At 73.0% G+C, this 227,411-nt stretch carries 210 protein-coding genes, 1 pseudogene and 2 riboswitches (2 of these 213 only partly in view); of the genes and pseudogenes, 100 read left to right on the top strand and 111 right to left on the bottom strand.

All coding sequences use genetic code 11. The features are described 5' to 3' along the window. A protein-coding gene (locus ACFY1S_RS17595; protein ID WP_387118805.1) for a sugar phosphate isomerase/epimerase family protein crosses the window boundary here: on the top strand, positions 1–306 show its final stretch. It extends 660 nt beyond the left edge of the window; 306 of the gene's 966 nt are visible here — the last part of the coding sequence; the start codon falls outside the window, past its left edge; the stop codon is at positions 304–306. A gap of 23 nt (positions 307–329) precedes the next feature. Beyond that, positions 330–2,429 (top strand): PQQ-dependent sugar dehydrogenase, encoded by a 2,100-nt coding sequence (locus ACFY1S_RS17590; RefSeq protein WP_364364692.1) that lies wholly within the window; start codon positions 330–332, stop codon positions 2,427–2,429. Between the two features lie 58 nt (positions 2,430–2,487). Here the strand turns inward: ACFY1S_RS17590 and ACFY1S_RS17585 are convergent, their stop codons facing one another. From ACFY1S_RS17585 to pdhA, 4 genes are all read right to left on the bottom strand, one after another. After that, entirely contained in the window at positions 2,488–4,167 is a 1,680-nt protein-coding gene (locus ACFY1S_RS17585; protein WP_387118802.1) for a right-handed parallel beta-helix repeat-containing protein, read from the bottom strand. Between the two features lie 120 nt (positions 4,168–4,287). Continuing rightward, on the bottom strand, positions 4,288–5,709 hold the full coding sequence (locus ACFY1S_RS17580) for a dihydrolipoamide acetyltransferase family protein (protein ID WP_387119329.1): 1,422 nt from the start codon (positions 5,707–5,709) through the stop codon (positions 4,288–4,290). Beyond that, positions 5,694–6,698 (bottom strand): alpha-ketoacid dehydrogenase subunit beta, encoded by a 1,005-nt coding sequence (locus ACFY1S_RS17575; protein ID WP_387119326.1) that lies wholly within the window; start codon positions 6,696–6,698, stop codon positions 5,694–5,696. The genes ACFY1S_RS17580 and ACFY1S_RS17575 overlap by 16 nt, the downstream gene beginning before the upstream one ends. Then, positions 6,695–7,861 carry a pyruvate dehydrogenase (acetyl-transferring) E1 component subunit alpha gene (pdhA, locus tag ACFY1S_RS17570; protein ID WP_387118799.1) on the bottom strand — a complete coding sequence of 389 codons (1,167 nt, stop codon included), beginning with the start codon at positions 7,859–7,861 and terminating at the stop codon, positions 6,695–6,697. Before pdhA ends, ACFY1S_RS17575 begins: the two co-directional genes overlap by 4 nt. A gap of 129 nt (positions 7,862–7,990) precedes the next feature. Here pdhA and ACFY1S_RS17565 point away from each other — a divergent pair, with 129 nt between their 5' ends. Then, on the top strand, positions 7,991–8,473 hold the full coding sequence (locus ACFY1S_RS17565) for an Lrp/AsnC family transcriptional regulator (RefSeq protein WP_387119324.1): 483 nt from the start codon (positions 7,991–7,993) through the stop codon (positions 8,471–8,473). A 74-nt stretch (positions 8,474–8,547) separates the two neighbouring features. Beyond that, the gene (locus ACFY1S_RS17560) at positions 8,548–10,695 is read left to right on the top strand and encodes an SGNH hydrolase domain-containing protein (RefSeq protein WP_387118796.1); all 2,148 of its coding nucleotides are present in this window, start codon (positions 8,548–8,550) and stop codon (positions 10,693–10,695) included. A 15-nt stretch (positions 10,696–10,710) separates the two neighbouring features. Here the strand turns inward: ACFY1S_RS17560 and ACFY1S_RS17555 are convergent, their stop codons facing one another. Both ACFY1S_RS17555 and ACFY1S_RS17550 read right to left on the bottom strand, forming a co-directional pair. Next, complete coding sequence (locus tag ACFY1S_RS17555; RefSeq protein ID WP_364364683.1) at positions 10,711–11,682, bottom strand: DNA primase small subunit domain-containing protein; 972 nt, start codon at positions 11,680–11,682, stop codon at positions 10,711–10,713. 22 nt (positions 11,683–11,704) lie between these two features. Continuing rightward, complete coding sequence (locus ACFY1S_RS17550; protein ID WP_387118792.1) at positions 11,705–12,031, bottom strand: hypothetical protein; 327 nt, start codon at positions 12,029–12,031, stop codon at positions 11,705–11,707. Between the two features lie 137 nt (positions 12,032–12,168). Between ACFY1S_RS17550 and ACFY1S_RS17545 the strand changes: the two genes are divergently transcribed. The 3 genes from ACFY1S_RS17545 (at position 12,169) to ACFY1S_RS17535 (ending at position 14,335) form a co-directional block, all read left to right on the top strand. Continuing rightward, positions 12,169–12,900, top strand: coding sequence for a histidine phosphatase family protein (locus tag ACFY1S_RS17545; RefSeq protein ID WP_364364677.1), 732 nt, complete (start codon positions 12,169–12,171; stop codon positions 12,898–12,900). Beyond that, positions 12,884–13,753, top strand: a complete 870-nt coding sequence (locus ACFY1S_RS17540; RefSeq protein ID WP_387118788.1) for an NAD(P)H-hydrate dehydratase — start codon at positions 12,884–12,886, stop codon at positions 13,751–13,753. Before ACFY1S_RS17545 ends, ACFY1S_RS17540 begins: the two co-directional genes overlap by 17 nt. Before the next feature lie 81 nt (positions 13,754–13,834). Then, positions 13,835–14,335 carry a hemerythrin domain-containing protein gene (locus ACFY1S_RS17535; RefSeq protein WP_364364671.1) on the top strand — a complete coding sequence of 167 codons (501 nt, stop codon included), beginning with the start codon at positions 13,835–13,837 and terminating at the stop codon, positions 14,333–14,335. A gap of 79 nt (positions 14,336–14,414) precedes the next feature. On the opposite strand, the gene ACFY1S_RS17530 is transcribed toward ACFY1S_RS17535, so the two are convergent. Then, positions 14,415–15,221, bottom strand: a complete 807-nt coding sequence (locus tag ACFY1S_RS17530; RefSeq protein ID WP_387118785.1) for an SDR family NAD(P)-dependent oxidoreductase — start codon at positions 15,219–15,221, stop codon at positions 14,415–14,417. A 147-nt stretch (positions 15,222–15,368) separates the two neighbouring features. Continuing rightward, a riboswitch (ZMP/ZTP riboswitch) is annotated at positions 15,369–15,458 on the top strand. Between the two features lie 19 nt (positions 15,459–15,477). Between ACFY1S_RS17530 and ACFY1S_RS17525 the strand changes: the two genes are divergently transcribed. Beyond that, positions 15,478–16,914, top strand: a complete 1,437-nt coding sequence (locus tag ACFY1S_RS17525) for a glycine hydroxymethyltransferase (RefSeq protein ID WP_387118782.1) — start codon at positions 15,478–15,480, stop codon at positions 16,912–16,914. A gap of 61 nt (positions 16,915–16,975) precedes the next feature. Here the strand turns inward: ACFY1S_RS17525 and ACFY1S_RS17520 are convergent, their stop codons facing one another. The 10 genes from ACFY1S_RS17520 to ACFY1S_RS17475 form a co-directional block, all read right to left on the bottom strand. After that, positions 16,976–17,236 carry a hypothetical protein gene (locus ACFY1S_RS17520; RefSeq protein ID WP_364364662.1) on the bottom strand — a complete coding sequence of 87 codons (261 nt, stop codon included), beginning with the start codon at positions 17,234–17,236 and terminating at the stop codon, positions 16,976–16,978. Positions 17,237–17,369: 133 nt separating this feature from the next. Continuing rightward, on the bottom strand, positions 17,370–17,693 hold the full coding sequence (locus ACFY1S_RS17515) for an antibiotic biosynthesis monooxygenase family protein (protein WP_357991390.1): 324 nt from the start codon (positions 17,691–17,693) through the stop codon (positions 17,370–17,372). After that, complete coding sequence (locus ACFY1S_RS17510; protein WP_387118778.1) at positions 17,690–18,937, bottom strand: beta-ketoacyl synthase N-terminal-like domain-containing protein; 1,248 nt, start codon at positions 18,935–18,937, stop codon at positions 17,690–17,692. Before ACFY1S_RS17510 ends, ACFY1S_RS17515 begins: the two co-directional genes overlap by 4 nt. 22 nt (positions 18,938–18,959) lie before the next feature. Next, positions 18,960–20,234 carry a beta-ketoacyl-[acyl-carrier-protein] synthase family protein gene (locus ACFY1S_RS17505; protein WP_387118775.1) on the bottom strand — a complete coding sequence of 425 codons (1,275 nt, stop codon included), beginning with the start codon at positions 20,232–20,234 and terminating at the stop codon, positions 18,960–18,962. Continuing rightward, positions 20,231–20,626 (bottom strand): cupin domain-containing protein, encoded by a 396-nt coding sequence (locus ACFY1S_RS17500; protein WP_387118772.1) that lies wholly within the window; start codon positions 20,624–20,626, stop codon positions 20,231–20,233. Before ACFY1S_RS17500 ends, ACFY1S_RS17505 begins: the two co-directional genes overlap by 4 nt. Then, positions 20,619–21,374, bottom strand: coding sequence for an SRPBCC family protein (locus ACFY1S_RS17495; RefSeq protein ID WP_387118769.1), 756 nt, complete (start codon positions 21,372–21,374; stop codon positions 20,619–20,621). Before ACFY1S_RS17495 ends, ACFY1S_RS17500 begins: the two co-directional genes overlap by 8 nt. Then, a complete protein-coding gene (locus ACFY1S_RS17490) occupies positions 21,371–22,813 on the bottom strand; it encodes an acetyl/propionyl/methylcrotonyl-CoA carboxylase subunit alpha (protein WP_387118766.1) in 1,443 nt (480 codons plus the stop codon). The genes ACFY1S_RS17495 and ACFY1S_RS17490 overlap by 4 nt, the downstream gene beginning before the upstream one ends. A gap of 18 nt (positions 22,814–22,831) precedes the next feature. Then, positions 22,832–23,296, bottom strand: coding sequence for an acetyl-CoA carboxylase biotin carboxyl carrier protein (gene accB / locus ACFY1S_RS17485; RefSeq protein WP_387119321.1), 465 nt, complete (start codon positions 23,294–23,296; stop codon positions 22,832–22,834). A 101-nt stretch (positions 23,297–23,397) separates the two neighbouring features. After that, positions 23,398–25,110, bottom strand: coding sequence for an acetyl-CoA carboxylase carboxyltransferase subunit alpha (locus tag ACFY1S_RS17480; RefSeq protein WP_387118763.1), 1,713 nt, complete (start codon positions 25,108–25,110; stop codon positions 23,398–23,400). After that, positions 25,107–25,445 (bottom strand): TcmI family type II polyketide cyclase, encoded by a 339-nt coding sequence (locus ACFY1S_RS17475; protein WP_387118760.1) that lies wholly within the window; start codon positions 25,443–25,445, stop codon positions 25,107–25,109. Before ACFY1S_RS17475 ends, ACFY1S_RS17480 begins: the two co-directional genes overlap by 4 nt. A gap of 433 nt (positions 25,446–25,878) precedes the next feature. Here ACFY1S_RS17475 and ACFY1S_RS17470 point away from each other — a divergent pair, with 433 nt between their 5' ends. From ACFY1S_RS17470 to ACFY1S_RS17450, 5 genes are all read left to right on the top strand, one after another. Then, positions 25,879–26,682 carry a BTAD domain-containing putative transcriptional regulator gene (locus ACFY1S_RS17470; RefSeq protein WP_364364637.1) on the top strand — a complete coding sequence of 268 codons (804 nt, stop codon included), beginning with the start codon at positions 25,879–25,881 and terminating at the stop codon, positions 26,680–26,682. Between the two features lie 93 nt (positions 26,683–26,775). Continuing rightward, positions 26,776–27,123 carry a TcmI family type II polyketide cyclase gene (locus ACFY1S_RS17465; RefSeq protein ID WP_364364634.1) on the top strand — a complete coding sequence of 116 codons (348 nt, stop codon included), beginning with the start codon at positions 26,776–26,778 and terminating at the stop codon, positions 27,121–27,123. A gap of 1 nt (position 27,124) precedes the next feature. Continuing rightward, positions 27,125–28,471, top strand: coding sequence for an FAD-dependent oxidoreductase (locus tag ACFY1S_RS17460; RefSeq protein WP_387118755.1), 1,347 nt, complete (start codon positions 27,125–27,127; stop codon positions 28,469–28,471). A 240-nt stretch (positions 28,472–28,711) separates the two neighbouring features. After that, positions 28,712–29,851 (top strand): hypothetical protein, encoded by a 1,140-nt coding sequence (locus ACFY1S_RS17455; RefSeq protein ID WP_387118752.1) that lies wholly within the window; start codon positions 28,712–28,714, stop codon positions 29,849–29,851. A 245-nt stretch (positions 29,852–30,096) separates the two neighbouring features. Further along, positions 30,097–31,254 carry a low temperature requirement protein A gene (locus ACFY1S_RS17450; protein ID WP_387118749.1) on the top strand — a complete coding sequence of 386 codons (1,158 nt, stop codon included), beginning with the start codon at positions 30,097–30,099 and terminating at the stop codon, positions 31,252–31,254. A 31-nt stretch (positions 31,255–31,285) separates the two neighbouring features. On the opposite strand, the gene ACFY1S_RS17445 is transcribed toward ACFY1S_RS17450, so the two are convergent. Continuing rightward, the gene (locus tag ACFY1S_RS17445; RefSeq protein ID WP_387118747.1) at positions 31,286–32,113 is read right to left on the bottom strand and encodes a hypothetical protein; all 828 of its coding nucleotides are present in this window, start codon (positions 32,111–32,113) and stop codon (positions 31,286–31,288) included. A gap of 249 nt (positions 32,114–32,362) precedes the next feature. Between ACFY1S_RS17445 and ACFY1S_RS17440 the strand changes: the two genes are divergently transcribed. Together ACFY1S_RS17440 and ACFY1S_RS17435 are read left to right on the top strand one after the other, a co-directional pair. After that, positions 32,363–32,569, top strand: a complete 207-nt coding sequence (locus ACFY1S_RS17440; protein WP_007460667.1) for a hypothetical protein — start codon at positions 32,363–32,365, stop codon at positions 32,567–32,569. A gap of 207 nt (positions 32,570–32,776) precedes the next feature. Then, positions 32,777–33,736: a TIGR03557 family F420-dependent LLM class oxidoreductase gene (locus ACFY1S_RS17435; protein ID WP_387118744.1), complete on the top strand. Its 960-nt coding sequence runs from the start codon at positions 32,777–32,779 to the stop codon at positions 33,734–33,736. A 119-nt stretch (positions 33,737–33,855) separates the two neighbouring features. Here ACFY1S_RS17435 and ACFY1S_RS17430 read toward each other — a convergent pair whose 3' ends face one another. The 5 genes from ACFY1S_RS17430 to ACFY1S_RS17410 form a co-directional block, all read right to left on the bottom strand. Further along, positions 33,856–35,358 carry a hypothetical protein gene (locus tag ACFY1S_RS17430; protein ID WP_387118741.1) on the bottom strand — a complete coding sequence of 501 codons (1,503 nt, stop codon included), beginning with the start codon at positions 35,356–35,358 and terminating at the stop codon, positions 33,856–33,858. 170 nt (positions 35,359–35,528) lie between these two features. Then, entirely contained in the window at positions 35,529–37,625 is a 2,097-nt protein-coding gene (locus ACFY1S_RS17425; RefSeq protein WP_387118738.1) for an amino acid transporter, read from the bottom strand. Between the two features lie 87 nt (positions 37,626–37,712). After that, positions 37,713–38,114: a hypothetical protein gene (locus tag ACFY1S_RS17420; RefSeq protein WP_387118735.1), complete on the bottom strand. Its 402-nt coding sequence runs from the start codon at positions 38,112–38,114 to the stop codon at positions 37,713–37,715. Positions 38,115–38,474: 360 nt separating this feature from the next. Then, positions 38,475–39,245 (bottom strand): DUF5995 family protein, encoded by a 771-nt coding sequence (locus ACFY1S_RS17415; protein WP_364364610.1) that lies wholly within the window; start codon positions 39,243–39,245, stop codon positions 38,475–38,477. 137 nt (positions 39,246–39,382) lie between these two features. Further along, complete coding sequence (locus ACFY1S_RS17410; RefSeq protein ID WP_387118732.1) at positions 39,383–42,283, bottom strand: AAA family ATPase; 2,901 nt, start codon at positions 42,281–42,283, stop codon at positions 39,383–39,385. A gap of 192 nt (positions 42,284–42,475) precedes the next feature. Between ACFY1S_RS17410 and ACFY1S_RS17405 the strand changes: the two genes are divergently transcribed. Continuing rightward, positions 42,476–44,491, top strand: a complete 2,016-nt coding sequence (locus ACFY1S_RS17405) for an AAA family ATPase (protein WP_387118729.1) — start codon at positions 42,476–42,478, stop codon at positions 44,489–44,491. Between the two features lie 80 nt (positions 44,492–44,571). Here the strand turns inward: ACFY1S_RS17405 and ACFY1S_RS17400 are convergent, their stop codons facing one another. The 5 genes from ACFY1S_RS17400 to paaK all read right to left on the bottom strand — a co-directional run bounded on the left by ACFY1S_RS17400 (position 44,572) and on the right by paaK (position 49,166). Continuing rightward, the gene (locus ACFY1S_RS17400) at positions 44,572–45,117 is read right to left on the bottom strand and encodes a YciI family protein (RefSeq protein ID WP_387118726.1); all 546 of its coding nucleotides are present in this window, start codon (positions 45,115–45,117) and stop codon (positions 44,572–44,574) included. Positions 45,118–45,177: 60 nt separating this feature from the next. Then, positions 45,178–45,996: a class I SAM-dependent methyltransferase gene (locus ACFY1S_RS17395; RefSeq protein WP_387118723.1), complete on the bottom strand. Its 819-nt coding sequence runs from the start codon at positions 45,994–45,996 to the stop codon at positions 45,178–45,180. Positions 45,997–46,079: 83 nt separating this feature from the next. Continuing rightward, positions 46,080–46,646, bottom strand: coding sequence for a dienelactone hydrolase family protein (locus ACFY1S_RS17390; protein WP_387118720.1), 567 nt, complete (start codon positions 46,644–46,646; stop codon positions 46,080–46,082). A gap of 55 nt (positions 46,647–46,701) precedes the next feature. Then, positions 46,702–47,808, bottom strand: a complete 1,107-nt coding sequence (locus ACFY1S_RS17385; RefSeq protein WP_387118717.1) for a nucleotide disphospho-sugar-binding domain-containing protein — start codon at positions 47,806–47,808, stop codon at positions 46,702–46,704. Between the two features lie 50 nt (positions 47,809–47,858). After that, positions 47,859–49,166, bottom strand: coding sequence for a phenylacetate--CoA ligase PaaK (paaK, locus tag ACFY1S_RS17380; RefSeq protein ID WP_387118714.1), 1,308 nt, complete (start codon positions 49,164–49,166; stop codon positions 47,859–47,861). A 242-nt stretch (positions 49,167–49,408) separates the two neighbouring features. Here paaK and ACFY1S_RS17375 point away from each other — a divergent pair, with 242 nt between their 5' ends. The 6 genes from ACFY1S_RS17375 (at position 49,409) to ACFY1S_RS17350 (ending at position 54,457) form a co-directional block, all read left to right on the top strand. Then, positions 49,409–50,167 (top strand): class I SAM-dependent methyltransferase, encoded by a 759-nt coding sequence (locus tag ACFY1S_RS17375; RefSeq protein WP_387118711.1) that lies wholly within the window; start codon positions 49,409–49,411, stop codon positions 50,165–50,167. A 6-nt stretch (positions 50,168–50,173) separates the two neighbouring features. Continuing rightward, on the top strand, positions 50,174–50,650 hold the full coding sequence (locus ACFY1S_RS17370) for a fluoride efflux transporter FluC (RefSeq protein ID WP_387118708.1): 477 nt from the start codon (positions 50,174–50,176) through the stop codon (positions 50,648–50,650). Further along, on the top strand, positions 50,647–51,009 hold the full coding sequence (crcB, locus tag ACFY1S_RS17365) for a fluoride efflux transporter CrcB (RefSeq protein WP_387118705.1): 363 nt from the start codon (positions 50,647–50,649) through the stop codon (positions 51,007–51,009). Before ACFY1S_RS17370 ends, crcB begins: the two co-directional genes overlap by 4 nt. 93 nt (positions 51,010–51,102) lie before the next feature. Then, complete coding sequence (locus tag ACFY1S_RS17360; protein ID WP_387118702.1) at positions 51,103–51,627, top strand: PadR family transcriptional regulator; 525 nt, start codon at positions 51,103–51,105, stop codon at positions 51,625–51,627. Beyond that, positions 51,624–52,304, top strand: coding sequence for an ABC transporter ATP-binding protein (locus ACFY1S_RS17355; RefSeq protein WP_387118699.1), 681 nt, complete (start codon positions 51,624–51,626; stop codon positions 52,302–52,304). Before ACFY1S_RS17360 ends, ACFY1S_RS17355 begins: the two co-directional genes overlap by 4 nt. After that, positions 52,301–54,457, top strand: a complete 2,157-nt coding sequence (locus ACFY1S_RS17350) for an FtsX-like permease family protein (protein WP_387118696.1) — start codon at positions 52,301–52,303, stop codon at positions 54,455–54,457. The genes ACFY1S_RS17355 and ACFY1S_RS17350 overlap by 4 nt, the downstream gene beginning before the upstream one ends. Before the next feature lie 3 nt (positions 54,458–54,460). Here the strand turns inward: ACFY1S_RS17350 and cobA are convergent, their stop codons facing one another. From cobA to ACFY1S_RS17285, 13 genes are all read right to left on the bottom strand, one after another. Then, entirely contained in the window at positions 54,461–56,089 is a 1,629-nt protein-coding gene (gene cobA / locus ACFY1S_RS17345) for a uroporphyrinogen-III C-methyltransferase (RefSeq protein WP_387118693.1), read from the bottom strand. After that, on the bottom strand, positions 56,086–56,682 hold the full coding sequence (locus ACFY1S_RS17340; protein WP_387118690.1) for a precorrin-8X methylmutase: 597 nt from the start codon (positions 56,680–56,682) through the stop codon (positions 56,086–56,088). The genes cobA and ACFY1S_RS17340 overlap by 4 nt, the downstream gene beginning before the upstream one ends. After that, positions 56,679–56,876, bottom strand: coding sequence for a DUF362 domain-containing protein (locus ACFY1S_RS17335; RefSeq protein WP_387118687.1), 198 nt, complete (start codon positions 56,874–56,876; stop codon positions 56,679–56,681). Before ACFY1S_RS17335 ends, ACFY1S_RS17340 begins: the two co-directional genes overlap by 4 nt. After that, positions 56,864–58,591 carry a precorrin-3B C(17)-methyltransferase gene (gene cobJ / locus ACFY1S_RS17330; protein ID WP_387118685.1) on the bottom strand — a complete coding sequence of 576 codons (1,728 nt, stop codon included), beginning with the start codon at positions 58,589–58,591 and terminating at the stop codon, positions 56,864–56,866. Before cobJ ends, ACFY1S_RS17335 begins: the two co-directional genes overlap by 13 nt. Beyond that, positions 58,588–59,805: a precorrin-6y C5,15-methyltransferase (decarboxylating) subunit CbiE gene (cbiE, locus tag ACFY1S_RS17325; protein ID WP_387118682.1), complete on the bottom strand. Its 1,218-nt coding sequence runs from the start codon at positions 59,803–59,805 to the stop codon at positions 58,588–58,590. Before cbiE ends, cobJ begins: the two co-directional genes overlap by 4 nt. Continuing rightward, positions 59,802–60,953, bottom strand: a complete 1,152-nt coding sequence (locus ACFY1S_RS17320) for a cobalt-precorrin-5B (C(1))-methyltransferase (RefSeq protein WP_387118679.1) — start codon at positions 60,951–60,953, stop codon at positions 59,802–59,804. The genes cbiE and ACFY1S_RS17320 overlap by 4 nt, the downstream gene beginning before the upstream one ends. Further along, positions 60,950–61,783, bottom strand: a complete 834-nt coding sequence (gene cobM, locus ACFY1S_RS17315) for a precorrin-4 C(11)-methyltransferase (protein WP_387118676.1) — start codon at positions 61,781–61,783, stop codon at positions 60,950–60,952. The genes ACFY1S_RS17320 and cobM overlap by 4 nt, the downstream gene beginning before the upstream one ends. Continuing rightward, positions 61,780–62,514 (bottom strand): precorrin-2 C(20)-methyltransferase, encoded by a 735-nt coding sequence (gene cobI / locus ACFY1S_RS17310; RefSeq protein WP_387118673.1) that lies wholly within the window; start codon positions 62,512–62,514, stop codon positions 61,780–61,782. The genes cobM and cobI overlap by 4 nt, the downstream gene beginning before the upstream one ends. Next, positions 62,511–63,869, bottom strand: a complete 1,359-nt coding sequence (locus ACFY1S_RS17305) for a cobyrinate a,c-diamide synthase (RefSeq protein WP_387118670.1) — start codon at positions 63,867–63,869, stop codon at positions 62,511–62,513. Before ACFY1S_RS17305 ends, cobI begins: the two co-directional genes overlap by 4 nt. Beyond that, a complete protein-coding gene (cobO, locus tag ACFY1S_RS17300) occupies positions 63,863–64,474 on the bottom strand; it encodes a cob(I)yrinic acid a,c-diamide adenosyltransferase (RefSeq protein WP_387118667.1) in 612 nt (203 codons plus the stop codon). Before cobO ends, ACFY1S_RS17305 begins: the two co-directional genes overlap by 7 nt. Positions 64,475–64,565: 91 nt before the next feature. Next, positions 64,566–66,755, bottom strand: coding sequence for a VWA domain-containing protein (locus ACFY1S_RS17295; RefSeq protein ID WP_387118664.1), 2,190 nt, complete (start codon positions 66,753–66,755; stop codon positions 64,566–64,568). After that, complete coding sequence (cobN, locus tag ACFY1S_RS17290) at positions 66,752–70,420, bottom strand: cobaltochelatase subunit CobN (RefSeq protein WP_387118661.1); 3,669 nt, start codon at positions 70,418–70,420, stop codon at positions 66,752–66,754. Before cobN ends, ACFY1S_RS17295 begins: the two co-directional genes overlap by 4 nt. Before the next feature lie 282 nt (positions 70,421–70,702). Further along, a riboswitch (cobalamin riboswitch) is annotated at positions 70,703–70,832 on the bottom strand. Positions 70,833–71,116: 284 nt separating this feature from the next. Continuing rightward, entirely contained in the window at positions 71,117–71,452 is a 336-nt protein-coding gene (locus tag ACFY1S_RS17285) for a hypothetical protein (protein WP_364364542.1), read from the bottom strand. Positions 71,453–71,575: 123 nt separating this feature from the next. On the opposite strand from ACFY1S_RS17285, the gene ACFY1S_RS17280 reads away from it, so the two are divergent. The 5 genes from ACFY1S_RS17280 (at position 71,576) to ACFY1S_RS17260 (ending at position 76,391) form a co-directional block, all read left to right on the top strand. Next, positions 71,576–72,157 (top strand): RNA polymerase sigma factor, encoded by a 582-nt coding sequence (locus ACFY1S_RS17280; RefSeq protein WP_387118657.1) that lies wholly within the window; start codon positions 71,576–71,578, stop codon positions 72,155–72,157. After that, a complete protein-coding gene (locus ACFY1S_RS17275) occupies positions 72,150–72,857 on the top strand; it encodes a hypothetical protein (protein WP_387118654.1) in 708 nt (235 codons plus the stop codon). The genes ACFY1S_RS17280 and ACFY1S_RS17275 overlap by 8 nt, the downstream gene beginning before the upstream one ends. A 74-nt stretch (positions 72,858–72,931) precedes the next feature. Next, entirely contained in the window at positions 72,932–73,417 is a 486-nt protein-coding gene (locus tag ACFY1S_RS17270) for a hypothetical protein (protein WP_387118651.1), read from the top strand. 140 nt (positions 73,418–73,557) lie between these two features. Beyond that, positions 73,558–75,708 carry an RNA polymerase recycling motor ATPase HelR gene (helR, locus tag ACFY1S_RS17265; RefSeq protein WP_387118648.1) on the top strand — a complete coding sequence of 717 codons (2,151 nt, stop codon included), beginning with the start codon at positions 73,558–73,560 and terminating at the stop codon, positions 75,706–75,708. A gap of 17 nt (positions 75,709–75,725) precedes the next feature. After that, positions 75,726–76,391, top strand: a complete 666-nt coding sequence (locus ACFY1S_RS17260; protein ID WP_387118645.1) for a hypothetical protein — start codon at positions 75,726–75,728, stop codon at positions 76,389–76,391. Positions 76,392–76,402: 11 nt separating this feature from the next. On the opposite strand, the gene ACFY1S_RS17255 is transcribed toward ACFY1S_RS17260, so the two are convergent. Together ACFY1S_RS17255 and ACFY1S_RS17250 are read right to left on the bottom strand one after the other, a co-directional pair. Further along, on the bottom strand, positions 76,403–77,299 hold the full coding sequence (locus tag ACFY1S_RS17255; RefSeq protein ID WP_387118642.1) for an aldo/keto reductase: 897 nt from the start codon (positions 77,297–77,299) through the stop codon (positions 76,403–76,405). Positions 77,300–77,372: 73 nt separating this feature from the next. Next, positions 77,373–78,638 carry an MFS transporter gene (locus ACFY1S_RS17250; protein WP_387118639.1) on the bottom strand — a complete coding sequence of 422 codons (1,266 nt, stop codon included), beginning with the start codon at positions 78,636–78,638 and terminating at the stop codon, positions 77,373–77,375. Between the two features lie 162 nt (positions 78,639–78,800). On the opposite strand from ACFY1S_RS17250, the gene ACFY1S_RS17245 reads away from it, so the two are divergent. Continuing rightward, positions 78,801–79,790: a LacI family DNA-binding transcriptional regulator gene (locus ACFY1S_RS17245; RefSeq protein ID WP_364364523.1), complete on the top strand. Its 990-nt coding sequence runs from the start codon at positions 78,801–78,803 to the stop codon at positions 79,788–79,790. A 9-nt stretch (positions 79,791–79,799) separates the two neighbouring features. On the opposite strand, the gene ACFY1S_RS17240 is transcribed toward ACFY1S_RS17245, so the two are convergent. Continuing rightward, positions 79,800–80,924 (bottom strand): aromatic acid exporter family protein, encoded by a 1,125-nt coding sequence (locus ACFY1S_RS17240; RefSeq protein ID WP_387118635.1) that lies wholly within the window; start codon positions 80,922–80,924, stop codon positions 79,800–79,802. Between the two features lie 274 nt (positions 80,925–81,198). Here ACFY1S_RS17240 and ACFY1S_RS17235 point away from each other — a divergent pair, with 274 nt between their 5' ends. The 15 genes from ACFY1S_RS17235 (at position 81,199) to ACFY1S_RS17165 (ending at position 95,477) form a co-directional block, all read left to right on the top strand. Then, on the top strand, positions 81,199–81,972 hold the full coding sequence (locus tag ACFY1S_RS17235; RefSeq protein ID WP_387118632.1) for an LppM family (lipo)protein: 774 nt from the start codon (positions 81,199–81,201) through the stop codon (positions 81,970–81,972). Between the two features lie 143 nt (positions 81,973–82,115). Further along, on the top strand, positions 82,116–82,451 hold the full coding sequence (locus tag ACFY1S_RS17230) for a hypothetical protein (RefSeq protein ID WP_387118629.1): 336 nt from the start codon (positions 82,116–82,118) through the stop codon (positions 82,449–82,451). Positions 82,452–82,463: 12 nt separating this feature from the next. Then, entirely contained in the window at positions 82,464–83,072 is a 609-nt protein-coding gene (locus ACFY1S_RS17225; protein WP_387118626.1) for a glycine zipper family protein, read from the top strand. Continuing rightward, positions 83,069–83,764, top strand: a complete 696-nt coding sequence (locus ACFY1S_RS17220) for a carboxypeptidase regulatory-like domain-containing protein (RefSeq protein WP_387118623.1) — start codon at positions 83,069–83,071, stop codon at positions 83,762–83,764. The genes ACFY1S_RS17225 and ACFY1S_RS17220 overlap by 4 nt, the downstream gene beginning before the upstream one ends. 23 nt (positions 83,765–83,787) lie before the next feature. Beyond that, positions 83,788–85,020 (top strand): phage tail sheath family protein, encoded by a 1,233-nt coding sequence (locus ACFY1S_RS17215; protein ID WP_387118620.1) that lies wholly within the window; start codon positions 83,788–83,790, stop codon positions 85,018–85,020. A gap of 1 nt (position 85,021) precedes the next feature. Continuing rightward, positions 85,022–85,504 (top strand): phage tail protein, encoded by a 483-nt coding sequence (locus ACFY1S_RS17210; RefSeq protein ID WP_139583370.1) that lies wholly within the window; start codon positions 85,022–85,024, stop codon positions 85,502–85,504. A 1,425-nt stretch (positions 85,505–86,929) separates the two neighbouring features. Continuing rightward, positions 86,930–87,817, top strand: coding sequence for a hypothetical protein (locus ACFY1S_RS17205; RefSeq protein WP_387118617.1), 888 nt, complete (start codon positions 86,930–86,932; stop codon positions 87,815–87,817). Then, a complete protein-coding gene (locus ACFY1S_RS17200) occupies positions 87,814–89,406 on the top strand; it encodes a contractile injection system protein, VgrG/Pvc8 family (RefSeq protein ID WP_387118614.1) in 1,593 nt (530 codons plus the stop codon). Before ACFY1S_RS17205 ends, ACFY1S_RS17200 begins: the two co-directional genes overlap by 4 nt. Next, a complete protein-coding gene (locus tag ACFY1S_RS17195) occupies positions 89,406–89,744 on the top strand; it encodes a hypothetical protein (protein WP_387118611.1) in 339 nt (112 codons plus the stop codon). Before ACFY1S_RS17200 ends, ACFY1S_RS17195 begins: the two co-directional genes overlap by 1 nt. Beyond that, complete coding sequence (locus tag ACFY1S_RS17190) at positions 89,741–90,175, top strand: GPW/gp25 family protein (protein WP_139583374.1); 435 nt, start codon at positions 89,741–89,743, stop codon at positions 90,173–90,175. The genes ACFY1S_RS17195 and ACFY1S_RS17190 overlap by 4 nt, the downstream gene beginning before the upstream one ends. After that, complete coding sequence (locus ACFY1S_RS17185) at positions 90,172–92,820, top strand: putative baseplate assembly protein (protein WP_387118607.1); 2,649 nt, start codon at positions 90,172–90,174, stop codon at positions 92,818–92,820. Before ACFY1S_RS17190 ends, ACFY1S_RS17185 begins: the two co-directional genes overlap by 4 nt. Next, positions 92,801–93,316 carry a phage tail protein gene (locus ACFY1S_RS17180; RefSeq protein ID WP_387118605.1) on the top strand — a complete coding sequence of 172 codons (516 nt, stop codon included), beginning with the start codon at positions 92,801–92,803 and terminating at the stop codon, positions 93,314–93,316. Before ACFY1S_RS17185 ends, ACFY1S_RS17180 begins: the two co-directional genes overlap by 20 nt. Beyond that, positions 93,313–94,242: a hypothetical protein gene (locus tag ACFY1S_RS17175; protein ID WP_387118602.1), complete on the top strand. Its 930-nt coding sequence runs from the start codon at positions 93,313–93,315 to the stop codon at positions 94,240–94,242. The genes ACFY1S_RS17180 and ACFY1S_RS17175 overlap by 4 nt, the downstream gene beginning before the upstream one ends. Continuing rightward, a complete protein-coding gene (locus ACFY1S_RS17170) occupies positions 94,239–94,700 on the top strand; it encodes a hypothetical protein (RefSeq protein ID WP_387118599.1) in 462 nt (153 codons plus the stop codon). Before ACFY1S_RS17175 ends, ACFY1S_RS17170 begins: the two co-directional genes overlap by 4 nt. A 21-nt stretch (positions 94,701–94,721) precedes the next feature. Next, complete coding sequence (locus ACFY1S_RS17165) at positions 94,722–95,477, top strand: hypothetical protein (protein WP_387118596.1); 756 nt, start codon at positions 94,722–94,724, stop codon at positions 95,475–95,477. Here ACFY1S_RS17165 and ACFY1S_RS17160 read toward each other — a convergent pair. The 6 genes from ACFY1S_RS17160 to ACFY1S_RS17135 are packed head-to-tail and all read right to left on the bottom strand — an operon-like array spanning position 95,463 to position 101,333. Then, positions 95,463–96,347 carry a PmoA family protein gene (locus tag ACFY1S_RS17160; protein ID WP_387118593.1) on the bottom strand — a complete coding sequence of 295 codons (885 nt, stop codon included), beginning with the start codon at positions 96,345–96,347 and terminating at the stop codon, positions 95,463–95,465. The genes ACFY1S_RS17165 and ACFY1S_RS17160 overlap by 15 nt on opposite strands. Next, positions 96,344–96,967 (bottom strand): hypothetical protein, encoded by a 624-nt coding sequence (locus ACFY1S_RS17155; RefSeq protein ID WP_387118590.1) that lies wholly within the window; start codon positions 96,965–96,967, stop codon positions 96,344–96,346. Before ACFY1S_RS17155 ends, ACFY1S_RS17160 begins: the two co-directional genes overlap by 4 nt. Continuing rightward, complete coding sequence (locus tag ACFY1S_RS17150) at positions 96,951–97,826, bottom strand: carbohydrate ABC transporter permease (protein WP_387118587.1); 876 nt, start codon at positions 97,824–97,826, stop codon at positions 96,951–96,953. Before ACFY1S_RS17150 ends, ACFY1S_RS17155 begins: the two co-directional genes overlap by 17 nt. After that, positions 97,826–98,806, bottom strand: coding sequence for a carbohydrate ABC transporter permease (locus tag ACFY1S_RS17145; protein WP_387118584.1), 981 nt, complete (start codon positions 98,804–98,806; stop codon positions 97,826–97,828). Before ACFY1S_RS17145 ends, ACFY1S_RS17150 begins: the two co-directional genes overlap by 1 nt. 30 nt (positions 98,807–98,836) lie before the next feature. Beyond that, positions 98,837–100,183 (bottom strand): ABC transporter substrate-binding protein, encoded by a 1,347-nt coding sequence (locus tag ACFY1S_RS17140; RefSeq protein WP_387118581.1) that lies wholly within the window; start codon positions 100,181–100,183, stop codon positions 98,837–98,839. Between the two features lie 19 nt (positions 100,184–100,202). Beyond that, positions 100,203–101,333, bottom strand: a complete 1,131-nt coding sequence (locus ACFY1S_RS17135) for a LacI family DNA-binding transcriptional regulator (RefSeq protein WP_387118578.1) — start codon at positions 101,331–101,333, stop codon at positions 100,203–100,205. 237 nt (positions 101,334–101,570) lie between these two features. Here ACFY1S_RS17135 and ACFY1S_RS17130 point away from each other — a divergent pair, with 237 nt between their 5' ends. The 6 genes from ACFY1S_RS17130 (at position 101,571) to ACFY1S_RS17105 (ending at position 109,246) form a co-directional block, all read left to right on the top strand. Then, a complete protein-coding gene (locus tag ACFY1S_RS17130; protein ID WP_387118576.1) occupies positions 101,571–102,899 on the top strand; it encodes a Gfo/Idh/MocA family protein in 1,329 nt (442 codons plus the stop codon). 23 nt (positions 102,900–102,922) lie between these two features. After that, positions 102,923–104,356 (top strand): glucuronate isomerase, encoded by a 1,434-nt coding sequence (gene uxaC / locus ACFY1S_RS17125; RefSeq protein ID WP_387118573.1) that lies wholly within the window; start codon positions 102,923–102,925, stop codon positions 104,354–104,356. Next, entirely contained in the window at positions 104,353–105,657 is a 1,305-nt protein-coding gene (locus ACFY1S_RS17120) for an enolase C-terminal domain-like protein (RefSeq protein ID WP_387118570.1), read from the top strand. The genes uxaC and ACFY1S_RS17120 overlap by 4 nt, the downstream gene beginning before the upstream one ends. Then, entirely contained in the window at positions 105,648–107,141 is a 1,494-nt protein-coding gene (locus tag ACFY1S_RS17115; protein ID WP_387118567.1) for a mannitol dehydrogenase family protein, read from the top strand. Before ACFY1S_RS17120 ends, ACFY1S_RS17115 begins: the two co-directional genes overlap by 10 nt. Positions 107,142–107,169: 28 nt before the next feature. Beyond that, the gene (locus tag ACFY1S_RS17110) at positions 107,170–108,363 is read left to right on the top strand and encodes a Gfo/Idh/MocA family protein (protein ID WP_387118564.1); all 1,194 of its coding nucleotides are present in this window, start codon (positions 107,170–107,172) and stop codon (positions 108,361–108,363) included. A 157-nt stretch (positions 108,364–108,520) separates the two neighbouring features. After that, on the top strand, positions 108,521–109,246 hold the full coding sequence (locus tag ACFY1S_RS17105) for an HD domain-containing protein (RefSeq protein WP_387118561.1): 726 nt from the start codon (positions 108,521–108,523) through the stop codon (positions 109,244–109,246). 215 nt (positions 109,247–109,461) lie between these two features. On the opposite strand, the gene ACFY1S_RS17100 is transcribed toward ACFY1S_RS17105, so the two are convergent. The 3 genes from ACFY1S_RS17100 to ACFY1S_RS17090 are packed head-to-tail and all read right to left on the bottom strand — an operon-like array spanning position 109,462 to position 111,561. Then, complete coding sequence (locus ACFY1S_RS17100) at positions 109,462–109,791, bottom strand: barstar family protein (protein ID WP_387118557.1); 330 nt, start codon at positions 109,789–109,791, stop codon at positions 109,462–109,464. 31 nt (positions 109,792–109,822) lie between these two features. Next, positions 109,823–110,272 carry a ribonuclease domain-containing protein gene (locus tag ACFY1S_RS17095; RefSeq protein WP_387118554.1) on the bottom strand — a complete coding sequence of 150 codons (450 nt, stop codon included), beginning with the start codon at positions 110,270–110,272 and terminating at the stop codon, positions 109,823–109,825. A 59-nt stretch (positions 110,273–110,331) separates the two neighbouring features. Further along, entirely contained in the window at positions 110,332–111,561 is a 1,230-nt protein-coding gene (locus ACFY1S_RS17090; protein WP_387118551.1) for a glycosyltransferase 87 family protein, read from the bottom strand. A gap of 165 nt (positions 111,562–111,726) precedes the next feature. On the opposite strand from ACFY1S_RS17090, the gene ACFY1S_RS17085 reads away from it, so the two are divergent. The 5 genes from ACFY1S_RS17085 (at position 111,727) to ACFY1S_RS17065 (ending at position 116,529) form a co-directional block, all read left to right on the top strand. Next, the gene (locus tag ACFY1S_RS17085; RefSeq protein WP_387118548.1) at positions 111,727–112,533 is read left to right on the top strand and encodes a hypothetical protein; all 807 of its coding nucleotides are present in this window, start codon (positions 111,727–111,729) and stop codon (positions 112,531–112,533) included. A 230-nt stretch (positions 112,534–112,763) separates the two neighbouring features. Then, on the top strand, positions 112,764–113,327 hold the full coding sequence (locus ACFY1S_RS17080; protein WP_387118546.1) for a carboxymuconolactone decarboxylase family protein: 564 nt from the start codon (positions 112,764–112,766) through the stop codon (positions 113,325–113,327). A gap of 91 nt (positions 113,328–113,418) precedes the next feature. Beyond that, positions 113,419–114,582, top strand: a complete 1,164-nt coding sequence (locus ACFY1S_RS17075; RefSeq protein WP_387118543.1) for a M20 family metallopeptidase — start codon at positions 113,419–113,421, stop codon at positions 114,580–114,582. 47 nt (positions 114,583–114,629) lie between these two features. Next, positions 114,630–115,781, top strand: coding sequence for a glutamate--cysteine ligase (locus ACFY1S_RS17070; RefSeq protein ID WP_387118540.1), 1,152 nt, complete (start codon positions 114,630–114,632; stop codon positions 115,779–115,781). A 148-nt stretch (positions 115,782–115,929) separates the two neighbouring features. Further along, the gene (locus tag ACFY1S_RS17065) at positions 115,930–116,529 is read left to right on the top strand and encodes a nitroreductase family protein (RefSeq protein WP_387119318.1); all 600 of its coding nucleotides are present in this window, start codon (positions 115,930–115,932) and stop codon (positions 116,527–116,529) included. Here the strand turns inward: ACFY1S_RS17065 and ACFY1S_RS17060 are convergent. Then, positions 116,513–118,057, bottom strand: coding sequence for an NAD(P)-binding domain-containing protein (locus ACFY1S_RS17060; protein ID WP_387118537.1), 1,545 nt, complete (start codon positions 118,055–118,057; stop codon positions 116,513–116,515). The two genes, ACFY1S_RS17065 and ACFY1S_RS17060, sit on opposite strands and share 17 nt — an antisense overlap. A 142-nt stretch (positions 118,058–118,199) precedes the next feature. Beyond that, a complete protein-coding gene (locus ACFY1S_RS17055) occupies positions 118,200–118,439 on the bottom strand; it encodes a winged helix-turn-helix domain-containing protein (RefSeq protein WP_387118534.1) in 240 nt (79 codons plus the stop codon). A gap of 212 nt (positions 118,440–118,651) precedes the next feature. Between ACFY1S_RS17055 and ACFY1S_RS17050 the strand changes: the two genes are divergently transcribed. Continuing rightward, positions 118,652–118,924 (top strand): DivIVA domain-containing protein, encoded by a 273-nt coding sequence (locus ACFY1S_RS17050; RefSeq protein ID WP_387118531.1) that lies wholly within the window; start codon positions 118,652–118,654, stop codon positions 118,922–118,924. Further along, on the top strand, positions 118,921–119,196 hold the full coding sequence (locus tag ACFY1S_RS17045; RefSeq protein ID WP_387118528.1) for a hypothetical protein: 276 nt from the start codon (positions 118,921–118,923) through the stop codon (positions 119,194–119,196). Before ACFY1S_RS17050 ends, ACFY1S_RS17045 begins: the two co-directional genes overlap by 4 nt. Before the next feature lie 263 nt (positions 119,197–119,459). Here ACFY1S_RS17045 and ACFY1S_RS17040 read toward each other — a convergent pair whose 3' ends face one another. Together ACFY1S_RS17040 and ACFY1S_RS17035 are read right to left on the bottom strand one after the other, a co-directional pair. Continuing rightward, positions 119,460–120,011 carry a hypothetical protein gene (locus tag ACFY1S_RS17040; protein WP_387118524.1) on the bottom strand — a complete coding sequence of 184 codons (552 nt, stop codon included), beginning with the start codon at positions 120,009–120,011 and terminating at the stop codon, positions 119,460–119,462. A gap of 79 nt (positions 120,012–120,090) precedes the next feature. After that, on the bottom strand, positions 120,091–121,869 hold the full coding sequence (locus tag ACFY1S_RS17035; RefSeq protein WP_387118521.1) for an ABC transporter ATP-binding protein: 1,779 nt from the start codon (positions 121,867–121,869) through the stop codon (positions 120,091–120,093). A gap of 95 nt (positions 121,870–121,964) precedes the next feature. Here ACFY1S_RS17035 and ACFY1S_RS17030 point away from each other — a divergent pair, with 95 nt between their 5' ends. After that, positions 121,965–122,396 carry a MarR family winged helix-turn-helix transcriptional regulator gene (locus ACFY1S_RS17030; RefSeq protein ID WP_364364406.1) on the top strand — a complete coding sequence of 144 codons (432 nt, stop codon included), beginning with the start codon at positions 121,965–121,967 and terminating at the stop codon, positions 122,394–122,396. Between the two features lie 118 nt (positions 122,397–122,514). Then, positions 122,515–124,299 (top strand): N-acetylglutaminylglutamine amidotransferase, encoded by a 1,785-nt coding sequence (locus tag ACFY1S_RS17025; RefSeq protein WP_387118518.1) that lies wholly within the window; start codon positions 122,515–122,517, stop codon positions 124,297–124,299. A 12-nt stretch (positions 124,300–124,311) separates the two neighbouring features. On the opposite strand, the gene ACFY1S_RS17020 is transcribed toward ACFY1S_RS17025, so the two are convergent. The 5 genes from ACFY1S_RS17020 to ACFY1S_RS17000 all read right to left on the bottom strand — a co-directional run bounded on the left by ACFY1S_RS17020 (position 124,312) and on the right by ACFY1S_RS17000 (position 131,513). Continuing rightward, entirely contained in the window at positions 124,312–125,445 is a 1,134-nt protein-coding gene (locus ACFY1S_RS17020; RefSeq protein ID WP_387118515.1) for a glutamate--cysteine ligase, read from the bottom strand. A gap of 66 nt (positions 125,446–125,511) precedes the next feature. Next, complete coding sequence (locus ACFY1S_RS17015) at positions 125,512–126,720, bottom strand: RNA polymerase sigma factor (RefSeq protein WP_387118512.1); 1,209 nt, start codon at positions 126,718–126,720, stop codon at positions 125,512–125,514. Between the two features lie 2 nt (positions 126,721–126,722). Then, a complete protein-coding gene (locus tag ACFY1S_RS17010) occupies positions 126,723–127,079 on the bottom strand; it encodes a YciI family protein (protein WP_387118509.1) in 357 nt (118 codons plus the stop codon). A gap of 368 nt (positions 127,080–127,447) precedes the next feature. Further along, positions 127,448–130,084 carry a discoidin domain-containing protein gene (locus ACFY1S_RS17005; protein ID WP_387118506.1) on the bottom strand — a complete coding sequence of 879 codons (2,637 nt, stop codon included), beginning with the start codon at positions 130,082–130,084 and terminating at the stop codon, positions 127,448–127,450. A 229-nt stretch (positions 130,085–130,313) separates the two neighbouring features. Further along, positions 130,314–131,513, bottom strand: coding sequence for an ROK family protein (locus tag ACFY1S_RS17000; protein ID WP_387118503.1), 1,200 nt, complete (start codon positions 131,511–131,513; stop codon positions 130,314–130,316). Between the two features lie 235 nt (positions 131,514–131,748). Here ACFY1S_RS17000 and ACFY1S_RS16995 point away from each other — a divergent pair, with 235 nt between their 5' ends. The 5 genes from ACFY1S_RS16995 (at position 131,749) to ACFY1S_RS16975 (ending at position 137,122) form a co-directional block, all read left to right on the top strand. Then, positions 131,749–133,047, top strand: a complete 1,299-nt coding sequence (locus tag ACFY1S_RS16995) for an extracellular solute-binding protein (protein ID WP_387118499.1) — start codon at positions 131,749–131,751, stop codon at positions 133,045–133,047. Positions 133,048–133,117: 70 nt separating this feature from the next. Further along, positions 133,118–134,110: a carbohydrate ABC transporter permease gene (locus tag ACFY1S_RS16990; RefSeq protein ID WP_387118496.1), complete on the top strand. Its 993-nt coding sequence runs from the start codon at positions 133,118–133,120 to the stop codon at positions 134,108–134,110. Next, complete coding sequence (locus tag ACFY1S_RS16985) at positions 134,103–134,942, top strand: carbohydrate ABC transporter permease (RefSeq protein WP_387118493.1); 840 nt, start codon at positions 134,103–134,105, stop codon at positions 134,940–134,942. Before ACFY1S_RS16990 ends, ACFY1S_RS16985 begins: the two co-directional genes overlap by 8 nt. Positions 134,943–134,971: 29 nt before the next feature. Beyond that, a complete protein-coding gene (locus ACFY1S_RS16980; RefSeq protein WP_387118490.1) occupies positions 134,972–136,348 on the top strand; it encodes a GH1 family beta-glucosidase in 1,377 nt (458 codons plus the stop codon). 105 nt (positions 136,349–136,453) lie between these two features. Continuing rightward, entirely contained in the window at positions 136,454–137,122 is a 669-nt protein-coding gene (locus ACFY1S_RS16975; protein WP_387118487.1) for a TMEM175 family protein, read from the top strand. Here the strand turns inward: ACFY1S_RS16975 and ACFY1S_RS16970 are convergent. Next, positions 137,109–137,699: an NTP transferase domain-containing protein gene (locus ACFY1S_RS16970; RefSeq protein ID WP_387118484.1), complete on the bottom strand. Its 591-nt coding sequence runs from the start codon at positions 137,697–137,699 to the stop codon at positions 137,109–137,111. The genes ACFY1S_RS16975 and ACFY1S_RS16970 overlap by 14 nt on opposite strands. A gap of 117 nt (positions 137,700–137,816) precedes the next feature. Here ACFY1S_RS16970 and ACFY1S_RS16965 point away from each other — a divergent pair, with 117 nt between their 5' ends. The 6 genes from ACFY1S_RS16965 to ACFY1S_RS16940 are packed head-to-tail and all read left to right on the top strand — an operon-like array spanning position 137,817 to position 142,956. Beyond that, the gene (locus ACFY1S_RS16965; RefSeq protein WP_387119315.1) at positions 137,817–138,314 is read left to right on the top strand and encodes a 2Fe-2S iron-sulfur cluster-binding protein; all 498 of its coding nucleotides are present in this window, start codon (positions 137,817–137,819) and stop codon (positions 138,312–138,314) included. Further along, entirely contained in the window at positions 138,311–139,294 is a 984-nt protein-coding gene (locus ACFY1S_RS16960; RefSeq protein WP_387118482.1) for an FAD binding domain-containing protein, read from the top strand. Before ACFY1S_RS16965 ends, ACFY1S_RS16960 begins: the two co-directional genes overlap by 4 nt. Next, positions 139,291–141,381: a xanthine dehydrogenase family protein molybdopterin-binding subunit gene (locus ACFY1S_RS16955; protein ID WP_387118479.1), complete on the top strand. Its 2,091-nt coding sequence runs from the start codon at positions 139,291–139,293 to the stop codon at positions 141,379–141,381. Before ACFY1S_RS16960 ends, ACFY1S_RS16955 begins: the two co-directional genes overlap by 4 nt. A gap of 28 nt (positions 141,382–141,409) precedes the next feature. Then, positions 141,410–141,775, top strand: coding sequence for an ArsR/SmtB family transcription factor (locus ACFY1S_RS16950; protein ID WP_387118476.1), 366 nt, complete (start codon positions 141,410–141,412; stop codon positions 141,773–141,775). Beyond that, entirely contained in the window at positions 141,775–142,416 is a 642-nt protein-coding gene (locus ACFY1S_RS16945) for an SRPBCC family protein (RefSeq protein ID WP_387118473.1), read from the top strand. The genes ACFY1S_RS16950 and ACFY1S_RS16945 overlap by 1 nt, the downstream gene beginning before the upstream one ends. Positions 142,417–142,449: 33 nt before the next feature. Further along, positions 142,450–142,956, top strand: a complete 507-nt coding sequence (locus ACFY1S_RS16940) for an NUDIX domain-containing protein (protein WP_387118470.1) — start codon at positions 142,450–142,452, stop codon at positions 142,954–142,956. A 28-nt stretch (positions 142,957–142,984) separates the two neighbouring features. Here ACFY1S_RS16940 and ACFY1S_RS16935 read toward each other — a convergent pair whose 3' ends face one another. From ACFY1S_RS16935 to ACFY1S_RS16925, 3 genes are all read right to left on the bottom strand, one after another. Further along, positions 142,985–144,925, bottom strand: coding sequence for an ABC transporter ATP-binding protein (locus tag ACFY1S_RS16935; RefSeq protein WP_387119312.1), 1,941 nt, complete (start codon positions 144,923–144,925; stop codon positions 142,985–142,987). Between the two features lie 74 nt (positions 144,926–144,999). After that, positions 145,000–146,457, bottom strand: coding sequence for an ATP-binding protein (locus ACFY1S_RS16930; protein ID WP_387118467.1), 1,458 nt, complete (start codon positions 146,455–146,457; stop codon positions 145,000–145,002). Positions 146,458–146,630: 173 nt separating this feature from the next. Then, entirely contained in the window at positions 146,631–148,298 is a 1,668-nt protein-coding gene (locus ACFY1S_RS16925; RefSeq protein ID WP_387118464.1) for an FAD-dependent oxidoreductase, read from the bottom strand. Between the two features lie 134 nt (positions 148,299–148,432). On the opposite strand from ACFY1S_RS16925, the gene ACFY1S_RS16920 reads away from it, so the two are divergent. From ACFY1S_RS16920 to ACFY1S_RS16895, 6 genes are all read left to right on the top strand, one after another. Further along, the gene (locus ACFY1S_RS16920; protein WP_387118462.1) at positions 148,433–150,667 is read left to right on the top strand and encodes a hypothetical protein; all 2,235 of its coding nucleotides are present in this window, start codon (positions 148,433–148,435) and stop codon (positions 150,665–150,667) included. Positions 150,668–150,699: 32 nt separating this feature from the next. Then, positions 150,700–151,191 (top strand): SsrA-binding protein SmpB, encoded by a 492-nt coding sequence (smpB, locus tag ACFY1S_RS16915; RefSeq protein ID WP_355028660.1) that lies wholly within the window; start codon positions 150,700–150,702, stop codon positions 151,189–151,191. Between the two features lie 181 nt (positions 151,192–151,372). Next, entirely contained in the window at positions 151,373–151,789 is a 417-nt protein-coding gene (locus ACFY1S_RS16910) for a molybdopterin-binding protein (protein ID WP_387118458.1), read from the top strand. Beyond that, positions 151,786–152,583 (top strand): molybdate ABC transporter substrate-binding protein, encoded by a 798-nt coding sequence (gene modA, locus ACFY1S_RS16905; protein ID WP_387118455.1) that lies wholly within the window; start codon positions 151,786–151,788, stop codon positions 152,581–152,583. Before ACFY1S_RS16910 ends, modA begins: the two co-directional genes overlap by 4 nt. Then, the gene (locus ACFY1S_RS16900; protein ID WP_387118452.1) at positions 152,580–153,395 is read left to right on the top strand and encodes an ABC transporter permease; all 816 of its coding nucleotides are present in this window, start codon (positions 152,580–152,582) and stop codon (positions 153,393–153,395) included. The genes modA and ACFY1S_RS16900 overlap by 4 nt, the downstream gene beginning before the upstream one ends. Further along, a complete protein-coding gene (locus tag ACFY1S_RS16895) occupies positions 153,392–154,459 on the top strand; it encodes an ABC transporter ATP-binding protein (protein ID WP_387118449.1) in 1,068 nt (355 codons plus the stop codon). Before ACFY1S_RS16900 ends, ACFY1S_RS16895 begins: the two co-directional genes overlap by 4 nt. An 18-nt stretch (positions 154,460–154,477) precedes the next feature. Here the strand turns inward: ACFY1S_RS16895 and ACFY1S_RS16890 are convergent, their stop codons facing one another. The 4 genes from ACFY1S_RS16890 to ACFY1S_RS16875 all read right to left on the bottom strand — a co-directional run bounded on the left by ACFY1S_RS16890 (position 154,478) and on the right by ACFY1S_RS16875 (position 157,289). Next, positions 154,478–154,891, bottom strand: coding sequence for a type II toxin-antitoxin system Phd/YefM family antitoxin (locus ACFY1S_RS16890; RefSeq protein WP_364364334.1), 414 nt, complete (start codon positions 154,889–154,891; stop codon positions 154,478–154,480). Positions 154,892–154,933: 42 nt separating this feature from the next. After that, complete coding sequence (locus ACFY1S_RS16885; protein ID WP_387118446.1) at positions 154,934–155,506, bottom strand: GNAT family N-acetyltransferase; 573 nt, start codon at positions 155,504–155,506, stop codon at positions 154,934–154,936. Positions 155,507–155,588: 82 nt separating this feature from the next. After that, entirely contained in the window at positions 155,589–156,029 is a 441-nt protein-coding gene (locus ACFY1S_RS16880; RefSeq protein WP_387118443.1) for a hypothetical protein, read from the bottom strand. A gap of 33 nt (positions 156,030–156,062) precedes the next feature. Further along, on the bottom strand, positions 156,063–157,289 hold the full coding sequence (locus ACFY1S_RS16875; protein ID WP_387118440.1) for a hypothetical protein: 1,227 nt from the start codon (positions 157,287–157,289) through the stop codon (positions 156,063–156,065). Between the two features lie 168 nt (positions 157,290–157,457). Between ACFY1S_RS16875 and ACFY1S_RS16870 the strand changes: the two genes are divergently transcribed. Next, positions 157,458–159,017 carry an NAD(P)/FAD-dependent oxidoreductase gene (locus ACFY1S_RS16870; RefSeq protein WP_387118437.1) on the top strand — a complete coding sequence of 520 codons (1,560 nt, stop codon included), beginning with the start codon at positions 157,458–157,460 and terminating at the stop codon, positions 159,015–159,017. Positions 159,018–159,044: 27 nt separating this feature from the next. Here ACFY1S_RS16870 and ACFY1S_RS16865 read toward each other — a convergent pair whose 3' ends face one another. Then, entirely contained in the window at positions 159,045–159,986 is a 942-nt protein-coding gene (locus ACFY1S_RS16865) for an epimerase (protein ID WP_387118435.1), read from the bottom strand. Between the two features lie 154 nt (positions 159,987–160,140). On the opposite strand from ACFY1S_RS16865, the gene ACFY1S_RS16860 reads away from it, so the two are divergent. After that, positions 160,141–160,359, top strand: coding sequence for a hypothetical protein (locus ACFY1S_RS16860; protein WP_387118432.1), 219 nt, complete (start codon positions 160,141–160,143; stop codon positions 160,357–160,359). A 4-nt stretch (positions 160,360–160,363) separates the two neighbouring features. On the opposite strand, the gene ACFY1S_RS16855 is transcribed toward ACFY1S_RS16860, so the two are convergent. Together ACFY1S_RS16855 and ACFY1S_RS16850 are read right to left on the bottom strand one after the other, a co-directional pair. Further along, the gene (locus ACFY1S_RS16855) at positions 160,364–161,206 is read right to left on the bottom strand and encodes a hypothetical protein (RefSeq protein ID WP_387118430.1); all 843 of its coding nucleotides are present in this window, start codon (positions 161,204–161,206) and stop codon (positions 160,364–160,366) included. 166 nt (positions 161,207–161,372) lie between these two features. Further along, positions 161,373–162,620, bottom strand: a complete 1,248-nt coding sequence (locus tag ACFY1S_RS16850) for an MFS transporter (RefSeq protein ID WP_387118428.1) — start codon at positions 162,618–162,620, stop codon at positions 161,373–161,375. Between the two features lie 123 nt (positions 162,621–162,743). Here ACFY1S_RS16850 and ACFY1S_RS16845 point away from each other — a divergent pair, with 123 nt between their 5' ends. Beyond that, on the top strand, positions 162,744–163,715 hold the full coding sequence (locus tag ACFY1S_RS16845; RefSeq protein WP_387118425.1) for a LysR family transcriptional regulator: 972 nt from the start codon (positions 162,744–162,746) through the stop codon (positions 163,713–163,715). Here the strand turns inward: ACFY1S_RS16845 and ACFY1S_RS16840 are convergent. Continuing rightward, on the bottom strand, positions 163,702–164,418 hold the full coding sequence (locus ACFY1S_RS16840) for a TetR/AcrR family transcriptional regulator C-terminal domain-containing protein (protein WP_387118422.1): 717 nt from the start codon (positions 164,416–164,418) through the stop codon (positions 163,702–163,704). The two genes, ACFY1S_RS16845 and ACFY1S_RS16840, sit on opposite strands and share 14 nt — an antisense overlap. Between ACFY1S_RS16840 and ACFY1S_RS16835 the strand changes: the two are divergent. From ACFY1S_RS16835 to ACFY1S_RS16810, 6 genes and pseudogenes are all read left to right on the top strand, one after another. After that, positions 164,309–164,617: pseudogene (locus ACFY1S_RS16835) on the top strand (FAD-dependent monooxygenase); the annotation flags it as partial. The gene ACFY1S_RS16840 and the pseudogene ACFY1S_RS16835 overlap by 110 nt on opposite strands. Before the next feature lie 346 nt (positions 164,618–164,963). Next, positions 164,964–165,572, top strand: coding sequence for an FAD-dependent oxidoreductase (locus tag ACFY1S_RS16830; RefSeq protein WP_387118419.1), 609 nt, complete (start codon positions 164,964–164,966; stop codon positions 165,570–165,572). Between the two features lie 51 nt (positions 165,573–165,623). Further along, positions 165,624–166,289 carry a uridylate kinase gene (locus ACFY1S_RS16825; RefSeq protein WP_387118416.1) on the top strand — a complete coding sequence of 222 codons (666 nt, stop codon included), beginning with the start codon at positions 165,624–165,626 and terminating at the stop codon, positions 166,287–166,289. Positions 166,290–166,341: 52 nt separating this feature from the next. Further along, positions 166,342–166,902 (top strand): GNAT family N-acetyltransferase, encoded by a 561-nt coding sequence (locus tag ACFY1S_RS16820; RefSeq protein ID WP_387118413.1) that lies wholly within the window; start codon positions 166,342–166,344, stop codon positions 166,900–166,902. A 182-nt stretch (positions 166,903–167,084) separates the two neighbouring features. Continuing rightward, positions 167,085–170,549 carry a ThuA domain-containing protein gene (locus ACFY1S_RS16815; protein WP_387118410.1) on the top strand — a complete coding sequence of 1,155 codons (3,465 nt, stop codon included), beginning with the start codon at positions 167,085–167,087 and terminating at the stop codon, positions 170,547–170,549. Between the two features lie 101 nt (positions 170,550–170,650). Then, a complete protein-coding gene (locus ACFY1S_RS16810) occupies positions 170,651–171,427 on the top strand; it encodes a hypothetical protein (RefSeq protein ID WP_387118407.1) in 777 nt (258 codons plus the stop codon). Positions 171,428–171,475: 48 nt separating this feature from the next. Here the strand turns inward: ACFY1S_RS16810 and ACFY1S_RS16805 are convergent, their stop codons facing one another. The 10 genes from ACFY1S_RS16805 to ACFY1S_RS16760 form a co-directional block, all read right to left on the bottom strand. After that, entirely contained in the window at positions 171,476–174,553 is a 3,078-nt protein-coding gene (locus tag ACFY1S_RS16805) for a S8 family serine peptidase (protein WP_387118403.1), read from the bottom strand. Positions 174,554–174,765: 212 nt separating this feature from the next. Continuing rightward, positions 174,766–175,335 carry a hypothetical protein gene (locus tag ACFY1S_RS16800; RefSeq protein WP_387118400.1) on the bottom strand — a complete coding sequence of 190 codons (570 nt, stop codon included), beginning with the start codon at positions 175,333–175,335 and terminating at the stop codon, positions 174,766–174,768. Between the two features lie 158 nt (positions 175,336–175,493). Continuing rightward, complete coding sequence (locus ACFY1S_RS16795) at positions 175,494–177,287, bottom strand: PIG-L family deacetylase (protein ID WP_387118397.1); 1,794 nt, start codon at positions 177,285–177,287, stop codon at positions 175,494–175,496. A 639-nt stretch (positions 177,288–177,926) separates the two neighbouring features. Next, the gene (locus ACFY1S_RS16790; RefSeq protein WP_387118394.1) at positions 177,927–178,730 is read right to left on the bottom strand and encodes a sugar phosphate isomerase/epimerase family protein; all 804 of its coding nucleotides are present in this window, start codon (positions 178,728–178,730) and stop codon (positions 177,927–177,929) included. Continuing rightward, complete coding sequence (locus ACFY1S_RS16785; protein ID WP_387118391.1) at positions 178,727–179,881, bottom strand: dihydrodipicolinate synthase family protein; 1,155 nt, start codon at positions 179,879–179,881, stop codon at positions 178,727–178,729. Before ACFY1S_RS16785 ends, ACFY1S_RS16790 begins: the two co-directional genes overlap by 4 nt. Then, positions 179,878–181,029, bottom strand: coding sequence for a Gfo/Idh/MocA family protein (locus tag ACFY1S_RS16780; protein WP_387118388.1), 1,152 nt, complete (start codon positions 181,027–181,029; stop codon positions 179,878–179,880). Before ACFY1S_RS16780 ends, ACFY1S_RS16785 begins: the two co-directional genes overlap by 4 nt. A gap of 41 nt (positions 181,030–181,070) precedes the next feature. Next, positions 181,071–181,826, bottom strand: a complete 756-nt coding sequence (locus ACFY1S_RS16775; protein ID WP_387119309.1) for an ABC transporter ATP-binding protein — start codon at positions 181,824–181,826, stop codon at positions 181,071–181,073. A gap of 43 nt (positions 181,827–181,869) precedes the next feature. Then, positions 181,870–182,874: an ABC transporter substrate-binding protein gene (locus tag ACFY1S_RS16770; protein ID WP_387118385.1), complete on the bottom strand. Its 1,005-nt coding sequence runs from the start codon at positions 182,872–182,874 to the stop codon at positions 181,870–181,872. A gap of 23 nt (positions 182,875–182,897) precedes the next feature. Then, positions 182,898–183,818: an ABC transporter permease gene (locus ACFY1S_RS16765; RefSeq protein ID WP_387118383.1), complete on the bottom strand. Its 921-nt coding sequence runs from the start codon at positions 183,816–183,818 to the stop codon at positions 182,898–182,900. Positions 183,819–183,970: 152 nt separating this feature from the next. After that, positions 183,971–184,711 carry a cupin domain-containing protein gene (locus ACFY1S_RS16760; RefSeq protein ID WP_387118380.1) on the bottom strand — a complete coding sequence of 247 codons (741 nt, stop codon included), beginning with the start codon at positions 184,709–184,711 and terminating at the stop codon, positions 183,971–183,973. 92 nt (positions 184,712–184,803) lie between these two features. Between ACFY1S_RS16760 and ACFY1S_RS16755 the strand changes: the two genes are divergently transcribed. Beyond that, positions 184,804–185,868: a LacI family DNA-binding transcriptional regulator gene (locus ACFY1S_RS16755; RefSeq protein ID WP_387118377.1), complete on the top strand. Its 1,065-nt coding sequence runs from the start codon at positions 184,804–184,806 to the stop codon at positions 185,866–185,868. Further along, positions 185,865–186,878: a phosphotransferase gene (locus tag ACFY1S_RS16750; protein WP_387118374.1), complete on the top strand. Its 1,014-nt coding sequence runs from the start codon at positions 185,865–185,867 to the stop codon at positions 186,876–186,878. The genes ACFY1S_RS16755 and ACFY1S_RS16750 overlap by 4 nt, the downstream gene beginning before the upstream one ends. Positions 186,879–186,929: 51 nt before the next feature. Here the strand turns inward: ACFY1S_RS16750 and ACFY1S_RS16745 are convergent, their stop codons facing one another. Then, the gene (locus ACFY1S_RS16745) at positions 186,930–187,592 is read right to left on the bottom strand and encodes a fasciclin domain-containing protein (protein ID WP_354822072.1); all 663 of its coding nucleotides are present in this window, start codon (positions 187,590–187,592) and stop codon (positions 186,930–186,932) included. Between the two features lie 133 nt (positions 187,593–187,725). On the opposite strand from ACFY1S_RS16745, the gene ACFY1S_RS16740 reads away from it, so the two are divergent. Then, a complete protein-coding gene (locus ACFY1S_RS16740) occupies positions 187,726–188,211 on the top strand; it encodes a GNAT family N-acetyltransferase (RefSeq protein ID WP_387118371.1) in 486 nt (161 codons plus the stop codon). Positions 188,212–188,223: 12 nt separating this feature from the next. Here the strand turns inward: ACFY1S_RS16740 and ACFY1S_RS16735 are convergent, their stop codons facing one another. Then, positions 188,224–189,507 (bottom strand): MFS transporter, encoded by a 1,284-nt coding sequence (locus ACFY1S_RS16735; RefSeq protein WP_387118368.1) that lies wholly within the window; start codon positions 189,505–189,507, stop codon positions 188,224–188,226. A 98-nt stretch (positions 189,508–189,605) separates the two neighbouring features. Further along, a complete protein-coding gene (locus ACFY1S_RS16730; protein WP_387118365.1) occupies positions 189,606–190,166 on the bottom strand; it encodes an NADPH-dependent FMN reductase in 561 nt (186 codons plus the stop codon). Between the two features lie 138 nt (positions 190,167–190,304). On the opposite strand from ACFY1S_RS16730, the gene ACFY1S_RS16725 reads away from it, so the two are divergent. Further along, complete coding sequence (locus ACFY1S_RS16725; protein WP_387118362.1) at positions 190,305–190,769, top strand: MarR family winged helix-turn-helix transcriptional regulator; 465 nt, start codon at positions 190,305–190,307, stop codon at positions 190,767–190,769. Between the two features lie 22 nt (positions 190,770–190,791). Here the strand turns inward: ACFY1S_RS16725 and ACFY1S_RS16720 are convergent, their stop codons facing one another. From ACFY1S_RS16720 to ACFY1S_RS16690, 7 genes are all read right to left on the bottom strand, one after another. Then, on the bottom strand, positions 190,792–193,125 hold the full coding sequence (locus ACFY1S_RS16720) for a beta-L-arabinofuranosidase domain-containing protein (protein WP_387118359.1): 2,334 nt from the start codon (positions 193,123–193,125) through the stop codon (positions 190,792–190,794). Between the two features lie 158 nt (positions 193,126–193,283). Further along, a complete protein-coding gene (locus ACFY1S_RS16715) occupies positions 193,284–193,772 on the bottom strand; it encodes a DUF1772 domain-containing protein (RefSeq protein WP_387118356.1) in 489 nt (162 codons plus the stop codon). A gap of 31 nt (positions 193,773–193,803) precedes the next feature. Then, entirely contained in the window at positions 193,804–195,630 is a 1,827-nt protein-coding gene (locus tag ACFY1S_RS16710) for an IucA/IucC family protein (RefSeq protein WP_387118353.1), read from the bottom strand. After that, a complete protein-coding gene (locus ACFY1S_RS16705) occupies positions 195,627–196,205 on the bottom strand; it encodes a GNAT family N-acetyltransferase (RefSeq protein WP_387118350.1) in 579 nt (192 codons plus the stop codon). The genes ACFY1S_RS16710 and ACFY1S_RS16705 overlap by 4 nt, the downstream gene beginning before the upstream one ends. Next, complete coding sequence (locus tag ACFY1S_RS16700) at positions 196,202–197,479, bottom strand: lysine N(6)-hydroxylase/L-ornithine N(5)-oxygenase family protein (RefSeq protein WP_387118347.1); 1,278 nt, start codon at positions 197,477–197,479, stop codon at positions 196,202–196,204. The genes ACFY1S_RS16705 and ACFY1S_RS16700 overlap by 4 nt, the downstream gene beginning before the upstream one ends. 25 nt (positions 197,480–197,504) lie before the next feature. Further along, complete coding sequence (locus ACFY1S_RS16695) at positions 197,505–199,046, bottom strand: pyridoxal phosphate-dependent decarboxylase family protein (protein WP_387118344.1); 1,542 nt, start codon at positions 199,044–199,046, stop codon at positions 197,505–197,507. Positions 199,047–199,202: 156 nt separating this feature from the next. Continuing rightward, complete coding sequence (locus ACFY1S_RS16690; protein WP_387118341.1) at positions 199,203–200,234, bottom strand: ABC transporter substrate-binding protein; 1,032 nt, start codon at positions 200,232–200,234, stop codon at positions 199,203–199,205. A 73-nt stretch (positions 200,235–200,307) separates the two neighbouring features. Between ACFY1S_RS16690 and ACFY1S_RS16685 the strand changes: the two genes are divergently transcribed. From ACFY1S_RS16685 to ACFY1S_RS16665, 5 genes are read left to right on the top strand one after another with little or no spacing between them, the layout of a single operon-like run. Further along, positions 200,308–201,414 (top strand): FecCD family ABC transporter permease, encoded by a 1,107-nt coding sequence (locus tag ACFY1S_RS16685; protein ID WP_387118338.1) that lies wholly within the window; start codon positions 200,308–200,310, stop codon positions 201,412–201,414. Continuing rightward, positions 201,411–202,439: a FecCD family ABC transporter permease gene (locus ACFY1S_RS16680; protein ID WP_387118335.1), complete on the top strand. Its 1,029-nt coding sequence runs from the start codon at positions 201,411–201,413 to the stop codon at positions 202,437–202,439. Before ACFY1S_RS16685 ends, ACFY1S_RS16680 begins: the two co-directional genes overlap by 4 nt. A 29-nt stretch (positions 202,440–202,468) precedes the next feature. Beyond that, positions 202,469–203,281, top strand: coding sequence for an ABC transporter ATP-binding protein (locus ACFY1S_RS16675; protein WP_387118332.1), 813 nt, complete (start codon positions 202,469–202,471; stop codon positions 203,279–203,281). Next, positions 203,278–205,332, top strand: a complete 2,055-nt coding sequence (locus ACFY1S_RS16670) for a penicillin acylase family protein (protein WP_387118329.1) — start codon at positions 203,278–203,280, stop codon at positions 205,330–205,332. The genes ACFY1S_RS16675 and ACFY1S_RS16670 overlap by 4 nt, the downstream gene beginning before the upstream one ends. Further along, the gene (locus tag ACFY1S_RS16665; protein ID WP_387118326.1) at positions 205,322–205,879 is read left to right on the top strand and encodes a GNAT family N-acetyltransferase; all 558 of its coding nucleotides are present in this window, start codon (positions 205,322–205,324) and stop codon (positions 205,877–205,879) included. The genes ACFY1S_RS16670 and ACFY1S_RS16665 overlap by 11 nt, the downstream gene beginning before the upstream one ends. 43 nt (positions 205,880–205,922) lie before the next feature. On the opposite strand, the gene ACFY1S_RS16660 is transcribed toward ACFY1S_RS16665, so the two are convergent. From ACFY1S_RS16660 to ACFY1S_RS16650, 3 genes are all read right to left on the bottom strand, one after another. Beyond that, the gene (locus ACFY1S_RS16660) at positions 205,923–206,531 is read right to left on the bottom strand and encodes a bifunctional 4-hydroxy-2-oxoglutarate aldolase/2-dehydro-3-deoxy-phosphogluconate aldolase (protein ID WP_387118323.1); all 609 of its coding nucleotides are present in this window, start codon (positions 206,529–206,531) and stop codon (positions 205,923–205,925) included. Continuing rightward, positions 206,512–207,552 (bottom strand): sugar kinase, encoded by a 1,041-nt coding sequence (locus ACFY1S_RS16655; RefSeq protein ID WP_387118320.1) that lies wholly within the window; start codon positions 207,550–207,552, stop codon positions 206,512–206,514. Before ACFY1S_RS16655 ends, ACFY1S_RS16660 begins: the two co-directional genes overlap by 20 nt. A gap of 88 nt (positions 207,553–207,640) precedes the next feature. After that, a complete protein-coding gene (locus tag ACFY1S_RS16650; RefSeq protein ID WP_387118317.1) occupies positions 207,641–208,492 on the bottom strand; it encodes a S1 family peptidase in 852 nt (283 codons plus the stop codon). Between the two features lie 164 nt (positions 208,493–208,656). Between ACFY1S_RS16650 and ACFY1S_RS16645 the strand changes: the two genes are divergently transcribed. Next, complete coding sequence (locus ACFY1S_RS16645) at positions 208,657–209,841, top strand: low temperature requirement protein A (RefSeq protein ID WP_387118314.1); 1,185 nt, start codon at positions 208,657–208,659, stop codon at positions 209,839–209,841. 9 nt (positions 209,842–209,850) lie between these two features. On the opposite strand, the gene ACFY1S_RS16640 is transcribed toward ACFY1S_RS16645, so the two are convergent. Beyond that, a complete protein-coding gene (locus tag ACFY1S_RS16640; RefSeq protein ID WP_387118311.1) occupies positions 209,851–210,423 on the bottom strand; it encodes a nucleosidase in 573 nt (190 codons plus the stop codon). Positions 210,424–210,498: 75 nt separating this feature from the next. Here ACFY1S_RS16640 and ACFY1S_RS16635 point away from each other — a divergent pair, with 75 nt between their 5' ends. Continuing rightward, positions 210,499–210,999, top strand: a complete 501-nt coding sequence (locus ACFY1S_RS16635; RefSeq protein ID WP_387118308.1) for a Rieske (2Fe-2S) protein — start codon at positions 210,499–210,501, stop codon at positions 210,997–210,999. A gap of 10 nt (positions 211,000–211,009) precedes the next feature. Here ACFY1S_RS16635 and ACFY1S_RS16630 read toward each other — a convergent pair whose 3' ends face one another. Continuing rightward, positions 211,010–213,694 (bottom strand): Hsp70 family protein, encoded by a 2,685-nt coding sequence (locus tag ACFY1S_RS16630; protein WP_387118305.1) that lies wholly within the window; start codon positions 213,692–213,694, stop codon positions 211,010–211,012. 70 nt (positions 213,695–213,764) lie between these two features. Beyond that, positions 213,765–214,226, bottom strand: coding sequence for a GNAT family N-acetyltransferase (locus tag ACFY1S_RS16625; protein ID WP_364364196.1), 462 nt, complete (start codon positions 214,224–214,226; stop codon positions 213,765–213,767). 99 nt (positions 214,227–214,325) lie between these two features. Between ACFY1S_RS16625 and ACFY1S_RS16620 the strand changes: the two genes are divergently transcribed. Beyond that, positions 214,326–215,018: a response regulator transcription factor gene (locus ACFY1S_RS16620; protein ID WP_387118301.1), complete on the top strand. Its 693-nt coding sequence runs from the start codon at positions 214,326–214,328 to the stop codon at positions 215,016–215,018. Continuing rightward, on the top strand, positions 215,011–216,024 hold the full coding sequence (locus ACFY1S_RS16615) for a sensor histidine kinase (RefSeq protein ID WP_387118298.1): 1,014 nt from the start codon (positions 215,011–215,013) through the stop codon (positions 216,022–216,024). The genes ACFY1S_RS16620 and ACFY1S_RS16615 overlap by 8 nt, the downstream gene beginning before the upstream one ends. A 7-nt stretch (positions 216,025–216,031) precedes the next feature. Here ACFY1S_RS16615 and ACFY1S_RS16610 read toward each other — a convergent pair whose 3' ends face one another. Genes ACFY1S_RS16610 through ACFY1S_RS16600 form a run of 3 tightly spaced genes read right to left on the bottom strand, consistent with a single transcriptional unit; the run spans position 216,032 to position 218,075 of the window. Then, positions 216,032–216,727, bottom strand: coding sequence for a class I SAM-dependent methyltransferase (locus ACFY1S_RS16610; RefSeq protein WP_387118295.1), 696 nt, complete (start codon positions 216,725–216,727; stop codon positions 216,032–216,034). After that, complete coding sequence (locus ACFY1S_RS16605) at positions 216,724–217,404, bottom strand: DUF2064 domain-containing protein (RefSeq protein ID WP_387118292.1); 681 nt, start codon at positions 217,402–217,404, stop codon at positions 216,724–216,726. The genes ACFY1S_RS16610 and ACFY1S_RS16605 overlap by 4 nt, the downstream gene beginning before the upstream one ends. Continuing rightward, a complete protein-coding gene (locus tag ACFY1S_RS16600) occupies positions 217,401–218,075 on the bottom strand; it encodes a glycosyltransferase family 2 protein (protein WP_387118289.1) in 675 nt (224 codons plus the stop codon). Before ACFY1S_RS16600 ends, ACFY1S_RS16605 begins: the two co-directional genes overlap by 4 nt. A 145-nt stretch (positions 218,076–218,220) precedes the next feature. Here ACFY1S_RS16600 and ACFY1S_RS16595 point away from each other — a divergent pair, with 145 nt between their 5' ends. Next, the gene (locus ACFY1S_RS16595) at positions 218,221–219,615 is read left to right on the top strand and encodes a hypothetical protein (protein ID WP_387118286.1); all 1,395 of its coding nucleotides are present in this window, start codon (positions 218,221–218,223) and stop codon (positions 219,613–219,615) included. A gap of 37 nt (positions 219,616–219,652) precedes the next feature. Here ACFY1S_RS16595 and ACFY1S_RS16590 read toward each other — a convergent pair whose 3' ends face one another. Further along, a complete protein-coding gene (locus ACFY1S_RS16590; protein ID WP_387118283.1) occupies positions 219,653–220,720 on the bottom strand; it encodes an NAD-dependent epimerase/dehydratase family protein in 1,068 nt (355 codons plus the stop codon). A gap of 135 nt (positions 220,721–220,855) precedes the next feature. Here ACFY1S_RS16590 and ACFY1S_RS16585 point away from each other — a divergent pair, with 135 nt between their 5' ends. Next, on the top strand, positions 220,856–222,181 hold the full coding sequence (locus ACFY1S_RS16585) for a molybdopterin-dependent oxidoreductase (protein ID WP_387119306.1): 1,326 nt from the start codon (positions 220,856–220,858) through the stop codon (positions 222,179–222,181). Continuing rightward, positions 222,174–222,635 (top strand): hypothetical protein, encoded by a 462-nt coding sequence (locus tag ACFY1S_RS16580; protein ID WP_387118280.1) that lies wholly within the window; start codon positions 222,174–222,176, stop codon positions 222,633–222,635. The genes ACFY1S_RS16585 and ACFY1S_RS16580 overlap by 8 nt, the downstream gene beginning before the upstream one ends. On the opposite strand, the gene ACFY1S_RS16575 is transcribed toward ACFY1S_RS16580, so the two are convergent. From ACFY1S_RS16575 to ACFY1S_RS16545, 7 genes are all read right to left on the bottom strand, one after another. Next, positions 222,602–223,303, bottom strand: coding sequence for a dihydrofolate reductase family protein (locus ACFY1S_RS16575; protein ID WP_364364166.1), 702 nt, complete (start codon positions 223,301–223,303; stop codon positions 222,602–222,604). The genes ACFY1S_RS16580 and ACFY1S_RS16575 overlap by 34 nt on opposite strands. Then, complete coding sequence (ribA, locus tag ACFY1S_RS16570) at positions 223,300–223,983, bottom strand: GTP cyclohydrolase II (RefSeq protein WP_387118278.1); 684 nt, start codon at positions 223,981–223,983, stop codon at positions 223,300–223,302. The genes ACFY1S_RS16575 and ribA overlap by 4 nt, the downstream gene beginning before the upstream one ends. A 58-nt stretch (positions 223,984–224,041) precedes the next feature. Further along, positions 224,042–224,977: a lysylphosphatidylglycerol synthase transmembrane domain-containing protein gene (locus tag ACFY1S_RS16565; RefSeq protein WP_387118274.1), complete on the bottom strand. Its 936-nt coding sequence runs from the start codon at positions 224,975–224,977 to the stop codon at positions 224,042–224,044. Between the two features lie 65 nt (positions 224,978–225,042). Next, complete coding sequence (locus tag ACFY1S_RS16560; protein WP_387118271.1) at positions 225,043–225,861, bottom strand: class I SAM-dependent methyltransferase; 819 nt, start codon at positions 225,859–225,861, stop codon at positions 225,043–225,045. Next, complete coding sequence (locus ACFY1S_RS16555; RefSeq protein WP_387119303.1) at positions 225,858–226,937, bottom strand: glycosyltransferase family 4 protein; 1,080 nt, start codon at positions 226,935–226,937, stop codon at positions 225,858–225,860. Before ACFY1S_RS16555 ends, ACFY1S_RS16560 begins: the two co-directional genes overlap by 4 nt. Further along, entirely contained in the window at positions 226,937–227,335 is a 399-nt protein-coding gene (locus ACFY1S_RS16550; RefSeq protein ID WP_387118268.1) for a 6-pyruvoyl tetrahydropterin synthase family protein, read from the bottom strand. The genes ACFY1S_RS16555 and ACFY1S_RS16550 overlap by 1 nt, the downstream gene beginning before the upstream one ends. A 2-nt stretch (positions 227,336–227,337) precedes the next feature. Then, positions 227,338–227,411, bottom strand: partial view of a dehydrogenase gene (locus ACFY1S_RS16545; RefSeq protein WP_387118265.1) — the end only. The gene runs 910 nt beyond the window's last position; only the last 74 of its 984 coding nucleotides appear in the window; its start codon lies beyond the right edge, outside the window — the gene reads right to left on this strand; the stop codon is at positions 227,338–227,340.

Here is a 227,411-nt window from a genome sequence, read left to right as displayed (position 1 = left end):
CTCGTCCACTTCGAACTCGACCTCTACTGGACCTGGCGCGGCGCCCACGACCCGATCGACGTGATCCGGGCCAACCGTGGCCGGATCCGCCAGGTGCACGTCAAGGACCTCGACGTCGAGGGCGGCTTCGCCGACCTCGGTGACGGCGTCATCGACTTCGGTCGGATCTTCGCCCACGAACGCGAGGCGGGCATCGAGGAGTACATCGTGGAGCGCGACGACGCGGGCACCGCACCGCGCTCCCCCGCCGACGCCCTGGACACCGCCCGGGTCGGCTTCGACTACCTCGCCTCACTCCGGTACTGAAAACCACCTCGGGGGACGACCTGATGAACAGGACCGCATTCGCGTCCGCACTGCTGCTGGTGACGGCCGGCCTGGCCGTACCGCCGGCGGCCGCAGCCGCCGCGCCGGCCGCGCCGCCGGACAGCAGCTTCCAGAAAGTCACACTCAACGACTTCCCAGGCGAGCCGATGAGCCTCGCCGTCCTGCCCGATTTGCGGGTGCTGCACACCTCCCGGACCGGCGAGGTCCGCATTCACGACCCGCGCACCGGGCTGAACACCCTCGCCGCCGACATCCCGGTGTACGAGCACGACGAGGAGGGCCTGCAGGGGGTCGCCATCGACCCCAACTTCGCCCAGAACAAGTGGGTGTACCTCTACTACTCGCCGCCGCTGAACACCCCTGTGGACGACCCCGCCACGCCCGGCGTCAACGAGGGGGACGCGCCGGAAACCGGCACCGAGGCGGACTGGCAGCGGTTCAAGGGTGCGCTGCGGCTGTCCCGGTTCAAGCTCGACGGGATGAAGCTCAACCTGGCCAGCGAGCAGCAGATCATCGACGTCGCCACCGACCGGGGCATCTGCTGCCACGTCGGCGGGCAGATCGACTTCGACAGCAAGGGCAACCTGTACCTGTCGACAGGTGACGACACCAACCCGTTCGCCTCCGACGGCTACATCCCGATCGACGAGCGGGCCGACCGGAACCCGGCGTACGACGCCCAGCGCAGCTCGGCCAACACGAACGACCTGCGCGGCAAGCTGCTGCGCATCAAGCCGAAGGCCGGTGGTGGTTACACGGTGCCGGCCGGCAACCTGTTCAAGCCGGGGACGGCGAAGACCCGCCCGGAGATCTACGCGATGGGGCTGCGCAACGCGTTCCGCTTCGCGGTGGACCGGCGGACCGACAACGTGTACCTGGCCGACTACTCCCCCGACGCCTCCACGGCGAACCCGGAGCGCGGGCCGGCCGGACACGGCCGGTGGATGATGATCGACAAGCCGGCGAACTACGGCTGGCCGTACTGCGTGACGCCGACCATCGCGTACCGCGACTACGACTTCGCCACCGGCCAGTCCGGCAAGAAGTTCAACTGCGCGCGCCCGGTCAACGAGTCACCGCACAACACGGGCAAGCGGCAGCTGCCGCCGGTCGAGCAGCCGCAGGTCTGGTACCCGTCCGCGGCGTCCGGTGAGTTCCCGCAGCTGGGCACCGGCGGCATCGGCCCGATGGGTGGCCCGGCGTACGACTACGACGGGACCAGCACCTCGCGGACCCGCTGGCCGGCCTACTACGACGGGGTTCCGCTGTTCTACGAGTGGACCCGGGACTACATCAAGGAGTTCCGCCTCGACGAGGACGGCGACGTCGCGGACATCCGGCCGGTGGTCCCGTCGCTTGTGGTGGACAACCCGATGGACATGGAGTTCGGCCCGGACGGCGCGCTCTACGTGCTGGAGTACGGCGACGGCTACTTCGCCGAGAACCCGGACGCGCAGCTGTCCCGGATCGACTTCGTGCGGGGCAACCGGACGCCGATCCCGAAGATCAGCGGCACCCCGACCGTCGGGCAGGCGCCGTTGACCGTCGCGTTCTCCAGCGCCGGCACCACCGACCCGGACGGTGACAGGCTGAGCTACGCGTGGGACTTCAACGCGGACGGTTCGGTGGACAGCACCGCTCCGAACGCGACCTGGACGTTCGCGGAGAACGGCTCGTACACCCCGACGCTGAAGGTGACCGACCGCACCGGACGCTCCGCCTCGGCGACCCTGCCGCTGGTGGTCGGGCCGACCGCGCCGGTCGTCGAGTTCGTCGCCCCGGTGGCCGGACAGCCCTTCCAGTTCGGGCAGACGGTCGCGTACGAGGTGAAGGTCACCGACGACCTGCCGGTGGACTGTTCCCGGGTGAAGGTCACCTACGTGCTCGGGCACGACGAGCACGGGCACCCGCTCTCCACGTCGACGGGTTGCAGCGGGACCATCCCCACCTTCATCGACGGTGGGCACAGCGGGGCGGACAATCTGACGGCGGTCTTCGTCGCGGAGTACACCGACGCGCCGACCGAGCCGGGTGTGCCGCCGCAGTCGGCCTCGGCCACCGTGGTGCTGGACCCGACCCCGGTGGCCGGCCTGGCCGGCTGAGGAGTTTCACAGTGACAGCGGCGGCGGTCGGAGGATTCCGGCCGCCGCCGCCCGTCGCTCAGCTCCAGTCGCTGTCGACGTGGTTGTCGCGCCAGCGTCCGCCCACCGGCGGGGTGTCCAGCCGCATCCCGTCCTCGGCGTTGCCGGCGAGGTCGTTGTCCTCGACCCGGCAGTCCACGCAGCTGCCCCGCTCGGTGATCCACAGTCCGTGCGTCTGGGTGCGGGATTCGTCGCTGTCCCAGATCCGGTTGCCGCGGATGGTGGCCGAGTCGAACGGCGCGTTGATGGTGATGCCGGCCCGCCGCCCGGGAGCGGGGTCCAGCTCGTACGCGCAGCCCGGCGGCGGCACGTCCCCGCTCCACGCGCTGAACGCGTCCGGGCGTACCGGGGCCAGGGCGAGTTCGTCGCCGGTGTTGGCGGCCACCGTGGCCACGGACCGGCCGACCCGCAGGATCTTGCCCCGGTGCCCGTCGCGCGGCCAGTCGGCGGTGCGGTCCACCAGGCCCCGCTCGCTGTAGCGGACGGCCTCGCCCGCTCCGCCGGCGGCCCTGGCGTACTGCCGCCCGTTGTTGCGGATCCGGTTGTTGAGCAGCACCGCGTCGCTCATCTGGTGGTCGATGCGGACCGCGTCCAGACCGTTGCCCCAGAACTCGTTGCTCTCGATCACCACGTCCCGGACAGGTCCCTGGTAACCGCGACCGAGGTCGCGCGCGTGGTAGCCGTGCTGGCCGTTTCCGCTGATTCGGTTGCCCCGCACGACGTACGGCCCGGGGCTGTTGCCGATGCTGATCCCGTCGCGCAGATTGCCGTCGATGACGCAGTCGGTGACGAGTCCGCCCCGCCCGGCCACCGTCGAGGTGCCCTGCGACGACACGTCGAAGCCCGCCTCCAGGTTGCCGGTCATCGTGCAGGCAGACACGATCAGCCCGTCGGCGCCCCAGTCGGAGATGCCGAAGCGGTTGCCCTGGCTGTGGCAGCCGATGATGCGGTAGCCGCGGGGCGGCGGCCAGTATTCCTTCTGCAACTCCAGGAAGATCCCGTTGGTGCCGTTGGCCAGGGCTGTGCAGTTGGCGATGGTCAGCCGTTCCACCGGACCCCACCCGCCGACTCCGATGCCGATGCCGGCTCCGCCCATCTGCTCGCCGTTGTCCAGCCGGCCGCAGCCGACCACCACCACGCCGTCGATCAGGGAGTCCTGGAGGAAGTCGCAGCCCAGCCCGCTGGCCGCGGTGTGGTGGATGTAGAGGTTGCGGAACACGCCCCGCACCACGTACTGCAGGCCGAGGCCCTTGGCCAGGTAGTTGTACTCGGCCATCGCCACGCCCGAGCCGTCGATCTGGAAGTCGGCGAACGTGCAGTCGGCGATGTGCCGGTCCCGGTCGGCACCGTGCTGGAGGGTCGTCCAGAAGGCCAACGGTGTCGGGTCTGCCCGGTTGCCCTCGTTGCTCAGCATGAACCGGGTCGCCGCCGGGCCGGCCCCGACCAGCGACACCCCGCTGCGCCACACCGTGCCGGCGTCGCGGATCGAGTAGATGCCCGGCGGGCAGTAGATCACCCGGGCCCGCCCGTCGGAGGCGTACCCGGCGCCGAGCCGGTCCACGAGGGCGGCCAGCGCCGGTTGGTCGTTCGTCGCGCCGTCACCGGTCAGCCCGTACTCCAGGGCGTCGCAGTAGAGCGGCGCGCCGGCGGAGGCGGGCCGCCGTACCCGGACCGAGTTGAGTATCGCCTCGTACGCCACGGGCCGGCTCCCTTCGACGCGGGTGGTGCGCGCCGACTTCCCGGTGACGGGTGGGGGAAACCCCCGGACGCGGTCCGGCCCCGGCGCCGCGTGGGCAGCGCCGGGGCCGGGGTACGCGCCTCAGACGGCGGCGATGAGCAGCGCCGGGCGCTCCACGCAGTCGGCCACGTGCCGCAGGAAGCCACCGGCCACCCCACCGTCGCAGACCCGGTGGTCGAAGGTGAGGCTGAGCTGGGTCACCTTGCGGACGGCGAGTTGCCCGTCGACCACCCACGGCTTGTCCACGATCCGCCCGACGCCGAGCAGCGCGGCCTCCGGGTGGTTGATGATCGGCGTGGAGCCGTCGACGCCGAACACGCCGTAGTTGTTGAGCGTGAACGTGCCGCCGGTGAGCCGGGCCGGCGGCAGGCTGCCCGCCCGCGCCGCGGTGGTGGTCGCCGCCAGTTCGGCGGCCAGCTCGGCGGTGGTGAGCCGTTGGGCGTCGCGCAGCACCGGCACCAGCAGGCCCCTGTCGGTCTGCGCGGCGATGCCCAGGTGCACACCGGCGGACTGGACGATCCGCTGCGCCTCCGTGTCGACCCGGGAGTTGAGCTGGGGGTACCGGCGCAGGCCGCTGAGGCAGATCCGGGCCAGCAGGGCCAGGATGCTCACCGGGGCGTCGGGCGTCGCCGCGTTGATCGCCGCCCGGGTCTCCAGCAGCCCGGTGGCGTCCACGTCCACCCAGATGGTCACCTCGGGGATCTCCCGACGGCTGCGGGACAGCTTGTCGGCGATCACCTTGCGCACACCGGTGAGCGGGACGATCACGTCGCCGTCCCCGGTCGCCGCGAGGGCGACGTGCGGGGCCGGCACGGCGGCGAGCCGGGCGGCCGGCGCGGCCAGCGCCGCCTCCACGTCGGCGCGGCGGATCACCCCGCCCGGTCCGCTGCCGTGCAGCGTGGCGAGGTCGACGCCACGCTCACGGGCCAACCGCCGCACGATCGGTGAGATGACCAGGGCGGCCGCTGTCCGCTCCGGATCGGTGGGGGCGGCCCCCACGACGGTGTGCCCCGTCGACCCGGCGTCGGCGCCTGTGGAGTCGGCGCGGCGGATGTCGGGCCGGGCGACGTCCGTCGGGCCGGCGTCGACAGGTTCGGGGGCGAGGGCCAGCCGGGGGCGCCGCCGACGCCTGGTGGCGCCGCCGTGACCAGTGCCGTACCCGATGAGCACGTTGCCGGACCCGGCTCGCTCCTCCTCGCGGTAGGTGGCGTGCCCGGCGGGCTCGTCGCCGCCACCGTCCAGGGGCGCGATCGTGATCAGGGGTTGGCCGACCGGGCGTACCTCACCTGCCGCACCGTGCAGGGTGACGACCCGGCCGGCGTACGGGCAGGGCACGTCGACGACCGCCTTGGCGGTCTCCACCTCGACCACGCTCTGGTCGACAGTGACGATGTCGCCCACGGCGACCCGCCACTCGACGATCTCGGCCTCGCTCAACCCCTCGCCCAGGTCGGGCAGGAGGAAGACCTGGGTCCGCTCGACCGTGGTCATGCCGCCGCCCAACGCGCGTCCGGCTGGTCGTCCCACTGCAGGCGGGCCACCGCGTCCAGGACCCGGTCCACGCCGGGCAGGTGGGTGTGCTCCAGCATCGGCGCCGGGTACGGGATGTCCAGCCCGGCGACGCGCAGCACCGGGGCGTGCAGCGCGTGGAAGCAGCGCTCCTGCACCCGTGCGGCGATCTCCGCGCCGACACCCGCGAAGCCGGGCGCCTCCTGGATCACCACGCACCGGCCGGTACGCCGGACCGAGGCGGTGATGGTGGCGTCGTCGAACGGCACGATCGTGCGCACGTCCACCACCTCCAGGTCCCAGCCCTCCTCGCGGGCGGCCTCGGCGGCCTCCAGCGCGACAGGCACCGCCGGTCCGTACGCGACAAGGGTGGCGTCGCGGCCGGGCCGACGCACCACGGCTCGGCCGAACGGCTCGGTACGCGTCGGCAGCTCGGCTTCGGCACTGCCGAAGTAGAGCTTCTTGGGCTCCATGAAGACCACCGGGTCGGGGTCGTCGATCGCCTCACGCAGCAGCGAGTACGCGTCCTCGACTGTCGCAGGCGTGACCACCTTCAGGCCCGGGGTGTGCGCGTAGTACGCCTCGGACGAGTCGCAGTGGTGCTCCACCCCGCCGATGCCGCCGGCGTACGGCACGCGGATGACGATGGGCACGCTGAGCGCGCCCCGGGTGCGGTTGCGCAGCTTGGCCACGTGCGAGGCGATCTGCTCGAACGCCGGGTACGCGAACGCGTCGAACTGCATCTCGACGACCGGCCGGAGCCCGGACATGGCCAGGCCGACGGCGAAGCCGACGATGCCGGCCTCGGCGAGGGGCGTGTCGAAGCAGCGCTTCTCGCCGAAGCGGGCCTGGAGGCCGTCGGTGATCCGGAAGACGCCGCCGAGCTGGCCGACGTCCTCGCCGAAGACGACGACCCGGTCGTCGGCGGCGAGGGCGTCGGCGAGCGCGGTGTTGAGCGCCTTCGCCATGGTGGTGGCCATCAGGGGTTCCCGTCCTCGTCACTCGCGGCGGCCAGTTCGGCGCGGACCTGTTCACGTTGCTCGACGAGCTGCGGGGTGGGTTCGGCGTAGACGTGGTCGAAGAGGCTCAGCGGGTCGACGCTGGGCTGCTCGTTCATCCGGGCGCGCAGGTCCGCCGCGTACGCCTCGGCCTGCTCGGCGATCTCGGCGACCGCCGTGTCGTCGAGCACGCCCCGGGCCCGCAGGTAGGTCTCCAGGCGGGCGAGCGGGTCGCGGTCGCGCCAGGCGTCGACCTCGGCGCCGTCGCGGTAGCGGCTGGCGTCGTCGGCGTTGGTGTGCGGTTCCATCCGGTAGGTGTGCGCCTCGACGAGGAACGGTCCGTTTCCGGCACGGGCGTGCGCGACCGCGCGGGTGAGCACGGCGAGCACGGCGACCGGGTCGTTGCCGTCGACCTGCTCGCTGGGCACGCCGTAGCCGACGCCCTTGTACGCCAGCGACGGCGCGGCGGTCTGCCGGGACAGCGGGACGCTGATGGCGTACCTGTTGTTCTGCACGAAGTAGACGACAGGCGCCTTGAACACGGCGGCGAAGTTGATCCCCTCGTGGAAGTCGCCCTCGCTCGTCGCGCCGTCGCCGATGAAGGCGAGCGCCACGGTGTCGCGACCCTGGTACGCCTCGCCGTGCGCGAGGCCGGCGGCGTGCACGCACTGGGTGGCCAGGGGCGTGCACTGCGGCGCGGTGCGTACCTCGGTGGGGTTGTAGCCGCAGTGCCAGTCGCCGCGCAGCAGCGTGAGGACCTCGACCGGGTCGATGCCCCGGGCAACCAGAGCCATCGACTCGCGGTAGGTGGGGAACACCCAGTCGGTGTCGCGGACCGCGAGCACGGCGCCGACCTGGCACGCCTCCTGGCCCCGTGAGGACGGGTAGACGGCGAGGCGGCCCTGCTTGGTCAGCGCGGTCGCCTGGGTGTCGAAGCGGCGGCCGAGCACCATCCGGCGGTACAGCTCGCGCAGCACCTCGACGGGTGGCTCCGGATAGTCGGTGCGGGCGGGCAGCGGCGTGCCCGTCGGGTCGAGCAGGCGGACCGGCTCGGCGTCCGGGAGCAGTGGGCGCGCCGGGTCGGGCGGGGTGGCCGCCCGACGGGTACGCGGGGATGCCCTGCGGACCGCCTGGGGAGTGGTCGTCACGGCGGAACCTCCTGGGACGTGTGGTGAGCCTATGCTTCCGCTGACGGATGATTGACTCAAGATCCACCAGGAAGGTGGGACGATTGGCATGGCGAGGCAGCTTCGGTGAGCCAGGAGCCCACAGACGGGGTGAGCCGGGCGAGCGGATCGGGACGATCGGCCCAGCCCCTGGACGAGGTCGACCGGCGGATCCTCGACGAGCTGGTCCGCGACGGCCGGACCTCGGTGCGCACCCTGGCCGAACGGATCCACATCTCCCGCACCAACGCGTACGCCCGGGTGGAGCGGTTGCTGCGCGACGGCGTGATCACCGGCTTCCGCGCCCAGGTGGCGCCGGAGGCCGCCGGGCTGGGCACGTCGGCGTACATGGCGTTGACGATCGAGCAGAACACCTGGCGCGAGGTGTCCGCCGAACTGGCCCAGGTCCGCTACGTCGAGCACGTGGCGCTGCTCAGTGGTGAGCACGACGTGCTGGCCCTGGTCCGCGCCCCGGACAACGCCACCCTGCGGTACGTGGTGCTGGACCGGGTGCAGCGCATCGCCGGTGTGCTGTCGACACGGTCCTGGCTGGTGTTCGAGGAGTTCGACGGGACGCAGAGCCCCTGGCAGTAGGGCCTTGTAACACGAACCAGATGACAGAGCCGATACCACTCAGTCGGTAACAAATCCCCCGTACGATCCGCCGGATGGCTATCTCGGACCAGTTGTGGACGGCGGCCAGGGCCTCCGCCCCGCGACCGCCCGCGCCGGACAACCCGCGGTCCTTCCGGGGCGACATCGAAGGTCTGCGGGCCGTCGCCGTGCTGCTGGTGCTCCTCGGTCACGCCGGGGTCCCGTACCTGTCCGGCGGGTTCGTCGGCGTGGACGTGTTCTTCGTGATCTCGGGCTTCCTCATCACCGGCCTGCTGCTTGAGGAACTCGACAGACGGGGGCGCCTGTCGCTCGCCGGGTTCTACGCCCGACGGGCCAAGCGCCTCCTGCCCGCCGCCGCGACGGTGCTCGTCGCGAGCCTGGTGCTGACCTACCTCTTCCTCCCCCGCGGCCGCTGGTCCGCCACCGCCTGGGATGTCATCGCCAGCGCGTGTTACGCGATGAACTGGCGCATGGCGGACCAGTCCCTCGACTACGTCGCCGCCACCGACGCGCCGAGCATCGCCCAGCACTTCTGGTCCCTCGCCGTCGAGGAGCAGTTCTATCTCATCTGGCCACTGCTGCTGCTCGTCCTCGGGTGGTTCGCCAGGCGGCGCGGGCGCGGGCGACGCGGCCTGCACCTGCTCGGCCTTGCCCTCATCGCGGTCCCGTCGTTCGCCTGGGCCCTGTTCGTCTCGCCCACCGATCCGTCGGCGTACTACGTCACCACGACCCGGATGTGGGAGTTGGCCCTCGGCGGCGCCGTCGCCGTCACCGCGATCCGGCTGAACCGGTCGCCCCGCGTGCTGGCCGTACCCCTGGCGTGGGCCGGGCTCGTCGCGGTCGGCGCCTCTGCCGCGCTGATCCACACGGAAGCCGGCTTCCCGGGGTACGCCGCGCTCGGCCCGACCGTCGGTACGGCGGCGGTCATCGCGTTCGGCCCGGCGGCCGGCCGTGCCGGTCCCGGTCTCCTGCTCGGCCGGCAGCCGCTGCGCTACCTCGGCGGGATCTCGTACTCGCTGTACCTGTGGCACTGGCCCCTGCTGATCGCCGCGCAGGCCCACGTGGGTGATCTCGGCGTCGGCGCCGCGCTCGCCGTCGTCGCCGCCTCGACCATTCCCGCCGCGCTGACCTACCACCTCGTGGAGAACCCGGTCCGCCGGTCGCGGACCCTCACGGCCCGACCCTTCGCCGCACTGCGGGTCGGGGCGGCGTGCACAGGCGTCGCGGCACTGGCCGGCCTGGCGTTCCACCTGGTCGTCCCGTCGACGGCCGGCCCGGCTCCCGCATCGACGGTCGGGCTGGGCCAGGTGCCCGGAGCGAGCGCGCAGCCGGCGTCGACAGCGCCCGGCGCCGCCGTCCTGGGCGCCTCCCCCCGCTCCAGCCGCGCCGGAGCGCCAGTGGACCGGGTCGCGTCGATCGTCCCCGATCCGGTGGCGGCGGCCCGGGACACGCCCCAGTCGCAGAGATCCAGGAGCTGCCACGTGAGCCTGGAGTCGTCGACGCCGACGGCGTGCGTCTACGGGCGGAACGACGCGACGACCCGGGTCGCGCTCGTCGGCGACTCCCACGCGGACCACTGGGTCCCCGCCCTGCGGGGTGCGGCGGAGACGAACGGCTGGCGGCTCGCCACCTACACCAAGTCCGGCTGCCCGTTCCTCACCGCCGAGATCCTCCTGAACGACAGGCCCTACTCGTCCTGCACCGAATGGAACAGCCGGGTACGGGCCGAGCTGCTCGGCGCGGACCGCCCCGACATCCTTGTCGTCACCAACGCCGAATACCCGGTCCGGGGCGAGCCGCCGTCGCGGTGGCGTTCCGCGATGGCCCGTGAGCTGCGCCGAACGTGGAGCGCGATGACCGTGGAGCAGCTGCGGGTGGTGGTGCTGCGGGACACTCCCCTGCATCCGAAGGACATGGCCGAATGCGTGTCCGAGCATCCGACCCGCCTGACGGCGTGCGCCACGTCCCGGGCCGACGTCCTGCGCCTCGGCGGTGGTCCCGCCCAGGAGGCGGCGGCCGACGGTCTCGCCGGCGTACGCCTCATCGACCTGAACGACTGGATCTGCCCGGCGGACCGCTGCGCGCCGGTCATCGGAGGTGTCCTCGTCTGGCGCGACGCCCACCACCTGACCGCCACCTACTCGGCGACACTCGCACCGAGGGTGGCCGACGCACTCAGACCCGTGACCGCCGGGCGGTGACGGCCCGGGGCGGGCTCACCGCTCGGGCGGGGCCTCCAGGCCCTCCCGATCGGCCAACTCCAGCAGCGGCTCCAACGAGAACCTGTCGCCGTCCAGACCCGCGTGCGGGTCGCCGCGCTCGGCGAAGCGGGCCGGCACGGACAGCACGTCGAAGTCCTCCGGCCGGGCGTCGTCCAGCTCCGCCCAGTCCAGCGGCGCCGACACCAGCGCCCGGGGCGTGGGCCGGATGGAGTACGCCGAGGCCATCGTGTGGTCCCGCGACATCTGGTTGTAGTCGACGAAGACCGGCCGGTCCCGCTGCTCCCGCCACCAGGTGGTGGTGACCAGGTCCGGCAGACGGCGCTGCATCTCGCGGCCCAGCGCGAGGACCGCCCGACGGCACTCGCCGAAGCTCCACCGCGGCTCGATCGACAGGTACACGTGCAGGCCCCGCCCGCCTGTGGTCTTCGGGTAGCCGGTCAGGCCCAGCTCGGCGAGGAACGCGCGCACCTCCCGGGCCACCGGCACCACCTGCTCGAAGCCGACACCGGGCATCGGGTCCAGGTCGATGCGCAGCTGGTCCGGTCGTTCCACGTCGGCGGCACTCACCGGCCACGGGTGGAAGCGCAGGGTGCCCAGGTTGGCCGCCCAGATCACCACGGCCAGCTCACTGGGTGCCACCTCGTCCGCGGTACGGCCACTGGGGAAGGTGATATGCGCCGTGCGCACCCACTCGGGCGCGCCCGCCGGCAGCCGCTTCTGGTAGAAGGCGTCACCCCGGTTGGTCTGCCGGGTGGCGATCGTCGCGCCCTCGAAGACACCGCGCGGCCAGCGTTCCAGCATGGTGGGCCGGTCCCGCAGGGCGCGCAGGATGCCGTCGCCCACCGCGAGGAAATACCGCACCACGTCCAGCTTGGTCAGCCCGCGCTCCGGGAAGTACGGCTTGTCGGGGCTGGAGACGCGGACCAGCCGCTCCCCCACCTGGATTTCCTCCGCCGCCGTGGCCACGCCCCTGAGGGTACGGCGCCGGTCAGGTGGTCAGCAGCACACCGACCAGGATCAGCGGCAGCCCGACGAACAGAAAGATGCCGACCCCGGTGAGCACGCGCGCCCCGCCGGCCTCCTCGCGCTCCGGTGCGACACCGAAGGCCGAGCGGGCGTCCAGCATGCCGATCCGGCTCAGCGTCAGGTCACCTGTCACGCCGGACAGTGCCCCGACCACGATCAACGCGATGCCCAGCCGATTCGCGAAGTCACCGCCGGCGACCGCCACCCAGAGCGCCGCCGCGACCGCGACCACAAGCACGGCGATCACGAACAACACGAACGCTTCCCGCAGACCCCGCAGGACAGTCATCGTCCACCACCCCCGTAGGGGGACATTGTCGCCCGTCTACCCGTCCCGCCGCTGCCCCGAGGCCGACGGCGCCGCCCGGCCCGGCACGGCGTCGGGCCACGCGGTTACCGCCGACGGCGCCCGGGTAGGGGGTCGGCATGGCGGAACTGGCAACCCTCTGGATCGTCCGGCACGGCGAGAGCACCGCGAACGTCGCGGCGACACATGCCGAGGCGTCGGGCGCGGAGCTGATCGATCTCACCCACCGTGACGCCGACGTGCCGCTCTCCCCGACCGGCGAGGACCAGGCCAGGGCGACCGGCCGCTGGCTGGCGGAGCTGCCGGACGCGAAGCGCCCGGATGTGGCAGTGGTGTCGCCGTACCTGCGGGCGGTGCAGACGTCGCGGCTGGCGCTCGCCGGCACCGACATCCCCGTCCACCGCGACGAACGGCTGCGTGACCGGGAGCTGGGTATCCTCGACGGGCTGACCGGGCACGGGGTGCGGCGACGCTACCCGGACGAGGCCGAGCGTCGGACCCGGCTGGGCAAGTTCTACTACCGGCCGCCGGGCGGGGAGTCGTGGACAGACGTGGCGTTACGACTGCGGACGCTGCTGGGGGACCTGCGCCGTGACCACGAGGGTTGCCGGGTGCTGCTCTTCGGCCACGACGCGCTGGTATTTCTGCTTCGTTATCTGGTGGAGGGGTTGACCGAGGAGGAGCTGATGGCGCTCACGCGACAGCAGGTGATCGCCAACTGCTCGATCACCGAATGGTCGGCGGACGCCGACGACCGGCTGGTGCTCAGCACGTTCAACGATGTCGAGCACCTGCGTCAGCAGGGCGCCGAGCCGACCAGGGAGGACGAGATCCATGCCGAGCCGGTCTGACGTCAAGGTGATCACGCCGGGGCTGCTGCGGGACTGGGCGCTGCCGGTGCCGGCCGGCGGCAAGGAGAGCCGGGGCACCGTGCTTGTGGTCGGTGGTTCCCGCTTCACCCCCGGCGCGGTCCTGCTCGCCGGGGTGGCCGCGTTGCGCGCCGGCGCCGGGGTGCTCCAGCTCGCCGCCGCCGAGTCCAGCGCCGCCACACTCAGCATCGAGGTGCCCGAGGCACTCGTGGTCGGGCTGCCGGAGACACCCGACGGGGCGGTCGCCGCCGACCGGGACGGGCAGCTCGGCGAGCTGGTCGCACAGGCCGACGTGGTGGCCCTCGGCCCCGGCCTGAAGGCGATCGACGAGACGAACCGCCTGTTGAGCCTGGTCCTGGACGCCGCCCGGCCGCAGACCTCGCTGGTGCTCGACGCGTACGCCCTCGGCGCCCTCAGTCACGACCCGGGCCTGCTGGTCGGCTCGGGCCGGCCGGTGGTGCTCACCCCGAACGTCACCGAGGCGGGGCACCTGCTCGGTCGCGACCCGGGCGACGACCTGGACGCCGAGGCGGCCGAGTTGGCCGCCCGGTACGAGGCGGTGGTGTCGCTCTACGGGCACGTGGCCACGCCTGACGGGCGGGGGTGGCGGGAGGAGAGCGGCGACGCCGGGCTGGGCACCTCCGGCAGCGGTGACGTGCTCGCCGGGTTGCTGGCGGGGCTGCTGTCGCGGGGCGCGGACCCGGCGCAGGCGGCCTGCTGGGGGTCGTTCGCGCACGCGGTGAGCGGCCAGCGGCTGATCCCCCGGTACGGCCGGATCGGCTTCCTGGCCCGGGAACTGCTGGACGAGATCCCCCGCACCCTGGCCATGGTCTGATCAGCTGTTTGCTCCTGTTTGCGCAGTTCACCGCCGGGGTACCGCAAGCACACCAGACAAGATTTCAGGGAGGTCATGCCGGTGTCGAACGATGCCATCGTCCTGCTCAAGGACGACCACAAGGAGATGCGCCGCCTGTTCAAGGCCTTCCAGGACGCCGAGGAGGGGCCGGCGAGCCAGCGACAGAAGCTGGTGGACCAGATCCTGGAGGCCCTGACGGTGCACACCTACCTGGAGAACGAGGTGATGTACCCGGAGGTCCGCCGGCTGCTGCCCGACCTGGAGGACGACATCCTCGAGTCGTACGAGGAACACCACGTCGCCGACGTGCTCTGCGCCGAACTGGCGAGCATGAGTGCCGACGACGAGCGCTTCAACGCCAAGACGACGGTGCTCATCGAGAACGTGACGCACCACGTCGAGGAGGAAGAGGAGGAGTGGTTCCCCAAGGTGCGCGAGGCGCTGGGCCGCAAGCAGCTCCAGGAGATCGGCGAGAAGATGATCGCGCTGCGCGCCGACGCGCCGCGTACCCCCACCGCGCCGAAGGCGATCAAGAAGGCGATCGACGCGGTTACCGCCTGAACCACACGCGTACGACGAAGGGCCCGGCGTGCTGCCGGGCCCTTCGTCGTGTGCCACCGCGCCCGCGGCGTGACGGTGGTCAGTCGCCCGAGCCCGGCTCGGCCATCCGGCGGTGCTGCTCGGACTTGAGCTTGTCCGGGATGATCTTGCCGGCGGCGGTCTGCACCTTGTTCAACAGCGAACCCGCAGTGACCGTCTGGTCGCCCTTCATCATCGCGGCGAAGCCCTGGGCGGCGACCTCGGCCGGGTCGTCCTTCTTCCCGGAGCCCACCCGGGTGTCCTGCATGTCGGCCCGCTCGAAGAACGCGGTGTCGGTCGGCCCGGGCATCAGCGCGGTCACCGTGACGCCGGTGTCCTTCAGCTCGTTGCGCAGGGCCTCGGCGAAGGACTGCACGAACGACTTCGACGCGTTGTAGACCGCCTGGAACGGCCCCGGCATGGTGGCGGCGATCGACGAGGTGAAGAGCACCCGGCCCGTACCCCGCTCGACCATCGCGGGCAGCAGCAGCTTGGCCAGGTGCACCGTCGAGCGCACGTTCAGGTCGACGATCTCCAGCTCGTCGCGCAGATCGGTGCCCCCGACGAAGGCGCCACCGGCGCCCCGACCGGCGTTGAGCGCCAGCGCGTCCAGCGGACGCCCGGTCGCCGCGACGGCGGCAACCAGGTCCTCCACCCCCTGCTCACGGGCCAGGTCGACGCGGATCGGGCGGATCTGCGGGCCGCCGTCGCGGCGCAGCTTCTGTGCCGCCGCGTCGATCCCGTCGTCCGGCGCGGCGATGACCAGGTCGAAGCCGTGCTCGGCGAACTGCGCCGCCAACTCGTACCCGATCCCGCTCGATGCCCCAGTCACGACGGCGAGCGGCCGGTCGGAGGTGGGTGTGGTCATGGTGTCGACTCCCTCTCGTGCGGACGGCGACCGCACCGCCCGGTGCGGCAGTCACCTACCGAGTGCCCTGGGGCGGGCCGTCCAACCATGTCGGCGGGTCGCGTCCGGAGGTCGGACCGGGCACGCCGCGACCGGCCCGGTAGGATCGGCTCGGGCCGTTACTGGCGCGTGGGGATGGACAACCATCGGGGAGCGGCCCCGTCACGAGGACGTTTGCCGAGCGCCTGGGCCTTCCCGCACGTCTGTTGGAGGTCGCATGTCGCACAACGCCGAGTCCACCGCATTCCGGAGCGCCCTCGAGGTGATCCGCGCCGTCGAACCGCGGGTGGCCGACGCCATCGGCGCCGAGCTGACCGACCAGCGGGAGTCGCTCAAGCTCATCGCCAGCGAGAACTACGCCTCCCCGGCGACGCTGCTCGCGATGGGCAACTGGTTCAGTGACAAGTACGCCGAGGGCACCGTCGGGCGTCGCTTCTACGCCGGCTGCCAGAACGTCGACACCGTCGAGGCGCTCGCCGCCGAGCACGCCCGTGAGCTGTTCGGCGCCGCGCACGCGTACGTGCAGCCGCACTCGGGCATCGACGCCAACCTGGTGGCCTTCTGGGCGGTGCTCGCCGACCGGGTGGAGTCCCCCGCGCTGAAGAAGGCGCAGGTGCGCCAGGTCAACGACCTCAGCGAGGCGGACTGGTTCGCGCTGCGCCGCGAGCTGGGCAACCAGCGGATGCTCGGCATGTCGCTGGACGCCGGCGGTCACCTCACCCACGGCTTCCGCCCGAACATCTCCGGCAAGATGTTCGACCAGCGCAGCTACGGCACCGACCCGGCGACCGGGCTGATCGACTACGACCGGGTCGCCGAGGCGGCCCGCGAGTTCAAGCCGCTGATCCTCGTCGGCGGGTATTCCGCGTACCCCCGGAAGGTGAACTTCCGGATCCTGCGGGAGATCGCCGACTCGGTCGGCGCCACCTTCATGGTCGACATGGCGCACTTCGCCGGCCTGGTGGCCGGCAGGGTGTTCACCGGCGACTTCGACCCGGTGCCGCACGCACACATCGTCACCACCACCACCCACAAGTCGCTGCGCGGCCCGCGCGGCGGTATGGTGCTGTGCCAGCCGGAACTGGCCGACCAGGTGGACCGGGGCTGCCCGATGGTGCTCGGTGGTCCGCTGCCGCACGTGATGGCCGCGAAGGCCGTCGCCCTGGCCGAGGCCCGCCGCCCCGACTTCGCCGACTACGCCCAGCGGATCGTGGACAACGCGCAGGCCCTCGCCGACGGGCTGCTGCGCCGGGGCGCGACCCTCGTCACCGGCGGCACCGACAACCACCTGGTGCTCATCGACGTGTCCGGCTACGGGCTCACCGGCCGGCAGGCCGAGCAGGCGCTGCTCGACTCCGGCATCGTCACCAACCGCAACTCGGTCCCGCAGGACCCGAACGGCGCCTGGTACACCTCAGGCATCCGGATCGGCACCCCGGCGCTGACCACGCGGGGCCTGGGCACTGCCGAGATGGACCAGACCGCGGAGCTGATCCACACCGTGCTCACCCAGACGACCGCCGCCGCCAACAGCGACGGCACCCCGTCCAAGGCCAAGTACGCACTGGACCCGGCCCTGGCCGACAAGATCTCCCGCCAGGCCACCGACCTGCTGGCCCCCCACCCGCTCTACCCCGGCATCGACCTGTCCTGACCGCGCGGTCGTGGCCCGACCCGGTCGCCCGCCCGACGTGTCGGGCGGGCGACCGGGCGGGTCAGTTCAGCGGGCGCTTGAGGTGGTAGCGGTGGACCTCGGTGCTGCCCTGGACGTTGTTCACGTCCTCGGCGGCGGAGACCAGCTCCCAGCCCTCCCGGCCCGCGCGGTTGAGGTGCGCGATGGCGGTGTCGCCGTAGGCGGTGATGTCCTTGCGCGAGCCGTCTGGGCCGTACCAGACGAACGAGACGTGGAAATTGCGGCCCTGTCCCTGATAGCGACGGACGAGCAAGGCGTACTCCCAGGCAACCATGCGGCCCATTATGACCGTCCACCCAGGACGGCGGAACGCGGGCCGTCGCGCATTGCCATCCGGTGAACGCGGTGTGTCAACCCACGAGGTCGCCGGCCGCCGTGGTTGGAGACGACCGGCCGGTGGCAAATCGGTTGCCTGGTCAGCCGGGCGCGAGCGCCGGTGTCTGGGCGTGGATGTGAAAGCGCAGCGAGCGGGCGTCGGTGAAGCACTCCCGCATCGGGCGCACCAGGTCCCGGTGCTCCGGGCTGCGTTCCCAGCTCTCGAAGTCCGCGAGGCTCTCCCACTCACTGGTGATCAGCCACTGTTCCGGATCGGTCGACGAGCGGCACACCTGGTCGACCAGGTGCCCCGGCACACCGTCCGCGACCAGATGCCGCACCTGCTCGTACGCGGCGAGGAACTGCTCGGTGCGCGGCACCGGCACCCGTACCAGGAAGACCACCCGGGCCCGCTGTTCGGTCATGGCGTCTCTCTCCTCGTCGGCGCTGCCCCGCGCAGGACAAGCGCGCTGTTGAACCCGTCGAACCCCCGCGCGCAGACCAGCGCGAGCCGACTGCGGGGCCGCCGGTGCTCGCGCAGGAAGTCCAGCTCACATCCGTCGGCCACCTCGTCCGGGCCGGCGGACGCGGGAAGCGTGTCGTGCGCGAAGGCGAGCAGCGCCGTGGCCACGTCCAGCGCCGACCCGCCCTGGTGCGCCCGCCCGGTCAACGGCTTCTGGGTCGTCACCGGGGGCGGCCGGTCGGCGAAGACGGCACGCAGCGCCTCGGCCTCGCTGCGGTCGTAGCGGGGCACACCCAGTGCGTCGGGCAGCACCACGTCGATCCCCGCCGCCGCGACGTCGGCCCGGTCCAGGGCGAGGCGCATCGCCCGCGCGTACTGCCCCACGTCACCGGCGCTGTCCGCGGTGGTGTGCGCGGCGTCGTGGGTGGAGCCCCAGCCGCTCACCTCGCCGTAGATCCGGGCGCCCCGCGCCAACGCGTGCCCCAGCTCCTCCACCACGAACACCGCGCCGCCCTCGGCCGGCAGGTAGCCGCTGGCCGAGGCGCCGAACGGCCGGTACGCCCGCTGCGGATCGTCGACGTCGCTGAGCAACCCGGAGCGCAGCTGGCAGGCCAGGGCGTACGGGCTCAGCGGACACTCGGTGGCCCCGGCGATCACCACAGGCGTTCCCCGGCGTACCGCCCTGGCGGCGTGCGCCAGGCTGTCCAACCCGCCGGCGGTCTCCGCGACGAGCACCCCGCTCGGGCCCTTGAACTGGTGGTGGATGGAGAGCTGCCCGACGCTTGCGGCGTAGAACCAGGCGATCGACTGGTACGCCCCGACCGTGCGCGACGGGCCACCCCAGAGCCGTTGCAGCTCCCGCTGACCGAACAGGTTGCCCCCCGAGGAGCTGGCCAGGGTCACCGCGTAGCCGTACGGATCGGGCGCCCGTTCGGGCAGGCCGGCGTCGGCGAGTGCGAGTCGGGTGGCGGCGAAGCCCAGGTGCGTCCACCTGTCGGTCTGCACCAGCTGGCGGCTGTCGGCGTAGGAGCCGGCCGTGAAGTCGGGCACCTGCCCGCCGTACCGGGTCGGGTAGCCGGCCGGGTCGAACAGGGTGATCGGGCCGGTACGACGGGCGCCGGCCAGCACGGTGCGCCAGTGCGCGTCCGCGCCGACGCCGCTGGGGGCGACCACGCCGATGCCCGTCACCACCGCCCGGGCCGTCACCCGGCCACCGCCGGGCCGCCGCTCACGCCGCCACCGCCGGGGGCCGGCGGCGGAACACCATCGCCGACTGGAACCCGCCGAATCCGCTGCCCACCGACAGCGCCACGTCCACCGGGACCTCCCGCGCCTCGTTCGGTACGTAGTCCAGGTCGCACTCCGGGTCCCGGCTGCTCCAGTTCGCGGTCGGCGGCACCACCCCGAACTCGATGGCGAGGGCGCAGGCGGCCATCTCGATCGACCCGATCGCGCCGAGGGAGTGCCCCACCATGGACTTGATCGAACTGATCGGCACCCGGTACGCGGCCTGGCCCAGGGCCCGTTTGAACGCGGCGGTCTCGTGCCTGTCGTTCTGCCGGGTGCCCGAGCCGTGCGCGCTGATGTAGGAGACCTGCTCCGGTGCGATGCCGCCCTGCCGCAGCGCGTCGGTGACGGCGAGGCCCATCTCCAGCCCGTCCGGGCGCAGCCCGGTCATGTGGTAGCCGTTGCTGCGGCTGGCGTAACCGGCGACCTCGCAGTAGACGTGCGCCCCGCGCCGCCGGGCGCGCCCGGCCTCCTCCAGCACCAGCACTGCCGCGCCCTCGGCGAGCACGAAGCCGTGCCGGTCGGCGTCGAAGGGGCGCGAGGCGTGCGCCGGGTCGTCGTTGTCCGGGCTGGTCGCCTTGATCGCGTCGAACGAGGCGACGGTCACCGGTGAGATCGGCGAGTCGGCGGCGCCGGCCAACACCACGTCGGCCTCACCGTCCACGATCAGCTGGTGGGCGTAGCCGATGGCGTCGATGCCAGAGGTGCAGCCGGTGGAGACGACCTGCGCCGGGCCGTGCAGCCCGTGCCGGCAGGCCACGTCCGCGGCGAGGCTGCTGGGCACCAACGCCTGGTACAGGTACGGACCACCGCGTGCCGCGTCGACAAGCCACCGTCGACCGTTGTCGCTGACGGTGACGTACTCCTGTTCCAGGGCCATCGTGCCGCCCACGGCCGTGCCGAGCACCACCCCGGCCCGGTCCCGCTCGGCGTCGGTGAGCACCAGGCCGGCGTCGGCGACCGCCTCGGCCGAGCAGGCCAGGGCGAACTGCACGTACCTGTCGGCGCGGCGCCGCTCGGCGTCGGTCAGCCCGGCGGCGACCGGGTCGAAGTCGCACTCGGCGGCGATCTGGGAGCGGAACGGCGACGGGTCGAAGAAACTGATCCGCCGGGTGGCCGTACGCCCCTCGGTGATGGTCTTCCAGAAGCGGTCCCGGCTGGCGCCGCCGGGGGCGACCACCCCGACGCCGGTCACCACCGTGCGGCGCCCGGTCACGACGCCTCGACCAACTCGGTGTCGACGTGCCCCAGCTCGGGGCGGGGCGCCAAGGGGCCCAGGTGGAAGACCACCTCGGCCGGTTCGACGCCTGTGTTGCGCAGTCGGTGCCGCACGTTCACCGGCACGAACAGCGCCTCGCCGGCGGCCAGCAGCGTCGGCTGGTCGTCCAGGTCGACGGTGATCGCGCCACGGGCCACGTACAGGAACTCCTCGCTGTACGTGTGGTAGTGCTCGGCGATCCGCTCCCCCGGCGCGAGCGTGGCCACGCCGAGGAAGCCGGAGGTGCTGCCGACGGTGCGGGGGCCGAGCAGCACCCGCAGCTCACCGCCGCGCCGACGGTCGGCGGGTACGTCCGCCGCGGCGATCGGCCGCGTGCCGAGGTCACTCATCGCCGGCCTCCGTCGGCTCGCCGCCGGCAGCCGGGCGGTCCTGCTCGGCGCGCTGGCGGGCGATCCGCTCCACCCGGTCCTTGATCACCGCGAGCTGGATGACGCTGTTGGTGTTGATCCGCTCGGTCATGCCGGCGTTGTCGACGGGCGCGGTCGGCTTCATGGCGAAGTCCTGCGTCCAGGTCATCCGGGTGCCGCCGGCCTCCTCGGAGTACCGCCAGTGGATCCGCATGTACTCGAACGGCCCGGTCTCGACGCGGTGCGCGCGGACCTGGTGGCTCACCGGGTCGGCGGTGCGTTCACTGACCCAGCTCCACGACACCCCGTTCTCGTCGGGGTACATGGTGAGCCGGAACCGCACGGTGTGCCCGTCGCGGTGCAGGATCTCCACCACCGCGTACTCGGTGAACAGCTCGGTCCAGCTCGCCACGTCGTTGGTGACCTCCCAGACCACCGGCAGCGGCGCGTCGATGAGCACGTCGTTCTCGGTGTGTCCGGGCGGGTCGACGCGGCGGGCGACCAGGTCGGCGACCGCCGGGATGCTCAGCTGCCCGGCCTGCTCCCCGATGGTCACCCGCCACCGGTCGGCGACGACAGCGGACAGCTCCAGTAGGGCGAGGGAGTCCATGCCCAGTTCCTCCAGCGAGGCGGCTGGCGCCCGGGCGGCGGCCTCGGCGTCCAGGCCGCAGTGCGCCACCAGGATGTCGGTGATCTCGGCTGTCATCGGGCGACCATGGGTGACGGTCATCGGTTCCTCCGGTTGGATACGTCGGGCTCCGCGGCGGGCGCGGGGCGGGGTGCGGGTGTGCCTGTCGGCCGCCGCGCGGGCGCCGGTGCGGGCGCGGCGAGCAGGCGGTCGACCAGGCCTGTGGTGTAGCGGCCCTTGCGGAACGCGGCGTCGTCGAGCACCCGCCGTACGAACGGGATGGTGGTGCGTACGCCCGGCCCGGCGATGTCGAACTCCTCCAGGGCGCGTTCGAGCCGGTTGAGCGCCAACTCCCGGTCGGGCGCCCACACGACGACCTTGGCGAGCAGCGAGTCGTACCAGGGGCCGATCACGTAGCCCGCGCTGGCGTGGGTGTCGACCCGGGTGAAGGGGCCGCCGGGCGGGGTGAACCGCTCCAACCGGCCCGGGGTGGGCGCGAAGCCGTGCGCCGGGTCCTCGGTGTTGACGCGGCACTCCACGGCGACGCCGTGCAGGCGGATCTCCTCCTGCCGCCAGCGCAGCGGCACCCCGGCGGCGATGTGCAGCTGCTCGTGCACCAGGTCGATGCCGGTGACCATCTCGGTGACCGGATGCTCCACCTGGATCCGGCAGTTGATCTCCAGAAAGTGGAACCGCTCCTCGGCGTCGACAAGGAACTCAAGCGTGCCCGCGCCGACGAAGCCGACCTCGAGCGCGCCGCGCAGCGCGGTCTCCGCGATGGCGTCCAGGACGCCGGCGGGCAGCGCCGGGGCGGGCGCCTCCTCGATGAGCTTCTGGTGCCGGCGCTGCACCGAGCAGTCCCTGGTGCCCAGGTGCACGCCGTTGCCGTGCGAGTCACACAGCACCTGCACCTCGACGTGCCGCGCCTCGGTGAGGTACCGCTCGACGTACACCCGGTCGTCGCCGAACGCGGCCTGCGCGGCGGCGCGGGTGCGGGCGTACACCCGGGGTAGTTCGGCGGGGGTGCGCACCACAGCCATCCCCCGGCCGCCGCCACCCGCGGCGGCCTTCACGATCACCGGGTAGCCGACGGTGTCGGCCACCTCGGCCGCCGCCGCCACTGTCGGCACCGGCGCGACGCTTCCCGCCGGCAGTGGCAGGCCGGCGCGGCTCATCAGGGCCCGGGCCGAGGACTTGTCCGCCAACGCCGCCATCACCGCCGGTGGCGGGCCGATGAAGATCAGCCCGTTGTCGGCGCAGATCTCGGCGAAGTCGGCGTCCTCGGAGAGGAACCCGTAGCCGGGGTGTACGGCCTGCGCGCCCACCTGCCGGGCCGCCTCGACGATGGCGGCGGGGTTGAGGTAGCTGCGTCGGCTCGTCGGCGGTCCGATCCGGACGGCCTGGTCGGCGAGCCGGACGGCCGGCGAGTCGGCGTCGGCGGCGGAGTAGACCACCGCCGTGCGGACGCCGAGCTCCTTGCAGGCCCGCAGCACCCGCAGCGCGATCTCGCCCCGGTTCGCGATCAGCACGGTCTCGAACATGCTCACCCACCCGCGCCGTCAGGCCGGTTCCAGTTCGACCAGCGGCTGGTCGTACTCGACCGGCTGGCCGTCCTCGACGAGAATCGCTGTCACCCGGCCGGCGCGGTCGGCGGTGACCTCGTTCATCAGCTTCATGGCCTCGACGATGGCGATCGGTTGACCCGGCCGGACCAGGTCGCCGACCGCGACGAACGGCGCCGCGCCGGGCTCCGGGGACCGGTAGAAGGTGCCGACGATCGGTGCCCGCACGGCCGCGCGTCCGGGCACCGACGGCCGGATCAGCGCCGGCGGCGGGCCGGGCGCCGGCGGGACCGGCGGCACCGGGACCGGCGGCGGCTCCGGGTGTACGTCGGCGCGCGCCGCCTCGCCCGGGTGCCACTCCACCTCCAGCACCGTCGACCCGCTGCGCAACCGGATCCGGCGCACCGGCCCGGTCAGCTCGGCGACGAGGTGCCGTGCCTGCCGGCGCAGCCCGGCCAGCACCTCCTCGCCGCCGGCCGTCTCGTCGGGCCGGTGTCCGTCCGGCGCGTCGGGCGGCGGCCCGCCGTGCCCGTTGCTCGACACGGCCCGGTCGCTCGTGGCGGTCACCGGGCACCAACCCGGAAGGTGGCGCGCGCCGCGCCGAACCGGCGGAACCGTTGCCGGCGGCGGCGGACCAGCGTCGCGGTCGGCACGTCCAGCAGGGGCAGCAGGTTCGCCAGCAGGGCGGCGCGCAGCCGGCGCGCGGTCTCCGCCGGGTCGTCGTGCGCGGCCGGGGTCGGCTCGGGCACGACCTCGTCGATCACGCCGAGCCGGCACAGGTCGGGCGCGGTCAGTCGCAGCGCGCGGGCGGCCTGCGGCGCCGCGGACCGGTCCGGCCAGAGGATGGCCGCGCAGCCCTCCGGGCTGATCACCGAGTAGACGGCGTGTTCCAGCATCAGCACCCGGTCGGCGACCGCGAGGGCCAACGCGCCGCCACTGCCACCCTCACCGGTGACGACCGCGAGCACCGGGGTGGGCAGCACGGTGAGGGTGAGGATGTTCTCCGCGATGGCCGCCGCCTGGCCCTGTTCCTCGGCGCCCACCCCCGGGTCGGCGCCGGGGGTGTCGACGAGGGTGATCACCGGCAGGCCGAGCCGGGCGGCGAGGCGCATCAGCCGCAGCGCCTTGCGGTGCCCGGCCGGGCTGGCCATGCCGAAGTTGCGCGCGACGAGTTCGGCGGTGGTGTGCCCCTTCTGGTGGCCGATCACCATCACGTGCCGCCCGTCCAGCCGGGCCACTCCTCCGACGACGGCCGGGCAGTCCGCGCCGAGCCGGTCGCCGTGCAGTTCGACGAACCCGTCGAAGACGGAGTCGAGATAGTCCAGCGTGGTCGGTCGGCCGGGGTGGCGGGCGACCCGCACGGTGTCCCACGCGTCGCGGTCGGCCGGCACCGGCTCGGCGACCGGCGCGTCGGCGAGACGCTCGCGGCACGGCGCCGACTCCTGCCGGGGTACGGCCGAGCGGGGCGGACGGGCGGAGCCGGTCGCGGCGAGCAGCGCCATGAGTCGTCCCCGCAGGGACCGGCGCTGCACCACCATGTCGACCTGGCCGTGGCGCAGCAGGAAGTCGGCGGTCTGGAAGCCCTCCGGCAGCGCCCGGCCGGTGACCTGCCGGATCACTCGGGGGCCGGCGAAACCCATCCGGGCGCCGCTCTCGGCGAGCACCAGGTCGGTGTTGGTGGCGAACGACGCCGCCACCCCGCCGTAGGTCGGGTCGGTAAGCACGCTGACCGTGAGCAGACCCGCCTCGCGCAGGGCGGCGATGGCCTGGCTGACGGTGGCCATCTGCATCAACGACAGGACGCCCTCCTGCATCCGCGCCCCGCCGGAGGCGGTGACCAGGATGAGCGGGACGCCGTCGTCCAGGGCCCGTTCAGCGGCCTGGGTGATCAGCTCCCCGACGGCGCAGCCGAGGCTGCCGCCGAGGAAGCGGAAGTCCATCACCGCGAGCACGGCCGGGTGCCCGCCGATGGTGGCGGTGCCGCAGACCACCGCCTCGGACAGCCCGGTGCTGGTGCGCGCGGCGGTGAGCCGGTGCGGGTACGGAAGCACGTCGACGAAGTCGATCGGGTCGGCCTCGGGCAGCCGGTCGGGCAGCGGGCGCAGCGATCCCGGGTCGACGAGCTGGCGCAGGCGTTCCGGAGCGCCGAGCCGGGCGTGCGCGCCGCACTCGGGGCAGACGTCGAGGTTGCGCCGCAACCGCTTGCGGTAGAGCAGGCTGGCGCAGCCGGCGCAGCGCGACCAGAGCTGCTCCTCGCGCGGTGCGGTGGCGGTCACGACCGCCGCCCGGCGTCGGCGGCGTCGAACCGGTAGAAGCACTGCGCCATCGCGTCGCGCGGCGAGCGCCACGTCGGCAGGTACGGCGAGACGTACGGGCGCAGCCGGTCACTGACCCGGATGAACTCGGGGTGGTCGCGGGCGGCCTCCACGGCCCCCTGCGCCGGCTGGTCGGTTTCCAGCAGGTGCACGTAGAGGTCGTGCAGCCGGTACAGCGAGCGGTGCCGGACGCCGACCAGGCGTGGCAGCTCCGTCGCGTCCGACTCGGCGAAGATCTCGGCGACCCGCTCCTCGGCGGTCGGGACGACCTTCGCGACGATCAGCGATCGGTCCATGGTTGGGCCTCCCCCCACGGCGTCCGGGCCGGCGGCGGGTGGCCCCGGACGCGCTGGACGACTGCCGACACGATGCGGGAGTCCTCGTCACCACGGCGTCACCGCGCCGGGCCGGTTGGGGACGCTCGTCGGTGACGCTGCGTTGACGCAACCTGTGTATCAGCTATGCGCGCGCGGAGGAGATCGATAAGTGTTTGACCAGTTCAGAACCGATCTCATGGTTGCGAAGGTCGGTAGAAGGTCCACGAACCGTTGACTCACTGTGACCGCTATTGATAATCTTCACCGTGGTCAGCCCGGCGGCCCCGGCGGGCGGGGCCGCGTCCGCGCAGCAGTGGTCGCACCCCGTCGGTGCGGTCGACAGTGGTGTCACGGGCAGCCGATCCGGGACACAGCAGACAGTCGGGACGAGCGTTCCGCAGGGGGTGCCGCCGTGGCCGCTGATCCGTCCGTGCCGACCGCCGGAGATCCGCCCGAGGGCGGCGTCTCGCTGCACCTGCTCGGCGGTTTCCGGCTGCTGCGCGGCACCGTGCCCGTCGTGGTGCCACGCGGGCTGCAACGGGTGATCGCGCTTGTCGGGCTGCGCCCCGGCGCCACCCGCAGCCAACTCGCCGGCCTGCTGTGGCCCGACGTCTCCGAGGAGCGCGCCCTGTCGTCGCTGCGCACCGCCCTGTGGCGGCTGCGGCAGGACCCGTGCTGCCCGATGTCCGTGGCCGGCGACACCGTACGCCTCGGTCCGGCCGTCCGGCTCGACGTGGACGAGCTTGTCGGAACGGCCGCACGGGTCCGCGACGGCGACGATCCGTGCACCGCACGGGCCCTCGCCGCGGGCCGGCACGATCTGCTGCCCGGCTGGTACGACGACTGGGTGCTGCTGGACCGGGAGCGACTGCGCCAGCTACGCCTGCACATGCTGGAGCAGGTCGCCGGGCAGCACCTCGCCGCGGGCCGGCACGGCGAGGCCCTCGAGGCCGCGCTTGAGGCGATGGCCGCCGAGCCGCTGCGCGAGACCCCGCACCGGCTGGTCGTACGCATCCACCTCGCCGAGGGCAACGCCTTCGAGGCCGTGCACGCCTTCTACGTCTACCGCGACCTGCTGCGCCGGGAGCTGCGCCTGGAGCCCAGCCCGGCGATGAGCGCCCTGCTCGACGACACCCTCGCCCCGATCCGCCGAGCCACCCGGGAGCCCGCCGCCGAGCCCGCCGACCGTCCGTCACCGGCCGGCCGGCGCACGTGACGGCGATGTGACAGGCGCTGCGGCACGGTGGGCGCACAGAGCACGTGGTCGCCGGTCCCGTGGATCGGGTGAGCCACCGGCGAAAGGGGTCCCATGAGTCGTCTACTGATCGTCAGCCGGATCATCCCGGGCGCGGAGGGGCGGGTCGCGCAGATCTTCGCCGAATCCGACGCCACCGAGCTCCCCAGCCTGACCGGCGTCACGCACCGGTCCCTGTACTGCCTGCACGACCTGTACGTGCACCTGATGGAGACCTCCGACGTCGACCCGGACGCGCTCGCGTCCGCCCGCAACCACCCGCTCTTTCAGCAGGTGAACGAACGGCTCTCGGCGCACACCTCGCCGTACCTGCCGACCTGGCGCTCCCCCCGCGACGCGATCGCCGGCTGCTTCTACAGGTGGGACGCCGCCGACGCGCCCGCGGCGCACCCGGCGGGCTGACGTGTCCGGCGCGCCGCACGTCCTGATCATCGGCGCCGGCACCGGCGGCCTGTGCCTGGCGCACGGGCTGCAGCGTGCCGGGATCAGCGTCGCCGTCTACGAGCGACACCGCCACCGCGCGGAGGGGCTGCTCGGCTACCGGGTGGGCATCGGCCCGACCGGCAGCCGGGCGCTGCGCGAATGTCTCCCGCCGGAGTTGTTCGCCACCTTCCTGGCCACCTGCGCCCGGCCGCCGCGCTACTTCAACGTGGTCACGCAGGGATTGCGTCAGACCGCCTCGTTTGAGCTGCGACCGGACGCCGCCCCGGAGCACACCGAACACTCGGTGGCCCGGATGGTGCTGCGCCAGGTCCTGCTGACCGGCCTGACCGACGTGGTGCACTTCGACAAGACCTTCATCAGGTACGAGCAGCGTGACGACGGGACGGTCACCGCCCACTTCGCCGACGGCACCAGCGCCACCGGCGACCTGCTGGTGGCGGCGGACGGCACCCACTCCGCCGTACGCCACCAGTACCTGCCGCACGCCGTGACCCGCGACGCGGGCACCATCAACATCGCGACCCGGATCCCGCTGACCGCGCACACCCGCGCCCTCGTACCGGAGCGGGTCCGCCAGGGCATCTCGCTGATCTTCGGGGCCGGCGGGACGATGGGTGTGCTGCACGTGATGGAGTTCAGGTGGGACGCCGACCGGGCGATGAAGCCGGGGGTCAGCGACCCCGACGCCGCGCTGCTGCGGAACTGGCCCGGCCTGGCCCATGACACCACCACTGACAACATCAACCTGATCATCTGGAGTGCCGCCCGCCGGTTCCCCGCCGACGTCATGCGCCGGCGCGGCGAGGACCTCAAGCGCGTCGCCCTGGACCTCACCGGGAACTGGCATCCGCACCTGCGGGAGCTGTTGACGCTCAGCGATCCGGACAGCGCCCTGCCCATCAAGGTGAGCACCTCCGAGCCGGTGCCGCCCTGGAAGAGCAGCACCGTCACCCTGCTCGGCGACGCCATCCACACCATGACGCCGGGACGCGGGGTGGGCGCGAACACCGCGCTGCGCGACGCGCGGCTGCTCTGTCGGGAACTCGTCCAGGCCACCGCCGGCGACAAGACCCTGGTGCAGGCGGTCGCCGACTACGAGGCGGCAATGGTGCCGTACGGCTTCGCACGGGTCACCGAGTCACTGAACCGCAGCGGCACCAGCGGCGAGGATCGGATGTACCGGCCGGTGGTGGGTCGACTCGCGCTGCTCGGCGCACGCGGCTACTTCGGAGTGACAAGCCGGGTACCGCGGCTACGCCAGAGGTTCGTCGACGACTTCCACACCTACGAGGGCGACCAGGACTGACAGTCGTCACCGACCCGGGCCCGCATCCCTGTGGGCCCGGGTTTTCGCGTCTCCGGCGCGACGCTACGTCACCTGTCGGGCACCGCAGGCACCGACCGTCCCACCCGCGCCGGCACCGGCCGGTCCTCTCTGTCGTCGTTCTGACGCGTGTGCGAAGCTGCGGCGAGTTTTTCTCGTGACTTTTCCGACGACGTGAGAGGGAGGTTCGCCGTGGCGTGGTCTATCGGACACTCTCTGATAGTGGTATTGGCTGTATTGCTCGGCGTGGCGGGTGGGTGGCTGCTGCGCGGCCGGCGGGACGGCGGGCCAGGTCCGTCGATCGTGGACGGTGATCCGGTGGCGGGGCTGGCGGACATCGCCACGCCGACGCCTCCGGCCACCACCGACGTCGCCCGCCCGGCGGCGACCGTCGACCCGGCGCCGAGGGCGGTCGCCGACGAGCCCAGCCCTGTCGACACGATCAGCGCCCCGGCCGCGGTAACCGCGTCCGAGGACACCGCGCCGGTGCACACACCGGCGGCCGTCGACCCGGCCGACATGGCACTGACCGAGGCCCCGCCGCCCGTGCCCGCCGCCGACCGGTCCGACGCGGGTGAGCCGATCACGGAGCCCGCCCCCGAGCCGGTGTCGGCCCAGGAGCAGCCCGCGCCGGCGACAGTCGTCGCCCCGCGCCCGCCGGCGGACGACCTCGCGTCCACCGACACCACGTCCGCCGACTCCACCCCGGCCGACGCGACTCCGGCCGACGCTCCGCAGACCGGTGCGCCGGTGGCCGAGGTTCCGCAGGCCGACGCGCCCGTGGCCGAGGTTCCGCAGGCCGACGCGCCCGTGGCCGAGGTTCCGCAGGCCGACGCGCCCGTGGCCGAGGTTCCGCAGGTCGAGGTCCCGGCGGCTGAGGTTCCGGCTACCGAGCCGGATGCCGCGCCGCGCGAGGCCGACGCGGACGCGGACGAGACCGACCGTGCCACGGTCACGCCCGCCGACCCGACGCCCACCCCGGTGGCCGGCGAGACGACGGACGCCGACCCGGAGCCGGTGCGGGCCACGCCGCCGGTGCGGCCGGCCGCCACGGCCACGCCACCGGTACGCCCGCTCTCCGAGAGCGTGCCCAGCGCTGCGGAGACCGACCTGTCCGGCCCGGCCGACGACTTCCGCCGGATCCAGGGCATCGGACCGAAGATGGCGGCGGCGCTCCAGGCCGCCGGCGTGCGCACGTACCGCCAGCTCGGTGAGCTGGACGAGCAGGCGCTGCGCGACCTGATCCGGGCGGCCGGCCTGCGCGCCGCGCCCGGGCTGGCCAGCTGGCCGCAGCAGGCCCGCGTCCTGGCCGGCGCCGGGGACGAGATCGTCGCCGTGCTGTCGGACGGCAGCCAGGGCTGACCTTCCGCCGAGCCCCTGGTCGACGGTCACACACGACTGTCGGCCGGGGGCTCGCCCGTTCCGGCGGACCGTTCGACGCTCACCCCGGTCGGGGTGAATGCGCACGAACCGGGGGCGACGCCGAGGGCCGCTCGCTACGGTCGGTCGAGGGTGGGCCGGTCGGCCCGCCCGCGTCGACCGGTACCCAGGAGCGACACGTGCACCTCGCCGCGCCGGAGCCCGGGGCCCCGAGGTCCCGACCCCCGGTGCGCGATCCGGAGAACCCGCGGCGGGTCACGCTTCTCGAACTCTTCTTCGACCTGGTGTACGTGGTCGCCCTCGCGCTCATCTCCCGGGGCATGGTCGACCAGCTCGACTGGCACCGGGCCGCGCAGGCGCTGATCCTGCTGGCCGCCGTCTGGTGGACCTGGGCGATCACCACACTGGTCACCGACCTGTACAACCCGGAACGCAACGAGATCAAGCTGCTCATCACCGCAGTGATGTTCGGCGCGCTGCTGATGACCACGGCGATCCCGGAGGCGTTCGGTGCCCGGGGGATCGTCTTCGCCGCCACCTACGTGGCGATCCATCTCGGTCGTGGGCTGTTCCTGATGCCCATCGTGCGTCACGAACGGCAGACCCAGCGTCGGGCCGCCCGGATCTTCGTCTGGTTCGCCGTGTCGGCGGTCCCCTGGATCGTCGGCGCGTACGTCAGCGGGGACGCCCGGATCGTCTGCTGGAGCATCGCGCTCGCCGTCGACTACCTCGGTTTCCGGCTCGCGTACCCGGTGCCGGGGCTCGGGGTGGTGCCGGAGCAGCAGCGCAACGTCACCGCCGAGCACCTGTCCGAGCGCTACCAGCAGTTCTTCATCATCGCCCTCGGCGACGCCATCCTGACCATCGGCACGATGTTCAGCATGGAGCACAACGAGGCGGAGAACATCGGGGCGTTCGCGGTGGCGTTCCTGACCACGCTGCTGCTCTGGCGGATCTACGTGCACAAATCCGGCCAACTGCTACCGCAGGCCATCCAGGCGGCACAGTCACCCAGCAAGTTCCTGGTCACTGCCCCGTACACCCATCTGTTGATGATCGCCGGCGTGGTGGTCACGGCCTCCGGGTTCCATCTGGTGCTGCACGAGCCGACCGGTCGGACGCCGCCTGCCTGGCTGGCGGTCATCCTCGGCGGTCCGGCCCTGTTCCTGACCGGGCGGGCCTCCTTCGAGTACGAGGTGTTCAGCCGGGTGTCCCTGTCGCGGCCCGGCGGCGTGCTGGCCCTGCTGTGCGTCGCGCCCGCCGTGCTGTTCCTTGCGCCGTTGTACGCGGCGCTCGGCGCGATGCTGGTGCTCGCCGGTGTCGCCTACGCGGATTTCCGCCGCAGCAGGGGCAAGCCGCCGGAGATGCCCGCCCCGCCGCACTGACACCTGTGGCCGTGCGCGCGACCGTCTGGTGCTACACGAGTGCTCCCGCGTACCCCCGGACCCGCAACCGCTGGTCGGCGGCACCGCCCAGGCGCACCTGGAGGCCGAGTGGCGCGGCGGCGCGGCGGACGTCGTCCAGGTGCAGCGAGCCGTGCCGGTCCACGGTGAGCACGGGAGGCTCCTCCAGCTCACCGTCGGGCGCGTGGAAGGAGAGCAGCGTGACCGAGGTGGTGAGGTAGCCCGGGTAGGCGGCGCGGGCGGCGGCCTCGTCCCGGTGGGCGAGCACCACCAGGTCGTCGAGGTGCGCGAAGTCGGCGGCGAGGGCGCACGCCTTCCAGTGCGCCGGCTCCTCGGCCGCGCCGGTGATGCGCCGGGACCGGTTCGCGGAGGTGATGTAGAGGTGGTCGGTGCCCGTCTCGGCGAGCGCCCGCTCGAAGAACACATTGGACGGGCAGGTCACTCCGGGGGCGATCACCTGCGTGGTGCGCAGACCCCTGTCGACCTGGGTGAGGTGCTCCGGCAGCCGGTCCGCGGCCGGTCCCCGGAAGCCGAACGGTCCGGTGCCGTACAGCGCGTCCATCAGCGCCCGCACTCGACCGGCCGGCAGCCGGGGCGAGATGCGCGACCAGTCGAACATCCCCGGGATCCGACGGATCGTCGTGGTGATGCTGCCGACCTGCTGGATCGGCCGCCCCTTGGCGAGGTTGACCCGGGCCACGGTGGCCGCGTCCGGGCGGGTGACGATGGCGTAGAAGTTGGCGAACGCCGCCGCGACGACCGCGCCGCCGGCGAGCGCGCGGGCCGCGACCGCGACGTCCTCGGGGCGGTCGATGTACAGGTGCGGTGTCGGGGCGTCCATGAGTCCTCCTCGGCGGGGCCGTGAGGCAGTTCTACGTCCGGTGACCCGCGCGGCGGCCGGATGGGTCGTCGATCCGATAGCCGGCCCGCGCTACCCGGTGCGGGTGGCTGATACGCGGGCGGTACCGACGGCTGCCGGTGCCGCCCGGATGGCCGATGCACGCGCCGGTCGGCGACCGTTTGGCCGCTCGTACGGATTGGGTACAACGCCTGCACCTCAGTTCTCCACCACATTCCTCAGGAGGCAGCGATGCGCGGCACCTCGATACTCGGAGTCATCGTCGTTATCTGGCTGGTGATCGGCGCCATCGCCGGCGGCCAGCGCGGCTACTACAGCGGCGACGACACAAACTGCGCCGAGGCTGGCACCATCCTGGTCACCATCGTGGCCGGGCCGTTGAACTACATCGGCGCCAACCCCAAGGTCGACTGCAAGCTGCCGGAGCCGTCCAAGTAGGACACGCCTCGTCCCGACCCGCGTCCCGTCCGGGGCGCGGGTCGTCTGCTGTCCGCCCTCCCCCACCCGGGTGCGCGTGCTTCTGCGGCGGACCGCACCACCCGCACGGCATCCTAGGAGGCTGGGTTTCCGCTGGCGTCGGTGTTTGTCCCGGGCGCGGCCGGGAACCGACCCGGGTCAGCCGGCGGACGGAATCGGGGGCACGGCATGCAGATCGGCTACAAGCTCGCCTCGGAGGGCTTCGGCCCGCAGGAGATCATCCGACAGGCCGTCCTGGCCGAGCAGGCCGGTTTCGACTTCGTCGAGATGAGCGACCACTACCACCCCTGGCTGGACGCGCAGGGCCACTCCTCGTTCACCTGGAGCGTGCTCGGCGCGATCGCGGCCCGGACCAGCAACCTGCGCCTCGCCACCGGCGTCACCTGCCCGACCGTGCGCTACCACCCGGCGATCATCGCGCAGGCCGCGGCGACCATGGCGCTGATCTCCGACGGGCGGTTCACCCTCGGGGTGGGCGCCGGCGAGCGACTCAACGAGCACGTGGTCGGCCAGGGCTTCCCCAGCGTGCGGGGCCGCCACGAGAGGCTGCGCGAGGCCCTGGAGATCATCCGACTGCTCTGGCAGGGCGGCTACCAGTCGTACGAGGGCCGGCACCTGCACCTGGAGGACGCCCGCGTCTTCGACCTGCCGGACACCCCGCCGGTGATCGCCGTGGCGGCCAGCGGCGAGGAGTCGGCCCGGCTCGCCGCCCAACTGGGCGACGGGATCTTCGCCACCGAGCCGGAGTCGTCGATCGTCGACCACTACCACCGGGCCGGCGGATCGGGCCCGCGTTACGCCGAGGTGCCACTGGCCTGGGCCACCGACGAGCAGCAGGCGGTGCAGGCCGTCCTGGGTACCAGCCGGTGGATGGTAACCGGCTGGAAGGTGATGAGCGAGCTGCCCAACCCGGTCAACTTCGAGGCGGCCAGCGCGCACGTGGAGGAGAAGCACATCCGCGAGCTGTTCGCCGTCGGCCCGGATCCGGAGCCGCACCTGGCCAAGGTCCGGTCGTACGTCGAGGCCGGCTTCGACCACATCGTGCTGCAGAACGCCGGACCCGACCCGGACGGCTTCCTGGACTTCTTCGCGAACGACCTGTCCGGACGGCTGCGCGCGAACGGCTGACCGCCCCGATCGGGGCTGGCCGGTGGCCCGCACGACACCCGCCCGCCCGGACGGGTCGTCCGGGCGGGCGGGCGCGCGCTCAGGATGGATGCCCTCGGGAGGAGAGCGCGGGTCGACGCTCAGCGGAAGCAGTGCACGATCGGTACCGCGCTGCCCTCGCAGTTGGTCGGCTCGTTCTCGACGACCACACTCTCGTCGTCGATCTTGACCTGGGCGTGCTCGGCGAAGATGCCACCGGGCTTCACCGTGGCCGCGTTCCGGGCGACCTTGCTGGTGTACAGGGCCACCGAGCCCGCCGCGGCGTAGATGCCGCCGCCCCGGGACGTCGCGCCGACGGCCTCGTTGCCCGTCACGTCGCTGCCACGGACCAGCAGGTTCGCCTTCTCGGCGTAGATGCCGCCGCCGATGCCGTGGGTCGTGTTGCCCTCGACCACGCTGTCGTCGAGTGGCGTCAGGCCCTTCACCGTCGAGATGCCGCCGCCGTTGACGGTGGAGGTGTTGCCGCGGATGGTCATGGTGCGCATGACCAGCACGGCGTCGGAGTTCGCGGCGCCGCCGCCGACCTGGGCGGTGTTGTTCAGCAGTTCGGTGTCGGAGACCTTGGTACGCGCCGAGAAGCTGGCCAGCCCGCCACCCTGGGCGGCGCTGTTCTGCCGGAAGCTGGTGCTCTCCACGTCGGCCGCGCCCCGGTAGTTGCCGAGCCCACCGCCGTACGCGTTGGCGCTGTTGTGGTGGAACTCGGAACGCTTCAGCGTCAGCACGCCACCGTTGAGCAGGCCCCCGCCCTTGCCCGCGGCGCCGGAGGCGCTGTTACCGACGAACGTGGAGTCGGTGACCACCATGTTGCCGTCGTTGAAGATCCCCCCACCGCCGCCCTCCTGGGACAGCGACGTGCTCTGGGTGACGGTGACCCGCTCCACCACCGCTGTCGCGCCGTGCACCACGTGCACGCTGCCGCCCTCGATGGCCGACCGGCCGTTGTGCAGTTCCATGTCGCGCAGGGTCAGCTCACCGCCGTCGCGGACGGTGAAGAAGCGGAACGCGGCGGCCTGGGCGTCGCGGGCGATGGTGGCCCCCGCACCGTCGATGACGATGGGCTGGTAGATCACCGGCAGGCCGGCGGTGTCGTCGGCCGGGTCGTGCGGGGGCGCGTCGGCGTCACCGGGGGTCTCCGCGGCGTCGGCCGCCTCCCGCGCGTCCCGGATCCCACCGTCGTACTGGTCGGTCTCGTGGAACGCCTCGGTGAGGACGTACCGGCACTTGGGGGCGAGGCGCAGCTCGGCGCCGCCCTCGGCGTTCGCCGCGACAAGCGCCGCGATCAGCTTCGCCGAGTCGCAGGGCACCGACACCACGCCCCGTTTGCCGGTCCCCGGGGTGTCCGGGCGGGCGCGCTCGGCGTCGTCGCCGTCGCGCTGCGGCCCTCCTCGCCGGTCGTCGTCCCGGGCCGCGGCGCCGAGCCGGCCCAGCCCCGGGAGGGACAGGTCACGGTCGGCGGCGGCGGCGACGCCGGCCACGCCGGCCGCCCCCACGACCAGGCTCCCGGCCAGGAGGCCGCCGGCTAGGACCCATCGGGGCCGCCGTCTGGGTCGGGCCGCGGGGTCCCCTCTTCGGTACGTGGACATCAAAGGTGCCTGCCTTCCTGCGTGACGTGACCGCGCCGATCCGGGCGCGGGGGGCTCGACGTGCCGTCGACCACCAAAGGTCACGATAGGTCCGCATTCCGGACAGGAAGGTGTGAACGTGAATAGTGCTGTTATTCATCTTTAACCGCCCCAGACGGGACGTCCGCCGTTCACCCGCCGACGTGGATGCCGGGCCGGCGCAGCGGGTCCCGTTCGGTGCGACGCAGGATCTCCCGCACCACGGGCGGGGTGTCCCCCCGACCGAGGATGAGGTAGCGCAGCAGGTGGGCGATGGGACTCCCCTCGGACCACTCGAAGTGCGCGTGCGGCCGGACCCCTGTGGCGTCGCGCAGGGCCAGCAGGATCGCCGCTATCGCGTTGGGCGCCGCCGGGCTGCTCGCCCGCAGCACCCGGAAACCGCCCACCTCGACCCCGTGCACCCGCAGCACCTGGCTGAACTCCGACGGGTCGACGACGTCGATCTCCAGGAACAGCACGTCGGCGGCGCCGGGCACCGGGTTCATTCCCCGCTGCGCCCGCTCCTTGACCGTGTACTCCTTCACCGAGCCGCCCTGCCGCTTGTTCGCGATCAGGTGCAGCTGCCCGTCGTGTGCCAGCGACTCGGTGATGAACCGGCGGGCCGGCTCGTCGAACTCGATGCGCTCGGCGCGCAGCTCGGTGGTCCGGGTTACCCGGGACACCAGCGAGACCGCGATGATGCCGAGGATGAACAGCGCCGAGATCGTGATGCCGTCCGGTTGCTCGATGACGTTCTCCAGCAGCGCGTACAGCAGTACCAGCGTCAGCACGGTGAAGCCGATCGCGGCGACGCGCTGGCCGTGGCGGGCCGCGGCGATCGTCACCGCCACCGCGCCGGAGACCATCATGGCCAGGATTCCGGTCGCGTACGCCCCGGCCTGGGCGTTGACGTCGGCCCCGAAGGCGATCGTGATGGCGACGCTGACCAGGGTGTAGACGATCACCACCGGGCGCACGGCACGGGCCCACTCCGGCGCCATCCCGTACGACGGCAGGTAGCGCGGCACGATGTTGATCAGTCCGGCCATCGCCGAGGCGCCGGCGAACCAGAGGATGAGCACACTGCTCAGGTCGTACACCGTGCCGAACGCCTCGCCCAGGTAGGTGTGCGCCAGGAAGGCCAACGCCCGGCCGTTCGCCGCACCGCCCGGCTGGAACTCCTCGGCCGGGATGAGCGCCGTCGTCACGAACGTGGTCGAGATCAGGTACACCGACATGACCAGCGCGGCGGTGGTGAGCAGCCGGCGGGTGTTGCGGATCCGGGCCGCCAGCCGGGCCGCCCGGTCCGGCCCGTCGGCCGACACCAGCGGCATCATGCTGACACCTGTCTCGAACCCGGACAGCCCCAGCACCAGCAGCGGAAACGCCAGCACGGCGGTGAGCAGCACGTGGCCCGGCCCCGCGCCGCCGGTGGTCAGCGCGGCGGTCCAGTCCGACACGATCCGTGGGTCGGCAACGATCCGGGCCAGCGCGTCCACCACGATCACCGCGTTGAGCAGCAGGAAGACGGCGACAAGCGGGATGGCCACCACCACGGCCTCGCGGAAGCCGAGCAGGAACACCCCGCCCAGGACGAGCAGCAGCGCCACGGTGACCACGACCGGGACGGCGGGACCGTGCAGGGCGTCGGGCAGGTACGGGTTCTCCAGCAGGTGCACCGTGGCGTCGGCCGAGGAGAGGGTGATCGTGATGATCCAGGACGTGGCGACGAACCCCAGCAGGACGAGCACGAAGACCTTGCCCCGCCAGAACGGCAGCAGCCGCTCCAGCATCGCCACCGACCCCTGCCCGTGGGGGCTCTCCTGGGCCACCCGCCGGTACATCGGCAGCATGCCGAACAGGGTGAGCGCGACGATCAACAGGGTCGCCAGCGGGGACAGCGCCCCGGCCGCGACAGCCGCGATCCCCGGCAGGTACGACAGGGTGGAGAAGTAGTCCACGCCGGTCAGGCACATGACCTGCCACCAGGCGTGCCTGCGGTTCTGCCCCTCCTCCGCCTCCGGGCCGGGCGGCTGCACCCGGTGCTGGAAGAGCCAACGGCGCAGCGGGCTGGCCGGCGGCCCGGAACGGGCCGGGCTGGCCACCCGTTCGGGCACCACGACGCCCGGTCGACCACCCCGGTGCGGGCGGGCCGGGTCGCGTGCCGCCCGCAGCGCCGGGTCCGGTCCCGTCGGCGCGTGGCGGCGTCCGTTCCAGCGTCGTGGTCTCGCCCGGTGTTCGTCAGACATCGCCCGTCCCACCCTCGCAGGTTCTGATCCGACGGTAGGCGGTAGCCCCGGGCCCGACCGGCCGAACCGGGCAGGCGGACGACCAGCTCAGGACGGGTCCGGGCCGGCGAGCAGCCGGGCCAGGGCGGGCGGATCGGTGATCGTCACCGTGGCCGCCGGATGGCGGAGCCACCCGGCGGGCGCCAGCGCCGGCACCGGCACGCCGAAGCGCAGGCACGCCCCGCCGGCCGTGCTGCTGCCGAAGCTCACACCCCTGTCGACCATCGACACGTGCGGTCCGATCGCCCGCCACCAGCGGTAGGGCCCGCTCACCTCGACCCCCGTCACGTTGGCCCGGTCGGTGCGCAGCCGCCAGGGGCCGTACCTGATGAGCAGCTCCCGGTCGGTGACGACGACCCAGGCGGTCGACGGGCGGACGCCCAGCACCGCCAACAGCGGCCGGAAGACCGGGTCGAAGCGGAACGGGAACCGCGTCTCGGGGCCGCTCACGCCGCACCGGGGCGGGCGGCGGGTCGCGGCACCGGGCCACCCGGCCGCAGGGGGCCGGGCCGCGCGGGCCGGGGTCGGGCGGCGGGCCGCCGCCGGGCCAGGACGGTCATGGCGCGGGCGTACCCGTTACGGGCCGGCCGACACCCCCCATTCGGGCGGCCCGGCGGCGTACCCCCGTGTCGTCCCGGACCGCCGCCGGCCGGCTCCCCCCGGGCCGGCCGACGGCGGCAGACGGTCGACACCCCCCGGGCCGACCGGCTGTCCCCGCCGTCCACACGCGTGGGCGGACCGGCGGGGTGGGACGCGCTCCCGCGCTCCGCCGCCCCCCACGGGGCGGAGCGCGGGAGCCCCCCGTCCCGGCTACTGCAGGAACGCCCCGAGGGGCGAGAGCAGCAGCCGGCCGAGCGCCGCGGCGTTGTCGTCCAACCGCGTGCGCTCACACTCGCGGGCGTCCGGATCGTGCCGGCACCGCCAGATCTTCTGCGCGTTGCGCCAGGCGACATCGCGTGTGTACTCGACCAGTTCCCCCTGGTACCAGTCGTCGATGTCGCCGTTGAGCATGTCGATGAGCAGCTGCCACCGCTCCAGGTAGCCCCGGCGCAGGCCGGGGATCTTGTCGGCGAAGATGTTGTTGATCTCGAGGTAGTCGTGGTGCTGGTCGCTGCCGTCGACCGGTTCGGACTCCAGGTGGTCGAACGTGGTGACCAGTGCGAACGGCAGGTCGAAGTTGATGTGCGCGTTGACACCCGCCGCAGCGGACGGCAACGGCCGGGCGTCCGGTCCGCGCATCCGCTCGAACAGGCACGACCACGCCTTCGGCGTGCCGGGGCTGGAGTCGGTCCACATCCGCATCGCGTCGAAATACCGCGCCGCGAACTCGACGTCCAGCCGGGACAGGAAAGCCGGGTCGACGAAGCGGTCGTCGTACAGGCCGTCCAGCACGCTGCTGGTGATGGTCAGGTAGAGCTTGTTGAAGTCGGCGAGGGGGCAGCTCTCCTCCAGCGGAGGCAGCCGCACCAGCAGGTCCTGGAGTTTGGTGAGGTGATCGACCACGGCAGGCACGTCCGCGGGATGGTCGGCGAGCAGGTCGACGATGTCCCGGTGCACGGGCCCCCAGACCGGTTCGGTCATCTCTCCTCCATGGTGGTCCGCGACACCCCCGTGCCGCCGTCGACGGGGCTCAGCCTCTCAGCCGACACCGAGCACCGGATCAGTAGAACGACGTATCCCGGCGCGCACGCGGCCGGTGATCGCCCGACGGGGGCCGGTCAGCCGCGCCTGTTGCGCAGGTGGATCGCGCTGGCCTGCACGCGGGTGCGGACCTGCAACTTGTCGAAGATGTGCGACACGTGCACGCCGATGGTCCGCTCGCTGATGAACAGCCGCTGGCCGATCTCCCGGTTGGTGAGCCCCTCGGCGACCAGGGCGAGCACCTCGCGCTCGCGGGCGGTGAGCGTGGCCAGCTCGTCGTCGGCCGCCTCGCCCGCCCCGGCGCCCCGGGCGGTGTCGGTCTGCTCGCGCTCTTCCAGCGACACCCGCGCCCGCCCGGCCAGCTCCCGGATCTCCGAGGTCAACGGCACCGCGCCCAACCCCTGCGCGACCTGGTACGCGGCACGCAGCAGCTTGCCCGCGGTGGCCACCCGGCTGCGCCGGGCCAGCAGCGCCTCGGCCTGACGCAGCCGCGAGTACGCCGCCGGGTAGGGGTGGTTACGCCTGTCCCACTCGGCGACCGAGGCCGCCCACAACTCCGGATCGCTGCCGTCCAGGCGGCTCACCTCGGCGGCGCACAACGCCAGGAACCCGTCCACCACCGACCGCACGGGACCGGCTGCGGACGTGCTCTTGCGGGCCACCCGCTCGGCCACGTCCCGCAGTCGACGTACCGCCGTCGGGTCCACCGCCACGGTACGGCTGGCGTGCGCCTCGGCCTCGGCCCGCAGACCGTGCCACACCAGGGCGGACAGGATCGTCACGTCGTCCGAGCGGCTCTCGGTCAGGCCACGCTGCACCGCCTGCCGTGCCACGTCGTGCCGGCCCTCCCACATGGCCAGCCCGGAGCGCAGGGTGAGCAACGGGATGACGTGCCGCGCCCCGCCACCCGCGAGCAGCGTCGCCACCGCGTCGAGGTCCCGGCTGGCGGCGTCGATGTCGCCGTACCCCACCGAGAGCCGGCACCGGGCCAGCAGCAGCTCGACGGCGTCCGCACCGGACGGTCGGTGCCGCAGCGCGACGGCCACCACCTTCTCCGCCTCGGCCCACTGGCCCACCCGGAACAGGCCGTTGATGGCGATGGCGAGCAGCCGGGTCCCCCAGGTGCGGCCCAGTCCCAGCTCGGCCACCCGCTCGGCGCCGCGCCGGGCCACCACGACGCCCTCCTCGAGGACGTTCAGCGGCCCGGTCAACAGCTCCGCGAGGTGCAGGTACGCGCAGGCCACGTCCTCGGGCTGACCGGCGCGCTCGGCGGTGTCGAGGGCGTCGCGCATCACCGCCAGCCCGGCGTCCGGGTCCTCCAGGTAGGCGTCGCTGAAGCCCAGCGCGGAGCTGGCAAGCACCACCTCGGTGGCGGAGTCCTCGGCGTCGGCGGCCAGCGCCAACGCCTCCCGGGCCCGTCGACCGGCGTCGGCGTAGCGGCCCAGGTACAGCAGCAGCTCGGCCAGGCGGGCGGCGGCGGTGGCCCGGTCGCGGGGAGAGCAGTCCGCCGCCTCCAGCGCCCGCTGGTACTCCTCCTCGGCCAGCGCCGACCGCCCGGCGGCGGCCAGGTAGCGGGCCCGACGGATGTGCAACGCGCAGGTCGGCGCACCGCCCTGCACCTCGGCCAGCTCCTCCAGCAGGGTCAGCGCCCGGGCGTGCTCCCCACAGTGGTGGGCCGCCTCGGCGGCGTTGCCGAGCAGCTCGACCCGGTCCACGTCGAGCGAGCCGGAGTCGCCGGCCAGCTGCAACGCCACCGACCAGTGGCGGTGCGCCTCGGCGTAACCGTGCAGCCGCTCGGCCTCCTGCGCGGCGGCCACCGCAGCCGGCAGCGCCCGCGCCGGCTCACCGGCCAGCCGCCAGTGGTGCGCCAACCGGGCCTGGTGCAGCTCGCCCGGCGCGGCGGTCAACGCCTCGGCGTACCGGCGGTGCAGCCCGGAACGCTCGGCAGGCAGCAGCTCGTGCGCCAGCACCTCGGCGACGAGACGGTGCCGCAGCCGGTAGCCGTCGTCGGCGCCGACCAGCAACCGGTGCGCCACGGCCGCCCGGGCCGCATCGATCAGCTCCTCCTCCGGCAGCCGCAACACCTCGGCCAGCAGCCAGTGCTGCACCGGCTCGACCCCGGCGGCCACCGCGTGCACCACCGCGTGCGCGTGCTGGGGAAGAGCGTCGACCCGGTCGAGGAAGATCTCCCGCAGGGTCTCGGACAGCCCTACCCGACCGTCGCGCAGGTCACGGGCCAACTCCTCGATGACGAACGGGTTGCCGCCACTGCGCTGCCACACCTGCTCGGCGGCCTCCGCCGGCAGCGCCCGGCCGACCACCGCCGCGGCGAGTTCCTCGGTGCCGGCGCGGTCCAGCGGGGCCAGGTCGAGCACCCGCACCGTTCGCAGCCGACGCAGCTCGGTGAGGACCCGGCGCAGCGGATGCGCGCCCTGCAACGACTCGGCGCGTACCGCGGCCAGCACCGACAGCTGAAGGTCGCCGAGGCCGGCGAGCAGGTAGAGCAGCAGTTGGCGGGTGCTGCGGTCGACCCACTGGAGGTCGTCGAGGATCAGCACCAGCGGCCGGCCCTCGGCGATCAGGTGCAGCCCTCGGGAGACCCGCTCCAGCAGCGCGCCCGCGCCGTCCGGGCCGGCGGTCTCGTCGGCGAACATCTGCAGCAGGCCCCGCACCGCCGAGGAGGTGCGGGCCTGCGCGGCCGACAGGTCCGCGTCGAAGCGGCGCAACGCCTGCAGCAACGGGTGCAGCGGTGAGGCGTCGCCGATGTCCAGGCAACTGCCGGTCAGCACCAGGGCGCCCTGGTCACGCAGCCGGTCGCCGATCTCGCCGAGCAGCCGGGTCTTGCCCACACCACTCTCGCCGGTCAGGAAGACGGCGGCGGTCTGCCCGTGCGCGACGTCACCGAGCAGCGCGGACCGAACCGTCTGCACCAGCTCGGCCCGACCCACGAGCGGTGCGGTGTCCACATCGCTGGCCATGGCACGCAGCCTAATCACACGCCCCCGTACCGTTCTACGGCCATCTGCCGCTTGTGGTACTCCTCGCGTCGACATTGCGACTAAAGGTTGCGAGAGGCCGACATACGTCGTTCTGCCGATCCCCTGTCGGCCCAGGGGTGCCAATCTCCGATGGTCGTCAACCACCAGCGGGGAAAGGCCGGTGCGTAAACCATGACCAGCACCATCATCGACGCCCGGCGGGCCCCGGACACACACTGGCCGGTACCGCAGGAGAGACGGACGGTAACCGTCCTCTTCGCCGACATCGTCGGCTCCACCGCTCTGGTGGACCGACTGGACCCGGAGGACGTGCGGGAGCTGCAACGGGCCTACTTCGACACCGTCGCCGCCGTCCTGCACCGCTGGCACGGCGTCGTCGAGAAGTACGTAGGCGACGCGGTGATGGCACTGTTCGGCGCCCGGCACTCCGACGGCTTCGACGCGTACCGGGCGGTGCGGGCCGGACTGGAGATCCAGGCGGCGCTCGACCGCCGGCCGATGGTCGGGGACGTCCGGCTGCGCGTACGCGTCGGCGTGGCCACCGGCGAGGTCGTCGTCGACCTGGGTGGTGCCGTCAGCGGCGGCCACGGCGTGGCCAGCGGCGCGGTGATCACCACCGCGGCCCGCCTCCAGGAGTACGCCCCGCCCGGCGCCGTGGCGCTCTGTGCGGCCACCGCCCGGGCCACCGCCGGGCTGATCGCCCAGCGTCAACTGGCGCCGGTGCCTGTCGCCGGCCGGGTGCCGCCGATGCCGGTCTGGCACGCCGTCGGGCCGGTCCGTCCGGGCACCGACAGGCACGACGGCCCGCTGATCGGCCGCCGCCGTGAGCTGGCCGCCATCACCGACCGGGTGACCCGGGCGATCCGCGAACACCAGCCGCAGTGGGTCTCCCTGGTCGGCCCCACCGGCAGTGGCCGCAGCCGGCTGCTGCACGAGCTGACCCGCGCACTGCACACGGTGGACGGTCGCGCGGTGCGCTGGTGCGTGGTGAGTTGCCCGCCGTACCCCGATCAGGTCCTGGCGCCGGTGGCGGAGCTGCTGCGCGGCCTCGTCGGGATCCGCCACGGCGACGGCCCGGCGCTCGTGGGCGACCGGCTGGTCGCCGCGCTGACGCCGCTGCTCGGGCCGACCGGGGTCGCCGAGGTGGTTCCGGCGTTGCGGCGGTTGCTGGCCACCCCGGACGGATCGCCGGAGGCGCTCGCCGGCGCGGCGGTCTGCCGCGACGTCCTGCTGCGCCTGGCCGCCGTCCGACCGCTCGTCGTCGCCGTGGACGACGTGGACCGGGCCGCGCCAGAGGTGAGCCGATTCCTGCACGCGCTGTTCACCGCCGCCACGACGCGCAGGTTGCCGGTGGCCGTGCTCACCGTGCACCAGCCGCAGTGGGCCGACACCCGACCCGGGCACGCCCGGCGGATGTCGATCCGGCCCCTCGCGGCGGTGCAGTCCGGGCGGCTGCTGCGCCACCTGTTGGCCCGGGCCGGGCAGCCGGTGGCCCTTGTCGACCGGCTGCTGCCGCTGGTGGGCGGCCGACCCGGGCACGCCGCCGCGTACGTGGCGTCGGTCGTCGCGGGTGCCGACCCGGTGGCGCTGCCCGAGCCGGTACGCCGGGCCGTCGGCGCGGAGGTGGACCGCCTCGACGGCGAGCGGCGTGCGGCGCTGATGGCCGCCGCGACAGTGGGCGGCAGAGTCTCCGCGGCGACGCTGGACCGGGTGCTGGGCTGGGCGCCCGGCCGATCCGCGTCGGCGCTGCGCGCCCTGGCCGTCGCCGGGCTGCTGCTTCCCCACCGCACCGGCGGGTACGTGTTCGCCGCGCCCGCGCTGCGCCAGGTCGCCGCCGAGCGGTTGCCCCGTGCGCTGCGGGCCCTCTTCGCCGGCCGGGCTGTCGACGCCCCGCACCCGGAACCGGTCCGCCAGGGTTCCGTGCGGCGCGAGGATCCCACAGGCGCCGTTCGTGCCACCGCCGCCCAGGTGCAGGAGGGTGAACCCCTGTCGCTGCGCCAACGCATCGCGGCCCCGACGGTGCTCACCCGGGCAGCCACGCCGACTCCCGGGATCAGCCGTCCGCCGGCCGCCCGTCGTCTGCGAGCCGTCCCGACGGCCGGCGCCACGCCAGCCCACTCGTCCGGGCCGCCCGCCACCCTGCCCCGTCCGCCGTTGATTCGCCGACCAGACGGTCTGGCCGCCTGAGGACACGTGGGCGGTCGGGCGCGGCGCCGATACAGTACGCCGTTCAATGCACGAGGTGCGCGAGATCCTCCCGCAGCGGGTCAGGACGGCCGCCCGCCGAACTGCCAGTTGTGCACCTCGATGTCGGCGTACCGATCCCGGGTCAGGATGGCGCGCGCCGCACCCGCGTCCGACGCCCGGACCAGTGCGGCGGTGCCGAGCCACGTGGCCGCGTCGTCGGACACCAGCGGCCCGTACGCGATCAGGTCGTCCGAGTTGGGCGGCACGGCCAGGTCGGCGGGCTCCCCCCGGCCGAGGCCGAGCACCAGGTACCGGTCGCCGCCGGTCCGGCCTCCGGGGAAGTCCCACATCGCGCGACCGAGCGCGTTGTGCCACCGGCGCAGCAGCACATCCCGGTACACGCCGGCCTGGTAGTTCGGCTCGTCGAAGGCGAACGCCCGAGCGGTGGCCGGATCGGTCACGCCGACGATGTGCACGCTGCCGGTGGGCGTGTCGCCGACGAAGGTCGGGCCACGGGCGATCATCGTCTCCGCGTACCGGTCCATGTAGGACCAGTGCTCTTCGCACAGCTCGTCCCGCAGTGTCGCCGAGCCGGGCCGGTCACGGTGGTAGCACAGAAAGTCCATGGCCCGCATTCTCGACGCGGTGCCGCACGGCCAGGACGGCCGGGGCCCTGGCCGGTCGCCCTACGGCACGGACGCCGAGGCCAGCAGCGCGGCGGTGGGCAGCGCGAGCAGGCCGTCCGCGTCGCGGTAGGCGGCGGTCAGCTCGTCGTACGCGGCACGGATGCGGACGACCATCTCGGGCGGCTGGGTCTCCATCACCAGACCCGGCCTGCTGATGCCGTTGGCGGGGCCGCTCCACCACACCTCAGGGTGCGTGCGGTGCACCCAGCTGATCGTCTCGCACCGCACGTCGGTGAGCCCGGCGGCGTCGAGCAGGCCCGCCAACCCTTCGGCAGTACGCGGAAAGTCCCGGTCCGCGTCCACGCCGGGCGGCGCGGTCGGGCGCTCGACCCCGGCGGCGTCGAAGACGTCCAGCCACAGACCCTGCGCCCGGCGCGGAGGGTACGGCCAGATCGTCACCGCGATCCGGCCGGATGGACGAACGACACGGGCGAGCGCGTTGACCGTGGCCAGCGGATCACCCACGTGGTTGAGCACGAAGTTCGACACGGCCGCATCGAAGGACCCGGTGGAGAACGGGAGATGGGGCAGAGCCGCGACGCAGACCCCGTCGGCGGACGGGACCCGCAAACGGGCCAGCGCCACCATGCTGGGCTCGGCGTCGACGGCGACGACGCCGGCGCCCCGTGCACGGGCCAACCCGGCCACGGTCCCGGAGCCGGTGCCGGCGTCGAGCACCCGCACGCCCGCACCGACGGCGGCGGCATCAAGCAACGACGGCGCGGGATGGGCGCAGAGCGCGGCGAGGCTGGCGTCGTACGCCGCCGCGCGCCCGGCCCAGCGGGACCGCTCGTGGTCGTCGAAGGCCGTCGTCGTCATGGCCACACCCGTTCAGAGGATCTTGGTCGTGCGGCAACGATATCGGACCGGGGACGCCGCACACCCTCGCCGTTCCTGATCGGTCAGTGCGCGGCCAGAAAAGCCGACACACGCGGCCACAACGCGGCGGACGCGTCCGGGGCGTACTCGGCCAGGTCCGGGTCGGTGAACAGGTGCCCCGCGCCGGGATAGCGGAACACCGTCAGGTCGGCGCCGGCGCCGGTCATCGCCTGTTCCCACTCGTCGACCTCGTCCGGCGCGTCGTACGGGTCCGGGTCGGCGAGGTGCAGCTGCACCGGCAGTCCGGCACGTACCGCGTCCGGTGCGCCACCGGTACCGTGCAGCAGGAGCAGTCCGGCGCAGTCGGGACGCTCGGCCAGCAGCGCCCCGGCGACCCCGGCGCCCATCGAGAAGCCGGCGAGCACCGTCTCGGGTGGCAGGTCACGCAGCGCCGCCCGGGCGCGGTCGAGCACCACCTCCTGACCGACCTTGTCGAGCAGCGCGAAGCCCTCCTCGACGGTGTCGGCGGCCGCGACGCCGTACAGGTCGGGGGTGGTGACCCGGTGCCCGGCGGCGCGCAACCGGTCGGCGGCGGCGCGCACGGCGGGGCGCAGCCCGTACACGGAGTGGAACAGCACGACGTGTCGCATCCGGTCATCCTGCCGCAGCCGGGCGCCGGTCAGGTGTGGCCACGCGGGACGGATCTCAGACCAGCGCGGCCAGCCGCGGGACGAGGTCGGCGGGTGCCGGCATGGCGGCGATCTCCCGGCTGACCTGCCCGGCGGCGGCACGCAGGCCGTCGTCGGTGAGCAGCCGGGTCAGCACCTCCGCGGTGATGTCCCGGGAGCGCAGCGCCAGGCCGGCGCCCCGGCGGGCCACCAGTTCGGCGTTGTGCCGCCGGTCCCCCGGGCCCACGGTGGCCAGCTGGGGCAGACCGGCGGCGAGGGCGCCCAGGGCGCTGCCCGCGCCGCCGTGGTGGACCAGCGCCGCGCTTGCCGGCAACGCCTCGTCCAGGGGAATCCAGTCGACCACCCGTACGTTGTCGGGCAGCGAACGCGCCGAGCGCCCGTCCGGGCGGACCAGCACGAACTCGGCGTCCACCTGGGCGGCGGCGGCCACCACGGCGGGCATCGGACCCCTGTCGCCGGGGCCGGTCAGGGTGCTGCGGGTGACCAGGACGCGGTGCCGTTCACCCGGCTCGCGCAGCCAGGACGGCAGCTCGCCGCCGCCGACGTACGAGGCGTACCGCATCGGCCACCCGTCCTGCACGGCCACGCTGGGCGGGGCCACGGCGAGGGCGGCGGCGGGTGGCGGCAGTTCGGTCAGGCCGTGCCGGCGCAGCGTGGCACCGAGGCGGGCGCCTGTGGCGCGGACCAGTTCCCGGCCGTCGAAGAGGGAGTTCTCCTGGCGGACGGCCGGCACGTCGAGCCGCGCGGCGGCCACCGCGCCGGCGACCGCGAACGGCTCGTGCAGCACCAGATCCGGGCGCCACCTGTCGGCGAGCGCGACGACCGGATCGGTGAGCTGGTCGTTGAGCGCGCCGAACAGCAGGCCCGCGCCCCGGGTGCCGGCGGTGCCGGCCAGCTCGGCGCGCGCGACAAGCGGGTGGCGGGGAAGGACCCGCAGCGCGATCCGGCCGAAGTCGAAGCCCGGCGCGACGTCGTGCACCGGCAGACCGGCGTCGGCGGCGGCCAGCGCACCGCCGCCGGTGGCCAGCAGCACGTCGTGGCCGGCGTCGCGCAGCGCGACCGCGAGCGGCACCAGCGGGAAGGCATGGCCGACGAGTGGCGCGGAGACCACCAGCACGCGCATGAGGCGGATCCTATGTCGACGGCGGCGACGCCGGCTGCCCCTCGGCGCCTTCAGCCGGCCCGGCGCTGGTCGACGATGCGGCGCATCTTGCCCATCGACCGCTCCACCGCGTCCGGTGCGAGCACCTGCACCGCGACGCTCACGCCGACCGTGTTCTTCACCAGCTCGACGAGCGTCGCGCCGGCCCGCTCGGCGGCGTCCACGGCGACACCGGCCCGCCGCTCGACCCGTACGGTGAGGGTGTCCAGCCGGCCCTGCCGGTCCAGGACGCACTGAAAGTGCGGTGACAGCTGCGGGGTCCGCAGGATCAGCTCCTCGATCTGGGTGGGGAAGACGTTCACCCCGCGCACGATCATCATGTCGTCCGTCCGACCGGTGATCTTCTCGATCCGGCGCATCGGGCGGGCGGTGCCGGGCAGCAGCCGGGTCAGATCGCGGGTGCGGTAGCGCACGACTGGCATCGCCTCCTTGGTCAGGGACGTGATCACCAGCTCGCCCCGCTCACCGTCGGGCAGCACCGCCCCGGTGACCGGGTCGATGATCTCCGGATAGAAGTGGTCCTCCCAGACGTGCAGCCCGTCCTTGGTCTCGACGCACTCGGTGGCCACGCCCGGGCCCATCACCTCGGAGAGCCCGTAGATGTCGACGGCGTGGATGTCCAGGCGCTGTTCCATCTCGTGGCGCATGTCCTCGGTCCACGGCTCAGCTCCGAAGATGCCCACCCGCAGCGAGGTGGCGCGCGGGTCGACGCCCTGGCGCTGCATCTCGTCGACGATGGCGAGCATGTAACTGGGTGTGACCATGATGACCTCGGGTTCGAAGTCGCGGATCAGCATCACCTGGCGTTCGGTCATGCCGCCGGAGACCGGGATGACGGTGCAGCCCAGTTCCTCGGCGCCGTAGTGCGCGCCCAGGCCGCCGGTGAAGAGCCCGTAGCCGTACGCGACGTGCACCCGGTCGCCCGGTCGGCCGCCCGAGGCCCGGATGGACCGGGCCATCAGTCGGGCCCAGGTGCGCAGGTCGTCGCGGGTGTAGCCCACCACCGTCGGCCGGCCGGTGGTGCCGGAGGAGGCGTGCAGTCGGGCGATCCGCTCCCGGGGTACGGCGAACATGCCGAACGGGTAGTTGTCGCGCAGCTCGGCCTTGCCGGTGAACGGGAAGCGGGCCAGGTCGTCGAGGTCGTGGCAGTCGTCGGGGTGCACCCCGGCCGCGTCGAACGCCCGGCGGTAGTGCGGCACGTTGTCGTACGCGTGCCGCAGCGACCAGCGCAGCCGCTCCCGTTGCAGGGCACGCAGCTCGTCGATGCCAGCGCGCTCGACCGGCTCCAGCTCGTCGGGACGAGGGGTGCGGTCCTGCATCGCCTGTCTCCCTTGGCGCGACGGTCCCGTTGGGGCTGCGGGTACCGTACGCCGCCGTCGCGTGGGGCGGTCAGTGGACGCCGCGTCGACGGGCGGTGGGCGCGTGCGGGTGAGGGGCGCCGGACCGGGCGTGGTGCCCGATCCGGCGTCGCTCTGATCATCGCCCGGCCATCCTCTCGCAATTGCAAAAGATGTGCAACAAGGTCTGGACCCGAGGCGCTGGAGTAACTAGCCTCAGCACCATGACTCCTTACATCACGGATGCGTCGGCGTGGCAGGAGAGCTGGGACCGCCAGCAGGAGGCCTACCTACCGGACCGGGAACACCGCCTCGCCACGATGCTCGACGCCGTCGACGCCGTCCTCGACGGGCGGCCACCGCGCCTGCTCGACCTGGCCGGCGGCACCGGCAGCATCTCGCTGCGGACGCTTGCACGCTTCCCCGGCGCCGAGGTGACCCTCGTGGACCTCGACCCGGCGCTGCTCGCCATCGCCGGGGCCTCGCTGGGCGACCGCGCCACAATCGTCACCGCCGATCTCGGCACCCCCGAGTGGCGTGCCGCACTCCCCCATGACGGGTACGACGCCGTCCTCACCGCCACCGCCCTGCACTGGCTGCCCGCCGAGCGGCTCGGCACGCTCTACTCCGAACTGCGCGACGTGCTGCGACCGGGCGGGGTCTTCGTCAACGCCGACCACATGCCCGAGGACACCCTGCCGGAGCTGACCAAACGACTCATGGACCGGGCACGTGAGCGGCGCGACGCCCGGTACGCCGCCGGATCGGTGCTGTCCTGGTCGCAGTGGTGGGAGCGGGCCGGCGCCGACCCGGCGCTCGCCCCCCTGGTGGCCCGCCGGCACGCCATCTACCCGACCGGGCACAGCCCGGAGTGGAACCCGCCGGCCTCCTGGCACCTCGCCGCGCTCACCGACGCCGGATACCGCGAGGTGGGCACGCTGTGGCGCGGCGGCCCGGACGCCGCCGTGGCCGCACTACGCTGAGGACCCGTGTCAGAGCCGCCAGACCCGCGCACCGACCCCGACGTCGACCTTCGCGTCCCCGCCGACCGGAGAGAGCTGACCGTCCGCCCCGCGACGGTTCTCGGCACCATCGCGGCCGGCGGGGTGCTCGGCGCGCTGGCCCGGGCCGGCCTTCAGCACCTCGCACCGCACGCGCCTACCGGGTTCCCGTGGGCGACGTTCGGCGTCAACCTCTCCGGCTGCCTGCTGATCGGCGTACTGATGGCGACACTCGCGCACGTCGGCGGTGGACACCCCCTGGCCCGACCGTTCCTCGGGGTCGGGGTGCTGGGCGGCTTCACCACCTTCTCCACGTACGCGGTGGACGTCCAGCAGGCGCTTGTCGCGGGCGCCCCGGGCACCGCTGTGGCGTACCTGGCCGCGACGCTGCTCGGGGCGCTCGTCGCGGTCGGGTCGGGTGACGCCGGCACCGCCGCGCTGCTGCGACGGCGGGCCGCCCGGTGACGGTGCTGCTCATCGCCCTGGGCGCGGCCGTCGGCGCACCGCTGCGCTACCTCACCGACCGGGCCGTGCAGTCCCGGCACGGCTCGGCGTTCCCGTGGGGCACGTTCACCGTCAACGTGATCGGGTCACTGCTGCTCGGCGCGCTGGTCGGGTGGCCGGTCGGTCCGGCGGTGACGGCGGCGCTCGGCACCGGGTTCTGCGGCGCGTTGACCACCTACTCCACCTTCAGCTACGAGACGCTGCGGCTCGCCCGGGCCGGCGACCGGCCCCTCGCTGTCGCCTACGCGCTGGGCAGTGTCGCCGCCGGGCTCGTCGCGGCCACCGCCGGCTACGCCGTGGCCCGCGCCCTGACGGGCTGACCTCCGACTCACAGTGGTGCCCCTGACCAGGGATCCGACGAGAACACCCTGAAGGTATATACGCGAGGTATACCCTCAGTGTATTCTCCTGGCATGAGCGTGCCACTGACCCTGCTCGGCCTCCTCGAACGAGAGCCCAGCCACGGATACGACCTGAAACGCGACTACGACGCCTTCTTCGGGCGCGGCAAGCCCCTGCCGTTCGGCCAGGTCTACTCCACCCTCAGCCGCCTGGCCCGGGACGGCAAGGTCGTCATCAGCGACGTCGCGCCCGGTTCCGGCCCCGACCGCAAGCGCTACATCATCACCGACCTCGGCGCGACCGAGGTCGAGCAGTGGCTGACCCAGCCGGTCGAGCCGGAACCGCACCTGCAGACGGTTCTCTTCGCCAAGGTCGTGCTCGCGCTGATGCTCGACCGCCCCGCCGACGAGTACCTCGACATGCAGCGCAGCTCGCATCTGCAGCGGATGCGCGAGCTCACCGAGATCAAACGGGCCGGCAACCTGGTCGACGCGCTGCTCGCCGACCACGGCCTGTACCACCTGGAGGCGGACCTCCGGTGGATCGAGATGACCAGCGCCCGGCTGGACGCCCTACGCAAGGAGGTGCGGCGATGAGCGTCATCATCGAGGCCCGCGACGTGGAGTTCTCCTTCGGTCAGACCCCCGCCCTGCGCGGGGCCGGCATCGCCGTGGACACGGGTGAGATCCTCGCCATCATGGGCCCCAGCGGCTCGGGCAAGTCCACACTGCTGCACTGCCTGGCCGGCATCCTCGTGCCCCATTCCGGCGAGATCCTCTTCGAGGGCTCCCGGATCGACACCATGTCCGAGAGTGGACGCAGCGCTCTGCGGCGGGACCGCTTCGGCTTCGTGTTCCAGTTCGGTCAGCTCGTGCCCGAGCTGACCGCCGTGGAGAACGTCGCGCTGCCGCTGCTGCTCAGCGGCGTACCCCGCAAGCGGGCGCTGCCCAAGGCGTACGCCTGGTTCGAGCGCCTCGGCCTGGACGGGTTGGAACAGCGCCGCTCCGGTGAGCTGTCCGGCGGGCAGGCGCAACGCGTCGCCCTGGCCCGCGGCCTGGTCGCCGAGCCGCAGGTGCTCTTCGCCGACGAGCCGACCGGGGCACTGGACTCACTCACCGGCGAGCAGGTCATGGACCTGCTGGTCGGCGCCGCCCGCGAGCAGGGCACCACAGTCATCCTGGTCACCCACGAGGCCCGGATCGCCGCGTACGCCGACCGTGAGGTCATGGTCCGCGACGGGCGCGTCAACGCGCCGGAGCGGATCGCATCATGATCGGCTTCGGGCTCCGTCTCGCCGTAGCCGGTGGCCGCGAGGCGCTCACCCGCCTACTCGTCATCGCCGCCGCAGTCGCCGTCGGCAGTGGGCTGCTGCTGACCACCCTCGCCGGGGTCAACGCCGTCAACAGCCAGCTCACCCGCTACGCGTCCATATATCCCAGCGCCTCGACGGGCGGCGACACCGACCCGCTGTGGTGGTCGACGCGCGAGGACTACTTCCACGGCAAGCAGATCATTCGGATCGACGTCGCCGCGAGCGGGCCGAGGTCGGACACCCCGGCCGGCATCCCGACCAATCCGGGCCCCGGAGAGTTCTACGCCTCGCCCGCGCTACGGGAACTGTTCGCGGCGTACCCGGCCGACCACCTGGCCGACCGCTACCCGGGGCGCGACCTCGGCACCGTCGGACCGGCCGGTCTGACCTCACCGGACACTCTGCTCGCCGTCGTGGGCGGCACCCCGGACAGCGTCGGCAAGCTGCCCAACGCCCGGCGGGTCGCCAGCGTCGGGGACGTTCCGGCGCTTCCCGAGTCCACTGTGAACCTCATACTGGGCGTGATCGCCGGCGGGTTGCTCTTCCCGGTGCTGATCTTCATCGGCACCGCCACCCGGCTCAGCGCCGCCCGCCGGGAGCAGCGCTTCGCCGCGATGCGCCTGGTCGGTGCGACACCCCGGCAGATCTCGGTGGTCGCCGCCGTGGAGGCGACCGCAGCGGCCGTCACCGGCACCGCCGTCGGCTTCGCCCTGTTCTACGCCTTCCGGGGCCCGCTCGCGGGCATCCCGTTCACCGGCATGCCGTTCTTCCCCAGTGACATCTCCCTGGGTCTGCTGGACGTCCTGCTGGTGGCGCTCGGCGTCCCGGCCGGCGCGGCGCTGGCGGCCCAGGTCTCGCTGCGCCGGGTCCGGATCTCGCCGCTGGGCGTCACCCGACGGGTCACCCCCCGCGCGCCACGGGCCTACCGGCTGATCCCGATGGTGCTCGGCGTCGCAGTGCTGGTATTCGCGCTCGGCTACCGACCCGAGTCGTCCGACGGCCAGACTGCGATCTTCTTGCCCGGCCTGCTGCTCATCATGGCCGGACTGGTCTTCGCCGGCCCCTGGTTGACGATGGTCGGCGCCCGGATCATGGCCCGGTACGCCAGCCGCCCCGCCACACTCATCGCCGCGCGACGCCTCGCCGACAACCCGAAGGGCGGCTTCCGGGCGATCAGCGGCATCATGCTCGCGCTCTTCGTCACCAGCGTCGCCGTCGGGGTGATCACCACGATCGTCGACGAACGTGGTCCGGCTCCGGTCGGCTCGACGGACGCGGGCACTGTGACCACCGTCTTCGACGAGAAGGCGGCATCGGTGCCCGACGCGCTCTTCGCCGACCTGCGGGCGATCACCGGTGTGCGGTCCGCGACCGCCATCCGGGAGAACCCGAACCTCATGAACGGCGGCGAGACCGGAGTGATCGCGTGCGCCGACCTGCCGAGCGCGTACGGCAGGTGCGCCGAGGGGGCGAGCGTCATCGAGGTGCCGACGGGGCTCAGCCGCTGGCGGGAGTCGGCGTCGCCCACGACGATCTGGCCCGCCGCGTCGCTCACCCTCGAGGAACTCCAGCGGATTCCGGTGGTGTCGATCGTCGTCGGCACGGACGGCTCCGCTGCCGCCATCGAGCGCACCCGCACCGTGCTGGAGGTCGCCTTCCCGACCTTCTGGGTCGGGCCGAATGTTCCCGGTGACTTCGAGTCGGACTTCGCCAACACGCTGCGCGGCTGGGAGCAACTGGCCAACGTCATCATCATCGCCAGCCTCGCGCTCGGTGGGTGCAGCCTGGCGGTAAGCGTCATCGGCGGCCTGACCGAGCGCAGACGCCCGTTCAGCCTGCTGCGCCTCACCGGGGCTCCGGTGCGGGTCCTGCGCCGGGTGGTCGCGTTGGAGAGCGCCGTACCGATGCTCGCCGTCGCCGCCGTCGCCATCGGGATGGGCCTGCTCGCCGCGCACCTGTTCCTGCGGGCGCAGATGGGCTACACGCTCGTCGCGCCGGAGCCGCGCTTCTACGTGATCGTCGTCGTCGGCCTGGCCGCCTGCCTCGGCGTCATCGCCTCCACCCTGCCGCTGCTGGAACGCATCACCGGCCCGGAGACCGCCCGCAGCGAGTAGCCGTCAGCCCGTCGGCCCGGTGGTCGTGAGCGCGACCACCGGGCCGAGCACGAAGACGGCGGGCGGGCCGATGCCCTCCCGGGCGGCGACCGCGCCGATCTCGTCCAGCCGGGCGGGCACCGACCGCTGGCCGGGATGCCCCGCGTCCTGCACCGCGAGCACCGGGGTCTCCGGGGCGCGTCCGTGCTCGATCAGCACCGCCGCGATCTTGGCGATGGTGTCGACTGCCATCAGCAGGACGACGGTGCCCCGGGCCCTGGCCAGCGCCGCCCAGTCGACGAGCGAGTCGGGGTGCCCGGGCGGCAGATGCCCGGAGACAACTGTGACGTCGTGCGCCACGCCCCTGTGCGTCACCGGCACGCCGGCGAGGGCCGGCGCGGCGAGGGCGCTGCTGACCCCCGGGACCACAGTCACCGGTACGTCGGCTGCCCGGCAGGCCAGCACCTCCTCGTGGCCGCGTCCGAAGACGTACGGGTCGCCGCCCTTGAGCCGGACCACCCGGCGGCCGGCGCGGGCGTGTGCCACCAGGGCCGCGTTTATCGCGTCCTGGGACATTGACGGGCCCCGGGGCACCTTCGCGGCGTCGACCACGAGCACGTCGGGGCGCAGCCCGGCGAGCAGCCCCCGCGGGGCGAGGCGGTCGACGACGACCACGTCCGCCGCGTCGAGCAGGGCCTGTCCGCGTACCGTGATCAGGTCGTCGGGGCCCGGCCCGCCGCCGACCACGGCTACCGAACCGTGGTCGTGGTGTGCATGGTCGTGCCCGTGGTGGTGGCGGTGGCCGACCGGGTCGTCGGGGTGGTCGTGCGGTTGCTGCGGGCGGCCCACCTTGTCGGCGAAGCCGGGCATCAACACCCGGTACGCGCAGGTGTCGCAGTTCATCCGGATGTCCCCGCCGAGCGCCTCGGCGTGGCGCTCCCGCACCAGGTCGGCGAGGGCGTCGCAGTCGCCGATCACCTCGGCGACACGGACGTCGAGGTCGGGGTGGGCGGCGGCGAACTCCGCCGACTGGGCCACGATCCGGTCCGGCAGCACCCCGGCGAACAGGAAGTACGGGGCGACGGCGATCCGCCGCGCGCCGAGGCGGCGCAGCCGGTCCAGCACGGCCGGCACCGACGGCTGCGCCAGGGAGACGAATCCCGGTTCGACGCCCGCGTAGCCGCGTCCCTCCCAGAGCAGCCGGGCGACCTTGGCCACCTCGGCGTTGGCGTCCGGGTCGGTGGACCCCCGCCCGATCAACGCGACCCACGTGCCGGCCCGGTCGGTGCCCGCCAGTGCCGCGTCGATGCGCTGTTCGAGGGCGGTGTGCAGCAGCGGGTGCGGGCCGAGCGGACGACCGTAGCGGTAGGTCAGCCCGGGATGACGCTCCTGCTCACGGGCCATCGCGGCGGGAATGTCGCCCTTGCCGTGCCCGGCGGCGGTGAGCACCAGCGGCAACGCCACAAGCTTCCGGTGCCCGCGTGCGACGAGCGCGCCGACCGCGTCGGTAAGCGGCGGGCGGGACAGCTCGATGAAGCCGCCCTCGACATCGCCGACCTCGCCGCGGCGGCGGACCCGCTCGACGAGCGCGGCGAACTGGTCGACCCCGGCCACGCTGCGCGTACCGTGCCCGACGATCACCAATCCGGTCATGACTTCTCCTCGACGTAGAGCAGGGCGTTGAGGGCGGCGGCGGCGACCGCCGAACCACCCTTCTCGCCCACGTTGGACACGGCGGGCAGGCCGCTGGCCCGCAGCGCCGCCTTCGACTCGGCGGCACCCACGAAGCCGACAGGCAGGCCGACGACCAGCGCCGGCGCGGCGTCCACTGTGAGCAGTTCGACGAGCGCGGTGGGCGCGCAGCCGACCACCCAGACCGCGCCGGGGCCGACCCGGGTCAGGGCGATCCGTACGGCCGCCGCCGAGCGGGTGATGCCGGCGGAGCGGCCCAACTCGGCGGCGGCCGGCTCGGCGACCGGGCAGACCAGTTCCAGGCCGGCCCGGGTGATGCCGGCGGCGACCATCGCCACGTCCGTGACCACTGGTACGCCGGCGCGCAGCGCGGCCAGGCCCGACTCCAGGGCGGTCTCGTCGCAGACGAGGTCGTCGACGTACGCCAGGTCGGCGCTGGCGTGCACCACCCGTTCGGTCACGGCGCGGCTCAGCGGCGGCAGGTACGACAGGTCGACGCGCTCGCGCAGGATGCGGTACGACTCCACCTCGATCGGGTGCGCCACCCGGCTCATCGGCGTCCTCCACGTTCGTCGGGGTCGAGCACGCGTATCGCGTCGACCGGGCAGATCTCCAGGCACTCCAGGCAGCCGGTGCACCGGTCGGCGCGGACCGCCAGGCCGCCGGGGACCGGCCGGATCGCGTGCGTGGGGCAGGTGAGCAGGCAGGCGCCGCAGCCCTGGCACGCGCCGATCGTCACGAGCGCCACCGGTACCCCCGGGGCGTGACCATCCGGCCGGCGACCACTCTCGTGTCGCTGCTGCCGACCACCACGACGCTGTACATGTCGACGATCCCCACATCCAGGGTCGCCAGGGTGGCCAGATGTACCTGCTCGCCGGGGCGGCTGGCGTTGCGCACCACACCGACAGGGGTGTCCGGTGGCCGGTGCGCGGCGAGGACGCCGAGCGCCTTGCCGAGCTGCCAGTCGCGCGCCCGGCTGCGCGGGTTGTAGAACAGCGTCACGAAGTCACCCTCGGCAGCGGCCGTCACCCGCCGCTCGATGACCTCCCACGGGGTGTGCAGGTCGGACAGGCTCACGTAGGCGTGGTCGTGGCCGAGGGGGGCGCCGAGCAGCGCGCCGGCCGCGAGGGCTGCCGTCACCCCTGGCACGCCCACCACGTCGATCCGTTCGTCGGCGTACTCCAGGGCGGGGCTGGCCATCGCGTACACCCCGGCGTCGCCGGATCCGATCAGCGCGACCGCCCGGCCGGCGGCGGCCTCGGCGACGGCGGCGCGGGCCCGCTCCTCCTCCGCGCCCAGCCCGCTGGACAGCACCCGGGTGCCGGGGCGGAGCACGTCGCGGACCTGGTCGAGGTACTGGTCCAGGCCGACCACCACGGCGGCGCGTCGCAGCTCGACGACCGCGCGCGGGGTGCGCAGGTCGGCCGCTCCCGGCCCGAGCCCCACCACGGCGAGCCGGCCGCGCGGCGCGTGCCGCGCCACGGCCACGGTCGCCATCGTCGACGCGGTCTTGCCGACCAGCAGCGTGGCGTCGTCGGGCCGGCCGTGCGGGCCGAGCAGCGCGGCGGCCTCCGCCACGCTCGGCGTGCCGACCGCCGCGCGGACCACCTCGCTGGGGTGCGGCACGTCGACCGCCGCCAGCCGCGTCGCCGGCCAGGTCACCAGGGGTACGCCGAGCGCGTCGGCGGTGTCGCGGATGCCCGCCTCGTCGGCCTTGACGTCGGCGCTGGCCAGGCAGCGCAGGCTCGCCGGGTCGAGGCCGGCCTCGGCCAGCACCCGGTGCAGCAGCTCGGCCACCTCGGCGGCCGGTACGCCCCGACTCGCGCCCACCCCGGCGACAAGCGACGGGGGCCGCAGCACGGCGGTCCGCCCGTCGAGCGGCACCACCCGGTCGGTGACCAGCAGCCGATGTCCGCCGTCAGTCGTGTAGTCGTCGGTCACGCGCACGTTCGGGGGCAGGGCGGGCAGCGGCCAGTCGGCGTCGGCGACCAGCCGGACCGGCTCACCGTCCAGGATGGCCCGGGACACCACGGCGACGGCGCCCCGCACCGGCCAGCCGAGGGTGTCCAGTCCCGGCAGGCCGACCGCGTCGGTGGCCGTGGTGATCACCGGTCGGGCGTCCAGCAGGGCGCCGACGGCCTCGGCGAGAGCGTTGCCGCCGCCGGCGTGCCCGCCGAGCAGGGCCACCGCGTGCCGGGCCGCCTCGTCGACGACCACCACCGCCGGGTCGGTGCGCTTGTCGTCGAGAAGCGGCGCGAGGATCCGTACCACCGCGCCGGTGGCCAGGAACGCGATCACGGCGTCGCACTCCGCCCAGGCACCGCGCAGCGCGTCGGCGACGCTCTCCCCCTCGATGAGGCGGGCGTGCGGCCAGGCGGCGGTGACGGTGTCGGCGTGCCGCCGGCCGGCGGCGGTGGCCGCCACCAGGCCGATGCGGGCCGGCGGGTTCTGGTCGGTCACTGGCGCTCCCCGGTGAGGACGACCACCGGGTTGGTGGCCGCGAGGCGGATGGACCCGCCGGGCAGGTCGGCGAGGCGGGCGGCGGAGAGCTGGCAGCCGTCGACCGTGTAGCCGGCGGCGCGCAGCAGGCCCACGGCCGGCCCGACCCGGTCCAGGGCGGCCAGGGTGGCCACCACCCGGTCCGGTCGGCGGGATGCCACGGCGGCGAGGACGTCGGCCCCGCCACCGCCGACGAAGACCGCGTCCGGCTCGGGCAACCCGGCCAACGCCTCCGGCGCCCGCCCGATGACCAGTCGGACGTCGACGGCGTGCGCGGCGGCGTTGGCCCGGATCGTCGCGGCGGAGTCGGTGTCCCGTTCGACGGCGAGCACGGCCGCGCCGAGCGACGCGCACTCGATGCCCACCGAGCCGCTGCCCGCGCCGACGTCCCAGATCAGCCGGCCGAGGCGGGGCCGCAACCGGGCGACGACGAGGGCGCGCACCTCCGACTTGGTGATCATCGAGTCGCGGTGGGCGTACCTGGTCTCCGGCAGCGCCCACCCGTGGGCGGGGGCGGCGGCGGGCTGGTTGTCCGACCGCATCGCGCCGACGTCGGCCGCGTCGGCGATGCTGAGCAGCACGTGCGGGTCGGACCAGGTCTCGGCAGCCGCCTGCTCGGGCGTCACCTCGCGGACCCGTTCGGCGTCGGTGCCCAGGTGCTCGGCGACGAGCAGGCGGCGGCACCAGCCGAGCAGGCCGGCGCCCAGCTCGGCCGCACCGGCGCCGGGCGCGGTGAGCACGGCGACAAGCGGCAGCGCCCGGCAGGCGTTCACCGCGGCTCGGGGGTCACGCCCGTGCGCGGTGACCACGACGGCGCCGTCCCAGGGCAGGCCGGCGCGGGCGAACGCGGCGGCCACACTGGACACCGCGGGCACCACCCGCAGCGGCAGCCCGGCCGCGCGCAGCCGCCTGACGATGCCGAACAGGCCGGGATCCCCGCTGGCCAGCACGACGGCCGGCACCCCTGCGGCGACAGCCCCGGTCAACCGCCGCACGGCGGGGGCGAGCGGCCCGAGGGCGACGGTGTCCGCGCCGGCCGGTACGGGCACCGAGGCCAGATGCCGGGCGGCCCCGACGACCAGCCCGGCAGCGGCCAGCACCGGCGCGAGCGCGGGGTGTGGCGGGGCGCCCGCGGCGTCCAGACCTACCACCGTCACGCCTGCCGCCGGGGTCATCGGGGCCACCGGCCGGACGAGGCCACCACCTGCGAGCCCGCGAAGTCGACCATCGCCACGTCGACGGTGACCGTCGGCCCGGCGAAGCGCCGCAGCACCTGACGGACCCGGTGGCAGAGCAGATCCCCCGCCGGAGCGAGCAGCCCGGCGGCCTCCCACAGCTCGTACGCGTGCCGGCCGGTGTTCGCCTCGGTCACGGCCGCGACCAGCTCCGGATCACCGCCGGCCTCGGCGGTCACCGCACCGAGCAGGGAAAGGTCCACGGTGGAGCGCGTGTAGTGGGTCATCAGGATTCCCGCCGCGAGTTTGGCCAGTTTGCCGGCCATGCCGACGAAGACCACAGCGGTCATGTCGTCACCCACGGCGGCGGTCACCGCTGCTCCGGTGAAGTCGCCGACCTCGACGAAGCACACCTCGGGCAGCTCCGGCAGCAGCGCGCGGGCGGCCCGCTCGGTACGCCCGCCGGTGCACAGCACCACTGTCCGCTCGCCTTGGGCGGCCATCACGTGCACCGCCTGCACCACGCTGGCCCGCCAGGACGCGGTGGAGAAGGGCCGCACGATCCCCGTCGTGCCGAGGATCGAGATGCCGCCCAGGATGCCGAGCCGCCGGTTCGTCGTCTTGCGGGCCAGGATCTCGCCCCGCGGCACGCTGATCACCACGCGGACGCCGACCTCGCCCAGGTCGACCACCTCGGCGACCGCCTCGCCGATCATTCGGCGAGGGGTGTCGTTGATCGCCGGACCGCCGACGGTGAGCCCGAGACCGGGCTTCGTGACCGTGCCGACGCCGGCGCCGCCGGCCAGCCGCAGTCCGGGCACGTCGGTCCAGTCCACGGTGGCGGTCAGCTCGGCACCGTGGGTGACGTCCGGGTCGTCGCCGGCGTCCTTGACGACCACCGCCTCGGCGCGCACCGGTGGGGTGCCGGTCACCTCGCAGCGTTCGACAGGGAAGCGCACCCGCCGCCCGGCGGGCAGCCCTATCTCCACCTCCGGCTGCACCTCGCCGGTGACCAGCGCGGTGACCGCGGCCTTCGCCGCCGCCGTCGCGCAGGCGCCCGTGGTCCAGCCGGTACGCAGCGCGGTGGGCCGGACCTTCGCGGTACGCGGCAGGTCCGGCTCGCGCAGCGGCGGCTCGGCGTACGTCACTGTGTGCCTGTTCCTCCGGCGCGGGAGCCGGCCTGTCGGCGCAGCTCGGCGCGGGCGGCCGGCTCGGCCCGGCGGAAGGTGTGGAAGTGCCCGGGGTGGTACAGGTGCGAGCGGGTGCCCTCGGCGGCCAGGGCCGGCCCGACCAGGAAGAGTGTGTGCTTCCACAGCCTGTGCTGTTTCACCGTCGCCTCCAGGGTGCCGACAGTGCAGCGCACCACCAGCTCGTCCGGCCAGGTCGCCTGGTACGCCACCACGGCCGGGGTGTCCGCCGGGTAGCCGCCGGCCAGCAGCTCGGCCTGCACCTGACCGGACCGGGCGGCGGAGAGGAACAGCGCCATGGTGGTGCCGTGCCGGGCGAAGTCCCGGACCCGCTCGCCGGGCGGCATGGGGGTCCTGCCACCTTCGAGGCGGGTGAGGATCACCGACTGGGCGACCTCGGGGACTGTCAGCTCCCGACCGACGATCGCCGCGACAGCGGTGAACGACGACACCCCGGGCACGATCTCGACGGCCAGGCCGAGGGCCCGGCACAGGTCCAGTTGCTCCTGCACCGCGCCCCAGAGGGCCGGGTCGCCGGAGTGGATCCGGGCCACCGTCAGCCCCTGCTCGGCGGCCCGCTCGTAGAGCGGCAGCACTCCCTCGATGGGCAGCTGCGACGAGTCGACGACCTCCGCGTCGGGGCGGGCGTGGGCCAGGACGTCGGCGTGCACCAGGCTGGCCGCCCAGATGACGATGTCGGCCTCGGCGATCACCCGGGCGGCCCGCAGGGTCAGCAGGTCCGCCGCGCCGGGGCCGGCCCCGACGAACCACACAGTGCCGTCGCTGGTCACAGCTTTCCTCCTCGGTTGTCGCGGCGGGCGGGGACCAGCAGCGTCGACAGGTACGGCAGGTCGTGGTCGGTGTCGTCGACAGGTCCGACGTGTTCGCCGGGCAGGCCGACGCCGCGGCCGAGCACCGCGTCGTCGAGCCGGCCCTGCCGGCGCAGTTCGGCGAGCAGCTCGGGGTGCCGCCGCCAGCCCTTGTAGGTGACGACGGTGCCCGGCCCGGCGAGGGCGTCGGCGAACAGCGCCAGGCCGGCGGTGGCCGGCAGCAGGGTGAGCGGTTCGCGTCCCTCGCAGAGCGGGATGCCGCTGCGCGATGCCAGCTCCTGCATGGCGGTCACCCCCGGCACGGTCGCCACCCGCACGGCCGGGCGCAGAGCCCGCACGCTCTGGGCCAGGTAACCGAAGGTGGAGTAGACGTTGGGGTCGCCGATGGTGGCGAAGGCCACCGACCGCCCGCCGCCGTCGATCGTCTCGACCACAGCGCGGGCGGCGGCGTCCCAGGCGGCCGTCCGTCGGGCGGTCACCCCACCCCTGTCGTCCAGGGCGAACGGCAGCCGGCGCAGCCGGTCCGCCGCCACATACTCCCGCACTGTCGCCTCGGCCCGCCCGGTGTCCGGTCGGTCAGCCATCACGGGTACGAACACCGCGTCGGCCTCGCGCAGGATCCGCACCGCCCTGACGGTGAGCAGTTCGGGGTCTCCCGGCCCGACCCCGACCCCGGTCAGCGTGGCGGTCATCGGCACGCCTCGACGAGCCGTCGGGCCGCGTCGGGATGGCCGGCCCAGTGGGTGTGCAGGTAGGACGCGTGGACCCGGCCGGTGACGAAGCCGTGCCGCGCGTCGTCCCACCGCCACGCCGGCCGGTCCCCGTGCCCCGGGTCGGTGGTGGTGCGGTGGAACTCGTGGCCGCGTACCGGCTGACCGGCGCGGGCCACCGGGGAGTCGGCCACCGCAACGGCCTCGCGGTAGCCGAGGGTGAGGCGGCCTGTCATCCGGGCGGTGAGGTCCAACCTGCCGCACATCGGTACGCCGTCCAGGGACCGCCCGAGGTAGAGCAACCCGGCGCACTCGGCGACGATCGGTCCGTCGAAGTCGGCCAGCTCGGCGCGGAGCGTGGAGTTGCCGGCCAGCGCCTGGGCGTGCGCCTCGGGGAACCCACCGCCGATCACCACCGCGCGGGTGCCGGCGGGCAGCGCCGGGTCACGCAGCGGGTCGACGGTGACCACGTCCGCACCGGCGGCGGTGAGCAGTTCGGCGGTCTCCGCGTACGAGAAGGTGAAGGCCGGACCACCGGCGAGCGCGACCAGTGGGCGCTCGACGCCGGCCGGCCCGCCGACGGCGGCCACCGGATCCCAGGCCGGGGCGGTCAGCGGTGCGGCGCTGCGGGCCAGGTCGAGCACCGCGTCGAGGTCTACGGTGGCCTCGACCAGTTCGGCCAGGGCGGTGACGATCGCCAGGGACTCGGGCGCCCGCTCGGCGACCGGGACCAGCCCGAGGTGCCGGGCCGGGGCGGCGACCTCGGCGGCGCGGGTGACCGCCCCGAGCACCGGTACGCCCACCTCGGCGAGGGCGTCGCGCAGCAGCGTCTCATGCCGGGGCGAGCCGACCCGGTTGAGGATGACCCCGCCGATCCGCACCGCCGGGTCGAAGGCGGCCATGCCGAGGGTCAGCGCGGCGGCCGAGCGGCCCTGCGCGGTGGTGTCGAGGACCAGCAGCACCGGCGCGCCGATGAGCCGGGCGACGTGGGCGGTGGAGGCGAAGTCGCGGCGGCCGACCGCGCCGTCGTGCAGGCCCATGACGCCCTCGACGACTGCGACGTCGGCAGGTGTGGGGACGCTCGCGCCGTGCCGCAGCAGCGGCGCGATGCGCTGCGCGCCGACCAGGAACGGGTCGAGGTTGCGTCCGGGGCGGCCGGCGGCGAGGGCGTGGTAGCCCGGGTCGATGTAGTCCGGGCCGACCTTGTGCGGGCTGACCGTGAGGCCCCGGCGGCGCAGCGCGGCGAGCATCCCGGTGGCGACTGTCGTCTTGCCGTGCCCGCTGGCCGGCGCGGCGACCACCACCCGAGGCAGCGGCCACGGCTCGAGGCTCACCATTCGATGCCCTTCTGGCCCTTCTGGCCGGCGTCCATCGGGTGCTTGACCTTGGTCAGCTCGGCGACCAGGTCGGCGGCGGCGACCAGGCGCGGGTCGGCGTCCCGCCCGGTGATCACGACGTGTTGGAAGCCGGGCCGGTCGGTGAGGGTGGCGACCACCTCGTCGACGTCCACCCAGCCCCACGTCATCGGGTAGGTGAACTCGTCAAGCACGTACAGCCCGTAGCGCTCGGCGGCCAGGTCACGCTGGATCTGCCGCCACCCCTCCAGTGCGTCGGCGGCGTGGTCGGCGTCGCCGCCGCGCTGGATCCAGGACCAGCCCTCGCCCATCTTGTGCCAGGTGACCGGGGCACCCTCGCCGGTACGTTCGTGCACCTCGCCGAGCGCGCGGAAGGCGTTCTCCTCCCCCACCCGCCATTTGGCGCTCTTGACGAACTGGAACACCCCGACCGGCAGTCCTGCCGTCCACGCCCGCAGGGCCAACCCGAAGGCGGCCGTCGACTTGCCCTTCATCTGTCCGCTGTGGACGATCAGCAGTGGCCGGTGCCGTCGCTGCCGGGTGGTCAACCCGTCAGCGGGCACCTGACTCGGCTTTCCCTGCGGCATCAGCGTTCCCCCGTCGTAACCACGCCCACCAACACGCTCCCGCTCTCCGCGATCTTGCGGTTTCTGTCGGCCATCTGCGCACTGTGTCCTGTCATGTCGCCACCGGAATCGCACGATCGCGGGGGTGGGAATGGGTGAGGGAGGCCAGGGGGTGCAGGGGGGCGTCGAGCTGGGTGGCGAGGCGGGCGGCCAGGTTGAGCCGGACCGGGCCCGACTCGCAGTCGACGACCACGCAGGAGGCGCGCGTCGCCACCAGGACCTGTGCCGCCGCCGCCGCGCGGTCGAGGGGGCGGGTGCCGGCTGTGGCTCTGCCGTCGGTGACCACCAGGACCAGGGGGCGACGCTTCGGGTCGCGCAGGCGCTCCACCCGCAGCAGGTCCGCGGCGGCGAGCAGGCCCTCGGCCAGCGGCGTCCGCCCGCCCGTGGGCAGCTCGGCCAGCCGGGTCGACGCGGCCAGCACCGACGAGGTGGCCGGCAGCAGCGTCCGCGCGTCGGCGCCCCGGAAGGCGACCACCGCGACCTTGTCCCGCCGCTGGTAGGCGTCGGTGAGCAGGGCCAGCACCGCGTCCTTCACTGTCGCCATCCGTTGACGGGCGCCCATCGAACCGCTGGCGTCCACCACGAACAGCACCAGGTTGCCCTCGCGGCCCTCGCGCACCGCCTCGCGGACGTCGTCGCCGCGCAACCGCAGCGGCCCGGCGAGGCGCCCCCGGGCGGCCTGGTGCGGGGCGGCCGCCCGGACCGTCGCCGCGAGGTGCAGCGCCCCGACCCGACCCGCCGGCACCCGCGCGCCGGTGGCGCGGCCCCGCCCGGTCCGGGCCCGTGACCGCCGGCCGGGCACCCCGTCACCCACGCCGGGGGCGGTGAGCAGCCGCGCCCGCAACCCACCGCGGGGTACGGCCACTGGCTGACCGCCCGCCGGGGCGTACGCCCCGGCACGGCTCGGGTCGCTGTCGACCGGCCCGCCGGCCATGTCATCGCCTCCGGCGCCGCGCCGGCCCCCGTCCTGATCGGAGCCGCCCCCGTCGTCGCTGCCGCCCTGCGGCCACCCACCGTCCCGATCGGCTCGTCCCTGAGGGCCCGTGTCGCCGACTGCCGACTGCCCGGCCCTACCCGGCCCGGGATCGGTCCGGTCCCGGTCACCGCCCGGGCCGCTCCCGTCGGGGTCGTGTCCCTCGCTGTCACCGCCCGGGCCGCCGCCTCCTCGTGGACCGCCGCCGTCCGGGCCGCTGCCGGTGGGGCCGGCGTCGTCCGGATCGTCGTCGGGGTGGGCGTCCTGGGCCTGCCGCAACGCCTCGTCGAGGCGCTTCTCGTCAAGCCCCGGCGTGTCGAACGGGTCGCGGCGGCGGCGGTGCGGCAGCGCCAGCCGGGCGGCCACCCGTACGTCGTCGATGGTGACCCGGTCCCGCCCGAGCCAGGCGGCGTGCGCCAGGGCCGTGCGGGCCGTGACGATGTCGGCGCGCATCCCGTCCACGTCGAACGCCGCGCACACCTCGGCGATCTGCCGCAGCGCGGCGTCCGGCAGTCGTACCCCGGGGAGCCGGCGGCGGGCGTCGGCCACCTGCCGGGCGACGTCGGCGTCGGCGTCGGCCCAGCGGGCGGCGAACCCGGCCGGGTCGGCGTCGGCCGCGAGCCGGCGGCGGACCACCTCGACCCGGACCGCCGGGTCCCGGCTCGCCCCCACCTCGACGGTGAGCCCGAACCGGTCGAGCAACTGCGGGCGCAACTCCCCCTCCTCCGGGTTCATGGTGCCCACCAGCAGGAACCGGGCCGCGTGGCTGACCGAGACGCCCTCGCGTTCGACGTGGCTGCGGCCCATCGCCGCCGCGTCAAGCAGCAGGTCGACGAGATGGTCGTGCAGCAGGTTGACCTCGTCGACGTAGAGCACGCCCCGGTGGGCGGCGGCGAGCAGACCCGGCTCGAAGGCGCGTACCCCCTCGCCGATGGCCCGCTCCAGGTCCAGCGACCCGACCACCCGGTCCTCGGCGGCGCCGACCGGCAGCTCGACCAGGCGGGCCGGCCGGGTCTCGGCGGGCGCGTCGACCGGGTGCGGGCCGTCCGGGCAGGCCGGGTCGGGCTCGGCCGGGTCACAGCCGAACCGGCAGCCGGCGACCCGGCCGACCGGGGGCAGCAGCGCGGCGAGGGCGCGCACTGCCGTCGACTTGGCGGTGCCCTTCTCGCCGCGCACGAGGACCCCACCGATCGCCGGGGAGACCGCGTTGAGCAGCAGCGCCAACCGCATGTCGGCCATGCCGAGCACGGCACTGAACGGGTACGTCATGCCCGGTCCTCCAGGTCACCCTCGCTGGCCAGGTACGTGTCGCGGAGCCGGTCCAGGGTGGCCGGGTCGGGTTCGGCCCACAGGCCCCGGTCCGCGGCCTCCAGCAGCCGTTCGGTGATGCCGCGCAGCGCCCACGGGTTGGACCGCTCCAGGAACTCCCGGGTCGTCTCGTCGAACAGGTACGCGGCGGCCAGGTGCTCGTACATCCAGTCGTCCACGACGCCGGCTGTGGCGTCGTAGCCGAACAGGTAGTCCACTGTGGCGGCCAGTTCGAACGCCCCCTTGTAGCCGTGCCGGCGCATCGCGGCGATCCACCTCGGGTTGACCACCCGGGCCCGGAACACCCGCCGGGTCTCCTCTCCCAACGTGCGGGTCCGCACGTCGTGCGGCATCGCCGAGTCACCCACGTACGCCTGCGGTGACGTGCCGGTGAGGTGGCGGACCATCGCCACCATCCCGCCGTGGTACTGGAAGTAGTCGTCGGAGTCGACGATGTCGTGCTCGCGGGTGTCCTGGTTCTTCACGGCCACCGCGATCCGGGCGAACGAGCGTTCCATGTCGGCTCGTGCCTCCCGCCCGTCCAGGCCCCGGCCGTACGCGTAGCCGCCCCAGACCGCGTACACCTCGGCCAGGTCGGCGTCGTCACGCCAGGTCCGGGCGTCGATCAGGGGCAGCAGACCGGCGCCGTACGCGCCGGGTTGGGAGCCGAAGATCCGGGCGGTGGCCCGCCGCTCGTCGCCGTGCTCGGCGAGGTCGGCGTTGACGTGGGCGCGCAGGTAGTTGTCCGCGTCCGGCTCGTCGAGGGCGGCGACCCGTCGGACGGCGTCGTCGAGCAGGGCAACGACGTGCGGGAACGCGTCGCGGAAGAACCCGGAGATGCGCACTGCCACGTCGACGCGCGGTCGGCCCAGCTCGGCGGTCGGCACCACCTCGACGCCGGTGACCCGCCGGGACCGCTCGTCCCAGACCGGTCGGCAGCCCAGCAGCGCGAGCACCTCGGCGATGTCGTCGCCCTGGGTGCGCATCGCGCTGGTGCCCCACACGGTCAACCCCACCGAGCGGGGGTACGCCCCGGTGTCGGCGAGGTGCCGGGCGAGCAGCGAGTCGGCCAGGGCCACGCCGACGTCCCAGGCGTTGCGGCTGGGGATCGCCTTGGGGTCGACGGAGTAGAAGTTGCGACCGGTGGGAAGCACGTTGACCAGGCCCCGGGTGGGTGAGCCGGAGGGTCCGGGCGGCACGAACCGGCCGTCGAGCGCGCCGAGGGTGTTCGTCAGCTCGTCGGTGGTCCGCGCGAGTCGGGGCACCAGTTCGGTGGCGGCGAAGCGCAGCACCGCGACGGCGTCCGGGAACGGTTGGCCGGTCACCTCGACGACCACGGCGTCGGCGGCGTCCACGTCCCAGTGCAGGGTCTCCATGCCGACGACCAGCCGCCGGGCGAGGGCCTCGATCAGGTCGACGGCGTCGGCGGCGGTGCCGGCCGGCCCGTCCACCGCGTCGGTGAGCGCCGTGGGCAGGGCCAGTCGTTCTCCCGGTGCCGCGAGCAGTTCCTGCTCGTCGAGGCCGTACGCGGCGGCGAGTGCCTGCCGCAGACCGGGCAGGGCGTGGGCGCCGCCCCAGATCTGCGGGGCGCGCAGCACCGCGAGGACCAGGTTGACCCGGGGCTCACCGGTCGGCGCGGCGGCGAGGATGTGCAGTCCGTCGCGGATCTGCACGTCCTTGACCTCGCACAGGTACCCGTCGAGGTGCAGCACGAAGTCGTCGAAGTCGTCCGCGCCCGGCATCGCCTCGGCGTGCAGGTCGTGGTGCAGTTCGGCGGCGCGTACGAGGTCCCAGATCTGCGCCCGCACGGTGGGCACCTTGGCCGGGTCGAGTGCCTGCACCGTCGCGTACTCGTCGAGCAGTTGCTCCAGCTTGGCCAGCTCGCCGTACGTCTCGGCGCGGGCCATCGGCGGCACCAGGTGGTCGACGACCACTGCGTGCGCCCGGCGTTTGGCCTGGGTGCCCTCGCCGGGGTCGTTGACGATGAACGGGTACACCAGCGGCAGGTCGCCGAGGACCGCGTCGGGTGCGCAGTCGGCGGCCAGCCCGAGGCCCTTGCCGGGCAGCCATTCGAGGGTGCCGTGTTTGCCCAGGTGCACCACGGCGTCCGCGCCGAAGCCGCCGTCCGCGACCGGCGCGGCAAGCCAGCGGTACGCGGCCAGGTAGTGGTGACTCGGCGGCAGGTCCGGGTCGTGGTAGATGGCGATCGGGTTCTCCCCGAAGCCGCGCGGCGGCTGGATGAGCAGCACCACGTTTCCGAAGCGCAGCCCGGCGAGCACGATGTCGCCGCCGTCGGTGTACAGCTCGCCGGGCGGCTCCCCCCAGTGCTCCCGCATCCGATCGCGCAGCTCGGCCGGGATCTGGTCGAACCACCGCCGGTACGTCTGCGCGGGTATCCGGGCCTCGGCGGCGGCCAACTGTTCGGGGGTGAGCCACTCCACGTCGTGCCCGCCCGCGGCGATCAGCGCGTGGATCAGCGCGTCGCCGTCGTCGGGCACCGGCGCGTCGCCCAGGTGGTAGCCGGCCTCGGCGAGCGCGCCGAGCAGCCGGACCGCCGAGACGGGGGTGTCCAGTCCGACGGCGTTGCCGACCCGGGAGTGCTTGGTGGGGTACGAGCTGAGCACCACGGCGATCCGCTTGTCGCCGTTGGGCACGTACCGCAGGCGGGCGTGGCGCACCGCGATCCCGGCGACCCGGGCGGCCCGTTCGGGATCGGCGGCGTAGACGGAGAGGCCGTCGGCGTCGATCCGCTTGAACGAGAACGGCACGGTGACGATCCGGCCGTCGAACTCGGGGATGGCCACCTGCATCGCCGCGTCCAACGGGGACAGTCCGGCGTCGCTGGCGGCCCACTGGTCGCGGGTGCTGGTGAGGCAGAGCGCCTGGATGACCGGTACGTCCAGGGCGGCGAGGGCTCCCACGTCCCAGGCGTCCTCGGCCCCGCCGCCGGAGGCGTCGGCGGCGACCGCGCCACCTGCGGCGAGCACCGTGACCAGCAGCGCGTCACAGCGGGCGAACAGCCCGAGCGGTTCGGTGCCGGCGCTCAGCCCGCGCAGCGAGCCGCAGTAGATCGGCAGCGGATTGCCGCCGGCGTCGCGTACCGCGTCGGCGAGCACGTCGACGAATCCGGTGTTGCCGGCCAGGGCGTGTGCCCGGTAGAAGACGATCCCCACTGTCGGCAGGTACGGGTCGGCCAGGTGCGCGCCGTGCACGCCGTACGCAGGTGTGCGTGCCGGTGGGGCGAAGCCCTCGCCTGTGAACAGGACTGTGTCGCCGAGGAACCGGGCGAGCTGCGCCAGGTTGTCCGGTCCGCCCTCGACGAGATACGCCAGGGCCTGGGTGACCACTCCGGACGGCACCGTGGACAGGGCCATCAGCTCCGCGTCGGGCGCCGCCTCACCGCCGAGCACGACGGCGGGCAGTCCGCTGGTGAGCACCGCCGCGAGGCCGTCCGGCCACGCCTGGCGACCCCCGAGCAGGCGTACGACGGCGAGGTCGACCCCCTCGAGCAGGGCGGGCACCTCGTCGGCCACGACCCGTGCCGGGTTGGCGAGCCGGTAGTCGGCGTCACTGGCGCGGGCGGCCAGCAGGTCGGTGTCGGCGGTGGAGAGTAGCAGAACGCGCACGGCAGGCTCCGGACGGTAACGTCGGCACGCTCGCGAGAGCGGCCTGGCGACGTGGGATGGGCGCAGGGTTCAGCGAGGACCGCGATCCAGCCGGCTCAGCGGCCTGCGGCCGGGAGCGACGGGCGGCGCGGTCCGGAACTCAGCGGTGAACGGAGTCGATGCCGATCGCGACGACGGCACGGCCGCCGTGCGGAAGACGGCAGTAGCCGTCAATGATGGAGACGCCAAGCGTCATCGGGTCCTCCTCGGGTGTCCACGCCCTGGGGTACGTCCCGACGGCCGAAGTATCCTGGCTTCCGGATCGACGCTCTCCCCCGGCCTTCCAACCGCAGACACACGGCCGTGACTCACGAGGGGGGATCGCTCCCCGGTGACAGTGGCGGGACCGCGTCGGATTCGCACCGACTTCCTTCACTGCCGTCAGGCTGCGAATGCTGCCACACCCCTGCGCTGCGGGTCAACGCCGCTCCGGCCGGCCGAGCGGGTGTGCGTCACCGAGCTTCAGCTGTCGGCGCGACAGCGGATCATCCGGCCTCGATACCCCGGATCAATGCCCGGCTTCCTTTGCTCTGCTTACCCATACGCCACAGAAAGGGAGCGTTACTGCCGCTTATCGGTAAGCAGAGCAAAGGATGTCCGGCACTCTGGCCCCCGCCGCGCTGGCCCGGCGGTGCTTGGCTTCTTGGCGGAGGAGTCTCAGCGGGCGTGGCGCTCCGGGTGGGCCCGGCTCCACACCCGCATCCGCTCGGGGTAGCCGGTACGCCCCGCCTCGTACAGCGGCACCGCGTGCTTGCGGGCGATGGCGCCCGCAGCTCGTGGCGTGCCGGTGCGGCGGCGGATCCACTCCCCGTCGTGGGCGATCGCCACGACTGTCGTGTCGGTGGCGGTGGTCTCCGGCTCCAGGTAGAACTCCACCCCCCGTCGGCTGGTGACGAACGCCTCCAGCGCGGCGAGGTCGTCGCGGGTCGCCTCCCGGTCCAGCTTCGTCGGGGTCGCCTCGGCACCCCGTGCCCGCCTACTGAACCAGCCCATGCCCCCACCCCTCTCCTCGACGCTCCCCCCCAGTGCAGCACCGATTCCTGGCAAAGCCCTGCACGCCGGATGGGAGCAAGCTGACCCCGTACCGGATGGAACCCGCAGCCCGCGTGCGGTGTCATGAGGGTGATCGAACCGGAGGCTCCCCTGGACGACCACGTTCTCGTCACCCGCGCCCGAACAGGTGACCTCGAGGCGTACGACCTCCTGGTCGCCCGGCACACCGCGTCCGCGTACCGGACGGCGGTGCTGCTCGGTGCGGGATCGGACTCCGAGGACATCGTCCAGGAGGCGTTCGTGAAGGCGTACCGCAAACTCGCCCGCTACCGCGGTGAGTCGTCCTTCCGGTCCTGGCTCCTGGCGATCGTCGCCAACGAGACCCGCAACCTGCACCGTACGCGCAGCCGTCGGGAGGGGCTGTTCCTGCGCGCGGCGGCCGCCAGCCCGGCGTCGGAGGCCGCCGAGGACGGGGCGGTCGGCGCGGTCCTCGCCGGGGAACGGCGCGCGGCGCTCGTGCGGGCGCTGCGCCACCTTCCGGTACGCGACCGCGAGGTGATCGTCTGCCGGTTCTTCCTCGACCTCAGCGAGGAGGAGACCGTGCAGGCGCTGGGCTGGCCCCGGGGCACGGTGAAGTCGCGGACGTCACGGGCGTTGGCGAAACTCCGCGGCCTGCTGGACCGCGAGGAGGTCCGGCATGGATGACCTTGAGAAGGACCTCCGCGACCTCGCCGCCTGGCTGGAGACGCCCGACCCGCCGGACGTGACAGCACGCGTGCGCGCCCGGGTGGCCGCGCCCCGGCGACACCTGTGGCGCGCGTACGCCGCTGCGGCCCTCGCCGCCCTGCTGGTGGCGGTGCTGCCGCCGACACGGGCCGCCGTCGCCGACGCCGTTGGCGGTCTGCTGCGCTTCGCGGGAGTCAGCATCTCCCCGTCGTCGGGCCGGCCCGCCGGCACCCCGTCGCCGTTGCCGTCGCAGCGGACGTCGGGGCTGGACGAGGCACAGCGGGCGGTGCGCTTTCCGATCCGCGTACCGGCGAAGCTCGGCCCGCCCGAGCAGGTGCTTGTCGCCGACCCCGACGCCACCGGCGCCCACCGGGTCGCGACGCTGCTCTACCGAGGGGGCGCGCTACGCATCGACGCCTTCGACGGCCGCCTCAACCTGTCCTTCCACAAGGAGACAGTCCGACCGGACGCGGAGTGGGTCCAGGTCAACGGGGACTTCGCCGTCTGGGTCGCCAACCCACACGTCCTGTCCTACGTGGACCGTGCCGGGCAGGTGCGCCAGGAGACCGCCCGGCTGGCCGCCTCGACCCTGATCTGGCAGGCGGACGGCGTGAGTTACCGGCTCGAGGGGGACCTCACCAAGCTGGAGGCGATCGACGTCGCCCGGTCGATGACGTAGGAACCCGCCGGCCCCGAGCGGTGTCGAGAAGGTGCGACACACGACGTGGTTTCCTCGACGTACCGGAGGGCGACATGGCTGCCTGGGTCAGGTTCACGCTGGGGTCGGCGCTCCTGCTGGCGGGGTGTACGCCCGGCGACCGGCCGGCGACACCTGTCACGCCCGGAGCGGGCTCGACGGGCGCGGGTTGTCACTCGCGCGTCGAGACGGGAGCCCTGCCCGACTGGGCGGACACCGGGTTCCACGGTGACACCCGCACCCCGCACGTCTTCGGCGCGAAGGGCGACATCCTGGCCGTGCTGTTCACCCACCCCCTGGCACAGGTGAGGCGGGACGGGTCGACCAACAAGATCCTCTGGGTGGCCCGCACCACCGAGCCGTCCACCCTGGTGATCACCGCGACGCTGGACGGCACGGACACCCGGGTGACCCACGAGGTCGCCGGCGGTCCGGGCCCGTCGATCATCGACATGCCGCGGGCGGGGTGCTGGCACCTCGACCTGCGCTGGGCCGGGCACACCGACACGTTGGACCTGGTCTACGCGGAGCGGACACCCTGAACGGGCTGATCGGACAGGAGAGCGACCACCCCACTCCCCTCCATTGCCAACATATACCGCATAGGGGGACTTGCCGCAAGGCCGGGTACGTACCGCCGAATTGCGCCTCGGACCCATGACCTGCGGAAACGGGAGACGGCGTGAGCCACCAGATCGCCAGCGTGTTCGACCTTCCCGACCACCTCTCCCCCAAGGCGGACCCGGCGCTGATCGCCCGCGACGAGCAGCACTTCGCGGCCATCGCGGAGAGCCTCGACAGGTCGATCGCCGAGCTGTCCGACCGCCTCGACATCGAGCGTCGGACACCCGCCGGCAAGGGACGGCAGGCGGTGGCCCGGGACGAGGAGATCCGGCGACTGACCGCCCGCCTGCGGGCACTGCGCCGCTTCGGCCTGGACCTCTGCCTGGGACGGATCGTCCACGCCGACGACCCCGAGCCGGTGTACGTCGGACGGTTCGGCCTCACCGACGGCGCGGGGCGTCGGCTGCTGCTGGACTGGCGTTCCCCGGCGGCCGAGCCGTTCTTCGGCGCGACCCACGCGAACCCGATGGGTCTGGCGAGCCGTCGCCGCTACCGCTGGACGCGCGGCCGGATCAGCGACTACTGGGACGAGGTGTTCACCCCGGAAGGGTTGGAGGGGCACGCCGCCCTCGACGACCAGTCGGCCTTCATCGCCACCCTCGGCGGCAACAGGTCGGCCCGGATGCGCGACGTGCTCGGCACCATCCAGGCCGACCAGGACGCCATCATCCGGGCGGGCTCGCGGGGCGCCCTCGTCGTCGACGGCGGTCCGGGTACCGGCAAGACCGTCGTCGCCCTGCACCGGACCGCCTACCTGCTCTACTCCGACCCCCGCCTGGGCCAACGGCGCGGCGGCGTCCTGTTCGTCGGGCCGCACCAGCCCTACCTGGCGTACGTCTCCGACGTCCTGCCCAGCCTCGGCGAGGAGGACGTGCAGACCTGCACCCTGCGGGACCTCGTCCCGGAGGGCGCCATTGCGGTGGCCGAGGCGGAGCCGGAGGTGGCCCGGCTGAAGTCCTCCGCCCGCCTGGTGACGGCGATCGAGGAGGCCGTTCGGTTCTACGAGGAGCCGCCGGACCAGCCGCTGACGGTCACCGCCGGCGACGCCGACATCCGGCTGGACGCGGACGACTGGGCCGAGGCGTTCCGGGCGCCCGGACCGGGCACCCCGCACAACGAGGCGCGTGACGAGATCTGGGAGGAACTGCTCACGATCCTGCTGGAGAGGTACGACGGGGACGAGCCGGACGACGTGGTCCGCGCGTCGCTGCTCTCCAACAGCGAACTGCGGACGACAGTGAACCGCGCCTGGCCGCTGCTCGACGCGACCGATATCGTCGCCGACCTGTGGTCGGTGCCCGCGTACCTGCGCAGGTGTGCCCCCTGGCTCAGCCCCGACGACGTCGGCCGGCTCCGGCGTGCCGATGCCCGGGCCTGGACCCTGGCCGACCTGCCGCTGCTGGACGCGGCACGACAGCGGCTCGGGGACCCGGAGGCGTCGCGGCGCGACCGTCGCCACGAGGCGATGGTCGCCGCCGAACGCGCGCGCATGGCCTCGGTCGTCGACGAGCTCATCGAGGCCCACACCTACGACGACGGTGAGGGCGTCCTGGCCAGCCTGCGCCAACTGGACCTTCAGGACGCCCTTGTCGACGAGTCCGCGCTGCCCAGCGTGGATCCGGACCTGCTGGCCGGCCCGTTCGCGCACGTCGTCGTGGACGAGGCCCAGGAGCTGACCGACGCCGAGTGGCAGATGCTGCTGTCGCGCTGCCCGTCGCGGAGCTTCACCATCGTCGGCGACCGCGCCCAGGCCCGGCACGGATTCACCGAGTCGTGGCAGGAACGGCTGGAACGGATCGGGCTCGACCGGGTGACGCTGGCGTCGCTGAGCATCAACTACCGCACGCCGCGGGAGGTCATGCGGGAGGCGGAGCCGGTCATCCGGACCGTGCTGCCGGACGCCAACGTCCCCACCTCCGTCCGCAGCAGCGGTCTTCCCGTCGTACACCGGTCGGTGGCCGACCGGGACGCGGTCCTCGACGACTGGCTCGCCGCACACGCCGACGGGATCGCCTGCGTCGTGGGCGACCCCACGTTCACCGGGACGGCACGCGTGCGGTCGTTGACCCCGGAGCTGGCCAAGGGCCTGGAGTTCGACCTGGTCGTCCTCGTCGACCCGGACTCGTTGGGCGACGGGATCGAGGGGGCGGTCGATCGTTACGTCGCGATGACCCGTGCGACCCAGCAACTGGTGGTCCTCACGCCGTGAGTCCTAGGCTGCGGGGCGTGCCCCGGGACGTGCGGGAGGCGGCGGCCCGCGACAACGCCGACTGGTGCGCCGCCCTCTGCGCCAGCCACGGGTCGGCCGGCCGGATCGACGCCGACGCCTGGTCGGTCCCCCGCCGCTCCCCACAGTGGTATCCGGACGCGGTCACCCTGCGCCCCGGCGTCGACCCCGATGCCCTGCTGGACCGGATCGAGGGAGGTCCCGGCGCGTCGGTGAAGGACAGCTTCGCCGACCTCGATCTCTCCGGCCACGGCTTCGAGGTGCTCTTCGACGCCCAGTGGATCCACCGCCCACCCACCGACCGACCAGCCGGCACGCCACTCGCGCCTGTGGACACGGCGCAACGGCTGGCCGCCTGGGCGGCGGCGCACGGCGGTGGGCAGCTGTTCCGCCCGCGACTGCTGGCCAACCCCCGGGTACGGGTGCTGGCCCGCTACGACGAGCGGGACGCCGTCACCTGTGGTGCGGTGGTCAGCGGCGAGGGTGTCGTCGGGGTCTCCAACGTGTTCACCCGCACCGGAGATCCCGCCGACGTCTGGCGGGGAGTGCTCGCCACGCTGCCCGGCGTCGCCCTTGTCGGCTACGAATCCGGCACGGACCTGGCCCTCGCGATCGAGGCCGGCTTCGCCCCGCTGGGCCCTCTGCGGGTCTGGCTGCACCCCTGACCCGGCCGGGGTCAGCCCAGACGGGTCAGGTCCTCGGGGGTCAGGCGCAGGGACGCCGCGGCGATGTTCTGCGTGAGATGCGCGACGTCTCCGGTGCCGGGGATGGCCAGCACGTGGGGGCCCTGGTGCAGGGTCCAGGCCAGGCGTACCTGATGGGGGGTGACGCCGTGGGCCCGCGCGACCGCCTCGACGGCCTCGCCCTGGTCGGCGCTCGCGCCCTTCTCCCGACCGGTGCCGGCGACCGCGAAGAACGGCACGTAGGCGATGCCCCGCTCGCCGCAGGTGCGGACGAACGGGTCCTGCTCCCGGTACGCGTCGACCCCGTAGTTGTTCTGCACGCACACGACAGGCGCGATGCCCGCCACCTCGTCCAGCTGTTCGGGTCGGACGTTGGAGAGCCCGAGGTGGCGGATCAGCCCGGCGGCACGCAGCTCGGCGAGGGCGCCGAACCGGTCGACCAGCGGCACCGGGCCCGGCCCCCGGCCGAGGCGCAGGTTCACCACGTCCAGCTGGTCGAGGCCGAGCCGACGCAGGTTCTCCTCCACCTGCGCGCGCAACTGCGCGGGGGTGAACGCCTCGGTGAAACCGGCCTGCGGGTCGTACCCGAAACCGACCTTGGTGACGATCACCAGATCCCGCGGGTACGGGGCGAGCGCCGCGCGGATCAGCTCGGTGGCGTACCGGACCGGGCCGGTTCCGACGCGCAGGGTTCCACCCGGCGAAACGTAGAAGGCGGCGGTGTCGATGTGGTTGACGCCCAGTTCCACGGCGCGGCGCAGCAGCGCCACGGCCCGGTCGCGGTCGGGGTTCGCGGTGATCCGCATGGAGCCGAAGCCCATCCGGTGCACCGTGCGGTCGCCGAGGGTCCAGGTGCCCGCCGCGGCGGCGGTGATCTCGTCGGTTGGCATCGGGCGACCGTAGCGAGGCGGGGCGCGCGGCGCAGTCGGCCGCGCACCCGATACCGCTCGCCGGCGGTCTGGGTTAGTTTTGGTGGGCTGACGGAGCCGGGTCGCCGGCGTGCGGCGGGCGCAGCACCGGCACCAGCAGCAGGGTCGGCACCAGCAGCAGCGGCACCACCAGCAGGGCGCGCAGGATGCCGACGTGGTCGCCGAGCAGCCCCAGCAGGGGCGGCCCCGCCAGGAACGCGGTGTAGCCGATCACCGCGACGACGCTGACCCGCACCGGCGCGTGCGCCTCCTCGTCGGCGGCGGCGCTCATCCCCACCGGGAAGCCCAGCGACGCCCCGAGACCCCACAAAGCGACGCCGACGATCGCCAGCGGCCCCGAGCCCGCCAGCACCGCCAGGGCAGCGCCGAGCACGGCGAGCCCGATGGTGCCGCTGAGCACCGGCACCCGACCCCACCGGTCCAGCGCGACGGTGCCCGCCGTACGCCCGAGGGTCATGCCGACCACGAAGACGGCGAAGACCGCCGCGCCGGCCGCCTCGCTCAGGTCCCGACCGTCCACGAACGCGACAGCCAGCCAGTCGTTGGCGGCCCCCTCGGTGAACGCCGCCACCAGCACGAACAACCCGATCAACAGGGTGCGCGGCTCCCGCCAGGCGGCGAGCTGAGCGCGGCGACGGCCGGCCGGGGTCGCGTCCGCCGGGTCCCCGTCCGGGTCGTGGGCCGACGCCGGCAGGTACGTCCGCGCGGCGAGCGCGGTGCCGGTCACCACCACGAGCGCCACCGCGCAGAGGTGCGCGCCGACCGCCACGTCCAGCCGGGCCGCCGCGGCGCCGAGGCCCGCGCCGGCCACCGAGCCGAGGCTCCAGCCCGCGTGGAAGCGGGGCATGATGGTCCGTCCCAGCCGCCGTTCCACCGCCGCGGCCTCGATGTTCATGGCCACGTCGCAGGCGCCGGACCCGTAGCCGAGGGCCACCAGGCCGATCGCCACGACGACGAACGACCCGGTCAGTGTCGCGCCCAGGCCCGCCACGGTCAGGCCGATCGCGACCAGCACGGTGGCCAACGTCACGGTGCGGGCCGCCCCGAGACGCTGGGCGAGCAGGCCGGAGGTGGGCATGGCGAGAAGCGCGCCGACGCTCATCGCCAGCAGGAGCAACCCGAGCCGGCCGGCCGAGAGGTCCAACGCCTCACGGACCGCCGGCACCCGGGAGAACCAGCTGCCGACGGCGAAGCCATTGAGGGCGAAGGTTACGGCCACGCCATTGCGGGCGAGCCGCACCGCCCGCGACGGCGCCGGGGCGACGTCCAGGGTGACGGGGCGGCTGGTGGGGGCGCTCACTCGGCTTGTCCTCTTCCTCGACGGTGATCTCCTGGCACGATCCCACACCTGAGAGCGCTACCACCACAAGCGGCCACCGCCCCTTACCGGCTACGGTCCGACCGGGGGATGATGCGAACAGGCGTTCGTCCGCCCGGACGGACCGCAACGGGGAGGCGACGCATGACGACAGCGGCACACCGGGCGGCGACCCTGGACGACGTGGCGCGGCTCGCCGGGGTGTCCCGATCCACCGCGTCGCGGGTGATCGCCGGCACCGGGTTCGCCTCACCGGACGCCCGCGAACGGGTCGCGACGGCGGTCCACCGGCTCGGCTACGTGCCCAACCCGGCGGCCCGCGCGCTGGTCCGCGGCGCCGGCGTACGCCTGGTGGTGGCGGTCACCGGGAGCAGCGCCGACGTGCTGGACGACCCGTACGTGCACCGGGTGGTCGGCTCGGCGGCCCGGGTGTGCACGCCCGCCGGTGTCGGGGTGGCGTTGCACTGGCTGCCGCTCGACGATCCGACCGGCCTGGACCAGCTCGCCCGGGACCGCAGCGTGTGCGGCGTGGTGCTGGTCAACACCACCGAGGAGTTGCTGGACGCCGTACCCCGGTCGCTGCGTGGTCGGGTGGTCTCCATCGGCGTCGGCTCGCCGACAGTGCCGTCGTTCGACGTCGACAACGCCGCCGGGGCGGGCGAGGTGCTGCGCCACCTGTACGACACGGGTCGCCGCCGGATCGCCATGGTCACCGGCCCGCAGTGGCTGCCGTGCTCGCAGCGCCCGGTCGAGGCGTACCGGAAGCTGATGCGCCAGGCGGGTCTGCCGGAGCGGGTGCTGCCCGGGGACTTCTCGGCGGCGAGCGGGCGCGCGGCGGCCCGGGGCGTACTACGCCGCTGGCCGGACGTCGACGCCATCTACGCGATCAACGACGAGACCGCTCTCGGCGTGATCGCGACGCTGCGCGACGAGGGCGTACGCGTGCCCGGCGACGTCGCGGTGGCAGGCTTCGACGACATCCCGCTCGCGGCGATGACCGCCCCGTCGTTGACCACGGCCAGCCATCCGGTGGGACGGATCGCGACCGCCGCGGCCACCGCCCTGCTGGACGGGCGTCCGGCCGCGCCGGTGACGCTCTTCCCGTCCGCCCTGGTGGCCCGGGCCAGCGCCTGACGCCGACGCTCAGAGGGTGGGCAGGCCGAGGGCTTCGTCCACGCGGGTCAGGACGGCGACGTCGTCGTCCGGGTTGACCCCACGGAGCAGGTCGATGGCCGTGGCCCGGACCTGGCCGATGATCATGGCGAGAGGGAGCGCCTGCGTCGGGCCGAAGAGCTGTCCGGCCGTGTGCACGGCGGCGAGCGCCGCCTCGTCGGCCCGGCTGGCGTGCCGGTCGGCCACCTCGTCCCGGCCGTCCAGGTCGGCGGCGAGGGCGACACCGGCCTCGCGGACCGCCTCGGCGAGCGAGCGCAGCGCCACGCCCAGCTCCGGCGACACCTGTGTGTGCAGCCGGCTGAGCGTCACCCCGGCCCGGGCCAGCACCCGGACGTTGCGGACCGCGTAGTCGATCTGCCGGATGGACTCGTCCACCGACCGTAGTCGTCCGATGTGCCGACGCCTGCGGACGTTGAGCCGCAGCGCCTCACCGGCGGCGAGCACACCCTCGCGGAGTCCGTCGACCCGGACGTCCATCCCCCGGGCCTGCGCCAGCGCGGCCATCGCGGCCGACTCGTCACGGTGGTCCAGGGCGTCGGCGATCCCGCCCAGCAGACCGGCCAACTCGTCGAACGTCCGGCGCACCTCGGCGACAAGCGGGGCCAGCGGGCGCCGGGCGTCGACAAGCAGGCTGGCGGCGAGGGCGACCACGCCGCCGATCAGGGCGTCGACGAAACGGAACGGCACAAGCGACCCGTCCGGCGGCGCGACCACCACCAGGTACAGCGCGGACACGGCGGCCTGCACCAGCGTCACACCGGTGGCGCCGAAGGCGACCGCGAGCAGGACGGTGAGCAGGATGACTGTGAAGACGGTCCAGGTGCTGCCCGGCCCCAGCGCCTGCACCACCAGGTCCGCGACCAGCACCCCGGCGGCCACCCCGAGGACGACCTCGACGGCCCGACGGATGCGCTGACCCCGGGCCTGCCCGAGGACGATGAGCGCGGCGGCCGGCGCGAAGAACGGCTGCGGGTGCCCGAGCAGCCGGGTGGCGAGCAGCCAGGCCACGGTCGCGGCGACGGTGGCCTCCAGCACCGGCCGCCAGCCGTGCCGCAGCCTCCCGCCGGCCACCCGCAGGCCACTGAGCCGCAGCATCCACCCACCTCCCCCGCGCGCCGCAGCCGGCCGGACCGGCCCCCCGCCGGTCGGCGCACCGCACCCGAGGTGATCGTCTCTCACGGCGCGACGGGCCTGCCCACCGGGCCGCTTCGGCGGGCTGAGAAAGCCGATCTCGACCCAAAACTCCAGAGTAGTTCGGTGTGCGTGTCGACGGCCCGGGCGAAGACGACAGTTCGCCGGTACAATCGGCGACTGCCTTGTGACTGATCGCTGACTGCTGATGGTGAAAGCGATCACACACACTGATCCCATGAACGGGAGAGTCAACCGCGGTAGGGCACTCCGCGTCGCGGTGTGCCTCCTTCTTCTCGCCGCGCTCAGCGGCTGCATGCAACTCAACATGGGGCTCACCGTCAACGCCGACGACACGGTCGACGGGCAATTGCTGCTGACGGCCCAGAAGTCCCTGCTGAGCTCGCGGAACAAGAACATCCCGGCCGCCTTCGCCGAGCTGCGGCAGAACATTCCCGCGCTGCCGGCGGGAGAAGAGGTCGGGTACGAGGACGACAAACTCTTCGGCACCCAGCTCGTTTACCGCAAGGCGCCGCTCGCCGGTTTCGACACGGAGAGCGTGAAACTGGCCCGCGACGGCGATCTCTACCGTTTCTCGCTGCCACTGGATCCGAAGAAATACGGCGGAAAGGTCGCCGAGCAGAATCCACAGAACCAGCAGGCGTTCCTCAAGTTGATGTCGTTCGAGATCTCGGTGACATTTCCCGGCCGGGTGATCGACAGCAATGGCACTGTCAACGGCCGGTCGGTCAGCTGGAAGGTGGATTCCAACCAGGACAAGCCCGCCGAACTGCGCGCGGTCGCCGAGGCGCCACCCCGACCGTCGACCTCGCCGGCCGCCGCCGGCGACGACGGCGGGTTCCCGTGGCTGCTTGTCGTCGGCGGCGTCCTGGTCGTGGTGCTGCTCGCCGCGGTGGTCGTACTCCTTCTGCGTCGCCGCCGCCCGACGGCGCCGGCGGCGCCCGGTCCGACCTCGCCGGCTCCGCCCCCGGGCGCGGCGGGGCCCGGCTGATCCATCCGGTGGCCGGCTCCGGCCGACCACGCCCGGCCCCGGCCGCCCCGCGACGACGGCGACCGGCCCCGGCGCTCCCACGGGGCGCCGGACCTCACCACCACCACATCCCGGTCGCACCATCGCAGAAAAGGGGGATCGCCGTGAACGATCTCTTCACCTGGGCCGCCCTGGGCAGCCTCGCCGGCGCGAGCGCCGCAACCCTGCTGGCCACCAACGTCATCGGCGGGCTGATCGGGCCCAGCGGCGACAAGCTCCGCAAGTGGATCGCCATCGCCATCGCACTGCTGCTGTCCTACGTGACGGCGGCGTTCGCCGACGACGTCGGTGGCGAGAAGTGGATCATCGCGTTCTTCAACGCGCTCGTCATCTTCTCCGCCGCGCTCGGCGTCAACCAGTTCCCGCCCGGCAACCGGCAGGCGACGCCGACCCAGGTGGCGAGCGGTCGCGAGCCCCGAGTCTTCCGCTCCTGGGTCTGAGGGGGTGTCGTCATGCTCTTCGGAATTCTCAGTGCGGCGGTCCTGGTCGGAGTGAGCGCCGTCGTGGGCCTCCTGGCCGGCGGTTCGGTCGGCCTGCTCATCGGCGCCGTCGTGGGCCTGCTGGTCGGCGCGGTCTTCGGCTGGGCGGTGGCCTCCGCCGGGGTGTACGCCCCGGACGCGCGCGGCATCTTCCTCTTCGTCGTCGACCACACCTGGAGCCTGCTGAACACGGTGGTCGGGGCCATCTACCTGGCCATGCACATGATCTTCGGGCATTCGCTGGACCGGCCCACCTCACTGGGCAGCGGCCGGGTCAGCGTGGTGGAGGGCGTCTCACCGCGCTACGCCACCACCATCGGCACCGTCTGCGCCGGCTCCAACTCCGGCATCCAGCGGCACGAGGACGTGCACATCTTCCAGGCGCGCCTGCTCGGACCGCTCTACATCCCGCTGGTGCTGGCGAACTACGTGCTGTTCACCATCGCCCCGATCTGGCTGCTCTACCACGACCACACCAACGCGCCGATCAACAGGTTCACCCGCTACTTCGAGATCGGCGTCTACCCGCACGTGTGGAACGAGGCAATCGCGTACCGGATCCAGGGGACGCCGCCGCGATGACCGCCGACGGGCGCGGACCGATCGAGACGGCCACCGCCGCGCTGGCCACCTGGCTGACCAGCGCGGCGGGGGAACCCGTCCCGATCGGCCCGCCCCGCACCGGCGACGCCGACGGGCTCACCCTCTGGCCCCTCGAACTGCGCCCGGCCCGACAGACCCGCTCCAGCGGCGCGGTCCGCGAGCCGTACCGGTTCACGATCCGCTACCTGCTCTGCGTCACCGGGCCGGCCGGGCTGGACCGCCTCGACCGGGTGCTCACCGCCGCGACAGGCGACGGCAGCTACCCGGTGGTGCTGGAGGCCGGCGACGCCACCCTGTGGACGGCGTTCGGCGCGGCGCCCCGACCGGCGCTGCTCATCGACGTACCCGCGCAGGTGGACCATCCGACCCCGGCCGCGCCACCCGTGCTGCACCCCCTGCGGCTGCGCCAACTCGACGTACGCGCCCTCGCCGGCCGGGTGGTCGGCCCCGAGAACCAACCACTGGCGGCGATGCGCGTCGAACTGCCCGGCAGCCCGTCCGCCACCCACACCGACTCCGACGGCCGGTTCCTGATCGCCGGCGTCCCGCACGACCCGGACAACCCCGCACCGGTACGGCTGCGACTGGCCGGACGGGGCCTCGTGCTCACCGCCGACGTCGACGCGGACGACGACGACATCGTCATCGTCTGCGCGCCGCCGACCCACTGACGCCCAACGGCACAGGAGGACCGATGCCCAGCTACTTCTCCCCCGGCATCTACGTCGAGGAGGTCCCCAGCGGCGCCCGACCCATCGGACCGGCGAGCACAAGCATCGCCGCGTTCGTCGGCGTGGCCCCGAACCGCGGCGCCCACCTGGGCAAGGCGGTACCGGTCAACAACTGGACCGAGTTCCTCCGGCTCTTCGCCGACGGGGACCAAGTGGAGAGCACCCCGCTGGCCCGGGCGGTCTTCGGCTTCCTCGACAACGGCGGCGCCCGCTGCTGGGTGGTCAACGTCGGCGAGGGCGGCGCGATCAGCGGCACCGGCAAGCAACGCGGCGGCCTGCAACTGCTGGAGGCCATCGACGAGATCTCCATCATCGCCGCGCCCGGCTTCCACGACGTGGTGGCCCACGAGGCGTTGCTGAGCATGGCCGAACGCACCCGCACCATGGTCGCGATCTGCGACCCCGCCCCCGACATCGACGACATCTCCGCGTTGACGCGCGTCGCCACGCCGTCCTCCGGAAAGCCCCCGAAACCCGCCGAGGGCACGGGCGCCGCCGCCGGCCCGGGCGGCGGTGGGGAGGGACCGCCGGCCTACCGGCCCCGGCAGTCCGAGTACGGCGCCTTCTACTACCCGTGGCTCCAGGTCCGTGACCCGATCAGCGGCGACCTGGAACTCACCCCGCCGAGCGGGCACCTGGCCGGCATCTGGGCCCGCACCGACGCCCTGCGCGGCGTGCACAAGGCACCAGCCAACGAACCCGTGCGCGGCGCCGTCGACCTGGGGTACCTCGTCACCCGACCCGAACACGACGTGCTCAACCCCAAGGGCGTCAACGTGATCCGCTACTTCGCCGGCGAGGGCATCCGCGTCTGGGGCGCCCGTACGCTCGCCGCCGAGGCCAGCGAGTGGCGGTACCTCAACGTCAGGCGACTCAGCATCGCCATCGAACAGGCCATCGCCAACGGCACCAGGTGGATGGTCTTCGAACCCAACGACTTCACCCTCTGGCGCTCGATCCGCCGCGACATCGGGGCGTTCCTGACCCGGGTGTGGCGCGACGGCGCGCTGCTCGGACGCAGCCCCGAGGAGGCGTTCTTCGTCAAGTGCGACGAGGAGACCAACCCGCCGGACGTCCGCGACGCGGGCATCGTGATCGCCCACATCGGCATCGCCGTCGTCAAGCCCGCCGAATTCGTGGTGTTCAAGCTGAGCCAGTGGGCCGGCGGCACCGAGACCGAGACGATCGGAGGCTGACATGCCCACCACGGCCGCCCCGCAACCCGGCGCACCCGTCGACCCGTACCGGGCGTACAACTTCCGGCTGCTCATCAACGGCGTCACCAACGGCCACTTCACTGAGATGAGCGGGCTGGAGGTGAACATCCCCGGGCAGCCGTACCGGGAGCACGGCGTCGGCCGGATGCGGATGGTGCCGGGGCAGGCCGAGTACGAGCCGGTGACCCTGCACTTCGGCCTCACCACGTCCCGGGAACTGTGGGACTGGGTGAACGCCACCGCCCAGGGCACTGTCAACCGCCGCAACGTCTCGGTGGTGCTGCTCGACTCCGTGGGCACCGCCGAGGTGCTGCGGTGGAACCTGATCGACGCCTGGCCCACCCGGTGGCGCGGGGCGCACCTCAACACCCTCAGCCACGAGATCGCCATCGCCTCGTTGACCCTGCGCTACGAGGGCCTGGAGCTGGAGACCGGCGGTGCCACCGCGCCGACACCCGCGTAGCTGGCTGGCCGACCGGCTGCGCGCGGGGGCCGGGGCGGTGCACCGCCTCGCCGCCCGGGTCGAGTCGACCGGGGTCGAGCCGGCCGGGGTCGAGCCGGCCGGGGTCGAGCCGGCCGGGGTCGAGTCGCGCCCGCCGGAGGTGCCGCGTCGCTTCGGACAGCCGCCGCAGCACTGGCTGGACCTGGTCACCGCCCACGCGCCGGGCCTGCTGCACGACGTGGACCTCGACCGGTCGCCGGACCTGGGCGCTGGCCCACCGCCCGTCCCGGGCGTCGACGCGCGCGGTGACACCGGGCCGCACGACGACCGGTTCGCCAGGTTCGGAGCCGGTGCGGCGGCCTCGCCGCCGCACGGCGGGCCCGGTCTCCCGGCCGGCCCACCCGGTGCCGGGCCCTGGTCCTTCGTCGACGGCGGAGGTCCTCGGACAACCGGCACAACCGATGCGACAGGCCCGAGCGGCGCCACCGGCCCGAGCAGCGCCACCGGCCCGAGCAACGCCACCGGCCCGAGCGGCGCGAGCGGCGCGACCGGCACGAGCGGCACGAGCGGCACGAGCGGCGTCTCCGGCAGCCGTGCGCTCGGCGGGGGTGCGGCGTTCGACGCGAGCGGTGCGCCTGGCCCGGTATGTGGCGACAGGTGGCTGTCGGCCGTGGTCACACGGCCCAGCCGGCCCGGTGCGAGCGCCCGGCCAACCCCCGGTACGGCCAACGGATCAGCGAGAACCGGCGTGACCGGTGGGCAGGGGACGACGGGCGGCTCCACCGAGACCGGCGCCGCGAGCGAGCCGGGGACGGCGGGCGACCCGCCGACGGGCGCGTTCGGGACCGGCGGGGTCACAGAATCGGTGCGCTCCAGGGCAGCGGAGCGCACGCCACCAGCGGGGCGCTCCGGAGCCCTCGGCACGGACCACTGCGTCGAATCCTCGCCGTCGCTGAGTATCGACCGGGGGCTGTCGGCGAGCAGGCCGGAACGCAGGCCCGGCGCGGGTGCGCGCGCCAGCGGCCCGGAGGTCGGCAGCGCCGGCCCGACCGGCAGCCGTGACAGCTCCGGAACGTCCGATGCGCACGGGACCCTGTCGTCGCACACGGATCAGCAGGCGCCAGCCCGACCGACGTCGTTCCACCCCCGAAGCAGGCCTTTCGGGATCGCAAAAGATGTCGGCCCCTCCGAGGGCGGTTCCCTTGCGAGATCCCCCGTTGCGTCCGGCCCCGCCGCAGCGACGGGCGGCGGGAACGGACGGGGCTACGCGACCGGCCCCGAGCCTCGGGGCGGGACCTGGCCGGTCGGTCCGGAGTTCGCGCCAGGGGCGTCGGCCGTCGACCCGTGGCCGGCGCTTCCGGACGACGAACCGCTGTGGACGACTCCGGCTCCGTCCTCGGACGCGGCGCGGCTCGCCCGCCTGGACCGGGAACAGGCGGGCGACTGATGGAACGCGTGGCCTTTCTCATCGACTCCTCCGGCGAACGGGTCGACTGCCTGCTCAACCCGGAGACCGTGCAGGTGACGCGGCTCGCCGGCGTACGCCGTCGGGGTGCCGCCGACGGGCAGCTCACCGGGGCGGGGCTGGCCGACGACCCGCTGGTGTTCACCGGCGGCGGCCGCACCGAGCTGGTGCTCGACCTGCTGTTCGACGTCGACTTCGTCCAGGCGCAGGTCCGGCCCACCGATGTGCGGATGTTGACGCGTCCGCTGTGGATGCTCGCCGAGAACTCCACAGCCGAACACGGCTGGCTGCGGCCACCGCTGGTCCGGCTGGTCTGGGGCAAGACCTGGAACGTGCCAGGTGTGATCGTCGCGGTGGCGGAGCGGTTCGACGCGTTCACCGGCACCGGGTCGCCCCGGCGGTCGTGGCTGCGGCTCAAGCTCGTGCGGGCCGCCGAGACGGCCGACCAGGCGCAGGCCGGGTTCGCCGAGGAACTGGCCGCCGCGAGCACCCCGAGCGCCGCGCCGGGCAGCGCCGTGGTCGCCGCCGGTGACGGCGCGGCCGAGCCGGGCCGCTCCGGAGTTCGCTTCGACCTGCTGGCGAACGACGCGCTCGGCTCGCCGCTGCGCTGGCGACTGCTGGCCGAACACAACCGGATCACCGACCCGCTCGCCGTGCCGGCCGGTACCACCCTCGCCGTTCCGTCCGCGGCCGGCGGCCCACCCGCAGCGGCACCTACCGGATTCGCGCGGGCGGTCGCCGCAGGCACGTCGTTCGTGGGCGCGTCGATCGCCGCCGCGGTTGGCTGGGCCGGCTCGACGCCCGCCCCGGCCGGCGCCGCGCCGACCGGCACCGGTCCGACCGGCACAGCTCCGGGAGGTACGCCGTGACCAGCGTCGCGCCCCGGGCGCTCATCGTCCTGCTGGACAATGTCGAACTGGCCGCCGCGGCCCGTCATCGGCTGCGCTCGCTGCGGGTGGCGGCACGGCTGGACCAGCCCACCCAGGCCGAGCTGGTGCTCGCCGCCACCGCCGGGGTCGGTGCGTTCGACCCGGCGGTACGCCCCGGAACGACACTCGACGTACGCCTCACCGGCCACCCGGACGCGCTGTTCGTCGGGGAGGTCACCGCCGTCGAGGTCGAGTACGCGGCGGACGGCGTAGCGCTGTTGCGGCTGCGGGCGTACGACGCGCTGCATCGACTGCGCAAGCGTCAGGGCTTGCGGGTCTTCACGTCGGTGACCGCCGCCGACCTGGCCCGCGAGCTGTGCGGCGAGGTCGGGTTGGACGTGGCGGCGGAGGCCGACGGGCCCCGGTTGGAGCGGCTGCTCCAGCACCGGCACAGCGATCTGGAACTGCTGCGCGAGGTGACCGGCCGGGCCGGGCTGCACCTGGCCGTCGACGGCGACACGGTGCGGCTGGTGACCCTGGCCGGCTACGGCGAGCCTGTCGCGCTGGCCCTCGGCGCGGGCGTGCGCAGCCTGCGGCTGTCCACCAACGCCGACCAGGCCAGCGGCGCCAGCGCCGCGCTGGGCTGGCATCCGCAGCGGGCCGAGCCGATCAGCCAGCAGGCCGACGAGGCGCGGTGCGCCAGGCCTGCCGGCGACCGGCCGGATCCGGCCGACGTGGGCGCCGACGGGGTACGCACCGCAGTCGACCAGCCGGGGCGCAGTGACGACGAGCTGGCGGCGCTGGCCCAGGCGCGACTGGACACCCGGGCGGCGGCACTCGTCACCGCCGAAGGTGTGGCCGAGGGCGACCCGGCGCTGCGACCCGGCCGGCGGATCGACCTGAGCGGGGTGCCCGAGTCGGTCGCCGGGGCGTACGTGCTGACCGAGGTGGTGCACACGGTGGACGGCGACGGGCACCTCACCTGGTTCTCCACAGTGCCACCGACCGTCCCGCCGGCCGCGACGGCGGGCGCGGTGGTCACCCTCGGCACGGTCACCGACGTCGCCGACCCGGACGGGTTGGGTCGGGTCCGCCTGACCCTGCCGACGTACGGGGATCTGGACGCCGGGTGGCTGGGCGTGCTCTGCCCGGGGGCGGGTCGCGGCAAGGGCCTGGTGGCGCTCCCCGATCCGGACGACACGGTGCTCGTGGTGCTGCCCGGCGGCGAGCCGGCCTCGGGCATCGTGCTGGGCTCGCTGTTCGGCGCCGTCGAGCCGTACGACGCGGGCATCGACGACGGCAGGGCCCGCCGCTGGACACTGCGGACCGCCGGCGGCCAGTCGATAGTCGTCGACGACGTACGGCGCAGCCTGCGCCTGGGCACCGAGGACGGCAGCTTCCTGGAGCTGACGCCCGATCTGGCCACCCTGCACGCCGCGTCCGACCTGGTGATCTCCGCGCCCGGGCGGGCCCTTGTGGTACGCGCCCGGGGCGTGGACTTCCTGCGCGCCGAGTCGACCGAGGACCCGACCACCGCGGCGCGGCAGGCCCGTTCGCTCGCCCGCGCCCACCACGAAGGAGGCGGCTGATGCGCTGGATCCACCGCGACTCGGTGATCACCTGCGACCACGACGGCCGGGTCGAGAACCGTCCGTCGCAGCAGTGGGTGACTGTCTCCGCAGTGCCGGTGCTGGTGGACGACGACCCGGAGGGACGGAAGATCATCGCCTGTCCGAACTACGGCCCGACCATCAAGCCGTGCACGAAGACGGAGTCCCTGCGCGTCGGCTACAGCGACTGGCTGCGGGTCGACGGGCAGCGGGTGGTGCTGGACAACCTGGAGGGGTTCACCAACGGGACGCCGCCCAACGCGGTCCATCACACGGTGCGCGACGCGGCACAGGGATTCCTGGGGGCGGACCGGTGAGGGCCTTCCGGTTCGTCGGCGCCGGGTTCGACGCCGGCCGTACGGGTGGGTTGGCACTCACCGCGGCCGGCGGCCTGGCGATGACCGACGGCGACGAGAGCGTACGCCAGGCGTTGTTCCTGCTGTTGTCGACGACACCTGGTGAGCGGCTGATGCGGCCCGGGTACGGCTCGCGGCTGCACCGGCTGGTGTTCGCGCCCAACGACGACACGACAGCCGGGTTGGCCATCCACTACGTCCGGCAGGCCATCGCACGGTGGGAGCCCCGGGTCGAGGTCATCGACGTCGACGCGGGGCCGGATCCGGACGACGCGTGGCGGCTGGTGATCCGGTTGGACTACCGCGTGCGGGCCAGCCTCACCCCCGGGCAGCTGGTCTTCTCCGTGGATCTGTTGCCGGCCGACGAACCCGAGCAGGGAGGATCGTCATGACGTTGCCCGTGCCGCACCTGGACGACCGTGGGTTCCTCGACCTCGTCACCGAGGCCCGGGAACGGATCCGGCAGTCCTGCCCGGCGTGGACCGACCTGTCCGCGCACGACCCGGGGATGGCCCTGGTGGAGGCGTTCGCGCATCTGACCGAGGTGATGATCTACCGGCTGAACCAGTTGCCGGAGAAGGCGTACGTCTCGTTTCTGAACCTGCTCGGGGCCACCCGCCACGCGCCCACCGCGGCCTGGGCGGACGTCCTGTTCACGCGCGGCGGGACCGACCGCGCGGCGGTGCGGATCCCGGCCGGGCTGCGGGTCGCGGCGGCCCGAGGCGCCGACCCGCGGCCTGTCGTGTTCGTCACCACCGAACCGGCGGTGCTGCCCGCCGGTGAGGCGTCCGTGCTGGTTCGGATGCACCACTGCGAGCCGGTCGACGCGGAGCTGCTCGGCGTCGGCACCGGCCAGCCGGGGCAGGTGCTACGGGCGGCCCGCGCTCCCCTGGCGCATACCGCCGAGCCGCTGGACCTGCTGCTCGGCGTCGAGGTGCCGGCCGGCACTGTGGAACTAGGCGCGGCGGCCCGGGAACACGACGGCCGCACGTTCGAGATCTGGCGGCCGGTGGACAACTTCGCCGGGCTCGGCCCCCAGGCCAAGGCGTACCTGGTGGACCGCTGTTCGGGCACCGTCACCTTCGCCCCGGCCCTCGACCTGCGCTCCCCCGCCCCGGCGGGCGAGGGCGCGGCGGCGGCGCCGGTGACCGTGGCGGCGGTGCCGCCGGCCGGGCGTCAGGTGCGGCTCTGGTACCGGGCCGGGGGCGGGCCGACCGGCAACGTGGCGGCGGGCACCCTGACCAGCCTGCGCGATCCGCTGCCCGGGGTGCGGGTGGACAACCCGGCGCCGGCCGCCGGCGGGCGGGACGTGGAGGCACTGGAGTCGGTGCTGCTGCGCGGCCCGTACGAGTTCTTCGCCCAGCAACGGGCGGTCACCGCCCGCGACTTCGAGGTGCTGGCCACCGGTTCCGGCGCGGTGGCGCGGGCCCGGGCGTTCACCCGCGCGGCGGTGTACAGCTTCGCCCGCCCGGGCGAGGTCGAGGTGGTGCTGGTGCCGTACGTGCCGGAGACCGCCCGGCCGGGTGGCCGGCTGCCGGTGGCGGTGCTGCGCGAGCACGAGGTGCCCGAGGCGCGGCACCGGGTGGAGACGGACCTGGAGCAGCGCCGGATGGTCGGCATCCGGTCCCGGGCCACCTGGGCCCGGTTCAAGGCGGTGTCGGTCCGCGCCCGGGTGGTGGTGCGGCGGGAGGAGGACGTCGACGCGGTCCGTCGGCGGATCCACGACCGGCTGCACCAGACGTTGAGTCCGCTGCCCACCGCGCTCAACCCGACCGGTTGGCCGTTCGGTGAGCCGCTGCGCGCGTCGAACGTGTACCGGATGCTGGAGCACGCCGAGCCGGGCGTGCGGTACGTCGAGTCGGTCCGGTTCGTGGTGGACGAGGCCCCGGACGCCGACGTCCGTGCCCTCGCCGTCGACCAGTACCAGCCCCGCACCTGGTACGCCGGTCGCGGCGCCGTGCTGTTCCGCTCCAGCAACGCCGGGGCGGGCTGGGAGCCGACCGGCCGGTTCGACACCGAGACGGTGCTGCGGGTGGCGCCCGCGCCGGCGCCCGTGCGGCCGGGCATCGTGCCCCGGGCCGGTGCGGTGGCCGTGGTGACGCTGCGCGCGTCCGGCGGCTCCCGGGTGCACCTGAGCACCGACCTGGGTGAGACGTGGTCGCTGCTCGCCGACCTGGACTCGCGGATCTCCGACGTGGCCTGGCTGGACCGCGACGGCGCGGGCGCGTTGCTGGTGGCCACCGACACCGGCCTGTACGAGGTGTCGCTGCTGCCCGGGGCGGTGCCGTTGCAGATCCTGGTGGACCCGTCCGACGCGGACCGGGGGTTCTACGCGGTGCGCGCGTTCGTCTCCGAGCGGGGCGCGCCAGGTGTGGCGGTGGCCGCGCAGGCCGGCTTCGGGGTGTACCTGTCGACAGCCGGCGGCCGGCCGGGCAGCTTCACACACGTCGGTCTGGCCAACGTGGACAACCGCGTCCTCGCCGTGCAGTACGACGGGCCGGCCACGCTGCTGTGGAGCGGCGCGGGCGAGCCGGACCCGAAGAAGCCCGGTCAGGGCTGCCACCGCGCCCGGCTGTTCGAGTCGGACGTGAAGTGGCAGTCCATGCAGGCCGGCTGGATCGGCGGCACCTGCCGGGAGTTGGCGTTCGCCGGGCAGCAGGCGGTGGCGGCCACGCAGAGCGGCGGTGTGGTGCGGCTGGACACCCTGGCCGCCCAACCGCAGTGGCTGCCGGTGTCGGTCAACTGCGGCCTGCCGCTGCGCGACCGCACCCGGTTCGTGCCGGTGGACGCCATCGCCGTGGCCGGTCCGGCAACGGCGACCGGCGGCACAAGCGGCGGAGCGGGCGGCGGTACGGCGGAGCGGCTGATCCTGGCCGGGGGCGAGCGCGGTGTGCACCGCAGCGTCGACGCCGTCGAGTGGACGCCCAGCGCCAACCAGGCCACCGCCGACGTGGTGACCGTCCCGGACACGTGGCTGCTCTGCTCAGGCGAGCACGACATCGAGGTGGTGCGCCAGGATGCGACGCTCGGCGATTGAACGGCTGCTGCCCGCCGCCTACCAGCGGGCCTGCGTGCCGGGCAGCGTGATCTCGGCGCTGCTGGACGTGATGGAGCACCTGCACGCCCCGGACGAGGCGATCCTCGCCGAGGTGGACGCCCTGTTCGACCCGTACCGCGCGCCGGAGCACCTGGTCGTGCGGTTGACCCGCTGGGTGGCGATGGACCACGTGGTGGCGTCACCCCGACCGGACGCCCCGCTGCCGTTGCCGGTGGGGCGGCTGCGTGACCTGGTGGCCAACGGCGCGCTGCTGGCCCGGTGGCGGGGCACCCCGTACGGGATGCGCCGCGCCCTGGAACTCGCCACCGGGGCGGCGGGGTTCGTCATCGACGAGCCCGCCGAGCGGCCCTTCCACATCGTGGTACGGGTGCCGGCGTCCGCCGCCGACCAACTCGCCGTGATCACCCGCATCGTCGAGGCGGAGAAGCCCGCCTCGACCACCGTCGACATCGTCGTGGAAGAGGAGTCGTCATGACCACCGAGTGGGCGGTAGTCGCCGCCGCCGAGCAGTTCACCCTCGACCCGCGCAACAGCGGGGAGCTGACGTTCACCGTCTCCAATCCGGGCAACGCGCCGGACACCGTGGTGTTCGACGTGGCGCCCGGCGAGGGTTCGCAGCGGGCGTGGTTCACTGTGGCCGAGCCCCAGCGGGTGGTGCCCGGGCAGGGCTCGGTGTCGTTCCTGGTCAAGGTTGCCGTGCCGGCGGGCACCCCGCCCCGGCGCTACGACATGACCGGGTTCGCGTACTCGGCGAACACCGCTCCGGAGGAGAGTTCCCGGTCCAGCGGTCGGGTCACCTACGAGGTGAAGGCGGTCGCGCCGCCCCGGCGTACCCCCTGGTTGTGGATCGCCGCCGCGGCGGCGATGGTGCTGGTGGTGGCGGCCGTCGGGGTGGTGCTGCTGACCCGCGGCGGCGGCCCGGCCCCCGGCGAGCCGCGGGTGGTCACCGTCGAGGCGGAGAGCCTGGTGGAGGGCGCGGTGATCACGTCGCCGCAGAAGAGCAAGGCGGCCGTGGGTGCGCAGCCCAACTGCTGCGGGGTGACCTGGTCCGGGGACAAGCAGCTCTTCTTCACGGGCCTGGCGATCGGCGACCAGGTCACCGTGACGGTGCAGATCCCGGCGGACGGCACCTGGCGGTTCGCCACCGTGCGGACCACGGCCCCCGACTACGCCAACACCGTCTTCACCATCGACGGCAGCCAGGTCGGCGGGACGTTCCTCGGCTTCACGCCGAAGGTGCAGAAGACGGACTTCCTGGACGTCGGAACGGTCCGGCTGGCCAAGGGACCGCATCAGGTCACGCTGCTGGTGGTCGGCAAGACACAGGGCACGAACTCCTACTTCGCCGGGGTGGACACGATCCGGTTCACCGAGCTGGTCGCGCAGGCCGTCGCGCGATGAGCGGCCGACAGAAGGTGCTGCTGGGGCTGCTCGCCGTGGCGCTCGTGGCGCTGTTCGTGGTTGCGGCCGGCGTGGGCGGCGACGACCGGGGCGATCCGGGGGCGCGGCACGGGCTGGTCGACCGGCTGGGCGCGCTGGGCGGCGAGCGCTTCGCGGTGGACCCGGCGACGGTGAGCGCCGACTGCGCCGACGACGCGGGCAGGCTCGTCTTCTCCGGCGGTTGCGTGGTGCGGGTCCCCGACCCGGGCGGGCTGCGCACCCTCGTGCTGCGCAGCCCGGGGCGGTTCACGGTCGTCGCGCCAGCTCCCGGGGACGCCGACCTGACCGTCCGCGACGAGGTGGAGCCGGCACCGGACGGTACGTCCGCGGTGGCGAAGGTCGCCGTCGACCGGGCCACCGAGGTGGGCCTGCGCTGCCCCGGCCCGGGCAGTTGCGTCGTCGTCGTGGTCACGTCGTGAACACCGGGAGGGGGTGCCGCCGTGGGTGACCTGCGCAAACCGTTCCTGCTGCTGGCGATGCTCGCCATCGTGCTGGCGATCGGCGTCGAGCTGGGCGCCGGGCTGCTGCTCGGCGGCGCCGACGCCAGCTCGGCGCTGGCCGACAGTGCCGGCGCGCTCGACGTGGAGATCGACGACGTGTCAGGGGTCAGCGAACCGTCCGGTCGCGGCACCGGCTATCTGGCGCTTGTCGACGCGGTGGCGGTCTGGAGCACCGGGCTGTTCTGCCTGGGCCTGCTCCTGCCCGAACGCGTCCAGGGCCGGGTGCAGGGCGTCGCCAGCCTGATCTTCTCGATCATCCTGATCATTGTCGGGCTGGTCGCGCTGCTCGTCGCGTTCGTGGAGCTGTCCATCATGGTGTCGCTGTTCCTGGCCGTCCCGTTCGGCACCCTGGCGTACCTGGCCCTGTGGGGGTTCTTCCCGGTCGGTGAGGCGTCGGTGGTGCTGGGCCTCCTGCTGCTGCTCAAGCTGCTCTGGGCGGGGCTGCTGGTGCTGGCCCAGCCGCGCTTTCTGCAGAACAAGGGCCTCGTCCTGCTGATCCTCACCACGCTGTTGTGCACGGTCGTGCTGGAGTTCCTGCACAACCTCGTGCCGGTGATCCTGGTCAGCATCGTGGACGACGTGGCGGCGCTGGTCTTCGCGGTGGTCGCCATCGTCTGGGGTCTGGTGCTGTTGATCGGTTCGATCCCGGCGATCGTCAAGGCCGCCCGGGTGACCGCCGGCCTACCCACCCGCTGACCCGGGGTCGGTCTGTGAGGGCGTTGCCGCGACCAGGGCCGTGGCCCGGTCCCTGTCGATCGTTCCGTCGAGCACCCACACCCGGTAGCGGCCGTGCCGGGTCGCGCCGGCCGGCACCACCGCCGGCCTGTCGAACGCGAACGCCACGCACACACCCGGGTACATCGCGGTCCGCGCGAACCACCTGTCGCCGGGCCCGAGCCCCGTGAAGACCAGGGTGTACGCCCCGCCGCCCAACCCGGTGCCGGTCAGCGCGAGCCACGGCGCGGCGCTGCCGTTGACCGCCTCCTCCCCTGTGGCGTCGGCGGTGAACACCGCCGCTTCGCCGTCGGCGGCGGCCCGCCAGAAGAACCCGCCGTACCCGGCCCCGCCGGGGCGACCATTGGTGGCCGGGCTGCCCAGGCGCACCTCCCGGTCGGCCGGAGCGGTGAGCGCGGAGGCCAGGTCGAGTCGCCACACGTCCGGCGCGAGGGCCGACGCGGCGAGCCGACGCCGCTCGGTGAGCAGCGTTCGTCCGTGCGGGTCGCGCCACTGCAACTCGTGCGCCACCTGCTCGTCGGCCCGCTCCGACCAGCAGGTGTGGGCGATGACCCCGTGGTCGTCGCGCCACGTGTAGCCGACGTCGCGTACGTAGGTGCGTCCGCCCCAGAGGTTGGTGCCGTTGACGTCCTGCACGGCCAGGGAGGCGCCGAGGTGCCACACGTGGTCGGCGGGCAGCGCGTCGGTGACCACAGTGCCGCCTAGGGTGCGCACCGGGTGCAGGTACGGCCGGGATCCGTGCCGCGCGTCAAGCGCCGGGTCGAGCACGTACCGGGCCACCTCCGTCGCCCCGAGCAGCAGCCGCGCCGGCTCCTCCCGCTCGCCGTTCACGGCAGGCCCGCGCGGGCGGGGGCGGCCAGCCGGCGGGCGACGGCGTGCAGGGCGGCCACTGTGTAGCCGGCGAGGATCGGCACCGCCACCGGCGTGACGAGGACGGCGAGCACTCCGGCCAGCACCGCCACCCCGCTCAGCGCCGCCCAGCGGGTGGGCGCGTCCAGGCAGGCCCGGGCGGCCGTGCGCGCCGCGCCGCGCCAGCGCGCGCCGCCGCCCACCTCGACGACGACCAGCCCGGCGTACCCGAGCAGACCGGCCGTGACGAGCGCGGTCACCAGCAACGCAGGCGGGCCGCCGGGCACCCGGCCGGTCGCCAGCGCGGCCAGGTCGGCGGCGAGCAGGCCGGCCACGGCCAGGGCGACGAGGCTCACCGGTACGCCGGGCAGCACCGCGCCGCCGAACCGGCGCAGGGTGGCGCGCGCCGATGGCCAACTGCCGGTACGCGTCCAGGTGTGCACGGCCGCGCTGGCCGCGCTGACCGCCGCGGCGGCGGTGAGCAGCGGCACCGCGGCGACTGTCAGCAGGATGCCGAGCAGCGCCAGGTCGGCGGCGTCGCGGACGACGTCGCGCCAGTCCCGCCTCCCGCCGGCGTCGGCCGGTTCAGCCCTTGATGCCACTGGTGTTGATCCCCTCGACGAGCATCCGCTGGAACGCGACGAAGAACAGGAAGACCGGCAGCAGCGACAGCACCGACATGGCGAACATCGGCCCGACCGCGCTCTGGCTCGTCGAGTCGATGAACAGGGTCAGCGCGACAGGCACCGTGTAGTCCTCCAGTTGGGACAGGAAGACCAGCTGGCGGAAGAAGTCGTTCCACGTCCAGATGAAGGAGAAGATCGCTGTGGTGACCAGGGCGGGGCGGCTCAGCGGCAGGATGATGTGCCGGAAGATGCCGAACGGGCCGGCGCCGTCGATCCGGGCCGCCTCGTCCAGCTCCCGTGGGACGCCCCGCATGAACTGCACCATCAGGAAGACGAAGAACGCCTCGGTGGCCAGGAACTGCGGGATGAGCAGCGGCAGGTACGGCCACTCGCCGCCGACCAGCCCGAGCGTGCGGAACAGGATGTACTGCGGCACGATCAACACGTGCTGGGGCAGCAGCAGCGTGCCGATCATGACGGCGAACCACACGCCCCGCAGCCGGAACCGCAGCCGGGCGAAGGCGTACGCGGCGAGCAGGCAGGAGAGCCCGTTGCCGACGACGGTGAGCAGGCTGACCATCGCGCTGTTGAGGAAGAACCGGCCGAAGCTGACGTCGAAGTTGGACCACCCGGCGGTGTAGTTGCCAGGGGTGAACCGCTCCGGCAGCAGCCCGATGTTGTTGACGATCTCCTCCTGGGACTTCACCGAGGTGCCGACCATCCAGATCAGCGGGTAGAGCACCACGGCGACGATCGCCACCAGGATCAGCAGTCGCAGCAGCGACCGCCCGGTCGGGCGTCGCCGGGCGGCCGGCACCTGGGTCACCGCCACCATCAACGGTCCTCCCCGTCGGAGTAGTGCACCCAGAACCGCCCGGTGCTGAAGAAGATCGCGGTGATCACCGCGATGGCGAGCAGGAACACCCAGGCCATGGCCGACGCGTAGCCCATCTCGAGGTCGGTGAAGCCGGTGATGTAGAGGTTCAGTGTGTACATGAGTGTGGAGTCGACCGGGCCGCCGGTGCCGTTGCTGAGCACGAACGCGGCGGTGAAGCCCTGGAATCCGTTGATCGTCTCCAGGACCAGGTTGAAGAAGATGACAGGGGAGAGCATCGGCAGGGTGACGTTGCGGAACTGCCGGAACCTGCCGGCCCCGTCGACCGAGGCGGCTTCGTACAGCTCGGTGGGCACCTGCTTGAGGCCGGCCAGGAAGATCACCATGGGTGCGCCGAACTGCCAGACGGCCAGCACCATCAGCGTCTGAAGGGCCCAGTCCGGGTCGTTCACCCAGGGCTTGCCCTGGATGCCGAAGAGGCTCAGGAACGAGTTGAACGCGCCGTCGCGGTTGAACATGTTGACCCAGACGATGGCCAGCGCGACGCTGCCGCCGAGCAGCGACGGTAGGTAGAACAGGCCGCGGAACAGCCCGACACCGCGCCAGGCGCGGTTGAGCAGCAGCGCCACGCCGAGCGCCGCGGCGAGCTTGAGCGGTACGGCGACCAGCGCGAAGGTCAGTGTGACCCGCACGGCGTGCCAGTACGACGGGTCGGAGGTGAACATCCGCTCGTAGTTGGCCAACCCCACCCACCGCACCTCGGAGAACGGGGTGAGGATGTCGTAGTTGGTGAAGCTCAGGTAGAGCGACAGCAGCATGGGGACCGCCGTGACACCCATCAGGCCGATGAGCCACGGCGACAGGAAGACGTACCCCGCCAGACCTTCGCTGTGCCGGAGGCCGGGCCCACGCCTGCCGGCGTGGGCCCGGTTCGTTCCGGGGCCGCGTCGGGTCGGGTCGGGTGCCGTGGTCGACGCCACGAGCAGCTCCTCTCCTCGCCTGGTGGGCGGTCAGGCGATGGCGGCCTTGCACGCCTCGACGAACTGGGCGGCGGCCGCGGCGGGGGTCGCCCGGCCGTACTGGGCGTTCTCGGCGGCCTTGATCAGTTCGGACTTGACCTTGCTGTGACCCTTGATCGGCACCTGCGGGGACTTGCCGAACTTCTGGGTCAGCTCCGCCTCGACGGCGATGGACTGCTTCATGGCCGGGTCGGTGGTGTCGTCGCTGACCACCCGACGCAGGTCGAGGTTGGACGGCAGGCCGCGATCGGTGCCGAGCAGCGTGACCGCCTCCCGGTCGTTGTTCAGGAAGTTGATCACGTCGACGGCGACGTCCCTGTGCTTGCTGCCCTTGAACACCGACCAGTACATCGACGCCCGGGCCCACTGCGCGCTCGGGTCACCGGGGTAGGCGACCACGCCCAGCTCGTCCTTGGTGTTCTTCTTCAGGTCCGGCATCTGGTTGGCCCAGACCCAGGAGGTGGCCGACTTGCCGGTGACCACCAACTGCTTCGTGACGTCGCTGGAGTTGCCCTCGTGGATGACGTCGGCGCTCGGGGTGGCCCCGCGGTCCCGGGCGCCCTTCCACAGGTCGAACCACCTGGTCACGTCCTCGACGGTGAAGCCCAGCTCCTTGCCCTGGTAGAGGTCCTTGCCCTGCTGGCGCAGCCAGACCCAGAACGCCTTGTAGTCGGCGCTCGGGTCCTGCGTGCCCGGCACCTTGGTCTTCGCGGTGACCTGCTCGGCCCAGGCGATGTGCTGCTCCCACGACATCCCGGTGGTGGGCTCGGGCAGGTTGTGCCTGGTCAGCAGCGTCTTGTTGTAGACCAGGCCCTGGGTGTTCTCCCCGGCGGCCAGGCCGGCGAGCTTGCCGTCGACCACCCCGTACTGCCAGAGACTCTCGGGGAACTTCGAGGTGTCCAGCTTGCCGGACTTCTGGTAGGAGGTCAGGTCGAGCGTGGTGCTGCGGGCCGCGTACTCGGCCAGGTAGTTGTCGTCGATCTGGAACAGGTCCGGCGGGTTGCCGCCGGCGGTGAGCGTCGCCAGCTTGTCGAAGTAGCCCTGGTTGGCCTGCCAGGTCGTCTCGAATGTCACGTTCGGGTGCTTCTTGGTGTAGAGAGCCAGGGCGTCCTCGGTCAGCTTGGCCCGCGCGTCGCCGCCCCACCAGAAGATGGAGAGCTTGACCGGGGCGTTCGGGTCGGCGGCGGAGCGGTCGTCCCCGCAGGCGGCGGCACCGAACATCAGCGGCGCGGCGACCGCCGCGGCGAGCAGGCCGCGCAGCAACCGCCGCCTGGGCAGCGGGGTACGGTGATGACGCCCGACGGGCGTGTCAGTGGTGGGGGGCGTTGCGGCGTGCATGAGCGCTCACTCCTCGGCATTAGGAGGCGACGGCGTCACCGGTGGCCGTGGTCGGGGTGCCCGGGCCCGCAGGGCAATGCGGGTCCGGGCCACGCGAAGCGGCCGGGGGACGTGCCGGTCGGGCCCGTGGGCCCGGGCCGGTCGAGTCGCGGATGACCAGGTCGGTCTGGAGCATTACCTGTGCGGTGGTACGACGGACGCCGAGCGCCGTGCCGGCGCCGAGCCCTCGCGCGCCGCGCGGTGACTCGATGTCCTGTTGCAGCAGCATGTCGACGGCCGTCCGGCCGGCGGCCGCGGTGGGTGTGGCCACCGTCGTCAGTTTGGGTCGGGTGAGCCGGCTCAGGGCGATGTCGTCGACCCCGACGACACTCACCTCCTGCGGCACCCGGACCCCGAGCGCGTCGAGCCCCTCGATGAGGCCGATCGCCATCAGGTCGTTGTAGGCGAGCACGGCCGACACGCCGCTGCGCCGGACCTGCTCGGCGACGGCCGAGCCGCCGGTCTCGGTGGGCGCGTTCGGGCCCAGCATGGTCAGTTCGGCGCCGCCGGCGCGGGCGGCCGTGGCGGCGGCGCGGCGCATCTCCCGGTTGGTCCACGAGCTGCGCGGCCCGCCGAGCAACGCGATGCGGTGGTGGCCGAGGCCGATCAGGTGCTCGATCGCCGAGCGGGCGCCCTGCCCGACGTCCATCAGGACGCAGGGCAGGCCGGTGACCTGGCGGTTCACCACCACCAGCGGCACCTCGCGGCTGAGCTGCTCGATGAGGCCGTTGCTCATCCGCGGGCTGCACAGCAGCACCCCGTCCACCTGTTTGGCAAGCGCGTGGACCAGCTCCTCCTCGGCTGTCGGGTCCTCGTTGGTGTCGGCCACGAAGACGTGGTAGTCGCGGTGCCGGGCCTGGCTCTCCGCCGCTTTGATCAGCGGCGGGAAGAACGGGTTCGCGATGTCGGCGATGATCAGCCCGATGTTGTGGGTACGGCCGGTGATCAGGGCGCGGGCGGCCCGGTTCGGCCGGTAGCCCAGGTCCTCCGCGCAGGCCAGCACGCGTACCCGCGTCTCCGGGTTGACCAGGTGCGGCGCGGAGAAGGTACGGGACACGGTGGAGATGTGCACACCGGACGCCCGGGCGACGTCCCGGATGGTGACTGGCACGGCGGCCCTTTCGTCCGATGTGGCGGCGGTCACGGGGGTGCCGCCAATTAATGCAAACGGTTGCTCCAGTGTCAACGGTGAATGGTTGCGGTTCTGTTGCGCCGAGGCTCCCAGTGGTGATCTGCAGGCCCACAAATAGGAACATTTACCGCCGATTACGCCGTCGGCGTTGACGTCAACGGATCGACCGTGATTACTTCACTGCAAACCTTTGCAGGATCATCGGGAGGCCACCGAATGTCATCCAGAGCCGGCGGGCGGGTCCGGTACGCAGTCGTGGGCACCGGCGCGCGGGCCGAGATGTTCGTGCGCGCCCTGGTGCTCGACCATCCCGACACCACCGAGCTGGTCGCCTTCGCCGACACCAACAAGGCCCGGATGGACGCGCACAACCGCTGGCTGGCCGAGCTGGGCCACCGTCGCGTGCCCGCGTACCAGGCCGGGGACTTCGCGGCCATGCTGGACTCCGAACGCGTCGACGTCGTCCTGGTCACCAGCGTGGACGTCACCCACGACGAGTACGTGGTGGCCGCGCTGCGGGCCGGCCGGGACGTGGTCACCGAGAAGCCGATGACAGTGGACGCTCCCCGCTGCCGGCGCATCCTCGACGCGGTGGCCGAGACCGGCGGCCGGGTGACAGTGGCCTTCAACTACCGCTACAACCCGTTGCACGAACAGGTCCGGCGGCTGCTCGCCGACGGCGCGATCGGTGAGATCGGCTCGGTGCACTTCGAGTGGCTGCTCGACGTACGCCACGGCGCCGACTACTTCCGCCGCTGGCACCGCGACAAGGCCACCTCCGGCGGGCTCATGGTGCACAAGGCCAGCCACCACTTCGACCTGGTCAACTGGTGGCTGGCCGCCACCCCGGTCGAGGTGTACGCCGCCGGTCGGCTCTTCTTCTACGGCGACGGTGGCCGCCGGCACGGCTACGCCCGCGACTACGAACGCGCACACGGCTCCCCCGCCGCCGTCGACGACCCGTTCGCGTTGCGACTCGACGCGCACCCCCGGCTGCGCGAGTTGTACCTCGACGCCGAGGCCGAGGACGGCTACCAGCGCGACCGCAACGTCTTCGCCCCGGGCGTGAGCATCGAGGACGACATGGCGGTGCTCGCCCGCTACTCCACAGGCGCCACGATGACCTACCACCTCACCGCGTACGCGCCCTGGGAGGGCTACCGGGTGATGGTCAACGGCAGTCGGGGCCGCCTCGAACTGGAGGTCACCGAGAACGACTTCGTCGACCGGGGCACCGCCGGAGCGGTCAAGGGCGTAGCCCTGCACGGCGCCGAGGCACCGGCCGAGGGCGGTGGCGCGACACTCACGCTGCGCCCGTTCTGGGAGCCACCACGGCAGATCCCCGTCGAGGGCCGTACCCGGCACGGCCACGGCGGCGCGGACGCCCGGATGACAGACGTGCTCCTGGGCGGCCGACCCGACCCGTTGGACCGCGCCGCGACCGCCGACGACGGCGCGTTGGCCCTGCTCACCGGCCTGGCCGCCAACCGGTCCTTCGAGACCGGCCAACCGGTCCGGGTCGCCGACCTGCTCACCCTCCCCTGACCACTGACGAGGAGCCCCGCCCCGTGCCGACGTCCGACCACACCGACCTGCTCCTGCCGTCCGAGCCCGGCCACCGCGCGCTGGCCCGGGAGCTGTACGCCCTCGCGGCGGAGCAACCGATCATCTCGCCGCACGGGCACGTCGACCCGGCCCTGCTGGCCGAGGACCAGCCCTTTCCCGATCCGGCGCGGCTGCTCATCGTGCCTGACCACTACCTGACCAGGATGCTGCTCAGCCAGGGCGTACCCCCGGCCGACCTGGGTGTGCCCACCCGCGACGGCAGCCCGACCGAGACCGACGGCCTGGTGATCTGGCGACGGTTCGCCGCGCACTGGCACCTGTTCCGGGGCACCCCGTCGCGGCTGTGGCTGGACAGGACGTTCCGCACCGTGTTCGGCGTACGAACCCCCTTCGGCCCGGCCACCGCCGACGACGTCTACGACGAGATCGCGGCCCGGCTCGCCGAGCCGGACTTCCGGCCCCGGGCACTGTTCGAACGGTTCAACATCGAGGTCCTCGCGACCACCGAGTCACCACTGGACGACCTCGGGCAGCACGCCAAACTCGCCGCCGACGGCTGGGGCGGACCGGGTGGCCGCGTCGTCACCACCTTCCGCCCGGACGACGTGGTGGACATGGAGTTCGAGGGCTGGACGACGAACGTGCGGCGCCTCGGCGAGCTGGCCGGCGAGGACACCGGCACGTACACCGGCTACCTGGCCGCGCTGCGCGCCCGCCGGGCCGCGTTCATCGCCGCCGGGGCGACCTCGTCGGACCACGGGCATCCCACCGCGCGCACCCTCGACCTGACCCCGGCCGAGGCCGCACGCCTGTACGAGCGGGGCCTGCGCGGCGAGGCCGACGCGGCCGGCGCCGAGGCGTTCCGGGCGCACATGCTCATGGAGTTCGCCCGCATGTCGCTCGACGACGGCCTCGTCATGCAACTGCACCCCGGTGCGGTGCGCAACCACAACCGCCTGCTGCACGCGCGGCACGGCCGCGACGTGGGCGGCGACGTCCCGCAGGCCACCGAGTACGTGCACGCGCTCGCACCCCTGCTCGCCCGCCACGGCAACGATCCCCGGCTGCGGCTGGTGCTGTACACCCTCGACGAGGACACCTTCTCCCGTGAACTGGCCCCCCTGGCGGGCGGTTACGCGGCGGTGCTGCTCGGGGCGCCCTGGTGGTTCCTGGACTCCCCCGAGGTGCTGCGCCGGTTCCGGGAGACGGTCACCGAGACCGCGGGCTTCTACAACACGACCGGGTTCGTCGACGACACCCGGGCGTTCTGCTCCATCCCGGTCCGCCACGACGTGGCCCGCCGGGTGGACGCCGGCTTCCTGGCCCGGCTCGTCGCCGAGCACCGGCTGCCGATGGACGAGGCCGCCGAGACCATCGTCGACCTGGCGTACCGGCTGCCCAAGCGGGTCTTCAACTTCGGAGGCGACAACAAGTGACCACGACCATCACGTCCGTCGACGTGCACGACGTGCGGTTCCCGACCGCCGCCCGGGGTGACGGCTCCGACGCCATCAACCGGGGTGACTACTCGGCGACGTACGTCGAGCTGGGCACCGACGCCGGGCCGGTCGGCGCCGGGTTCACCTTCACCAACGGCCGGGGCAACGAGATCACCTGCGCGGCGGTGCGCGCGCTGGCCCACCACGTACGGGGACGCACGATCGAGGAGATCGCGGCCGAACCTGTGGCGTTCTGGCGGTCGCTCAGCGCCGACGTGCAGTTGCGCTGGCTGGGCCCGGAGAAGGGCGTCATCCACATGGCGACCGGCGCTCTGGTCAACGCGGTGTGGGACCTGCGGGCCACAGTGGCCGGCAAGCCGATGTGGCGGTTCCTCGCCGAGCTGCCCACCGACGAGCTCGTCGCCAGCGTCGACTTCCACCACATCACCGACGCGCTCACAGCCGACGAGGCGGCGGGCATCCTCGACAAGGGACGCGACGGGCTGACCGACCGGCTGGCCACGCTGGAGCGCGACGGCTTCCCGTCGTACACCACCTCGGTCGGCTGGCTCGGCTACCCGGACGACAAGGTGCGGGCGCTGACCCGGCAGGCGTACGACGACGGCTGGCGGGCGATGAAGATGAAGGTCGGCGGCCCGCTCGCCGACGACAGGCGCCGGGCTCGGATCATCAGGTCCGAGATCGGCCCGGACGCGCTGCTGATGATGGACGCCAACCAGGTCTGGGACGTCGACGAGGCGATCACCGCGATGACTGCCCTCGCGGAGGTCGACCCGTACTGGATCGAGGAGCCGACGCACGCCGACGACATCCTGGGCCACGCCCGGATCGCCCGCGCGGTCACCGAGCTGACCGGCGGCCGGTGCCGGGTGGCCACCGGCGAGGTCGCCGCCAACCGGGTGATCTTCAAGCAGTTGCTCCAGGCCGAGGCGATCGGCGTGATGCAGGTCGACGCGTGCCGGGTCGGCGGCGTCGACGAGGTACTCGCCGAGCTGCTGCTCGCGGCCAAGTTCGGGGTGCCGGTCTGCCCGCACGCCGGCGGGGTCGGGCTCTGCGAGTACGTCCAGCACCTGGCCATCTTCGACTACCTGCGGGTGGGCGCCAGCCTGGACGGACGGATGATCGAGTACGTCGACCACCTGCACGAGCACTTCGTCGACCCGGTGCGTACCCGCGGTGGCAGGTACCTGCTGCCGGAGCGGCCCGGCTACAGCGCCACCATGAAGCAGGCGTCGGTCGCCGAGTTCCGCTTCCCGGACGGTCCGGCGTGGCGGTGACCGTCGGCGCCTCCCGGCTCGGCCTGGGTGTGCTGCGCCAACTGCCCGTCGAGGCCCGTCCGCTGATCCGGCCGGGCACCGTGCCGTCCGGCGTCGTCCACCTGGGGTTGGGCGCGTTCCACCGCGCGCACCAGGCCGTCTACACCGAGGCGGCGATGGGTGCGGTCGGCGGCGACTGGGGCATCGTGGCGGTCGCCCCGCGCAGCACCGCGCTGGTGGAGGCTCTTGCCGGGCAGGACAACCTGTTCAGCGTCAGCACCCTCTCGGCGGCCGGCAGCACGACGCGGGTGGTCGGCGCGCTGAGCGGCGTACGCCACGCGGCCAGCGACCCGGACGCGGTGGTGGCGCTGCTCGCCGACCCGGCGGTGCGGGTGGTGACGCTCACCGTCACCGAGAAGGCGTACCAGCTCGACCCGGTAACCGGCCATCTGTCCCCGGATCCGGCGCTCGCCGCGGACCTGGCTGGTGGCCGCCCGCCGACCACCGTGCCGGGGCTGCTGCTGCGTGGGCTGGCCGCCAGGGCCGCCGCGGACGCCGGACCGCTGGCCCTGGTGAGCTGCGACAACCTGCCCGCCAACGGTCGCCGGCTGCGGGGTCTGGTGGACCAGGCGGTCGGCCGCGCGGCAGGTGTGCCCGCCGGGCTGCTCGACTGGGTCGCCGGCAACGTCACCTGCCCGGGGACCATGGTGGACCGCATCGTGCCGGCCAGCACCCCCGGCACCATCGACGCGGCCCGCCGGGCGCTGGGTGTGACCGACCTGGCGGCGGTGGCCGCCGAGCCGTACGCGCAGTGGGTCATCGAGGACGACTTCCCGGGCGGACGGCCGGGTTGGGAGCACGCCGGAGCGGTCCTCACCGACGACGCCGGCCCGTGGGAGCGGTTGAAGCTGCGCGGCCTCAACGGGGTGCACTCGGCCGTGGCGTACCTGGGGGCCCTGGCCGGCCGGGAGACCATCGCCGACGCCCTGGAGATCCCGCACCTGACCGACGTGCTGCGCCGCCTGATCGCCGAGGACGTCGCGCCCAGTTTCACGCCGCCCGACGGGGTGCGGGTGGTCGACTACGGCGAGCAGGCCCTCGCCCGGTTCGGCAACCCGGCGATCCACCACCGCACCCTTCAGGTCGCGATGGACGGCTCGCAGAAGTTGCCGCAGCGGGTCCTGCACACCATCGCCGACCTGCGCGCGGCCGGCCGGTCCGCGCGCTGGGGCGCGCTTGTCGTGGCTGCCTGGTTGCGCTTCGCGCTGGGGTACGCCGACGACGGCCGGCCGCTGCCCTTCCAGGACCCTCTCGCCGGGCCGATCCGGGCCGCACTGGACGCCGGCGCGCAGAGCCCGGCCGGCGCGGTGGACGCGGTGTTCGCGCTGCGCGAGGTCATCCCGGCCGAGGTGGCCGGCGACGACGAGGTACGCGCCGAGGTGACCGCCTGGCTGACCGCCCTGGCACGCCACGGCGTCGAGGCCACCCTGGCCGGTGTCAGGTGAACGGGCAGCTCCCGCCGGTCGGTGCCCGGTGAGCGGGGCGCCGACGCGGGTGGCGGTGATCGGGGCGAACGGGCACGGCCGGTGGCACCGACGCGTGATCGCGCCGTTGCACGCCGGCGGCCTGTTGCGTCTGGTCGCGCTCGTCGACGTCGAGCCGGTGCAGGACGACCCGGAGGCGCCACTGCCGCCCGGGGTCCAGGTGTTCACCGACCATCGGGCGATGCTCGCCGCCACCCGGCCGCAGGTGGCGGTCATCTGCACCCCGCCGCACACGCACCTGCCGATCGCCCGCGACGCCCTCGCCGCCGGCGCGGACCTGCTGCTGGAGAAACCGCCGGTGCTGTCCCTGGCCGAGCACGACGAGCTGACCTGGGCGTTGACCACCGCCGGTCGGGTGGCCCAGGTCGGTTTCCAGGCGCTGGGTTCGGCGGCGCTGACCGCGTTGACCGACGCGCTTGCCGCCGGCCGTCTCGGCACGGTCACCGGGATCGCCACAGTCGCCGCCTGGCAGCGCCCGGACGCCTACTACGCCCGTTCCGCCTGGGCCGGCCGGCGCACCCTGAACGGGCGGCCGGTGCTGGACGGCGCACTGGCCAACCCGTTGGCGCACGCGGTGATGCAGTGCCTCGCCGTCGCCGAGTCGCTCGGTGGGGCGCCGCCCTGGCCGGTCGCGATCGAGGTGGAGCGCTACCGGGTCCGACCCATCGAGGTGGAGGACACCGCGGTGCTGCGGGTCCGGTTCCGCGCCGGCCCTGCGGTGCTCGCCGCGGTCACCCTTGCCGCCGAGGAGTTCGTGGCAGGTGAGGTGGTGGTGACCGGCACCGGGGGGCGGGCGGTGCTGGAGTACCCGACCGATCGGCTGCGGCTGCCCGGGGACGTGGTGACCCGCCGGGTCCCCGGCCGGCAGGGCCTGCTGGAGAACCTGCTCGCGCACCGGGCCGATCCGCTCGGGGTGCCGCTCATCGCGCCGCTGGCCCGTACCGCCCCGTTCACCGCGCTGCTTGACGCGTTGCGGGCCGCGCCGGAGCCACGACTGCTCGACGGCGACCTGGTCGTCGGTGTGGGCGACGGCGGCGACCGGGTCCGCCACCTGCGGGGCGTCGTGGACGTGCTGCGCCGGTCCGCCGAGCAGGGGGCGCTGCCCAGCGAACTGGGTGTGCCGTGGGCGGTGCCCGCGTACCGCGCCGAACTGACCGACAGCGGCCCGAACCGCCACCATTGACCGGCCGGTCCCCTTCGGCCGGCCGTACCGGGTGCGCGACGGTTCGCTGGACGCGTCGTGGTCGGCCCGATCGCGGCCGCCGACCGGCTGGCGATGTGAACAGCCGACCTGTCGTGCCGGGGCCGCCGACACGGTGATGATCGGCTATAAGTGACGCATGGACTTCCCGCCGCACCTGGGCAGCATGCCGATGCACGCGATCACGGAGATCCACGGTGAGCCGGGTCTGCTGGAACGCTTCCGGCTGGAGATCCAGCAGTTCGACGCCGGCGCCCGCGCGAGGCTCACCGCCGCGCTGGACCTCGCGGCCGACCTGCACCGGGACGACCGCCGGGTGCGCGAGCCGTACCTGAACCACCTGCTGCGGGTGGCCATCCGGTTGATGCACCACTACCAGGTGCGCGACGTGGACGTGATCGTCGCCGGTCTGCTGCACGACTCGGTCGAGGACCATCCGACCGAGCTGGCCGACGGCGAGGCGGGCACCGACCAGACCGAGGCCGCGTTGAACGCGCTCGCCGCGCGGTTCGGGCCGCGGGTGGCCGCGCTGGTCGCCGCCGTCACCAACCCGGCGTACGACCCGGAGCGTGACCGGAACACCCAGTACCGGGAGCACCTCGCGGTCAGCCTGGAGCGGGAGCCGTGGGCACGGGTGATCAAGGTGTCGGACTTCACCGACAACGGCGTCGGGGTGATCCACACGGTCGGGCCGCAGGTGGTCTCCTCGGCTCGCAAGTACCGGCCGCTGGTGCCGCTGTTCCGCGATCTGATCGGCCGGCCGGACACCCCGCTGTCGCTGGCGGTGAAGCGGCACATCTTCGGCCAGCTCGACTTGGCCGAGGAGCGGTTCAGCGCGATCCTGGATCAGCCCGCCCCGAACTGACGCCCCGCCACTCCGCCCCGCCGTACCTGCCCCGCGCGGTCAGCCGTTCAGCTCGGCCCGGTCCCGGGACCGGGCTCCTCTGAAAGCGGTATTCCTCACAGTCATATTCATACCGCAGAGTCATACGCTTCCCGGCGCCACAGGCGACCGGGTCGACCGCGCGAAGCGCGCCGTCGCTCCTCGACCACCGTCACGGCAGCGGTGACAACGGACGGTCAGCCCATGGCGCGAGGGGCGTCGCGCAGGACGACGCGCAGGGGGTGCGGGGCGGTGGCGGCGAGGTCGTCGAGCACGGCGAGCAGCAGGGTGTACTGATCGGCGGGCTCGTCGGCGAGGAGCTGACCGGCGTCGGTGACCAGCAGGGTGAGCGGCCCGGCGTCCAGCCGGTCCCGGAGCACGTCGGCGAGGGCGTCCCAGGTGCTCCCCAGGTGGGCCGGCAGCGCCAGCGCCTCGGCCAGCGCGGCGAACAGCGCCCGCCGGGTCCGGGCCGCCGCCCCGACCAGCACCGTCGCGCCGGTCAGGTTCTCGTCCTCGTCGACCATCATGTACCTCCCGGACCGGCCGGCCGCCGCTCGCTCAGAGCCTGTAGAAGTCGGTGTAGTGGTTGGGCGAGAACCAGGTGACCCCGGTGCTGCGGTTCACCACGATCCGGTACGCGTCGCGGGCCGCGCCCTGGGTGCGCGGGTAGACGTCGTACTCGTAGTAGGTGGCGTTGGTGGGCAGTTGTCCCTCGTAGTTGTAGAACCGGCCGCCGGCGAAGTTGGACAGCCCTCCGCTCCAGGAATACCAGCCCCGACTGGTCGGGAAGCCCTTGGCGGACCATCCCGAGCGGGCGGTACGGGCGTCCGCGCAGCGGCTGACGGTGCACGAGCTGTAGACCGCCGCCGAGGCGGAGTCGGTCAGCCGGGGCGCCACCACGGACGGGCCGACCAGCGCGGCGGCGACCATGGCGAGGAGCAGGGCGACGGTGGTGGTACGCCGGCGGATCGCGCCGAGCGTGGCCAGCGGGGACACGGGGGTGGACACAGGTTGCCTCCAGACCATCCAATCCATCGATCCGCGTGACTGTCGGATCGGACCCAGTCTCACCGTTGGCGGTCGACGGCGACACCCCTTCGCGGCACAACGCCTCCACAATGCTCGGTGAACCCCGGATGATCCGCCCTCGCGGCCCGTCCCACCGGCAGGAGCACGAGCATTCCGACACTCACCCACAGGTACGCGTTCGCGCCGACGAAACCCACAGGCCCGGCCCAGCCGCTGCTGAACATCCAGACCAGCCCGCTGCACAGCACCACGTACGCGGCAGCGACGCCACCCAGCCGCCAACGCGCCGCCCGGTCCACCGGCGGCCAGGGCAGCGTCGACGCGACGAGTACCACCAGTCCCGGCACCAGCCACACCAGGTGATGCACCCAGGTGATCGGGCTGAGCAGGCACGCGGCGACACCTGTCAACGCGAAACCGGCAGGCTCGTCGCCCAGCCGCACGGCCCGGCGCACCCGCACCACCCACACCGCCAACACGGCGACTGCCAGCACCAGCCACAGTCGCCGGTCCGGGTGCGCCGGGTCGAGCCGGGCCACCAGGCCGAGCAGCGACTGGTTCGCCACGTTCTCCAACCGCCCGATCCGGTCGGTGTCCCACAGCGTCTGGGTGAAGAACGTCCGGCTGGCCCGCGGGGCGAGCACCACCGCGAGGACTGTGGCGCCGACGGCGCTGGCCACGGCCGTACCCGCCGCCCGCCACCTCCCGGTGACCAGCAGGTACCCGACGAAGACCGCCGGGGTGAGCTTCACCGCCGTTGCCAGCCCGGTGCCGACACCTGCCAGCCGACTGCCTCGCTCCAGCAGCCACAGGTCCACATAGACGAGCGCCACCAGCAGCAGGTTGACCTGCCCGAAGCCCACGGTGTCCCGAACCGGGTTCAGCCCCGCGAGCAGGCAGCACGTCAACGCGAGCGTGTACCAGCGGCTCCAGCCGTGTCGCCGCGCCAACGGGTCCACCAGCAGGTGCAGCAGGAACGCGACGGCCAGCACGGTGAGCAGCAGGTGCGCCACGATCGTCGGATACCAGGCCAGCGCCGCCATCGGTGACATGCTGACCGCGGCGAACGGCGGATAGGTGAAGCCGTACCCGTTGTGGGTGGTCCAGGCGTACAGGTCGCCGCCGCTCACCCAGTGCCCGACCGCACCGTGGTAGACCCCGACGTCGAACCAGCCCCGACGCCCGGGGAGCATCGCGATCACCACCGCCAGCACGGTGACCAAGCCGACCACGGTCGCCACCCGCCGCCCGGTCCGCAGTCCGCTCACCAGGTCACCAACAGCCCCAGCATCATCGCCTCATTGTGCGCGCCGACGACCGGTTGCAGGGGACGAGAAGGTCACGCGGGCGACCCCGCCGTGCGGCGTGGCGGCGGGCATATGGGTCACCTGTTGTTAGCGTGACGTGCGGATCCGTGACCATGGAGGGGTGCCATGACGGACGCCCCCGATGGGAGGCCGAGACCCACGGACCAGTGGCGGCAGCGCGGCGTACGCGGGCTCGCCGTCGTCCGCGACGTGAGCGTCCGTGGGTGGCGGTGGTGGGCGCGAAGCTGGGACCGGCTGGTCGCGGCCCTCCAGGACGAGGCTCCCGTGGGGTCCGGGGCCGACCCGTCGCCGTCCGGGCCCCTCGTCGAACAACGCGACGCGCCCCGGCTGATCACCGTCCCGGCCCGAGGCTACGTGTACTCGTTCCACGTCCGCGCCACGTTCGCCTGGTCGTCGCCCGCGAGCCTGCGCTCCGAGGTGCTGAGCTGGTACGTGCAGTACTTCCAGCCCCACGCGATCCAACGGCTGACCCGGCTCGCCGCCGACGCCGCCCGGGACCTGCCGCCACACCGGGCGGGCGACCTGGAGGTGGCGTTGCAGCAGGCTCTCGCCGAGGATCCGGAGTGGACCTACCGGCGGGGCGAGATCACCGTCACCTGCCGGCCCGACGCCGCCGTCCGACTCGACGACCGCATCATGCCGGCGCTCCAGCCGCACGTCGACCGGATGGTGAAGCTGGAGTACCAGTTCGACGAGCAGATGCGCAGAGCCCGGTACGCCGAGGAGTTGAGCCGACGATGGGTCGCCCTCCTCGGCGACGACGCCGACGATCAGGAGGTGGCCGACGCCCGCAACCACCTGCTCAGCACCCAACGCGAAGCCGCACGGTGGATCACCGAACTGCTCCACAGCCACAACGAACACCCAGACCCGGTGAACGCCCCGCCCCAACGCCGCCCCACCGCTTCCTGATTCGCCACTTCCATCCGGGGAACGGGACCTGCGTGCGTTCCTCCGCGCCCGGGTTGGATCAGCGCGGACATGTCGGCCGATCGATGGAAAGAGCACGAAGGAAGGAACACGAACGACGTACGGGATGAGATCGTGGCTGCACGGCGTCTGCCGCGCCGTCCCCATCGGACAGTCGTCGCGCCGAGGCGTCGTCCGGTCGGGCCCCGGTCAACGGTTGGAGGACATGTCACATGGCGCACATCGATCTCGGGGTCGACGAGAAGCAGTTCCCCGGCATCACCGGTCCGATGATGTACCGTCCGGAGACCGCGAAGCCGCTCAACGAGCTGGCCGAGGTGCTGTTGCGTTCCCCGAACTCGCTTCCGGCAGGTGAGCGGGAGCTGATCGCGGCGTACGTGTCCGGGCGTAACGAGTGCACGTTCTGCTGCGCGTCGCACTCGGCGTTCGCGGCGGCGCAGCTCGACGAGGGCATGGACCTCGTCGACCAGGTACGCGCGGACCTTGACAGCGCTCCGATCTCAGCCAAGCTGCGGGCGCTGCTGCGCATCGCGGGCGCGGTCCAGGTCAGCGGCCGGAACGTCACTGCCGAGCTGGTCGAGAGCGCCCGCACCCAGGGTGCCACCGACGTGGAGATTCACGACACGGTTCTGATCGCCGCCGCGTTCTGCATGTTCAACAGGTACGTCGACGGTCTGGGGACCTTCGCGCCGACCGGTCACGACGCGTACGCCGAGACGACCCGCCGGATCATCGAGGTCGGTTACGGGGCGGCGGCGCGACCTCCGGCAGCCTGAGCACGGTCGAGGGTGACCGCTGTCCCTTCCCTCTGCGACTGTCGATGGAGATGCCTGGCCAGGCCCATCTGCCGTGCAGTCGGAGGGACCGATGGATCACTCACGCAGTCTGCTGGACGCCGCTGAGCGGCTTCACACCGACATGGTCGACCGGCTGGGCACGCTCGTCGCACGCGAGTCGGCACCTGGCTCGTTGCCCCATCTGGAGTCCTGTGCCGACCTGCTCGCCCGCTGGGGGCAGGAGGTGCTCGGCCGGCCGGCCCGTCGGGTCGTGGTGGACGGGCTGCCACACCTGCTGTGGCCGGCCGTCGACCAGCGGGTGCTGCTGCTCGGCCATTTCGACACCGTGTTCCCGGTCGGGACGATCGGGTCCCGGCCGTTCACCGTCAGTAGGGATGTGGCGACCGGGCCGGGCGTGTGTGACATGAAGGCCGGCATCGTGCAGATGTTCACGGCGCTGCGCCTGGTCGGCGACACCTCGACTGTCGGTGTGCTGCTCACCTGCGACGAGGAGTCCGGGTCCGTCACGTCACGGCCGCTTATCGAACGGGAGGCGCGGCGTTCGGGTGCGGTTCTCGTCCTGGAGGCGGCCACCCCTGACGGGCACGTGAAGGTCGCCCGCAAGGGTGGCTCGGTCTACCGCCTGATCGTCTCCGGTCGCGCCGCGCACGCCGGTGTGGAACCGCAGCGCGGGGTCAACGCCACAGTCGAGGTCGCTCATCAGGTGCTCTCGCTGGGCGCGCTCGGCGCGGCGGACAGCGGTGGCACCTCGGTCACCCCGACGCTGCTCTGCTCCGGCACGACGACGAACACGGTGCCCGAGCGCGCCAGCCTGGCGGTGGACGTGCGGGCCTGGACCACCGACGAGCTCGAACGCGTCGACAACGCCATCCGTGAGCTGGTGCCGTTCCTGCCCGAGGCGACGCTCGACGTGCAGGGCGGGATCAACCGCTATCCGATGTCCGCGGAGCTGTCGCGGCCGCTGCTGGAACTGGCCCAGTCGATCGCCGGCCAGCTCGGCATCCCGGGCCTCGTCGGCGCGTACGCCGCCGGCGCGTCCGACGGCAACTTCACCGCCGCGTTGGGCGTACCGACCCTGGACGGCCTGGGCGCGGTCGGCGGCGGAGCGCACTCCGCCGAGGAGTACGTCTGCCTGGACCGGATGCCCGAGCGGACCGCGCTGCTGGCCGGGCTCGTCGAGGCGCTGTCCACCATGGAGCGTTTCGGATCGCGACCCATCGACGAGATCCCGTAACGTGCTCACTGCCGGCGAACGACCGGCAGCGAGGGGTCATCGTCGGCATGACTACGGGACAGCGTTCGGGATCGTCCACTCCCCTGCTCGGTGTCGAGGAGGAGTTCCTCGTTGTCGACGCCGACCGGGGCGAGGTCGTGCCGCAGGCGGCGACTGTCGTGGACGGCGCCCGCCCGGCGCTCGGCGACCGGGTGGGTGGTGAGATCACCAAGCTCCAGGTGGAGACGCGCACCGACCCGTGCTTGAGTGTCGACGACCTCTCGGCGCAGCTCGCCGACGGTCGCGCCGCCGTGCAGCGCGCGGCCCGCTCGGCGGGCCTGCGGGTGATCGCCAGCGGCTCGCCGGTGCTCGGCTGTGCCGTGCCACCGCCGATCACGGAGGGCCCGCGCCAGGACCGGGGCACCGCCACCTTCCGGGGGCTGCACGACGAGGTGGCGATCTGCGCCGTGCACGTCCACGTGCAGGAGCCCGACCGGGATCGCGCCGTGCTGATCGGCAACCACCTGCGCGAGCACCTGCCGGTGTTCGTGGCCCTGACGGCCAACTCACCCTACTGGTCCGAACGCGACACGGGCTACGCGAGTTGGCGGACCGTCACGTGGGGGCGCTGGCCGGTGGCCGGCCCGCCGCCGTTCCTGCGGTCCGCGCGGGAGTACGACGACCACGTGGACATGCTGCTCGACGCGGGCGCGCTGGTCGACCACGGCACGATCTTCTGGGATCTACGCCTGTCCAGGACCCACCCCACGATCGAGGTACGGGTCGCCGACGTACCCCTGACGTCCGTCGAGTCGGCGGCGCTCGCCGCCCTGGTGCGCGCCCTGGTGGTCGTCGCCGGGGAGGCTGTCGACAGGGGCGACGAGGGGCCGGAGTTGAGCGCGGAGCTGATGCGGCTCGCGTACTGGCGGGCCGCCCGCGACGGGATGGGCGGCCACGGCGTGGACGTCGGGACCGGCCGGCTGCTGCCGGCGGCGGTCCTCGCCGATCGGCTTGTCGAGCGCGCCGGACCGGCGCTGGACGAGGCGGGCGACCGTGAGCGGGTGGAGGCCTGGCGCAAGGGGCTGACGGCGGACGGTGACGGCGCGACCCGTCAGCGGGCCGCCGCGGCACGGCGCGGACGACTGACCGACGTGGTCGACGACATCGCCGCCGGGACGGCGCCTGGTGTGCTGACGGGCGAAGAGAGCACGCGGGCGTAAGGACAGGCGGCCCGTTCTCCGCGATGCTGGAGGCGGCCGGGCGGCCCCGCCGTGGACCCGGCACACCCGATCAGGGAGGCCACAGGTGAACGACGCGGACCTGCTACCCACGGTCCCCATCCGGCACCGGCGACGGCCTCCGGGGGAGATGGTGCGCGAGGTGGAGGCGTTCGCCGACCGGATGGCGCAGCGCCGTTCGGTGCGGGACTTCGCCAGCGATCCGCTGCCCGACGGGGTGGTCGAGGCAGCGGTCCGGGCCGCGTCGACCGCGCCCAGCGGCGCCAACATCCAGCCGTGGCGGTTCGTCGTGCTCACCGACCCGGCCCGCAAGCGCCGGCTCCGCGAAGCCGCGGAGGCCGAGGAACGGGAGTTCTACGACCGCCGCGCGTCGAAGGAGTGGCTCGGTGCGATCGCCGGGCTCGGCACCGACTGGCGCAAGCCGTTCCTGGAGACCGCACCGGCGGTCATCGTCGTGTTCGAGGTGCACCAGGGCCCCAACAGCCCGAAGCCGTACTACGTCAAGGAGTCCGTCGGGATCGCGGTGGGCCTGCTGATCACCGCGCTGCACCACGCCGGCCTGGTCACGCTCACCCACACGCCCAGCCCGATGCGGTTCCTCAACGAGGTGTGTGAGCGGCCGCCGGAGGAGCGCCCCTACGTGGTGATGCCCGTCGGGTATCCCGCGCCGGACGCCCACGTCCCGGACCTGGCCCGCAAACCCCTCGACGAGGTCATGGTGCGCTGGTGAGGTCCGCGCCCAGGAACTCGACAAGCGGCTCGACGTGCCGGTCCGGGCGTCGCCACTCGGCCAGCAGGTCCTCCAGCAGGTGCTGCTCGGCGAGCAGCTCGGCGCCCCGGTAGCGCCTGATCACCGGATGGATGAAGGCGCTCTCCCGGGCCCGGTCGGGGGTCGGGTGCCGCTCGATGGCGAAGACGTCGCCGTAGTCGTCGCGGCCCCAGCGCAACGCCAGGGTGTACCACTGGGTCGCGTCCGCGAAGCGCTCCACGGCGTAGTCCTCAGGCAGGTCCTCGTAGTGGTGGAAGTCGCCCGTCGCGTCGTCGCGGACGAAGACGTCACACAGGTATTCGAACTGGGTCCACAGCGCCGACGACCAGTTGACGCGGTCCAGCATCAGCTTGGCAAGCGACGCGGCGTCGGCGGGCGTCGTCGTGTACGACAGCGGCACGTCGTCGTACCGCTCCCGCAGGATCCGGGTGAACGTGCGCAGGTTGTACCGGAAGCCGTCGATGAAGGGCGACGACGCGTGCTTGACGTCCCGGGCCTGGGCGATGGTGCCGGCGAAGTACAGGTCGTCGACGTTGCTGGACTGCCAGTCGGGGCGTAGCCCGGGCATCCGGCCGTCACGCACCATCTCGGGTCGGGCCGTCTCGTCGAACAGGCTCGTGTCCATCCGGAAACCGGTGCACCTCAGGACCGTGTGGTAGTCGAGTTCGGCGGTCTCACCCTGCGCGTGGGTGTACGTGATCGACACCCGGAACCGCCCGTCGACGGGTCGGATCTCGTCGATGGTGCAGTCCAGCACCGAGTGCAGGGTCTTGAACTGGTAGCTGTCGAGGATCGCGCCGTACTGGCCCCGCACGTCGCCCGGATGTTTGGTGTTCCATGCCAGGCGCAGGGGCTGCCGGCTGGCGAGGTGCACCATGGACGCCCTGCCGAGGATGGACGACGCGGTCTCGAAGGCGGAGTTGCCCTTGCCGATGATCAGCACACGCTGGTCCTCGTACGCGGCGGGGTCGACGACCATGTCCTCGTACCCGATGGCGTGTTCGATGCCCTTGATGGCCGGCACGAACGGCTTGCCCCAGCCGGTCGCGACGACGAGGCAACGCGCCCGCACCTCCCCCTGGTCGGTGCTCACCGTGAAACCGTCGTCGGTACGGGTGATCCGCTCGACTGTCGTGCCGAAGCGGATGTTGAGCTGGTGCACGCGTTGGAACTCGCCGAGGTAGCGGACCAGGTCGTCGGCGCCCGGCAGGTACTCCTTGCTGAATCGCGGGAACAACAGGTCCGGGTCGTCGTTGAGCAGCGAGTTCCAGTCCCAGCGCAGGCGGATCTCCGGGTCGTCGCTGTCGGTGTGGACCTTGTTGAGCGAGATGAGCCGGCGGTGTCGGGGGAACCGCCGGAAGAAGTCACCGGGCTGGTCGCCGCGCTCGAGGGTCAGGTAGTCGGCACCCTGCTGCTGGAGGTAGTAGCTCAGTTGGAGTCCGGCAGGTCCCGCGCCGACGATGACGTACCGGTGTTCGCTGCTGACCATCCTGCGGCCCTTCGACGGAGTGATGATCCATCGACCCTGGGATGCCAAGCGATCTATGTCAATCCCGTTCGTCACCGCGCGAGTGCGAGGAGAGACCGTCACGCCGGAAGGCCAACGCCCGGCGGGAGTCCCGGTCCGCCATTTACGGCTCGCGCATCCAGGTCTTCGGGTCGGTCACGAAGACGCCCTTGCCCTGCTGCCGCCGAATCACGCGCAGCGCCTCCAACCGGGCGTAGGCCATCTGCACAGTTCCGTGGCTGACGTCGTACCGCGCACGTAGTTCAGTGATTGAGGGCAGCTTCTCCCCCGGCTTGACCTTCTTCGACCTGACGTCGGCGATCACATCATCGGCGATGCGCCAGTAATCCGGCACTTCTCGCATGGCACTCCTCGCGTGGCAACCCGATTTGATCACACCGCGACGCACCTAACAAGCAGCGTTGACTTAGCTAGCATGTCTAGTTAAGTTGGAGCGGAGCCGGGCCTCGCGTGGCAACGAGTGCGGCTCATCCCCTCGGTCGGGGCGGGTGCGTGTGCCCGTCCCGACCCACCATCAGGACCTCGCGCTCCCGCCTGCCCCCAGAAAGGACCGTCGTGGCTCAGGTGTATCGAGGAAGCCAGCCCCACCTTGGCGGCTACCCGGCCCGGTTGACGCCGTACGAGGTGCGGACCCGCGAATTCGCCCCGCGTCGGCGCGGCGTCGACCCGGATGAGGTACGCGAGTTCCAGGCCCGCGTGGCCGACGAGCTGGGCACGCTGAACGAGGCGGTACGGCTGCTCAGCCGGGAGAACGACCGGCTCGGACGGGCGCTGCGGGACTGGCAGCGCATGCACGCGCGAGAGTGCCGGCCACCCGGCCACTGGTGACCGCGCCTCCGTGCCCCGGCGACCTGCTCGTCATCGACGGCCGGGCCTCGGTGCAGTTCGCCGGGGATCGCGCGCTGACGTTCCGCGTCGTCTGCGTGTCGGACCAGCCGACATACCAGGGCTGGGTCTGGTTGACCGGCTACGTACTCAACCGTCGCGGCGACGCGACAGCCAAGCGAGAGGTCTTCGTGCAACTCGCTGGACTCCGACCCGCCGTGCCCGTCACGCCGACTCAGGCAGGGCGCCGCCGCCCGGCCCGAGCCCGCCGTTGAGCGCTCACTCCTGGAGCCTCGGCAGAGGAGGTCACCGGCCAGGCCAGGGCGAGCATCGAAGTCGTAGCGCAACCAGACCCAGGCTGTCCCGCCCACCGACAGTGCGACGACGACCGCCAGCAGACCCCGGTTCCCACACTCGACGCCGCACGGGATGATGTGGTCGTTCCGACGTCACCGGGGCACCCAGACGGTCGCCGTGGCCGATCATTGCAGCGGCCGATGAACGGCGAGCGATCCGCTTGTGTCGGTTCCCACACTGCTCAGTTCCGTGCCATCGGGATCCGTCCCTCGGCTGGACGCCGAAACTGCTCGACGGTCCCGCCGCGTACGCCGAGGCTGCTGCGCGCTGCCTGGTAAAAGTCGTCGCGGGTCTCGTCGGCCTGCTGGACCATGGCTGCGAGGTTGTCCGGTGGATCCGGCAGACTCCGCGCCGCCTGCTCCAGGTTCCGTACGGCGCGCCGCCAGGTGGAGGCCGCTCGTACCGTGGCCGAGTCACCGAGCAGCAAGACCGCCTCCCAGGTCAGGGTATGGCGCACGTCCGCCTCGGCCAACCGGGCCAGCCCGTCCTCGCGGTCCAGGACGGGGGTACGGGAGCCGGGGCGGTGACCGCTCAACATCCCCAGGGAGAGCAGATGGATCTCCTTGACCGCTCGGGTGAAGTCGGCGTAGGCGTCCAGCCGCCGCTCGTCCCAGCGGACCGTCTGGCTACGCCGCCAGCGGCCACGCTCGGTAACCGTGGTGGCAACCATGGTGCCGATGGTGCCGACCAACACGCCCAGCAGGGCGGGCAACTGCGTCAGAACGCTCTCCATGTACTGAGCCTGTCACCTCGCCACCGCGTTGTTCTCGTCGTACTCGCCGGCGACGCACGATCAAGAGGGCGAAGCCGAGTCAGGTCGCCAGGGTGGCGTAGCGGCCGTTGCGGTTCAGCAGGCTGTCGTGGTCGCCGGATTCGACGATCCGGCCGTGGTCGAGCACCGCGATCTGGTCGGCGTCGCGGACTGTGGACAGCCGGTGGGCGATGGTGATCGTGGTACGCCCCTGCGCGAGTGCGCCGAAGGCCCGTTGCACGGCGCGTTCGGTCTCGGTGTCCAGCGCGCTGGTGGCCTCGTCGAGGACCAGGACGCGCGGGTCACGCAGCAGCGTACGGGCGATGGCCAGGCGTTGCTTCTCCCCGCCGGAGAACCGGTGGCCGCGCGAGCCGACGACCGTGTCGTACCCGTCGGGAAGCCCGGCGATGAGGTCGTGGATCTGGGCGGCGCGGGCCGCGTCCTCGATCTCGGCGTCGGTGGCGTCCGGGCGGGCGTAGCGCAGGTTCTCCCGTACCGTCGTGTGCAGCAGGTACGTCTCCTGGCTGACCACGCCGACGATGGAGGCCAGGTCGGCCAGGCGCAGGTCCCGCAGGTCGACGCCGTCGATGGTGACCCGGCCGGCGTTCGGGTCGTGCAGCCGGCTGATCAGCCCGGCGAGGGTGCTCTTGCCCGAGCCGGTCTCGCCGACCAGGGCGAGGCTGGTGCCGGCGGGGACGTCGAGGGTGATCCCGGCGAGCGCGGCGGTGTCGCTGCCCGGGTAGCCGAAGGTGACGTCCTCCAGTCGCAGGTGCCCTCGGACCCGGGTGGGGTCGACGCGGACCGGCTCGGCGGGGTCGGCCACGTCGACCGGCAGGTCGAGGTATTCGAAGATCCGGGCGAACAGCGCCAGCGACGCGGTGAGCGAGACGCCCACGTTGAGCAGGCCCATCAGCGGTCGGAACAGCCCACCCTGCAGGGCCGTGAAGGCGACAAGGGTGCCGATGCTCAGCGTGCCGGCGGCGCCGGGCAGGCCGGCGGCGAGGTAGATGACCGCGGGTACGGCGGCGAAGATGATGCTCATCGAGGCCATCCGCCAGCGGCCGGCCAGCTCGCTGCGCAACTCCAGGTCGACAAGGCGCTCCGACGAGACGGTGAACCGGTCGATGAGCGCGGGGCCGGTGCCGAGGGTCTTGGCGAGCTGTACGCCGCTTATCGACAGGCCCTCCTCGACTGTGACGTTGAGGTCGGCGAGTTCGCGCTGGCGCTGGGCGGTGATCTCGCGGCGCATCCGGGCGACCCGGCGGGTGAGCCAGATGGCCGGTGGGAGCACGACGAGGGAGACCAGGGAGAGCTGCCAGGACAGGGCGATCATGGCGACGGCGGTGGCGACAACTGTGGTGAGGTTGGCCGCGACGGCGGTGGCGGTGGAGGTGACGACCGACTGCATGCCGCCGATGTCGTTGGTGATCCGGGACTGCACCTCGCCGGTGCGGGTGCGGGTGAAGAAGCCGAGCGACTGGCGCTGGAGGTGGCTGAAGACGTCGGTGCGCAGCCGGTGCATGACCCGCTGCCCGACCTGGGTGGAGATCCAGGTCTGCACGACGCCGAGGGCGGAGGTCACCGCCGCGACGGCGACCATGCCGAGGACCAGCCAGACCAGCAGTGTCACGTCGCCCTGCGGAAGGGCAGTGTCGATCGTTTCTCGCAGCAGGAACGGACTGGCCATCGCGATGATCGAGGAGAGCACGATGATCGCGGTGACGGCCGCAAGCGCGGGTCGGTGGGGGGTGAACAGGCGGCCGATGCGGCGCAGGGACACCTGGCGGGCCTGCGCCTTCTCTTCGTCGCTGACGGCGCGGTGGCCGCGGTCGCGGCCCATGGGGGTGGGTTCCAAAGGGGCACTGCCTTTCGTGGGGACATGCTGAGGTTACCTCAACATGAGGGTACAACCGGATCGGCTGCTACCGTATTCCCGTGATCGGGGACACCGCCGACAGCGCGGACGACGAGAGCCTGGCGGAGACGTTCTGGGCCGTCGCGTCCCGTCTGCGCCGTCAGACGCGGGACTCGCTGGCGCCCTGGGACGTCACGCCCAGCCAGTCCCGGGCCCTCGGCGTGCTGGCCCGACACGGCGAGGTACGCCCCGGAACGCTCGCCGAGCACCTGCGCATCGCGCCCCGCTCGGCCACCGAGGTCATCGACGACCTCCAGGCCCGAGGGCTCGTCGAGCGTCGACCCGACCCGGCCGACCGGCGGGCGACCCTGGTCGCCCTCACCGAGGAGGGCGACCGGATCAGCACCGCCATCCGGGCCGCCCGCCGAGCCGAGGCCGACCGCTTCTTCGGCCACCTGCCCGACGCCGACCGCGCCGAACTGGCCCGCATCCTGCGCACCCTTCGCGCATAACCGCGCCACGCACGGGTAGCCAGCCGCCCCGTTCGTTCGCCGGACCCCCGCCACCACCAGCCGGGGAGACGCGACAGGAGGCGATCATGTCTGCCCTGAACCACCACCACCCCACCTGATGTGCGGGGTCAGCGGAGAGGCGCGGTTCGACGGCCGGCCACCCGACGCGGCGGCGGTCACCCGGATGACCGAGGCGATGCGCTCGCGCGGCCCGGACGACGAGGGGCTGTTCACCGACGGCTGGGTGACCCTCGGGCACCGCCGGCTCACCATCATCGACCTGTCCGACGCGGGCGGGCAGCCCATGGTCCGCGACGACCTGGGCCTGGCGCTGGTCTTCAACGGGTGCGTCTACAACTACCCGGAACTGCGCGAGGAGCTCCAGAACGCCGGCTACACCTTCGGATCCACCAGCGACACCGAGGTGATCCTGGTGGCGTACGCGCACTGGGGTGAGCGGTTCGTCGACCACCTGGTCGGCATGTTCGCGATCGGGCTCGTCGACCGGAACCGGCGGCGGCTCGTCCTGGCCCGCGACCGGCTCGGCATCAAACCGCTCTACCTAGCCGAGACTCCCGGGCGGCTGCGGTTCGCCTCCACCCTGCCCGCGCTGCTGCGTGCCGGCGACGTGGACACCGGCATCGACCCGGTGGCCCTGCACCACTACCTGTCCTGGCACTCCATCGTCCCCGCGCCGAGGACCGTGCTGCGCGGCGTCCGCAAGCTGCCGCCGGCCACCCTGCGGGTGATCGAGGCGGACGGGCGCAGCCGCGAGGAGGTGTACTGGCGGCCCGACTACGTCCGCGAGCCCGCCGACGCGGGGATGGACGCCGCCGAGTGGCGGGACGCCGTCGGGGACGCCCTGCGCACCTCGGTACGCCGACGGCTGGTCGCCGACGTGCCGGTGGGGGTGCTGCTCTCCGGCGGGCTGGACTCCAGCCTCATCGTGGCACTGCTCGCCGAGGCCGGCCAGGAGCACCTGCGCACCTTCAGCATCGGCTTCGACAGCCGGGGCGACGAGTCCGGCGACGAGTTCCACTACTCCGACCTGGTGGCCCGCGCGTACGACACCGACCACCACCGGATCCGGCTCGCCGACGACGACCTGGTGCCCGCCGTACGCCGTGCCGTGCTGGCGATGACCGAGCCGATGGGCAGCCACGACGTGGTCGCCTTCCACCTGCTGTCCGAGCAGGTGGCGCGGCACGTGAAGGTGGCCCAGTCGGGGCAGGGCGCCGACGAGGTGTTCGCCGGCTACGGCTACCACCAGCCGCTGGTCGAGGCGCCCCGGCACAGCGCCGCCGAGACGTTCGCCGCCGCGTTCTTCGACCGGGACCACGACGAGCTGCGCCGCATCGTCGGCCCGGCGTACGCGCTGGAGCACGACGCCAGCCGGGACCTGCTCACCGAGCACCTCGCCGCGCCCGGGGCGCAGACGGCACTGGACGCCGTGCTGCGCCTGGACACCCACCTGATGCTGCCCGACGACCCGGTCAAGAGGGTGGACAGCATGAGCATGGCGTGGGGCCTGGAGGTGCGCACCCCGTTCCTCGACCAGGACCTGGTGACCCTCGCGGCGCACTGCCCGCCGGAGCACAAGGTCGCCCAGGGCGGCAAGGGCGTCCTCAAGGAGGTCGCCCGGGAGGTCCTGCCGGCCGAGGTGATCGACCGGCCGAAGGGCTACTTCCCGGTGCCGGCGCTGCGCAACGTGGACGGTCCCGTCCGCGAGCTGGTCGCCGAGGCGTTGCAGGCGCCGGCGGCCCGCGAGCGCGGGCTGTTCCGCAGCGAGTACGTGGCGCGGCTGCTCGCCGAGCCGGACCGGGCCGAGGCGGCGGCCGGCAGCAACAAGTTGTGGCAGCTGGGTCTGCTGGAGCTGTGGCTCCAGACCCACGACATCCGCTGAGCCCCGGGAAGGTCAGCCGGCGGCGGTGCGGGCGGCGAGGTCGTCGATGACGGCACGCAGGTCGCCGGTGCGCTCCAGCACCCGACGCTGCCGGGTCGCGCCGGTGCCGTCGCGGCGCAGCCGGGCCAGTTGCGCCAGCACGTACCCCAGGTCGCCGTGGCGCAGCAGGGCGGGCGCGATCACCGCCATCAGGTCGTCGACCAGCTCCCAGGCGGGCCGGGCGCCGCCGGCGCGCAGGTCGATGAGGTCGCCGTCGAGGCCGTCGTGGGCGGCCCGCCAGTGCGCCGCGGCGACCAGGCAGTCCCGCACGGGCGGGGCGGTCACGCCGGCGCGTACGTCGTCGGCGAGGGTCGCGACGAGGGACCGGACCAGCGCGGCGACGAGCACCGCGTCGTCCACGTCCGGGCAGACGTCGCCGACGCGCACCTCCACCGTCGGGTACGCCGACGACGGCCGGGCGTACCAGTAGACCATCGCGGCGTCGAGCATGATGCCGGCGGCGATCAGCTCGTTCACGGTGCGGTCGTAGTCGGCGGCGGAGTCGAAGTACGGCGTCGGTCCGATGCTGGGCCAGCGTTCCAGCTGCATCGACCGCCAGCTGGCGTGACCGGTGTCGTATCCGTCGTGCAGCGGCGAGTTGGTGGTGATCGCCTGCACCACAGGCAGCCACACCCGTAGGTGGTTGCAGACCTGCACGGCCAACTCCCGGTCGGGCAGCCCGACGTGCACGTGGCAGCCGCAGACCGCCGGGTCGTGCGCCACCGGCCCGTACCGGCGCGACATCGCGTGGTAGCGCGGCTCGTCGGGCACCGTCCGGTGCGGCTCGGCCAGCGGGGTGGCGCCCACCGCCACCAGTCGCGCGCCGGCCGACCGGGCGGCCTCGACGGCGGAGCGGCGCAGCGTCACCAGGTGCGCGCGCAGCTCGGTGAGGTCCGCGCAGACCGGGGTGACCATCTCCACCATGCTGTGCCGGAACTCCTGGCGGCTCTGGTCGCGGGCTGGCCCACGCAGTGCGGCGAGCACCTGGTCGGCCACCGGCAGGTTCCGGCCGCTGTCCGGGTCGATCAGCAGGTACTCCTCCTCGACGCCGAGCGTGAGGGTGGACAGGTCCGGCACGGTGGCGACGACTGTCGAGCGGTACGCCATGTCCCCTCCCCCATCCACTGCTGCGGCGGCGCCTCGGTTTCCCGGCCGCCCGCGCGGCAAACGCGCTCAGATCCCCGCCCGGGCCGCCGCGCGTGCGGTGAGGAAGGCCCGTTCGGCCGCGTTGTCCGTCCGGGCGGCAGCTGTCCGGTACGCCTCGACGGCCTCCCCGCTGCGGCCGAGCCGGGCCAGCAGGTCGGCGCGGACCGCGTGGTACACGTGGTAGCCGGCCAGGTCGAGGCGGTCCACCTCGGCCAGCGCGACAGCCACGCCTGCCACCTCGGCGAGCGCGACGGCCCGGTTCAGCGCCACCACCGGGCCGGGGGCAGCCACCGTGAGCTGGTCGTACAGCGCAAGGATCTGCGCCCAGTCGGTGTCGGCGGCGCGCTCGGCGACGCTGTGCACGGCGGCGATCGCGGCCTGGATCTGGTACGGGCCGGGCCGGGCCCGACGCAGGCAGCGGCGTACCAGCATTCGGCCCTCGGCGCGCAGGGCGGTGTCCCACAGGCGTCGGTCCTGCTCGGGTAGCGGCACCAGCCCGCCCTCGGCGGTGGTCCGCGCCGGACGACGGGATTCGGTGAGCAGCATCAGCGCGAGCAGGCCGAGCGCCTCCGGCTCGTCGGGCATCAGCTCGACAAGCAGGCGGGCCAGACGGATCGCCTCGGCGCACAGCTCGGCGCGGACCAGGTGCCGTCCGCCGCTGGCCGTGTGCCCCTCGTTGAAGATCAGGTAGAGCACCGCGAGGACGGCGTGCAGCCGGTCGGGCAGGTCGGCGTCGCGGGGCACCCGGTACGGGATGCCCGCGTTGCGGATCTTCGACTTGGCGCGGACCAGCCGCTGCGCCATCGTCGGCTCGGGCACCAGGAAGGCGCGGGCGATCTCGGCGGTGCTCAGGCCGCCGAGCAGGCGCAGGGTGAGGGCGACCCGGGCGGTCGGGGCGAGCGCCGGATGGCAGCAGGTGAAGATCAGACGTAGCCGGTCGTCGCGCACCGGTCCCTCCTCGCCGGGTGGGTCGGCGGCGTACAGCAGTGCCGCCTGGGTGTGCCGGTCGGCCCGGGTCGCCTCCCGGCGCCGCCTGTCGATGCCCCGGTTCCGGGCCGTGGTGATGATCCACCCGGCGGGGCTGGGCGGCGGGCCGGTTCGCGGCCACTGCGCCACCGCCACGGTGAAGGCGTCCTGGACGGCCTCCTCGGCGAGGTCGATGTCGCCGAGGAGGCGCACCAGGACGGCGACCGCGCGGCCGTACTCCGCGCGGAACACCGCCTCCACGTCGGGCACGGTCAGTTCCCGGCCCCACCCTGGAAGGGGCGGACCTCGATCGGCAGGGTGGTGGCCAGCGCGTAGCGGCGACCCCAGTGCAGCGCGGCGTCCAGGTTCGGCACGTCGACGATGGTGATGCCGCCCAGGTACTCCTTGCCCTCCACGAACGGCCCGTCGGTGACGAGGACCTCGCCGTCGCGGGGGCGCAGCACGGTGGCCGTCTCCGGGCCGTGCAGGCCCTGCCCGAAGACCCACGACCCGGTGGACGCCAACTCGTCGCGCAGCTCGCCGAGCTGGCGCATCACCCCGGCCAGGAACTCCGGGTCCGGTGGCAGCTCGCCCTGCGGCTGGTGAAGGCTGAGCAGGTACAACGTCATCGGTCCTCCTCGTGGGCGGCCGGCCCGTCGCCGACCTCTCATCCTCCACACGATCGGCCGCCGCCCGAATCGACACGTCTGTGGAAAATTCTCGGCGGCCGGTCCGGCCCAGCCCGGTGGCGGCGGTGCCGCGACCGCCAGCCATACCCGCCACGGTTGCGGGTAGAAGCCAATGTGGCCGACGGCATCCGGGTGGGTAGTGGCCGGGCGCGGTGCGCGCCGGTGAGCGGGCGGCGGCCGAGGTGCTGACGCGGTGACCGGCACGACCGAGGCCGGCCCGGTCTCGGCGGGACCGGGCCGGCTCGGCCCTCGGTGCGACACGCGCCGACCCGGTCCGTGGGACGATCGGGTCGGCGCGGGCGCCCGGGTCAGGGGTAGGTGGTCAGGTACACCGTCTGGTTGGCCGCGTTCGCGGTGCCACCGGCGTTGTTGATCACCCGGTTGATGGTGCCGACGCCACCGAGCGAGACGGTGACCATGTTCGTGAAGCGCACGTTCGGGTTGACGGGCACCTCGAACGACCGCTCCTCGACCACCGCGGGATTGACGTTGAAGTAGCTGTAGCTGCCCAGCCCGAACGCCTGGTGGCTGGTCACCGAGTCGGCAACCTTGTACGCGGCGTACCCCCGGGTCGAGCCGTTCATCCAGGCCGCCTGGTTGGGCGGGTCGTACGGCAGTTCGTTCTGGTAGAAGTACGTCCGGCCGCCGTTGCCGTTCCAGATCGTCTGGTACTTCTGGTAGTGCTCGACGAAGAGGCCGTACATGGTGACGTCGTCGCCGTTGACGGTGAGCCCGGTGTCGGCGGTGTTCAGCGTCCACCCGGTGGGCACGCCGCTGGCCGCGTGGTCGGCCCGCCACAGCCACATGTGGTCGCCGATTACGTTGTCGCTGTTCACGGTCAACGTGTTGGTGGCCTTGCCGACGTGGGGTCCGCCGATGCGGAAGAACACGTCGTGCAGCGACGTCGGGTTGCTGGCGTGGCTCGCGGCCGACCCGGACGGCCCGACCTCCATGAGCACCGGCGAGTTCGTGGTGCCGGCCTCGAACATCAACCCGGCGACCTTGACGCCGTCCACGTCGGCCACCCGCATCCCGACGCTGCCGTTGTCGGCCTGGATGGTGGCCAGGCCCAGGCCGAGGATGACCGTGTCGGTCCGGTTGACCTGGATCGGCTCGGTGACGTGGTGCACTCCCGGGGTGAAGAGCAGGTGCCGTCCCTGGGCGAGGGCCGCGTTGATGGTGGCGGCGCTGGTGCCGGGCTGGACGACGTAGAACTGCGACAGCGAGATGGACGAGCCGGCCGGGGTCTTGTTGTACCAGCTCGTGCCCGTGGAGTTGGTGCGCAGCGCCGGCACGAAGACGCGGTACTCACCGCTGCCGTCGACGTACAGGAACGGCTTCTCGCGGACCTGCGGGGTCTGCGCGATGACCGTGTGCGACGGGTTGGGGAAGCTCGGGGCCGGGGCACCGATGACGCCCTGGAAGACCATGTTCCACACCGAGCCGGTCCAGCCGTTGCCGAACTCGCTGTTGCGCGAGTACCACTGCTGCTGCGAGCCGGAGACGACCAGGCCGTCGACGCGGGTGTCGGCCAGCAGACCGCCGCTGGACCAGCCGTCCCCGCCGTTCCAGAGCTGGATCTGGTTCTGCGCGCCGCGCAGGTGCATCCGCCGGTACGGGGCGGCCTGGGACACCGCCCAGCGTTCCACGGTCTGCCCGGCGGGCAGGGTGACCGAGAGGTTCTCGGCGGCCCGCCAGAAGTTCTGGGTGGCGTTGCCGCCCATCCAGAACGCCTCGGTGCGGACGTGGCCGTTGAGGTTGACGTCGTCGGGGCTCATGCCGAGGCCGGCGACCTGGGTGAAGAAGCCGAGGTTGACGTCGGCCGTGTAGGTGCCCGGCTTGAACAGCACGGCGTACCGCTGCGGGCCGAACTGGTTGGTCTCCTGCTGGGTGAAGAGGGTGTTCAGTCGACTCTGGATGGTCGAGGTCGGCGTGCTGGGATCGAAGACGAACGTGTTCGACCCGAGGTTCGGGTTGTACGGGTCGGTGGTGCCGACCGGGGGCTCGCTGGTGCCGCCTGTGGTGTTGACCGCCAGCTCCCACAGCGAGTAGCCGTACGTGGTGCCCCGGGCGGTGCCGTACATCCGGAGGTAACGGCCACTGCCGCTGACGGTGAGGTTCTGCGTGCCGCCGGTGCTGGTGGTGGTCGAGTAGATCGTGGTCCAGGTGGTGCCGTCGGCCGAGGTCTGGAGCTGGAAGGACCGGGCGTACGCGGCCTCCCAGGTGAGCGTCACCCGACAGATGGTGCGGGTGCTGCCGAGGTCGACGCGCAGCCACTGCGGGTCGCTGGCGGCGCTGGCCCAGCGGGTGCCCGGGTTGCCGTCGACGGCGGCGGACGCCGCGAGGCCCGCGTCCTGGGTGGACGAGGCGGTGGCCGGGCTGCCCTGCGCGACGTTGGTGCTGCCGCAGGTAGGCGTGCTGCCGCCGGTCTCGCCGTACACCTGGAACTCCCAGAGCGAGTAGCCGTAGCCGGTACCCCGGGCGGTGCCATACATCCGCACGTACCGGCCGGCGCCGGTGACGGTGAGGTTCTGGGTGCCGCCGGCGCCGGTGGTGGTCGAGTAGATGGTGGTCCAGGTGGCGCCGTCGTCGGACGTCTGGAGCTGGAAGGCCCGCCCGTAGGCGCCCTCCCAGAGCAGGTTGACCTGGCTGATGGTGGCCCGCGCGCCCAGGTCGACCTGGAGCCACTGCGGGTCGCTGAAGGCGCTGGCCCAGCGGGTGCCGGTGTCGCCGTCGACCGCGGCGGCGGCGGCCAGGGTGCCGGCGTTCTCGGTGGACGAGGCGGTGGCGGGACGGCCCTGGGAGAGCAGGGTGGGGGCGGCCTGCGCCGGGGTGGTGCCGCCGGTCGGCGTGAGCGCCGCGACCACTGCCACGGTGAGCCCGACGAGCAGGTGCCGGACGGGACGCCGGGGGCGCGGACGTACGGATGTAGCACGAGATGTCATGACATCGCCTGTCGCTAGGGGGTTACGGGGGTGCCGCGCGGGTGGGATCGGCTCGCCCCGTGGCGCCGTGGGTGGTGCCGCCGATGCGGCGTCGCGGGTCGGAGAGCGCTTTCGTAGGAGTGTTGCGGCGAGATTGCGACGACGTCAAGACATCGATCTATAACTTTGTTATTTATCCCGAGGATGCTTTTTTGTGTAATTTGCTGGTCGGCCGCGCGGTCGCTCCCGCTCAGCGGCGGACGCCGCCCTCGGTGAGGAAGCGGGCGATCGGGAGCGTCGCCGCCCCCAGCGCCACCGCGTCCACGCCGAGCCGGCACAGCTCGATCGACGCCTGCTCGTACGGCTGGCGCAGCGCCTGCCGACCGGCCGCCTCCCGCACGGCCGGCAGCAGGTCGCCCAGCGCCATCGCCGCCCAGCCGCCGAGCACCACCCGCTGCGGGTTGAACAGGTTGATCAGGTTGGCCACCCCGGCGCCCAGGTAGCCGGCTGTCTCGTCAAGCACCCGTCGCGCGGTGGCCGAGGTGTCCGCGGCGGCGACCAGGGCGGCGAGCTGGGATTCCTCGTCCTCGCCCGGCGCCGCTCGCCCCCGACGCGCCTCCCGGTAGCGCTCGATGATCGCCTCCGCGCCCACGTACGCCTCCAGGCAGCCACGGGCGCCGCACCGGCAGGCCCGGCCGCCGTACACCAGTGTGGTGTGTCCCCACTCCCCCGCGCTGCTGGACGCGCCCCGGTAGGTGGCGCCGTTGGTCACCACGGACGCGCCAACGCCGGAGCCGACAAGCGCGAAGACGGCGTGCCGGGCACCGCGCCCGGCGCCGAACCACATCTCGGCCTGGCCGAGGGTCTTCGCGCCGTTGTCGATGTGCAGCGGCAGGTCGGTGCCCGCGCTGATCAGGCGTTCCAGCGGCACCCGATCCCAGCCGAGGGCCTGGGCGTGCACGACAGCCTCGACGCCCTGCTCGACGACACCGGAGACACCGATGCCGACGCCGAGCACGTCGGCGGGGGCCACGCCGGCCTCCCCGGTCACCGCGTCGATGCCGGCCAGCACGTGCCCGGCCACGACGTCCGGCTCGGTCCGCGCCGGGTCGAGCGGGTACTCGATGCTGGCCAGCAGGGTCATCGCGAAGTCGAACAGCTCGACGCGGACCCGGGTCTCGCCGACGTCCACGCCTGCCACGAACGCGAAGCGGGGCGCGATCCGCAGCAGCATGCTGGGCCGGCCACCGTCGGACTCGGCGGCTCCCGCCTCGGCGACCAGCCCCTCGTCGATCAGGTCGGCCACCACGTTGCTCACCGCCGGCTGGCTGAGCCCGGTGCTGCGCACCAGGTCCTGGCGGGTGAGCGGACCGTCGAGGAAGAGCCTGGTCAGCAGGGCGGACCTGTTGCGCAGCCGCACGCTGCGGTTGGTGGCACGCGCCAGCTCCACTCGTCACCTCGTTCCCGTCGGCCGTTCGAGGCGACTGTAACCGCCCCGTGCTTGACGACCCACCGACCAGCAACTTTAATGACGACATAAATTAAGCCGTGATGTAACTCCCGGGAAACGCCGACGGACCCCGACGGCGCACCCCCGAACCCCTGTCCGCGGCCGGCCGCCCGTCGCCCACCCCTATCGGTGACGAAGGCCGGCGGACCCCCACCACGCACCGGAAGGGCAGACCGTGTCGAGACGACACCTCGGGATATTCACCGCCGCCGTACTGGCAGCGGCATCGCTCACCGCCTGCGGCGGCTCCGGCGACGACTCCGCAGCATCGCCCAAGACGCTCACCTACTGGGCCAGCAACCAGGGCGCCAGCCTGGAGGCGGACAAGACCATCCTCCAGCCGGAGCTGGACAAGTTCGAGAAGCAGACCGGGATCAAGGTCACCGTCGAGGTGGTCCCCTGGTCGGACCTGCTCAACCGCCTGCTGGCCGCCGCCACCTCCGGCAAGGGCCCGGACGTGGTCAACATCGGCAACACCTGGTCGGCGTCGTTGCAGGCCACCGGCGCGCTCGTCGAGTTCGACGACGCCACCCTGCAGGCCGTGGGCGGCAAGGACCGGATCGTCCCCGCCGCGCTCGCCGCCGCCGGCGCCCCCGGCAAGCCGCCGGCCGCCGTGCCGCTCTACAGCATGGCGTACAGCCTGTACTACAACAAGAAGATGTTCGCCGACGCGGGCATCACCGCGCCGCCGACCACCTGGGAGCAGGTCGCCGAGTACGGCAAGAAGCTCTCCACCGGCGGCAAGTGGGGCCTCGCGATCGAGGGGGCCAACCCGTCGGAGAACGCCCACCACGCCTTCACCTTCAGCCAGCAGTACGGCGGCGAGTGGTTCGACTCGGCCGGCAAGCCGACCTTCGACACCCCGCAGAACGTCTCGGCCATCAAGCGCTACATCGACTTCATGGCCGCAGACAAGATCACCAACCCGAGCAACGCCGAGTACGCGCAGAACCAGTCGGTCTCCGACTTCGCCAACGGCAAGGCCGCCATGCTGCTCTGGCAGTCCGCCGGCTCGAACCTCAAGACGCAGAACATGCCCGCCGACGCGTACGGGGTGGCCCCGGTGCCGTTCCTGGCCAGCCCGCCGGCCGGCGGCAAGAAGGTCAACAGCATGGTCGCCGGGATCAACATGGCGGTCTTCAAGCACACCAAGAACAAGGACGGCGCGCTGAGCTTCGTGAAGTTCATGACCAGCGACGAGGAGCAGACGATCCTCAACAAGACGTACGGCTCGCTGCCGGCGGTCAAGACCGCGGGCTCCGACCCGGCGTTCACCGCCCCGGAGCAGAAGACCATCCAGGAGACCCTGGTCACCACCGCGGCGCCGCTGCCGCAGGTGCCCGAGGAGAGCACCTTCGAGACCCTGGTCGGCACCGCGATGAAGGAGCTGTTCGCCGACGCGGCCAGCGGCAAGCCGGTCACCGAGGCATCGGTGAAGGCCAAGCTGACCGAGGCGCAGCAGAAGATGCGCTGACCCAGGCGTCACAGGTGGCCGTGGTCGGGCGTCGAGCCCGGCCACGGCCACCGCCTCCGAGAGGACCCCGATGGCAACCAGCACCACCGCGCCGGACGCCGGCCGGCGCGAACCCCGGGCCGGGACACCCGCCCGGGCGCCGGCCCGCCGGCCCCGCGGCCCGCGCCGCTCACTCCTGCCGTACCTGCTGCTCGCACCGGCCGTCGTGCTGGAACTCGCCGTCCACGTGATCCCGATGGTGGTCGGCGTCTGGATGAGCCTGCTGGAGCTGACCCAGTTCCACATCCGCGACTGGTCCACCGCACCCTTCGTCGGGTGGGACAACTACCTGGCGACGCTCGACATCAACAGCGCCGCCGGCAAGGAACTGCTGCACTCGTTCTGGATCACCCTGGCGTACAGCCTGTTGTCGGTCGGGTTCGCCTGGCTTCTCGGCATCTCGGCGGCGGTGGTGCTGCAACGACCGTTCCGGGGACGGGCCCTGCTGCGGGCGCTGTTCCTCACCCCGTACGCGCTGCCGGTCTACGCCGCGGTGATCACCTGGAGCTTCCTGCTGCAACGCGACACCGGCCTGGTCAACCACGTCCTCGTGGACCAGCTCGGCCTGCTCAACGAGCGGCCGTTCTGGCTGATCGGCGACAACAGTTTCTGGTCGCTGCTCGTGGTGTCGGTGTGGCGCAACTGGCCGTTCGCGTTCCTGTGCCTGATGGCCGGCCTGCAGAACGTGCCGGGCGAGCTGTACGAGGCCGCCGCCATCGACGGCGCGGGGTTCTGGCGCCGGCTGCGCTCGGTCACCCTGCCGATGCTGCGGCCGGTGAACCTGGTGCTGCTGCTGGTGCTGTTCCTGTGGACGTTCAACGACTTCAACACGCCGTTCGTGCTGTTCGGCGGCTCCGCGCCCGAACAGGCCGACCTGATCTCCATCCACATCTACCGCAGCTCCTTCAAGACCTGGGACTTCGGCTCCGGCTCGGCGATGTCGGTGGCACTGCTGCTGTTCCTGCTCGTCGTCTCGGCCGCGTACCTGCTGATCACCAACCGTCGGAGGGACGACCATGCGTGAGACCGCCGGTGAGCGCTGGGGCCGGCGCATCGTCCTGACCCTGCTCACGCTCTTCGTCGTCATCCCGCTGTACGTGATGGTCACCTCGGCGGCGAAGCCGTTGCAGGACGTGCAGAACGGCTTCACCTGGTGGCCCAGTCGACCCACCCTGCAACCGTTCGTCGACATGTGGAGCACAGTGCCGCTGGCCCGGTACCTGGTGAACAGCCTCGTGGTGTCGAGCATCGCGGCGGTCTGCTCGGTGGCGGTTGCCATCTTCGCCGCGTTCGCGGTCAGCCGGTACCGGTTCCGGGGTCGGGGGGTCTTCTCGGTGACGGTGCTGTCCACCCAGATGTTCCCCGGCATCCTGTTCCTGCTGCCGCTGTTCCTCATCTACGTCAACCTGGGCAACGCGACAGGCATCGAGCTGTACGCCAGCCGTACCGGCCTGATCATCACGTACCTGACGTTCTCGCTGCCGTTCTCGATCTGGATGCTTGTCGGCTACTTCGACTCGATCCCCCGGGGGCTGGACGAGGCGGCGCAGGTCGACGGGGCCGGGCCGCTGCGCATCCTGTTCCGGGTCATCCTGCCGGCCGCCGTGCCGGGCGTCGTCGCGGTCACCGTGTACGCGTTCATGACCGCCTGGGGTGAGGTGCTCTTCGCCTCGGTGATGACCGACGAGGGCAGCCGCACCCTGGCCGTCGGCCTGCAGGGCTACTCCACCCAGTTCAACGTCTACTGGAACCAGATCATGGCCGCCTCGCTCGTGGTCAGCATCCCGGTCGTCGCCGGATTCCTGGCCCTTCAGCGGTACTTCGTCGCCGGCCTCACCGCCGGCGCGGTCAAGTGAGCCATCCAACCCCAGAGGAGAGCCGTCCCGTGCCCGACCTGTCCAACCTGCCACCCGACTTCCTCTGGGGGGTGGCCACCGCGGCGTACCAGATCGAGGGGGCCGTCGACGTCGACGGCCGGTCGCCGTCCATCTGGGACACCTTCTCGGCGACCCCCGGCACTGTCGACAACGGCGACACCGGCGCCGTGGCGTGCGACCACTACCACAGGTGGCCGGAGGACCTGGCGCTGCTGCGCCGGCTCGGCGTGCACGCGTACCGGTTCTCGGTGGCCTGGCCCCGGGTGATGCCCGACGGCGTCGGGCGGGTCAACGCCGCCGGGCTGGACTTCTACGACCGGCTCGTCGACACGCTGCTCACCGACGGGATCCGGCCGTTCGTCACCCTCTACCACTGGGATCTGCCACAGATCCTCCAGGATCGGGGTGGTTGGCCGGAGCGGGCAACCGCCGAGGCGTTCGCCGACTACGCGGCGGTGGTCGCCGACCGTCTCGGCGACCGGGTGGCCGACTGGTGCACTGTCAACGAGCCGCTCTGCGTGTCCTGGATCGGGCACCTGGAGGGCAACATGGCCCCCGGCGAGCGGGACCTGACCCGCGCGGTGCACACCTCGCACCACGTGCTGCTCGGGCACGGCCTGGCCACCCAGGCGATCCGTGCCAACGCCGCCCGCCCGGCCTCGGTGGGCCTGGTGCTGAACCTCAGCCCGATCGAGCCGGCCACCGACCGCCCCGAGGACGTCGCGGCGGCGCGGCGGGCCGACGGGCACGTCAACAGGTGGTGGCTGGACCCGATCCACGGGCGCGGCTACCCCGCCGACATGGTGGCAACGTACGGGGTCGAACCGCCGGTACGCGGCGACGACCTGGCGGTAATCGCCACGCCCACCGACTTCCTCGGCGTGAACTACTACTTCCGTCAGCTCGTCGTCGACGACCCGACCGGCGCGGCGCCGTACGCCAGGCAGGTGCCGGTGCCCGGCTCGGTGGAGACCGCGATGGGCTGGGAGGTGTACCCGGCGGGCCTGGAGCGGCTGCTTGTCGACGTGCACGAGGAGTACCGGCCGGGCCGGATCATCGTCACCGAGAGCGGTTCGGCGTGGCCGGACGAGGTCACCGCCGAGGGCGCCGTGGAGGACAAGGAGCGCACCGACCACCTGGAGCAGCACCTGGCGGCCTGCGCGGCGGCGGTGGCGAAGGGCGTGCCGCTGGACGGCTACTTCGTCTGGTCGCTGCTCGACAACTTCGAGTGGGCGTACGGCTACGACAAGCGCTTCGGGCTCGTGCACGTCGACTACGCCACGCAGCGCCGGACGGTGAAGGCCAGCGGTCTGCGCTACGCCGAGCTGATCCGCGCCCACCAGGCTCTCGCCGGGACGACCGGGACGGCCGCGCCGGTGGCGTGAGACGGGGGCCGTCCGGCCGGCCGCCCGGGGTGACCCGGGCGGCCGCTCCCGTCCGGATCGGATAAAACGCCGCCGACCGTCGACCGCAGTGGCTAGCCTGCGGCAATGTCCGCAGCACCCGACGAGGTCGAGCAGCCCGACGCCGAAGCACGGGTGTCCGGCACCGACCGGATGACGGCCTTCAGCGACGGCGTCTTCGCCATCGTCATCACGTTGCTGGTCATCGAGCTGCGTGTGCCGGAGCACCACGAGGGCGAACTGCTGGACGGCCTGCTCGGCGAGGGCGCCTCGTACCTGGCCTTCGTGGTGTCCTTCGTCTACGTCGGCGTGCTCTGGCTCAACCACCACGCCCTGCTGCGGCTGATCCGCGGCACCACCCTCACGCTGAGCTGGATCAACCTCGGCGTCCTCTTCGGCGCGGTGATCATTCCGTTTCCCACAGCGGTGCTGGCGTCGGCGTTCACCCACGGCGACACCAACGACCAGCGCGCGGCCGTGGCCCTGTACGCGCTGAGCGCCGCGCTGATGTCGGCCCCCTGGCTGGTGTTCTTCAGCTACCTGCACCGTCACCCGGCGCTGCTGCACCGCCGGATCACCCCCGACTACGCGCGCCGGCAGCGCCTGCGACCGATCACCGGGCTCGTGCTGTACGGGCTGGGCGGCCTGCTCGGCTGGTTCGTCAACCCGCTGCTCGGTCTGATCGCCGTCATCGTGATGATCACTTATCACGCCGTGACCAGCGAGGGGCTGCCCCGCTGGCTCACCCGTCACTGAAGGCCCGTAGCCGCAGCAGGTCGGCCGGTGTGTCCACGTCGACCGGGGAGCCGACGTCGTCGCAGGGCACCTCGACCACCAGGTCCGGATGGTGGCGCAGCAGGTCGCGGGCGCCCCGGTCGCCGACGGCGTACCGGTCCAGCAGCGGCCAGGCCTGCCGACCGAGCAGGACCGGGTGCCCCGGCCGGCCGGCGTAGGTGGCGACCGCGACGACCGCCCCGCCGGCGTGGGCCGTGCGCACCCGGCGCACCGCGGCCGGACTGAGCAGCGGCTGGTCCACCAGGGCCACCACCGCGGCCGGCACGTCCGCGCCCAGCGAGGCCAGGCCCCGGCGCAGCGACGAGCCGAGCCCCTCTGCCCAGCCGTCGTGGCGTACCGGCACCGCGCCGGGCACGTCGGGCGCCTCGTCGGCGCCCGCGCCGAGCACCACGTGCACCGGTGCGCACCCGCCGTCGCCCAACAGCCGGACGGCCCGCCGCAGCAGGGGCTCGCCGTCGAACTCCACGAGGGCCTTCGGGCGGCCGTACCGCCGTCCGGCGCCGGCGGCCAGCAAGAGCCCGGCGGTCAACCGCCTCACCTCCCGTACGGAGTGCTTTGCGTTATTCGCCCCGCGATATACCGACAAAGCTAGTCTGGGCCGGTGCAGGCCGGACCGGAGAACGCGAGGACCACCGACGAGCGGCACTCGTCCCGGGTGGCGTTCGACGTCAACGGCGTCCTCCGCGAGGTGACGCTCGACAACCGCACCACGCTGCTCGACGCGCTGCGCGAGCACCTCGACCTGACCGGGGCGAAGAAGGGCTGCGACCACGGCCAGTGCGGCTCCTGCACCGTCCTGCTCGACGGGCGCCGGGTGAAGAGTTGCCTGATCTTCGCCGTCACCCTGGACGGCCGGTCGGTGGTCACCGTGGAAGGGCTGGCCGGGTCGGACGCGCTGTCACCGTTGCAGGCCGCGTTCATCGCGCAGGACGCGTTCCAGTGCGGCTACTGCACCCCCGGGCAGCTCTGCTCCGCCCGGGGAATGCTCGACGAGGTCGAGCGGGGCTGGCCCAGCGCCGTCACCGAGGACCTGGCCGCGCCGCCGGAGCTGACCGACGCGGAGATCCGTGAACGGATGGCCGGCAACCTGTGCCGCTGCGCCGCGTACCCGCACATCGTCGCGGCCGTCCGGGCGACGGCGGCCGCGCGGTGAGGCCGTTTCGCTACCACCGGCCCGCCGACGTGGAGGAGGCGGTCGCCGTGCTCGCCACCGAGCCGCAGGCGGCGTACCTGGCCGGCGGGACGAACCTCGTCGACCTGATGAAGCTCGGGGTGCAGCGCCCCGACGTGCTGGTGGACGTGACCCGGCTGCCACTGGACACCGTCGAGGAGCTGCCCGACGGCGGACTGCGGATCGGCGCGACGGTGCGCAACAGCGACCTCGCCGCCCACCGGACGGTCCGCCGCGACTACCCGGTGCTGGCCCGCGCCCTGCTCGCCGCCGCCTCCGGGCAGCTGCGCAACCTGGCCACCACCGGCGGCAACCTGTTGCAGCGCACCCGCTGCGTGTACTTCCAGGACACCGGCAAGGCGTGCAACAAACGCGACCCGGGCAGCGGATGCGCGGCCCTGCACGGCCAGAACCGCGACCTGGCGGTGCTGGACTGGTCCGAGCAGTGCGTCGCCACCCACCCGTCGGACCTCGCGGTGGCCCTCGCCGCGCTGGACGCGGTGGTGGAGGTGCACGACACCGACGGCCCACGGGACGTCCCGCTCGCCGCCCTGCACCGCTCACCCGGCACCCATCCGGAGCAGGAGACCACCCTCGCCCGCGGCGCGCTCATCACTGCCGTGCGGTTGCCGGCGCTGCCGGCCGCGCGCCGTTCGGCGTACCTCAAGGTGCGCGACCGGGCGTCGTTCGCCTTCGCCGCCGGCTCGGTGGCCGCCGTGCTGGACCTGGACGGCGGGGTGGTCCGCGACGTGCGGCTGGCGTACGGGGCGGTGGCCCACCGGCCCTGGCGGGCGTACCGGGCCGAGGAGGAGCTGCGCGGTCGACAGTTCAGCGCGGAGCTGGCCGCGGCGGCCGCCGACGCCGAGCTGACCGAGGCGCGTCCCCTGCGGCACAACGGCTTCAAGCTGCCGCTGACCCGTTCCATCACCGTACGGGTGCTCACCGAACTGGCGTCGTCATGAGCACCGACGCGGTCGGCCGGGCGTACCCCCGCCTGGAGGGACGGGAGAAGGTCACGGGGACGGCCCGGTACGCGGTGGAGTACCCCGTCGACGGTGTCACCTACGGCTGGGCGGTGCCCTCGGCCGTGGTGCGGGGGCGGATCACGCGGGTCGACACGGCGGAGGCGCTGGCGTCGCCAGGCGTGCTGGCCGTGGTGCACCCCGGCAACGCGCCCCGGCTCGCGCCCGGCCTGGAGGCGGACCTGTGGCTGCTCCAGGAACCGACTGTGCACTACCGGGGGGAGCTGATCGCCGTCGTGGTGGCCACCAGTCTGGAGGCGGCCCGGGAGGGCGCCCGGCTGGTGCGGATCGACTACGACGCCGGACCGCACAGCACGGTGCTCACCGAGGACCACCCGGGCCTCTACAAGCCGGACCACGTCAACCCCAGCTATCCGACCGACACCGAGGAGGGCGACTTCGACGCCGGGTACGCGGCCGCCCCGGTGCGGGTGGACGCCACCTACCGAACGCCTGCGTACCACAACAACCCGATGGAGCCGCACGCCACCACGGCGCGGTGGCAGGACGGGCGGCTGCTGGTGCACGACTCCAACCAGGGCGCGTCCTCGGTGCGGGCGGCGCTTGCCGAGTTGTTCGAGCTGCCCCGGGAGTCGGTGCGGGTGGTCACCGAGCACGTCGGCGGTGGCTTCGGCAGCAAGGGGTACGCGAAGGCCTCGGTGGTGCTGGCCGCCCTCGCCGCCCGGCACGTGGACCGTCCGGTCAAACTGGCGTTGACCCGCCAGCAGCTGTTCGGGCCGGTCGGCTACCGCACCCCCACCATCCAGCGTGTCCGCCTCGCGGCCGACGCCGACGGGCGGCTCACCGCGATCTGCCACGACGCGATGAGCCAGTCCTCGACCATCCTGGAGTTCGCCGAGCAGACCGCCGTCTACACCCGCAGCATGTACGCCGCACCGCACCGCCGCACCACCCACCGGCTGGTCCGTCTCGACGTGCCGACACCGTTCTGGATGCGGGCGCCCGGCGAGTGTCCCGGTGCGTACGCCTTGGAGTCGGCGATGGACGAACTGGCCGTCGCCGTCGGTATCGACCCGGTGGAGCTGCGCATCCGCAACGACACGGCTGTCGACCCCGATCAGGGGCGCCCGTTCACCAGCCGCCACCTGGCGGCCTGCCTGCGCGAGGGGGCCCAGCGGTTCGGGTGGGCCGACCGGGATCCCGCGCCCCGGGCGCGGCGCGACGGGCGCTGGCTCATCGGGTCCGGCGTGGCCGGGTCGAGCTACCCGGCCCGCGCCAGGCCGTCCTCGGCGACGGCCACCGCGAAACCCGACAGCGGGTTCGTCGTCCGGATCAACGCCACCGACATCGGCACCGGCGCCCGCACGGCCTTGTGGCAGGTGGCCGCCGACGCGCTTGGCGTACCGCCCGAGCGGGTCGAGATCCACATCGGCGACAGCGAGCTGCCCACCGCACCGGTGGCCGGCGGCTCGATGGGCACCGCGAGTTGGAGCTGGGCGGTGATCCGCGCGTGCCAGGCGCTGCGCGGGAAGCTGCGCGACGGCGTGCCGACCGGTGCCGAGGTGAGCGCCGAGGCGGACACCTCCGAGGAGGTCGGCGGACAGCCCGGTCTGCCGCGGTACGCGTACGGGGCGCAGTTCGCCGAGGTCCGGGTGGACGCGACCACAGGCGAGGTACGGCTCAACCGGATGCTCGGGGTGTTCGCCGCCGGCCGGGTGGTCAATCCGGCGACGGCCCGCAGCCAACTCATCGGGGGCATGACGATGGGGCTGTCGATGGCGTTGCACGAGGAGGGTCTGCTCGACGAACGCTACGGCGACTGGGTCAACCACGACCTGGCCACGTACCACATCACCGGCTGCGCGGACGTGGAGTCCATCGAGGCGTACTGGCTGGACGAGCACGACGGCGAGCTGAACCCGGCCGGGGTGAAGGGCATCGGCGAGATCGGCATCGTGGGCGCCGCCGCGGCGGTCGCCAACGCGGTGTTCCACGCCACCGGCGTCCGGATCCGGGACCTGCCGATCCGACTGGACAAGCTCGTCGGAGTGTCAGGCTTGGCTTAAATAAGCCAGCGGTGATACAACTGTCGTCGTGCACGCCTTCGACGTGCTGGGCGATCCCGTCCGGCGCCGCATCCTGGAACTGCTCGCCGACGGCGAGCAGACCGCCGGCGCGGTGAGCGGTGTCATCCGCGACGAGTTCGGCATCTCCCAGCCCGCCGTGTCCCAGCACCTGAAGGTGTTACGGGACAACGGGTTCGCCACCGTACGACCGGAGGGCACCCGGCGGCTGTACGCGGTCGACCCGCGCCCGCTGCGCGAGGTCGACGGCTGGCTGGAGCACTTCCGCCGGTTCTGGACCCCACCCCTGGCGGCACTCGCCACCGAGCTGGCCCGGGGCCGACGCGAGCGTCGGCTGCGCGGGCCCTCCGACCCATCCGACGAGAGGAACACCTGATGTTCGACGCCACCGAGCAGATCAACGCCGTCCAGCGGCAGGTCGGCAACCGCACCCTGGAGGCCGGCGAGGCCCGGGTGGCCACGGTCAGCCAGACCTACCAGGCGACGCTCGACGACCTGTGGGACGCCTGCACCAACGCCGAGCGCATCCCGCGCTGGTTCCTGCCGATCAGCGGCGACCTGCGACTGCACGGCACGTACCAGCTGGAGGGCAACGCCGGGGGCACCGTGCAGAGCTGCGACCCCCCGCACGGCTTCACCGCGACCTGGGAGTTCGGCGGCGAGGTGAGCTGGATCGAGGTGCGACTCACCCCGGTCGACGAGGAGCGGACCCGCTTCGAGCTGGACCACATCGCCCACGTCGACCAGGACCGGTGGGCCCAGTTCGGGCCCGGCGCCGTCGGCGTCGGCTGGGACCTGGGGCTGCTCGGCCTGGCCACCCACCTGTCCGGCGACGGCAGCGGCGTCCGGCCGGAGGACAGCGCCGAATGGGTCGCCTCCGACGAGGGCCGGCGGGCCATGGAGCTGAGCAGCCGACTGTGGGACGAGGCCAGCATCGCCGCCGGCACCGACCCCGACGAGGCGCGCGCCGCCGCCGAGCGTACGACCGCGTTCTACACCGGCGCACCGGCCGCCTGAGGCGCCGCCGCCGGCCGGGTAACGTGCTGGGGCATGACCGGTACGCCGTACTCGCACTGCTCCTACTGCGGCGCGGCCTACCCGGCGGCAGCCGGGTGGCCGCGGGTCTGCGCGGTCTGCGGCGAGACCGTCTGGCGCAACCCCCTACCCGTCGCGGTGGCGGTGCTGCCGGTCCGCACCGCCACCGGCCTGGGCGTGGTGGTGGTCCGACGGGACATCGAACCCGCCCGTGGGCAGCTCGCGCTGCCCGGCGGCTTCATCGAGTACGGCGAGGAGTGGTCCGACGCGCTCGTGCGGGAGCTGCGCGAGGAGACCGGGCTGGTGGCCGCCGCCGGAGACGCGCGCCTGTTCGCGGTGCACGGCGCACCGGCGGGCGGCACCATGATGGTCTTCGGGGTGCTGCCCGAGCAGGTGGCGGAGGACCTGCCGCCCTCGGCGCCCACCGACGAGGCGACCGAGTGGTTGGTGCTCACCGACCCTGTCGAACTGGCGTTCTCCACCCACACCAGGGTCCTGGCCGACTTCCTTCGCCCCGCCTGACACCGCCCCGCACCGGCCACGGCCACCGTCAGCGGGGCACTGCCTCGTCGGTCCCGGCCCGGTAGCCGGCGGCCTGTAGCTCGAACAGCTCGCGGTAGAGGCCGCCGGCGGCCATCAGCTCGTCGTGGCTGCCCTGCTGGATGAGGCGTCCCTGGTCGAGCACGAAGATCCGGTCGGCGTGCCGCACGTTCGCCAGCCGGTGGGTGATCAGCACGACCGCCCGGTCGGGGTGGCGGCGCAGGTGCTGGAACAGGGCGTGCTCCGCGCGGGCGTCCAGGGCGGCCGACGGCTCGTCGCAGATCAGCAGGGCCGCGTCGCGGTAGAGGCCGCGCGCGGCGACCAACCGTTGCCACTGGCCACCGGACAGCTCGTGGCCGTCCTTGAACTCCCGGTCGAGCAGCGTGTCGTAGCCCTGCGGCAGGCCGACGATCATGTCGTGGGCGGCTGCCGCCCCGGCCGCCTCCTGCACGCTCGGGCCGGGTCGGTCCGGCGGACGGTCGTGCCGGCCGACCCGGATGTTCTGCCCGGCGGTGAACGGGAACTTCCACCACTCCTGGGTCATCACGGCCACCTGGGCGCCGAGGGCACGCGGGTCCAGTTCTACGGCGTCCACGCCGTCCCACCGGATCACCCCGCCGGTCGGCTGGTACAACCCCGCGATCAGTTTGGCCAGGGTGGTCTTGCCCGAGCCGTTCTCGCCGACCAGCGCCACCACCTCGCCCCGCCGGATGGTGAGGCTGACCCGGTCCACCGCCGGGGTGTCGGTGTCCGGGTAGCGCAGGCTCACCTCGTCCAACTCGATCACGTCGACACCGTCCGTCGACAGGTCGCCGCCGACCGGCACCCGGGCGTGGGCACGAGCCAGGAAGTCCCGGTAGTCCTGGTAGTAGAGGGCGTCCTCGTACAGCGAGTTGGTGGCGACCACCGCGACGCCCATGCTGGTGCGCGCGGACTGCAGGGCGAGCAGGGCGGTCGCGGCGGCGGCCAGGGCGACCATCCCGGCCAGCAGCAGCCCGCCGAGGACTGCGTACACCCCGAAGGTGGCGAGCCCCGCCATCGTCGCGCCGACGACCCGGGTGCCGGTCTGCGAACGGACCAGCCGCAGTTCGGCCCGGGTCTCGACGGCCATCACCCCGCGGTACTCCGCGAGCAGGAAGTCACGCATCTGGTACGCGCGCACCTCGGCCGCGGTACGCCTGTTCGCCATCAGGTGGGCCAGCATCCACATCCGGCGGCGCCTGGTGATCCGGGCCAGCATCGCCAGGTACTCCCGGCGGGCCATCCGTACCGCGGTGGCCGCCTGGGGCACCGCCGCGAGCAGCAGGCACGGCAGCAGCAGCGGCTGGATGACTGTCACCGCGACGGCGGTGGCGAGCATCCCGACCACGCCGGTGACCAGGTTGACCGTGTGGTCGACGATCCACGCGGCCTCGGCCATCCCCCGGTCACGGGCGCGGTCCATCTCCTCGGCGAAACCGGCGTCGTCGAACGCGGCGAGGTCCACCGCCGTGGTGGCCTCGAACAGCCGCAGCTCCACCTGGTAGTTGATCTGCGGGGTCAGCCGTGCCTGCGCCCAGCCCGCCGCGATGGTGAGGCCGCCCCGCGCCGACACCGCCGACGCGGCCACGATCAGCGCCGGCAGGGCCGATCGGACGCGGTCCGGGGTGGGACCGGCGGCGAACAGCTCCCGCAGCACGCTCGTCGTGGCGAGCAGGCCGAACGTGGTCATCACCCCGGCCGCGATGTTCAGGCCGATCGAGGCCACCGTGTCGCGGCGGTTGGTGGACCAGGCCAGCCCCACCGCCTCGCGGACCAGCCGGGGCAGCCGGCGGGCCACCGCCCAGAAGCTGGTGTGCGCGAACTCCTGGGCGTGGTGCAGCCACTCGCGATCCTCCAGCTCCGGGAGCATCGTGTCCGGTGGATCGTCCGGGTTGGCGTCGTCCTCGACGGGGGTGCGCTGGCGGGCCATCGACTCCACGGACCCTCCTCGGGGGCGGGCATCACGATCGCGCCGAGACTACTGCCAGCAACCAGGCGCTGTCTCTAGGTGATCGGCGCGTCGTGCGGCGCGTCCGGTGCGCCCCCGGCGACCGGGAGCAGCACCCGGAACGTCGTGCGCCCGGGCTCGGTCTCCACCCGGATGTCGCCGTGATGCTTGTGCACCACGATCCGGTACGAGATGTCCAGCCCCAGCCCCGTGCCCGAGCCGACCGGCTTGGTGGTGAAGAACGGTTCGAAGATGCGCGGACGCACCTCCGGCGGAATGCCCGGCCCGGTGTCGGTGACCTCCACAGTCAGCAGGTCGTCGACGCGTCCGGTGCGGACGGTCAACACGCCCTTCTCCCCCATCGCACCCAGCGCGTTGTCGATCAGGTTGGTCCACACCTGGTTCAGCTCGGCCGCGTACGCCGGCACCTGCGGCAGGCTCCGGTCGTACTCCCGGACCAGCTTGACCTCGGCGGGAATCTTGCCCTTGAACATCACAAGGGTGGCGTCGAGCAGATCGTGCACGTCCACCACCCGGTGCGGCGCGCGGTCCAACTGCGAGTACTGCTTGGCGGCCCCCACCAGGCCGGAGATCCGGGTGACCGCGTCGCCGATCTCGCGCATCAGCAGCTCGGTGTCGACCGTGTAGGTGAGCCACCGCACCGCCGCCTCCAGGTCGGCCGGACCGACCGCCGCCTTCATCCGCGCCAGGAAGGCCGCGTCGATGCCACCCCCGACCAGGATCGGCGCCAGGTCCCAGGCGTCCGTTACGCCGCGCTCCTCCAGCCAGTCGGTGAGCGCGTCCTCGGCGTCGGCGGTGGCCATCGGAGTCAACGTCGGCGCGGCGCCGACCCGGGCGACAGCCTCCTCCTGGAACGCGACCAGGCCGTGCAGGGCACTGCCGTCGAGCCGACCGTCAGCGATCATGGCGAGTTTGTGCCGCATACCGGCGACCCTGTCACGCAGCACCGACGTGGCCCGCACCGCCGCCGCCGCCGGATTGTTAAGCTCGTGCGTCAACCCCGCCGACAGGGAACCGAGAGCCAGCAGCCGCTCCCGCTCCCCCACGATGGTCTGCGAGTCCCGCATGCCGAAGAACAGCCCCTCCAACAGGTGCATGGGCATCGGGAACCAGGTCCGCAGGGCATAGGCGAAGTCCTCAGCCGGCAACACGAAGAAATCCGCGTCGGTCACCGCCCGCAGGCTGTTGCGGTAGGTCTGATCGACCTGGTCGCCCAGGTACGCCTGGGTGGCCCCGCCGTACACGCCACGCTGGTCGGTCCGGGAGACCTCCACATCGTCTCCGCGCACCTGCCGACTCAGCGCCACCGCACCGCGCACCAGCACGAAGAAGCACGTCGCCGGCTCACCCTCGCCGTACACGAGGGTGCCGCCGGCACGCTGCTCGACGCGGCCACGCTCGGCCAGCCAGTCGAGCTGACCGTCGTCCAAAGCTTCGAACAGGAACAGGGAACGCAGCTGCGCCGGCGTCAACCGGTCCGACTGACCGCTCACTGGACCTCCTTCGTTCGCGACTGCGGGGCTCGCAAACCCGGCTCACTCCTCGCACTCACCGAGCCTCCTCCGTTCGCGACTGCGGGGCTCGGAAACCCGGCTCACTCCTCGCACTCACCGAGCCTCCTCCGTTCGCGACTGCGGGGCTCGCAAACCCGGCTCACTCCTCGCACTCACTGAGCCTCCAAGTAGCGGTGCACGAGAGAGACGGCCATCGCGCCCTCGCCGACGGCCGAGGCGACCCGCTTGACCGACTCGGCCCGCACGTCGCCGGCGGCGAACACCCCAGGCACGCTCGTCTCCAGGTGGTACGGGTCACGCGACAGCGACCAGCCGGGCGGCCGCCTCCCCCCGGCCAGCAGATCCGGGCCGGTGACGATGAACCCGCGCCCGTCGCGGACCAGCACACCGTCGAGCCAGTCGGTGCGGGGCTCCGCCCCGATGAAGATGAACAGCCAGGACGTGTCCACCGAGCGGGACTGACCGGTACGGGTGTCGCAGAGGGTGAGCTGTTGCAGGTGCCCCTCCCCCGCCGCGCCGGTCACCGCCGTGTGCGGGTGCACGGTGATCCGGTCGATCCGCTCCAGCTGGTCGATCAGGTACCGCGACATCGACGCGGTCAGGTCCGCGCCGCGGATCAGCAGGTGCACCCGGGCCGCGTACCTGGAGAAGTGCACCGCGGCTTGGCCCGCCGAGTTGGCCCCGCCCACGATGTAGACGTCCTGGTCGACGCAGCTCGGCGCCTCCGTCGCGGCGGCGCCGTAGAAGACGCCCCGGCCGGTGAAGTCGGCCAACCCGGGCGCGTCGAGCACCCGGTACGAGACGCCGGTGGCCAGCACCACCGTGTGCGCGGCGATCTCGGTGCCGTCGCCGAAGCGGAGCAGCCGGGCGCCGCCCGCCTCGCTGAGCCCGATCACCTCCCGGGCGCTGAGCAGCTCGGCGCCGAACTTCACCGCCTGCCGCCGGGCCCGGTCGGTCAGCTGCGCGCCGGAGACGCCGTCGGGGAAACCCAGGTAGTTCTCGATCCGGCTGCTCTGACCGGCCTGCCCTCCGGTGGCGCGGCGCTCGACGAGCACCGTACGCAGCCCCTCCGAGGCGCCGTACACCGCCGAGCCCAGGCCGGCCGGGCCGCCGCCGATCACCACGAGGTCGTAGAAGTCCGACGCCGGCACCACGGTCAACCCGGCAAGGGTGGCCAGTTCGGCCTCGCTGGGGGCGACGAGCGCTTTGCCCTCGGCGGTCACCACAAGCGGCACGTCCGCCTCGGTGGCACCGGCGGCGTCGAGCAACCGGGCGCCCTCCGGATCATCGGCCAGCAGCCACCGGTACGGCACCAGGTTGCGGGCCAGGAAGTCACGGACCTTGAACGACGGGGCGGACCAGCGGTGCCCGACGACCCGGATCTCGGCGCTCGCCGCGTCCGGGGTGACCGACCACGCCTCCAGCAGGGTGTCCACCACCGGGTACAGCTTCTCCTCCGGCGGGTGCCAGGGCTTGAGCAGGTAGTGGTCCAGGTCCACCACGTTGATCGCCTCGATCGCGGCGTCGGTGTCCGTGTACGCCGTCAGCAGCACCCGGCGGGCGGCCGGGAAGATGTCCATCGCCGCCTCCAGGAACTCGACGCCTGTCATCTCCGGCATCCGGTGGTCGGCCAGCAGCAGCGCCACCTGTTCGCCGCGCAGCTTCACCTCCCGCAGCGCGTCCAACGCCTCCGGCCCGGAGGAGGCGCGCAGCACCCGGTAGCGGTCGCCGTAGCGGCGCCTGATGTCCCGAGCCACGGCCCGGGACACCACGGGGTCGTCGTCGACGGTAAGGATCACCGGGTTCGCCATGGCGCCCATGAAACCACCTGCGGCGTGTGCGCCGCACCATCGCGTGGCGCGCGACGCACGGTTGATCAGCGACAACCCGGGTAAGCGGCGGAGCCGTGCGGGCGGCTGACGGCCGTCCGGTTGCCGCACACCTCGGGGGGCCCATGGCGGACTCGGCGCCGACCGGACCGGCGACGTCGTCGGACGGGATCGTGGAGCTGCGCGTGCACGGTGTCTCCGGGGCCGGTGCGGACCGGGTGTTGAACCGGCCGTACGTGCACCAGGTCGCCGGTGACCGCAGCGGCGGGTTCTACCGGCCGCGTCCGGGTTACCCCGACTCGACCGGGACCGACGGTGTGACGCTCGAGGCGTACCGCTGGAGCGAGCTGCCGTCCGGCACGGCCGCGCGAACGCTGTCGCTGGTGTTCCTGCTGCCGTTCATGCTGTGCAACGTGGCGCTCTGGATGCGCCCGGCGAACCCGTCGGCGAAGTACGGCTTCATGGCGCTGTGCCGCGTGCTCGCCCTCACCCTCACCATGCTCTACGTGCTCTCCATCGTCGGGGTGGCGCTGGACCTGATCGCCTGGCGCTGCATGGGCATGCCGTCCTGCCTCGCCGGCAGGAGTTCGCTGTCCTGGCTCGGCGGGCGTCCGGTCGGCCAGCGCCTGGGCGTGCTGGCGCTGGTGCCGGTCGCCGCCATCGGGCTCGTCTGGTGGCTGGGCGCCCGACCCAGCCACCAGTTCGACGCGTTCCGGACCAACGCCCCGCCGCGGGCCTCGAAGCACCGGCTGAGCGCGGTCGGTCAGTGGGACGGCGCACCCCTGGTGGGACGGCTGCGGTCGGTGCACGTGGCGGCGGCGTTCGCCACACTCGACGCCAGCCTGCTGACGGCGCGGGCCAGCCAGCACGCCTCGCGGGTGATGGTGGTGCTGGTGGTGGCCACCGGGGCGGTACTGGTGGCCTGTGTGCTCCTGCTGAGCGTGGTGCCGAGCATCGACCGCCCGGGGCCGGCGCCGGCCGTGGACGGCGCCACCCGGGGGCTGCGCACGTTCGCCTGCGGCCTCACCATCCTGGTGATCGTGCACGTCGTCATCGGTCCGGCTCCGTGGCCGCAGCGCGGTGCGCTGCCCGGTTACGGCGCGCTCGTGGCCTGGCTGTTCGTGAGCCAGACCGTGCTTGTCGCCGCCCTGGCCGTGGAGGTGCTCTGGCGGCGCGGCGACGGGCAGCGCAAGGCGGCGATACGGGCGCTGGGTGCACCTGTCTTCGTCACCATCGCCGCAGGCCTCGCCGTGGCCTTCGCCGCGGAACTGGTCTACCGGGTCGCGGACCTGCTCGACCGCGAGGGGACGACCGCGGACCGGATGGCCACCAGCCCTCCCCTGCCGTACACGTGGGCGATCTTCGGTTTCTTCCTCGCCGTGCTGAGCGCCCTGGTGGTAGCCGCCGTGCTGACCGTGCTGACGGCGCCGGGGCGACGGCGGGCGGCCCGGGCGATCGTGGCCGCCGACTTCCCGCACGCGCCGCCGGAGGCGGCGGACCGGCTGCGGCGGGTGGAGCAGGCGGTGGCCCGCGCCCGGTTCACCGAACGGCTGGAACCCCTCGCTGTGGTGTACGCCGCGTTGGCCGCGCTCGGTCTGGCCACGAGCGTGCTCGGTCTGGTCCAGATCTACCCCGGGGAGGCGGCGCAGCGCTCCGTCGGGGTGCCCGAGAAGATGGTCGACTTCTTGATCGACTCGGGCAGCTACCTGATCGCCGGGCTTCTCCTCTGGCTGGTCGTCGGCGGTCTCTTCGCCTACCGGACGGCGGGGTTCCGTCGGTACGTGGGCGTGCTGTGGGACCTGGGCACCTTCTGGCCTCGGGGCGCGCACCCCTTCGCGCCGCCCTGTTACGCCGAGCGGGCCGTGCCGGAGCTGGCCAAACGGATCTCCTACCTGGTGGGCCGGGGCGAACGGGTCCTGCTCGCCGGGCACAGTCACGGCTCGGTGCTGCTCGCGGCGGCGGTGCTGCAACTGCCGCCCCGGATCACCGACCGGGTCGCGTTGCTGACCTACGGATCTCCCCTGGGTCGGCTGTACTCGCGGCTGTTCCCCGCGTACGCCGACGACGCGGCGTTGCGGGCGATCGGTGAGCGGGTCGGCTGGCGGTGGCTCAACCTGTGGCGGGACACCGACCCGATCGGCGGCTGGATCTTCGCGTCGCACCGGCCGGGCGAGGTCGAGGACCTGACCGGGCCGGCGGCGAGCGTCGACCGCCGGTTGGTCGACCCGGAAGATGTGGTGGCGCCGCCAAGCGACAGTGTGCCGCCGCCGATCATGGGGCACTGGCCGTGCGAGTCGCAGCAGGCGTTCGCCGACGCGGTACGGGAGTTGTCGGCGCGGCTGCGGACGACCACCCGGTGACCGGCTGACGCCGGGGCGGATATCGTCGCCGGGTGAGCCCGTCCAAGCAGCCCGAGCGCCGGTTGATCGCCTCGAACAAGAAGGCCCGGCACGAGTACACGGTGCTGCGCACCTACGAGGCGGGCATCGTGCTTGTCGGCACCGAGGTGAAGTCGCTGCGCGAGGGGCGGGCCTCGCTGGTGGACGCGTTCGCGCACGAACGCGACGGTGAGATCGTGCTGTACGGCCTGCACATCGCCGAGTACGCGTACGGCACGTGGACGAACCACGCTCCCCGGCGCAACCGCAAGCTGCTGCTGCACCGCGCGGAGATCGACCGGATCCTGGACAAGGTCCGCGAGGGTGGCGTGACGCTGGTGCCGCTGTCGATGTACTTCGAGAACGGGTACGCCAAGGTCGAGCTGGCCCTGGCCAAGGGCAAGCGCTCCTACGACAAGCGGCAGACCCTGGCCGAGCGGGACGCCAACCGCGAGATCGCCCGCGAGCTGGGTCGACACCTCAAGGGTCACCCCCGCCGCCCCTGATCCGCCGGCTGTCGACGGGGAGCGCTGCCGGCGGCCTCAGCGACACGCCGTCACCACTGGATCCTGGATCGAGCACGATCATGCGAGTGGACGCAGGTGCCAGGATAATCACGCGGTTACCTGTGTGGATGCTGGCCTGTTGGGTCTGCCGCCCTTGCGGATGCAAGGTTAGGGTGAGCCGGTGACGAGCTTCCGGATCGGCGCGGCGGCCGAGGTGCTCGGCGTCAGCGCCGACACGATCCGCCGCTGGGTGGACGCGGGGCGGCTGCCCGCCGGCCGCGACGGCCACGGTCATCGGATCATCGAGGGCGTCGACCTGGCCGCCTTCGCCCGCGCCCAGGCCGCCGACCCGGACGCGGGCGCCGGCTTCTCCTCCGCCCGCAACCGGCTGCGCGGCATCGTCGTGGACGTCCGTAAGGACACGGTGATGGCCCAGGTCGACATCCAGGCCGGCCCGTTCCGGGTGGTGTCGTTGATGAGCCGGGAGGCCGTCGACGACCTGGACCTGCGGGTGGGTTCGGTGGCGGTCGCGGTCATCAAGTCCACCACGGTGCTTGTAGAGCGGGCCGCCCCGGCCAGGCCGGGGGCCGGGGAATGACCGGGCCGAGTGGGCGGACGCGCCTGGCCGCCGTGGCGGCGTTCGCCGTGCTGGCGGCGGCCGGCTGCGGCGGTGGCGACGATCGGGGAGCTGACGGCGCGGTCGCGGACGGTCGGGTCACCGGCACGGTGACGGTGTTCGCCGCCGCGTCGCTGACGGAGTCGTTCACCCGGATCGGCAGGGACTTCGAGGCCGCCAACCCGGGCACCACGGTCACCCTCAACCTGGCCGGCAGTTCCGCCCTGGCCAATCAGATCAACCAGGGCGCGCCGGCGGACGTCTTCGCCTCGGCAGCGCCGAAGAACATGTCGACGGTGACCGAGGCCGGCAACGCCGACGGCACTGCGAGCGTCTTCGCGCGCAACCAACTGGTGATCGCGGTGCCCCGGGGCAACCCGGCCGGGGTCACCGGGCTGGCCGACCTGACCCGCCCGGGGGTGAAGGTGGCGCTCTGCGCCGACCAGGTGCCCTGCGGCGCGGCGGCGCGGTCGGCCCTCGACGCGGCAGGCGTCACGCTGACCCCGGTGACCCTGGAGCAGGACGTCAGGGGCGCGCTGGCCAAGGTGAAGCTCGGTGAGGTCGACGCGGCACTGGTCTACCGCACGGACGCGCGGGCGGCGAGTGCCGACGTGACGGGTGTCGAGTTTCCCGAGTCGGCGCGGGCGGTGAACGACTATCCGATCGTCGCTCTGAAGGACGCGCCGAACCGGGCCGGCGCCAACGCCTTCGTCGCGTACGTCCGCTCGGCGCCGGCCCAGGCGGTCCTCGCCGAGGCCGGCTTCCAGGCGCCGTGAGTCGGGCCCTCGGCACCGTCGTGCCCCGGCGGCGGGGACGCGTTCCGGCGGCGTTGCTGATCCCGGCCGGGTTGGGGTTGCTCTTTCTCGTCCTGCCGCTGACCGGGCTGCTGCTCCGGGCGCCGTGGACGACGCTGCCGCAGCGGCTCACCGAGCCGGGCGCCCTGACCGCGCTGCGGTTGTCGGTGCAGACCGCGACGCTGGCCACCGCGTTCTGTCTGCTGCTCGGGGTGCCACTGGCGTGGCTGCTGGCGCGTGTCGAGTTCCCCGGCCGGCGTCTGGTCCGCGCCCTGGTCACCGTGCCGCTGGTGCTGCCGCCCGTGGTGGGTGGCGTGGCGCTGCTGCTGGTCTTCGGCAGGCGCGGGCTGCTCGGTGGCTGGCTGGACGCCACGTTCGGCGTCACGCTGCCGTTCACCACCGCCGGTGTGGTGCTTGCCGAGTCGTTCGTCGCCATGCCGTTCCTCGTCATCGCGGTGGAGGGCGCGCTCCGGGCGGCGGACCACCGCTACGAGGAGGCGGCGGCCGCGCTGGGCGCCGGCCGGTGGACCACCTTCACCCATGTCACGCTGCCGCTTGTGGCGCCGGGGCTGGCCGCCGGGGCGGTGCTCTGCTGGGCGCGGGCGCTCGGCGAGTTCGGCGCCACCATCACGTTCGCCGGCAACTATCCCGGTCGGACGCAGACCATGCCGCTCGCCGTGTACCTGGCGTTGGAGACCGACCTGGAGTCCGCGATCGTGCTCAGTCTGGTGCTGCTCGTCGTGTCGGTGGGCATCCTGGTGGCCCTGCGGGACCGCTGGATGACAAGCGCATGAGCAGTCCGCTGCTGGACGCCCGGATCATCGTCGACCGGGGCGCCTTCCGGCTCGACGTCCCGCTGCGGGTCGCGCCCGGCGAGGTGGTCGCGCTGCTCGGCCCGAACGGCGCAGGCAAGACCACAGCGCTTCGCGCGCTGGCCGGGCTGCACCCCCTCTCGGCCGGGCACGTCACGCTCGACGGCACCGACCTGGACCGGCCGACCACCGGCGGCTGGGTGCCCACCGAACGACGGTCGGTGGGCGTGGTCTTCCAGGACTATTTGCTGTTTCCGCACCTGAGCGCACTCGACAACGTGGCCTTCGGGCCGCGCCGGCACGGCGTCGACAGACGCGCCGCGCGGGCCACGGCCCGGGACTGGCTGGATCGGGTGGGGCTTGCCGATCAGGCGTCGCGTCGGCCCCGGCAGCTGTCCGGCGGTCAGGCGCAGCGGGTGGCGTTGGCCCGCGCGCTGGCTGTGGCGCCGGCGTTGCTGCTGCTGGACGAACCGCTCGCGGCGCTGGACGCCCGCACCCGGTTGGACACCCGCGCGGAACTGCACGGGCACCTGGCCGCGCACCCGGGTGCGACGGTGCTGGTCACCCACGATCCGCTCGACGCGCTCGCGCTGGCCGACCGGCTGGTCATCGTGGAGGGGGGACGGGTGGTGCAGGAGGGTGACGGGCCGAGCGTCACGGCCCGTCCGCGTACCGACTACGTCGCCCGACTCGTCGGGTTGAACCTCTACCGAGGGCTTGCCGACGGGCACGAGGTACGCGTCGCGCCGGATCTGACGCTCGCCGTCGCGGACCGGTTGGCGGGCGAGGCGTTCGTGGCGTTCCGTCCGGCGTCGGTGGCCCTGCATCGGGCCCGGCCCGAGGGCAGCCCTCGCAACACCTGGGCAGGCACCGTCGTCGGCGTGCAGCGGCACGGCGACAACGTGCGGGTGCAGCTGGACGGGCCGGTCGGGGTGGCCGCGGACGTGACGCCGGCGGCCGCCGCCCAGCTACGGCTGACCCCCGGCCAGCGGGTCTGGGTGACGCTCAAGGCGACCGAGACGCACGCCTACCCGGCCACCGCGTGACGGCGGGACGGACGCCCGTCAGTCGGCGAGCAGGTCGTTGTGCGCGGCGCGCAGCCGGGCCAGCGCCGGGTCGCTGCCGGGGACGACCCGACGGTCCAGCTCGGCCCACACCTCGGCGAGCGCGGTGCGGACCGCGCCCAGCTCGGCGGCGTGCCGCTGGCTGCTGCGGCGGTGCTGCTCGTCGAGGCGGCGGGCCCAACCGGCGGTGACCGCGGCGAGGCGGTCGGCGTCGGCGCGGGCCTGTGCGCCGCTGCGGGCGGCTGCGGCGGGAACGATCGCGGCGACCGGGCGGGGATCGCCGTCGCGGGTGACGACGGTTACCGCGTCGGTCAGCTCGGCCAGCGCGACGAGCTGACTGAACCGGGTGCGCGCCTCACGCAGCGGCACGGAACGCGGCGGGTCGGGGTGTGGGGTGAGCGCGGGGACGGCCATGGATGCATGGTGCCGCGCGGGTACGACAGAAACTCGCTGTCGTCAGTGGACGGTGGGTGACGGGGCGGTGGGCGCGGCCAGCCATTCGTCCGCCAGCACCGACCAGACCTCCAGGTCGATGCGTCCCCGCGGGCCCGGGTAGAGCTGGCGCAGCGTGCCGTCCAGGCGCAGGCCGAGCCGACTGGCGAGGGCCTTGCTGCGGGTGTTGTCGGCGTTGGTACGCCACTCCACGCGCTGGATGCCGCGCTCGCGGACCGCCCAGTCGACGATCCGGCGGACCGCCGGCGCGACGATGCCCCTGCCCTGCGCCGCCGGCTCCACCCAGCAGCCGACCTCGCAGACCCCCAGGGTCGCGTCGAACGAGACGAACATGACGCCGCCGACAAGTGTGCCGCGCCACCACAGGCCCCAGATGCCGCCGCTGTCGTTGGCCCAGCGCTCGGCGTACCGCTGCAGCACCGCACGGGCCGACGGCAGGTCGGTGGCGACGAAGGAGGACGCGACCCACGGGCTGATGTGCTCGCGGGCCCGGTCCAGGTTGGCGAGGAACTCCTCGGCCCGCCACGGGTCCAGCGGGCGCAGTTCGACGTCCTCGGTCAGCGGCAGGGCGAACATCGGGCCTCCCCCGAAGGTGCGTGTGCGACGACGGGTAGCAGGCTCGCACAGGGGCGGAGGTCGGGTGCCAGCCGGGGCGGTCTCAGGCCGGCAGGTGGGTACGCAGGGCGGCGAACTGGGCAACTGTCAGGTACGACGGGTTGGCGGCCTGCGGCTGACGGAACACCTCCAGGGCGGCGAGCCGGTCGTCGGCGCGCAGCAGCGCCCGGGGCACCCGGTCCCGTTCGGCGAGGATGGGCAGCTCCAGTGGCACCGACCACTGCTGCCCCGGCGGGCCCGACTCGGCCTCCCCGGTGAGCCGGCCGACGCCCCACACCCCGTACGGCAGGCGGCCGCGGCTGCCGCTGGCCCAGAAGACCACCGGCTGCCCGGCGCGCATCAGGCGGGCGCGGTAGCCGGGGCGTACGCACCAGCTTGTCACCAGGGGATCGCGGGCGAACCGGCCGGTGAGGTCGAACAGGTCGGCGTTGCCCTTGATCAGCCAGGCACCCAGGTCGTCGAGGCGCACCCGTGGCTCGGTCATCCGCTCATCCTGCCCGCCCGGCGGCGGTCCCAATCAGATGATCATGTGGGTCCAGTAGCTGAGCCAGAGAACGAACAGCGCGCCCTGTGTGACGGCGAGCGCCGCGGTCAGCCACACGTCGACGCCGGCGCGGCGGGACCAGCGGGCCAGCACCAGGGCCACCGGAAAGGCTGCCAGCAGGTACCGCAGCAGGCTCTTGTAGACCGCCGGACCCATCGACAGCGGCACCAGCACCATGAGGACGCCGTACACCAGGTAGGCCAGCTCCCGGCGGCGGAAGCCGGCGGCCAGCACGGCCAGCACGGCCACGGCGAACCACACCCGCGCGGCGTCGCGTGGCTCCCCGGCCAGGCCGTCGAGCAGCACCGGCACCGGGTTCTGCACCTCGATCCCCCACCCGGTCTGCTGGGCGTGCTGGTAGGCGAACCAGTCCCCGCCCCGCCACCGGCAGTACGCCATGAAGGTGAACCATCCGGCGGGCAGCAGCAGCAACGGCCAGCCGGTCCGCAGATAGCCGAGCAGGGCGCGCGGGCCGAGCCGCCAGTCGTGCTGGCGCAGCAGCACCAGGGCCAGCGGCAGCGCGACGAGCAGGCCGACCGACCGGCTCATCGCCAGGAAGTAGCCGAGCACACCGACGAGCAGCCACTGTCGCCGTTCGGCGTGGTAGAAGGCGGCCAGCGCGAGGCAGACGAACAGCGACTCGGTGAGCGCGGCCTGGAACAGGAACGCGGTGGGCAGCAGCACCAGGTACCTGGTGAACCGGCGGGCCGCGGCCACGTCGCCGAGCAGCAGCTCGGCCAGCCGGTAGCCGTAGGCGAGGGCCAGCAGGAACGCGACGTTGCTGATCACCAGCAGGGCCAGGGCGTTGTCGCCGCCGAGCAGCGCGCCTACCGGCCGGGCCAGGAACGGGTACAGCAGCGGGAAGCCGAAATCCCGCCACGGTCCGCTCAGTGGCAGCTCGCTCAGCCGCAGGTAGAGCAGCGCGTCCCAGGCGAACCAGAAGGAGATCCACCGGTGCCCGGAGACCTCCCGCTGCTGTGCCCACATCAGCGCCTCGTCGGCGGGCGGTGCGCCGGGAATGCCGTCCCAGGCGTGCAGCACCAGCAGCCCGAGCAGCGTGAGCAGCACCTTCGCGCCGACGAACAGTGCGATCACGTACGGCCAGGGCTGCGGGACGCGGCGGGCGAGCCGCGCCCCGGCCCGCCCGGCGCCGGCCAGCCGGGAGGCCACCGTCGCCGCGCCACGTCGCCACCCGCGCATCCGCCCCGCTTCCCCGACCCACCCGCCGCGTGGGGGTGCCGCCCTTTTCGTTGTACGCCGCCGCGCACCCCGCCGGAGCGGAAACACCACGACTCGGAGGTGACATTCCGGGCAGAACGGGTACGCGCCGCGCCTCAACCATTGCAGGTGATCAGGGAGTACGGCGGCATGAGCGAGCAGCACGGCACGGTGGTCATCGGTGCGGGGCCGGCGGGGCTCACGGCGGCGTACGAGCTGCTGCGGCACGGCCGGTCGGTCCAGGTGTTCGAGGCGGACGAGGTGGTCGGCGGCATCAGCCGGACCGTGGAGCGCGACGGGTGGCGCTTCGACATCGGCGGGCACCGGTTCTTCACGAAGGTGCCCCGGGTCGAGGCGTTCTGGCACGAGATCCTGCCGGACGAGGACTTCCTGACCCGGCCCCGGATGAGCCGGATCTTCTACCGGGGCGCGCTGTTCAACTACCCGCTCAGCGCGATGAACGCGCTGCGCAACCTGGGACTGCCGGAGGCGGTCCGCTGCCTCGGCTCGTACGCGCGGGCCCGGCTGCGCCCACCGAAGGACCAGTCGCACTTCGAGGGTTGGGTGTCGGCCCGGTTCGGGTGGCGGCTGTACTCGATCTTCTTCAAGACGTACACGGAGAAGGTCTGGGGGATGCCGGCGGACCGGTTGCAGGCCGACTGGGCCGCGCAGCGGATCAAGAACCTGTCGCTTGCCACGGCGATCCGCAACGCGCTGCTGCCCGGTGGCCGCCGCACCGACGTGACAAGCCTGATCGAGGAGTTTCAGTACCCGAAGTACGGGCCCGGGATGATGTGGGAACGCTGCGCCGAACAGGTCCGCAAGCGCGGCGGGCAGCTGTCGACAGGCACCTGGGTGACCGCCGTGCACCGCGACCCGGAGCGGCGGCGGGCGATAAGCGTGACTGTCGACGGGGCGGGCGGGCAGCGCACCGAACCGGCCGACCACGTGATCTCGTCCATGCCGATCTCGGAGCTGGTGACCGCGCTGCGCCCGCCGGCGCCGCCGGAGGTGCTGGCCTGCGCCGCCGACCTGCGCTACCGCGACTTCCTGACCGTCGCGCTCGTGGTGCCCGCGGAGTTCTCCTTCCCGGACAACTGGATCTACGTGCACGACCCGGGGGTACGGGTGGGACGGATCCAGAACTTCGGCTCCTGGTCGCCGTACCTCGTCAAGGACGGTCGCACCTGCCTGGGCCTGGAGTACTTCGTGTTCGAGGACGACGAGATGTGGCGTACCCCGGACGCCGACCTCGTGGCGCTGGCCACCGCGGAGCTGGAGCGGTTGGGTCTGGTCCGGCCCGGCGTGGTGGAGGCCGGCTACGTCGTGCGCATGCCGAAGGCCTACCCGGTGTACGACGAGAGCTACCAGCACAACGTGGACGTGATCCGCGCGTGGCTGGCCGAGGCGGTGCCGAACGTGCACCCGGTGGGCCGCAACGGCATGCACCGCTACAACAACCAGGACCACTCGATGCTGACCGCGATGCTCGCGGCGGAGAACATCGCCACCGGCAGTACGCACGACGTCTGGTCGGTGAATGTGGAGCAGGACTACCACGAGCAGTCGTCCGGCGGCGACGGCCGGCGCGGCACGGGCCGGGACGCGCCGGTGCTGCCCAGCCGGATCGTCGCCGCCCCGATCACCGCCCCCGAGGGTGTGCGCCCCGCCGGCGACGGTGGCCGGTCGGCGCAGGTGCCGCTGGCGTGACCGGGGCCTCGGCCGATCGACTCGCGGTCAGCCTCGCCGGCGCCGTGTCGCCAGGTCCGTCGCCGCAGCCGGCCACCGCGGGTGATCGAAGGCGAACCCGGCGTCGGAGAGCCGAGCCGGGGCGACCCGCCGGCTCTTGAACAGCAGTTCGGTGTCCGACCGGAGCACGAACGCGCCCACCTCGGCCATCCACCTGGTGGCCGGCAGGCCGACCGGCACCCGCCACGCCGAGCGCAGCTCCCGCATGAACTCGCCCTGCGGCAACGCGCCGGGGGCGGCGAGGTTCACCGCGCCGCTCAGGTCGTCGCGGTCGATCAGGAACTCCACGGCCCGGACGAAGTCGCGGTCGTGGATCCACGAGACGTACTGCCGGCCGCCCGCCACCGGTCCGCCGAGTCCGAGTCGGGCGAGCCAGCTCAGCACGTCGAACACCCCACCCCGGCCGGGGCTCATCACCATGGCCGAGCGCAACGCGACCTTTCGGGTGTCGGGGGTCGCCGCCCGCTCCTGAGCGGCCTCCCAGTTCTGGGCGATCTCGACGCTGTAGCTCCAGTAACCGGGCACCCCGTCCTCACCACCGCCGATCAGACCGTCGTACTCGTCGTTTGCCGCGTCGAAGCGGTGGGCGTAGATCGTCGCGGTGCTCATCTGCAACCACACCCGGGGTGGCCGGGCCGCCGCGGCGACGGCCTCGCCCACCACCCGTGTCGACTCGACCCGCGAGCGCATCATGGCGTCGAGGTTCGCCGGCGTGTACCGGCAGCTCACACTGCGCCCGGCCAGGTTGATGACCACATCGCTGCCGTCGATCTGCCGGGCCCATCCGCCGAGCGTGGAGCCGTCCCACCGAACCTGACGCCCACCCGTCGGTGAACGGGTCAACAGCACCACATCGTGCCCCGCCTCGGTCAACGCCCGATCGAGGATCGTGCCGACCTGACCGGTGCCACCGGGAATGACGATCTTCACGGTCCCTCCTCATTGGAGACGCAATTTGAACACGTTCAACGCCAACTCCGAGGGTACGCCCGGACCGCCCGGGCCGTGGTCCCGAGGAGCGGCCGCCTCACGGCGGGAGGTTTCGGGGCGTCGCGTCGATCCGCGGCGGGCGGTGGCCGTGGCGATGGCCTCCCATCCGGCGTCCGCCCTGGCCATCGTGGACGAGTTGATCGCTGCGGACCGGCTCCCCGGTTCGCATCTGGTTCCGACGGTACGGGGGGAACTGCTGGTCCGGCTCGGGCGGCGACCGGAGGCGCGCGCCGAACTGGAGCAGGCGGCCCGGCTCTGCGCCAACCAGCGCGAACGCTCGGTGCTGTTGCGCAAGGTGGCCGCGCTGGAGTGACAGGTCAGCCGGGCCCGGGGCCGTCCATCGGCCAGTCCTCGTGACGCAGGTGTGTGCAGTGGGCGACTGTGGCGTCGTCCGCTCCCTGAGCGCCGGGATCCCGGGCTTCGGCCTGCCGGAGGCGGGCGATGACGCCGGCCGGCCCGTCGGCGCGCAGCAGTTCCAGGAGGCCGGGCCAGTCGGTGAGGCCGTACGGGTCGACGACGCGGCTTGCGCCGTTGCTGACCAACGCCACAGCGTTCAGGTCGGAGAGGGAGTTGCTGCCGGTCACCGCCTCCCGCGCGGCACGCCTGTCGTCCTTCGCGATCCAGTAACCACCTGGCCTGTTGCGCCGCGCCCGCAGCGCGGCGACGCAGGAGGCGTGGACGCGGTCGTACTCAGGTGTTCCCGGCGCGAGGCCGTCCAGCGGTGCCGCGCAGTCGCGCCTGGCGCTCACCTCGCGCTCGTCGGTGATCACCAGCGGGCCGGCGCGGGAGTGGTCGAGGACGAGGAAGGAGTCCGCGAGCAGGAGATGGTCCAGACGTCCCCGGCGGACGCGGACCAGCGCGACCGTGGACTGCGGGCTGGCGGGGTCCGCGATGTCGCAGGTGTCGGCGTGCTCGGCGGCGGTCTCGCCGATGGCGGCGGCGAGGATGGCCCCGAGGTCCCGTCCGTCGTCGCGGGACAGGTGGCCGAGCAGCGTGCCGCCGAGGCGACGCGTGTACCAGACGACGCCGTGAGAGCAGAGCGCTTCGGCGCCCGGGATGCCGGCGCCGTCCAGCAGCACGACAGCGCCCGGAACAGCACCGACGAAGTCCTCGTTCGGCCGGCCGGCCCTACCGGCGCTCGTCGCCAGGCTGACGCGCACCCGTGGGCTCCTCGGTTCGGAGGGGCAGGGAGGTCGGCGCCGCGAGCGGCGACGTGTGCCGACTCCACAGCGCTGGTGAACGCGGCGAGGTCCTCCCCGCCACGACCCGAGGGGTTGTCACGTCCGGCATCTGCACAGTCTGCGGCACCCGGGGCGTCGCCGTGGGTCAGGCGACCCGGACGTCCTGGGCGGGCGAGGCCGGCTCGGGGGCGGACCAGTGTGTCCGTCCGGGCAGCAGGAGCGGGGTGGCGAGCAGGAGGACGCCGGACATGGTGATGGCGGCGAGCGGGCTGGTGAGGGTGGCCAGAACACCCCAGATCACCATGAGCACGGCCTGCAGGAGCTTGCCGGTGGCGCTCCACGTGCTGAGGATCCGGGCGGTGTGGTCGGCGGGAATGCGTTGCAGGCGTTCGGTGGCGCAGATCGGGTTGAAGACGCCCATGCAGGTGATCAGCAGGCCCTCCACCACGATCACCGTGACGAGCCCGGGGATGCCGGGACCGACGAACGCCAGACCGAGTGGGAAGAGCGACCGCAGCCAACCGGAGACGATCATGACCCGGTGCCTACCGTGGCGGGCCACGAGACGCGCGGACAGCCGCGCGCCCACGAAGCCGCCGAGCGCCGGAACGCCGAAGGCGAGACCGTACTGCCAGGCCGGGAGGTGGTACTCGCCCAGCAGGAGGACGGCCAGCAGCGGCGCGGTGGCCATGATGAGGCCACCGACCACTATCGAGTTGAGGAACAGGCCCCGCAGCACGCGGTCGCCGAGGATGAACCGCCAGCCCCGCAGGAGGTCGACGGCGCGCAGCCGGGTGACCCGGTCCCGGGGCGCCGCGACGTCACCTCCGCCGACGCGTCCGACCGCGATCGCGGACAGCAGGTAGCTGACGGCGTCGGCCAGGACGGTGACGACCGGTCCGAGCAGCCCGACGAGCGCACCACCGAGGGGCGGACCGGCAGCGGTCGCCACCCAGCTCGTGCCCTCGAACCGACCGTTCGCCACCAGGAGGTGGTGGCGGCGGACGAGGTGTTTCAGGTACGCGCCGGACGCCGCGCTGAAGGCGATGCCCGCCGTCCCGGAGACGACCGAGACGACAAGCAGGTGGCCGTAGGAGAGCAGACCCAGGGCGTACGCGACAGGCACGCTCGCCATCGCGGCGAACCGGATCAGGTCCATCGCGATCATCACCGGCCGTTTGGCCCGGTGCTCGACCCACGGCCCGAGCGCGACGGCGACAGTCGCCGAGACGGCGAGTCCGGCCGCGTCCAGGAGCGACACGGCGAACGCCGGCGAGCCCAGCACGTTCACCGCGATCAGCGGGAACGCCCCGAAGGCGATCCACGTGCCGTAGGTGCTGACCGCGTACGCCGACCACATCCACCCGAAGTCGGGGCCCAACCGTACGCGCATGCGACCCCCTCGCCACAACCGATGTCCGGGCCTGCGCAGCACACCTGGCGCACCCGCCACAGGTCAAACAACCGCCAGGCGGGCGAGCCACAACCATCGGTTGTGCGTTCGCATAATGGGCAGGTGGATACCGAGGGGGTGCGGTCGTTCGTCCGCGCGGCGGAACTCGGGCAACTGCGGCACGCCGCCGACGAGCTGGGCGTGACGCAGCAGGCCGTGTCGAAGCGGATCGCCGCTCTCGAACGCGAACTCGGCGTGCGGTTGTTCACGCGTACCGCCCGAGGGGTCGAGCTGACGCTCGACGGCCAGGCTTTCCTCGCGCACGCCCGGGCCGTCGTGGCGGGGGCCGACCGTGCCGTCGCCGCGATCCGGCCGGGCTCGCGGGCCCTGCGGATCGACGTTCTCGGCCTGCGGTCCGCGCAGGCCGTGGTCCTGCACGACTTCTGGCGCGCGCATTCGGAAACCGCCCTCGACGTGGTGACCCTGCGCGTCGACGACCCGCGCGCGGCGGTCGCCGCGGTCCAGGCCGGCGAGGTCGACGCGTCGTTCCGCTCGGTGACCGACAGGGCCACGCTGCCGCGCGACGTACGGATGATCCACGCGTTTGACTCCCCGCTGGAACTCCTCGTCGGCCCGCGACACCCGCTCTCCTCCGCACGGACGCTGACACCCGGCCAGCTGCGCCGGCACCGGATCTGGGTGCCGGGTATCGCGCCGCGAAGCGAGTGGGCGGACTTCTACGATCAGCTCGTCACCGTCTTCGACCTCCGTGTCGACGCGGCCGGGCCGCACTTCGGCGACGAGGTGCTGCTGGACGTCCTCGCGGACTCCGCCGACGTGGCGACCCTCGTCGGCTCGCGCGACAGGTACCTCTGGCCGGCGAGCCACGACCTGCGCCGCATCCCCATCGTGAACCCGACGCTCGCCTACCCGCTCTCGCTCCTTCTGCCGCGAGCGGATCCGCACCCCGGTCTGCGGGCGGTCATCGCACACCTGCGGGGCCTGCCACCGCTGCCGCTGGACACCTGGCGTCCGACCTGGGCGGCGACGGCCGATCCGGGTGCCGACGGACGCCCGCCCGTCACGCGCCGGTGATGCCGTCCAGGACGGTTGTCAGGTTGTGGCTGAAGGTCTCCTCGGCGTCGAGGTGCGAGCCGTCGATGACGAGCCGGGCGATGGTTGGGTACCTGCCGGTCTCCAGCATGCGGGTGAGGTAGGGGCCGAGGCTGGCCTGCCAGGCGGCCTCGTCGGTGCCTGTGGAGCGGGCGGTGCGACGCTCGGTGACCTCCCTGCGGATCGCCCCGACGAGGAAGCCGTTGAGGGCGCCCAGTGCCCGCTGAAGATCGCCGACGTCGCGCACCCGGGGTGACCGGCTCAGTGCCGCAGCAGTCGCCTCGCCCACGGCGAGCGCGTGAGGACCCAGGTGGGGTCTCGCCCCGAGCAGGTCGGAGAACCACTCGTGGTCGAGGGCGGCGCGGCGGGTCGCGTGGGCGATGGCCAGCACCGTGGCCCGCCACTCCTGGTGCTGGTCGACCTCGGCGATCCGGGCGTAGACGACGTCGACCATGAGATCGAGCAGTTCGGACCTGTTGAGCACATAGTCGTACAGCCGCATCGGGCCGACCCCGAGCTCTTTGGCGATCTTGCGGATCGACAGCCCGTCGAGGCCGCGCGCGTCGGCGAGCCGGATGGCCGCCGCGGCGATCTTCTCGCGGCTCAACGGCACCGGCACCGCCCGCGGCTGGGGCTCGGGCCGTTCCCAGACGGGCAACGCCGCGCTACCGTACGGTGTATACATCAATACAGTGTACGGCAAGGGGATGAACATGCGAATCGCGATCGCCGGTGGCGGAGTTGGCGGGCTGACGTTGGCGCGGGTCCTGCACCTCCACGGCATCGGCTCGGTGGTGTACGAGCGCGACGCGGGCCGGTCCGCCCGGTCGCAGGGCGGCACGCTCGACCTGCACCCGGAGTCCGGGCAACGGGCCCTGGCCGAGGCGGGCCTCGCCGACAGTTTCCGGTCGCAGGCGCGGCCCGAGGGCGAGGAGCATCGCATCCTCGACCCGAACGGCCGCACCCTGGTGCACCACGAGCCGCAACCTGGCTCGTTCTCCGGGCGTCCCGAGATCGACCGCAGCGCGCTGCGGGACCTCCTGCTCGACTCCCTCCCGGGCGACACGGTCGTCTGGCGGCGCCGGCTCGTCGCGGCGACCCCCGCGACCGTCCGGAGGCTGGGAACTGGCCTTCGAGGGCGGCCACCGGAGCGACTGCGACATCCTCGTCGGCGCGGACGGCGCACGCTCGATCGTCCGACCGCTGCTCGTCGACGTCCTACTCTCCCCGGTGTCCACTGTGGTGGAGCTGGCCGTCGGCGACGTCGACCGCCGGCACCCCCACCTCGCCGACCTGGTCGGCCCCGGAAACCTGTGGGCCGTCGGCGTGAACCAGATACTCTCCGCGCAGCGCCTCGGCGACGGCAGCCTCCGCGTCGGGATCTCCCTGCGCGCGGGCGACCACCCCCTCGACGCCCTCCGTGACAAGTCCGCGCTGCTGGACATCTTCGCCGGCTGGGACCCCCGCCTCACCGCGCTCATCGAGGCCGCCGACAGCGCGCCGACGCCGCGCCTGATCGAGGCGACGCCCACCGACACGCGCTGGTCCAGCCGGCCGGGTGTCACGCTCATCGGCGACGCCGCGCACCTCATGGCGCCGGTCGGCGAGGGCGCCAACCAGGCCATGCTCGACGCCGCCGAACTCGCCGGCCACCTCGCCGCGAACCCCGCCAACCCGGACGCGGCGATCCGGACGTACGAGGACGCGATGTTCGCGCGGATCCACCCGATCGCCGAGATGTCCGCACGGGTGCAGGCGATGATGCTGTCCCCCACCGCGGCGGACGACATCGTCCGCTTCTTCACGCCCCGGCCCGCCGAACCGGCGTCCACCACCTGAGGCGCCGTGCCGGACACGGCGTCCCTTCGCCAGGCAAGAACGGGGCAGGACATGGAGCACGGCACCCGCGACGAGATGCTGCGCCGCCTCGCCGACGCGGTCGCAGGCGTCGCGGTCGCCCACCCGACGCGGGTCGCCGTCGACGGACCGCCAGCGACAGGCAAGACCACCCTCGCCGACGAACTGGCAGTCGTCCTGCGGGAACGGGGCCGCGACGTCATCCGGGCGACCGTCGACGATTTCCTCTTCCCCAGGGCGCAGCGCTATCCGCGCGGCGAGTACTCGGCCGAGGGCTGCTACCACGACACCCACGACCACGACGCGCTGAACCGGGTCCTGCTCGACCCGCTCGGCCCCGGCGGAGATCGGCGCTTCCAACCCGCTGTCTACGACCACACGACGGACGGCGTCCTGTCCCCGCCGGTCACGACCGCCCCCGCCGACGCCGTGCTGCTCTTCGACGGCGTCTTCCTCCTGCGCCCGGAACTGATCGACAGGTGGGACCTGCGCGTCTTCGTGTCGACCACGCTCGACAGGACAGTTGAGCGCGCGCTGGTCCGGGAGCGCCGGCCCGACGTCGAACGGCGCTGGCGCGAGCGCTACATCCCCTCCCAACAGCTCTACTTCGCCACGGCCCGCCCGACCGATCACGCCGACATCGTCGTGCACAACGACGAGCCCCAACGGCCTGCCTGGGAGATCCGAGCAGACTCCTGACGGCCCGATAATCGGGCGTCCCGCCGGGGCGCGTCGGCTAGCGTGCCGCCTCATGGAGAACACCGCCGTACGCACCGAACGCCTGGAGCTCCGTCCGGTGCGGGACGAGGACGTCGACCGGATCCTGGAGTACCGCAATCTGCCGCAGGTCACGCGCTGGCTACTCAGTACGCGGGTCGACCCGGATTCCTTTCGCGCGGCGTGGCAACGCGCGGCGGCGGACCCCGACGACCACAGCATGGCGGTCACGCTCGAGGGTGTGGTGATCGGAACCGTCTCGCTCGACGTCGTCGACGGCATGGGCCAACCCGGCATGCCACCGCGGACCGAGGCCCGGCTCGGCTACGTCTTCGATCCCGCCTACGGCGGCCACGGCTACGCGACAGAGGCGGTCACCGCGATGGTGGCGCACGCGTTCGGGCAACTGGGCGTCCGGAGGATCACCGCCGGCTGCTTCGCGGACAATCTCGCCTCGGTGCGCATCCTCGAGAAAGTCGGGATGCGTCGTGAGCAGCACGGCGTCGGCGATTCCTGGCACGCCGAGCGGGGCTGGGTGGACGGTTACACCTACGGCCTCCTCGCCGAGACCTGGCGTCGGGAGGCGACACGGTAGGAGCAGCCGTAGAACCCGAGGCAGGCGGAGGCCCCGGGCAGGAATTGGCGGCCAGCAGCCGTTGTCGCGGCAGGAAAACGCTTACCACGGCGCTATTGACGGTCTTCACTGGCTATCAGTACCGTGATGTGGGCAGCGAGAAAGCGCTTTCCGACCCTCACCGTCCGACAGGGAGCGCCCCCATGCCCCGACACCTCCGCGCGTCCGGCCTCATCCTGCTCGCCATCGCCGCCGTGGTGAGCACCACCACCGCCCTGCCCGCCGAGGCCGCCCCGCGCTTCCGGGTGCTGGTCTTCTCCAAGATCACAAACTACTACCACGACTCGATCCCGGCCGGCGTGGCCGCGATTCAGCAACTCGGCGCCACGAACAACTTCGAGGTGGTCGCCACCACCGACGCGGGTGCGTTCACGGACGCCAACCTCGCCACCTTCGACGCCCTGGTCTTCAACAACACCAACTCCACCCCCGCCTCCGGCGACCTGCTCAACGCCAGCCAGCGCGCGGCGTTGCAGACGTTCATCCGCAACGGCGGTGGCTGGGCCGGCCTGCACGCCGCCTCGGCGAGCGAACGCGACTGGCAGTGGTACGAGGGCCTGGTCGGCACGATCTTCGACTACCACCCCGACTTCTCCGCCACCGGCGGCACCTTCCCCGGCCGGGTCAAGGTGCTCGACCGGGCGCACCCCTCCACCCGTAACCTGCCGGAACTCTGGGAGCAGAGCGAGGAGTGGTACAACTGGCGGACCAACCCGACAGGCAACGTGCACACCCTCGCACAGATCAAGGTGCGCGACGGGATCAACGGCCTGGACGAGGGCGTCGACCACGCGTACTCCTGGTGTCAGCGCTACGACGGCGGCCGGTCCTGGTTCACGGCCGGCGGTCACGCCAGCTCCCAGTTCACCTCCGCACCCTTCCTGGAGCACCTGCGCTACGGCATCGAGTGGGCCGCCGGCGCGGTCGCCGGCGACTGCTCGGCCACCGAGACCGGCAACTTCGAGCGGGTGGGACTGGTCACCGAGAACCTGGCCGACCCGTTCGAGCTGGCCGTCGCCCCGGACCGGAAGGTCTACTACATCCAGCGCACCGGTGCGCTGAAGGTCGTCAACTCCGACACCCTCCACGTCACCACGCTGCTGGACCTCGCATACACCTCGGCGATGACCGACCAGTCCGACGGACTGCTCGGCATGACCCTGGACCGCAACTTCGCCAGCAACGGCTGGATCTACCTGCTCTGGTCGGACAAGACCCTCAAGCAGCTCAACCTGTCCCGGTTCACCGTCGCCAACAACAGCGTCGCGCTCTCCTCGGAGAAGCGCCTGCTGACCATCCCCACCTACCGGGGCGAGGGACGGGCCAACTCGCACATGGGCGGGTCAGTGGCCATGGACGCGGCCGGTCGGCTCTACGCCGCGATCGGCGACAACACCGACCCGTTCGCCTCCAGCGGTTACACACCTGTCGACGAGCGCGCCGGCCGGGCCGCCTGGGACGCCCAGGGCACCGCCGGCAACACCAACGACCTGCGCGGCAAGATCCTACGGATCACCCCGCAGGCCGACGGTACGTACACCATCCCGAGCGGCAACCTCTTCCCCGTCGGCACCGCGAGGACCCGCCCGGAGATCTACGCGATGGGCATGCGCAACCCGTTCCGGATCACCATCGAGCCGCAGTCCAACGCCGTGCTGGTCGCCGACTACGGGCCGGACGCCCGCGCCGCCGACCCCAACCGTGGTCCGGAGGGGACCGTCGAGTTCAACCGGATCACCGCCGCCGGCAACTACGGCTGGCCGTACTGCGTGGGCAACAACATCCCGTTCAACGACTACAACTTCGCCACCAGCACCTCGGGGCCGAAGTTCACCTGCGCGGCACCGGTCAACAACTCCCCCAACAACACGGGTCTGACGAACCTGCCGGCGTCGAAGTCGGCACTGGTCTGGTACGCGTACTCCGCCTCCACCCAGTTCCCCGAGGTGGGAACGGGCGGCGGTGGTCCGATGAGCGGCCCGGTCTACGACTACGACCCGGCGAACACCCGCACCACCAAGTTCCCCGAGTACTTCGAGGGCAAGTGGATCACGTACGAGCTGACCCGCGGGTGGTTCAAGACACTCTCGATCCACAGGACGGCGCAGACCTTCGGTAACGCGCGCTTCGGTCCCACCGCCGTCGGCGATCTCCAGTCGATCAACGGGATCTTCGACACCATGAGCTGGATCCAGCCTTTCGAGGCCGAGTTCGGGCCGGACGGGTCGCTCTACGTCATCGACTTCGGTGAGGGCACCGGCAGCGGTCGCGGCGGCAGCAACGCCGGTGCGGGCATCTACCGCATCGACTACGTGGCCAACGGCAGGCCGCCGAGCGTCGAGATGGTCGCCACCCCGGACAGCGGACGCACGCCGCTGACCGTGGCCTTCTCCTCGGCCGGGTCGTCCGCCGGCGACGGATCGACGCTCAGCTACGCCTGGGACTTCACGAACGACGGCGCCACCGACTCCACGGCGGCCAACCCGAGCCACACCTACCCGACCGCCGGACGGCACACCGCCCGACTGACCGTGCGCAACAGCGGCAACGGGTTGACCGCCACCACTGTCACCGACGTGGTGGTCGGCAACACCCGGCCCACGGTGACCATCACCGTGCCGGACGGCGGCTTCTTCGACTTCGGCGACACGATCCCGTACACGGTGACTGTCACCGACCCGGAGGAGACCACAATCGACTGCTCCAGGGTGACGGTGCAGACGCAGCTCGGCCATGACTCGCACGCCCACCCGCTGGACGTCTACACGGGCTGCTCGGGCCTGCTCGCCACCGAGGCGGACGCCGGCGACGGGCACGGGCCGGGACAGAACCTCTACACCCTGATCACCGCGCAGTACACCGACGGTGGCGCGCCCGGCGGCGTACCGGCTCTGACCGGCTCGACCCGCGTGCGGTTGCAGCCCAAGAGCAGGGAGGCCGAGCACTTCAGCGGCCAGTCCGGCCTGGTCGTGAACGACAGGGCCACCGCCCGCGCCGGCAAGCGGCTCGGCGACGTCGACCACAACGACTGGGTGTCGTACGGGCCGGTGGACCTGCGCAACATCGGCTCGGTGACGCTCGGGCTGACCAACGGCGGGCTCGGCGGCACCGTCGAGCTGCGGACCGGCTCGCCCACCGGCACGCTCATCGGCTCGGCCGCCGTCGGCTCGACCGGCGGGTGGGACAACCTGGTCTCGCCGACTGTGACGCTCACCAACAAACCCGCAGGCACGACCACCCTGTACGCCACGTTCGTCAACACCGCCCAGGTCGGCGGCACACCGGACCTGCTCTCACTGGACTGGCTGCGCTTCAACGGCGCCGGAGTCAAACACGAGCCCGGCGGGATGCTGTCCCTCGCCGCCAACCCGGCCAGCGGCACCGCGCCACTGACCACCACGCTCACCGCCACCGCGGCAGCGCCGTCCGGGCAGAGCATCACCGACTACGCGTGGGACTTCGGCGACAACAGCGCGATCACCCACGGCGCGACGCTGCGGTCGACGAGTCACAGCTATCCCCGCAAGGGCACCTACACCGCCCGGGTCACGACCACCTACACCAGCGGAGAGACCCGCTCGATCAACCTGACCGTCACTGTCACCTGATCACGGGTTGGTGACGGGCGGGCGGGCGTCCGTCACCGTCGTATACGCGTTTCCGTTGGGCGGGCGGGGGGCACTGGTCGGGCAGAGGCGAGGGGGAAATGATGAGCCGGCACACACCGCCACCGACCATCCGAGCGCCGCGGGTGCTCGCCATCGTCCTGCCGTTGCTCGGCACCGTCACGCTGGGCAGTGCGTGCACGGCGGGCGACGCGGGAACCGACGTCGTGTCGTCGACCTCGTCGCCGACGACAGCGACGACAGCGACGACCACCCCGAGCCAGACGGACCAGCCATCCGCGAGCGCCGGCGCGCCGACGACCATCCCGACGTCGGCCTTCGTCGAGCTGCCCGCCGAGCTGCGCAAGTCGCCCCGGCGCACGACGCCGGTCGCCGAGGCCCTACCGAAGCTGTGCGGCAACGAGTTCGGCACCGGTGGCCGGCAGGTCACCGCGAGCGCGGCGATGACCGTCACCTACAAGAAGGCCGGCGAGCCGGACACCAACGTGCCGCAGGGCATCATCCACCAGACCATCTTCACCTTCGACGGTGACGGCGCCGTGGCCTACCTGCAACGCCTCCGCGACGCGGTGAAGGCGTGCCCCTCGTACGACCAGGGCGGGAACCCGGTAGCGGTCAAGAGCCAGGTGTTGCCGGGTGTCGGTGACGACGCGTTGCTGGTGTCCCGCGCGTGGGCGGAGACGAGCCTCAACGGCGAGCGGACCGGCGGCGACGCCTCCAGCCAGATCGCCGTGGCCCGGGTCGACGGAGTCGTCACCGTGTTCGACGACCAGGGCTGGGAAGGCAGCAGCGGCAACCCCGCCATCCTGGACCGCACCCTGCGCGACGGTGTGAAGAGCATCGACGCCTGGCAGCGCTGACGAACGCGGGGCGGTGCCCGACGGCACCGCCCCGCGCTTTCTCATGTACTACTGCCAGGCACTCTGCTGGGTGGAGACGAGGTTGCCGGGAATGACCGTGCCGTTGGTGCGCCACTCGGTGTACGCCCAGAAGTCGCCCTCGGCCAGTGGCCCGTTCGGCTTCAACGTGAAGTTGACGCTCTGACCGCGCTCCGTCGTCGGCGGTAGCGTCAACGTGGCGGGCGAATACGTGGCGTTGCGACCGATGATGGTGTGCCGCAGTTCGAAGTCGACGACCGGGCCACCGGGCACCTGCGCGAACACGTACGCGGTGTAGCGCCCCGGCTCGGGCAGGAACTTGTACGCCTGCTCCAGGCTGGTCCAGTACCTGTCACTGCTGTAGACCAGGGTGTCGCCCTTGTAGAGGTACAGGTCGAGGTTCGTGTTCGGGTCTTCGGTGTCGGCCTCGACGATGATGCCTGCGGTGTTCGCCGGCACGGTGAAGTCGACCTTCTTCACGCCGGAGGCGCTCGGGTCGAACACGCCGCCGTAGACGCCTGCCGGCATCGAGTACGACGTGCGCCGCACCGGTGTGTAGCCGGTGCTGCGACCCGCGAGCGGCCCGGTGAAGCCCGGCTGGATCATGCCGAAGGACCCGCTTGTCATCCGGCCGAACTCCTCGCCGTCGTCCCCGTACGGCCGGGGGCTGATCCCCCATGGGCGGGCGGCGACCGGGATCCGGGCGTTGTGCGCCCTTCCCTTCCAGGTGATCGACCCGGTCACGTACCGGTCGAAGGGCGCGCTTCCCCGGCGCAGCGTGATCGTCACCGTGGCGGACCTGCCCGGCGCCAGCGTCACCGACGCGGGCGTGACGGTGACCTTCATGCCGGCCAGGCCGGACACCGACGACCGGTACGTCTCCCGCTCCCTGCCCACGTTGGTCAGGGTGCGGGTGACGGTCACCGGACGGGTCCCGTCGTACTCGCGCAGCGAGATGGCCGGCAGGTTGAGTTCCTTGCCGTCGGGTGCGGCCGTCTCGCTGAACTCGGTCAGCTCCGCCGCCGTCGGCTCGATGACCAGTCCGGGGTCCTTGGCCCGGGCGAGGTTGATGAAGCCGCTGCCCTGGTCCAGAGGGCTGCTGGTGCCGACGGTGTCGGTGGCGGTGGTCCGCAGCGCGGAGGCGACCGCGCCCGGCGACCACTCCGGGTGCGCGGCGCGCAGGATCGCCGCCGCGCCGGCCACGTACGGCGAGGCCATCGAGGTGCCCGAGTACGCGTCGTACTGCCGCCCGAAGTTGCCCGCCGGTGACACCGCGGCGATGATGTCCGACCCCGGCGCGACCAGGTCCGGCTTGAAGACGCCGAAGGTCACCTTGTCCGGTCCGGTGGAGGAGAAGTCCGCGACGCTCGGCACGCCGGGGACGCTGGAGCCGTCACCGCCGTTGCGCAGGGACACCGTCGCGTCGGCGGGGTGGCGCATCAGGTAGTTGAAGAGGATGCCAGCCTGCTTCTCGGTCGGCAGGTACACCACCGGGAAGTTGTAGATCGAGTTGACCCGGTAGTTGCCGACCGGGTCGAACAGCACCATCGCGGCGCCGCCCTTCTCCTTGACCTCGGCGGCGGAGCCGAACGTGTCGGACAGCGCGCAGGCGACCACCTTGCCCTTGATCTTGGCGGGGTCGAGGCTGCCCGGTTCGCAGTACACCGCGCCCAGATCCAGTGATCCGGCCCGCTCGCCGAAGACCATCGCGCTCGAGGCGCCACCGGGCAACGCGTCGAGTGAGCCACCGACCAGCTTCGTGCCGTCACCCAGCCTGACCGTCGCCTCGTCGAGGTGCGTCACCGCTGCGCCGACAGTGGTCACCCAGGGCGCCGCGTTGCTGATGGCACCGCTCACGATGCCTGTGTTCCCGGCCGACGCCGCCACGAAGACCCCGGACAGGGTGGCGTTGAGGAAGGCGATGCCGATGGGGGTGTTCGCCTCCCAGTCGCCGAGCTCCGAGCCGATCGAGAAGTTCAGGACCTGCACCCCGTCGGCGACGGCGGCGTCGATGCCGGCGATGATGTCGGCGTCGTAGCCCATACCGCCCCAGAGCACCTTGTAGACGGCGATCTGGGCGTCCGGTGCCACCCCGGAGATCGGGTCGAAGCGCCGGCCGTCGATGGTGACGTCCGAGATCGGCAGACCGGCAGCCGTGGACGCGGTGTGCGTACCGTGCCCGGCCATGTCGCGGGCGGACAGCACCTCGCCCTCGGGTACGGAGCCGCCGCCGGCGAGCCACGTGTCGGCGAAGTACCGGGCACCGACGATCTTGCCGTTGCAGTGCTCGGCCACGAACGCGACTCCGGTCTGGCAGGTGCCGCGCCAGCCGGCGGGGGCGGGCATCTTCCTGGCGAACGACGCGCTCTCCGGCCAGATGCCGGTGTCCAGGACGCCGATCACCATGCCCGCACCGGTGGCGGGGCCGGGCTTGGCCGGCTTGGCCGTCGTCGGGTCTGCCCCGGCCGTGGTCGCGGGGGCCGTGGCGGCGGGGGCCGTGGCGGCGGGGGCCGTGGCGGCGGGGGCAGGCGCGAGGGGCGCCTTCGAGCGGGTGCCGAGGGCCTGCGCGGCGGTGACGGCGCGGACACGCTTGTCCGCCCGCAACGCGGTCGCCTGCTGGGCTGTCAGCTTCGCCGAGAACCCGTTGAAGGCGGTGGTGTACGCGGCCTTGACCTGGACACCTGCCGAGCCGGCGACGGCGGTCCGCTGGGCGTCGAGGTGTCGGCGGTACGCCTGCGACGGCCCCGACGTGACGTCCAGACGGTTGCCGGGCGTCGGCCGGGTCCGCGTCAGCCCCGAGGTCCCGCCGACGTACGTGGTGAGTGGTTCCTCGGCCAGTTGGACGACGTACACGCCCGTTCCGGTCGCGTCGACGGCGGCCTTGGGGTTGTCCGCGCGCTCGCTGTCGGGGCGACGGTCCGCCCCGTCGGTCAGGGTGACCTTCCGGTCGGACCCGCCGGAGAAGTAGCCCACGCCGTTGTGGGGCGGCCCGTCTCCGGGGGCCGCCGACGCCGGTCCCGCTACACCGGTTGTGCCGGTGATCATGGCGACGACCAGCGCCGGTAGCGCCAGTCTTCGCAGCCTGTTCCCGCTCGTGCCGTTAGCCACGAGGCTCCTTCCGCCTGCTCCCTGTGGAGCTGCCCTCATCGATCGCGATCCGCCAGTGGGAGCGCTCCCCCACCTAAGCCGTCGATGGTTAATCGACGATTTGCGCGGTGTTACGGATCGCTGGTGCACATAAGATCACGATGTGTCAGCCGCGCCTAGATCACTTTCTTCCAACGCGGCCGGAGCAGGGCGTACGCCCCGGCGAGGGCTCGTCAGGCCTGGAAGTCGACGAGCAGCTGATCACCCTTCTCGGTCACCCGGAACTTCACCGGCCGGGCCAGTCCGAACTGGACGAAGCACATGCCCTCGGCGTGCCAGACCGCGGTGTTGAGCACCAACGGGTCCCGCTGCGGCGCAGGCCGCTGCCCAAGGATGGTGTCGCTGCGCCCGACCTCCAGGTGCACCGTGTACGGCGCGTCGACGATCGGGCGCCGCAGCTGCGGGTCAGGGTCGGCCAGCACCGTGTAGAAGCGCAGCGACGCCAGCGCGGCAGGGGCGGCCGTCGCCGGACCGGGCAGGGCGAAGTCAAGGACCGACCGGACGTAGCCGGCGCCACGGTTGTCCGCCAGACGGATGCCCTGCAGGCGCGGCATCGGCTGGGCCGCCTGCCGCTGCGTGTCAGGGGTCGGGTGCCGGATCTCGGCGCGACGGACGAAGACCCCGGCCCGACCGAAGGCGCCGGGTGTCGAGGCGGACTCCGGGGCGGCCGTCGCGGAGGCCGGCCCGGCGGGCTGCGAAGGCGTCGGCTCCCGCAGTGGGATCTTCCATCCGACACCGGTCATGGCAGACGTCAGAACGAAGCTGCGACGGCGCATTGTGCGTTCCCCCGTGCGAATCGTGCCCGTGCCCGGGCAGTCGGTGGCATCCCCGGAGCGGGCGCTCCAGAGTTCTTTCGGTACGTCGGTCCCGACGCCGGCCCGACTGGCCGGATGCCGGGGAGCTACGCGGGAAGCGGTTGCCAGGGATCGAACGTGCGCCCGCCGACGCTGTCCTGGCGGCTGGCGCTGACCAGACCGTCCACACCGATGCGGAAGACGTTGATCAGGCCGGCGGCGTCCACCGCGGCGGCGAAGTCGATGGTCGGACCGTCCAGCGGGGTCCAGGCGTCGTCGTACGAGCCGCTCGATGTCGACTCCATGTTCACGCTCACCGCCGTGTCCGAGCCCAGCGCGAAGAGGGTGACAGGCACGTTGCGGTCGGACGGGTTGCTGACGATCGCCACCTCACCCGTTCCCGTCGGGCCGGTCACGATCGTCGGCGTCGCGTCGAACGTGCCGCCTGACGACACCTGCCGGAAGATCGCCACCTCCGCGCTGCTCTCCTGCCGGTAGGCCAGCCGCAGGAGGCTGTCCGCTCCGATGGCCACCTGCGGTGAGCTCGCGGGAGCGGGGGTCGCAAGGGTGTTGAGGGCGAACGCTCCGTTCGGCTGGGTCTGTGCCCAGTGCAGGACTCCGGTCCTGGTGGCGGCGAACACCTCGATCCGGCCGTTCGGGTTGAGAACCGCGGCGATGGCGTCCTGCGCGTCCGTGCCCCGCAGGTCGGTCCAGCCGCCCCAGCTGCCGTTGGCGCTGGTCTGGGCCTTGGCGCTGAGCCCTCCGCCGCCGTTCTTCAGGAAGATCTGCATCCGGCCGTCCGCGTTCCGACTGACCGTCGGGACGCCGATCTGGTCGGCGTTGCTCAATCCCGCGTTGGGGCTGCCGAAATCCACCCACGACGCGAGCCAGCCGCCGTTCGGCTGGGTCTGGAAGGTGGTGACGATGTGGTGGTCCGAGAGGCGGCGGGCGAAGATCTCGAGGCGGCCGTCGGCGTTGCTGCCCACGGCGAGGGTCGGCGCGAGCGGACCGCCGGCCCCATTCATGGCGAGTGGCGCCGACCAGCCGCCGGTCACGGTCTGCCACTGGGTGTGGACGACCCCGTTGCGGACGACGAACGTCTGGAGCCGTCCGTCCGCGTTGCGACCGACCCAGGCGGTCCCCCGAGCCCACCTGCGGTACGCCCGGGCCGGCCAGTTGTTCGGCGCGTACTTCACGTCGTAGTTCGCGTACAGGCTGAGCGTGGCGGTCTTGTCGGCGACCGCGGCGGCCGACAGGTTGGCCACGGACTGGCTGATCTCGTAGTCCCGGTAGCTGACCTGGATCGCCTTACTCGACGACGACGTGGCCGCATCGGTGGTGAAGCGGACCGTCGCGCGGTGGTCGGGGTGTTCCTGCGGGCCGTACCGGACATCCGGGTCGAGGTCCTGGAACCGCAGCACCGTCGGCTGGTACGTCGCGAGCAGGCCACTGAGCACGGCTGTGACGTCGGCGCGCTTGTAGGAGAACGACGTGGTCACCACCCCGGTCTCCGGAATGACGGACGTGTCTGTCGTCCCGCTGTAGATGTTGGCCAACTGGCCGTCGTGCAGGTTGAGAAACACCAGCGCCACGTCGGGTCGGGCGGTCAACCGGTAGCGCTCCACCTGCCTACCCGCGATCGTGAGCAGATCCGCCCGCCAGTCGGCCTGACCCGGGGCGATGGTCGTCACTCCGGCCATGCGTGCGTAGGCGTCCTGGACCCCCCGCTGCCGGTTGCGGGTCCGCTGCGCGTCGGTGGTGCCGGTGCCGGTGAGGTTGCCGGCGCTCAGGTACACGGTGACGCTGGGAACGCCGGCCGCGATGCTCGCGCTCACGTCGGGATTCATGAACAGCAGGTCGTCGTCCTCGTGCGCGACAACCTGCATGATCAGACTTGGCATGGCGATCTCTCTGCTCCTTTCCGGGCTAGCGCACGGCGAATCAGGGCACCGCCGCAGGTGGCGGTGCCCGATCCGGGTCTGGAAGGGCGGCCAGCATTGCATGATCGTTCTGGGCCGCGCTACCCCGCTTTCCGGTGTCTGGCGTGCCCGGCACGGCCGTCGGCGCGACAGGTTCGAAGCCCCTGTCGGCGCAGGTCATCGGGTGAACGGAGGCGGCACGGCGGCACGGCGTGACTGATCGCCGGGCACGACGTGGTCCCACCTCGGGGTTCGTGATCGGAGATATCGACGCGGGTTTCTCGATGGAGGCGGCGCGGCGCGGGCCGGTGGCGCGGGCGGGAGAGACGGCGGCGGTGACCGGCCGGTCCAGGCTCGAGCCACCTCGACATTCACGTGTGACCGGACGGTCGCCCGACCTGATCCGAAAGTGTTTTCAGGTTTGGGCGATGGTCGTAGGCGATTCCGCAGGCCGGGTGGGGCGGCGCCGCCAGAGCGCCGTGCACGCCCCCGCGAGCAGCAACCCCGCAGCGGGGCGGAATCCACCCCGGCGAGCGCACAGGTCACCGCGAGCAACGCCGGCGGCACCCGGCACCAGGCGGGCACGGTCCGCGCGGCGCGGCCCCGCCGTCGGACTGTCGCTCAGACGACGTGGCGCAGGTAGCCGGCGATCGCCGCGTCCAGCACCTCCGCGCCGGGACGCGCCCACACCTCGGCGGAGAACACCTCCACCTCGATCGGCCCGGCGTAACCGGCCGCGTCCACCGCCTCGCGCAGCCGGCGCAACTCGATGCACCCCTCGCCGGGCAGCGCCCGACCGAGCAGCGCCCCCTCCGGCAGCGGGGTCACCCAGTCGCAGACCTGGAACGCGGCGATGCGCGCGCCGGCCCGTGCGATCTGCGCGTACACCGTGTCGTCCCACCAGACGTGGTACGCGTCGACGACCACGCCGACCACCGCCGGGTCGAACCGCTCGGCGATCTCCAACGCCTGGCCGAGGGTCGCGATGACGCAGCGGTCGGCGGCGAACATCGGGTGCAGGGGCTCGATGGCCAGTCGTACGCCGGCCGCCGCCGCGTGGGGGGCCAGCTCGCCTATCGCGTCGGCGACCCGACGCCGGGCGCCGTCGATGTCCCGGCTGCCGGCCGGTAGCCCACCGGAAACCAGCACCAGCTCCGGGGCGCCCAGGGTGGCCGCCTCCTCGACGGCCCGCAGGTTCTCCGCACGCCAGTCGTCGGCGGAGAAGAAGCCGCCCCGGCACAGCGAGGTGACGGTGAGGCCGGCGTCGCGGACCAGTTTCGCCGAGCGGGCCAGCCCATACCCGGCCACCGGCTCCCGCCACAGGCCGATTCCCGGCACACCTGCCGCCACGCAGCCGGCCACCACCTCGGGCAGCGGCCAGCGCTGGGCGGTGGCCTGGTTGAACGAGAACCGCGCGAGGCTCACTGCTCCACCCCCGCCACCGTGAACAAGGCTCGGGCGCGGGCGGCGGCCAGCTCGGCGTCGGGCAGCAACCCGGCCGCGTCGGCAAGGGTGAGCAGGGTGGCGAGGTGCGCCGGAGACCGGCCGGACTGCGCGCCGCCGACCATGGTGAAGTGGTCCTGGTGCCCGGCCAGCCAGGCCAGGAACACGATCCCCGTCTTGTAGTGCCAGGTCGGTGCCGCGAACAGGTGCCGGGCCAGCGGCACGGTGGGCGCGAATATCTCGTCGTACGCCGCCACGTCTGCCCGGTCCAGGGCGGCCAGCGCGGCGGCGGCGGCCGGCGCGATGGCCGCGAACACCCCGAGCAGCGCGTCGGAGTGGCCCACCTCGTCGCCCCGGATCAGCTCCGGGTAGTGGAAGTCGTCGCCTGTGTAGAGCCGCACCCCGGCCGGCAGGCGACGGCGCAACGCGACCTCCCGGTCGGCGTCCAGCAGCGACACCTTGATGCCGTCGACCCGTGACTGGTGCGCCTTGATCAGCTCGACCACCGTGTCGGCGGCCAGGTCCAGGTCGACCGCGCCCCAGTAGCCGGTGAGCGCCGGGTCGAACATCGGACCCAGCCAGTGCAGCACCACAGGTTCGTCGGCGGCGCTCAGCAGCTCGTCGTACACCCGTAGGTAGTCCTCGGGGCCACGCGCCGCGGCGGCCAGGTGCCTGCTGCACATGAGCACCGGCCGGGCGCCTGCCGCGCCCACGTCCTCGAGCTGTTCGGCGTACGCCGCGGTCACCGCGGCAAGGGTTGCCGGGCCGGCCGGCAGCTGGTCGGTGCCGACGCCGGCGACGATCCGGCCGCCCACCGCGTGGGCCTCGGCGGCGCTGCGCCTGATCAGCTCCCTGGTCCCCGGGTAGTCCAGCCCCATCCCCCGCTGGGCGGTGTCCATCGCCTCGGCGACCCCCAGCCCGTACGACCACAGGTGCCGGCGGAACGCGAGCGTGGTGTCCCAGTCCACGGCCGCCGGGGCGCCCGGCACGTTCTCGGCGTCCGGGTCGGCGACCACGTGCGCGGCGGCGTACGCCACGCGACTGGTCGCGGGCGTCGACGGCCTGGCGAACCCACCGCCCCCGGTCAGCAGGTGACGCCGCCCTCCGGGCAGTACGACCTCGGCGGCGCTCACGCCCGCAGCTCCGGCACCTCGACGCGGACGCCGTCGCGGGCCGCGCGCAGCCCCAGTTCGGCGAGCTGCACGCCGCGCGCGCCGGCCAGGAAGTCCCACCGGAAGGGCTCGCCGGCCACGACGTGCCGCAGGAACGCCTCCCACTGCACCTTGAAGCCGTTGTCGAACTCCTCGTTGTCGGGCACCTCGGTCCACTGGGTGCGGAAGTCCTCGGTGACCGGCAGGTCCGGGTTCCACACTGGCTTCGGCGTGACCGCCCGGTGCTGCACCCGGCAGGTGCGCAGGCCGGCCACCGCGCTGCCCTCGGTGCCGTCGACCTGGAACTCCACAAGCTCGTCGCGGTACACCCGCACGGTCCAGGACGAGTTGATCTGCGCGATCACCCCGCCGTCGAGTTCGAAGACGGCGTACGCGGCGTCGTCGGCGGTGGCCGCGTACGTGCTGCCGGCCTCGTCCACCCGCTCGGGCACGTGCGTGGCGATGACACAGGACACGGCGTTGACCCGGCCGAACAGCTCCTCCAGCACGTAGTGCCAGTGCGGGAACATGTCCACCACGATCCCGCCGCCGTCCTCGGCCCGGTAGTTCCACGACGGGCGCTGCGCCGGCTGCCAGTCGCCCTCGAACACCCAGTACCCGAACTCGCCGCGCACCGACAGGATCTGGCCGAAGAAGCCCCCGTCGACGAGCCGCTTGAGCTTGCGCAGTCCCGGCAGGAAGAGCTTGTCCTGCACGACCCCGGTGCGGACGCCTGCCGCGTCGGCTGCCCGGGCGAGGTCGAGCGCGGCGGCCGTGTCCTCGGCGAGGGGCTTCTCCGTGTAGATGTGCTTGCCGGCCTCGATGGCCTGCCGGATGGCCTTCTCCCGCTGCTGGGTGACCTGGGAGTCGAAGTAGATCTCGACGTCGTCGCGGGCCAGCGCCGAGGTCAGGTCGGTGGTCCAGTCGGTCAGGCCGTGCCGCTCGGCGATCTCGCGGAGCTTCGTCTCGTTGCGCCCGACCAGGACCGGTTCCGGCCAGATGGTGGTGCCGTCGGCCAGCGTCACGCCGCCGGATTCGCGGATGGCCAGCAGCGAGCGTACGAGGTGCTGCCGGTAACCCATCCTTCCGGTCACGCCGTTGACGATGATGCCGATCGACCTGCGGGTCATGGTGTTCCTTCCGTCGTGCTGGTCGTGCCGATCCCGCGTCCTCAGTGGTTGGCGGCCGCGCTGCCGAGCAACCCGCGCAGGTCGGTGGCGAGTCGGTCGAAGCGGGAATCCGACATCACCTGCGCGTAGTCGCGGTGCGTCGGCAGCTCGACCGCAAAGGTGCGGATGATCCGGCCGGGCCGGGCGCTCATGACCACGACCCGGGTGCCGAGGAAGACCGCCTCGGCGATGGAATGGGTCACCAGCACCACTGTGGTGCCGGTCTCCCGCCAGATCCGGTGCAGCTCGGCGTTCATCTGCTCCCGGGTCAGCGCGTCCAGGGCGCCGAACGGCTCGTCCATGAGCAGCACCGGCGGGGCGTGCAGCAGGGCGCGGCAGAGGGCCACGCGCTGCTGCATGCCACCGGACAGCTCGTGCGGCAACGCCTTCTCGAACCCGGTCAGGCCGGTCATCTCGATCAGCTCGTCCGCCCGGCGGGCCGCCTGCGTCCGGTCCATGCCGCGCATCTCGGCCTGGAGCAGGATGTTGGCCCGCGCGCCGCGCCACTCCAGTAGCGCCGCCTTCTGAAAGACGAAGCCGATGTCCTTCTGCGGGCCGCGTACCGGGCGCTCCAGCAACGACACCTCGCCGCTGGTCGGCGTGACGAGACCGGCGACGATCTTCAGCAGGGTGGACTTCCCGCAGCCGGACGGACCGACGATGGTGACGAACTCTCCCGGCTCGATGTCGAGCGACACGTCGTCCAGGGCTGTGGTCTGGGACCGTCGGGAGCTGAAGCGGACGGTCACTCCGGCCATCCCGATGGCGGTGCCGGCGCGCGCCGGCGCGGCGGTCACCGGGTCACCCCTGCGCCGCGTAGGAGGCGTCCCAGTACGCGTCGGGCGCCCCCGGGTTCTTCAGCTCGGCGTAGCGGGACATCAGGTCGATGGTCTCGCTCCACTGGGCTTCGGTGTTCACCCCGGGCGGGCCGTCCGCGCCGATCAGCGGCAGGTTGAGGGCGAGCTGCTTGGTCAGCACCTCGGGGGCGGGCTCGTTCTCGGCCAGCGCCGTCATCGCGCTCACCGCGCCGGCCGGGTCGCGGGCGGCCTCGGCCCACGACTTCTGGGTGGCCCGGACGAACTTGCGGGCCAGCTCCGGATCCTTTTGAAGGGTCTGGGTGTTGGCGATGAGGCCGGTGCCGAGCAGGTTCATCCCGTAGTCGGCGAAGAGCAGCACGTCGACCTTCTTGCCGGTCTTGCTCTCGATCGTCGGCGCCTGGTCGTGGAAGAAGCCCATGATCGCGTCGACCCTGCCCTCGGCCAGTGCGGCGATCTTGCCGGCGGCGTCCACGTTGACGACCTTGACGTCGTCCTTCTTGAGGCCGTTCTTCTCCAACCACGCCGGGAAGGTCGCGTAGAGGGCGTCGCCCGGCGTGCCGCCGACGGTCTTGCCCTTGAGGTCGGCCGGGGTGGTGATGGTCTCCTCGGTGAAGAACTCCACAGAGGACGGACCCTTTTCCAGGTACGCGCCGAGGCTGCGCACCGGCATGCCGCTGGCCACCGACTTGAGCAGCACCGGGCTGTCCGCCCAGCCGAAGTCGGTCTGTTTCTGGGCGACCTGCTTGACCGTGTTGCCCGAGCCGTTGCCGGGCAGGATCTTCAGGTCGATGCCCTCGGCGGAGTAGTAGCCCTTCTGCAGGCCGTAGTAGAAGGGCGCGTGCTCGCCGTACGGCACCCAGTTGAGGGTGAGGGTGACCTGCCTGCTGCCGTCGGCGTTGGTGTCGCCGGCGGAGTCGCCCCCGCCGCAGCCGGTGGCGGCGAGGAGCAGGGCGGCGGTGGCCAGGATGGTGGTGGCGGTGCGTTTCATCAGTGCCTCCGTGATGGGGTCGGTCAGGAGGTGGTGAGCGGTACGCCGGCGCGACGGCTGGCGTGCCACGGGATGAGCAGGGCCTCGGCGACCTCGACGAGGACGAACAGGACGATGCCGATGGCGGACATCAGGATCAGGTCGGCGAACAGCAGCGCGGCGTCGAGGTTGCCGTTGGCCAGCAGCAGGACGTAGCCGAGCCCTTCGCTGGCGCCGACGAACTCGCCGACGACCGCGCCCACCACCGCGAGGGTGACTGCCACCTTGAGGCCGGCCATCAGGTGCGGCAGCGCGTTCGGGAATCGGATCTTGCGGAACGTCCGCCAGCGACCGGCCCCCATCGTGGCGGCGAGGTCGAGCAGCTCCGGGTCGGTGGAGCGCAGGCCAGCCACGCCGGAGATGACCACCGGGAAGAACGCGATGAGGACCGCCAGGATGACCTTCGGGGTGAGGCCGAGGCCGAACCAGACCACGAGCAGCGGGGCGATGGCGATCTTCGGAATGACCTGTGCGAACAGGACGATCGGGTAGAGCGCCTTGTCCAGGGTGCGTGAGTAGGCGATGCCGACCGCGGCGGCCAGCCCCAGCGCGGCGGCCAGGACGAAGCCGAGCACCGTCTCGTAGAGGGTGACGAGGGTGTGGCGGGCCAGCTCGGACCACTGCCCGGTCATCGTGGTCCAGACCTGGCCGGGGGTGGGCACCAGGTAGTTGGGCACGTACTCCCGGGCGGCGACGAACCACCACGCGGCGAACAGCGCGACGAGCACAAGCGCCGGGCGCCAGAGGGAGTCGGCCACGGCCGCCGCGCGACGGCCCAACGTGGGTCGCGGTGGGCGGCCTCCACCTCCTGGGGCGGGACCTGCCACCGTGGACGACGCAGCGTCGCCGGTGGCCGCCGTGGCGGTGGCCCGCGGGTCCGCCGTGTGCAGAGCGTTCTCGGTCACACGGAACCTCCTCGGAGTTCGGGCACACCCGTGGGCCGGGCCGATCGGCGATCAGGCAAACGCTTTCCTGGAGCGTAGGCGGCGCCCGAAAAGCAGGCAAGGCCTTTCCTCGATGTGTTTGCGACGCCGGCGCGACAGTCCCTGCGGGACGGTCAGCCGGTCGCTGGGTACGTGTCCAGCAGACCGCACATGCCCAGCCGGCCCCGCTCGACCGGCTCCCCCACCGCGTACACCCGGGCGTCGCCCAGATGGCAGGCGTCGCCCCGCTCCAGCGCGTCGAGCTGTTCGCCGGTGCCGGCGGCGGCCCGGCCGGCGCCGGCCGCCCACCGCCGCCGCCAGTCGGCCACCAGCGGTCGGCGCAACGCCAGCGCGGCGTCGTGGAACGCGGCGAGCGCCGCCGGACCACCGGCCCGCAGCGCCTGGAAGCCGGTCACGGCCAGATCCCGCCGGCGGTACGCGGCCCGCACGTCGGCCCCCGGCGCTCCCCCGTCGGGCAGCGCCACAGCGGCGGCGTACGCGTCGGGGTCGGCCAGCACCTCGGGAGGGAAGGTGAGCACGGCGTCGCCGGCCTCGGGCAGGCCGCTGTTCTGCATGAGCACCACTATGGTCAGCCCGCCGCCGTTGACCAGGCGGTGCACGGTGCCCGGCCGGAACCAGACCACCGCGCCCTGCCGCAACGGCGTCTCCCGGTAGCCGTCGGCGGTCAACGTCTGCACCGCGCCCACGCCGTCGGTCACCACGTACCCCTCGGTGCAGCACAGGTGCACGTGCGGGGTGCCACCGACCACGCCGTCCGGCGCTACCGTGTCGTAGACCCGCAGCCGGGACACCCCGATGCCGCCGGGCAGCGCGGCGAGGGGATCCGGCTGGCGTACCGCGAAGCGATCGGACACGGCCGGGCCTCCCTGCGGGAAAGGGCTTTCACTGCGGTACCGTGACGCTAGCCGGCACGGCGAAAAGCCGTCAACAGAACGAGGGGGCGGCCATGGCGACCCTGTCCGACGTGGCGCGACGCGCGGGTGTCTCACCCGCCACCGCCTCCCGTGTGATCAACGGCAGCAGCAAACCGGTCACCGACGAGCTGCGCGAACGGGTGTTGGCGGCCGTCGCCGAGTTGCAGTACGTGCCCAACGCGCACGCCCAACTGCTGGCCCGCTCGCACCGCAGCGCCGTCGGCGTGATCGTGCACGACGTCTCCGACCCGTACTTCGCCGAGATCACCCGTGGCCTGCAACGCGTCGCCACCGACCAGGGCCGGTTGCTGATGATCTGCAACAGCTACCGCGACCCCGACCGCGAACTGGAGTACGTGGAGCTGCTGCGCGGCCACCAGGTGGCGGCGCTGATCCTCGCCGGCTCCGGCTACCACGACGAGGCGTTCACGAGGCAGCTCAACGAGAAGCTCGCCGCGTACGAGGCGACAGGTGGGCGGGTCGCGGTGATCGGCCGGCACGAGCACTCCGGCGACGCGGTGATGCCCGACAACCGGACCGGCGGCTACCTGGCCGGCCGGGAGCTGTGCGAGCTGGGGCACCTGGCGATCGGCGTGGTCGCCGGCCCACGCATCCTCACCACCACTACCGACCGGCTGGCGGGGCTCCGCCAGGCCCTCGGCGAACAGGGCCGGGACCTGCCCGAGCGGCGGATCCGGTACGCCGAGTTCGACCGCGACGGCGGCGCGGAGGCCACCGCCCGTCTCCTGGACGCCGACCCGGAGCTGACCGCGATCGTGGCGCTCAACGACTCGATGGCCATCGGCGCGCTCGCCACCCTGCGGGCCCGGTCGCTGCCCGTGCCGCAGCGGGTCTCCGTGATCGGCTTCGACGACATGCCGATCGCCCGGGACGTCACCCCGCCGTTGACCACCGTGCGGCTGCCCCTTGTCCACATGGGGGTACGGGCGATGTCGCTGGTTCTCGGCGCGGAGACGCTGTCCCCCCGGGTCGAGGTGCTGCCCGCCGAGCTGGTCCGCCGGGACACCACAGGCCCCGCCGCTCCAGCGACGAACCGGCCGGCGCCCCGGGCGCGGCGGGCCGACGCGGCGTCATGACAGTGGTCAGTCCGACCCAGCGTCCCCTCACGACTGACGACGTGGCGTACCTGGTCCGCGCGTCGTTCGGCCCACGGTCCCGGGTGCGCGAGGCGCAGCCGCTCACCGGCGGCGGGTACGCGACGGTGTGGTGGGCGGCCCTCGACGACGACCGCCGGGTGGTGCTGAAGGTGGCCCCGCCGGCCGGGACGCCACTGCTGCGCTACGAACAGGGGCTCTGCGCCGCCGAGGCCCGGTATTTCCGGCTGGTCGCCGAGGAGGTGCCGCAGGTGCCGGTCCCCGTGGTGCTGCACCACGGCACCGACCCGGCGTACGGCGAGTGGCTGGTCACCTCGATGCTGCCCGGGCGGTCCCTGCACGAGTTGTCCGAACACGACGTCGACGACTCTGCGGTGCGGTACGACCTCGGGGTGGCCCTCGCCGCGCTGCACCGGATCACCGGCGACCGGTTCGGCTACGACGGCGAGCGGGCCGCCGGGGCGACGTGGCGGGAGGCGTTCGGCGCGATGGTCGACGCGCTGCTCGCCGACGCGGGCGACTGGAACGTCCCGCTGCCGATCACCGGGGGCGACCTGCGCGCCGTGGTGCGGCGGCACGCCGACGTGCTGGACGAGGTGCGCCGTCCTGCTCTGCTGCATTTCGACTGCTGGGACGGCAACGTGCTTGCCGCTCCCGAAACGCACGGTCGGTTGCGGCTCAGCGGCCTGGTCGACGGCGAACGGTACCTCTACGGCGATCCGTTGCTGGACCTGGTCTCGCCGCGGCTGTTCCGCCGCGTCGAGGACGAGCCGGACCATCCCCTGCTGGACGGCTACCGGGCCGCCAGCGCCGAACCGCTGGTTCTGGACGACTCCGCGCGTCGCCGTCTCGCGCTGTACCGGCTACACCTGTACCTGCTGATGATCGTGGAGATGCCGAGCCGTGGCATGACCCCGGGCAGCCATCCCGGGCGGCACGCCGGGCTGGCTGCCCTGCTCAGCGAGGAGGTCGCCGCGCTCGGGCCGGTCTGACGATCGACGCGGGCGGCGCCCGGCGCGAGGCCGGACGCCGCCCGTCCCTGCTCAGGGCAGGTCGATCGGGCGCAGCACCCGGTCCACGGCGTGCGCGATCTGCCGGTTGCCCTTGTTGACGTCGAAGCTGACGACGCGGGCGTTGCGGTCGTTGGTGTCCGCGTCGACCAGCCGCACCTGCCGGAAGAAGAACAGGTACGTGCGCACGTCGACCTCGACGGTCGAGCCGAGCGCGGTGGTCAGGTCCGTGCCGTCGGCGCGGACCGCCGTGTTGCGGTCGATCGTGGCGCCCGGCACCACGTGGTAGAGCAGGACGTTCTCCACGGTGTCGATGCCCAGACCGGCGACCGCCGCGAACGCGGCGCTCTCACTCGGCAGCTTCGTGGAATCGGTGATCTCGCGTACCAACTGCTGGAAGGCCGCGTCGGTGGGGATGAACGCGGTGAGCGCGACGGTGCCGTCGGTCAGAACCTTGACCGGCGAGTTCGGCTTGGCCTCCAGCACGGCCAGCACGGCCGCGGTCAGCACGTCGAAGTCACGCGAGTTGCGGTCGAAGCCGCTGGTGTCCTTCGTGAGCACCTGGGCGAGGGACGTCGTGCCGAGCGGCTTGGCCTTACCGGTGGCCGAGGCGGCCGGCACGGCGACGGCCGTGGTGGCCAGCGCGGTGGCCATGGCGCCCACCGCCATCCTGGCGGCGAGTCGTGCGATCTTCATCAGCGGGCCTTTCGTCGAAGCGACGGATCCGTGACGTCTCGTCACGACCCATGCTTCGCACCGGGTACGCCCCACGGATGCACCTGCCGTAAACGGATTGTCCGAGCCTCGTGCGGAGCCCTAACCTCGCCCGGTGCTGATTCGGGAGTTCGTCGACCAGGACTGGTCGCAGGTGTGGCCGGTCATCCACGAGGTGATCCGGGCACAGGAGACGTTCACCTACGATCCCGCGATGACCGCCGAGCAGTCGTACGCCATGTGGGTGGAGTCCCCGCCGGGTCGGACGGTCGTCGCGGTCGACGGCGGGCGGGTCCTGGGCACCGCGAAGATGGGTACCAACCGCCCCGGGCCCGGCGCGCACGTGTCCACCGCGAGTTTCATGGTGGCCGCCGACGCGCGCGGGCGGGGCGTGGGAACCGCGCTGTGCCGTGACGCGCTGGCGTGGGCCCGTGCCCGGGGGTACGCCGGCATGCAGTTCAACGCCGTGGCGCAGAGCAACCGGTCGGCGGTCGACATCTACCGGCGGGAGGGCTTCGAGGTGGTCGGTACGGTGCCCGGCGCGTTCCGCCACCCCACCCTCGGCCGGGTCGGCCTGCACGTCATGTATCTGGAGTTCTGAGCGGGGTTCGTCTCAACTCGAGCCGCCGGCCGGCGCGGGACGGAGCACCCGCTGGCCGCTGGCCGGCTCCGCACCGGCGCGGCGGATCGGTGTGAACAACCCACCGACGGCGACCAGCAGGCACCCGGCGCCCGCCGCGAGCGTCACGGCCTGGACGCCGTACCTGCCGGCGGACCAGGTCAGCACCGCCGCGCCTGCCGGCCCCAGCGAGTAGTGCGTGCTCCAGAACGCCGAGGTGACCCGACCGAGCAGGTGGTCAGGGGTGATCTCCTGGCGCAGCGACATCGAGCAGATCCCGCCGATGCTGAGGCAGCACAGGTACACCGCGGTCAGCGCGGTGACCGTCGGGACGCTCGTCGCGACGCCCACGCCTGCCACCGCGCACCCGCATATCGTGTGCGCGCTGATCCAGGTGACGCCGAAGCCGCGCCGGCGACGCAGTGGGGCCACCAGCAACGCTCCGGCCACCGTTCCCAGGGCCGCCACCCCGAGCACCGTGCCGACGGTGCCTTCGGAGCCGCCGAGGTCGTGTGTGACGTGATAGATCAACACGTCGGTGAAGCCGTAGGTGAGGAAGATGAACACCGACAGCAGCACTGTCAGCGCCCGGAGCACGGGCTGTCGCCACAGGAACCGCGCCCCCGCCAGGAACTCGGCAAGCGGGCGCTGACGCACGGCCGTGACGTCGTCGCCGACCTCGACGGGCCGCAGGCGGATCAGCCACAGGCCGGCCGCGGACAGCGCGAAGCTTCCCGCGTTGACGGCGATGGCTGTCGCCGGGCCGAAGCGGGCCGACACCACACCGGCGAGCAGCGGCCCCAGCACGGCCATCGCCGCGTACGTCGCCTGCAACCGGCCGTTGGCCTCGGTGATCCGGTCGGAGTCGACGAGGTTGCGCACCGCCGTCACCGCGGCGACCTGGAACACCATGCCCGCCGCCTCGCAGATCGGCAGCACGACGAAGAGCAGCCACACCTGCGGGCCGGCGAGCCACGCCAGCGGCACCAGGGCGTACAGCACCAGCCGGGCCAGGTCCGCCGCGATCATCAGGGTGCGGCGGTCGTACCTGTCGACGAGCACCCCGCCGAAGATGCCGGCCACGACGGACGCGGCGCCCGCGACGGCGGTGAGCAGACCCATCCGCGCCACCGACCCGGTCGCCTGGAGCACCAGCAGCGGCACCGCCAGGTAGGCGAACGCGTCACCGGCCGCCGAGAGCGACTGCGCGACCCAGTACGTGCCGAAGGTGCGGTCCCGCCACAGCGACGGTCGGCCGGTGCCGGCAGGTCGGCTCATGGCGCCGAGGTTAGTACGCCGTCCCCCACCGCACGGCCCCCGACGGGCCGAGCCGGCCACGGGAGGGATTCCCGCGACCGGCTCCGGATCCGCTCGGGTCAGCGCTTGCGCAGCGGAGCGAGCGCGCCGCTCCAGGCGACCACCTGGTCGAGTGTGGTGTTCAGCGCGTCCTCGTGGAACGTGTTGGGCTTGAAGACGCTGAAGTTCTCGAAGTCGGTGAAGAGCGACAGCGCGACCTGGGACCGCACGTCGGCCATCTGGAGTTCCCCGGCGATCAGGCGCAGGTGCTCGACGGCACGCGCCCCGCCCACCGAGCCGTAGCTGACGAACCCGACAGCCTTGTTGTTCCACTCGCCGTAGAGGAAGTCGATGGCGTTCTTCAGGGCGCCCGAGGTGGAGTGGTTGTACTCGGGGGTCACCATGACGAACCCGTCGTACGAGGCGATCGTCTCGGCCCACTTGAGCGTGTGCGGCTTGGTGTACTGGCCCATCGACGGCGGGTACGCCTCGTCGAGGTGCGGCAGCTTGTAGTCCAGCAGGTCGATCAGCTCGTACTCCGCGTCGGAGCGCTGCTTGGCGACCTCGAGGACCCAGCGGGCGACAGCCTCGCCGTTGCGCCCGGGGCGGGTGCTGCCGAGGATGATCCCGATCCTGGTCATGGTGGCGCCTTTCAGGAGTGGTTCTGGTGGACACGCCGACGCTAGCGGGTCATTGCTTGGTCAAGCAAATAGCTCTGGTATGACTGCCCCCACACCGAGAGTGGGCATTTGACAGATCAAGCAACTACGCTGGGGCGCATGGCCAGCACTCCCCCAGAGCGTCCGAAACCGCTCACACCTGACGAAGAGGCACTGGTACGCGCCCTCGGCCAGGTGATGCACGTGCTGCCCCGCACGATCGACGGCGACATGATCGGTGACCGGCAACTGCCGCTCACCGAGTACATCGCCCTGATGAACCTCTCCGAGGCGCCGGACCGGCGGATGCGCATGCACGAGCTGGCCGCGCTCTGCCACCTCTCGCTCAGCGGCATGACCCGCACGATCATCCGGCTGGAGAAGCAGGGCCTGGTGAAGCGGGAGCAGTGCGAGCAGGACGCCCGAGGCTGGAACGCCGTCCTCACCGACGCCGGCTTCGCCCGCCTCGAGGAGTCCTGGCCCAGCCACCTGGCCGCCATCCGCAGGCGGTTCCTCGCGCACTTCGAGGGCTTCGACCTGGCTCAGCTGGCCCGTGCCTTCCGCAGCGCGGGAACGGTGAGCTGAGCCAGGCCGGAGCCGCTGTGCCCTAGGCGTTCGGCACGAGCCTCCACCTGTTGTCCGCGCTGCCGTTGTCCGGGTCCTGGACGGCCTGCGCGCCCCACGCGGTGGAGCCGTTCAGGATGCCGAGCAGCTTGCCGCTGTTGACGTTGCGGATCCGGTAGGTGCCGTCGCCGTTGTCGACAAGCGTCCACCTGTGGTCGGCGGTGCCGTTGTCCGCCCACTGCAGGACGCGGGCGTTGTCGGCGGTGGACATGTTCTCCACCCCGAGGACCTTGCCGCTGTTGACGTTGCGGAACCTGACCGCGGCGCCGTCGGTCACCACTACCCAGTTGTGGTCGGCGGTGCCACTGTCACCCCACTGCACGGCCAGCCCGCCGTCGGCGGTGGACATGTTCTGGATGCCGAGCACCAGGCCGGTGCCGACGTTGACCAGTCGGTGGCTGGCGCCACCGCTGCTGCCGCTGACACTCCAGTAGACGGTGTAGTTGTAGCCGTGGGCGTCGTAGAACGGCGCGAGGTTCACCGTGGATCCGTTCGCCGTGGCGGTGAACGCCAACGTGCTGGTGCTGGTCCGGGCGACCGACGAGACGTTCAGCGACGGGAGCGCGCTGAGCGACGTGTTGCCGTAGTTGCCGCAGAGCACCGTCGGGCCGTACGTGACGGCGGCGACGCCGGGGTTGTCGTTGGCGGCCCGCGCGACGACGCGCATCGGCAGGCGCACGGTGATGGTGTCGCCGGACGCCCAGGCCCGGGTGATCGTGGCGTAGCTGCCCGGGGTCGTGGCGACGCTCTGCACGACACCGTTGACGCTCACCGTCGCGCCACTCGTCCACGCCGGGATGCGGACCCGGACACTCCACGAGCCGCTCATCGTGCCGGACAGGGTGAGGGTGCTGGTGTCGCTGACCGGGTAGCTGGTGCTCTGCGTGACAGTGATGCCGCGCTCCGACCAGGTCAGCACCGACGGCGCGAACAGGTTCACGGTCAGCGTGGTGCCGTTGCGGAAGTAGATGGAGTCCATCAACCTCGTGTTGATCTCCAGGCCGGTGCCCTGACAGCACCAGAACGAGTTGTAGTCCGTACTCCAGGTGCCGCCGCCCCAGGCCGGACCCACGCCCCGCCGCCCACCCGGGCGCAGCGGGGTGAAGTAGGTGATGTGACCGTGGCTGTCGGCCGGGTTCTGACCGCCGATCAGATGGTTGATCAGTGCGCGCTCGTAGAAGTCGAAGTAGTCGGTCCGGTTCGGGTCGAGCAGCCACAGCTCCCGGGTCAGCTTGAGCATGTTGAAGGTGTTGCACTGCTCGCAGGTGTCGTTGCTGAGGTACCCGGCGATGGCGTTGGGCGCCCGGAAGTGCTCGGCCTGACTGTTGCCGCCGATGACGTAGGTGTGCGCGCCCACGGTGATGTTCCACGCGTTGCTGGCGATGTCCCGGTAGCGGGTGGTCCCGGTGGCCTTGAACTCGCGGGCGGCGCCGATCCACTTGGGCACCTGGGTGTTGGCGTGCAGGCCGGAGAGCTGATCCTGGTTGGCCGCCAGGGGATTGAACACGGCGGCGTGGTCGAACCGCTGCGCGGTGGCGAGCCACCGGGCGTCACCGGTCTGCTGGTAGATGTCGGTCAGCACGTCGTTCATGCCACCGAACTCGGTGCCCAGCATGGACTGCATCTGGCTGGAACTCAGTCGGGACGTGCGGGTGTCCACCCAGCCGGCGAGCCGCAGGAGCACGTCGCGAGCCTGCGTGCTGCCGGTGTGACGCCAGACGTCGAGCAGTCCGGCGAGGGTCTTGTGGATGCAGTAGTACGGCACGTTGCCGTTTGACAGCGTCCGCGCCTCGAGCGCGGTGAAGTCGGACTCCGGGAAGCCGGAGAGGTAGCCGGTGCCGAACCCGGCCGCTGCGTTGTTGGCCTGGCACTTGGCCAGCTCGGCCACCATGTAGTTCGCCTTGTCCCGGCAGGTGGTGTCACCCAGCACCGCGTACGCGTACGCCCAGGCGCTCAGGAAGTGCCCCTGCATGTGGGTCCGGAACGGAAAGTTCGGCGCGTCCCAGCCTCCGTTGGTGGCGGCGCCGTTCGTGGACAGCCGGTGGTTGGCCCGGAAGTTGTAGAGCAGCCGGTCGACGTCGACGAAGCGCAGGTAGCTGAGGGTCCGGTTCTGGTTGTCCATCCACCGGCCGGTGGTGAGCCGCACCTCACCCGGGTCGAAGGGGTACGCCGAGACGCCGATGTCCGCGCGGGCCGGCGGGACCACGGCCGCCGAGGCCGGGCTCGGGCCGAGCACCGTCGCTCCGGTGGCGGACATGACTGCTGTGGCGCCGGCGGCTTGCAGCACACGGCGCCGGCTGATGGGCAGGGGGGACATGGAACCTCCACGGGCAGCACAGCCGGGCGAGGCGGGCTCGGCGGGACGGTTCGACGGGAACGTTAGCGTTCACATCGTGTCCGGCATGTTACGGCCAGAGACCCCAGGCATTCAAGGTGGTGATTTTGCCGGATCGATGTTATCGATAACAGCGGACCTCAGTGCGACTGTCGGCCGGCCTCCACAAACGCCCAGGCGAGCAGCCCGAACGCCGCGGTCGAGGCGACGGCGCGCACGACGTTGGCGCGTACCCACCGTCGTTCGAAGCCGGCCCGCGCCGCGGCCGGGTCGGCGTCGCCGGCCCGGGCCAACGCGTTGTTCAGCGGCACGTTGACGACCGCCGTGAGGCCGAGGACCACGAGGTACGACACCAGCCCGGCCACGATCCACGGCAGCGCCGCCCGCTGCCCGTCACCCAGGTGCAGCCCCGCCGCCAGCAGCGTGAACACCAGCGCGCCCCCGAAACAGAACGCGAACCATCCGTTCAGGATGGACTCGTTTATCCGCCGCATGGCCAGCACCAGCGTCCGGTCGTCGGTGCGGGCGAGACCCGGCATCACCGCATAGGCGAACGCGGTGAACAGACCGGCGGTCAGGCCGGTGGTCAGGGTGGCGGCGAACAGACTCGCGGTACGGAGGAAACCCATACCCCCATTGCACCCGCTGCCGCCGGCCCTGTCACCTGACGGTCGGGGCGTGGGCGGCGAGCGGATTGGACAGGGTGCCGACGAACTGGAGCGAGGCCGACGGATCGGCCAGGTCGACCATCTGCTGGTTGTCGCGCAACTGGAGCCGGTTCAGGCAGGACAGCGTGAACTCCGGCGCGAACAGGTCGTAGTGCCGGACCCGGTCCGCCAGGTGCGGCACCCGCTCGAAGTAGTCGGCCGCGCAGGCGGCGACCGTACGCCAGAAGTCGTCCTCGGTGATGGCGCCGGCCTCGACAAGCACCGCGTTGAGGTGGCGCAGGAAGCAGTCCACCACGTCGGTGAGGATGCTCAACAGCTTCGTGTCGTCGGGCACGTCGACCCGGATCCGCTCCACGGCCTCGGGCAGCTCGACGTCGGCGCTCATCACCGCGATCTCCTCGGCGATGTCCTTGAAGATCACCCGTACGACCGTGTCCCGCTCGTCGAGGACCAGGATGACGTTCTCGCCGTGCGGCATGAAGGCCAGGTCATGGGCGTAGAAGCTGTGCAGCAGCGGGGTCAGGTACGCGTCCAGGTAACGGCGCAGCCACACCTCGGCCGGCAGCCCAGACCTGTCGATCAGGGCCGCCGCCAGCGAACCGCCGTCGTGGTCCACGTGCAGCAGCGCGGCCATTGTGGACAGCCGCTCCCCCGGCGCCAGGTCGGGCACCGGGCTCTCGCGCCACAGGGCGGCAAGCATCTTGCGGTACGGGGAGGTGCGCTCGGTGGCCGCCTCGTACTGCCGGTGCCGGTAGCCGACCGCCGCCCGCTCCCGGATGACCGTCAACCCGGTGCCGGTCAGCACCTCGTCACCGGCGATCAGGTCGGCCAGCCAGTCGTTGATGGCAGGCGTGGCGGCCATGTACGCGGCGGACAGTCCGCGCATGAAGCCCATGTTCAGCACCGAAAGTGCGGTCTTCACGTAGTGCCGGCGCGGCTGGGTGATGTTGAAGAAGGTGCGGATGGACTGCTGCGCGAGGTACGCGTCCGGGCCGGGGCCGAGGTGCACGAGCCGACGCTCGGCCAGCTCACCGGCGAAGGTGACGGCCAGCTTGTTCCACCACTGCCACGGGTGCGCCGGGATCAGGTGATAGTCGGCCAGATCCAGGCCGAGGCCTGCCATCGTGGCCGCGAACCGGGCCCTGGTCTCCGCGTCCAGCTCGCCCTCGATGAGCGCGTCGTAGTCCAGGTCGGCGGCACTGCTGAACGTCGAGTGGTCCCGGTGCGCGGCCAGCCACTCCAGCCGGACCGCCTCGGCGGCCTCCGGGGCGTACCTGTGGTACTCGTCGACGCCGAAGCCGAGCCGGCCGTTGTTGGCCACGAAGCAGGGATGCCCCTCGGTCATCGACGTCTCGATGGTCTGGAAGTCCGCCCCGGCCAGCTCGGCGGCGCTGGGCGCGGACCGCGCGAGCTTGTACGCGGTGCCGGCGAGGGTGGAGGTGATCTCCTCCAGGTAGACCGGCAGCACCCGCGCGGAGAGCCCGAGGGAGCCGCGCAGCTCGACGATCAGGTCCACCGCGTCCGGCGGCAGCGACACTCCGTCGCGGTGCCTGGTGATGCTGTCCGCGTCGATCTGCCAGTGCGCCAGCGCCAGCACCCGGGCCGCGAACCGGTAGGTGACCGCGCCGTCGTCGCTGCGGACCTCGTACCACTGCCGGTCGTCGTCGCCCGGGACAGGATCCGGGGTGAGCAGCCGTTCGTGGGTGAACTCGGCGAGCGCCTTGCGGACCAGCAGCCGGTTCGCCCGGGCCCAGCGCCGCGGGGTGAGATGCCCGACCGGGCCGGCGACGGCGGGGGTCGGGACGGCGGTGGCGGTCACGCCTGGGCTCCTTCGAGGTCGGTGAGGGCAGCGTGGAACTGGGCGCGGGTGCAGACGCTGAGCAGGGCGTCCTTCTCCGGCTTGGCGATCGGGCCGACGACCTCGAAGCCGACGGCGGCGTTCAACGCGTGCACGGCGGTGTTGCGCACGTCGGGCTCCACCACCACCCGCGCCGTGGCGGGGTCGGCGAAGAGCCACGCCATGACAGTGGTGAGCACCGCGCGGGTGAAGCCGTGCACCGGAGCGTCGACGGGCGCGCAGAGGAAGTGCATGCCCACGTCGCCGGGCTGGTGGTCGTACCGGCCGACCAGCTCGACGTACGCCGGGTCGTAGCGCTCGGCCAGGAAGGCCGGCCCGCCCCGCCACAGGCCGAGGTACGCGTCATGGTGCGGGTGCGCGGCGAGCCGCCGGTACTCCTTCGCCACCTCGGCCTCGTCGGCGTCCTGCATGAGCCAGAACGACGCCTTCGGGTGGGTCACCCAGCCGTGCAGCAGCGCGGCGTCGGCGTCCGGGTCGAGCGTCCGCAGCGCGAACTCGCCGAGCCGGTCGTCGACGCGGGTGAAGACGCCCGTCACGACGTCACCCCGAACTCCTGGAAGGTGATGCTCTTCTCGATCGGGTAGTGCTCCCGGCCGAGCAGCTCACGGATGATCCACGAGTTGCGGTACGCGCCCATGCCCAGGTCCGGCGAGGTGATGCTGTGCGTGTGGGTGCCCCCGTTCTGCAGGAAGATCCCCCGCCCGGTGTGGTCGATGCTGTAGTTGCGGGCCACGTCGAAGCGGCCGTGGGAGTCCCAGCGGATCCGGTCGGCCACCGGTGCGAGGAACTCCGGCACCCGGTAGCGGTAGCCGGTGGCCAGCACCAGTCCCTCGGTCCGCAGGGCGAAGTCGCGCTCCTGCTCCACCTGACGCAGGCGCAGCGCGTACGCGCCGTCCCGGTGCTCGGCGCCGACCAGCTCGGTGTTGGTGAGCAGCCGCGTGTTCACCGGCCCGTTGACGCTGTGCGCGTAGAGCTGGTCGAAGATGTCGTTGATCAGGTCCGCGTTGATCCCCTTGAACAGGCCCTTCTGTTCGGCCTCCAGCCGGTAACGGGTCACCTCGGGCAGCGCGTGGAAGTAGTCCACGTAGTCCGGTGAGGTCATCTCCAGCGTCAGCTTCGTGTATTCGAGCGGGAAGAACCGCGGCGAGCGTGTCACCCAGTTCAGCTGGTAGCCGTACCTGTCGATGTCCCCGAGCAGGTCGTGGTAGATCTCGGCGGCGCTCTGCCCGCTGCCGACCACCGTGATGCTCCGCCTGGTGCGCAGCGCGTCCCGGTGTTCCAGGTAGCGCGAGTTGTGCACGGCGTCGCCGGGCAGGCCGGCGACGCCGTCGGGCAGGTGCGGCGGGGTGCCGGTGCCGAGCACCAGGTGCCGGGCCCGGTACTCGACGCTCCCGGACTCGCCGGTGCTGGCCCGCACCACGTACCTGTCGTCGGCCGCGTCGAACTCCACTGTGGTCACGGTCTGACCGAAGCGCAGGTTCGGCAGCGTCGCCGCCGCCCACCGGCAGTACGCGTCGTACTCGCTGCGCAGCGGGTAGAAGCTCTCCCGGATGTAGAACGGGTAGAGCCGGCCGATCTCCTTGAGGTAGTTGAGGAAGGAGTACGGCGAGGTCGGGTCGGCGAGGCTGACCAGGTCGGCGATGAACGGGGTCTGCAACCGGGCCGACTCCAGCAGCATGCCGGGGTGCCAGGCCAGGCTCGGGCGGGCCTCCAGGAACACGCCGTCAAGCTCGTCGATCGGTGCGGTGAGGCAGGCCAGACCCAGGTTGTACGGGCCGAGGCCGATGGCGACGAAGTCGTGGGTGGACATCTTCTTCTCCAGGCGCGGGTTCGGGTCAGCCGACGGGGCAGGTCAGGTCGGCCGCGACGTGGTCGCGCACGTACCGCCCGGCGTGGCCGGCGATCAGGTCCAGCACGTGGCCGATGTCGTCGACTGTCGTGGCGGGGTTGAGCAGGGTGAACTTGAGAAAGTGCCGGCCGTCCACACGGGTGCCGGCGACGACGGCGAGGCCGGACGCCGCCAGGGCCTCGCGGGCGTGCAGGTTCGCGGCGTCGGCCAGGTCGCGGCCCGGGCCGGTGGGCAGGTAGCGGAACACCACCGTGCTCAACTGCGAGCGGGTGACCACCTCGAAGCGGGGGTCCTCGTCGACCAGCCGCCACGCGTCGGCGGCCCGGTCGACCACCTCGTCGAAGAGCGCGCCGAGCGCGTCCGGGCCCATCACCCGCAGCGTCAGCCAGAGCTTGAGCGCGTCGAAGCGGCGGGTGGTCTGCAGGCTCTTGTCGACCTGGTTGGGGATGCGCTGCTCCGCCATCCGCGCCGGGTTGAGGTAGTCGGCGTGGTAGGTGGCGTGCCGCAGCACCCGCCGGTCGCGGACCAGCAGCGCGCTCGAGCTGACCGGCTGGAAGAACGACTTGTGGTAGTCGACGGTCACCGAGTCGGCCCGCTCGATGCCGTCGAGCAGGTGCCGGCGCGTCGGCGAGACGAGCAGACCGCAGCCGTACGCGGCGTCCACGTGCAGCCACACGCCGGCCGCCGCGCAGATCCCGGCCAGCTCGGCGAGCGGGTCGATGGAGCCGAAGTCGGTGGTGCCGGCGGTGCCGACGACGGCCATCACCACCAGCCCGACCTGCCGGCACCTGGCGATCTCCTCGCGGACCGCGCTGGGGCGGATCCGCCGCCCCGCGTCGGTGGGGACGGCGATCACCGCGTCCGGGGAGAGCCCGAGCAGCTTGGCGGACTTCTGCACGCTGAAGTGACCGGCCGCCGAGGTGAGCACCCGCAGCCGGGGCAGCAGCTCGGCGCGGGCCGCCGGGGCGAGCGCGTCGACGCACGCCTCCTCCCGGGCCAGCAGCAGCGCCTGGAGGTTGGACTGGCTGCCCCCGCTTGTGAACACCCCGTCGGCGTCCGGGCCGAGGCCGATCCGCCGGGCGGTCCAGTCGATCAGCCGGCGCTCGATGAGGGTGGCTCCGGCGCTCTGGTCCCAGGTGTCCAGGGAGGAGTTGACCGCGGTGAGGACGGCCTCGCCGAGCAGCGCCGGGATGACCACCGGGCAGTTGAGGTGGGCGAGGTAACGGGGGTGGTGGAACCAGACGGCGTCGCGCAGGTACACGTCCTCCAGCTCGTCCAGGGCGGCGCCGGCCTCACCGAGCGGTCGGTCCAGGTCGACACTGTCGACAAGCGGTGCCAGGTCGGCGGGTGTCACACCGGTGCCGGGACGGTCCACGTCGGCCACCCGGCGGGCGACCCTTTCGACGCCGGCGGCGATCGCCTGCCGGTACTGCTCGACGGAGCCCTGGTTCAGCAGCTGCGCGGCCGGGGCGGTCGCCGGCGCCGGTGGCGGCGCGGTGGTCTCGACGGGGTACGTCGGCACGGTCACGGATGTCCTCCACGTTCTCGGCGATGGGCAGCCGGAACCCACCCCCGGCGCGTTGTCGCGCCGGGGGCCGTGCTGCCGTCGATGGGGTCGCTGCTCAGGCGGCCACCGCAGCGACTCCGTGCCGCCGGTGACCGGCGGCGGAGTTCACTCCGGGCGTCAGCTGACCTTCTTCGCGTTCCGGATGGCGGTGGCGAGGTTCTCCAGCAACGGCGCGGCACCGGCGTACGAGAAGCGGGGCACCGCGTCCCACGGGGTGACCTGGTTGGCCTTGACCGCCGGCAGTTGCTGCCAGGTCGGCTTGGCGGCGAGGTCCTTGGGCTGAAGCGCCGTGCTGCGGTTGTCCAGCAGGATCAGGTCGGCCGGGAACTTGCCGGTGTTCTCCCAGCTCAGCGCCTCGAAGTAGTCGCCGGATTCGAGCTTGGTCGGAACGACGATGTCCACGCCCAGCTCGGCGAAGTACATGAGGTCGGTGCTGACCTTCGGGTTGGAGACGTAGAACAGGTCGGGGCTGCCGGAGCAGGCCATCACCTTGATGCCGGGGTTGGCCTTGACCGCCTGGCGGACCGCCTCGGCGGCGGCGTCGAAGCGGGTCTTCGCGTCGGTGACCTTCTTCGCCGAGAGGTCCGCGCCGAGCGACTCGGCGAGCGCGGCGTACCGCTCGATCGGCTTGGTCATCGGCACCCGGGCGGTGGTGACGGCCACGCTCGGCGCGAGCGGCAGGATCTTGTCCTTGCTCTCGTCCGGCACGTACCAGAGGGCGTCCGGGTCGTACATGTGGGTGACCAGCAGCTCGGGGCGCAGCGCCGCGTACTTCTCCACGCTGAACTCGCCCCACACGTTGCCGATGATCTCCACAGACTCGACGTTCAGGTCCCCCGCCTGCGGGTCGACGGTCCCATCGGTGCGCTTGGTCTCGCCGAACACGCCGACGAGCTGCTTGTCGAGACCGAAATCGACAAGAGCCGCCGCCACGCCGGTGAAGGCCACCACCCGGGCCGGGCGGGCCGCTGCCTCGATCTTCTTGCCACGGTCGTCGGTGAACGACCAGGGGCCACCGCCGTTGCTGGTGGCGGGCTTGGCGGCATCGTCCTTGCCGCAGCCGGCGAGCAGGGCGGCAAGCGTGGCGGCGCCGCCGGCGGCCAGCAGGCCACGACGAGAGAGGCGACGGGAGGACAGGGCATCGGGCATGGTGTCGTCTTTCGATCAAGGGAGGGTCGGGGTCGACCAGGACAGCGGGGTTAGGTTAGCCTAACCTCGGTCATTGTCAACAGCGGTACGCCGTGTCGCCACACCCCCGGAGCCCACACTGGACGCCACACCCACCGTCACCCGAAGGGCACCACCCGTGCCGGCGCGGACCACGGCCCCTCCCCCGGTGCGGCGCCGGGCGGCCCGCGCCGCCGGGCTCCTCGGCGCCGTGGCGCTGCTCGGCGTGATCCTGCTGCTCAGCATCGCGGTCGGCGCGAAGTCGCTACCGCTCGCCGACGTCTGGTCCGGTCTGCTGGACCGCGACGCCACCGAGTACGCGGTGGTGCACCGGATGCGCCTGCCGCGTACCCTGCTCGGGCTCCTCGCCGGCACGGCGCTCGGCGTGGCCGGCGCGGTGATGCAGGCCCTCACCCGCAACCCCCTGGCCGACCCCGGGCTGCTCGGCATCAACGCCGGCGCGTCCGCCGCCGTCGCCACCGCCGCCGCCTTCCTGGGCGTCACCGCCATCGGCGGGTACGTCTGGTTCGCGTTGCTCGGCGCGGCCGTGGTCACCGCGCTCGTCTACGCCGTGGGCGGCGGACGCGGCGCCACGCCGGCCCGCCTGGCGTTGGCCGGGGCGGCGCTGAACGCCACCCTCTACTCGTTCGTGAGCGCGGTCATGCTGCTCGACGCGGCCTCGCTGGACCGGCTGCGGTTCTGGACTGTCGGCTCGCTGGCCAGCGCCGACGCGGCGACAGTGACCCGGGTCGCGCCCTTCATCCTGGCCGGCCTGCTGGTGGCACTGGCCGCCGCGCGACCGCTTAACGCCCTCGCGCTCGGCGACGACACGGCCCGCGCCCTGGGCGCCCGGCCGGCGCTGATCCGCGCCGCCGTGATCGTCGCGGTCACCCTGCTCTGCGGCGCGGCCACCGCCGCCTGCGGCCCGATCGTGTTCGTCGGACTGCTGGTGCCGCACCTCGTACGCGCCCTGACCGGTCCCGACCTGCGCTGGCTGCTGCCCTACTGCGCGGTGCTCGCGCCGGTGCTGCTGCTCGGCGCGGACGTGCTCGGCCGGCTGCTGGGCCGCCCCGGTGAGCTCCAGGTCGGCATGGTGACAGCCGTGCTCGGCGGCCCGCTCTTCCTCTGGCTGGTCAGCCGATCGCGGGTGGCGCACCCGTGAGCGTCCTGCGTACCCCAGGCGGTTTGTCCGTGCGGTTCCGCCCCCGGGCGCTGGCCGTCGGCGCGGGCGCAACCCTGCTCGCGGCCGGGCTCGGCCTGGTCGCCATCGGCAGCGGCGACTACCCGATGGGCCCGGCCGACGTGCTGCGCACCCTGACCGGCGGCGGCACCCCGGCGGAGCAGTTCATCGTCACCGAGCTGCGGCTACCCCGGCTGGTCACCGCCCTGCTCGTCGGCGCGGCGCTGGCGTTGGCCGGCACGATCTTCCAGTCCCTGGTCCGCAACCCGCTGGGCAGCCCCGACATCCTCGGCTTCACCCAGGGCGCGTCGACAGGCGCGCTGGTGGTGGTCGTCCTCGGCGGCAGCAGCCTGGCCCTCGCGGGCGCGGCGGTCGTCGGTGGGATGGCCACCGGCCTGGTCATCTACGCGCTCGCCTGGCGACGCGGCGTGCACGGCTACCGGCTCATCCTGGTCGGCATCGGCGTCGCCGCGATCCTCACCGGCGTCAACGGCTACCTGCTGACCCGGGCGCCGCTGATGGACGCCGCCCGCGCCGTGCTCTGGCTCACCGGCAGCCTGGACGGGCGCGGCTGGGCCAACGCCGGCCCGCTGCTCGCCGTCACGGCCGTGCTGGCGCCTGTTGTCCTGGTCGGCTGCGCGGCGGCGCTGCGGATGATGGAACTGGGTGACGACACCGCGAGCGCCCTCGGCGTGCCGGTCGTCCGGCTGCGTCTGGTGCTGCTCGCCTCGGCGGTGCTGCTCGTGTCGTTCGCGGCGGCCGCCGCCGGGCCGGTGTCGTTCGTGGCGCTCGTCGCGCCGCACGTCACCCGACGGCTGACCCGGGCACCCGGCCCCAACCTGCTGCCGTCGATGGCGGTCGGCGCGGCGCTGCTGGTCGGCGCCGACCTGCTGGCCCAACGCGCGTTCACCGGGCACCAACTCCCGGTCGGCGTGGTGACCGGAGTGATCGGCGGCGGCTACCTGGTCTGGCTGCTGGCCGTCGAACGGCGGGCGGGTCGACTGTGACCACCCGCGATCCCCTCGAAGGAGCACAGATGCACCCCGGCAGCACCCGGCTCGGCGGCACCGCGCTGACGCTCGCCTACGACAGGCGCGTCATCGCCGAGAAACTGACAGTTGCCATTCCGGACCAGTCGTTCACGGTGATCATCGGTCCGAACGCGTGCGGCAAGTCGACACTGCTGCGCGCGCTGTCGCGGATGCTGCGCCCGAACGCCGGCGCGGTACTGCTGGACGGGCGGGACATCCACGACCAGTCCGCCCGCGCCGTGGCCCGTACCCTCGGCCTGCTGCCGCAGTCGTCGATCGCGCCGGACGGCATCAGCGTCGCCGAGCTGGTCGCCCGGGGCCGCTACCCGCACCAGGGGCTGCTGCGGCAGTGGTCCCGCGAGGACGAGCGGGTGGTCCAGGAGTCGATGGCCGCGACAGGGGTCGACGACCTCGCCGACCGGCTCGTCGACGAGCTGTCCGGTGGGCAGCGGCAGCGGGTGTGGCTGGCCATGGCGCTGGCCCAGCAGACCCCGCTGCTGCTCCTCGACGAGCCGACCACCTACCTGGACATCGCCCACCAGATCGAGATCCTGGACCTCTGCGCCCGCCTGCACGAGGAGCAGGGCCGCACCCTCGTCGCGGTGCTGCACGACCTCAACCACGCGGCCCGCTACGCCACCCACCTCATCGCCATGCGCGACGGTCGGGTGGTGGCCGCCGGCGACCCGGCGACGGTGGTCACCGCCGACCTGGTCAACGAGGTGTTCGGGCTGCCCTGCCGGGTGATCGACGACCCGGAGACCGGCACACCGCTCGTCGTCCCCGCCGCCCGCCGCCGAGCCACCGAGCCGGCGTGAGCACGCGCCGGTTCCGCGACCGGTGGGGCGTGCCGCACCTGCGCGCCGACGACGCGCTGACCCTGGCGGCCGAGCAGGGCCGGGTGACCGCGTACGACCGGGCGTGGCAGATCGAGGTGGAACGGCACAGGTCCCAGGGCACCAGCGCCGCCTTCCTCGGCCCCGACGCGCTCGCCTGGGACCTGTTCGCCCGTCGGGTACGCCTCGACGACACCGCCCGCCGCTGCCACGCCGCCCTGGACGCGGCGACCGCCGAGTGGGTGGGCGCGTACGTGGCAGGGGTGAACGCCGGCCTGGCCGCCGGGGCCGCCCGGGCGCCGGAGTTCGCCGCCACCAGGTTGGCACCGGGCCGGTGGGAGCCGTGGACGCCGCTCGCGGTCTGGCTGGGCCACCACATCCTGTTCGCCGGGTTCCCGGGCAAGCTCTGGCGGACGTACGTGGCGCAGCGGCTCGGCCCGGACGCGACGGGGATGTTCGCCACCGACGGGCCGGCCGTGGCCGGCAGCAACGGCTGGCTGCTCGCCGCCGGACGCACCGGCACCGGCGCGGCGCTTCTCGCCGGCGACCCACACCGGTTCATCGAGGACCCGGGCGTCTACCAGCAGATCCGGCTGGCCTGCCCGGAGTACGACGTGGTCGGCCTGGCGGTGCCGGGAGTGCCGGGCGTCGCGCACTTCGGCCACACCGGCGCGGTGGCGTGGGCGATCACCAACGCGATGGCCGACTACCAGGACGTGTACGCCGAGAGGCTGCGCCGCGACGGCCCCGGCGTGCGGGCGCTCGGCCCGGACGGCTGGCAGCCGGCGCACCGGCACGTCGAGACGGTCGAGGTGGCCGGGGCATCGCCGGTCGAGGTGGAGGTGCTGGAGACCGACAGGGGTCCGGTGATCGCCGGCGGGCCGGACGAGCCCACCGCGCTGAGCCTGCGCTACCCGCCACGGGTCCGCGCCGAACTGGGCTTCGCCGCACTGCCGGAGCTGCTGCGCGCCCGTACGGTGGCCGATGTGGACCGGGCGCTGCGGCACTGGGTCGAGCCGGTCAACGTGGTGCAGGCGGCGGACACCGCCGGTGGGCTGCTGCACCGGGTGGCGGGAGCGGTGCCGGTACGGCATCCGGACAACGGCCGCCGGGTTGTCCCCGCCTGGAAGGAGCGGCACGCCTGGCAGGGCTGGTACGCGCCGATGCCCCGCGCCGAGGTGACCGGGCAGGCGGTGATGGCGAACGAACGTGGCCTGTCGGCGCCGCTCGGCGTCGAGTTCGCGCCGCCGCACCGCGCGCGCCGGATCGCCGAGCTGCTCGCCGCCGACGGGGACTGGACGGCCGACCGGATGGCAACCGTGCACACCGACACGCACCTGGCCTCGGCCGGCCCACTGCTGGCGGTGCTCGCCGGACTGACCGGGCTCGACCCGGACGCCGTAGCCCTGCGCGACCGGCTGCTGCGCTGGGACCGCCGGATGGCCGCCGACAGCACCGACGCCGCCGACTTCGCCACGCTGCGCGCGGCTGTCGTACGCCGGATCGCCGCCCACCCGGCCCTCGCGGCGGTGGCGGAGCCGCCCGCGTACCCGAAGGTGTTCGCGCCGTGGCTGGCGCTGACGCCGCGGGTCGGCTACGCGCTGGAGCAGCTGCTCGACGGCACCCGGCTGCCCGACGTGGACATCGCCGCGCTTGTCGGCGCGGCTCTCGCGGAGGTCGCCGGCACGGCGGACGGGTCCACGCGCTGGGGGGACCTGCACCGGCTGGCGCCGTGGCGGGCGCTGCCCGACCCGCAGGCCGGCCCGGGGCCCGAGCTCGACGGCGACCACGACTGCGTGCTCGCCACCTCGAGCGTGCCCGGTGTCACCCACAGGTGCTTCCGGGGGCCGGCCGCCCGGTTCGTCTGGGACCTGGCGCGGCGCGAGGACAGCCGCTGGGTGGTCCCGCTGGGCGCCTGCGGGGTGCCCGGCGACCCGCACCACGACGACCAGAGCGCCGCCTGGCTGGCCGGCGAACTGCTGCCGGTGGTCACCGACTGGGATCACCTAGTGGAGGAGACGCATGACCATTGATCGACACCACTACCGGCGCGACGTCGACGGATTCGGTGTGGTCACCATCCGCCCTGTGCGGCCGGACGAGGACGTCGACCTGCTGCACGCCTGGGTCACCCAGGAGCGGGCCCGATTCTGGGGGATGCGGGACGCCAGCCGCGAGCGGGTGCGGGAGATCTACGCGTACCTCGACTCGCTCGACACCCACCACGCGTACCTGGTGCACCGCGACGGCGTGCCGGTCGCGCTGGCGCAGACCTACCAGCCCGAGGCAGACCCGGTCGGCGACTGCTACGACGTACGCCCCGGCGACATCGGCGTGCACCTGCTCGTCGGGCCGCCGGTGGCGGTCGAGCGCGGCTTCACCGGCACGCTGTTCGGCGCGATCCTCGACTTCGTCCTCGCCGACCCGGACCGGCTGCGGGTCGTGATGGAACCCGACGCCCGCAACGACCGCGCCGTCAGCCGGTTCCTGCGCGCCGGGTTCCGGACCGGACCGCTGATCGACCTGCCGGAGAAACGCGCCCGGCTGCTCTTCCTCGACCGGCCGGCGACCACCGGCTGACCGCACCGGACCGCCGCCGGCCGGAACGGGCGCGGTCGGCGCCTCAGCGCGGGTGCGTCGCCAGCTTGGCCAGCGCGTCGAGCTGGGTGGGGTCGGACAGGGCCGAGCCCACGGCCGCCACCCGTACGCCAGCGTCGAGGAACGCGGCGGCGTTGCCCGCGTCGAGGCCGCCGGTGGCGACGAAGCGCACCTGCGGCAGGGGGCCGGCGATCGCCCGGAACCAGGCCGGCCCGAGGGAGATCGCCGGGAACGCCTTGAGCCAGGTGAGGCCGTGCCGCAGCGCCTGCTGCGCCTCGGTCGGGGTGGCCACACCGGGAAGGTGCGGCAGGCCGCGTGCGGCGGCGGCGTCCGCGACGGCGAGGTCGAGCCCGGGCGCCACGGTGAACGCGGCCCCCGCGTCGGCCGCCGCCGCGACCTGCCCACCGTCGAGGACCGTGCCGGCCCCGACGATCCGGCCACGCTCGGCACCGGCCTCGACGGCGGCGCGCAGCGCCGGCACCGCGTCGGGAGTGGCCACCGGGACCTCCACCACGTCGATGCCGAGATCCCAGGCGCGTACGGCGAGCCGGACGGTCTCGGCCACCGGCAGGCCGCGCAGGATCGCCATCACCCGGGCGCCGCCGAAGATCTGCTCAAAGTCCGTTGTGGTCATGGTCCACTCCATCCGAGGTCAGGTCCAGAGGTGACCAGGCGTCGTCGGGGGCGTCGAGCAGGCGCTCGAACCACGACCACTGCGGCAGCGGGGCGTTGTCGCCGATGCTGCCCAACGCCTGCGCGGCGACGAGATGACCGAGGCGCAGCCGCCCCGTCAGGTCGAGGCCGCGCAGCAGCCCGGCCAGGTAGCCACCGGCGAACGCGTCCCCGGCCCCGACCGGCTCCACCACGTTCACCCGGGGTGCCGGCACGAAGACCGGCTCGGCGTCACGGCACAGCGCGGTGGCGCCCACCGCGCCGTCCTTGACCACCACTGTCCCCGGGCCGGGCAGCAGCCGGCGTACGGCCATCGGGTCGGCGGTGTCCCACAGGGCGTACGCCTCGTCCTGGCCGACGAAGACGAGGTCGCTGCGGTCGGCGAGGTCACGCAGCACCGGCGCGGCCTCGTCGACCGGCCAGAGCCGGGCCCGGTGGTTGACGTCGAAGCTGACAAGCGCGCCCGGCAGCGGGCGGTCGGTCACCGCATGCTCGGTCAGTGCCCGGCAGGTGGCCGAGAGCGCCGGGGTGATCCCGGACAGGTGCAGCACCCGGGCGCCGGTCAGCAGGGGGTCGGCGAGCGTGCCAGTGTCCATCCGGGAGGCCGCCGAACCGGCCCGGTAGTAGTGCACGGCGGTGCCGGCCGGGCCCGGGTCCTTCACGTACAGGCCGGTGGGAGCACCCGGGTCGACCCGTACGGAGTCCACGCGTACGCCGGCGGCGGCGACGTGCCGGACGACGGCCCTGCCGAACGGGTCGTCGCCGACCCGGCTCACCCAGGTCGCCAGGTGCCCGAGCCGGGCCAGGTAACCGGCCACGTTGGACTCCGCGCCGCCGACCGAGACGGCGACCCGTTCGGCGTCCTGAAGTGGCACACCGGGGGCGGGGCAGAGCACCACCATGGTCTCCCCCACCGCCGCCACCTCGACCGACACCGGGCCGGTCGGGCCACTCGGACGGTCGGGCCGAAGGTCCGATGGCATGGGAGCGCACGTCCTCACGGGCAGGGGGCCGGGGGCGCCACCGAGCCTAGGACGTGCCGCGCGCGGCGGGCAAGCCGTCCCGCGGGGATCAGGGCAGGGTCAGCCCGTACGCGGCGAGCACCTCCGTTATCGGCTGGTAGTAGCTGGTGCCGCCGGAGGTGCAGTTGCCGCTGCCACCGGAGAGGATGCCGATGATGGTGCCGGTGGACGCCACGTACAGCGGGCCGCCGCTGTCTCCCGGTTCGGCGCAGATGTTGGTGCGGATCAGGCCGTAGACCGCGCCCTCGGCGTAGTTGACCGTCTGATTGAGCCCGGTGACGCTGCCGCAGCGCACCCCGGTCGTGGCACCGCTGCGGCACACCGCCTGACCCACGTACGCGTTGCCGGCGCCGTAGATCGTGAGCAGTCCGGGATAGGTGTAGACGGCGCTGGGATGGGCGATGCGGCCCGTGTAGCGGATCAGCCCGTAGTCGTTGCTCGGGAAGCTGGCGCCGGTGCGGGTGCCGAGCACGGTGGTCTGTGCGCTGTCGGCGTACCAGGCGCTGACGGCGGCGGTGCAGTGCCCGGCGGTGATCACGTAGTAGGTGCTGCCGCTGCGCACGTTCGCGCCGAGCGAGCAACGCCTGCCGCTGCCGTAGATGCCCTGGCCGGCGGCGATCAGGGTTCGCAGCGTTCCGGGTTCGTGGCGCAGCAGCGCGCCGGCCCGGTCGGCCGCCGCCCGCAGGGCCGCCCGGTCGGCGGGGGCGACGGTGTCGTCGACGGTGAGGGTCATCCGGCCGGTGGCCGGGTCGAGGCCCCAGGCGGTGCCCGTCGTACGGACCGCGGCCAGCACGCGGCCGGGCTCGGCGGTGGACCGGTCGGGGACGCCGGCCTGGGCGGTGCCGGGCGCGACGAGGACGAGGACGGTCAGGGCGAGGGCGACGAGCGGGGAGCGGCGCATCCGAACCTCCGCAGAGATCGAGATATGTGGATGCAGCAAGCATCGCTCCGAGGCCGGCGCCGTGGCAACCTCGCGCCGGCGTCGCACCCGCGGGAATCGCCGATCCTCGGACGGGTGCCGCCGACGCCGCCGATAATTCCGGAGGACGCGGCGGGAGGCCGGGCATGACCACCAGAGGTACCCCGGCGCTGGTACGCCGCCTGGACGGCTCGACCCGGGCGACGCTGCTGGAGCTGCTCTTCGACGTGGTGTTCGTGGCCGCCCTCGCGCAGACCTCCAAGCTCCTCGCCGACGACATGTCGTGGCCCCGCAGCGGGTCGGTGGCGCTGATGCTCGTCGCCATCTGGTGGACCTGGTCGGTCACCTCCACCACCACCGAGTTCTACGACCCGCAGCAGCGCCCCATCCAGCTGATCCTCATGGTCGCCATGGTCGGATCGGTCGGGATGGCCGCCGCACTGCCGATGATCACCCCAGGGCAGGCGGCGACCTTCGCGCTCGCCTACGTCGGCACCCACGTGGTGCGCGGCGTCGTCCTGGTCAGCACGTTGTACCGGCAGCACCACCGCTCGGCCATGGCACGGGCCGCCCGGTTCCTGTTCTGGTTCCTGGTGTCCGGCGTCCTCTGGATCATCGGCGCGGCTACCGACGCCGACCGTTGGTGGATCTGGACCATCGCGATCGCTATCGACCTCGTCTCCGCGGCGGCGCGCTACCCCACGCCGTGGCTGGGCCGGGTGCCCCTGGACCAGTACGACCGGACCACCGCACACCTCGGCGAGCGGTACCAGCAGTTCGTCATCCTGGCCCTCGGCGACATCATCCTGGTGCCCACCCTGGAACTCAGCCGCAGCGAATTCGACAGTCTCCGGATCACCGCCCTGCTCTGCGCGTTCGTCATCATGCTGCTGCTCTGGCAGATCTACGTCTACCGCGCCGGCGAGCTGCTGGAGACCGCCGCCGCGTCGGTGCCCGGCCGGTCCACGCGGATCGCCCCGTACACCCATCTGGTGCTGCTGGTCGGCGTGGCCGTCACGGCGGCCTCCTTCGACCTGGTCGTCGACCGTCCGACCGGGTCGACCCCGGCACGGTGGCTGATGTTGATCATCGGCGGGCCGCTGGTGTTCGTGCTCGGTCGGGCGCTGTTCGCCTACCTGCTGTCCGGCCGCGTGCCGTGGGGACGAATGGCCTGGCAACTGTTGCCCCTGCTGCTGCTGCCCTGGGCCGGTGGCTGGCCACCGGTACTCGTCACCGCGATCGTCGCTTTCGCCCTGGCCGCGCACGTCCTGGTCCCCCGCAGCGACAGTCGGGAGACCAGGCGAGGCCTCGGACCCCGGCCCGCCGGCTGACCGCGACGGTCAGGCGACGTGTCCAACGGCCCAGTCGGCGAGGTCCCGGGCGCACGCGTCCACCGACTCCTTCCAGGTCCGGGCCGCGCCGTCGCCCGCCTCGTCACTCACCTGCTTGACCAGCCGGCAGGGCACACCGGCCTGCGCGGCGGCCCACGCCACCGCGTACCCCTCCATGTCGACCAGGTCGGCCCGCTGGGCCAACCGGTCCCGCGCGTCGTCGTCGGCCACGAACGTGTCACCGGTGGCCAGCACCGCCCCCTCGGCGGCCAGCGTCAGCGGCGCCCCGTACGTCTCGCCGGTGAGCGTGCGCAGCAGGGCCGTGTCCAGGTCGTGCTGGAGCACGGTGGCGACCTCGTGGATGCCCACCCACCCGGGGCGCAGCGCACCGGCCGTACCCAGGTTGAGCAGCAGGCTGGGGCGCGGCCCGGCGGCCAGCACCGCCGACGCCGCGCTGGCGGCGTTGACCTTGCCCATGCCGGTGAGCAGCACCGGCAGATCCGGCGGGAGGTAGCGGGCCTCCTCCCCCACGGCGAGCACCACCAGCGGACGATCGGCGCGGACCGTACCCCGAAGAATCACCGGAGCATCGTACGGGCCCGCCCGCCGCGCGTACCCAGGCACCGTCCAGCCCGCTCGCATCGCCCGTTCAGGGCGGTGGGGCAGGCTGGTCCGGCGAGCCACCGGGCGACGGCGGCCCGGGCCGCGACGAGAGAGGCGACGACTGTGTACGACGGGCAGGACTTCCTCCGCGACAACCGCTGGCGCCTGAGCCGGCGGGCCCTGCTCACCGGGGCCGGCGCGGTCGGCGCCGCCGGGCTGCTCAGCGCCTGCGGCGCCGGTGACGGCCCGACCGGTCAGGCGGCCGCCACTCCCGGAACCGTGCTGGCCCGCACCGCCGACGTGCCGGTGGGCGGAGGCACGGTGAGCAGCGGCGTCCTGGTCGTGCAACCGGAGGCCGGCACGTTCAGGGCGTACGACACGACCTGCCCCCACCAGGGCGTACGGGTCGGCGCGCCAAGCGACGGGGTGATCACCTGCCCGGCGCACAACTCCACCTTCGCGGTAGCCGACGGCGCCCGCCTCGGCGGCCCCGCGACCCGGGGGCTCACCGAGATCCCGATCACTGTCGACGGCACGTCGATCGTCCGAGCCTGACCCCGCCCGGTCACTCGTCGGCGAAGCGGTACAGCACGAAGTCCTTGTCCGCGCCGCAGGCGATGACCCGGGTGTTCCACGAGCACGACGCGCTGCGGACGTCCTGGAGTTCACCCAGCTCGTCGACCTCGCCGGACCCGGCCCACACGCCGGCCAGCACCCGGTTGTCCGCGACCGTGCTGGGGGCCGTGGCGAACACCAGCAGGTTGCCGGCGTCGAGTCGCGCCGCCACGCCACCCCTGTCGCGCAGCACGGGCTTGCCGGCGGCGTCGAAGAGGGTCACCGCGGGCTTCGGGTACTCCCGTTGGGCGAGCAGCCGCTCACCCAGCGGGATCACGCCTGTCACGCCCGGGGCGGACCAGCGGATCGCACGCTCACCCTCGGTCGCCGCCACCACTTCGGCCCGTTCGGCCTGACCGCCCGGCACCTGCACCAGGCACACCCGCCGCTCGCCGCAGGCCACCAACTCCTTCGGGCGGTACTCGTCGTCCCCGGACCGGAAGAGGACCACCGGCTCGGCGTCGGAGCCCAGGTCGTACGACAGCAACTGGTACCCGGTGTCGTTCGCGGCCACGTACAGGCGGTCCTCGTGGGCCACCACCAGGTCGTCGAGGTCGGCGACGTTGCCCCACTGGCGCAGGACGGCACCGGAGGCCATGTCGAGCAGCCGCACCGAACGGTCCGCGCCGACCTGCACGAGTCGGCGTCCCTTGCCCGCCCACGGGTCGCGGGGTGTGCCGTCGAGGAACGCCGGGCCGCCGGCCGCCTCGTCGGTGCCGACCTGTCGCACGACGGTACGGACGCCGCCGTACTGGTCGGTGGGACTGGGCGTCGTCCACGCCTCGTCGCCGTCGCGCAGACCCAGACCGACCAGCCGGTTGGCGGCCCGGTCGACAAGCACCGCCGTGTCGTCGGAGAAGAAGACGTCGTCGTCGCCCCGGACCGACCGCTGCCAGCGCTGGGCGCCCGAGCGGCCGTCGAGGACGGCAAGCGGCCGGGGCGTGCTGTCGCCCGGGGCGTCGGCGAGGACCGCGACCGCGCCGGGCAGAGCGACAAGTGCCTTCCAGTCGCCGGCGGTGACGTCGGTCGCCCTGCGCCACAGCTCGTCGCCGGTGCCGGCGTCGACGGCCACCACCTCCAGCCGGTCGTCCGGCAGCGGGTGGCCGAGGTAAACACGGTCGCCGAGCACCGCCGTCCACATGCCGTCCGGCCGCTCGCCGCCGGCGGCCGGACGGGACAGCTCGCGCAGCGGCCGGAACTCCAGGTCCGGATAGCGGTCCCGGGTGAGGTACAGCGTCGTCGCGGTCACCACACCGGCGAGGGCGAGCACCGCCACGGGCACCATCCACCGCGCGCGCCGCCAACGCGACGCGCCGCCCGCCCGTACCCCTGCGGGCGTGGGCTTGCCCGGCCACGGCTGCGGCACTCCGGCGGGCACCGCGACGGGCGATGCCCCCGCGACGGCTGGCGGCGCGACAGCCGGCGACCCCGCGACCGGCGGCGGCCCCCCGACCGGCGGCGGCGCGAGGGGCGGTCCGGCGTACGCGGGCTGCGCCGGAGGCAGGGGTAGATCGGTGAGCGCGCCCTCGGCCACCGGCAGCTCCGGCTGGTCCAGCACCGTCGGCGCCACCCCCAGCTCGGTGTGCAGCATCCGGGCCACGAGCGGGATCCGCGACGAACCACCGACCAGGAACAACCCGGCGAGCTGGTCCGGACGCAGCCCGGCGGCGGCGATCACCTCCCGGGCGCGGTCCACCGCCCGGCGCAGCAACGGTGTGGCGACGCGCTCCACGTCGGCCCGGGTCAGCTGCACCGCGTCGGGCACCCCCGGCACCGCGACCGGCGCCTGCGTCGAACGGGACAGCGTCTCCTTCGCACCGCGTACCTCGTCCCACAGCCGGACCTGGTCGCGGCGCTGCGCCGCGTCCGCCGGCCCGACCAGCCGGGCCCACTGCGCGGCGTGCCGCTCACCGACCAGTTCCCCGACCCGCCGCACCAGCGCGGCGTCGAGATCCAGGCCGCCCAGATCGGGCAGCCCGCCGTCGGCGACCACGCTGAACCCGGAGTCACCCCACGGGTCGGCGCCCTCGTTGCGCAGCACCGCGACGTCGAGCGTCCCGCCGCCGAAGTCGAACACCGCGATGGCGGCGCCGACCGGCACCGGCCGGTGCAGCACCTGCGTGTAGTAGCGGGCCGCGGCCACCGGCTCGCGCAGCAACCGGGTGCCCGGCGGAGTCGGCCCGGCCATGGTGTGCTCGGCGATCTGCGGCCAGCCCGCCCGCAGCAACGCGTCGGCGAGCACCTGCCGGCGCGTCTCGTCCCACGCCGCCGGGCAGGTCAGCACGGCCGGCGGCAGGAAACCCACGGCTCCCACGGCGGCCCGCGCCACCGCCGCGAGCACCGCGGCGAGAAGATCCGCCGGCGGGTACGAGCGGTCACCCAGCGGCACGGTCGGCTCGTCGACCCGACGTTTCGGGTTCGGTTCGAGCCGGGCCGGATCGGTGAGCGCCAACCGTCGCGCGTCCCACCCGACGTGCAGGGTGCCGTCCGGGTCGGCGTACACGGCGGACGGACTGACCGGCTGACCGTCCATCAGCAGCGGACGGGTCCGCCCGTCCGGCCAGCGCAGCACCGCGACCGTGTTGGACGTGCCGAGGTCGACGCCAAGGGCGAAACCCTCGTGCTGCGCTGCCATCTACCGCTACCTCCGCCGCGACGAGGAAAACTCGACCCCGCATCGTACGCAGGCCGCGCCGCCCGGCTGATCACTCGGTCAGTCGCCGCACTCCCACGGTCTGGCCGCCGCTGGTCTCCCCGGTCGGGCGGAACCCGAGCTTCAGGTAGAAACCCTCAGGACCGTCCGGCCCCGGTTCCCACGTCGTGTACACGCGGTCGTGTCCCCGTGCCCGCGCCTCGGCGTCGACGGCCCGCACCGCGAAGCGCCCGTACCCTCGACCCTGGTGGTCCGCGGCGATGTTCAGCCGCCACAGACCCGAGCGCCTGTCGTCCGGGCGGGCCGGGTCCCAGACGATGTCGAAGAACCCCATCAGGAAGCCGACGATCTCGTCGCCCTCGACGATCAGGCGGGGCCAGGCGACCTCCGGCTGCGCGTACGCCTCCGCGAGGGACCAGGCGACCGGGGACACGAACCTCTCCTGGTCCGGTCGGACGGCCAGCTGGCACGCGGCCTCGACATTGTCCGCTGTGATGGTCACGAGTTCCGGCACGACGGCCACCCTATCGAGCGGCGGGACGTAAGAGGTTCGCAAGATCTGTGCTGTCCTCGCCCCCGCCGGTGCTGGCTAGGCTGGCCGGGGAGGTGGCCGGTGGCGCAGCGGGTGCTCGTGGTCGACGACGACCGGACCGTCAGCGACGTGGTCTGCCGGTATCTGGAGCACGCCGGGTACGACGTGAGCCACGTCGGGGACGGGCTGGCCGCCCTGGAGGCCGTCCGGGACGAGCCGCCGCACCTCGTGGTGCTGGATCTGATGCTGCCCGGGCTGGACGGGTTGCAGGTGTGCCGGCGGCTGCGCGAGCGGCCCGACGGCGTACCCATCATCATGTTGACCGCGCGCGGCGACGAGGCCGACCGGGTGCTCGGCCTGCAACTGGGCGCTGACGACTACCTGGGCAAGCCGTTCTCCCCGCGGGAGCTGGTGTTGCGCGTCGGTTCGGTGCTGCGCCGGGCCGGCGAGCCGGCCGGGCCGGCTGCCGAACTGTTCGCCGACGCGGGGTTGGAGGTCGCGACGGGGCCGCGGATCGCCAGGCTGCACGGCCGCGAGCTGGCCCTGACGGTCCGGGAGTTCGACCTGCTGGCGCACCTGATGCGGCACCCGAGGCGGGCGTTTCGCCGCACCGAGTTGCTGCAACGGGTGTGGGGCTGGACGTTCGGGGACGAGTCCACGGTGACCGTCCACGTGCGGCGGCTGCGGGAGAAGATCGAGGACGACCCGGCCGAGCCGCGCCGGATCGTCACGGTCTGGGGCGTGGGCTACCGGTACGAGCCGGCCGATGCGTGACCTGGCGCTGATCTTCGCGGCGGCGCTCGCGGCGGCTCTCGGCGTGGGTCTGCTCGGGGCGTTGACACTGCGGTTGCTGCGCGACCGGTCGATCACCGTGCACGTCTGCGTCCTGCTCACGACCACCGTCGGCGCAGTGGTGGCCGGTGTCGTGGTGGTCGCCCGGGCGATGTTCCTGTCCCCGCACGACCTCCAGGTCGTCCTGCTCACCGTGGCCGCCGCGGCGTCGGTGAGTCTCGCCGTCGGCTGGTACTTCGGGCGGCGGCTGGCCACGGCCGCGGTCTGGGCCGACCAGGCCCGGGAACGGGAGCGGCGGGTCGAGAAGGGCCGCCGGGACCTGGTGGCCTGGGTGTCGCACGACCTGCGCACGCCGCTGGCCGGGCTGCGGGCGATGGCCGAGGCGCTGGAGGACCGGGTGGTCGACGACCCGGCGACGGTCGCCGAGTACCACAGGCGCATCCGCACACAGACCGACCGGATGACACGTCTCGTCGACGACCTGTTCGAGCTGTCCCGGATCAACGCCGGGGCGTTGCGGCTGACGATGTCGGCGGTGCCGTTGGGTGAGGTGGTCTCCGACGCGTTGTCCGGCACCGCGCCGCTGGCCGAGGCCAGGCGCATCCGCCTGGTGGCCGCCGAGTCGGGGTGGCCCACCGTACGGGCCAGCGAGCCCGAACTGGCCCGGGTGGTGGGCAATCTGCTGCTCAACGCGGTGCGCTACACCCCGAGTGACGGCACCGTCCGGGTGGACGCCGGGCGCGAACGCGACGCCGCCTGGTTGGCGGTAGCCGACACCTGCGGCGGCATCCCGGAGGACGACCTGCCCCTGCTGTTCGACGTGGCGTTCCGGGGCGAGCCAGCCCGCACGCCCGACCCGGGCGGGGAGGGCTCCGGCGGGCTGGGGCTGGCGATCGTCCGGGGGCTGGTCGAGGCGCACGGCGGCCGGGTGGACGTGCAGAACGTGGTCGGTGGCTGCCGTTTCGTGGTGCACCTTCCGGTCGCCTGACCTGTCGTCAGCGGCCGGGCGTCAGCTCGCCGAACCAGCGCCGCCCCCACCGGAACACCTGCCGCACCGCGAGCCCCGCCGCTTCGGCGACCGGGTGGACGGCGCGTACGTCGAGGCGGGCCCACCGGAACGCCGGGCCCAGCAGCAGCCGGCCGGTCCCGTGCGCGGCGGCCACCCGGGCCTGACCCTGCCACATCCCGGTCCCGGGCGGCTCCAGCTCGACCAGGACCGTGCCCCCGGATGCGAGCAGTTCCCGGCACCGGCGCAGCAGCGCGACCGGATCACCGCCGATGCCGATGTTGCCGTCGATCAGCACCGCGTGCGCCCACCGGCCCTCGCCGGGCAGCGGGTCGAACAGGTCACGGTGCAGCGCCACCGCGCCACGGGCGCGGGTGAGCCGCACGGCAGTGGCCGACACGTCCACGCCGACAGTCGTGCGGCCCGCCCGGGTCAGCGCGACGGTGAGCCGACCCGGCCCGCAGCCGAGGTCCAGCGTCGGCCCGGCGCAGCGGCCGACAAGCGCGGCGACAGCCGGCTCGGCGTCGCCGTGCCAGCGGGCCACCGGCAGCGGTCTGCGCACGCCGTCGCCGTCCACCAGCCACCGCCCGTCGGCCGCCCCGTCGGCGAGGACGGCGGCGAACCCGTCCGCGCCGGCGTTTCCCGTCGATTCGGCGACCCGCGCGGCCGTGTCGACCGGGTTCACCGCCGGCCGCCCGGCACCAGGGCGAGTCGGACCGCCGCGACCTGCCTGGCGAACCGACCCCCGGGCGCCTGCACCGCCACGGCGAGGGCGTCGGGCCACTCGTCGACGTCGCGCAGCACCGGCAGCGGCGCGGTGCGCAGTCCTCGCCCGCCCAACGCGGCCCAGGTGTCCCGGCCGGTGTGCGGTGTCGACATCGGCACGTCGCGCAGCACGCCCGCGTGTCGCGGGTCGCGCAGCCCCAGCGACCACCAGCCGCCGTCGGCGGCCCGACCGAGGACCGCGTCGGCGGTACGCAACCGGCGTACGGCAGCGGTCAGGCGGGCCGGGGTCAGCTGCGGGGTGTCCATCCCGATCTGGAGCACCGGCCGACCCGGGTACGCCACGGCCACCTCGGCGTACGCGTTGGCGAGCCGGTCACCGAGTCCGGTGCCCCGCTGGTCCAGCACGTCCCAGCCGATCAGCGCCGCGGTCAACGCGGCGGCGTCCTGGGCCTGGGTCAGCCGGCCCGCGCACGCCAGCACCGGAGTGACGCCGGGCGTGGCGCGGACGGCGTCCAGGGTGTCGCGCAGCGCGGCGGCGGCGATCCGGGCCGCCTGCTCGGCCGTGGCCGGCGGGCAGAGCCGGGTCTTCACCGCACCGGGCAGCGGCGCCTTCGCGACCACCAGCAGGACTGTCACCGGGAGCCGTCCACCGTCCGCAGCACGCCGGCGAAGTCGCGGGTGGCGCGCAGGGTGCCGCGCACCGAACCGGACACCTTGGAGCGGGTGCCGGCGGCCCGGGGCGCGTAGGTGACGTCCAGTTCGTGGATCCGCCAGCCGGCGGCGGCGGCCCGGATCAGCAGTTCGAGGGGGTAGCCGAAGGCCCGGTCGGTGACCCCGAGGGAGAGCAGCGCGTCGCGGCGGGCCACCCGGATCGGGCTGAGGTCCCGCAGGGGTACGCCCCGGCGGCGCAGCAGCGCGGCGACGAGCGCGGTGCCGACGCGGGCGTGCCACGGCCACACCCCGGCGCCCACCGGTCGCCGCCGGCCGACGCTGAGGTCCGCGACACCGGCCGCGACGGGCGCCACCAGGGCGGGCAGCTCGGCCGGGTCGAACGAGCCGTCGGCGTCCAGGACGCACACCAGGTCGCCGTCGGCGGCCTCCAGGCCGGCGTGCACCGCCGCGCCGTAGCCACGGCGGGGCTCGTGGACCACCCGCGCGCCGTGCCGGGCCGCCACCTCGGGCGAGCCGTCGCGGGATCCGTTGTCCACAACGATGGCCCGGTAACCGGCCGGCAGCGCGGTGAGCACGCCCGGCAGCGCGGCCGCCTCGTCCAGGCAGGGCAGCACCACGTCGATCTGAGTCGCCATACCGCCGACGCTAGGACGGCACCCGGTGGGCGGAGGCCGGAATGTGCTTACCGAACCCTTACCACCTGGACATTTCTTACCGTCCGGTGACGGGCCGGCGGTTCCGCGGCGCGCCTGTCGGCTGTCGCCGTACCGTCCGGTGGTCATGACCTCGACCACCGCCTCCCCCACCGCCCCCGGGCGGACGCCTACCCGCCGCCGTCCGGGGGACCTGCTGGTGCTGGGCGTGGAGGCGGCGCTGCTCGCCACGGCCGTGGTGGTGGGCGCGGTGCTGAACGCGCGCGGCGCCGGCCTGCACGCCGACGCCGCCCCGCTGTACGGAACGTGGCGTCCGCACGTCGGCTGGGGCAGCCCGGTCGCGCTGCTGATCGCGGTCGGGGTGGTGGGCTGGGGCGCGCGGTGGGCCCGCACGGCCCGCTGGGGTCTCCTGCTAATCGTCGCGTGGCTGACGGCTGTGGCGTGGACGCTGTCGCTGGCCCTGGTGGACGGCTGGTCGGCGGGCCTGGCGCAGCGGCTGACGCCGCAGGCCGAGTACTTGCACGAGGTTCCACGGGTCACCGACGTCCCGGCGATGCTTGCCGGATTCACCAACCGGATCGTGGACTTCCAACCGGATTCCTGGTCCACCCACACCGCCGGCCATCCCCCGGGCGCGCTGCTGATCTTCGTCGGGCTGGACCGGGTCGGCCTCGGCGGGGGCACCGCCGCCGCGCTGGCGTGCGTGCTGCTCGGCGCCACGGTGGCGGTGTCGGTGCCGGTGACGCTGCGGGCTCTCGGCGCACCCGACGCCGCACGCGCGGTCGTCCCGTTCCTGGTGCTGCTGCCCGGCGCGGTCTGGGTGGGCGCCTCCGCCGACGGGATCTTCGCCGCCGTCGTCGCCGCCGGGCTGGCCCTGCTGGCGGTACGCGGCCGGGTCACCGCCGCGGCAGGTGGCGTCGCGCTCGGCTTCGCGCTGCACCTCTCGTACGGGTTTCTGCTGGTCGGGGTGCTGGCGCTCACCGTGCTGGCGCTGCGTCGTACCCACCGGCGGGGTGCCCTGCTCGCCGCCGGCGCCGGCGTGGCCGCCGTGACTGCCGTCTTCGTCGCGGCGGGCTTCCAGTGGTGGGTCGGCTACGACCTGGTCGTCGAGCGGTACTACCAGGGCTGGGCGGCCGACCGCCCGTACGCCTACTGGGCGTGGGCCAACCTGGCGGCGCTGCTGCTCAGCGCAGGTCCGGTGCTCGGGCCGGCGCTGCGCCGGGTGCTGCTGGCCGCCCGGTCGCGGTGGGCCGGGGCATCCGGACGGCTGCCGGCGCGCGTGGTCGCGGCCGCGCGCGCCGCCGGTCCGACGGTGCTGCTGCCGCTGGCGGCCGTGGTCGCGATGCTCGGGGCGGACCTGTCCGGGCTCAGCAAGGCCGAGGTGGAGCGGATCTGGCTACCGTTCGTCGTGTGGCTGCTGGTAGCCACCGCCCACCTTCCTGCGGGGTCACGGCGCTGGTGGCTGGCCGCGCAGGCGGCCACCGCGCTGGCCGTCAACCACCTGATCTGGACGGTGTCCTAGCTCCGCGCGCATCCCGGTACCGCCACGGCGAACGGCATCAGACCGGGGCGACGGCGGCGGGTTCGCGCAGTGGGTCGGTGGCGAAGCCGGCCACCCCCTCGGCGAAACCGACCCGGGCCGTGTAGCCGAGCAGGCCGGCGGCGCGGGTCGGGTCGGCCACCACGTGCCGCACGTCGGCCGCCCGGGCGCCGCCGACCACCTGCGGGGCCGGGCCGCCCATCGCCTCGGCGAGGGTCACCGCCAGCTCGCCGACTGTGTGGGGTTCGCCCGAGCAGACGTTCACAGGTGTGAGCGTGGCCGGCGGCGCGGTGGTCGTCAGGGCCAGCAGGTTAGCCCGCGCCACGTCGGTGACGTGCACGAAGTCGCGCCGCTGCCGGCCGTCCTCCAACACCCGGGGCGCCTCACCGGCGGCCAGCGCCGACCGGAAGATCGAGGCCACCCCCGCGTACGGGGTGTCGCGCGGCATCCGGGGACCGTAGACGTTGTGGTAGCGCAACGCCCACACCCCGCCGCCGGTCTGCCGCGCCCACGCCGCCGCCAGGTGCTCCTGGGCGAGTTTGCTCGCGGCGTACGTGCTGCGTGGTTCCAGGGGAGCGTCCTCGGGCACCAGCGCCGGGTCGAGGCCGCTGTCGCAGTGCGGGCAGGTCGGGTCGTACCGGCCGGCCGCCACGTCCTCGGGCCGCCGGGGCGCGGGGCGTACCGGGCCGTGGGCGGCGCACATGTAACGCCCCTCGCCGTACACCACCATCGAGCTGGCCAGCACCAGCCGGCCGATCCCGGCGCGGTGCATCGCCGCCAGCAGCACCGCCGTGCCGTAGTCGTTGTGCGTGACGTAGTCGGGGGCGTCCGACGGGTCCAGGCCGTGCCCGACCATCGCCGCCTGGTGGCAGACCGCGTCCACCCCGGGGAGCAGCCGGTCCAGCAGAGGGCCGTCGCGCACGTCGCCGCGCACCACGTCATGCCCGCGTGACCAGACGGGCAGCTCCCCGCCGTGCGCCTGGGGCAGCAGCGCGTCCAGCGCCACCACCTCGTGGCCCCGCTCGACGAGCAGGTCGACGACCTGCGATCCGATGAACCCGGCCGCGCCGGTGACCAGTACCCGCATTCAGGTCACGGTAGGGCGGGAGGGACGCCCGGCGGGCCCGTTCGCCCGACCCGTAAGGAGTTCACAACAGCTGCCGGTGCGGTAAGCGTTCGGTAATGCGGCAAACCCGACCGGGCCGTACCCGCGCGGTTTAGCCTGCCCGCAGTGCGTCCCACCGCCGACCACGGCGGTCAGGAAGGAGCGGCGGTGCCTCCGAGACCACCAGGGGTGGACACGATCGAGCGGAGCTGGCGCAGTCCGTTGCGCGGCCCCTGGCTCACCGCTGTGTACGGCACGGCGCTCCTCGTCGCGCTGCCCCTGGTGATCATCACGGGGCTGCTCGACTACGCCGCCTACGGCCCCCAGTTCGACCAGGCGTTCCCCACCGACGTGGGCTGGCTGCGGCTGCCCGCCTTCGACTGGCCGACGCGGCCGTCCTGGCTGTTCCGGGTCACCCAGGGTCTGCACGTGACGCTCGGGATCGTGCTCATCCCTGTGGTGCTGGGAAAGCTGTGGTCGGTGCTGCCGAAGCTGTTCGACTGGCCGCCGGTCCGCTCGCTGGCCCAGGCGCTGGAACGACTCACGCTGCTGCTGCTGGTCGGCGGCATCCTCTTCCAGATCGCCACCGGACTGCTCAACATCCAGTACTCGTACGTGTACGGCTTCGACTTCTACACCGCCCACTACTTCGGCGCCTGGATCTTCACCGGGGCGTTCGTGGCGCACGTGGTCATCAAGTTCCCCCGGCTGGTGACCGCGCTGCGGTCCCGACCGTTCGGCGCGCAGCTGCGGACCGCACGTGCCGCGACCCGACCCGAGCCACCCGACCCGGACGGGCTGGTCGCCACCGAACCCGGACCGGCAACCGTCAGCAGACGCGGCGCGGTCGGCCTGGTCGGCGGCGGGGCGCTGCTGCTGGCCGTCCTCACCATCGGACAGAGCCTGGACGGTCCGCTGCGCCGCACCGCGCTGCTGCTGCCCCGGGGCCGGCAGCCCGGCCCGGGACCCAACGGCTTCCCGGTCAACCGCACAGTCGCCGCCGCAGGCGTACGCCCGGAGCAGACCGGCGCCGGGTGGCGGCTCACCCTGCGCGGTGGCGGCCGGACGGTGACCCTGGACCGGTCGGCGCTGCTGGCCATGGCGCAGCACACCGCCGCGCTGCCGATCTCCTGCGTGGAGGGTTGGTCGACCCGGCAGACCTGGACCGGCGTACGGCTGCGGGACCTGGCCGCCCGGGCCGGCGTCCCCGACCCGGCCTCGGCGCGGGTGTCGTCGCTGGAGCAGGCCGGACTGTTCCGCACGGCGGTACTCGCGTCCAACCAGGTCCTCGACCCGGACGCGCTGCTCGCCCTGCGGGTCAACGGCGTCGACCTCTCCCCCGACCACGGCTACCCGGCCCGCGTCATCGTGCCGGCCCTGCCCGGAGTGCACTGCACGAAGTGGGTCGCCGAGATCGACTTCCAGGGCCGGGCCGATGGCTGACCGGATGCGCGCCCGCTACGGCGCCGCGCCCTGGCACCTCGTCGTGGTGACCGCGGCCCTCGTGCTGGCCGGCTGGGTGGCGCTGCGGGTGGCCCACGAGGCGACCGCAGGCCGGATGCTGCTGTGGTTCCTCGGCGCGGTCATCGCCCACGACCTGGTGCTCTTCCCGGTGTACGCGGCAGTCGACCGCCTGCTACGCGCGGTGGCACGCGGCCGGGTCACACTGCTCAACCACCTCCGGGCGCCGGCGCTCGGCAGCGCCCTGCTGTTCCTCGTCTACTCCCCGGGCATCCTGCGCCTGGGCGAGACCACCCACCTGGCGGCCACCGGTCAGGACCAGCGGCCGTACCTGATGCGGTGGATCCTGCTCAGCGCGGCGCTGTTCGGACTCAGCGCGGTCACGTACCTCCTGCGGCGTCGTCAGGCCTCGCCGAAGCGGTCCGACAGCGCGTAGCGCAGCAGGACCACGTCGCCGATCTGCCGGACCTCGGCCAGCCGGGCGCGGTGGCCCGCGTGCCAGGGGAAGCTCCCCTCGCCGACGAAGCGGGGCGCTCGGCCGTCGCCGACGAAGAACGGGGCCACCACCAGGTGCAGCTCGTCGGCGAGGCCGGCGGTGAGGAACTGGGCGTGCACCGTCCCGCCGCCCTCCACCATGAGCCGCCGTACGCCACGCGCCGCGAGGTCGGCCACCAGCCAGGCCGGATCGATCGGCTCACCGGCGTCGACGATGGTTGCCGCCCGCTCCAGCCGTTCCCTGGTCTTGTCCAGCGCCGACGTGGCGCAGTAGACGAGCCGGGTCGCGTCCCCGGCAGTGAAGAACCGGGCGGTCGGGTCGAGGTCACCCCGCGCGGTCAACGTGACCTTCACGGGTGAGGCCGGCCGGCCACCGGCCACCCGCTCCGCCCGGCGTACGGCGGAGCGCACCAGCAAGCGGGGATCGTCCCGCCGGACCGTGCCGGCACCGACCAGGATCGCGTCGCAGCTGGCCCGGACCGCGTCGACACGGTCCAGGTCGTCCTCGTTGGACAGCAGCAGCCGCTGCTCGGACGAGTCGTCGATGTACCCGTCGATCGAGGTGGCGCAACTCAGCAGCACGTACGGCCGCGCCGGCCGGCCGCTCACGGGACGTCGGACCGCTCGGACGTCAGGCCCGCGAGGGCCTCGGCCGCCTCCGTCTGCGCCGCCTTGGCCGCCTTGGCCGCCAGGTAGCCGGCGTTGGCCGGGGAGAGGAAGACGCTGGTGGGCACGCGCTCGGCGACGTCCACACCGAGGCGGGTCAACTGCTCGGCCTTGTCCGGGTTGCTGCTGAGCAGCCGGATCCGGGGTACGCCCAGGGTGACAAGCATCTGCGCGGCGGCGCTGTAGTCCCGCTCGTCCTCGCCCCGGCCCAGCGCGACGTTCGCCTGGTAGGTGTCCAGGCCGGCGTCCTGCAGGGCGTACGCGTCGAGTTTGGCGTACAGGCCGATGCCCCGGCCCTCCTGGCGCAGGTAGAGCAGGAACCCGCCGGTCTCGGTGATCCGCTGCACCGCCTCGCGCAACTGCGGACCGCAGTCGCAGCGCTGGCTGCCGAACACGTCGCCGGTCAGGCATTCGCTGTGCGGGCGGACCAGGGGGGCTTCGCCGCCGGCGGCGAGGCGGTCCAGCGCGCCCGCCCAGTCGCCGAGGCCGAGAGCGAGGTGCTCCCGACCGTCCACAAGGCCCTTGAAGGTGAACACCCGCACGGTCGTGGCGTAGCCGTCCGGGAACATCAGCGGCACCGTGACCTGCGTACGGATCGTGGCGACGGGCAGTGCTTCGGGCATGGGACTCCTTTGTCCGGCGTCACCGTCCCACGGTGACGCGTACCGTCTCACAACCGGCTCAACAGTCATCGCCGGACGTGACTTCCCGGGTGTGGGGAATCCGGGTCCGCCGTGTCAGCAGCACGGCTGCGCCGGGAAGGCTCGCGACCAGCACCAGCGCCCCGTAGACGGTGGCGGTGGCGACACCCTGGGCGGCGCTGAGGCCCGCCGCCCCGAACGCCCACGCGGCAACCCCCTCACGTGGCCCGAACCCGGCGATGTTCAGTGGCAGCCCCATGGCCAGCAGGGCGAGCAGAGTCAACGGCAGCAGCCGGGACAGCGGGGCGTCCGCGCCCGCGGTCCGTGCCGCCACCAGGAAGGTGGCCAGGTGACCGGCCACCATCACGGCGGAGGCGACCACCACCCCGAACCAGGTACGCCGGGCCAGCAGCCCGGCCCGTACGTCGTTCACGGCAGTCCGCAGCGGCCGTACCCACCGCGACCGGCCGCCGTCCGGCAGGGCCCGCGCCGCAAGCACGGCGGCCAGTCCCGCGACGACAAGCAGCGCGGCGGCGACCGGCAGGTACGACCGCACCGGCGACGGGAACGCGGCGAGCACCACGAGCGCCACGCCCACGAGGACGACCTGGCCGGCGGTCCGCTCCCAGACGACCGCGCGGATGCACCTGCTGACGTCGCCCGCGTCGCGGCCGTGGCGCACCGCCCGGTGCACGTCGCCGAGCACCCCGCCGGGCAGGGTGGCGTTGAGGAAGACTGCCCGGTAGCAGTGCGCGACCGCTGTCGCCAACGGCAGCCGTACGCCCAGGCCACCGGCGACGAGGCTCCACCGCCAGGCCGCGCAGACCGTGGTGAGCACGCCGATGACCAGCGCCGCGGCCAGCGCGGGCGCGTCGATCAGGCGTACCCCGGCGAGGAACGGGCCGCCACCCACCTGCCACAGCAGGACGGCGAGCAGACCCACCCCGCCGACCACTCGTGCCCAGGCCCAGACCATCGGCGCCGGCCTCCCTATGAAGATCGTCCACTTGCCCTAGTCCACGTACCCAGGGCGAGATCAGTTCATCCGTCCGCGAGCAGGTCGAGGTGCTCGACCAGGACGGTGAGCCGGCCCGCTGCCGCGTCGGCCAGCCGGCGCTCGGCGTACGCCAGGGTCGGGCCGGTGAGGTCGGGGCGCTGGGCGCGGGCCGCACCGAGCCAGCCACGGAACCATTCGGCGGCCAGGTCGGCGTGTTCGGGGCCGAGCCGCCACGGGCTGGGGCGTTCCCGCACCTGGACACCCCGGCGCGCGAACGCGGCGGCGGTGACGGCGGCGGCGTCCGGTCCGAGCAGCCGGCGGCCGTCGACGGTACGACGCTGGTGGTCGTTGAACGCGTCCTGCACCGCCTCGTCCAGCGGGTCGGCCGGGGTGAGCCGGACCCGCCCGGTCACCGAGACCGCGAACAGGGTGGGCCGGCCGACGCAGGCGGCCACCACCCGGTCGACCTCCTCGGCGGTGAGCATGTCCAGCAGCGCGGACGCGGTGACCAGCGAGCCGTCGGCCAGGTCGGCGGCGGTCAACCGGGTGAGGTCCCCGCAGCGGGTGCTGACGGTGACCGGGGCGCCGTCGGCGGCGGTCACGCCGGTCATCCCCTCGGCGGCTCGGGCCAGCAGGTCGGCGTCGCGGTCGTGCAGGATCCAGTGCTGCGGGCCGGGTAGCCGGGCGGCCAGCCAGCGGCTCATCGAGCCGGTGCCGCTGCCCAGGTCGTGGACCACAGTCGGGCGGTCGCCGGCGAGCCGCGCCCGGACGGCATCCAGCAGGTCCTCGGCGCGGGCCGCCGCGTCGGCGGGCTCGCGCAGCCGCAGCCAGTCGGCGAACGGCATGGTCTCCTGGACGGTCATGCCGCCACCTCCTCCAGCACGGCGGCCAGCGACGCGATCGTCACCGGCCAGTCGGTAAGGGTGTCGCGTCGGCCCAGGGCGGCTCGCCGCAGCCGGGCGCGCAGGGCGTCGTCGGCCAGCCACCGGGCCAGCGCGCCGGCCAGCGCCGCCGGGTCGTCGGGGGCAACCAATAGTCCCGGCAGGTCGCCGTCGGGGGCGTGACCGAGCGCCTCCGGCAGGCCACCGACGTCGGTGCCGAGCACCGGCAGACCCCGGGCCAGCGCTTCGGTGACGACCATGCCGTACGTCTCGCCGCGCGACGGCAGCACCAGCAGGTCGGCGGCGGCGTACGCCGCGTCCAGCGCCGCACCGGTCAGCGGTCCGGCCAGCCGGACCCGCTCGGTGAGGCCCGCGCCGGCCAGCCGCGCGCGCAGCCGGTGCACGAGATCCGGCTCCCGGTCCAGGGTGCCCGCGCAGACAAGCGTCCAGGGCGACCCGGCGAGGGTGGACAGCGCGTCGACAAGTACGTCGTGTCCCTTGTGCCTGCAGACCGCCGCGACGCACAGCAGCCGGTCACCGGCGGCGGAGCCGGGCGCGGGCGGCGCCGGTGTCACGCCCGGTGGCGCGGCCGTGATCCGGTCGGCCAGCAACGGGTGGCGGGCCACCAGCGCCCGGCGGGTCCACTCGCTCGTGGTGACCACGGCCCGTGCGGTGGCCAGCGCGCGGGCCTCTGCCTCGTCGTCGAGCGGCAGGTGCACGAGGACGACGAGGCGCAACCGCCGGGCGTGCGGGGTGAGCAGGTCCGGCACGGTGGAGGCGATCAGACCGTCGAGCAGCACGACTGCGTCGTCCGGCAGGGCGGCCAGCAGCCCGGCCAGCCGCGCCAGGTCGGCCGGACCTGGGTGCGGCCACGCCCCCGGGACCGGGTGTTCGCGCACCGGCCAGCCCCGCTCGTCGAGCCCCGCGCAGACCCGCCTGTCGTACGCGTTGCCGCCGCTGGGCGTGGCCGGATCGTCGATGTCGCCGGGCAGGACGACGTGCACCGTACGGCCGGTGGTGCCCGGCCCGTCGGCGGGCGCCGTCCGGCCCGCGACGATCACAGGGACCGCTCGTAGCTGGCCCAGGCGATGTGTGACTCGTGCAGGGTGACGGTGATGCCGGTCAGCTCGCGCGCGCCCACGCCCAGCTGGCCGGCGTGCGCCCGCTCGGCCAGCCGGTCGGCGATGGTGCGGGCCAGCACCTCGGTGGTGGTGTTCACCCCGGCGAACGCCTCCTCGTCGTCGAGGTTGCGGTACGTCAGCTCGCCGAGCACCGCCCGCAGCTGCTCGGTGGCCAGGCCGATGTCGACCACGATGCCGTCGGCGTCCAGGTCGGGCCTGCGGAACGTGGCGTCGACCACGAACGTCGCGCCGTGCAGGCGCTGGGCCGGGCCGAACACCTCGCCCCGGAAACTGTGGGCGATCATCATGTGATCCCGAACGGTCACGCTGAACACTGTCACTCCCCGTCGTCGTAGGTGATGAGGTGGCAGAGGGCGGGCAGGTCGCCCGTACTGAGGTCGGCGAGGACGC

The organism is Micromonospora sp. NPDC000663, from assembly GCF_042898105.1.
GTDB lineage: Bacteria > Actinomycetota > Actinomycetes > Mycobacteriales > Micromonosporaceae > Micromonospora.
Note: the sequence above shows the minus strand (reverse complement) of the source record. Positions and strands in the feature narration are given on the sequence as shown.

Bases quoted from the DNA above. Each gene is read 5' to 3' on its own strand.
- ACFY1S_RS17590 (WP_364364692.1), top strand. From the start codon at position 330: ATGAACAGGACCGCATTCGCGTCCGCACTGCTGCTGGTGACGGCCGGC.
- ACFY1S_RS17560 (WP_387118796.1), top strand. From the start codon at position 8,548: ATGGCTATCTCGGACCAGTTGTGGACGGCGGCCAGGGCCTCCGCCCCG.
- ACFY1S_RS17550 (WP_387118792.1), bottom strand. From the start codon at position 12,031: ATGACTGTCCTGCGGGGTCTGCGGGAAGCGTTCGTGTTGTTCGTGATC.
- ACFY1S_RS17545 (WP_364364677.1), top strand. From the start codon at position 12,169: ATGGCGGAACTGGCAACCCTCTGGATCGTCCGGCACGGCGAGAGCACC.
- ACFY1S_RS17540 (WP_387118788.1), top strand. From the start codon at position 12,884: ATGCCGAGCCGGTCTGACGTCAAGGTGATCACGCCGGGGCTGCTGCGG.
- ACFY1S_RS17530 (WP_387118785.1), bottom strand. From the start codon at position 15,221: ATGACCACACCCACCTCCGACCGGCCGCTCGCCGTCGTGACTGGGGCA.
- ACFY1S_RS17525 (WP_387118782.1), top strand. From the start codon at position 15,478: ATGTCGCACAACGCCGAGTCCACCGCATTCCGGAGCGCCCTCGAGGTG.
- ACFY1S_RS17520 (WP_364364662.1), bottom strand. From the start codon at position 17,236: ATGGGCCGCATGGTTGCCTGGGAGTACGCCTTGCTCGTCCGTCGCTAT.
- ACFY1S_RS17515 (WP_357991390.1), bottom strand. From the start codon at position 17,693: ATGACCGAACAGCGGGCCCGGGTGGTCTTCCTGGTACGGGTGCCGGTG.
- ACFY1S_RS17500 (WP_387118772.1), bottom strand. From the start codon at position 20,626: ATGAGTGACCTCGGCACGCGGCCGATCGCCGCGGCGGACGTACCCGCC.
- ACFY1S_RS17495 (WP_387118769.1), bottom strand. From the start codon at position 21,374: ATGACCGTCACCCATGGTCGCCCGATGACAGCCGAGATCACCGACATC.
- ACFY1S_RS17490 (WP_387118766.1), bottom strand. From the start codon at position 22,813: ATGTTCGAGACCGTGCTGATCGCGAACCGGGGCGAGATCGCGCTGCGG.
- ACFY1S_RS17475 (WP_387118760.1), bottom strand. From the start codon at position 25,445: ATGGACCGATCGCTGATCGTCGCGAAGGTCGTCCCGACCGCCGAGGAG.
- ACFY1S_RS17465 (WP_364364634.1), top strand. From the start codon at position 26,776: ATGAGTCGTCTACTGATCGTCAGCCGGATCATCCCGGGCGCGGAGGGG.
- ACFY1S_RS17445 (WP_387118747.1), bottom strand. From the start codon at position 32,113: ATGGACGCCCCGACACCGCACCTGTACATCGACCGCCCCGAGGACGTC.
- ACFY1S_RS17440 (WP_007460667.1), top strand. From the start codon at position 32,363: ATGCGCGGCACCTCGATACTCGGAGTCATCGTCGTTATCTGGCTGGTG.
- ACFY1S_RS17435 (WP_387118744.1), top strand. From the start codon at position 32,777: ATGCAGATCGGCTACAAGCTCGCCTCGGAGGGCTTCGGCCCGCAGGAG.
- ACFY1S_RS17430 (WP_387118741.1), bottom strand. From the start codon at position 35,358: ATGTCCACGTACCGAAGAGGGGACCCCGCGGCCCGACCCAGACGGCGG.
- ACFY1S_RS17425 (WP_387118738.1), bottom strand. From the start codon at position 37,625: ATGTCTGACGAACACCGGGCGAGACCACGACGCTGGAACGGACGCCGC.
- ACFY1S_RS17415 (WP_364364610.1), bottom strand. From the start codon at position 39,245: ATGACCGAACCGGTCTGGGGGCCCGTGCACCGGGACATCGTCGACCTG.
- ACFY1S_RS17410 (WP_387118732.1), bottom strand. From the start codon at position 42,283: ATGGCCAGCGATGTGGACACCGCACCGCTCGTGGGTCGGGCCGAGCTG.
- ACFY1S_RS17405 (WP_387118729.1), top strand. From the start codon at position 42,476: ATGACCAGCACCATCATCGACGCCCGGCGGGCCCCGGACACACACTGG.
- ACFY1S_RS17400 (WP_387118726.1), bottom strand. From the start codon at position 45,117: ATGGACTTTCTGTGCTACCACCGTGACCGGCCCGGCTCGGCGACACTG.
- ACFY1S_RS17395 (WP_387118723.1), bottom strand. From the start codon at position 45,996: ATGACGACGACGGCCTTCGACGACCACGAGCGGTCCCGCTGGGCCGGG.
- ACFY1S_RS17390 (WP_387118720.1), bottom strand. From the start codon at position 46,646: ATGCGACACGTCGTGCTGTTCCACTCCGTGTACGGGCTGCGCCCCGCC.
- ACFY1S_RS17385 (WP_387118717.1), bottom strand. From the start codon at position 47,808: ATGCGCGTGCTGGTGGTCTCCGCGCCACTCGTCGGCCATGCCTTCCCG.
- paaK (WP_387118714.1), bottom strand. From the start codon at position 49,166: ATGCAGGACCGCACCCCTCGTCCCGACGAGCTGGAGCCGGTCGAGCGC.
- ACFY1S_RS17375 (WP_387118711.1), top strand. From the start codon at position 49,409: ATGACTCCTTACATCACGGATGCGTCGGCGTGGCAGGAGAGCTGGGAC.
- ACFY1S_RS17360 (WP_387118702.1), top strand. From the start codon at position 51,103: ATGAGCGTGCCACTGACCCTGCTCGGCCTCCTCGAACGAGAGCCCAGC.
- ACFY1S_RS17355 (WP_387118699.1), top strand. From the start codon at position 51,624: ATGAGCGTCATCATCGAGGCCCGCGACGTGGAGTTCTCCTTCGGTCAG.
- ACFY1S_RS17350 (WP_387118696.1), top strand. From the start codon at position 52,301: ATGATCGGCTTCGGGCTCCGTCTCGCCGTAGCCGGTGGCCGCGAGGCG.
- cobA (WP_387118693.1), bottom strand. From the start codon at position 56,089: ATGACCGGATTGGTGATCGTCGGGCACGGTACGCGCAGCGTGGCCGGG.
- ACFY1S_RS17340 (WP_387118690.1), bottom strand. From the start codon at position 56,682: ATGAGCCGGGTGGCGCACCCGATCGAGGTGGAGTCGTACCGCATCCTG.
- cbiE (WP_387118682.1), bottom strand. From the start codon at position 59,805: ATGACCCCGGCGGCAGGCGTGACGGTGGTAGGTCTGGACGCCGCGGGC.
- cobI (WP_387118673.1), bottom strand. From the start codon at position 62,514: ATGACCGCCACGCTGACCGGGGTCGGGGTCGGGCCGGGAGACCCCGAA.
- ACFY1S_RS17305 (WP_387118670.1), bottom strand. From the start codon at position 63,869: ATGGTGAGCCTCGAGCCGTGGCCGCTGCCTCGGGTGGTGGTCGCCGCG.
- cobO (WP_387118667.1), bottom strand. From the start codon at position 64,474: ATGCCGCAGGGAAAGCCGAGTCAGGTGCCCGCTGACGGGTTGACCACC.
- ACFY1S_RS17295 (WP_387118664.1), bottom strand. From the start codon at position 66,755: ATGACGTACCCGTTCAGTGCCGTGCTCGGCATGGCCGACATGCGGTTG.
- ACFY1S_RS17285 (WP_364364542.1), bottom strand. From the start codon at position 71,452: ATGGGCTGGTTCAGTAGGCGGGCACGGGGTGCCGAGGCGACCCCGACG.
- ACFY1S_RS17280 (WP_387118657.1), top strand. From the start codon at position 71,576: ATGAGGGTGATCGAACCGGAGGCTCCCCTGGACGACCACGTTCTCGTC.
- ACFY1S_RS17275 (WP_387118654.1), top strand. From the start codon at position 72,150: ATGGATGACCTTGAGAAGGACCTCCGCGACCTCGCCGCCTGGCTGGAG.
- ACFY1S_RS17270 (WP_387118651.1), top strand. From the start codon at position 72,932: ATGGCTGCCTGGGTCAGGTTCACGCTGGGGTCGGCGCTCCTGCTGGCG.
- ACFY1S_RS17255 (WP_387118642.1), bottom strand. From the start codon at position 77,299: ATGCCAACCGACGAGATCACCGCCGCCGCGGCGGGCACCTGGACCCTC.
- ACFY1S_RS17245 (WP_364364523.1), top strand. From the start codon at position 78,801: ATGACGACAGCGGCACACCGGGCGGCGACCCTGGACGACGTGGCGCGG.
- ACFY1S_RS17240 (WP_387118635.1), bottom strand. From the start codon at position 80,924: ATGCTGCGGCTCAGTGGCCTGCGGGTGGCCGGCGGGAGGCTGCGGCAC.
- ACFY1S_RS17235 (WP_387118632.1), top strand. From the start codon at position 81,199: ATGAACGGGAGAGTCAACCGCGGTAGGGCACTCCGCGTCGCGGTGTGC.
- ACFY1S_RS17225 (WP_387118626.1), top strand. From the start codon at position 82,464: ATGCTCTTCGGAATTCTCAGTGCGGCGGTCCTGGTCGGAGTGAGCGCC.
- ACFY1S_RS17220 (WP_387118623.1), top strand. From the start codon at position 83,069: ATGACCGCCGACGGGCGCGGACCGATCGAGACGGCCACCGCCGCGCTG.
- ACFY1S_RS17215 (WP_387118620.1), top strand. From the start codon at position 83,788: ATGCCCAGCTACTTCTCCCCCGGCATCTACGTCGAGGAGGTCCCCAGC.
- ACFY1S_RS17210 (WP_139583370.1), top strand. From the start codon at position 85,022: ATGCCCACCACGGCCGCCCCGCAACCCGGCGCACCCGTCGACCCGTAC.
- ACFY1S_RS17205 (WP_387118617.1), top strand. From the start codon at position 86,930: ATGGAACGCGTGGCCTTTCTCATCGACTCCTCCGGCGAACGGGTCGAC.
- ACFY1S_RS17195 (WP_387118611.1), top strand. From the start codon at position 89,406: ATGCGCTGGATCCACCGCGACTCGGTGATCACCTGCGACCACGACGGC.
- ACFY1S_RS17185 (WP_387118607.1), top strand. From the start codon at position 90,172: ATGACGTTGCCCGTGCCGCACCTGGACGACCGTGGGTTCCTCGACCTC.
- ACFY1S_RS17180 (WP_387118605.1), top strand. From the start codon at position 92,801: ATGCGACGCTCGGCGATTGAACGGCTGCTGCCCGCCGCCTACCAGCGG.
- ACFY1S_RS17175 (WP_387118602.1), top strand. From the start codon at position 93,313: ATGACCACCGAGTGGGCGGTAGTCGCCGCCGCCGAGCAGTTCACCCTC.
- ACFY1S_RS17170 (WP_387118599.1), top strand. From the start codon at position 94,239: ATGAGCGGCCGACAGAAGGTGCTGCTGGGGCTGCTCGCCGTGGCGCTC.
- ACFY1S_RS17150 (WP_387118587.1), bottom strand. From the start codon at position 97,826: ATGGTGGCGGTGACCCAGGTGCCGGCCGCCCGGCGACGCCCGACCGGG.
- ACFY1S_RS17140 (WP_387118581.1), bottom strand. From the start codon at position 100,183: ATGCACGCCGCAACGCCCCCCACCACTGACACGCCCGTCGGGCGTCAT.
- ACFY1S_RS17130 (WP_387118576.1), top strand. From the start codon at position 101,571: ATGTCATCCAGAGCCGGCGGGCGGGTCCGGTACGCAGTCGTGGGCACC.
- ACFY1S_RS17105 (WP_387118561.1), top strand. From the start codon at position 108,521: ATGGACTTCCCGCCGCACCTGGGCAGCATGCCGATGCACGCGATCACG.
- ACFY1S_RS17100 (WP_387118557.1), bottom strand. From the start codon at position 109,791: ATGATGGTCGACGAGGACGAGAACCTGACCGGCGCGACGGTGCTGGTC.
- ACFY1S_RS17085 (WP_387118548.1), top strand. From the start codon at position 111,727: ATGACGGACGCCCCCGATGGGAGGCCGAGACCCACGGACCAGTGGCGG.
- ACFY1S_RS17080 (WP_387118546.1), top strand. From the start codon at position 112,764: ATGGCGCACATCGATCTCGGGGTCGACGAGAAGCAGTTCCCCGGCATC.
- ACFY1S_RS17075 (WP_387118543.1), top strand. From the start codon at position 113,419: ATGGATCACTCACGCAGTCTGCTGGACGCCGCTGAGCGGCTTCACACC.
- ACFY1S_RS17070 (WP_387118540.1), top strand. From the start codon at position 114,630: ATGACTACGGGACAGCGTTCGGGATCGTCCACTCCCCTGCTCGGTGTC.
- ACFY1S_RS17065 (WP_387119318.1), top strand. From the start codon at position 115,930: ATGGTGCGCGAGGTGGAGGCGTTCGCCGACCGGATGGCGCAGCGCCGT.
- ACFY1S_RS17060 (WP_387118537.1), bottom strand. From the start codon at position 118,057: ATGGTCAGCAGCGAACACCGGTACGTCATCGTCGGCGCGGGACCTGCC.
- ACFY1S_RS17055 (WP_387118534.1), bottom strand. From the start codon at position 118,439: ATGCGAGAAGTGCCGGATTACTGGCGCATCGCCGATGATGTGATCGCC.
- ACFY1S_RS17040 (WP_387118524.1), bottom strand. From the start codon at position 120,011: ATGGAGAGCGTTCTGACGCAGTTGCCCGCCCTGCTGGGCGTGTTGGTC.
- ACFY1S_RS17035 (WP_387118521.1), bottom strand. From the start codon at position 121,869: ATGGGCCGCGACCGCGGCCACCGCGCCGTCAGCGACGAAGAGAAGGCG.
- ACFY1S_RS17025 (WP_387118518.1), top strand. From the start codon at position 122,515: ATGTGCGGGGTCAGCGGAGAGGCGCGGTTCGACGGCCGGCCACCCGAC.
- ACFY1S_RS17020 (WP_387118515.1), bottom strand. From the start codon at position 125,445: ATGGCGTACCGCTCGACAGTCGTCGCCACCGTGCCGGACCTGTCCACC.
- ACFY1S_RS17010 (WP_387118509.1), bottom strand. From the start codon at position 127,079: ATGACGTTGTACCTGCTCAGCCTTCACCAGCCGCAGGGCGAGCTGCCA.
- ACFY1S_RS17005 (WP_387118506.1), bottom strand. From the start codon at position 130,084: ATGACATCTCGTGCTACATCCGTACGTCCGCGCCCCCGGCGTCCCGTC.
- ACFY1S_RS16990 (WP_387118496.1), top strand. From the start codon at position 133,118: ATGGCAACCAGCACCACCGCGCCGGACGCCGGCCGGCGCGAACCCCGG.
- ACFY1S_RS16985 (WP_387118493.1), top strand. From the start codon at position 134,103: ATGCGTGAGACCGCCGGTGAGCGCTGGGGCCGGCGCATCGTCCTGACC.
- ACFY1S_RS16975 (WP_387118487.1), top strand. From the start codon at position 136,454: ATGTCCGCAGCACCCGACGAGGTCGAGCAGCCCGACGCCGAAGCACGG.
- ACFY1S_RS16955 (WP_387118479.1), top strand. From the start codon at position 139,291: ATGAGCACCGACGCGGTCGGCCGGGCGTACCCCCGCCTGGAGGGACGG.
- ACFY1S_RS16945 (WP_387118473.1), top strand. From the start codon at position 141,775: ATGTTCGACGCCACCGAGCAGATCAACGCCGTCCAGCGGCAGGTCGGC.
- ACFY1S_RS16940 (WP_387118470.1), top strand. From the start codon at position 142,450: ATGACCGGTACGCCGTACTCGCACTGCTCCTACTGCGGCGCGGCCTAC.
- ACFY1S_RS16935 (WP_387119312.1), bottom strand. From the start codon at position 144,925: ATGGCCCGCCAGCGCACCCCCGTCGAGGACGACGCCAACCCGGACGAT.
- ACFY1S_RS16925 (WP_387118464.1), bottom strand. From the start codon at position 148,298: ATGGGCGCCATGGCGAACCCGGTGATCCTTACCGTCGACGACGACCCC.
- ACFY1S_RS16920 (WP_387118462.1), top strand. From the start codon at position 148,433: ATGGCGGACTCGGCGCCGACCGGACCGGCGACGTCGTCGGACGGGATC.
- modA (WP_387118455.1), top strand. From the start codon at position 151,786: ATGACCGGGCCGAGTGGGCGGACGCGCCTGGCCGCCGTGGCGGCGTTC.
- ACFY1S_RS16895 (WP_387118449.1), top strand. From the start codon at position 153,392: ATGAGCAGTCCGCTGCTGGACGCCCGGATCATCGTCGACCGGGGCGCC.
- ACFY1S_RS16890 (WP_364364334.1), bottom strand. From the start codon at position 154,891: ATGGCCGTCCCCGCGCTCACCCCACACCCCGACCCGCCGCGTTCCGTG.
- ACFY1S_RS16885 (WP_387118446.1), bottom strand. From the start codon at position 155,506: ATGTTCGCCCTGCCGCTGACCGAGGACGTCGAACTGCGCCCGCTGGAC.
- ACFY1S_RS16880 (WP_387118443.1), bottom strand. From the start codon at position 156,029: ATGACCGAGCCACGGGTGCGCCTCGACGACCTGGGTGCCTGGCTGATC.
- ACFY1S_RS16875 (WP_387118440.1), bottom strand. From the start codon at position 157,289: ATGCGCGGGTGGCGACGTGGCGCGGCGACGGTGGCCTCCCGGCTGGCC.
- ACFY1S_RS16870 (WP_387118437.1), top strand. From the start codon at position 157,458: ATGAGCGAGCAGCACGGCACGGTGGTCATCGGTGCGGGGCCGGCGGGG.
- ACFY1S_RS16860 (WP_387118432.1), top strand. From the start codon at position 160,141: ATGGCCTCCCATCCGGCGTCCGCCCTGGCCATCGTGGACGAGTTGATC.
- ACFY1S_RS16850 (WP_387118428.1), bottom strand. From the start codon at position 162,620: ATGCGCGTACGGTTGGGCCCCGACTTCGGGTGGATGTGGTCGGCGTAC.
- ACFY1S_RS16840 (WP_387118422.1), bottom strand. From the start codon at position 164,418: ATGTATACACCGTACGGTAGCGCGGCGTTGCCCGTCTGGGAACGGCCC.
- ACFY1S_RS16825 (WP_387118416.1), top strand. From the start codon at position 165,624: ATGGAGCACGGCACCCGCGACGAGATGCTGCGCCGCCTCGCCGACGCG.
- ACFY1S_RS16820 (WP_387118413.1), top strand. From the start codon at position 166,342: ATGGAGAACACCGCCGTACGCACCGAACGCCTGGAGCTCCGTCCGGTG.
- ACFY1S_RS16815 (WP_387118410.1), top strand. From the start codon at position 167,085: ATGCCCCGACACCTCCGCGCGTCCGGCCTCATCCTGCTCGCCATCGCC.
- ACFY1S_RS16810 (WP_387118407.1), top strand. From the start codon at position 170,651: ATGAGCCGGCACACACCGCCACCGACCATCCGAGCGCCGCGGGTGCTC.
- ACFY1S_RS16800 (WP_387118400.1), bottom strand. From the start codon at position 175,335: ATGACCGGTGTCGGATGGAAGATCCCACTGCGGGAGCCGACGCCTTCG.
- ACFY1S_RS16795 (WP_387118397.1), bottom strand. From the start codon at position 177,287: ATGCCAAGTCTGATCATGCAGGTTGTCGCGCACGAGGACGACGACCTG.
- ACFY1S_RS16780 (WP_387118388.1), bottom strand. From the start codon at position 181,029: ATGACCCGCAGGTCGATCGGCATCATCGTCAACGGCGTGACCGGAAGG.
- ACFY1S_RS16775 (WP_387119309.1), bottom strand. From the start codon at position 181,826: ATGGCCGGAGTGACCGTCCGCTTCAGCTCCCGACGGTCCCAGACCACA.
- ACFY1S_RS16770 (WP_387118385.1), bottom strand. From the start codon at position 182,874: ATGAAACGCACCGCCACCACCATCCTGGCCACCGCCGCCCTGCTCCTC.
- ACFY1S_RS16755 (WP_387118377.1), top strand. From the start codon at position 184,804: ATGGCGACCCTGTCCGACGTGGCGCGACGCGCGGGTGTCTCACCCGCC.
- ACFY1S_RS16750 (WP_387118374.1), top strand. From the start codon at position 185,865: ATGACAGTGGTCAGTCCGACCCAGCGTCCCCTCACGACTGACGACGTG.
- ACFY1S_RS16745 (WP_354822072.1), bottom strand. From the start codon at position 187,592: ATGAAGATCGCACGACTCGCCGCCAGGATGGCGGTGGGCGCCATGGCC.
- ACFY1S_RS16735 (WP_387118368.1), bottom strand. From the start codon at position 189,507: ATGAGCCGACCTGCCGGCACCGGCCGACCGTCGCTGTGGCGGGACCGC.
- ACFY1S_RS16730 (WP_387118365.1), bottom strand. From the start codon at position 190,166: ATGACCAGGATCGGGATCATCCTCGGCAGCACCCGCCCCGGGCGCAAC.
- ACFY1S_RS16725 (WP_387118362.1), top strand. From the start codon at position 190,305: ATGGCCAGCACTCCCCCAGAGCGTCCGAAACCGCTCACACCTGACGAA.
- ACFY1S_RS16720 (WP_387118359.1), bottom strand. From the start codon at position 193,125: ATGTCCCCCCTGCCCATCAGCCGGCGCCGTGTGCTGCAAGCCGCCGGC.
- ACFY1S_RS16715 (WP_387118356.1), bottom strand. From the start codon at position 193,772: ATGGGTTTCCTCCGTACCGCGAGTCTGTTCGCCGCCACCCTGACCACC.
- ACFY1S_RS16700 (WP_387118347.1), bottom strand. From the start codon at position 197,479: ATGTCCACCCACGACTTCGTCGCCATCGGCCTCGGCCCGTACAACCTG.
- ACFY1S_RS16690 (WP_387118341.1), bottom strand. From the start codon at position 200,234: ATGCCCGATGCCCTGTCCTCCCGTCGCCTCTCTCGTCGTGGCCTGCTG.
- ACFY1S_RS16675 (WP_387118332.1), top strand. From the start codon at position 202,469: ATGCACCCCGGCAGCACCCGGCTCGGCGGCACCGCGCTGACGCTCGCC.
- ACFY1S_RS16665 (WP_387118326.1), top strand. From the start codon at position 205,322: ATGACCATTGATCGACACCACTACCGGCGCGACGTCGACGGATTCGGT.
- ACFY1S_RS16660 (WP_387118323.1), bottom strand. From the start codon at position 206,531: ATGACCACAACGGACTTTGAGCAGATCTTCGGCGGCGCCCGGGTGATG.
- ACFY1S_RS16655 (WP_387118320.1), bottom strand. From the start codon at position 207,552: ATGCCATCGGACCTTCGGCCCGACCGTCCGAGTGGCCCGACCGGCCCG.
- ACFY1S_RS16650 (WP_387118317.1), bottom strand. From the start codon at position 208,492: ATGCGCCGCTCCCCGCTCGTCGCCCTCGCCCTGACCGTCCTCGTCCTC.
- ACFY1S_RS16645 (WP_387118314.1), top strand. From the start codon at position 208,657: ATGACCACCAGAGGTACCCCGGCGCTGGTACGCCGCCTGGACGGCTCG.
- ACFY1S_RS16630 (WP_387118305.1), bottom strand. From the start codon at position 213,694: ATGGCAGCGCAGCACGAGGGTTTCGCCCTTGGCGTCGACCTCGGCACG.
- ACFY1S_RS16615 (WP_387118298.1), top strand. From the start codon at position 215,011: ATGCGTGACCTGGCGCTGATCTTCGCGGCGGCGCTCGCGGCGGCTCTC.
- ACFY1S_RS16600 (WP_387118289.1), bottom strand. From the start codon at position 218,075: ATGGCGACTCAGATCGACGTGGTGCTGCCCTGCCTGGACGAGGCGGCC.
- ACFY1S_RS16595 (WP_387118286.1), top strand. From the start codon at position 218,221: ATGACCTCGACCACCGCCTCCCCCACCGCCCCCGGGCGGACGCCTACC.
- ACFY1S_RS16590 (WP_387118283.1), bottom strand. From the start codon at position 220,720: ATGCGGGTACTGGTCACCGGCGCGGCCGGGTTCATCGGATCGCAGGTC.
- ACFY1S_RS16580 (WP_387118280.1), top strand. From the start codon at position 222,174: ATGGCTGACCGGATGCGCGCCCGCTACGGCGCCGCGCCCTGGCACCTC.
- ribA (WP_387118278.1), bottom strand. From the start codon at position 223,983: ATGCCCGAAGCACTGCCCGTCGCCACGATCCGTACGCAGGTCACGGTG.
- ACFY1S_RS16565 (WP_387118274.1), bottom strand. From the start codon at position 224,977: ATGGTCTGGGCCTGGGCACGAGTGGTCGGCGGGGTGGGTCTGCTCGCC.
- ACFY1S_RS16560 (WP_387118271.1), bottom strand. From the start codon at position 225,861: ATGACCGTCCAGGAGACCATGCCGTTCGCCGACTGGCTGCGGCTGCGC.